This is a genomic window from Candidatus Borrelia undatumii (assembly GCF_020882015.2).
Lineage (GTDB): Bacteria > Spirochaetota > Spirochaetia > Borreliales > Borreliaceae > Borrelia.
The window spans coordinates 1-230,686 of sequence record NZ_CP086555.2 but is presented as its reverse complement, the minus strand read 5'-3'; the positions used below and the strand labels follow the sequence as shown (position 1 = coordinate 230,686).

Below are 230,686 nucleotides of genomic sequence, written 5' to 3'. Positions count from 1 at the left end.
GATTTGAGGAATTTGATTTAGAAGATGAAATGAAGCGTTTGAATTCTTCTAAAGAGTTAAAAATTGAAGATAATTCTAGAAGAAAGGTAGTTAAAGTTTTGGCTAAAAAGGAGGCTTCTAGCTCACCCAGAAAAGCTGATAATGAGCGATTGAAGGTAGACAATGCATTGTCGGATTTTGATTATGATATATCTAGTCCGGATCTGGAAAACAGTATTAAAACACTTGAACAGGGTAACATTGTTAATTTTTTAGGCGGTAAGGATAGTACGATTATTAATACTCTTTATGATAAGCCGATTACTGAGGTTAGGAAAGTTGTTGAAGGGCTTGGCACAAATCATACTATTGCAGTAACTATGAAAAAGACGGAGTTAATATTTTTGCTTGTTAAGATATTAACGGAACATAATATTGGTGTTTTGTTTACGGGGGTTCTTGATGTTTTAAGTGATGGGTATGGGTTTTTGCGCACAGCATCTAATTCTTATCTCTCGGGAGGTAATGATGTTTATGTTTCGCCTTCTCAGATTAGGCTTTTTAATTTAAGGACGGGAGATATTTTATATGGGCAGATTAGGCCTCCAAGGGACGGTGAAAGATTTTTTGCTATGGTCAAGATTAAGAGTATTAATGATCAAGATCCCACATTTGCGCAAAACAGAATACCTTTTGATAATTTGACACCTTTGTATCCTAGCTCAAAGTTGAATCTTGAATATGAGAATTGTAATATTTCTACAAGACTTATTAATCTTTTTGCCCCTATTGGAAAAGGGCAAAGAGCTTTAATAGTTTCGCCACCCAAGGCGGGAAAAACTACTTTGCTTCAAAAAATAGCCAATGCGATAACTACTAATTATCCAGATATTATTTTGATGATTTTGCTCATTGATGAGAGGCCTGAAGAGGTTACTGACATGATTCGTAGTGTTAGGGGAGAGGTAATTGCATCTAATTTTGATGAGCAAGCCAGTAGGCATGTGCAGGTTGCAGAGATGGTAATTGAGAAGGCAAAAAGGCTTGTTGAGAATAAGAAAGATGTTGTTATTCTTTTGGATTCTATTACAAGACTTGCAAGGGCTTATAATCAGACCATGCCAACTTCTGGCAAGATACTTTCTGGGGGGGTTGATTCTAACGCTTTGCATAAGCCAAAGAGATTTTTTGGTTCTGCTAGAAATATTGAAGAGGGAGGTAGCCTTACTATTATAGCTACAGCTTTAGTTGATACTGGAAGTAGGATGGACGAGGTTATTTTTGAAGAGTTTAAGAGTACTGGGAATATGGAATTAATCCTTGATAGGAGTTTAGCAGACAGGAGGCTTTTCCCTGCTATTAATATTAAGAAATCAGGCACAAGGAAGGAAGAGTTGCTTTTAAGTGAGGAGGAGCGCTCTAAGATTTTACTTATTAGAAAGATTTTGGGTGGTGTTGATGATTATGAGGGCGTTGAGGCTTTGGTTGAAAAGATGAAAAAAAGTAAAAATAATGAAATCTTTCTGAAGACCATGAGTAATGGAGATTAGTAAAATTGACTTTGTTTTAAATTTGAGTTAAGCTGGAATAGACTTTTATTGGTTAATAGAGAGGTTTTATGAAAAAGGATATACACCCTGTGAGTGGGCTGGTGGTGTTTAGGGATGGGTCTAATGGTTCAATGTTTTTAACTAGGTCTACTTTGGCTTCAAATGAGACAGTTAGGTATAGCGATAACAAGGAATATCCTTTGATTACTGTTGAGATTACTAGCAAATCACATCCTTTTTACACGGGTCAGCAAAAGTTTGTTGATGCAGCGGGTAGGATCGATAGATTTAATAAGAAATATAAAAAGGCCTGAAGGTATTATCTCTTTTTGATTGTCTTTTAGTATATTTTCTTTATTTTGTATTTCTTTCCGATTAGTTCTTCCAGTTTTTCCTTTTCGTTTTCGTAGGTCTCGTTGTTGACGAGGGAGGTCATACTGTTTTTTTGTTCCATTTGGTTCAACACCCTTTCGGATGTATTTTTAATGTCTTTGGATGTAATTTTGAAATAGGAATTTCTAATATTTTGTCTCAGGTCGTCGCCAATGCTTAAAAGGTTTCTCTTGTAACTTTCAAGGACCTCTCTGGCTCTTGTTTTTACACTAGTACTAAGGCCGATTAATCCTACCAAATAGGTGTATAGGTCTTCGTTTTTAACTTTATTGTTACTAGCTAATTCTTCTAATGACTTTGCAAAGGCCTGATATGTTTTTACAAAGTTTGGATCCCTATATGATGCAAAAGAAAATATGCCATTTGTAATCGACGCAAATGTTCCGTATGCTCCACCCATAACCCTTATTTTTTCCCAGAAAACTCCACTCTTTAATATATGAGCCAAGAAGTTTATTTTTGGATAATTTTCATCCGTTATCTTATAGCTCAAGAAGCTCATGCAATTAAAAGATATTTTTGATGGAATAATAATTATTTCTTTTAGTGGTTCACCGAATGCCTGTATTGTAGTTAAAGTACTTGTATAGATTTTTTCAATCAAACTTTCTTTTAGTATAAATAACTCGCCTTCCAATTTTTTAATCACATCACTGGTATCTCCCATAAGCAGAGATGAAAAATTATTTTTTAAAATTATTTTATTTTTTATCTCTTCTAAACTACAGGCAAGTTCTTTTAAAGATTCCGTATCTGTTTTTATTTTCTGCCAAAATTCTCTTCCTGTAACTCCTAGTTGAAGCTCTCTTAAGTATTTACTCAAACTAAGCTTTGATTCTGCTCTCGTTATTGCAAAAGTATGTCCTTTAGGGATTAAAATCGATTTAAAATCATTCTTAAGACTTAATACCACCTCTTTGAGTCTATCGTAATCATTGAAATTTATGTTAGTCAAAATTTCTTTAATCAATATAAAAGACTCTTCAATTTTGTTATTAAATGATTTAAAGCCTATGTTGAACAAATTGACAATTCTACCATTAATGTCTTCTTCGTAACTTTCATATATGCTCAATTGTCCCAAAGTATTTTGAATTTTGTTATTTATATCTACATAAGAATAATTTTTGGTAGACAAATCTTGAATAGCTCTTCTGAATAAAGAGAGCATTACAAAGTCCTCTTTTTCTAAAAAATCTAACCTAAAGAATAGGTATACATTAAAAATATTATTGTTATTTTTTAATTCGAATGTATGTGCCCTAAGCTCTGGTATTTCGTTAAGATCCAAGCTCTTCTCAACTTCTTTTGGTAAGTCTTCTATCTCAAGCATTGGAAGCTTATTAATATCAGATCTAGGATCTCTTTTTTTTTGATAATCTTTAAATTGATTGTAGTCCTTTGTGAATTCTAAAAGTTTTTCAGGGTTTTGCTTAATCTTAATCTCTCTGTCCATCAGTTTCTTTTCTATCTTTTCTTCCATTTCCTTAAGGATCTTATCCGATGGTATGAAATTGATTAATGTGTAATGATTGTTACGTAGTAGGTATTTCTCTATTAGGTTTTCAAAGTAAAGCTCACCCTTTTCTAGTTTACTTTTAATTGCATCTAAATGGCAATTGATTTTTAAGGTATCATCCGGATGCATACCATGCATCCACCCCCTGAGGCTTTTAATTATCAATGAGATGGCAAGTCCTTGTCCCTTTTCCTCTTTTAATGCAAATTCGTAGCCGAAAAGAACCCCCTGTATTAGTTCTTTTGGAATCTTGACTTCAACAAGATTTTTAAGTTCACTGAAAACCATATTTTTAAATTCCTCTACTTTCCCTGGAACCACATTTTGTAGGCCAAACGAGAACACACATTCTCTTATGTCTGTGTTGATGCCACTAACGTTGTCTATCCCGTCACCAATATTGCTTTTTAATATGTTTATGGTGAATTGACAAGAATCGTCTAGGAGAATTTCCGATAAAACTTCAAGTCCAATACTCTCTCCTATATCTTGGATATCAGCACATAACCAATTTATTGCATATACTCCGAGTGTATTTTCATTTTCTTTTGGAATGAAATAATCCAATATTTTGCCCTGCTTCCATCTTTTTGCTTTGTCTATGCTAAAAGTGATATTCGATTTTTCTTTTTTGTACGGTCTTATTATATATTTTTCAATGAAATTGAGATTTTTATCAGTTTCGATATTTCCAAACAAAAATATTTTGCAATTCTCGAGTGTATAGTGCTTTTTATAAAATTTAATGAATTCTTCGTATGTAAGGTCAATAATGTCAACAGGATTGCCTCCAGAGTCATACTTATAAGTCCCCTCGCAAAATAAAGAATTGGTTGAAATTTCATTAATTAAGGAATTTTTACTAGAGTAAACACCCTTCATTTCATTTAATACAATTCCAGATAATTTAAAGTGATTAGGGTTAACATTGTAACCTTCTTGCATGAAAGCTTCTTTTTTTAGTAACGGATTAAAAACAGCGTCAGCATATACTTTAAATAAGTTAAAATAGTCCTTCTGTATTGTAGAAGCTGCTGGGTATAATGTCTTATCTGGAAATGTCATTGCATTTAAGAAAGTATTTAGGCTTCCTTTCATTAAATAAAGAAAAGGATCTTTTATCCTGTATTTGTTTGAACCGCAGAAAACCGTGTGTTCCAAAATGTGGGCAACTCCAGTATTATCTAAAGGAATTGTTTTAAATGCTATGCCGAAAGCATTTTCTTTAAATGAATTGCTTTTAAGTTCAAATACCTCCAGGCCACTTTCGTGTTGAAAGTAGCACCCCTCAGCATCATATTCTTCTAGATAAGTTCTTGATATTAAGCTGAATTTTTTTTTCCTCTTCATTTTTTATCGATTTTAACCTTAATGTATTTTGCTATTTCCTCTTCATCAAATTCGAATATATTTTCTGTTTCATTTAAATCGAATACATAAGCAGGCAATTTGATGACTATACTTTTATTTTCAAAATAAATCACTGCCTGCTGTAAATCGAAAAGCAAGTCGTTTGATTGTAATTTTTCTTTAATTTTGTGCATGAAGAAAGGAAAGGCCTCCTCTACTTCAATCAATTCGTCTATGTTGTGTATGTAATCTCCATTGTTGCTAATATAATAACTTCTGCAGTTTGTAATGGACATTCCATTTATATCTTGAGTTGCAGATAATACTATTGTATAGACGTCGTATCCATGGTAGATTTCATAATCCAGCTTTAAACTTGGTTTCCTAGGGTCTTTTCCAGAGCTGTGCGCTATACCTTTCAAGTTTTTGACAGTTTCATTTGCATAATTTTGGATCTCGCTATTGAACTCTTGAAGGTTGTTGCTGTTTGATACGTCACCTGTTACCCTAGGTATCCTAATTTTATATTTAAATAATTCAGACTCTTCTTCTGCGGAAATTGATGTAATAATCAACTCATCAGCTTGGTCATAGCTTACATTGGTATCATTAAAATTGATACTTTTAGGTTTTTTCTCACAACCCACAAGAACCATCAACAAAGAAATTAAAACGAATTTTTTTTTACCCTTAATAACCCAACCCCCTCTGTAGTAAAGTTAACCCAACATTATTCCCAAGTTATTATATAATAATTCTTATGCTAATTAATATAAGTCGATTTTATAAATTTTATTTTGTTTTAATTAGATTTGGTTAAATTTATTGTTGGGAGTTCTCTGGTGCTTGATTTGAAGTTTATAAGAGATAATAGGGATCTTGTTCGTAAAAATCTTAAGGATAGAGGCCTTGAGCTAGATATTGACATTTTGGTTGTTCTTGATGATGAACGTAGAAAGCTTGTTACTAGGATAAGTGAGCTGAATTCTGCTAGGAATGAAAACGCTAATGCGATGAAGGGAGAAGTTGATGATGCTAACAGGCAGGCTTTAGTGGAAAGCGGAAGAACTTTAAAATTAGAAATTATGGCTTTAGAAGAGAAATTGGAACATATAACGTCTAAACTTTTAGTTGAACACAAGAAGATCCCAAACATTTCTGCTCCCGATGTACCTGTTAGCGATAGTGAAGATGGAAATGTTTTAATAAAAGTTTCAGGAGCTATTCCAGAGTTTAGCTTTAAGCCTAAGGATCATTTAGAAATTGGGGTTAAGTTGGGTCTTTTTGATTTTGAAAGAGCACGTGAAGTAAGCGGTAACAAGTTTTATTATCTTAAAAATGAGGGTGTTTTGTTAGAACTTGCATTGATTAACTTTGCTTTAAATAAACTTAAGAGTAAAGGGTTTGATTTGTTTACTACACCAGATGTTGCAAGGGAATTTGTAGTTGATGGAATTGGTTTCAATCCTCGTGGAAGTGAGAGTAATATTTATAAAATTGAGAATACGGACAAGTACCTTATTGGTACGGCTGAGATTACCCTGGGTGGATATTATTGTAATACAATACTTGATCTTAAGGCTCCAATAAGAATGGCAGGACTTTCTCATTGTTTTAGGAAAGAAGCTGGAGCTGCTGGGCAATTTTCTAGGGGTCTTTATAGGGTGCACCAATTTAGTAAGGTTGAAATGTTTTGTGTTTGCAGGAGCGAAGATTCTGAACGCATTCATAATGAATTTTTGGCATTAGAGGAGGAGATTTTTAGCGATCTTGAGATCCCATACAGAGTATTAAATATTTGTACCTTTGATCTTGGTGCTCCAGTTTATAAGAAGTATGATATTGAAGCTTGGATGCCAGGTAGAGGAGAATATGGTGAGGTAACTTCAACTTCGAATTGTACAGATTATCAGTCAAGGCGCCTTAAGATTAGATATAAAGAAGATGGTCAGAATAAGTTTGTGCACATGGTGAATGGAACGGCAATAGCTTCAACAAGAGCCATTATTGCTATAATTGAGAATTTTCAAGATGAAAAGGGTGGCGTTAGAATTCCTAGGAATTTGTTTAAATATACTGGATTTGACTATATACCACCTAGGAATTAGAATGCAAGATGTTTTCTTTTAAGTTTTCAATTGCTTTTAGCAGTATTTCGTGATTTTTGAGATTTTTGGGGAAGGGTGATGTTAGGGCTTGTCTGAACTTGCAAGCCCCCTCTTTGGCAAACATTATCCCCATGATGTGTTTTAGTACTGTACTGATTGAAAGGTATCCATTATATTCTTTGATATATTCTGCCATTTTTAATAATAGTTCTTCTCTTGTTGGGATTTCTTCCTTTTCTTCCAGGAACTCCCTTGAAGCCGTTGCGATAAAATAGGGATTGTCTGCTGCGGCTCTTCCAATCATAACGGAATCTACATGTGGTAAATGCTCTCTTATATGTTTGTTGTTGTTAATTCCTCCATTTATTTCGATAAACAAATTTTTATGTTCTTGCTTTAATTTGTACACAAATTCGTGCCTCAGACTTGGAATGCTTCTATTAAGCTTAGGTGAGTATCCATTTAATATGGCTAATCTTGCATGGATGATAAAGTTTTTGATTTCAAATGTTGCAATTTTATCTACAAATTGTTTAAGTTCTGTGTAAGTTTCTTCGCAATATTTTCTCTCATTTAACCTTATTCCGATTCTGTTTTTAATTGAAACTGGTTTGTTTGTGTTTTTTTTCATAGCACTTAAGATGTTACCTACTTGAGTCGGATTTTGCATCAAACAGGCTCCGTAATTAGCGTTTTGGACTCGAGAAGATGGACAGCCAATGTTAAGATTATATTCATCAAAATTGAATTTGTTTTCAAGAATTTCTATCGCCCTGGCAGCATCATTTTCACAGTTTGTTGCTATCTGGATTGCGATTGGGGGATCTGTAGGTGTTTGTTTTACTATCTTATCTATGTTGCCCATTACGATTGACTTTGCAGAAATCATAGGAGTAAATAGGGTAACTTTTTTTGACATTAATCTTATAAGATATCGAAAGTGTTCATCTGTAATGTCTACCATTGGCGCTATTGATATTTTTCGTTTTATTAACATTGTATAATATGTTAAAATAAAGCTCTTGATTTAACAATTTGTTTTTCTTGAAGCCTTAAGAGGAGGAGTTGTGGTTTCGGGTCGAGTGTTGGTTTTATTGTTATCGTTAGTGTTTTTATTATCGTCATTGATCGTTTCTAACGGTATAAAAAACATTGGGATTAAGAATGAGAATTACATTACTGTTAAGGGGTTGAGTGAGAGAGAAGTTGTTGCAAATTCTTCAAGTTGGAATTTGCAATACGAATTAGTTGGTAATACTGTGGATGAAATTAATAGGTTGAATAATGCGAATTTAGCAGCGGTGAAAGATTTTTTTGTTAGTTATGGATTTAACGAGAGTGATATAAAGATTGGATCTATGAATTTTAATATTGGGAATTATCAAGGAACTCTTTACAAGTACAATGCGTATGTGTCTTTGAATGTTTATACTAGGGATGTTGATAAGATGGAACAGGCAGGTAATAATATTATTAAGCTTTATAACAAGGGAGTGCTATTAACTAGTAACTTTGGGCCAAGTTATTATTTTGATAAAATTAACGATATTAAGCCTGAAATGCTAGCGGATTCCGTTAAGAATGCTGAATTAGCGGCTTTGGAATTTGCAAAAAATTCGGGTGCTACTTTGGGAAAAATTAAGAATGCAAATCAAGGGTATTTTGAATTTCTTCCAATTGATAGAAGTTTGGGAAGCCATGAGCTTTATTCAAGGAAGATATTAAGAGTTGTTACTACAGTTTCTTATTATTTAGACTAAGATTGATTAAAGGAAGGATGATGGAGTTTTTATATTCTAATAAAGAGAGCGATTTGAATAGGAGATTTTTTGATTTTTTTCTAAGCAGTGTTAGTCAGAATGATTTTAATAGTATTGGAATTTGTGGTGGGCGCAATATCGTTCCTCTTTTAACTGTTTTTGATGAGAATAATTATTCTCTCAAGAAATCTCATTTTTTTTTGGTAGATGAGAGGTGTGTTGATCTGGGCAGCAATGAGAGTAATTTTAAGCTTTTAAGCGAAGGTTTTTTTTCGAAAATGATAGATAAGAATTTAATCCATAGTTCCAATTTACATCCGTTTATTTATAATGAATTTGATGAGGCGTCTTCTGTCCACAATTATAATATTGAATTCAATTCTAGGTTTACAAGGCTAGATATTAGCATTTTGTCTGTTGGTGAGGACGGGCATATTGCTTCACTTTTCCCTTCAAGAGGGCTTTTGTTTTCTGAGATGGAAGGGTATCAGTATGAATATGATGCTCCAAAGTTTCCAAGTAAAAGAATAAGTTTGACTCCTAAGTCTTTGAGATTGTCTAAATCTTGCGTTTTGCTCTTTATGGGGGAGGAGAAGAGGGGTGCTTTGGAAAATTTCTTAAACTCGAAAGTTTCTTTGAAGGAGTGCCCCGCCAAGATTTTAGAGGGAAGCTCTCGTTTATTAGTTCTTACAAATGTTGAAGGGGTCTATGCAGGACCCTAGACTTTCTAAGTATCAAAATGCGAAAAATTTAGGATCCAAAACTTTTAACACTATTGACAAAGAAGGGTTAGGCGGTGTTGAGGTTTCTGATGCTGGGATGCAAGGTTCTATGTTGAAGTCTTGGATCAATCTTATTAAAAGAGATAAGAGTGTGTCTTTGAGTGAACAAGGGTCTTTTAAAAGGGAGCCTCAAAGGCTAGGATTTATTCGTAAGGAAAGTAGGGTTTCAATGGTTGCAAAGTATTTATTAGCCATTGGTCTTGAAAAATCGGCAGAAATTATGTCTGAGCTTGATGATGTTCATATAATCTCTATTACTGAAGAAATTGCCAAGATTAAGTATATTACTCCTGGCGATAGAAAGCGGATTATTGAAGAATTTGAAGGGTTGGTAAGGCATGAGACTAAACATTTAACGATTGATAATAAGTTTACTTATGAATTATTGAATAAGTCTTTAAGTAAGTCAAAGGCAAAAGAGATTTATAAAAGGGTCATGGGAGTTGATCCTTTTGTGCCTTTCGATTATTTATCTGGTGTTGAACATGAGCAGCTTTGGGCTTTAGTTAGAGCTGAGGATGTGAAGACCCTTCTTGTAATATACAATTACTTATCCAGGGAACAGAAGAAGTATGTTTTTTCTATGCTGGAGAAAGACGTTAAGAAACAATTTATTAAAGAACTTGCTAGGCCAAAGCAATTCAATATGGATATGGTTGAGATTATTTCTGAGAGATTAAAGAGCAGATTTGAAATGCAAGGGAGACTTAAGACTGAGAAACTAGATGGTACTAGGATATTGGTTGACATTTTAAGCTACATGGACTCTGAGGATGAGAAGAATCTTTTAAGTAGTATTGATATGGAAGCTTTTAATCCTGTCAAAGATAGTGAGATTAAGGAGAAGATATTTGATATTGATGTAGTACTTCGCATTTCGGATAATGATATGCACAATATTTTAAGGGAATTTACAGATAGTAACATTGCGATGATTATTAAGGGTAAAAGTGATGAGATTAGAAATAAGATTCTTTTGAACGTTTCAAGAAGGCGTAAAGAAATTATTTTGGAAGAAGAGGTTTTTTTAAGAGAAGTAAAGAAAAAGGATGTTAGACAAATGACTGCGTCCTTTGTCAGTTATATTAAGGAGTTGACTTTAAAGGGTGAATTAATAATATATAGAAAGAACGAGGAGTTTGTTTAGTGAAACTTGATGATCTGCGTAGTAAGTACATAAACTTTTTTAAGGCTAGGGGGCATGTGGAGATATCGGGTAAGTCTTTAATACCCGAAAATGATCCTACTGTTCTTTTTAATACGGCGGGTATGCAACCTCTTGTTCCTTATCTTCTTGGAGAAGTACATCCGTCTGGAGATATGTTAGTAGACGTTCAGAAATGTTTAAGGACGGGAGATATTGATGAGGTTGGAGATTTTAGTCATTTGACTTTTTTTGAGATGCTTGGGAATTGGTCTCTTGGCAGTTATTTTAAAGAGCTTTCTGTGAAATACAGTTTTGAATTTTTAACTTCGCCTGATTATTTAAATATTTCAAAAGATAGGCTTTATGTTAGTGTTTTTGGGGGTGATGATAATATTCCACGAGACACGGAGACAGCTGGTGTTTGGGAAAGCCTTGGGATTCCTGTTAGTAGGATATTTTATCTATCGAGGGAACATAATTTTTGGGGGCCTGTTGGCAATGTAGGGCCTTGTGGTCCAGATACTGAAATATTTGTTGACACGGGGATAGATAAATGTTCCATTGACTGTGATATTACATGTTATTGCGGTAAATATTTTGAAATTTGGAACAACGTTTTTATGCAATATAGGAGGAATGAGGATGGGTGTTATGAGGAACTGGCTCGAAAGTGTGTGGATACAGGCATGGGAGTTGAAAGGACTGTTACATTTTTGCAGGGAAAGTCTTCAGTATATGACACTGATGCCTTTAAGGCTATTATAGAAGAAATTGAGAAAGTCTCTGGGAGGGTTTATGGACAAAATACAGCGGATGATAGAGCTATTCGTATAATTGCGGACCATATTAAGGCGAGTTGTTTTATTTTAGCTGATAGTTTTGCAGTTCTTCCCTCTAATGTGGGACAAGGTTATGTTTTAAGAAGAATTATTAGGCGAGCTGTTAGATATGCAAAAAAAATTGGGATAGAGTCCCATTTTTTAGCAGATCTTGTCGATTCTGTAGAGGGAATTTATAAATCCTTTTATAAAGAGATAACAGAAAAGAAGGATTTTATTAAGAGTGAGCTTGGTAGGGAAGAAGGAAAGTTTTTTAAAACCTTGCGTCAGGGTGAACAAGAATTTGTTAAACTGGTTCAAAAATTGCCGTTGAAGGAAATCCCAGGTGAGCTCTCTTTTAGGCTTTATGATACTTATGGATTTCCTTATGAGATAACGGAAGAACTTGCGTCTGAATATGGATTTAGTGTAGATAGAGCGGGGTTTGAAGAACATTTTAGAAAGCATCAAGAGGTCTCTAGGAAGGGAGGTGATAGCGTTTTTAGGGGAGGGCTTGCTGATTCTACATATGAAACCACTAGGTTGCACACGGCCACTCATTTGCTGCATAAGGCACTTCAATTGGTATTGGGTGAGCATGTAAGACAGAGGGGGAGTAATATTACTGCGGAAAGACTGAGGTTTGATTTTAGTCATCCTCACAAAATGACAGATGATGAGATAAAAAAAGTTGAAGATATGGTCAACTTACAAATAAGGAATGCATTGTCTGTAAAAAAATCTATAATGAGCTTGAATGATGCTATGGCTAGGGGTGCTATGGCTCTTTTTGGTGAAAAATATGATGATATTGTGAGCGTTTATGAAATAGATGGATTTTCAATTGAGGTTTGTGGTGGCCCTCATGTTAGGAATACTAGTGAGCTTGGCACTTTTAAAATACAGAAAGAACAGGCTTCTTCTTCGGGTATAAGAAGAATAAGGGCAAGTTTAATTGACTAATGGACAGTTATTTTGCTTTTTTTAATAAACAACAATTGATCGATTAATAATTAAATTTAGGAGGATACTTTATGTTTGAGAGTTTTGGGGAATATCTGTTGACTTTGCATCCTGTTTTCTTGGGATTTTTAGGATCTACTTTTACTTGGTTTACTACGGCTTTTGGATCGGCGGCTGTCTTTTTTTTCAGGAGGGTAAATAATAAAATAATGGATGCTATGCTTGGATTTTCAGCAGGCATTATGATTGCTGCTAGTTTTTTCTCGCTTATTCAGCCCGCAATAGAGAGAGCGGAGGAACTTGGTTATGTTACATGGATGCCGGCAGTTTTTGGGTTTCTTTTAGGAGCTTTTTTTATATATACTGTGGATGTGTTTGTTCCAGATCTTGATAAACTTACATTTATTGATGAAGACTTAACAAGACACGGGAAAAAGGATTTTTTGCTTTTTACGGCGGTTACTTTACACAATTTTCCTGAAGGACTTGCTGTTGGTGTTGCTTTTGGAGCTTTAGTTGCTACCCCTGATATACATACTTTGGTTGGGGCTATGATACTTACATTAGGAATTGGTATTCAAAACATGCCAGAAGGTGCAGCAATTTCTTTACCTTTAAGGCGAGGTAATGTTCCCTTGTGGAAATGTTTTAATTATGGACAAATGTCGGGGTTGGTAGAAATTTTTGGAGGTATTCTAGGCGCTTATGCAGTTTATACTTTTACCAGAATTTTGCCCTTCGCTTTGTCCTTTTCTGCAGGAGCAATGATTTATGTTTCAATTGAACAGTTAATACCTGAATCTAAAAGAAAAGATATTGACAGTAAGGTTCCAACTATATTTGGAATTATTGGATTTACTTTAATGATGTTCCTTGATGTTTCTTTGGGTTAATTAGCCAAATTTACCAGTGATATATTCTTCGGTCTTAATATTTTTAGGATTGAAGAATAGTTCATCTGTCGGACTTTCTTCTTCGATGTATCCATTGAGGAAGAAAGCAGTTCGATCAGATATCCTTCCGGCCTGCTGCATATTATGGGTGACTATTATAATGGTGTAACTTTCTTTTAAATTGATTATTAATTCCTCAATTTTTCCTGTTGATATTGGGTCGAGGGCAGAAGTAGGCTCATCCATTAATATTACGTTTGGCTCAATGGCAAGAGTCCTTGCAATGCAAAGTCTTTGTTGTTGCCCCCCTGAAAGACTCAGCGCATTTCTGTTAAGCTTGTCTTTTACTTCATTCCAAAGTGCAGATTTTATTAAAGATTTCTCAACAACTTCATCGAGTTTTTTTCTGTCTTTGATTCCGTGAATTTTAGGCCCATAACTTATGTTATCGTAGACAGACATTAAAAATGGATTGGGAGTTTGGAATACCATTCCAATTTTTCTTCTGAGCTCAAGAATATCAAAATTATTTGAGTAAATGCTTTTACCCTCATATAGTACTTTCCCTTCTATTTTGACGCCTTCCACAAGATCATTCATTCTGTTAAGTGTTCTGAGAAATGTTGACTTCCCACAGCCCGATGGTCCTATTAAAGCTGTAATGCTATTTCTTAATATAGATATATTAATGTTGTTTAACGCTTTAAAGTCTGTGTAATATAGGGTTAAGTTTTCTGTTTGAATGATTGCTTTGTCTTTGTTCATTTATTTGATCCTGTATAATTTATTGATTAGAAATTTTGATATTAGGTTTATTAAAAGCACCATTATAATAAGTATTGCTGCTGTTCCAAAGCCTTTATCTAGGTGTCCCTCTTGAAATAGTAACAGCAAGTGTACAGTTAAACTCCTTGCGGGTTCGTTTAGCGCACTTGCTAGGCCTAAATTTGTTCCCATTGTAAACAAAAGTACTGCCGTTTCACCAAGTGCGCGCCCTATTGCAAGGACTATTCCTGTTAAGATACCTGGACTAGAAGCTGGTAGTAGGATTTTAACTATAGTTTCTGTTTTGTTTGCGCCTAGGGCAAATGAAGCGTATTTATATGATTTAGGTATTGACTTAAAAGCCTCTTCAGTTGTTTTAATAATCATTGGTAGTATCATCAAAGAGCTTGTTATGGCGCCAGAAAGGATGCCCATACCAAAAATTGGGACAAAAAACATGAGACCAAAGAGCCCAAAAATGATTGCAGGAATTGATGATAGTATGTCAACACTCATAGATATTGTTTTGTAGAATACTTTATTTGAAGTGTATTCTGCAAGCATTATTCCTGTACCAATTCCTATAGAGATTGAAATTATGGCCGTTAGTAATATTACATAAAAGGTATTAAGGATTAAATAAGAAATACCTCCATACGCGCCAGAATTTCTTGGTGTGGATAGTATGAAATTTAGGTTCAAGGGCATACTATTTTTTATGTAGTATAGTTTAAGAAAGGGTGCATCTTTTTTATAGAAAGAGTGCCATGGTACAACAGCAACTGTGCCTTCTTTTTCTTCTATTTCCTTTATTGCGTTCTGGTTATAGGTTGAATATTTGATAATGTTTGATTTGATATTTTTAAAGATTAAATCATTCCAGTTCTTTTTTCCTATGATTAATTTTTCAGCCATCTCTAGACTCAGTGTATTTATAATTTCATTTTCGCTTCTTTGTAGTGTTTTTCTTCCTACTAGGATAGACAAAGATTTAATTTTTATGGATTTAATTTCTGGATATTTTTTAAAATTTAATTTTTCAAGTTCTTCTTTTGTCAGAAAACCAATAGCCCCCGAGGTTTTATTGACGGTTTGTATTATCTCTTCACTCGACTCTTCCACTTTTACATATCTGTTATTAAATTCGTTGTTCTTAATAAAAGTTGTTAGTATAACTTTGCTGGACGGATTTGATTTTGAACTTGCAATTGGTGTTATATCTATCACCTGATCAGATATACTTCCCCAATGTGATATTTTGTTATTGTATATGTTATAAATGTCTTTAGTAGTAAGTTCATCTATTTTAATGCTTTTATTTATAATAAAGGCAATTTTGATTGTTTTTTTCTTAAAATTTAATGGTAGGAAGTGATTCGATTCATTTAAAAATAATGTTTGTTTTTTAACGGAAAAAAATAGTGAGTTGTACAATATGTAAGATATTAAAAAAAACAACAGCGCTATTAGAGAGTAGGAAATTAATTTTATTATGGAAAATGAGATGTTATTTAACAGTTTGTTTATCCGAGCAGTATTCACCTGATTTTTGGCCTTTTAGATGAGGAAAAAATAAAGTACTTAATTGAATTTATGATCACTACTGATAATAATAAAACCAAAGCCGTTGAAAATAAAGCCTCTCTGTGGGTACCAGAAGCATATCCCATGTCTATTGCAATATTTATTGTAAGAGTTCTAATAGGCGAGAATATATTCCTTATAAATAGAGATGACCCTCCTCCAACCATTAAAACTGCAATAGTTTCTCCAATAGCTCTCCCAATGGCTAATATTATTCCTGCTAGTATTCCTCTTCCAGCGGAAGGAATCATTATTTTATATGTTGTTTGCCAGTCTGTTGCAGCTAGCGCAAGAGATGCTAGTTTATATGATTTTGGAACGGCTTTAAGCGCTGTGTATGAGACACTAATTATTGTTGGAAGTATCATTATGCTTAACACTATGGCTGAGCTCACCAGATTGTATCCTAAGTTGTCTTCTCTTTTGAATGTGTTTTTTACTAGCGTTGCTATAAACGTACTTCCAAAAAAGCCATATACTACACTTGGAATTCCTGCCAATAGTTCTATCATAGTTTGTAATATTTTTTGATAAATCCCCTTAGCTTTTTCAAAAAGATAAATTGCAAATCCAAGTCCAATCGGTAACGCAATTAAGACAGAAAAAAACGTTGTTAAGGCAGAATTTATAATAAACGATAAGATTCCATAAGACTTGTTTATACTGCTAGTGGGATCCCAGTTTGTACTAAATAGAAAGTTTAAAACTTTAATCCTGTTGTGCAGAAAAGGTGCCATTCCGTTTTTAACGATAAACAGAATCAATAACAACACCGACAAGGCGCTAATTGCAGCAGATACAAAAACAAAGCATTTAAACCCCAAGCTAACAATATTTCTTTTGGTTTTTAAATTGAGCGCCATTTACTAAAAGAATTCCTATATAGAACATTGATAAAATCCTTCTCTACCTAAGTTTTTATGAAGCGTAGGATTTAACTATTATCAGTCGAGTCTGCAACACCAATGAAGCCTTGTTCTTCAATAATATCCTGCCCATCTGGACCTAGGATAAATTCGATAAAGTTGATCGTATTCTTATTTCCAGAAATGCTAGTTGTGACTGCAATCAAGCTTCTTTTTATATTATACTTGTTTTGTACTATTGTTTCTTTTGTAGGGTATGTGGTGTTTATTGAAAGCGTATTTAAACCCTTCTCCATAGAGTTTCTCGCATACCCAAAGCTAATATAGCCAATTGAGTGTGGAGTAAGACTTGCCTTTTCAATCACCTCGCCGTTGGATTTTACCACAATACCATCCTGTCTAAATTGAGCCTCTTCGGGATCTTTCAATACTTTCTCAAGGACTAGTTTTCTAACAGACGAATATGACCCAGATGATGAATCCCGATTTATGAAGTTGATCCTAGCATCAGGCCCCCCGACTTGTTTCCAGTTTTCAATATTTCCATTTAGTATTCTTGCCAAGTCAGATTCCGCAATATTTGTGATCTTAACATCGGGGCTTGTGATAAATATCAAAGCATCATGAGCAATAACAGTAACTTTCGCACCCCCAGCCACTTCCTCCTCAGTAGCATCTCTTGATGAGATTGCAATCTTGTAAATACCATCAAACAATCCTTTAATTCCAACACCACTTCCCTGAGCATCATAAGTCACCTTAAGTTGATCGTTTATTTTTTTGTAGCCCAATATTATCTCGTCCATTACAGAAGTTGCGGTAGTAGATCCACCAATAGGAATAATATTCTCATCACCCCTAGTCGCACAGCTGGTAAACAGAAAAAACAACGAAACAACAAAGAATACCTTGACATTTCTCATTAAACTAACTCCTTTTACGACTATATATAATATCATTAATTTTAGATAAGTCAATTAAATAGTAAATATTTTGATTATTTGATATAACTTACTATGCTAGGTTAGAAATTGATGAGGTATTAGATGGGTGCAGTTAAGTCTGGAAAGATTGAAAAGGGGAGTTTTTTGCTTTTAAAAGGCGTACCACACGTTGTGCTTGAGCGGGAATTTTCAAAAATAGGCAGGGGAGGGTCTATTATAAGATTGAAACTTAAAAACTTAAAAAACAAATCTGTTATTAGGGAAGCTTTAAAGGGGACAGATACAGTAGAAGAAATTGAGGTTTTAGAAGTAAAATCTCAGTATCTTTACAAAGAAGGTGGGGATTTGATTTTTATGGATTTGGAAACTTATGAGCAATTTAGTGTTAATTTAGGAGAAGTTTCAAATCTTGAGGATAAGATTGTGTTTTTAAAAGAAGCAGAAGTTTATTCTCTTGTTAAATGGGAAGATGAGGTTATCGACATTAAGCTGCCTCCTAAAATTGCGTTTGAAGTGGTTGAGGCTGAGGTTGCCGCTAGGAGTGATACTGTAACTAATGCGATGAAGAATGTTACTCTTAACGCAGGTTTTGTAGTAAAGGCACCTATTTTTATTAATGTTGGAGACAAGATCTTGGTTAATTCTGAAACAAGGGAATATGCTGAAAGGGTTAAGGACTAAAGTATTTCTTTCATTTTTTATTATTCTCTGCTCTTGCGAGATAAGCTACCCTGAGATAAGAGAACTTGATTACATAATTAATTATTATTTCACTAAGGATACTCTTGATTATTCTATGTCTTTTGATTTTGCCATTAGAGTTTTAAATTCTAAAGATATAAATAGGTTTGTTGTTGAAAACGTAGATAGTAAAGAGTTTATTGAGGTTGCCAAGGATAAATATTCTTCTTTCTTTATTGAATCTGTTCTAGGTAAGGATATTCTTTACTGTAAAGATTTGGTGTTTAATATTGCTGATAAGACTTTTGAGAGTTTTGTGGCTCAAGTACATCTATTTGATACTGGTATGAGAGTGTACGGTAAGGACATCGTAATAAATTTAAGTTTATCAGGGGAAGAGTTAGCCTCAGTGCACGATTATGTATATAAATTTAAAAACATGGCCAAATTGAACGAAATCAGCGGAAATAGGGTCTATTTGATCAAAACTCCCAAGGACGACAGATCCTCAGATTCAGTTATCAAAATTGAGGACATAACCAACATTCAAACAGAAGACAACCTAGACAACTACATAGGGCTCTACTACGTAGGAAAAAATTCAAACCTGTTCTTTAAACTGAATTGATGGGCCCACCAGGACTTGAACCTGGGACCTACCGATTATGAGTCGGGTGCTCTAACCAACTGAGCTATGGGCCCCAAAGGAATTAAATACAGCCTTCCCTGTGCCTCTCCACACGCTAAGCCATTATATTGATTTTTTATTTATTGTCAAGTTCATCAATTTCATTTTGTATGGTTTCTACTTTTGAATTCAATTTATTTAGTTTGTTTTCAATTGATTTTTTGTCTTCTACGAGCTGTTGCATTTTTGCCTTTATTGTTGCTATTTCGTCTATTTTAATTGTTTTTTCCAATTCTTTATTCAGCTCCAGTATTTGTTGATCTAGGCTTTCTATTTGTTTCAACAATGGACCAGTCGCACCGGCTTTACTTAAGCCCTTTTCTACCTTCGCCATCTTAATAAATTCTTCCGCTATTTTCTTTAAAATATTCTCTTTGTTGGTTTCAGCAACATTAATCCTGCTTTCTATTTTATTTTTGTTATTAATGTTACATTTTATGCTTTTATTTTTTGTTTTCCTTATTGTATCGTTTATTGTCGCCGCATTTGTCCTAGCCTCATTCATTAATTTAATTTCTTCGATTAGTTCTCTGCTTAACTCCTCATTCTCTATAAATTCATTAACCAAATTTTCTAAGTTCTCTGAAGATAAATGTTCTCTTAATATTTTTTTCTCAAATTCCTTTGCTATTTTCCTCACATGTATTCTACCTAGGATATTTTTCGCCACCAGTGCGATGTTTTCAATAATTTTTTTAAAGAAATTTGGTTTTTCGTTGGGGCTTGCTATTTCTGTCATTTTATACTCATCCTTTTCAAGGATTGATTTAGTATAGTTCATCTTGTATTCTAGAATCGGTTCTAAATTTTTTGGATAATTATTTATTAATGCTTCTACAGTCCTCTTAAGCTTAATTTTGTAAGCCTTAAGAGTATTTTTTTGAGTTTCTTTACAGTTTGTAAGATTTTTATATAATTCCCTTAATCTATTTTCATTTTCCTCTGCCTTGTCTAAATTCGCTTTAAGTTGAGTTAATTCCTTCTCAATTAACTTTAAAGAGGTATAAGAGGCTAATTGCTTAATCTCTATTGTATTACTGTTCTTAAGAGTTTTACCAAGCTCAGCCAATTTCTTGTCTCTTTCTAGGTTCCTCTTTTGGATTTGCGATTTAAGATTCTTTAGCATAAACAACGTCTGTGTTCATTTTATTTTCTGTCGACATTTTTTTCAAGTTCAAATTTAGAAATTTTATAGTAAATTTTTCTTCCGTGCGGACAATGTGTTAGTTTTAAATTGAAAAATTCATTTACTAAAAAATTGCTAAAATCGGAACTTATTGTGTCATTTTTTTTAATGGCCTGCCTACAGGCAATAGCAGCATATAATTCAGCCTCCAGAGAGTTAATAGTTTTACTTTTTCTTGTCTTTAAGAATTGAATAATAACATTTTCATGCTTGTTACAAATATTGGGTATGGAGCTGAGTTGATAAGTTTGTTTCTTTGTTTTAATAATGATAATATCTATTCGCCTGTATTCTTCTATCTCGCTTTCAAGTATTTTGTCTACATCTTCACAATCTACTTGAAATTCAATTGGTACCAGAAGGTTTTGTATAGTTTTTTTTGAGTTTTTTAAATTATTGTATATGATCGTTTCATGAAGTGCATGTTGGTCTAAAAAATAGACTTCATTATGTTTTTCTACCGTTAGAAATTCGGAAAATATCTGTCCTACATACCTGTAATTGCATTTTTTATCTGCCGGTTTATTGATCGAATTCAGCATTGTAGAGGTTTTTAAGAAAATATTTTGGATGTGGGTTTTAAAGGAAGGCTTATTGTTTTGAGTTGGTTTGTGGCTTTCAAATTTGGCCTTGTCCTCTATTATATTTGTTATTTTGTTCCTCTGAGGCTTTTCTAAAATTAATTCTTCATTTTTCGTAATTTCGTAGTTTTGGAAGTCTGAACTTTCTGATTCATCGTCCTCATTTTCTAACAGATGAGCATCGCTTGTCAATTGTCTTTTAATGATTATATTGTGATAATCTTGTAAGATTTCCTTTTGTTCTCTGTCAAAGAACTCATTGATATTATTTGAAATTTGTTTAGGAAGGAAGGGTAAATTAAAAAATCTTACTTCTTTCTTTTGAGGATGTATATTAAAATCGACGTATTTGGGGTCTATTATTAAAAATAGGTAGCATATTGGAAAATTTCTGTATGTTAGTACTCTGCTGTGCCCATCAATTATTGCCTCAGATAATTTTTTTTCTTCAACGGGTCTTCTGTTGACGAATATTTTTATATTTCTTCTATCTTTCCTTGAAAAATTAGGAGGAGCAAAAAAAATTTTCATTTTGACATTTTCGTATTCTGCCTCTATTTTTCCAAATTTATTGTGCTCTATCATTTCTCCATATACGCTTTGGACTCTGTCTATTAATTTTTCTTTAAAATAAACTTTTTTAAGTTCATTATTTATACTTAGTCTAAAGTCAATTTCAGGATGAGCAACGGCTTTTTCTTCAAAAACTTTCAAACACATTTTTGTCTCAACTGAATCTTTTTTTAAAAATCTTTTCCTTGCTGGAAAGTTGTGAAATAAATTTGTGACATCTACTATGGTTCCGTTTATTGGAGATTGTTTTTTAAAATATTTTTCAATCCCATTTTCAACTTCAATTTGATAACTTTCTTCTCCCGTTGTTGAACTCGTTATTACGAGATTAGAACAAATTGCAATACTAGAGAGAGCTTCTCCTCTAAATCCTAGTGTTTTTATTTTTTCAAGATCCTGTTCTTCATTAATTTTTGAAGTGGTGTGGGGCAGGTAACATATCTTTAAGTCCTCTGGGCTTATTCCGCTACCATCATCTACTATTAATATTCTTCTAATGCCGCCCTCTTCAAGAAAGACTTCGATTTTATTTGCTCCAGAATCTATTGAGTTGTCAAGCAGTTCTTTTAAAATAGAAGAAGGCCTATCTATAGCTTCCCCTGCTGCTATTTTTTGTACTAGGTTTTTATCCAAAAATCTTATTCTATTCATTGCCCTATGATCTTTATTATCGTTTTGTTTTCTGGATAATTAGGAAATTTTGTAACGACTTCTTTAAGCCTTTTGTCATTTCCATTTTCATTATATTCTATTATTCCTAATGCATGGAGAGCTTTTGGGTTATTTGAATCTAGTTTGATATATTCTTTTAATTTTTCCATTGCTTTTTTGTTTTCCTTGGTCGCCAAAAATGTAACGGCTAGGTTATATTTTGCTTCAAGATTTAAACTAGCCTCTGATTTTTGAAAAATATCTATTGCTCTTTTGTAGTTTCTTTGTTTTTTATAAAGTTTCCCAAGATTATTTAACGCTACTGAATGATTTTTGTTACTAATTTTTTCAAGTATGTCAATTGCTTTGTTTTCATTTCCTAACTTTTCATATGCTTTTGCTAAATTTATGTGGGCCGTAATATTTTCGGGGTTTTTTGAAATGACAGTGTTGTAGAGTGCTATTGCCTTATTGTAATCTCCCTTGGTTAGAAAAATCGACGCTTTCAAATATAGATACTCGGATTTTTCTGGAGCTACAGTAAGAGCTTGATTTATGACAGCTAGCGATTCAGTAAGACTGTCATTTTCAAATTTTGCCATTGCCAGGTTATAAAGTACGATATCATTTTTTTCTTTCATTAAAGAACTTGCTATGTTTAGGTATTTTTCACCGTTTTGAAAGTCTCCAATATGATTTGCAGTAATACCTGCTTTTATGGCGTAATTAGGATTTTTAGTAATATCATGAGCCTTTTTAAAACTTAAGAAGGCGTGTGTTTTATCGTTATTTTTTTCTTCTGCTATTCCTTTTTTGTAGAAAGCAGTGTCATAATTTTGGTCTATTGCAATTGCCTTCTTAAAAGCTTTAATTGCGTCTTTATTTTTATTTAGCATGACCAGAATTGTTCCTATATTTGTGTATGCTTTTTTGTGTTTTGGTTCAATTAGTGTTGTATCAGTAAAAGCTTTAATTGCTTCTTTGTGTTTTTTTAGTTTAAATTTGATTATTCCAACCTTGTAATAATCTTCAGCTTTTTTTGTAATACTTGCAATCTTTTCATAAATTTCTTCGGCTTCCTTTAAATTACCCTTATTTTGGTTTGCTAATGCTAGTGCTTTAAGGGAGTCTAAATCTGTTGAATTGGCTTTATCAGGACGCCCCGCATAGGTTATAGGTGTTTCTTCTTTTTTGATTTTTTCGTTTAATGAAATATCTTTCGTATTAAAAATTTCTTGCTCAGGTCCATCTTTTATAAAAAGCTCCTTATTTAAAGGAGCTTTTTGTAGGCTAACTGATTTAAACTCAATATATTGCTTTATTAATTTAAGCAATACCTGGGCGGCTTCCTGATACTTTGATTTGTCAATTAAGGCATTTACCCTACCAAAAGTATCACTTAATCCTCTTTTAATTAGTTCATCAAGCCTTTTTTTGCCCACAGAAGGATTTCCAGTATTAATATTATCCAATATTTCATATAGTTCTTTTTTTATAAAGTAGCCATAGGGTCTCTCTATTTTTCCAACAGTTTGATTTTGTGGTCCAGATAGAATTTCTGAGGTGGGTTGTTCTATTTTTATTGGGGGCTCTGGCTTTAAAGAATTAAGATCTTCTTTATGGTTTTCAACTTGGTTTGTTCTCTCTATTTCAGGATTATTTATAGTTTTCTCTTTAGGTGGTGTATCCTTGTGTTGTTTTATTATTGCTTCTTCTTGATTATCCAATTGATTATCTTTATTGTCATTTAGCACCTTACTTAAGTTATCTTTTAACTTTCTTAAGTTAAATAAATTTTTTTGTTTTTCATTAGATTCTTTGTTGTCTATGGTTACTGTCTGATTGTTTTCAATTTTACCTTTATTGTTGCCTAAATTTTTAGGTACTTTACTTTGCCTGAACTTTAAAATATCTTCGTCTTCAATACCAGTATCCTCTTTCCTATCGGCATAGTTTTCCACCCTTGTGTTATCTTTAATGTATCTGTTGTTAAAAGCAATATCAGCGTTTTCATTGTTAATAGGTGTTAATGTTTCCCTTCCCTGTATTTTGTCTAGTATCTGATTGGCAGTGTCTCTTTGTAAATTTTTTGATTCAAAAGGACTGTTATTGGCAAGCTCTGCCAGAGTATTCTCAAGCATTGCTATATCCGAGTTTTTTGGATATTTGTCTTTTAATATTTTTGTTATTGAATAAGCTTTTTTGTAGTTTCTCTCCATGACACTGTTTTTTACTTCATTTAGCATTATTTCTTGGTTTCGTTTGTTTAGTCGGTCTTTATACACATAATAACCAAGTGAGGCAAATGAAGAAATAAGTAGAAATATTAAAATCAATAGTATAGGTAAGCTTTTTCTATTATTCATCTATGTTTAACTCCTCCTGCAAACTAATTTTTTCCAGCTCAATTAAAGAATCCGTTTCTAAATCACTCTCAAATTCTTCTTTAAACATTGCTTTGCTATCTTTGCTATCTTTGCTATCTTTGCTATCTTTGCTATCTTTGCTATCTTTGCTATCTTTGCTATCTTTGCTATCTTTGCTATCTTTGCTATCTTTGCTATCTTTGCTATCTTTGCTATCTTTGCTATTATGATCCCCTCTGCTTTTTAGACTTTTGTCAAGTTCTTCCAAAACTGCCTTTTTATCTCTTAAAAGACCAATCATGTGGAGAATGTCATCTTTCTTTTCAGTTTCGTATCTCAGGGTAATAAATTGCGAATAATCGTGAATCGCCATAGTGTAGGAATTCCATGCATTTTTGTAATCTTTTTCCTTAAAATTTATTTTTCCTTGTTCAACATAAGAGTTCGCCCTGTTAAGCAGTGCTCTGTCGTAATTGGGCATGTTTTTGACGGAGTTGGAGTAGTATTTGATTGCTAAATCATAGTACCCCTCACCCCTTTTAAACATTATGTTCCCAAGTTCAAAATATAGCTTATAGTCAATACTCCCTCCAACTGCAATTCCATCAAGTAAGGCGCCTTCTGATTCTGTTAATTGGTTATTCTCTCTGTAGGCTATTGCTAGAAAATAATATCCGTTTTGCGCATTCGGATATTTCTGAATAGCATCACTGAGAATTTCTATCGCTTTTGGGTAGTTTTTATTTTTTATCTCCTCTTGTCCAATTCTAATTAACCTTTGGGCGTATACGAAATTTGAATTTAACAATGAAACTAAAAACAAAGCAAAGAATATCGAATTCCTGAACGGTAAAAAATGAGTCTTCATATCTTTTGTTATTAACATTGTATTATGCTAGGGTAAATATTACCATATTTCATCTTGTACCGGAGGTAGATTTGGACTGATCTTTAGCCAAAAACGAAATGAATTTCATTATCTCTTCTCTTTGCACGGAATAAGGCGCTACCTCTTCTCTTAAAGCGTTCGGATTGGAGTAGTGGGCAATATAGCAGATTGCAGGCAGTAGTTTTTCACTTCTAAATCCTTCCGATTTTAACATTGTTTCTGGTTGAATATTCCTATGCAAGATGTTAAATACTCTTGTTCTTAAAATCAATGATTTAATTAAAATGTATGAATTATAATAATCTAATTCCTGAGTATTGGTTCTCTGCATTCTTATTATTTCTTTAGGTATGGTGATTTTATTCTCATCTAGGTGGAGTACCATTTCTAATATGAATTCAAGATGTTTTTTATCGAAATTCGGATAAAAGGACAGAAAGTATACGAGTATTTGATTCTGAATTTCAAATTCTTTATTTTTAAAAAACGTTTTTATATCTTCTGAGAAAATGTTTTTGTCGTCTTTATCTGCATAGATATAAAAGGATATCCATCCATAGGTGTCTATTTTCTTTATGTTGTTCTTTATATAGTTAATCACATTTTGCAAAAATGCTCTTCTTATATTTTTGTTTTCAAATATGCTTGAGCTTTTATATGGATTGAAGTTCGTCTTTTCGAAAGATACAAAAAAGCCCTCTGCCTTAAACTTAGCTGTAATGATATATTCTATTTTTTCATCTAAATTTAGCAATCTGTGTTTTGCAATATATTCAATTGCGAAAATGAAGTCTTCCCATTCATTTGGTACTTTATCTTTAAAGAACCACTGTAAGTATCTTCTCGTTGCAACCTTTTCAAATGAAGATAAATAAGCTTTTAGCGTATTTTGAAAATCTTTGGGAGTGTATTTTGCAAAATCACTGAAAAAATAATTGAAATTAGTATTTTTTCTTGATCCCTTATAAAAGATTTCATTAAGGCTTAAATTTTTCATCGCGCGTAAATATTTAAGAATTTCATCGTACTTTAAGGTCAAAATCTCATCTACCGTGTATCGGTAGCTTTTTGTTAGAATTTTATTAAAAAGCGTTCTAGATAAGCATCCCACAGGCCAGTATGTTAAGATAAGCAATTTTTGTAGTTTTATTACCCTGCCTTCCTTTTTTGTTAAGCTAGATTTAAAGATTCTTTGCAATGTTTGAGCTTGCTTTAAGATATATTTGATTTTTTCCTTGTCTCTATTTTTTACAGCTACTAGTATATCTACTGTTGGTTCTAAATTTTCTGTTTTTATGTTGCTGGAGAAGTTTAATACTAGTTGTTTGTATAATTCTTTTTTGCAAGCAGCGTACCCTGGATTATTCTGTATCTCAGTTAACTTCAAGAAGTGGGTTGATTTTATTTTATATGTTATTCCAAGTCTTTTGCTGATAAGATTTGTTTCTCTTTGTACTTGTAATGAATTTTTTTCCTTAATGATTTCTAGTAGCCAATCCTTAACTTTTATATCCTTGCTTTCCTCGTAATAGTATTCCTCAAGAGTACGGTTTATTTTATCTTTTTTAAGTTCATACTCTTTGCTTACCCTTATAAGGTTTTTAACCTCCTCTTCATTTAGCATATAAAGCTTTGAAAAAATACTATATTTTAAAATTTTTTCTTCTATATTCTCATCTACATATTTTTTTAATATGCTCAGAGATTCATAAAATCCCCGGCGTTTTTTTATCGTACTCATTTAACCTCTATTAAATCTTTAATTATTTGTAGCAGCTTATTATCTCTTTTAGTAATTTTGATTATCGCCTCTAAATAGCCTTCAACATCACCCGTATCAAGTCGCTCGCCTTCCATTTCCTTCCATAATACTTTGCCCTCGCACATCAGTTTCCTTAAAGCATAAATGTGGTGATATTCTCCCTTTTGATGAATTTTAAACCCCTCCTCCAAGTATTTAAAAAACTCATAAGTGTATAAGAACCTTCCAATAGAAGCTTTCCTGCTGGGTTCTTTCCCGATTTCTGGTTTTTCTACGATGTCTTTAGCGTGAATTTTGTCTTTATCCAATTCTATTACCCCATATCTGTTGATGTTTCTGGGATTTTCGATAATAGATAATATATTTTTTCCAGTTTTTTTATGTAGTTCGATAAGTTGTGCCGCTAGGGGAGGATTTCCAATATGCAGATCATCAGGATATGCAACTACTGTGGTTTCAACTCCAATCCAGGGTTTTGCGAGCAGTAAAGCATGTCCTGTCCCCATCATTTCATTTTGCCTTATGAAGCTAATTTTAATGTCCTTAGGTTTAATGACTTCTAGCAAGTCTTGTCTATGTTCCTTCGTAAATACATGTTCAAGTTCAATTTCTCTATCGAGGTAACTATCTAAAACCCCCTTTCTCCTTGAGGTTATTATCAGCACCTCTTTTATCCCAGAATTAATAAATTCCTCAATGATGTAATCAATAGCTGGTCTGTTTAAAATCGGTAACATTTCCTTAGGAACAGTCTTTGTTATGGGTAAGAATCTCGTTCCGTATCCGGCGGCTAGGATTATACCTTTCATATCTTATCCCTCTTAAGGGAAAATTATATCAAAATTTAATTTTTAAATATTTAATATTTTTCTAAAATAATTTAGAATTACTGCTCGTGCGTGTAAGTGCGGGTAAGTATAAGGGGCAAAGGGTTGCTTTTCCTAGGACGGGTGGGGTGCGTCCTGTTATGGCTGTTGTTAGGGAGGCGCTTTTTTCTGTTATTTTTAATCAGATTTCAGGTTCAAGTTTTCTTGATGTATTTGCTGGTACTGGAATAATGTCTCTTGAAGCTCTGAGTAGGGGAGCTCGTCTTGCGCATCTTGTTGATCGCAATAAGGCCTCTAAAAATGTTTTGGTTAAGAATTTTGGCTTTATAGGGGAGCCTTACAAGTTTTTTTTCAACGAGGCCGAATTTTTCGTTAAAAGGAGAAATCTTTTCTATGATTTTATTTATCTTGATCCACCCTTCGATTATCCTCTTAAGGAAGATTTGCTTGAGATAATTTCAAAAAATGAGAGTTTAAATAAAAATGCGAAAATTATTATTCATTATTCCTCCAGGGAATGCTTAAGCAACAGTATCTTAAGTCTCTTTAAACACGACTCTAGGAAATATGGTGATTCAAGGCTTGATTTTTTTAAGGTTGATTCTCACTAAAATTTCAATGTTAATCTCTAATGATACAAAAGGCTAACCTCACTACTTTTAAGTTCTTCTATATTGCGCTTTAATTCGAATTTACTAATATTTTTTAATGAACTTTTCTTTACTTCTCCTTTTTCACTCCTTATGATTATCTCTTTGGATTCAAGGTCAAGCATCACATCTCCAACGTTGTAAAATTTATCCTTTTTCTCTATGACAGACAATATGGGCAATAAGCCCATATTGTAATCAAAAACAACCACTTTGAATAAGGCTTCATTGCAGTCTTTTGTCCATACGTTCAGAATTTCTCCATAGTCGAAGGGTGCAAGTATCTTTAAAAAAATTCTCAGCATCTCCAGGTCAAATTTTTTATTTTTTAAGTGCCCATCCGATTCACCTGCGTCCCAATGGTATTTTGCGCTATTCTGAAATAAAAACTCAACGGCTTCCAAGGGGTTGACAGGTTCTCTTACCGCAATAGGGTTAACCATTTCGTCGTAGGTGTCTATTATACAAAAAATTCTAATAAGTTCATGAGTAAATTTTTTAATTTTCATATCCACATGATTTTTACTGTTAAGATAATTTTTTTGTCCATTTATTATCATCTTTGTAATTGGAGAGATATCTTCTCTCATTCTAAATAGATTTTTAGAGACATTAATGCTTTTTGCTAAATTCTCTACCTTAAGCTTGTACTTTTCCTCCGTTTCTTTGTTCTTAAGGCTAATTTTGTCTTTCAGTTCTTGTAGTATGGTAGCATGCATGAGGCCAATCGGGTGTAAAAGTACGCCAAGTGCAGCCTGTATTATTATGCTGTTGTCATAGAAAAATTCCGTAAACTGTGTGTAGTACCCTTTTTCGATAAAAAACTTTGCTGATGAACGTGGGGCGTCTTTTGCCGCCCTCTCTTTATTTAGGCGTGCAATTGTTATTAAAAAATAAATTGTAGTGTCAATTGCATGTAGTAAGACAGAATCGCCCGATATTCTGACCTTTTCATTGAAAAAATTCCAATCTCTTCTAATTGAGTGCAGGTATAGTTTTTTTGTTGTTTTTGCATCAGAAAGGCTATCTTTACTCCTAATCTTTTGAAGATCAAAGTAGTTATATATTTCCAGCAGTAGTTTTTGAATAGACATTACTTTATGCGTTGGCAAGATCTTAAAGCTACCTTCAACAATTTCCTTAAAGTAAATGGAATCAGGGTCTTCTTCCATGAGAATGTTGAGATTGATCAGCCTTTTTTTGCCCGCAAGTATAAACATTTTATCTTTCTCTGAAAACGGTTTGTATATGTCTTTTAAAGCCTGTATCAAATCTTCTCTTAAAAAGTTTACCTCGTTACTTAAAAGCTCTTCGTTGACCATATCTACTAATTTTTCATGTGGAATGTTGGTATAGTTATTAATTACGGGTATATGTGAAACATTTCCCTCTCTTAAAGCTTTAATGATCCTATCGTTCACCCGTGCGCTTAGTTTAGACAAATTCCCGATATTTGAGAAAATAATATCGTCTTCCGTTAAATCTTCTATTCTTTTTACTTCTTTGAGAATCATCACCAGCCCTCTTAAGTTCAACAACTCCGACAGAAACAAACCCCTGAGAAGTGATTCCAAGCTCTACCGCCACAAAACAGACGACCTTACGATAGGGCAGAAGCCAAAACTCCAAGTACAATCACCCCTAACGACAATGCAATCAACAAGACATTGCCGCCGAGGAGAATCGAACTCCTGACACAAGGATTTTCAGTCCTATGCTCTACCAACTGAGCTACAGCGGCCATTCTTTCTACAAGCACTATAATTTTTTCACAAACATTTTTTTTTGTCAATGATCACTAGTAAAGCGGGTTAATTGTTATTTTTTGTACTTAAAGTTGTATAATTATTTTCGTGTGCTTTGCTTAAGGGTATTTGTTTGAGTAAGATTTTTATTACAGATTTAGATGGGACGTTGCTTGATAGAAGGGGTGCTTTGTCGGATTTTTCTAGAAATAGTTTAAGGGAGCTTCTAAAAAGGGATGACTTTAACTTTACGGTTGCAACGGGTAGGGATTTTTATCTTATGAGGTCTCCTCTGAGGGGATTTGATTTTAAGATTCCTCTGATTAGCCATGACGGTGCTTATGTTGCATCTATGGATCAGGATGAACCCCTTTATGTAGAAAATATAGGTTGGGATTGTGTTAATGATGTTTATTCTTACTTTAAGAGTAATGGGTTTTCTGTGTTTTTTAAAGTAATACACAAAGGAGAAGTGTTTAATGTTTATGATGGAATTGGTAATTTTTTAGAGTATTGGTATCTTACTTTTAAGCAAACTTTTTGTTGTTCGAATATTATCAAAATAGATAAACTGAGTGATATTTCTCTTTATGATATTCTGTCTGTTACTATCATCGATACTCAGGAAAAAATTAAAAATGTTTTTTTGAATATGAGAGATTATTCTGAACTTAAGGTTTCGAGATACGGAAGAATAGAATTTAACGACAAAATTGGTGTTATTGAAATACAAAGCATTCGTGCTGAGAAAATAAATGGTATTAAGTTTTTAGCTGATTATTTATCTATTTCTTACAAGGATATTGTTTATTTTGGAGACTCTGATAATGATATATCTGTCTTTAACGAAAACGAAATTCATAAGGTCACTCCCCAGAATGGTATTGATGCACTCAAAGATAAAGCTTGTGAGGTAATAGATTATCATTATAATGACTCTGTAGTAAAATACATATTGAGCAATTTTAGATAATTTAGGCTCTGAATCATTATTCAGAGTAGATGGGTTTTGTTTGGTTTTGTGTGTTGTGGCTTACGGAGTTTAGGTGTGTTGCGGTGTTTGTTTTGTTCTTCCCATAGTGGCGCGGTGTTGGCATCGACCTTATCGGCTCTTTTGCTAAATTAGATTCTTACTGTTTTTTTAATTTCATTGCCTTGTAGGTAGAGGTCTTTAACTTTAGTTCGGCATTGTGTTCGGAATAACTGCTTGATTCTTAATTTATGCTTTTTGAGTTGCTTTTTTACGAAACCAATTACCACCTCCTCTTAATATTTTAATAACAATATTTAAAAGGTGTTCTCGATTATACAAGACCTAAAGAGCTGTCAAAATCAATTCTCAGCATCATTTTTAAATAAAACTTTTTAAATTCATACTTTATTTTTTGTTATGTAAATACCGGAAGAAATCCATATCCGTTGAGAATATTTTCCGTTTATCTTTAAGCACCGTCTTATAGCTTTCTAGTGCTTGCCAAAATCTATAAAATTCAACACTCTTCCCGTATGCGCTTGCATAGATACGTGCAGCTTCACTATCTCCCTCAGCTTTAATTTTAGCTGCCGAGGCTTTTGCTTCACTTAATAATTTTAGTTTTTCTTTTTCAATACTACCAAGAATTTCCGTTTTCTCAGCCATTCCTGTGCTTCTTTGTTCCTCTGCAATTTGTTGTCTTTCTGAGATCATTCTATTATGAACTGAATCAATCAGGCTCGGGTCATAGCTGATTTTTCTAATAAGAACATCAACAATTTCAATTCCAATATCTTGTGTATTTTTATTTGCAACGTTAATTATTTCATCTTCGATAGATTTTCGACCCTTTGTTATTTGATAAGTTGTGTCGTTTTTGCCCTCTTGAGCTGTTAAAATTCCGTGAGACAATCTTTGAATTGGGTCGTTTGAACTTCTAATCATTTCAAGTAAAGGATATTTAGCAATAACCCCTCTAACAGCGGGTTCAATAGCAGCATCTATTCTTATGTAAGCCCTATCCATTGTTTTAATTGATGTGTAGAATTTATTAATGTCTGCAATTTTCCATCTAGCAGTTGTATCTATCCATATTAGTTGCTTTTCTTCTCCACCCGTTGGGATTCTTTGGGGCTCTCCATCCCATCTGAGTATGATTTTGGGAAATATTTGCACATGTTCAATAAATGGAATTTTATATTTAAGCCCCGCTGTGTTCTCGGTTCTCTCAATTTTTCCAAGCCTTGTAGTGATCGAAATCTCGTTTTCTTTTAAAATATAAATCGGCTGCATTATGGAGATTGAGATTAAGCTGAATAGCAGTGCAAAGACAGCAGTTTTGGTAATAGAAAATAAAAATCTTGCTACATACTTCATTTACTTTATCTCCTTGAGTGGAAGGAAGTTTTTTAAATTCTTGTCTATTATTTCAATGTTATCTTTATTTTCAAGTATCTCCTTCATTGTTTCATTGTATAGTCTCTCTCTTGTAATTTCTGGATCTTTAATGTACGCATCTAAAATTGCGTTAAAAATTTTAGTATCGGCTAGGGCATTATTTATTCTGCTTTCTTTGTATCCTTCAGCTTCTTCCAATATCTTGAGTGCTTCTCCTCTAATTTTGGGAACGATTTGATTAAATTCTTTCTTTCCCTCATTAATGAACTTGTTCTTATCCTGTATTGCGATGTTGACGTCTTCAAACGCCTCATAAACTTTGCCCCTTGGTGGCATAGCATTTCTGATTTGTACCTGTACAATGTCTATCCCTAAATTATATGTTTTAATGATTTCATTCATGGAAGATTTTACACCTTCTGTAACACCAACTCTATTGTCATTAATTATCTCAAAAATAGTGTTGTCTCCAATTAACCGGTTCATTGATGATTTTGCAATATCTTTGATGGTTTCTTCTGGATCCTGTACTTTAAACATGAAAGAATATGGGTCGCTTATTTTGTATTGTACTAGCCATTCGACATTTATTACGTTTAAATCTCCAGTAATAATTATTCCCTCATCTTCACCAACGTTAACCCCTCTGTTATTATCTGTATTAAACCCGAATTTAACCTCTTGTACTATCTTTACTGGTACAATGAATTTTTCTTCAATCAGTGGGATTTTTATATGTATCCCCGATTCCAATGTTCTATTTAGTCTACCAAGTCGAAGAACAATTGCTTCCTCTGATGGTCCAACTACGAAAACATTTGAGATGATTATTATTGCGATTATTGCTAGTATAATCAGCATTATCGTATATTCGTATGTTTTATTGAAAAATTTTGGAATGTTCAGCATTCTTACCCCCTTTATTTATCAAGAAAAATTCTGTATTTCTCTTCCTGATTTCTCGATGTTAAATTAAAAACGAACTTCAATAGTGAAAAGTTCATTATTTTTATTGAAACTTTGTTTTATTAGCAAATATGTGGGCGTTCCGATAAAACTATATTTTGTGTTTAATTCAAGCCTTGAAAAATTAAAAATCATCTTCCAAAGATTTTTGTACACCCTCACTCCTTTTCAAATTTTTTAAAGGTTATTTTTTTAATCTTATGACTCTGCACTTCCTCTATTAAGTATTCCCCATGTTCTGTATTAACCTGTTCTCCTTCTTTAGGGATTTTATCGAGTAAATCCATTATGTAACCACCAACTGTGTTTATGTAATCTTTGTGTTCAATCTTTATTCCAATAGTTTCCTCAATCTCATCAAAGGTGGTCTCACCAAGTATTAAATAAGTACTTTCATCTTTTTTAATGATAAACTGTTTTTCCTCTTCTAAATCATATTCATCAAATATTGCTCCAAATATTTTCTCCACTATATCCTCTATCGTAAGTATTCCCGAAAATCCCCCATACTCGTCAATAACAATTGCCATTATTTTTTGTTTTTGCCTCATAATAGCTAGCGTGTCCTTTATTCTTTTGTTTTGTTGTACAAAGACAGCAGGTTTTGCAAACTTTATGATGCTTTTCTCAAGTTCTTTTTTGCTTATTTCAATTAAGTCTTTAGTTATTAAAATTCCTATTATTTGTTCTCTATTTTGACCCCTATATATAGGGATTCTGGAGTATCCTTCTTTTTTAATCATTTTAATTTGGTCTTTTAATTTTGATGTGCTTGAAAGTGAGAATACTTCTGTGCGGTGGGTCATAACCTCAGATGTTCTAACCTCTCCTATATTCAACATCTTTTGCATGAAAATCCTTGCGTCATTTTCTAGGATCCCTAAATTTTCAGCCAAAGATAACATATTCCTTATACTGTCTTTATTCATTTTTTGACTTGTTTTTATTTTACATAAGATTAATAGAGCTTTGGTCATTCCGTTAATTACGTATATTATGGGTGTAAATACGAATGTTAATGTTTTAAGTAAGATCGAGGTTGACAAGGCGATGCCTTCATTATTCAATATTGCAATTTGTTTAGGAAATATTTCAGAGAATATAAGAACTATTATCGTTACAATCCCCGTTGAAAAAGCAAGAGCGCTGTTTCCATACTTATTAAGAACGAATTTTGTAGCAAGAACGCTAGTTGTTATATTGGAAATATTGTTTCCAATCAGAATCGTTGTGACAAGTTTTGATGGATTTTGAGCTAGTTGATACACAATTGTTCCTAATTTCCCTTGTTTCTTTATGTCCTGGAGTTGTATCAAGCTTAACGAAGTATATGCCGTCTCTGATGCTGAGAAAATTGCTGAGAGCATTATAAATACTATTATTAATGACAGCTCCAACATAGCTATTACTAGTTTACCCTCGTGAAACACTGTATTGGCTTGTATAGGCTCTTAAAAGGCGCTGACCGGAATCGAACCGGCGAATCAAAGTTTTGCAGACTTCTCCCTTAGCCACTTGGGTACAGCGCCGTTTAACATTAGTTAGTCTATTAAAAAACGGTTGAATTGTAAACAGCACTCTCAGCTTTTGATGCAACAACAGGCACATTGAACCCCAAATTTTCAAGGCTTCCTTTTTGGAAATTGTACCAAAATAATTTTTATTTTTGTACAATTCAGTAGTGTGAATAGAGAAAAAAGACTTAATGTTGTTTTATCTAGATTGGATGGAAATTTAATCAAAGAAATTAGAGGGCCTTGCGATGTGGAGATATTGGGTCTTTCGTATGATTCAAGATGTGTATTGCCCAAATTTGTATTTTTTGCTCTTCCGGGAGTTCATTTTGATGGTCAGAAATTTATTGAGGCAGCAATTCAAAGGGGTAGTAATGTTATTGTGCATGCTAGTAATGTTGACTTTTGTGCTTCAAATGTAACATATATCAAAGTTGATTCTTGTAACATAAAGAGATTTATGTCAAATTTTTCCAGTGTTTTTTATGATGAACCTTCAAAGAAGCTTAAGATTATTGGAGTGACAGGAACAGATGGCAAGAGTTCTGTTTGTTTTTATATATATACTCTTTTAAGGTCTATTGGGGCTAGGGTTGGATTTATTTCAACAGTATTTTTTGATGATGGAAGTGGAAGTTTGGTTAAAAATCCTTATAGGCAGTCGACTCCAGAATCAACAGAGATTCATTTTTTTCTTAGTAAGATGGTGGAGAATAATGTTCAGTATGCTATTATCGAATCAACATCGCATGGACTTGATATCAGAACGGCAAGGCTTATTGACGTTGAATATTCTGTTGCTGTTTTAACTAATGTTAGTCACGAGCATCTTGAATTTCATGGCACGATGGAGAATTATTTGAGTGCTAAACTTAATCTTTTTTCTTCTGTTGCTGTTAGTAATGGGTTTGGTGTTGTCAATATTGATGATAAGAATTCTTCTCTATTTTTAAATTCTATTAACAGATCTTATACATATAGTTTAGAGAATGAAAATGCTGATTTTTTTGTAAGTAAAATTATTGAGCAAATGGGTTTTACAGAGTTTGAATTTTTTAATAAAAATATTAAATATGATGCCAGGGTTGATTTGACGGGTAGTTTCAACGTTGAGAATGTTATTGCTGCTCTAATTGTTGTAAGTCAGGTTGCAAGTGTTAGTATATCAGAACTTATTGCTAGTCTTGTAAATATTAGGGGTCTTTGCGGTCGAATGGATAGTGTTGATTTTGGACAGAATTTTTCTTTAATTATTGATTATGCACATACTCCGGGTGCTTTTGCTAAACTTTTCCCTATATTTAAAAGACTTGCAAAAAATAGATTAATTGCTGTTTTTGGTTCTGCTGGAGAGAGAGATGTTTCAAAGAGAAAGTTGCAGGGAGAGATTGCAGATAGGCATGCGGATATAATAGTGCTTTGTGATGAAGATCCAAGAGGTGAAGACAGCATGCAGATCATTAAAGATATTTCAGAAGGAATTCTAAATAAGACACAGGGTGAAAATTTATTTTTCATTCCTAATAGGAGAGATGCACTTAAGAAGGCAATAAGCCTTGCGTGTGCTGATGATTTGGTTGTTACTCTTGGGAAGGGGCATGAAGATTCGATAATATATGAGGATAGAAGTATCTTTTGGGATGAAAAGGGAGTCATTAAAGATATTATTTTAGATTTAATAAATAGAGGTTAATTTTATGAGGAAAAATCTTATGTTAATATTTGGGGGGGTTTCTTTTGAACATGAAGTTTCTTGTAGATCTGCTTATGGGATTTATAATGCTCTTATGAAATCAGGTAAATACAATGTATCTTCGGTTTTTATTGACAAGAATACTGGAATTTGGTATCTATTGGATTCGGTTCCTGCTACTCCTGAATTAATTAAGAAGGATAGTTCTTCTGTTATTAGTCTAGTCCCTGGTAGTGGGGTATTTGTGGGGGGTAGTAACCTTGAAATTGATGTTGTATTTCCTGCTGTCCATGGGAGGACAGGTGAGGATGGCTCTATCCAGGGGCTTTTAAAAATAATGGATATTCCTTGTGTTGGGCCTGGTATTTTAGGAAGTGCTATTTCCAGTAATAAATATTTCTGTAAACTTTTTCTTAAAAGTTTTAATATTCCGCTAGTACCCTTTATTGGACTCAGAAAATATGATTATCTTCTAGATAAAGAAGAAGTTAAAAATAATATAAGGCAAAATTTGAAATATCCTGTGATCATTAAGCCAGCTATACTGGGTTCTTCAATTGGAATTAATGTTGCATATGAAGATGATCAGATTGAAAAGTGTATAGAGGGAGCTTTTAAATATGATTTAACCATTATCATAGAGAAGTTTATGAGAGTTAGGGAGATTGAATGTTCTGTTATCGGGAATGATCAAATTAAGATATTTACTCCTGGAGAGGTTGTTGTGCAGGATTTTGTATTTTATGACTATGATGCTAAGTATGCTACCATTCCTGGGAACTCTATTGTGTTTAATATCCCAGCGCATCTTGACACAAAGCATTTGCTAGACATTAAAGAGTATGCATTTTTGGTTTATAAATGTTTAGAACTCAGGGGGATGGCAAGGATTGATTTTTTTGTTGAAAAAGAGACTGGTTTGGTTTATGTCAATGAGGTAAATACAATACCAGGATTTACGGATATTTCTATGTTTTCTAAAATGTGCGAACATGATGGAGTGGGTTATGAATGTTTGGTCGATAAATTGGTGGACTTTGCTTTCAATAGTTATGAAAAGAAAAAGAAACGGATTGATTTTGAAAAGCTGGAGAATTAATTTAGAATTTTAAATTCTTCAAGTTTTCTATTTCTTTGTCGCCTTGAAGCTTAAAGAATGTATCTATGTCATGTTTCTCAGGCTTGGTAAGTGTACCTGAATACTTGACTAAATATGAATAGTCTATTTTTATATTCTTATCTTCTTTTTTAGTTTGTTTGTCGTATACTTTGACGTAATAATCAGAGGTGTCAAAATAGGCAAATGCGTCATATTTGATGTCTTCTTGAGATTTAACTGTGAAGGCGATGTTGATTTGATTTGATTTGATGTTGCTTACTGTAAATATTACATTATTGGAAGCTATTTTATATGGTGTATTGCTCTGATATATTATTAGCTCGGATGCATTTTTTAAGGATAAATTGATTTGTTTTGCGATGTTTATAGTGTTAATTTTTACTCCATATATGCTTCTTTCAGCAATATCTATTTTTTGAAAAGATAGCTTGATTAAATTTTTTTGTATTTTAAATTCCCTTTCCGCTTGTTTTTCTCCTTTATTTAGCTCTAGATTAAAGTTTTTTGTTGATATTTGAATTGCATTTCTATTTTCCTTAAGATATTCTATACTAATTTTATTGATTTTTTCCGGAAAGCTTACTATTTGGTTTATCTTGATTGTTGAAATTTTACTTATGTTGTTTGAGATTATTATCGTAGCTATTATTAAAAAAAAAGTTATAGATTCCATCTTTTCAGCTTTTTTGAATTCTTGTAGCTCAGGTGGAGTCTTGTACTTTAAATGCTCCACGATATTAGTAAGTATTGGTGAGAAGAGTGATATTGATATTAAATAGCTCAGTGCTGTTGGTCTTGAAATAAGAGAAGTTGTTTGTAAAGAAGTTATTAGCATGAAGTTTATTGTCCAAATAAGGATTATTATGATCTTTTTCATGGTGTTTCTTTTATTAGGGATAAGTAATATTAAGATATTTTTAATCAGTATTACTAAGACAAATTCTATCTTAATATATAGCAGCATGATAAGCTCAATAACAGAAATTGCTATTGCCAGATGTTTAAGTTCTTTAAAATTTAAATATATCTTAAAGTTATACGTGAAGTAAGATAGCAAGTTAAAATTGAATAATGTTAGGAAAAAATTTACTAAGTAGATTGGGTTTATAATACCGTAGTCTATTGAATTTTTATATTCTGTAAGTATCTTGTTTGTGATGGTGACTGAAATGTATGTGCTCAGGAATAATATAAAAAATAGTCTGATTATTTTATAGTAATTGTCTTTGATTTTTCTGATCATTATACTGGTTTTTGTAAATTTGCTGAGAAACATCAATATGATGGAGTTGTAGATTACGTATATTAATGCAATGAGTGCGCTTTCGTTTATTATCCATTTTTTAAACGGAGTATTGATGATAACGTAGTGCATGTGATTTTCGTCTTTGATATTTTGTTCCGATGTTATTGTCTCTTGGATTGATTTGTAAATGTCAGAAAGGTTGTTGTTCTCTAGATGAGTTAGCAAGGAAGTCTCTTCGTTGTTATTGATAATTAAAATTGGAATCTCTTCTTCTAGATACAGATTGTATATTTCATTTATGTTCTTATCACGTATTTTTGAGACAATAAAGCTCACTCCATTGATTTCAAATATTCTAATTAGCACCTCTAGAAAGCTCAGGTCTGTTTTCGAGTTTACTGTGTTTGACTGATTTTTAAATTCTATTATAGAATTCTCCCTATCTTCATTTAACATCAAATAGATTGTTTTTGTGTTTTTTGCAAGAGTATTGCTGTTAAGAAGCAATCTGCTGCTTATTGTTGATATTTGTTTGTTTGAGTCATCTTCGATAAAGTATACGTTTAAGGTGTTTTTAATTTTTATATTTCTTAATTCACCTAGTAGTGTGATAGCAATTGCAATTGCAAGATTGTTTTTCAAACCATATTGTATTTCTATAGGGACAATAACATTATAGGTGGTTTTATCCATTCCTTTTATTTGAGAGTGAATTGTTTTTTGCAAATATCCAATAAATCCAATTTCTTGAAGTGAATGTTCTTTGTATTGAATTTTATTTTCTGCTAAATATTTTTTTATGTAGTCATAAGTACTTGCCATTTTTGTTATTTTTTCTGTAACTTCATTTAATTTATTGATTTTTTTAATATGTTCTTTTATTTGTTGACTATATGAATTTGTTTCGTTTGCTCTTATTGGTTTGTATGCAATAAACACGTGAAACAGAATTAAGAACAGTATCTTAATTCTCATAGTTTTTAATATCTTCTTCTACTTGCATTATCTTAAGTATGTTGGGATTTTCTTTAAGAGATGAGAGGACCATTTCTACATTTTTTGCATTTGATGAGATTATTATGTTGCTTATGCCGTATCCATTGCCACAGTCTTCTATTTTTTCACTAATAAGTCTTATGTTGAAGGTTGTTAAAATGTTGTCCAGATAATTGAAAAGACCTTTTAAATTATTTAAAAATATTACGATGTGATATATCTTTCTCGTTGGTGTTGCTTCCCATTCTACTTCAACAAGATGGCTTTTTTTATGATGTTTTGCAGCTTGACAATTATCTTTGTGTACTACTATTTCATCTTTTTGTATGACGCCAATAATGTCTTCCCCCGTTGATGGATTGCATTCAGGAGATACGGTTATTCTTTTTATTCTAGATTTAGTTAAGGATTTGAAGAGACTAAAGAGTCTCTTTTGCTCTTTAGTCTCTCCAATAAGATATGCAATTATATTGCTGTCTACAAATATTGTATCGTCATTTTTGTTAAGCCAAGATCGAATTTTTGAGCGTGCTTTTTTTGTCCTAACGCTATTTAGCCAAATTACATCGGCTTTCGCTTCTGGTGAGGTAAATATTTCAACAATTTGTTCGTTTCTTAGCGGTTTTGTCAGGGAATTAATCTTTCCATTAATTTTTGCATAAAGTGCTTGATCTCCAATGTCTGTATGTATTGCGTATGCGAAATCAATTGAATTTGACCCAAATGGCAGCTCTACTACTTCTCCTTCTGGTGTATATACATATATAAATGTGTTTAATAATTCTTTGTGTATGTCATTCATTGAGTATTGATTTTTGTTTGCCGAATCTTGTTGCCATTTTTTTATGCGGCTAATGAAGGAAAGGTCATCAGCTTTAAGCTCAATTTGTTCTTTGTAGATCCAGTGAGCAGCAACACCATATTTAGCAATCCTATCCATTTCTTCTGTTCTAATTTGTATTTCAATCAATTGATTATCTTCTGGTATTCTTACAGTGGTATGCAGGGATTGATATTTATTCTCTTTAGGTATTGCTATATAGTCTTTTAACCTTCCAGGTATTGGTTTCCAGACTTTGTGTACAATCTCTAGTATTTCATAGCATTCTTTTTGTTGTTTACAAATTATTCTTATCCCCAGGGTATCAAAAATTTGAGAAAGGTTATTGGTTCTCGTTTTCATTTTTCTAAATATTGAATAGAAGTGTTTTGAGCGCACCGTAATCTCTGCTGAGATCCCGATTTTTTTAAGTTCCTTCTCAATTATCAATTTCCCTTTGTATAATTTTTTTTCCCTCTCTATTTTTGTTTCAGCCAGAAAATTCTTTATTTCCTTATATTCTTTTGGATAAAGATATTTTAATGAAAGGTCCTCTAGGTATACCTTAAGAGATGAAATTCCAAGCCTCTCTGCAATTGGTACATAGGTTGCAAGGCAATCTTTTGCGATTCTTTCCCTTCTATTTTTAGGTAAGTGAGAAAGAGTTGTCATATTATGTAGCTTATCAGAAAGTTTAATGATTATTATTCTAATGTCATGGGTCATTGCGAAGAACATTTTTGAAATTGTATTTGCTTCTTTTATTGTTCTTGTCTTATTATGTAAATCATGGATTTTTGTCACACCATCAATTAGACTTAAAACTTCTTCATCAAATTCTTTAATTATTTCTTCTTTAGCAACGCTTGTATCTTCAAGTACATCGTGTAGCAGTCCAGCTATTGTTGTCTTAAAATCCAATTTAAACTTTGCAAGAAATAATGCAACCATTATCGGATGGATTACATAAGGAACTCCACTTTCTCTATATTGCCCGTAGTGCAGTTGTTCTGATATTTCAAGAGCTTTGAATATTAATTTTTTTTGAATCTCATCTTTGTAGATATTATCAATGGTATTTTTGAAAATACCCTTTATTTTATCAACATCATTGATTTTCATTAAATACGCAATCTCATAGGGTTGTATCATTTGCTATCCTTAGTACTACCGCTCTTTCTCTGCTTTCAATATCACGTAGAGTGTTAAGATGCAGAAACCCCTCCTGCACCGCAAACTCCCCGATGGGGTCTATCTGCCATGGAGCCAATTCCATTAACAAGAGGCCATTTCTGGCGAGTTTGTGTTTTGATTGTTGTATTATTTTCCTTGCAAGCTCAAGCCCATCTCTCCCAAAGCCCAAAAGAGCCAATCTCGGTTCCCTTCCCAACCTTTCCTTCTCCCTCAATTCATCTTTACTTAAGTAAGGAGGGTTAGTAATTATTATCTCGAACTCTTCGTTTATACATTTTAACAGATTTGAATATATTATTTCTACATAGGATTCCAATTTTAGTCTTTTTGTGTTTTTAAATGCCACCTTTAGAGCTTTAATGGAAAAGTCTGATAATTTTACCTTTCTTCTGAGATAGTGCGCAATTGTAAGTCCTATGCAACCGCTTCCACAGCATAGATCTAAAATCCTACTTAAGTTGTTTTTTTGAATTTGTGCCAGAGCTTCTTCCACCAAACATTCTGTATCTGCCCTAGGAATGAGCACATCTTTATTGATATAAAAGTTTATTCCCATGAATTCCTTTACTTTAAGTATGTAGTGTATTGGGATTCCTGATTTTACATCATTTATTTGATTTAAAAATTTATGCTTTGCTTTCTTTGTTAAGCTTTGATTTTTATTGGCAAGAATAAGTTCTTTACTAGTCTTTAAAATTTTTTCAAGCAACAGTAACACCTCAAGGGTATTAATGTTATATCTTTTGGAATTCTTTATTGCTTCATCTACTGTCATTTAAAGAAATCATATTGAGTTATTCTTTAAAGCTCTTTCTTGAAGTTCCAAGGCTAACGTGTCAAGGAGAGAATCAAGTTCTCCCTGCATAATTTCTTCCAACTTATAAAGACTAATGTTTGCCCGGTGGTCTGTTACTCTGTTTTGTGGAAAATTGTACGTTCTAATTCTTTCAGATCTATCACCTGAGCCTACTTGCTGTTTTCTATCACTTGAACGTTGTTCTTGCTTCTTAATATCTTCAAATTCATATAGTCTAGCTCTTAAAATTTTCATTGCTTGATCTTTGTTTTTGTGTTGACTTCTCTCATTTTGACACTGCACCACAATTCCTGTAGGTAAATGTGTGATTCTAACAGCAGAGTCTGTTGTATTAACATGCTGTCCACCTGCACCAGAAGATCTATAAACGTCTATCCTTAAGTCTTTTTCGTTAATTTCAATATCGGTATCTTCAACTTCAGGGAGCACGGCGACAGTTGCAGCAGAAGTTTGAAGTCTTCCACTAGATTCTGTTATAGGTACCCTTTGAACTCTGTGGACCCCGCTTTCGTTTTTTAGTTTCTTAAACACATCTTTACCCTTTACTTCAAAGCTTACTTCTTTAAAACCTCCAAGTTCTGTCTCATTAAAGTTAATAAGCTCTGTTTTCCATTTCTTTTTCTCAGAATATTTTGTATACATCTCGTAGAGATTACTTGCGAAAAGTGCGGCCTCTTCTCCGCCCGTTCCGGCCCTAATTTCAATTATAATATTTTTACTGTCGTTCTCGTCTTGAGGCAAGAGCAAGACTTTAAGCCTGCGTTCAGTCTCATCTTTTTGAAGACTTAAAGAGGCCAGTTCTTGTCTTATCATCTCCCTCATTTCTAAATTTTCTTCCTCAGAAAGAATTTTTTTGTTTTCTTCAATGTGGTGTAGTATCTTCTCGTATTTGTCTTTTTGTTCTTTAATTTTTTCTAGGTAGCTATATTCCTTCACTACTTTTGCGTATTCTTTTTGATTTCTAATCAAACTTGCGTCCCGTAATTTATCTTCAAGTATTTTTATCTTGTTTTCAACCGGATCTAGTTTACTTAAAAACATTTTAATTTTTCTCCTAATGGGTAGTAACATTTTATCCTAATTTTGAATTTTTTGTTATAATTGACCCTAAATTTTATATAGGAGGGTTTTAGTTTGGATTTAAGTAAAATTTTAGTTTGTAAATTTAAGTATATTTTTTTAATTTTTTATATAATGTGTATTATCAATATTGGATATTAAAGATTTATTAATGCCTCGGCGTGTTTTGTTGTGTGGGTTTAATTTGTGTGTTTTAGTGACATATGTGGAGTGATTTGAGTTATTATCTTTAATAAACCAGTTGAAAGGGGTATTTATGTTGGAAAAGGAACTTTTAGGTGGTCTTGAAGATGTATCGCGGGTTTCCGATAATAAACTTCTTGATGTTACTGAGAAATCCAAGAGAGGGTACCAGTTGATAAAGGAAGAGAGGCTTGCTGAAGCAGAGGCGTTGTTTAATGATATTTTAGAAAAGGACAATGGCAATAATTATGCTCTTGTTGGGCTTGGAGATATTGAGAGAAAAAAGAGGAATTTTGATAAAGCGATAGTTTACTATCAAAGATGCCTTTCGAAGCATTTAAATAATAATTATGCACTTTTTGGTTTAGGGGATTGTTATAAAAATTTGGAAGATTATAAGAAAGCTACGGATATATGGGAGGAGTATTTAAAATATGACCCTGAAAATATTACTGTTTTGACAAGAGTTGCTGCTTCTTATCGAAAGCTAAAGAATTTTCAAAAGTCTAGACAAGCTTATTTAAGGGTAGTAGAGCTTGCTCCCGATAATGATTATGCTCTTGTTGGCATTGGGCATTTATATTATGACTTTAAAGAGTACAAGGGAGCTTTGAAGTATTGGCTTAAGATGTATGAGATAAATCGTGCTAAGATCGATGTTCGTGTCTTAACTTCAATTGGTAATTGTTACAGAAAGTTAAAGGAATATGGTAAAGGAATTTATTTTTTTAAAAAAGCATTGGAGGTTTCTCCAAATAATTTTTATGCTGTTTTTGGGCTTGCTGATTGCTATAGGGGAAATAAAGATTACAATGAAGCTTTAAAATATTGGCTTGAAATACTAGAAAAAGATCCGAAGAACAACTTGGTTTTAACAAGGGTAGGGGATATATATAGGTACTTGAAGGATTATGAAAAGTCACAGGAGTATTATAAGAAAGCTCTCGATGTTGATTTTGATATGTTTGCCATGCTGGGGCTTGCTTTATTGCAAAAGGAGAAGGGGCAATACGAGGAAGCACTGGCCGCTATTAAAAGTCTTATAAAGAGTAATCCTAAAAATTCAATATTGTACATTAATGCTGCTGAATGCTATGAAGCAATGGGGCAGATTGAGAGCGCTGTAGATATTTTATCAAGGTTTTTGCAATTAGGGATGAAAAATGTTGCCATTATTGACTACATTGATGAGCTTAAAAAGAAGATGAACTTATGAGTCTTGAATTTGAAAGATCTATTTTTTTTGATAAATTGGTAGATACCCATGTTCATTTTAACGAGCTTAAGAAGAAGTCTATAGATGTACATTACGTTATTAATAAGTGCTTGAATAATGGATTTTGTTATTTTCTTGATGTTGGTATACATCCTAGTGATTTTTATGAGAGAAAGCAGCTTTTAGATGCTTATTCTAGTGTTTCACTTACAGCTGGAATTCATCCCCTAGGCGAAGCTTTAAGAGGTGATTTTGAATTACTTGATAATATCCTGGCAAATGAAAATGTTATTGCTGTCGGTGAGATTGGTCTTGATTACTTAAAATCAGATAATAAAAAAGATCAGATTGAGACTTTAAATATTCAGCTAGATTTGGCTATTAAATATAAAAAACCTGTTATTTTACATGTTAGAGAGGCTTATGATGATGTGTATGACACTATTAAATCTTCCAGGTTTTTGAGCGGCGGGATACTTCACTGTTATTCTGGTACTTATGAGTATGCTAAGAAGTTTATTGATTTTGGGTTTAAAGTATCTTTTGCAGGTAATTTAACTTTTAAAAATTCAGGATCTTTAAGAGAAGTTTTAAGAAAACTAAGCGTTGGCGATATCTTAATCGAAACAGATAGTCCATTTCTAGCGCCAGTTCCCCTAAGGGGCAAGACAAATGCTCCTCTTTTTTTAGGGTATACATGCTGTGAGGTCGCAAAAATTAAAAGCTGTGATGCAGAAAGTATTTCAAGTATGTTGTATCACAACTTTAAAGATTTATTTAAAAATTTTTACCAATTGTCATCATAAGTAGTTGATGTATTTTGTTCATCAATTATTGCCCTCAGTTCTGATAAGTATATATATTGCGGTTCATAATTTATTCTGTGCTCAGGTATTATTTTTATTCTTATTAATTCTGAATCTTTAGTCTCTTTTTTAAACTTATGTGTTTTTTGGATGAAGTTTTTTGGAATATATGCTGTGAGTTTTTTCCATCCAAGAAAGTTAAGTTTAGAACCACTGTCTTCTGCTTTAAAGGGAATCGAGTGAAAAGTCCCTGATGAATCTTTTAATATTGCAAAAATTTCTGTGTTATTTTCTCTTCCATCTACCCATAAAGAGATGCTTTTAACAATACCAGGTATTATCATCTGCTTATCTGGCTCTAGGTTTAGTTCACTGTCGCTTCTAGAAGTAATATACCTGACTGCTGATACAAATTTGTTATCTTGAGTTGCATCATTATTATTTTTAAATCTAGCGAACAAAGGATTAATCCTTTCGGTAAAAAATCTTAAATGAAAATCAAATGGATCTTCCATCGTAGAAAGAATATGCTCCCTCTGTCCTTGTTCATTATCCTTTTGATTGGTATTTTGTGTGAATGCGCAAACATTAACAAAAGCAAGCAACACCGCTAAAATCTTTATCATATTAAAATCCTTCTAATTTGAAACTAAATATTGTTTACTATACTAGAATAGCATATTATCTTTTGTATATATTTAATTCATAGTGAAAATTTTTATCAATTTTTTTTACAATGTCTATTAGATCCAATTCATTAATTCCGATTACGTATCTTGAATTAATTTCTTTTAAATTTTTCCTAGTATCTCCAATTAGTATAAAGTCTATTTTTTTAAAAAATGGTGAGCTTGATAATCTTTTTAAATAGATATGACTATTTTTCATTGAGAGTAGGACAACTATTTTTATTTCAGGAGTAATGAAATTTTTTAAATACTGTATATTTCCATTGTTGATTGTAATGAGGTTTACATTTTGTTCTTTTGCATTTTTTTCCAAGTGTTCTGAATCTTCTTTGTTTAAGGTGCTATCTCTCATTACCAATGAGACTAAAGGGGGTGTCAGGGAGTTAGTGAATATAAAATCAATGGCTTTTTTTAGTGAAAATTTGATGTCGGAGAGAAGAAAAATTTTTTCCCTTATTTTATCTTTATTAAGAACTTCATTAGTTGTTTTATGTGTTAATAGTATCTTATCAACATTATTTAAATTATCTTTAATCATTTCAATGTCTCTTTCGTTTATGAATAATGTATCCTCTTGTATAAATGGATCATTTTTAATTTTGAAAAAGTATGCAGTTGCATCTGAGAAGACGATTATATGATCGAAATTTTTACCTATAATCTTATTTACTTTACAACAGAACAATGAAAGCAAAACGAGCAAGATAATAAGAGTCGTACCTGTCTTTAGCATCTGTTTTTAATGCTTCAACAATTTTTTGTTTAAAGCCATAATCCCCAGTATTGCTGTTGCTATTAATAAAGAATAGAATTGCATGTTAATTAAAATTAATACTTTCAAAAGTGTAATAATTGCTTCCAGTAATAAGAGGGGAACAAAAATGAGTTTGTATCCATTTGTATTATGCATTACGGAAAGGCGTACCCCTCTCTCACATATTATTGCTGTAAACACTAATTCCATTATGTGTAACATAGGTATTTTTATGTATTCGTATGTACCAAAAACTTTACTATTCATAATGATTAATTCTAAATTTTTGGCAAAAATAACTCCAAATGCGAAATATAATAAAGACAATGGGCTATTTTTAAGCTGTGAATTTGGATTAAATGTAAAAAAGAATATAAAAATTAATAACGGAAAGACATAGTAATACAAGTGTTCTTTTATTAATATTGAGATTGCCAGGCATAAGCTTGTTCTGTAGTTTATTTCTAACGTTTTGTACAAAATGAACTCTTCGACTAGGTATAAAGAGAAAAAAATAGTCATACCAAATAGCGATATCATCGAATATGTATGATTTCGTTTAATTTTTCTTAACAGAGGATATCTTATTGATGTGTAGATCGCCAGAACCAAAGGAAGGCTTACCAGTAAGAATATATTCATGGTAACTAAATTATATTTTTAAATTATCCATTAATCAATTAAATTCTGATTGTTTGCAAAATACTTTTTGTTACTGTGTTCAAGCAGGTGTGTATTTTAATTTACTTTTTTATAAAGGTATATTAGAATTAATCAATCAGAGTATTGTTTGAGGAGTATGTGCTTTTAGATGATAAATAGGAGTTCCGGTAGGGATAGGGTTAAGTCAGGAGAGCGGGAGTTAAGGATTAATCATAAAATTAAGGCTAGTGAGGTTAGGGTTGTTTTTGAAGATGGAACTCAGTCTGTGTTGCCAATTGAGGAGGCCATTAGGCGTGCTAGTGAGGCTGAGCTTGATTTGGTTGAGGTTTCGCCGAATGTTTTGCCTCCAGTCTGTAAAATAATTGATTATGGGAAGTACAAGTTTCACCAGGAGAAGAAGCAGAAGGAGCAGAAAAAGAGCCAACGGATAATTAAACTTAAAGAGGTTAGGATGCAACCTAAAATAGATACTCATGACCTTGATTTTAAGTCTAGAAATATTTTGGGATTTCTTAAGGAAGGAAATAAGGTAAAGGTTACTATAAGATTTAGGGGGCGTGAGCTTGCTCATACTCACTTGGGGTATGGAATTTTGGAAAATGTTCTTGAGAGGGTTGGAGATGTTAATTATAGTCTAGAATCACCAGCTAAAATGGAGGGCAAGACGATGTTTTTGGTTGTTGCGCCTAAGTCTAGGAAGTAACGAGAGGAGGTGTGAATGTCAAAGATGAAGACTCGTAAGAGCGCGAGTAAGAGGTATTCTTTTACTTCAAAGGGTAAAGTAAAGTACAAGAAGCAAGATTTGAGGCATATCTTGACGAAGAAGTCTTCCAAGAGGAAGAGGCACTTGGGTAAGGCGGGTGTGCTTTCGAGTTCTGAGGTTAAGAGGATTAGAACCTTGCTGCCTTATGCTTAACGTTTGTTTGAGGAGATTATATGGCTAGAGTGAAGAATGGAGTGGTTCATGTTGCCAGGCGGAGGAGAATTTTAAAGAAAACTAAGGGGTTTTGGGGAACTAAGAAGAGTAATTACAAGAAGGCTAAGGATACTCTTCGTAAGGGTATGATGTATGCTACCAGAGACAGGAAGACTAGGAAGAGGGACTTTAGAAGTTTATGGATTGCAAGGATGTCTGCTGCTTTAACGGGCATGGGGCTTAGCTATTCAAGATTTGTGGAAGGCTTAAGGAAGGCTGATATTAGACTTAATAGAAAAGTTTTGTCTAACCTGGCGATTGAGGATATGGAAGCTTTTAAAAAAATAGTATACGAGATAAAAGATTAAAGAAGTTCCTGAGAAGTTCAATTATGGAAATTAGAGTTATTTTTTGCGACATCTTACTAAAGTTGGGGACTTGATTATTTTCTTAACGGATGATTGCCTGGAGGTTAATCAGAAGTTAAGGGTGAAAGTTCCATCTTATAAAATAGCGCTAAATAAGGTGTTTCTGTGTTGGCTTCTTGGGATTTTGTTTGAAGGATTATTATTGTGCAATTTATTTCTCTTGAAAATATTAAAAAGCAGGTCAGCTGTATCTACTACAGGAGTGTGTACTTTGCCGATGTTCTTTATGAGTATAAGGGATCTAATGAGACTAAGCGGGTTAAATTTGCGATAGAAACAACTCCTTTGGGTGAGAAACACATAACTATTGATTTTTTGGATCCTTTGGACTATCCCGTACTCAGTTTGATGATTGCGATAAAGAGGCATATAATCGAGATTGATGTGGAAGGAGAACTCCCTTGATTTTATCTTTTAAGTCAGAGGAAAAAATGATAAGCTTTTCTAGATCCTTTTTTAGTCCTTTGCCTATTGGTAAGATCTTCGCCCTCTGTGGTAGCATGGGAGCTGGAAAGACAACATTCTTGAAAGGATTGGCCTTAAATCTTGATGTTTCTTCTTTTGCAAGTCCAACTTATAATATTATTAATGTATATGAGTTTTCGGATTTTAGTTTTTATCATATTGATCTATACCGTTTGAATGGTTTAGATGAGTTTGAACTTGTCGGTGGGGTGGAGCTTTTATTTGATATTTCGTCAATAATAGCTATTGAATGGCCAGATATTGTTCTTGATATTTTGCCCAAAAGCAGGTTGATATTGTTAAAATTTGAAATAGAGAAAGCCACTAGAATTTTAGAAATTAGTGATGAATACTCTTGCGGTTGATTGTTCATATAAGTCTTTGTTAGTTCATGTTGAAATGAACAATGAAGTTTTGTCCTTGCTTTTAGATAGAGATAAGACTGGGTGTAGCTTTAACGTTCCAAAAGTGTTTAGTGATTTTGTATTAAAAAATGATATTGATCTTACTCAACTGGATTTAATTATTAATTCTTCTGGTCCTGGTTCTTTTACTAGCTTAAGAATTGGTTTAAGTTTTATTAAGGGTCTTTCATTAGGGCTTTCTATTCCTTTTGTCAATATTCCCACTTTTGATGTTTTTGCAAACTTGGTGAGTAAAAGATCGGGTGTAGTTACTTTAAGTTTTACTGCATATAAATACTTTTTTGGATACTATACTTGTTATAAGTTTTGTGATGAACTTTTTTGTTTCTCTGAAGAAGAACTACTCGAGCATTTAGAAAGACTTGATTCCAATTTCGTCATCATTGGGTATGGAATTGAATTTATTTATGAGAAACTCAAGAACAAATTCAATATTGTCAGCGACATGAGCTCTTTTGGCGAAATCTTGACGGAGCTTGGTAAGCACAAGTACCTAAAAAACAAACGGGGGGATGACATTTTATCCGGTCCTTTTTATGTAAGAAGAAGCGATGCCGAGATTAACTACTCTCTAGTAAAATAGTCAAACAAACTCTTGATTTTGTGCACGCTCTTACTTACACTATGCTTGTCCTGTAGGATCGATTTCCTGTTTTCCTCCTTAATGATATTATAGATTTCAGATCTAAATATTTTAATGTCTTCAGGTGCCTTTATTGCTACTTTAACACTGTCTTTTTTTATTTCAAGTATTGAAACTTCAATATTGGAACCTATCTTTATGCTCTCGTTTGTCTTTCTTGATAAGACTAGCATGATTCTTCCTTAAATACTTTGTACCTGAGATAGTGCTCTTCATTTGTAGATATAGCTTGTTTTCCAATTAGTTTTCTTTTATTTAATATAATAGGAGCTTTTAAGTTTGCCGTGATATCCTTGTAGTTTTTGACATATACGTTTACTATACAAAGTATCACTCTCTCATCTTCATGTTCTGCTTTAATGTCAACCCAATCCTCCTCCTGTATGTTGGGGAGGTATTCCTCCAGAAAGTTAAAGGGAGAGGTTACTAAAAAGCTGACCTCCCCGTCTACTGATTGCATAATCGAGAAAGGCTTGTGTTCAGAATCTTTAATGATAAATTCTTTAATATCTTCAAATCCCAGTATTCCTTCGGGAAATTTGAACCTTATACTAGCTTCGTCTCTCATTTCAAAAAGTCTAATAAAGTTGTTTGCATTATCCTTGCAGAAACCCCTAAAGACACTTGATAAGCCAGACTTGCCATATTAAGATCTGTTATCGCTTTTGTTACATCAAGGTCTGTGTATCTAACCATATCTTCTTTCATATCCACTATTTCCTTACTAATTCTTTCATAGCTTGAATCAAGTCTATTCTCCTTAGCTCCAAGATCAGCTATCGTTGTAAGAATTTTATTTAAGCTTTCGTCAATTTCGGCCAAACTCCTACTTCCAATAAGCTCTTCTCTGTTTTCTTCCAAGTTATCTCTTAATTCAATTAAGGTGTCAAAAATGGATCTGCTTCTAACCTCAGTATTCCCTGCGATGTTATAAGGAGGAGATTTAGTATCATTATTTCTTGTAATAATGCCAAGATCTTGCAACACGGTTGAACCCTCCTCTGTTATCCATATTTGATGCGGCGTAGTTGTTTGTATTGCAATTGAATTTAAAATACGATTAAGACTGGCTTCAACAGGAGCAGAAGATTCATTGATCTTAGCAATAATGTCAGCAGCCGTATCGCCCGCCACTAAAGATATTTCAACATTGTCAATGTAAATTTTTGTATTCTCTTTTACAGTAAATCCATTAACATTTGTTGATGATATTATATGGTGATTTTGTGAAAAAAACACTTCATTACCAGGATAATTTGTTGGAATATAAATTCCACTATATACTTCCGTTTCCTTTTCTGCCTGATTACCGTTATAATCTATTCTTATTATTTGAGGAGCTTCTCTGTCTTGAGTGATATTATTAACCCTATTTTCTCTAGTTATTTTAAAAGCCTCTGCATCTATTTTGGTTCCTGCAAAAATGCTGTATCCGTCTGAGCCCTTTACATTTGCGATTGCAATAACATCTTCAAGAATTGCATTTACTTCCTTTGCTATTATTCTCTTGTCGTCAAGCCCATAAGTACCGCTCGCTCCTTGAATAGTTATCTCTTTTGCACGAGTTAAGATATTTGACAAGGATTGCAAATAACCTTCCGTATATCTAAGTTTCCCTTTAGCATTGTTGATGTTTTTTATATAGGTGTTAAGCTTAAAAATATCACTATCTAGTCTTATTGCATGAGTGACTCCTGTAGGATCATCTCTCAGGTTTCCAATTCTTTTCCCGCCTCTGTTTAGACTTTCTAATAGCCTTGTTATCTTTACTTCCTGTTCCTTTGAAGATGACTTCAAATTATCATACGTTAAAGGATGGCTTACCCTGTTTGTCATACCACTACACTCCCATTTTATTGATTATCGTGTCTATTAATTCCGTAGAAACAACAATAAACTTGCTTGCAGCAATGAAGGCTTGCTGAAATTCTATCATGTTGGTTAGTTCTTCGTTCTCATTAACACCGGAAATCGATAGCCTTAAATCAGTTAGATCTTTAAGTATTTGTGTTTGACTAGTTTTTGTAACTTCCGCTATTTGTCCCTTTATTGCAATCCTAGATGCTGTGTTCGCAAAATAGTCGTTTAACGTGGAATTTTTTCCAATCATGATTGGTGAACTTACAAAAGACGCTATGCGTAGTGCCGCTTCATTATCCCCCACGGCGATATCGTTCGTAGGATTTTTAAGACTTGCTACAATCTTTGACGGATCCTCTACAACTGTGTTGGATACCTTAAGCCATGCTGATGGGTTTTTTGAAGGAGAGATCAAGTAGCCAGATGCATTCGTTAGTTGATCGGTTGTATTAATATTTTCATAGTTATAAGCACCCGCTGCGCCCGATGCGTTTAAAATCCCTGTATAGCCTGTTAAAAACAGACCAGAGTCTTCAATGTGCCTAATTCTAAATGTAGTACTCTCTTTATCCTCTTCTTTGACGGCCTTAATCTCAAATTTTCCCTCTGTATTGATTCTTGCAGTGACTTGTGCATGAGAATTGTTTATTTTATTTATTACATCCTGGACAGTGTCTGTTGCGTTATACGCTATTTCTATAAATTCGTTTTTGTTCATTACTCCAAATCTCAATGTACCTGAAAATCCTAATTTTTCCTCTGGAAAGATTTCATTTGCACCGTTTACTTTAAAGAGGCGAACGGAATCAAATTGTCCATCTCCACTGCTGTCATAGCGCCCTCGTTCATCTGTTAACTCATATACTTGGTCAAAGAAGACTCTTCCACTTTTTTTATCAAGTCCATGTCCTGATACATGAATCTCATTAATAAGCTCCGTGATATTGACTGCCATGTTGTCCAGTTCGTTAATTTCGTCTTTAATTTCATTGTCTCTTGCGTTAATGAGAGCTCCTAACTTTCCCGTATCAATATTTGCTAGCTCTCCATTGTTCCACAAAACATTCCATTTGGTTCTTGTAGGCCCATTAGAGGCTTCTAACATGAATTCGTTTGCAATTGCGCCTTGAACAAGATGTCTCCCTTCCGTATGAATTAAAAACTCATTGGGATCTTGTTTATTTTCTATTGATATACTAATAAGACTGCCTAGTTTGTCAACTATTAGATCCCTAGCATCCAATAAATCATTCGGATGATCCCTCATCGCAATTGCTTTTTTAATTTGCTTGTTAAGATCACCGATGTTTCTGAGATAATTGTTTATCTCCTCAGTAGTAATTTTTATTTCATCATTTGCCATTACATATATTCTTTCAAGGGAATGAAATCTATTCTTGACTACTTCTACAAAAGATTTTCCTCGTTCCAAGATAATATTTCTTTCAGCTAATCCCTGAGGTTGTCTTGATAGATCTTGCCATCCCTCCCAAAAATCATTCAACCTCTTTCTAATTGACTGTTCTTCTGGTTCGTTATAAATATTTTCAAGTAGAGAAATGAATTTATCCCTAGAGGTCCAATACCCAAGTCGGTGCGACTCTTCAACTATTCTTATATCCAGTAGGTCATCTCTCATTCTTTCAATAGATTGAACCATTATACCTTGACCCAATTGACCAGCCTTTTGTGCTCTATTCAGATGAGGAGCATAAATCGGCATTTCGGTTTTCATTATAATCCTCTGTTTTGAATATCCAGGCTTTGATGCATTAGTCAAGTTATGTCCGGTCGTGTTCATAGCATCCTTGTGGGCGAACAAACCCCTTCTTCCAATTTCTATTCCCGAGAACGCTGAATCCATCTTAAGACTCCTTAAAGCTTTTTATTTACCAAAACAGACGCTTCATTTAAGTTTCCGTTTTTGGGTCCATAGGGATTTTTATAGGTGTTATTTTCTACGCTTTCCCTAACATCCCTAAATATTAAATCCAATACACCAAGCGACGCCTCTACCTGACTCGATACTAAATGGTTTAGGTTTTTAACGTTTATTATCCCTATCCTTAATCGATGGTAGTAATTATATATCTCTTTTTTGCAAACCTCACACAGCTTCTCTATTGCCACATACGCCGATTCGAATTCCTCATGCCCTGTAAACTCTTTCCAAATCCTATCTCTCTTTTCCTCTACATCCTTGAACTCGTTAAGGCAAGAGCTGGTTCTTTTTACCGTTTCTCTGAGCAGCGTTTCATTCTTTTCATCAAGACATCTCTTTATTTCTAGGTACAAAGAACAAATACCCTCCACCAAATCAACTTCCTTTCGTAGAGCATCTCTTAACTCACTCTCTAGCTTAATTCTCATCCTACAGCATAGATTGTAAACTAAGTTAACAACATTTACAAACCAATTTGAAATTAGAGAGGGTTTAATAGTTTAATATTACCATTGCGGCTTGATGTTTCAATTTTTACGCTATGATATAATCTAATTTAAGTTTATGGGCAAGCTTTTTCAAAGTGATGATGACATTGTTGCACTTGCCACACCCTTTATGAGCAGTGCTTTGTGTGTGATTCGTAGTAGTGGAGTCTCTTCAATTGGTAAGTTTTCTAAAATATTTTCAAATCCTAGGCGACTTATTGAGGCATGTGGCAATACTACCCACTATGGATACATAGTGGATAATGAGACTTATGAAAAATTAGACGAGGTTGTTGTTTGTCTTTATAGGGCTCCAAAAAGTTTTACAGGGCAAGATTCAATAGAAGTTATGGCTCATGGGTCACCTGTTGGAATAAAGAGAATTATAGGTTTATTTTTAAAGGTAGATTTTAGGATGGCTGAGCCTGGTGAATTTACGCTTCGTTCTTTTCTAGCTGGTAAGCTTGATCTTACTAGGGCAGAGGCAGTCAATGAACTAATTTTTGCTAAGACGAATAAGATCCATGCTCTTTCTGTTAGTAAACTTTCAGGTTCTTTGTTTTCTAAAATAGATTTGATAAAAAAAGATATTTTAAATTTTCTCTCAGCACTTAGTGTTCATCTTGATTACGAGGTGGATGAGAGTGAGGTTGTAGTTCCTTTTGAGGTTGTTTTAAAAAGTAAAGATGAGCTTAAATTGTTGATTGATTCTTATGATATTGCAAAGAAAATGGATCATGGAATTACTTTGGTTTTGGCTGGATCTGTGAATGCGGGCAAGTCTTCCCTTTTTAATTTACTACTGAAAGAAGATAGGGCAATAGTCTCATCTTATGCTGGAACCACAAGGGATTATATTCAGGCAAATTTTGAACTAGATGGGATTCTATTTAATGTATTCGATACAGCGGGGTTTAGGGAGACCGGAGATTTTGTTGAACAATTGGGTATAGATAGGAGCAATTCTTTGATTGAAGAAGCATCCCTAATTCTTTATGTTATTGACTCCAGCGAAGAGCTAACAAAGGATGATTTGAAATTTATTAGTACTTACGGAGGATGTCCAAAGGTTCTCTTTGTTATAAACAAGGTGGATTTAAAGCAGGATAAACGTACGGTTGAGTTTCTCAATTCAGGTAGCATTAATTCATTAAACTTAGTAAGAATTAGTACCAAGACTTTATTTGGAATGAGTTCTCTTTATGATAAAATAAGGGCGTTTACATGTTTTGATTATGTTGATGCTGGCTCTTATGATGTTGTAATTGCTTCGGGGCGTCAGGCAGGGCTTTTAAAGAGTGCTTATGATTTGCTCATCGAGTTACTGGATAAGATAGAACAGCGTGTAAGTTATGATATGTTAGCGTTTGATGTTTACGAGATTCTTAACCTTTTGGGTGAAGTAACAGGTGAGGTTACTAATGAGGATGTGCTTGCCAATATGTTTAAGAATTTTTGTTTGGGGAAGTAGATAGATATGGATTTCGATGCTATTGTAATTGGTGGGGGGCATGCTGGTATTGAGGCGTCTCTTGCTCTTGCGAGATTAAATTTTAAGACACTTTTAATTACTCAGAATCTGGATACGATTGGAAAACTTTCGTGTAATCCAGCAATTGGAGGTCTTGCTAAGGGGAATATGGTGCGTGAAATTGATGCTCTTGGTGGGGAAATGGGTCGTATCATTGATTTTAGTATGATTCAATTTAGAATTTTAAATAAAAGCAGGGGGGCTGCCGTACAGGCTCCACGTGCTCAGGCCGATAAATTAATGTATCAAGTTAAGGCGAAGGAAACATTGGAGGGACAGAGTAATCTTGATCTTTTCCAGGATACTGTTAGTGACTTTTTGCTCAATCCTATGAAAAATAAGATCGAAGGAGTTGTTACAGAAAGGGGGAATAAATTTACGTCTCGTGTTGTAGTGCTTACAACGGGTACTTTTCTTGGAGGTAAAATATTTATTGGTGAATATAGAGCCTCTATGGGAAGGCTATCTGAACCTGCGTCTTTTGGACTTAAGGGTGTTTTGCTTGACCTTGGATTTGAAATGGGCAGACTTAAGACGGGCACCTCTGCAAGAATACACAGAAAGAGTGTAAATTTTTCGAGGACTGAGATTCAATTTGGAGATTCTGATATTATTCCTTTTTCTTTTTCAAATGATCTAATAGACAAGTCTCAGCTCTCGTGTTACATTACTTACACCAACAGTAGAACCCATGAAATTATAAGGAACAATATGCATCTATCGCCACTTTATTCTGGAGAGATTATTGGAAATGGCCCTAGGTATTGTCCTTCAATCGAGGATAAGATAGTAAAGTTTAAGGATAGGGATAGACATCAAATATTTATTGAGCCTGAAGGTTCAAGGACTGAGGAAATGTATCTTAATGGATTGAGTACTTCTTTGCCTGAGAGTGTTCAGCTGAAGTTAATTCGTAGTATTGATGGACTGGAGGAAGCTGTTATTACAAGGCCTGGGTATGCAGTTGAGTATGATTATGTTAATCCTATTGAGCTTTATGCAAGTCTTGAAACCAAAAGAGTTGAGAGCCTTTTTATTGCGGGACAAACTAATGGTTCTTCAGGTTATGAGGAAGCTGCAGCTCAAGGGTTGATGGCTGGAATTAATGCAGCACTTAAAATCCAGAACAAGGAGCCGGTGGTACTTACAAGAACGAGTTCTTATATTGGTGTACTCATTGATGACCTTGTTACTAAGGGGACTAAAGAGCCTTATAGAATGTTTACCTCAAGGGCTGAGCATAGACTTAATTTAAGACATGATACTAGTGATAAGCGGTTGATCAAATTGGGGTATGAAGTTGGATTGGTTGGGGAGGATAAATATTCGGCATATCTTTTAAAGGAACAGAAAATAGAAGAAGTTAAGGAGCTTTTGCGGCAGAGGCGCCTTAAGGACAGGGAGGCTAGCACTCTGCAATTAAGGAAACACATTAACAAGGATTTTTACCATATATTAAGGGATCCATATATTAATTTAAGCGATCTTGTTAAGCTAGATTCTAGATTTGATTTTTCAAGAGTTATTCGTGAGCAGGTTGAATTGGATATTAAATACGAGGGTTATATTGATAGACAAAGAGACTTAATTAGAAGAATGGATAATCTTGAGCTTATTAAACTGCCTCTTGATTTTAATTATGAAATTGATGGCTTATCAAGAGAAGCGAGGGAAAAGTTTGTTAAAGTGAAGCCATCGAACCTAGCGCAGGCAAGCAGAATTTCTGGCGTTAGGAATACGGATATTCAGGTTTTGCTTATATATTTCTCAAACCCCAAAAATAAGGTAGTGCTTAAATTGGCTTTGTGATGTGTTTCTTTGAGTTTACTTTGAAAAAGTTGGGTATTTTCTTTACTTCAGAAAGTGTCGACAAATTAAGAAATTATATTGAAAGGGTATTGCTGTATGGTAGCGGGTTTAATTTGGTGTCGAATGGTGATAGGAATTTTGATGCGATACTTCTGCACGCGTTGGATTCGCTGGCTGGTCTTCCTGTTATTTTAGATCATAACCCACATCAAATACTTGATGTGGGTAGCGGTGCAGGATTTCCGGGATTTGTTCTAGCCCTTTTTGATCAACATAGAAAGTATTTTCTTATTGAACGTAGTAATAAGAGGGCTACTTTTTTGAGGATGATGCAATTGGAACTTGGCATAGATAATGTAGAGGTGCTAGAACATGATATTAGAGAAGAGAAGAATAGGTATGAATTTATTACAATTAGAGCCTTTAGGGGCATAAGAGAATATGCAAGTATTTTGAAGATGGTTTTAAAAGAAGGAGGATTGATTATGGCCTATAAGGGAAGGATTAATAAGATTGAGCTTGAAATTGAGTATATTGAATCCTTGTTTAGAAAAATAGAAGTAAAGCCATCAGCAATTGATAGAGGAAAGGAAAGGAATTTTCTTTTCCTCTATGCATAGTATGTTAGTATGTTATGTTTGTTTTTAATGGTAAATAAATTCCAGTAATATAGGAGTGGTATGAAAGGTAGTTTTCAAATAGATTCAGAGGTGGAGAACGCGTTAGGTTTAATAAATAAGTTTAGAAGAGAGGTTTCAAGCAGAATCCTTGGTCAGAAAGAAATGATTGATGCTATTTTGATGGGAATTTTGACCGAAGGACATGTGTTGCTTGAAGGTGTTCCAGGGCTTGCAAAGACATTAACAATACAGACAGTCTCAGATGTTCTTGATCTTGGGTTTAAAAGAGTTCAATTTACTCCGGATCTTTTACCCTCAGATCTTACGGGAAACATGGTGTATAAGAATACAACAGGGACTTTTAGGGTAAGAAAGGGGCCCATATTTTCAAATATTATTTTAGCAGATGAAATTAATAGGGCGCCTGCGAAGGTTCAATCAGCACTTCTTGAGGCAATGGCTGAGTGTCAAGTAACCCTTGGCGATGAAACACATAAACTTCCAGAGCCATTCTTTGTCCTTGCGACACAAAATCCAATTGAACAAGAAGGGACTTATAATTTGCCAGAAGCTCAACTTGATAGATTTTTACTGAAAGTTAATGTTAATTATCCTGCTATTCAGGATGAAATAAAACTTCTTAAAATATTCTCAGTGGGAGGTGGCCTTGAAAATATTAAAGTTGCAAAGGTAATGAACTCTTATTCTTTGTCGGATCTTAAGCGCATAGTTAGTAAGGTTAAGGTAGATGACAAAATAATGCTTTATATAGTTGCTTTAATAGCAGCATCTCGTGAGAATGACAAGAAAACTTATCCCTTTACTAGGTACATTGAATTTGGAGCATCTCCTAGGGCATCAATTAGTTTGCTTAAGTGTGCACGTGTTAATGCCCTTTATGAGGGTCGATTATTTGTTCTTCCAGAGGATGTTAAGGCTGTAGCCTACAATGTGTTAAGACATAGAATTACTCCATCTTATGAAGCAGAGGTTGAGGAAATGAATACAGATGATATTATTAAGATACTTCTCTCAGCGGTGGCACTTCCTTAAGGATTAATATGTGATATGCAAGAGGATAATGAGTTAAACGCTAGCACGAAGACTAAAATAAAGGCTTTAAAATTCTTTTCAAGAAAAATGCTTTCAGAACTTAATTTCGGTGGCTATCGTTCTATTTTTAAGGGTCTTGGTCTTGAATTTCATGAATTTAGGCCTTATGAGGAGACGGATGATGCTAGATTTATTGATTGGAACGTTAGTTCTAAGGCAGACAGCATATTTTCAAGGGTTTTTAAAGAAGACAAGGGGATGAATCTTCATCTTCTCATTGATAATTCGCTTTCAATGAGTTTGGGGGGTGTTATTAATAAAAAGGAAATTCAGGATTTTTTAGTTTCTATCTTTGCACATATGGCGTTTTTTAATAATGACAAAATAGGCATAACTTTTTTTTCAAGTAAAACGGACAAATTTATTCCTTCCAGAAAGGGGCATTCACATTTAGGATTGATTTTAAATGAAACAATAAATAGGAAGCTTCAAAAGGGTAGTAATCTAACTTATATATTTAAAAATACAGCCGAGTATTATAAAAAAAGGTCTTTAATTATCATTGTTTCGGATTTTAAGGCGAGTGATTATTTCAGATCTTTAACCGTGCTTAGCAAACGTCATAACATTATTGCAATAAGGCTTACAGATTTTTTTGACGAACATCTTCCTCAGTATGGATTTTTAACTTATGAGGACATTGAAACGGGAGAGAATTTTCTGGCTTCAGGATTTAGTAGGGCGATAGTAAATAGTTATAAAAATTATTGGACTTTAGATAAAATAAGATGGAAACAAGAGTGCGTAAGGAGAAGTATTAATTTTATAGAAATTAATACAAAGGATAATGTCTTTATGAAAATAAAAGCCCTTTTGAAAAAGGATAGCAAAGTTTGAAGAATATAATTGTTGTTTTTTTATCTTTTTTATCTTTTAATTTATTCTCATATGAGTTAAAAAACGAGATGTTCATTCCGATTCGTTACTATGTGGGAGATACCGTTGAACTTAAATTTTCTTTGGTTCTCAGTGAGGATGAAAAATTTGCTCCTGTTGATTTTAAGGAAATTAAGAATGAGTTTGTTGAGGTTAATTCATTTATCTACAAGCCTGAAAGGGGAGAGATAGTAATTCAATTTGTTTCATTTTATGTTGGGAGTAACACTCTCCCATCCATTTATGTTGGAGATGTTATTAAGAATGATCAGCCACTCAAGGTTGTCCTTAAGAATATAAAAATAAACACTAGTAAGCTGCTTTCTGAGGATGATTCCCTCAGGGTACGAAATATAGAGAGTGTTCTTTTTATTCCGGGAACAAGCGCTTACCTTGTTATTCTTATTTTGGCACTTGTGGTAGTTCCTTATATTTTTATTAGGCTTTTAAAGCTTGTAAGGCATTTGTTAGCATTTTTAATAATGAGGCATAATCTAGGAAAACCATATAGAATTTTTCAAAAACAATTTGTTATTTTATCTAACTATATTAAGAGTGATAAGGAGCAGATTGCTTTTTATAATTTGTTAAATTCTACTTTAAGGGTCTATTTATCCAAAAAGACAGGCTTTGATTTTAATGCAATTACCACACCTGAAATTTCCGAAATTTTACAAAATCTCAATGTGCCATATGAGATTCGTTCAACTTTAATTAATATACTTAGGATCTCTGATTTTAGTAAATTTAGTGGTATTAATTTACCAGGAGGTAATCTGTCGCTTGTTTTAGAAGATCTTAAAAGAGCAGCTTTGAGCTTTGAAGAATTTAATAGGAGCACAGGTGCTAACATTTAATTCTCCCCTATATTTATTTTTACTTATACTGATTCCGCTAACAATTTATTTTAGTCATTTCTTCAGGGACAGAGGGGGAAAGGTCAAATTTCCGATATCCCTTTATGGCAACGCTGGTTCTCTAAAATTTAGGGACTATGGGCTGAACCTTGTCTATTTTACAACTTATTCTTTTTTTTATCTAGCAATAACAGGTATGATTTTGGCCTTATCAGGTCCTTCTATTTCAAAAAAAAAGATGGTTTATCTCAGTGACGGAGCTGACATTATTATTGTACTAGACTTATCGCCTAGTATGGGTGCTGTGGAGTTTTCCTCTAAAAATAGATTTGAATTTGCAAAAGAATTGGTTAAGTATTTTGCTTTTCAAAGAGAGAATGACAATATTGGGTTGGTGGCTTTCGCGAAAGAGGCTTCGTTAATAGTTCCACTTACGGTTGACAGGGATTTTTTTTCCGAAAAGTTAGATGATATTTACATTATGGATCTTGGCAATGGTTCAGCTTTAGGCCTTGGAATTTCAATAGCTCTCTCTCATTTAAGACATTCGGAGGCTTCTAGTAAGTCAATTATTGTTCTAACAGATGGAGTGGTGAATTCAGATGAGGTGTATAAGGATCAAGTAATAAATCTTGCTAAGGGGCTCAATGTTAAAATTTATTCTATTGGAATTGGTAGCAGTGAGGAGCTTAGCGTTGAGTTTAAAATGAGGTCTGGTAAATCCTATCAGGGTACTTTGAAAGAAATTTATGACCCCAGTATGCTTTCTGAGATTTCAAGTAAAACAGGAGGACTTTTTTATTCGGTAAACGATGATTTTTCATTTAAATTCGCAATTCAGGATTTTTCAAAAAAAGAGAACGTGGAGAGGAAGGTTAAAATTTCCGTTGAAAATAAAGACATTCACGATAAGTTTTTGTTTGCAGTATTTTGGCTGCTGGTCCTTCATTTTATATTTTCTAAAGTCTTTTTAAAAGAGGTTCTATGAGTATAGGAAATTATTCTGCTTTATACTTGTTTGTGGTCTTGTTTTTGATTCTCGTTGTGTATGTATACAATTTTAAGAGAGGTATTCCGTTTTTTAAGAATTTAAGCCTTATGTATGTCAATAAGTCATACATAAGGAACTACTATATAAAAAAAGTACTCATGATATTTTTTTTTATCTCTAGTTTGGGGTTTTTGATTCTTTCTGTTTTAAATATTTCTTGGGGGCAGAAAGTTGTTGAAGATGAGAGGTCAAATTTAAGAATATCTTTTGTTTTTGATATTTCTCGTAGTATGTTAAGTCTGGATGAGGGCAGGTCGATTAACAGACTTGAGAGCGCTAAGGATGTTGTTAGTTTGATTTTGAATAATTTTGAGACTGCTGAGTATTCGCTTACCATTTTTAAGGGCAAGCCGGTGTTAGTTTTGCCATTTTCTAGGGATAGGACTAGTCTGAATAGGGTGTTAAATTACATTGAGCCTAATCTAATAAGTTCTCCTGGTAGTTTTTTAGGAAAAGGAGTATTTAGTGCTATACAGGGGATAAAGGATGATTCTTATTATAATTTTTTGATAATTCTAACAGACGGGGATGAATGGGGCGAGAATGATTATTATAGATTTTCTAAATTGGTTGATAATATGAGTGTTGAAAGCTTTGTAGTTGGTATTGGGAGCAAAAATCCATCTCCGTTAGTTGATAATGATTTAATTATTAAGGATAAAGAGGGGAATGTAGTTAAAGCCTATTTAAATGATGATAATTTACGTCTCCTTGCGTCTTCTCTTAAGGGTTCTTATTATGATTTGTATTTAAAGGGTACAAATTACGTTATCAATGAGATAAGAAATGATATAATGAAGAGGAGTTCAAGTGATATTGTTGTTGTTGGTATTCCGAGGTACAAAATTTTCCTAGTTGGTTCTCTTTTATCTGTGGTGCTGTGTGTATTTGTTAGGATTATTAAATGGGACGAAACTTTTTAGTTGGGTTGTTGTTTGCATTCGTGTCTTTTTTTTCTTGTACTAATGTTAGGTCTATGTCTCTTATGGCCGTAGGAAATTATGAATATGTCAGGGGTAATTATCAAAGTGCGATCTCTGCTTACTACAATCTTGTAGATAATATTGAGAGTTCTTCTTGGGGTTATTATAATCTTGGAGTTGTATACTATTCTTTAGGTGAGTATGAGAGTTCCCTTCGAATGTTTTCATATGCAAGAAAGGAGGGTGATATTTTTTTGAATTTTAGTATAAATTATAACGAGGGGGTAATATATTACAATCAGGGACTTTATCGGAAAGCGGAGATAGCTTTTAAGGAGGCTTTAAAAATTAATCCTGCAAGCTACGATGCTAAATATAATCTTGAACTTGCAATAGTTAAAAAAAGGAGCACTCCGGATAACTTGGAAGCTTTAAGTGTTAATAAGGGTAAAGATTTTATTGAGAATAATGAGAATTTTTTAAGGTATATTGAAAATCTCGAGAGGGTTTTGTGGGTAGTAAGATCAGGGGAAGGTGTTTTGTCTCCAAAAGAGGATTGGTGACACTAACATTATTGGTTCTCTTTTTTGTAAATTTTCAAGTCCTGGCCTTGTCTGGTAACGATTATTTATTATCAACTAGGGTACTTAAGGGGGATAAGGTTGTTCACGTTATTAGGTTGGATTTGTTTCATGGATTTGATGAAAGTTTACTGAAGTTGGAAGCGAGTAGGGATATTGAGGGTGAGACTAGGCTTGTATCTGTATCGAGAGTCCCAGATGGGAATAGTTTTTTCACTGAGGTAAGGATTGAATATTTGCCTGAAAAGCTGGGTTTTTTTAAGATTCCTTCATTAAAGTTGATTTATCGTGATGAAATTTATTTGAGCTCAGAATTTGAGGTTAGTGTCTTAAGGGAGGATGAGATGCGGTCTGTTGGGTTGCCGGTTGAACTGTATTGGGATTTTGTAGAGAAAGAAATTTATGAGTATCAGAGTGTTGGACTTGTTTTGCGTTCAAATTGGCTTGCAAGCAGTAACCTAAATTTTGTTACCGGTGCTTTGAGCGCCGTTAAGGATGCTATGATTGATAGGACTCCCATATTTGGAAACACCAGATATAAGACCTTCAATGGTAAAGAAATTTTAGACGTTCCTCTTTACAATTTTATTTTGACACCTCTTAAGGGGTCGAAAGATGTTGTTATCCCTAGTATTTCTTTCCATGCAGATGAGAATGTTGTTCGCATGGCTCCTGAAATTTTTTTAAAAGTCAAGCCTATTCCTGATGAGGTTAGGTCCTTAGCTGTTGGCAATTTTAAGATTGAATATGAGTTTCCGAATGCAAATTCAATTGATAAGGACACCTTTACTGTATTGGTAAAGATAACAGGGCAAGGGAATCTTCCGCATGTTCGTTTTCCAGAAATTGAGACTTATAATTCAAAAGTCATTTATAGAAAAGAGAATTATAATTTCGAACCTTCCAAAGATGGATATAAGGGTAGTGTATCCAGGATTTATACCATTAGGCCGGATAATAGGGGTAATTTGTTTTTAAGTATTGGTGATTTTGCCTACCTAGAGCCTGAAGAGGGAAAGGTTTATAGGCTTGAGGGCAAGCGACTAAAGTATGAATATTTGGGGGAACTTAAAAGTAGTGATGATTCCGTTAGGGATTTATTTTCCGATTTTAGTTTGCTTTCGTATCACGATATTTTAAGTTATAAGAATAAAACTTTTTTATTCTTTGTGCCTATTTATTACTTGATTTTAATACCAGGGTTTTTATTCTCTTTAGTTATTTTTATTAGATATAAAAGGTTTTTTCTTGCTTCAGGGTTTGGATTAGCACTTTTAGTGTTAACCATTAGCGTTAGTCTCAATGCTATGGGTGATGATTCTTTTTCGGAAGAAAGTATAAATGATCTAATTGAAAGCTACAAATCAAAAAATTATAAAGATTCTCTTAATAAGGTAGATAGTATTATAAAGAAAAATCCAAGTTACTCGGGTCTTTGGTTGAATAGAGCACTTATTTTGAGTAAAATGGAAAAAGATTTTGATGCTATTTATTCAGCTTATAAGGCATTTTTCACTTCACCAAGTGATGGGGCTTTTTATAAAGTTGTTGATTTGATTGAAGCTAGGAGTGGGGTTAGTGAGAATATTAGGAATAATAGTTTTGTATTTTCTAATATTTTTTTCATTGTTAGTTTGATTTTAATAAACATTGTAGTAGTAGTGCTTTCTTGTAGATTTTATGCAAGGAATTTAAAAAAGATAGTCTTATTTTTACTTTGCTCTGTTATTTGCTTTGCTCTATTTCAAACGTATTATTTCTATGTAGAGCAACAGGCTGAAATTGGGATCATTAAAGGCGATTTGGTCTCCCTTTATAAGGTCCCTGACAACTTTTCAAGGAGCTGGAAGTTTATAAGGGGCAACGTAAGTGTTTACCTGCTTGATAGAAAAGATGACTTTGTGCTAATCCAGACAAGCCACGGACTTCAGGGTTGGATTTACAAAAACTTTGTCTCATCTGTTAAAGAAAACTTAATTTAGAAGCCTAAGTAGGGATCTCCTTAAGTTATTTTTCTCTGTATATTATTCTGCCCTTGGTAAGGTCATAAGGCGAAAGAGCAACCTTCACCTTATCACCAGGAACTATTTTAATAAAGTGCTTCCTCATCTTTCCGGATAAATGAGCCAAGACCAGATGCCCGTTCTTAAGCTCCACCCTAAACATCGTATTAGGAAGAGATTCCTTAACAATACCTTCAGTTTCAATGGCTTCCTCTTTAATATCCAAAATGCCTCCTTGTTGCTCACGCTGTATGATAAATTGTACACAATTAATAGTATTGTTGCAATTATTTTTTTAATGAAAATTAATGTACTAGTTTACATTGTATGGGATTGTTTATATAATTACACGAAGTTTTTTAAAAATTGTAATTTATTATAGGGGGGTAGATCATGCAGGAAAGTGATTTTGAGCATGAGTTTGTTTTGAAGATGAAAAATCTTCTCTTGGAAGCAAAAAAAGAAATATTGAATTCTATAAAATCTGTTGAGGATACTAAGAGAGAAATTATTAGCAACGATCTTCATCTTAAAGATTTGGTTGATATTGCGTTTGACAATATGGATGGAAATAATCTTGAGGCTTTAAGTTCTGTTGAGAAAAAGAACCTTCATTTAATAAACCAGGCACTTTATCGTATTTCTCAGAATACTTATGGAAGATGTTTGGCTTGTGATAAGGATATTGCAAAAGAGAGACTTGAGGCTATTCCTTATGCGTTTTTGTGTATAAGTTGTCAGACTAGAAAAGAGAAAAAGAGGAGAAGATAAGATTCGTATTCAGTTGTTCAGGATTGTAATCTCTACTCTTCGATTTTTTGATGCCAAGGGAGATGAGCTCTCATACTTAGGTTTTTTAGCCCCCCATCCTTTGAAAAATATTTGATTTTTGTTTTTTACTTTCATCTTTAGTAGGTAGTTTCCAATTGAATGAGCTCTTTTCTCAGATAATTCTTGCATTTCCTGCTCTGTTCCAAATTTTGCTGTATGTCCTTCTATTAGAATATTGTTGTCTTTGAACTTTTCCAGTAGCTTGGCTATGTGATTTAGTTTCGTGTATTCTTTTTTCATTACTTGAAAAGAGTCAGGGTGAAATTCGATATCTAGGCTTAAATTGATTCCCTTTTCATTTTTCTTTATGTCAACGGAGGCTATCTGTTTCTTCCTAATGTATTCTTTCACTTCATTTTCTACTAGGTTGTCGTTTTTCAGTTCAACAGAGATTGTTTCTCCAGACGAATTGCCGACCATCTTAATATTATCTTTACCGTTTTTCATATCAAACACATACGTATCATTGTACCTGTAAGTATTTCCTGCTGTTGAATCAAAGTAGATTATCTGGTTAACTTTTTGAGAAAATGAAATGTCTTTTACATTATAATTAGATTCATAATTTGAATGAATTATGTCGTAACTTCTTCCTCTTATTTTCTCTTTGCCCTTGTACACATAATTTACATCGAACTTTACAATGAAATCCTTTATATCTTTTGAGATAGTAGATGCTTGAATGTACTCCTCTGCCGGGTATGTCCAGCCTTCATTTACGCTTACGGGTCTTTTTGGGAATCTTGGGATACCTCTAACAGAAGGTCTCTTTTGGTTGTGATTTATCCTATACTCACCCTGTCCATTTATGCTGAAATTGCCTTCAAACTCTTCTTTAAGTAAAAAGACATCACGTTCGTCGTCTCTCTTTAGTATTCTAAAAAAGGATCTAATATCAGCAAAGTCTCCCTTTATATCTTTCACCTCACTTGAGACTTGAATATTTGTTTTAGTTTTTGCATTAAGAACCCCATTTAGATAAATTGTCTGATTGTCTGTGGTTTCTATCCTAAATTTGGACCCCTTACTATACTTAAATTCCAAGGTCTCAGCAAACAATAGACGTGTCGCCAACAATGATAAGACAATAATTTTAAGATCCACCTGAGAAATTATATCACAATTAAGAAGATATTATTTATTGGAAATATTTTCTTAAATCTTTTTAATAAAGCTTTAATGTTATCACTTTTTGATTATAATTATTGTATGAGATTTTTATTTTAAATTTTTAATTAAATCGGGTATTTTTTTGAGGTATAAATTTATGAGAAAAAGTGGAATTTTGCTAAGTATTAGTTCTTTGCCTTCTAGGTACGGTATTGGAGATTTGGGAAAGGGGGCGTACAGATTTGTAGATTTTCTAGCTGCTTCATCGCAAACTTATTGGCAAATCTTGCCTTATGCGCCCACGGATTTTGTGGGTTCTCCTTATTCTAGCTGCTCTGCCTTTGCTGGTAACATTAATTATATTGATCTAGAGGCTATTGCTAGATTTATTGATATAGACCTATCTACTATTGAATGTCTGGAAAGTAGGTGTGTTGATTACAATAGGATCAGAAGAGTTAAAGAAGATGTTTTAAAAAAAGCTGCTTTGAATTTTTTGCACAGAGCGACTGAAGGTGAGATGAAAAAGTTTGAAAAATTTACAAAAGCTGCTTCTTATTGGCTTTTGGACTTTTCAAGCTTTGTTGCTTTTAAGGATTACTATTCCAATTCAGGATCTTCAGAAGCTTTTAATGTTTTGTTTAGTAGAGAGATTCTTAAAAGAGATAGCAAAGCCTTAAGTAAGCTTAGAGAAGCTTTTGACATCGATATTAAGATACAGCAAGTTTTGCAGTATTTCTTTTTCTCGCAGTTTAAGGCTTTAAAGAGCTACGCTAATGCTGCTGGGATTAGCATAATAGGAGATATGCCTATTTTTGTTTCCTACGATTCTGCTGATGTTTGGGCGCATCAGAAATATTTTAAATTAAAGTTTGATGCAAGTAAGGATAAGGTGACAGGTGTGCCGCCTGATTATTTTTCTAGAGAAGGGCAGCTTTGGGGGAGTTCAGCCTACAACTGGAAAGCTTTAAGGAAGGATAATTATGAGTGGTGGATTAATCGAATCGGTTTTTTGCAGAAATATGTAGATATTGTTAGAATCGATCATTTTAGAGGATTCGTATCAACTTGGGAGGTAGATGCAGGCGAGACTACAGCCATTAAGGGGCATTGGGTTAAATGTCCTGGTAAAGATTTTTTGAAACATCTTTTAGGTAAAATTGATAATTTGAAAATTTGGGTGGAGGATCTTGGGGAGGATCTTGAAGATACGTTTAAGTTAAGAGACTATTTTAATTTTCCAGGTATGAAAGTTATGCAATTTGCGTTTGATTTTGATGCTAAAAACCCGTACCTCCCTCATAATTACGTAAGGAATTGTATTGTCTATACGGGGACTCATGATAATAATACCACCCGAGGTTTTATTGATTCTCTTGATGATAAGCTTAAAATGTATATTTTTGATTATTTTAATACCGATGAAGATTCTGTTGTATGGGGTATGATAAGAGGAGCGATGGCTAGTGTTGCAGATAGTGTAATAGTCCCAATTCAAGATTATCTTTGTTTGGGAGCTGATTTTAGGATGAATACACCGGGTACAATTTTTAACAATTGGACTTTTAAAATGCTTGATAGTGATTTGACTGATGCTTTGAGTAAAAAGATAAGTGATATTACAAAACTTTATGGGAGAATTTAATATACAACTTCAATAATTTGTTAAAATAGTGTTTGTTTTTAATTGATATTTATTTTAAAAAAGGTTGGATGTTGTTTGTATGAAGTCTGATTTGTGCAGAATATTTGCTTATCTGATTTTTCTTTTTGTATTTTATTTTTTTCTATGCTCTCATCTTTATCCGTTAGATGATACTGGATATTTTAACAGTAATGATTTATTTTTTGTTCACAAAGGGGCTTTGTACAGGAGGCATAATAATGCAATATTTAAGGTTAATCCAGAGGGTTTGGAAACCAGGTGGATATATCCTTTTGCAAAACCCGTTCCTAAAAGGATAACTTCAGTTTATGAGGATTTTTATTCATCGAATGCTCTTTTGACAACGAGTGATTCTGTTTATTTTTCTCATGATTATTTTAAAAGCTTTATAAAGTTATTTGGGAGAGATAGCTTTAATGAAAGTTCTTATATTACATCTAGTGCATTATCTTGGGGAGAAAATAAGCACATTGCTATTGGAACTTCTAATAGCGGAATCTATTTGAATATGGATGGCAATCTGGGTTTTAAAAACTTAAATTCCTTGATTTCTAAAGCCTATTTAAGCGCTGGCTATTATGATATTATTAGCGCCATAGAGTTTTCAAGGAATAATGAGGGGAGATTGTATTGTTCTTATGGAATTTATGGGGATATCATTTTAATCGATGTTGTTTTAGGGGTTGTTAAAAGCCTAGATTTTCCTTTCAGGAAACAGATAGTCCGGATTATTGATCTGTCTAACTCTAGGATAGAAAAATTGTTGGTTAGAACTTATGACAATCATTTTTATTCTTATGTTGACGGTAAATGGGTCTTTAAGGATCAATTTTCTGTTCATGGAGAAGATTTTTTTGAAAAAACAAAGAGGATAAATCTTGCTTCCAATAAGGGTTCTATTTATTTAACGGCATATACCCTTAGGAATAAATCTGCTATTGATAATAGGTTTGAATTTATAAAAAGATTAGGAATGAATGCTGTTATAATTGATTTTAAGGATGATAGCGGCATTTTAACTTATCCGAGCAAGTTGGCGCTGCCAAATAAGATAAGGGCTGTTAAGGCCTTAATTGATGTACCCTATATTTTAAAGAGGGCGAGGAAGCTTGGTATATATGTCATTGCTCGAATTGTTGTGTTTAAAGATAAAAAACTTTATTCTTACAATAATTTTAAGTATGCTCTTTGGAATAGGTCAACTAATTTACCATGGGCAAATATGGTGAGGGTTAACGATGGTGACTCCTTTAAATATATTCAAAAAGAACACTGGGTGGATCTATTTTTACAAGATATATGGGATTACAATGTGTCTATTGCAAAGGAAATTCAGTCTCTTGGAGTTGATGAAATTCAGTTTGATTATATTAGATTCCCAACAGATGGACCCATTTCTCTTATATCTTCGAGGTTTAGTAAGTATAACATGAGGGCAATTGACGCTCTTGAGTCTTTTTTAATCATAGCTAGAAAAAATATTTCCACCCCCATCTCTGTTGACATTTATGGCAACAATGGGTGGTTTATTACAAATAGCATTGGACAAAACATTCCTATGATCTCAGATTACGTTGATGTTGTGTCCCCTATGTTTTACCCTTCCCATTATACCAATGATTTCCTAAACAATGAATTGTATTACACGACCCGTGCTTATAAGATTTATAAGGAGGGGAGTAATAGAGCCGCTGTGTTTTCTTTCAATAGGGTTATAATCAGACCATATGTACAAGCTTTTTTGCTTGGTCAAGAACGAAGTGTAAGTAGGGAAACGTACTTGGGATATTTTTCTCATCAGTTAAGAGGAATTAAAGAATCTTTAGGTAATGGGTTTAGTCTTTGGAATTCATCCAATATTTATTACATGGTTAAGAATGATTTGAGTGAGTTTTTACGCAATTAAATATTTAATTTAAGGGGAGATTGTTTTGGAATACTTTCATTTTTTTTATGTAGCTTTTGGCATATTCTTATTGTATCTTGGTGGGGATTATCTTTTAAAAAGTTCTGTAAGCGTTGCCACTTATTTTAAAGTTCCTAGTCTTTTGATTGGTGTTACTGTAGTGTCATTCTCAACTAGTGCACCAGAGCTTTTTACGAGTTTAATAGCATCCTTTAAGGGTAAAAATGAAATTATTGTTTCCAATATCATTGGAAGTAATATTATTAATATGTTGCTTGCATTACCCTTAACGGGGGTTTTTTTGAGTATTGAAACGGAATTTAAGAGACTCAGGCTTTCTTTTACGGTTCTATTTTTGTTAATGTTTCTTCTCTTGTTGTTTTCTTTTGATTTAAATTCTTTGGCATTTTTTAAAATGCCGTATCACAGGACTAGTTCATTAGTAATTTTTATTTTATTTTTATTTTATCTGTTTTTGTTCTACAGAGAAGAGAAGAAGTACAATTTTGTTTCAAAAGACGCAGAAGAAGTTAATTGTGACTATGGTATCAAATTTTTGTTTTTAAATACATTTGTATTGACTTTAAGTATTTATTTTTTGTATTTAGGTTCAAAATTATTGGTAGATAGTTCAGTTTATATTGCACACAATATTTTTAACGTTAGTGAAAAGGTTATTGGGATTATTCTTGTGGCTTTCGGAACCAGCATACCGGAAATTGTTGTTTCTCTATTTTCTGTGGCTAGGAAAGAATCGGAGATTGCTATTGGAAATATTATTGGGAGTAATATCTTTAACATTGGGTTAATATTGGCTAGTAGTAGTTTTGTAAGACCGGTATTGATGAGTGATATTTATTTTGTTGACTTTGGTATAATGGTTGCTGTGGCTTTAGTTTTATTGTTAATAGTTAAGTTTAAGGGGGCTTTTAGCAGGGGGCCTTCTGTTCTTTTTTTGTTGCTATATGCCCTGTATAATACGTTTTTGTTTGTGGCTGTTTAGTATTTTGTTAATGCGGTTGTTATGTGCTATCATTGTTCTCCGTGTGGGGAGGTTAAGAGTATAGGATGAAAAAGTTACCCGAGATTTTCTACATGAGCGATAAGGATCTGGATATACTGATATCTCAGATAGGAGTTTCTTCAGATGCCCAGAAGATGATTTTAAGGGTTATTGTGGAGCATAAGCAAGATGAGATAGATTATTTTGGGTTTGTGGAGGATTATTCTGTTAAGATTCGTAGCCTTAAAGGGGAGCTTGATTTCTTATTCCGCAAGCTTTATGAGGTCAGAAGGGGAATTATTGTCAACAGGGTAACTCCGGATGGGGAGTTTGTGCCCTTTCGGATGATTATAACGGATGAGGGGAGTTATGATTTTTATTATTATGCTATTGAGGATTTGTTTTTAAAGCATTATGTAGGAATAGAGCTTTTTAGCACCTTGCTTACGGTTAGGAATATAGATGCGGATTTATTGGCTTTTGAGAAAAAGTTTGTCACTATGTCCGATTCAGATATCAATTTTAAATACTTTCAGGAGAATGCGTCGCTAAAAAAGGTGTTTGTTTTAAACTCTTTGATAATTCCATCGGGAAAAGCTTTGTATTTTATCGAATTTATTAAGAAGATGCTATTTAACATTGCTTCCAATAGCATTGTTAAAGATATTTTTGTTAAGACTAAAAATTTAAAACTTAGCGAGTATGATCGAATTTTAGAGGATGGTATAAGTGGTGTAGGGGTTGTTCATAATCTCCTTTTGGGGATTTTGGAAAATAAGGATGAGATCTTAAATAAGAAGGGAATTAATATTTCTAAAAATTACTTTACTTTTTTAGAAATATTGAGCACCTATATTTCTAATGAGAAGAATTTAGAAGAGCTTAAGGCTGTGGAAAATATTAGGATAGATGAGACTTTAAAATCAATTGAGAAAACAATGGAGTTTAGACCTGGGTTTATCAACATAGAAGAATTTCAAAAGATTCTTAAGGAGCATTCTGGGGAATTGTCGGATCCTGAGTACTTTTTAAAGGTTGCTAATGAATATTTTTTTGAGTCCAAGATTAAGGACGTTTTGCCTAGGGTGTTTAGTATTAAGCCTGGTCTGTATTTATATAAGCCATGTGCTTATTCCATGTTTTTAAAAGAGTTTGATCGGATTTTGATTGATGTTAAATATGAATTAAGAAATGGATTGTTTAAGATTCTTAAAAGTGGCGGAGATTCTTCTTCTATTTTTACGGAAGAAGGGCTGAATAAGACTTTAAGAGAATTCATTTTTAATTATGATATTAACGATTATTGCTTCAAGAATAAGGTTGCGTTTCTTGATTTTATTGTCTCCCATTACAGGAGGGTGTCTAAAACTCAAAATATCCAGGCTCATATTAAGGATATAATCAAAACGGAGGCGGCTAAATATTTTAGGAATAGTAATGAGTTTTTTCCACTTTATAGGATATATAAGGTTGACTTGTCTGGTATTTTAAAATCTGCCTACAAAGATTTGGGATTTTTAAAAAAGGTTTTTCTGTTTTTGACAGGTAGGCATCAGAGTTACAAAGAGGCTCTGTCCAGGTTAGATATCAGGGTCGGGATGAAGAGCAGTTCAGCGGGTCTCTTTGATCCAAGCGAGCGTGCCCAGAGACAATTGGACAGAAGACTTAAACAAAGAGAGGAAAAAAAGGAGCAGGCTAAAAACTCCTATGTCAGGAAGGGTAAGGGGAGCCTGCCTCCCAAGGAAGAAGAGCTGAAGAACTACAGCAAAACGGAGCAGGACGAGGCTTGGTCCAAGTTTGGGGATAGACTTGGCAGAAAGTAATTTAGAATAGATCCCTAGGCCTTCTTGCTGTGTTCTTTGAGACCTGGCATTCAGCGTAGTGTCTTACTTTGCCGTTTTCAAACCTAGATTTCATGCTAATCTTACCCCCCCACCTACTCAATAACTCCTTAGAGCCGCCCCTTTGAGCGTTCTTGGAAAGTTTTGCCATTTTGAACTCCTCCCATTGTGTTAATTTACTGTATAATAAATTTATCAAAATAATTTTGATTGATCAAGGAATGGTTATGTTTTTTGTAATGGTTTTTATATCTTACAGTCTTTTTTCAAGGGAGGTCTATTATAGATATGTCGATTATGATATCAATTATAAAATAAAGGGAAAATATAGAATAAGCAAGGAAGAAGCAGAGGAAGAATGTGGATATAAATTTATTTATAATGGTGAAGGTAAGCTTGTTTTTGTTGATTATATTGGTAAGCTCAACATTTTAATACCCTCTTTTTTTTGTGCAAATCAGATCAAGATAGAGTATTTTAAGAATACAGAAAGGCGTTTGTTTTTAAATGGGGGTTTTGCTGCCAAGAACTCAAAGGATGTTTATATTGAGCAAATAGAGTACCTGTCAGGGGACAGAATTAAAAATATTTTTAATTATAATAAATCTAATGAGATCATAAGGGATAAGTATGGAATTTTTTACTATTATTTTGTTTATCGTGATAATAATAACTTCGACGTTTATAGGTTTAGCGAGGCTGGACTTCAAATTAAGGATCTAAACGATGTGTATTATACTAGGGTTGCTTATGATGATTCTGCTCGCACGAAGACAGTTTTGTACTATGACGATAATAATTATAATATGAAGGCTAAAAATGGAATATATGGGTTTAGATTAACTTATGATAGTGAATATAATGTTATAAAGGAAGAGTATTTAGATCAGGTATCTTGCTTGTATGCAAATCCTTTCTCCGTTGCGATAAAAACATACCGTTATGATGTTGAGGGTAGGGTTATTGAGATTTTAAATTATGACCCTAGGCATAATCTGACTCCCGATGAGAATAATGTAGCAGTATATAGGTATGAGTATAATCTAAAAGAAAAGGATTATTTCCATAAAGAGTATAACTATGACCCTGATAACAAGTTAATTGTTGGGCAAAATGGCTATGCTATGAAGAAGACCATTTTTTATGTACAAAATAGTGAAAAAAGAGTAATAAACTATAGCAATAAAATAAATAAGAATTATAAAAGCGATGTTCCTGCCAATTATGAGGAAAAGTATGAGATAACGAACAATTTTAAAGGTGTTGCGGTTTATAGCTACAAGTATGATAGTAATTTTTATTTGATTGAAAGTCTTTTTTTTGATAAAGGTTTTAATCTAATAAGTGATTTAAATGGTGTCATGATTTATAAATATTCTTATGATGAGGATGGGCTTCTTGCAACCCAAGAGCATTATGGAGATTTTGATAATCCTATAGAAAACATTGAAGGTGTTTTTAGATATAAATTTGCCTATGATGTTAATGGCAATATGACTTTAAAGAGTAATTACTCCAAGAGTGGGGCTTTGGTTGCAGATCTTGCTTTTGTTTTTGAATACGCTTATGAGTACGATAAACAAAATAGGCTTGTTAGTCAGAAAAATTTTGGAAATCTGGGGCAATTACAAGATGATGCTTATGGTGTTAGTATGTACAAATATGAATACAATAAGTTTGGGAAGATCGCTAGGAAAACAAACCACGGTCCAGATTTAAGGCTGAGGGATGACATTGGAGGTATTTCGGTTTTTAAATGGATTTATGATAGTAAGGGGAATCTAGTTGATTTTCAGAAATTTGATTCTTCGGGAAATCTAATATAGATACTTTTTATTGGTGTGTTTACCAATCGAGCATAGCATTTCATATTTGCTTACCCCAGATTCTTTACTAAGTTCATCCAGGGTCAAATTTTCAGAGATTATTTCTACTCTCTCTCCTATGCTGATTTTTAAATCTTTAGGTATCTCGATTATTGTTATGTTCATGCATAATTTCCCTCTGATTGGGCATTTTCTACCTCTTACTAGATAGTAAAAATTGTTAGATGTATTTTGTGGAATACCATCAAAGTACCCAACAGGTACAAGTCCGATTTGTATGTCTTCTTTTGCTATAAATAATCCAGAGTATGATACTGCCTCTCCTTGACTTATGCTTTTAAGAAATATAATTTTCGAATATAAACTTAATACAGGTTTGAGACATAAATTGTTTTTTGATCTATTAAGATTTGAGTGGTATCCATACAGAATAAGTCCAGGTCTTACCATGTTAAATTTTTCATTTATGTTGTAATTTTCTGTATGCTCTGAGTTGGATACATGGATAAATTTGGGATTTATGTTGTTTTCCTTGAGTTCTTCTATGAAACACATAAATTTTTCTGTTTGTGCGTTTGTAATTTTTGTATCCTCTGTTGTAGGCAGGTGAGTGCAAACCCCTTCTAATTCTATTAACTTTGAATTTTGAATTTGATTAGCTAGGTTTAAAGCATTTTCTATCTTAATGCCATATCTGTTCATTCCAACGTCAATTTTTAAGTGAGCCTTTATTTTTTTATTTTGCCTCAAGCATTCCCGTTCTATTAAATATAAGTAGTGGGAATCAGCTATGAAGGGTGTAATACTAAACCTAACCAGATTTTTTATTCCACTTCTATCTGTGTTAATATAGAGCAATGTTTTTGCGTTTTTGTCAATTTTTTTAATCCTTATGGCTTCATCTATCCAAAAAAGACCAAAATAATTTACTCCTTTTTCTTTTAAAAAACTGAATGTTTTAGCTAGTCCGTGTCCGTAAGCGTCGGCCTTCAAAGTAGCCACCAACTCTCTCCCTTGAATGTGATTCTTGATTGATATTAAATTATGCTCCAAACTTTTAAAGTTTATGATGATCTGTTTACGATTGCCCACTTCTAACATTATATACTGTTAACATTATATAATGTGATTTGAAATGAATTCTTTATTCTTTAAGTCTGTTTATTCTACTGGTATTGGAAAATGGCTGAAATCTTGATTTTCATAAACTTTCCTTAATTCTTTTTGAAATTCGTTATACACTTTGGGATTAATCCTTATCTTGTACTTCCTCTCTGAATCCTCTTTCTTATTCCTTACTGTTATTCTTGCAATAATGTAGTACCAATCTGGATTCTTGTAGTATCCAGCAACAGTTTTTGCCAGCGTGGGAGTTCTCAGCACTCCAAAAGAGTACGCATCTTTACAGCCTTCTTTTTCTGAATTCTGTTTTCCAGTTGCCATGTCGTTTAAGTAATATATAAAATTTCCATCGTCGGGAGTTAAGAACTCTAGTTGAGTTATTTCGTGTTTTTCAGAAGCCTCATTTGATAAATCAAATGAGATAGTTGCCGCTGAACCAATTATCACAAAAGCGTTGACGAATGAATAAGTTATCCCCTCAAGTTCCTCTATTTTTTGTCCTTCAGGGCTTTTTAATTCCATGTAGGGTGTACTAATCGCGACTTCAGCCGTTATAAAAAAGATGCTTTGCTGCAAAGTTCTAACTTTAACCTTTACATTTTCCCTTACAATGTATCTATTACCCTGAAATAGGTCCGCCTCGGCCGTTGCGAATAAAAGACGACTCGATCCTACAAAAAAAAGAAATAATATTGATCTCCTTGGCATCTAGCGCTATTCCCCTCGTAAGTAATTTATTGCCCTCAGGTTACAACCAACCTGATTATATCATACAAAGAAATTTTAATAAATGCCGTAAACCTATGATTAAGTTGCCGCAGTAAGTGGTTTTAGCTTTTATTTAAAGGCTTAGAGTGTTTGGAGTCGTGTTAAACTTACTCTTCAATTAAGAAAATTATAGTCTGATGGTTAAAGTCTATCTATCGATACTAATTTTAGAACCAAAAAATAATGTGCGGGGCACATTATTTTAAGTCTTCAAATAAATCATGATTTTTTTCTTTTATATCTGGATGTAATCGGACAACCTCTTTTAGAAGATCATTCACAAATTGTGAATTAAGGGATATTTCATAAGTTTCTAATCTTTGAGTTTTTTTGTTTTTCAAAGTTAGTTTGGCGATCATGTAAGTCCATTTATTGTCTATATATGTATTATCGAACGCTAATTTGACTTCATTAGTTATTGGTTGTCCAAAAGGGAAAGAGGTCACGTAGCCTTCTTCCCCTGATGTCTCAGGTGGGAATAAGATGGAATCTTTAATTTTTAAGTTACTGCCAGACGTTATTAGTCTTAAATCGTCAACCGTATATTCTGTGTCTCCCTTCGCAGTGGTTTCAATAAGAATAAAAAATGAGACGTTGTCGCTTATTTCTTCATTCATCTTAATAGGAGAGACTACATAGGCATATCCCACTTTTCCTTTAAGAGCAGGAATTTCTTGTCCCTTTTTATCAAAAATTGGCATTGCTTTTGTTTTTTTCCAGGCTACAGTTGCACTTTGATTTATTACGGGTAATTTTTCTACATACTTTTCTCCATCTATGAATTCTACTTTTTGATTACCCGTTTGTATTCCAATTTCTTTTCCATTAAAGTCAACCTCTTGGGGCCCTCTGAAAAAGGAACACCCAATTGCTAATAAAGTTAACATAGGAAAAACGAGAAATTGAACATTTGTTTTGTTTGGCATAATATTTTTCTCCTTTTATGACTATTCATCTAGGCAATAGCGTTAAATGTATTTAGGACTAAATGCATAAATTGAGTTGTCATATTCTCCTTCTTGTATAAGAAGTATTACTACTTTAGACTTATACAATAATGTTAAAGATGATAACACGATTGCACAAATTTCTAACTAATTATTGTAGAAATTTAATTAAAATTGTAGATGTTATATCGATATGAATTACAGCAAAGGCACTTCGGCTGCAAAAAAATGAATTATTCCAATAATTATTGAAAAGATTCCCACTAATTTTTTATTGCTTTCAAGTAAAGATTTAAATCTTCCATATTCTTTGTTATTTTGGATGTTTGCCGGAATCTTTTGACTTAAAAAGAAGATAAATCCTATAAGGAATAAACTAACAGCAGGGAGTAAATTTCCAATTATAGGCAAACCATAAGGCTTGATTGTTTCAAAGATGCTAGCTACCAGAAATACTGTACCGAAAATGCCTCTTACATTCTTGTTATTGTTGATTAGATTTACAAATTCCTCAAATACAACGAAAAACTTAAATCTCTCTCTTAAAATTGGAAATGCCAGCACTATGCCCCCCAATACATTAAGTAAGACTGATATAAAATATATCTGCAACATCGCTCACCCCCCAAAATTCAACGGCTCACTAAAGTAGACCCGATCCCCTCTTTTGTTTATCAGAACTACACTTAATAAAGTCTCATTTCTGTATTCAACATTAGTATATAAAGTATAATTGATCTTGTCTATGTAAATCACATTATTTTCAATAAGCTTATTGTCTAGGTATATATCTAGACTAACTTTTCCCGGATCCTTATCTTGGCTTTGGATATTGATTTTAAGAGATAAGCTTTTATTTCCCTTTGTATACTCTATTGTTATCTTGGGTTCATACTTTAACTTTGATTTTGCAAGTTCGGGAATTAATGCTATTTTGATAACAAATAGCATTATAACGAAAATCACCCCTGTGGTTAAGTGTTTCGCTGTTCTCCGTTTGTATTTGCTTTGTTCATCTGTTTTGCGAACTTTGTTCCTCATAGGTATTGGTTCCTAGGTTCATTGCTTTAGCAGGGTGTTTAAGTTCCACCAATAAACACTTACTCCGCTTTTCTCACCATAAAGTATGCTGAGTATTCCATCCCTAGACAAACTTTCGGCAAGAAACGTGAGGTTCGGAGGTTCAATTAAAACCATCTGTTCTTTAATTTGCCCCTTATTGTCAAGACTCCATATTAAAGTATTAAGTAGGGTTTTTATGTTGGTTGACGCTATTACTCTATCTTTTTGAATTCCGATGATATTGATGAAGCTTTCTTGTTGATCGTCTAATAAATTTTTAGGTAGGGTAATTCGGTCTTTTATTTCAAATTTTTTATTTTTGTCCAGATTTATCGTGTAGAAATATTGGTTTTTAATTCTAACCCCAAGGTCGTTAATGTTTTCAGTGGTTCCTATATTTTCGTAATAGGTTGTCTTTACATAAATGACTTTCTTTCCTACTTCAAAGAATACCTTGTCTATTGATATATTATACTTCCTGGTTTCTTCATCAGGTATTTGTAGCATGTGTTTGTTAACATAAATCTTATAAAGGGGTAACAAATTGTTGTCATAAGAATATATAATATACCCTTCGCTATATATTGTTATTACAGCAATATGATTTCCGTCATCAATGTTTATATCGTAAACTTGTGGAAACGGTGTTCCATTTTTACCCTCCTGACCCAGCACCTCTATGGATAGATCTTTATTTAGGATAAGTATTTTCGTGAAGTATGCAATATTTTCCTTCTCGTCAAATTTAGATTTTCCACTCTCTAGTATGTCTGATACTACAATAAAATCCTTTGATGGATATATGGCCTGGACGTTTTTAAAATCTACGTTTTTGATTTTAAGATCATGATTTGTGTCAAATACCCCATTTTGGTAAGCCTGAATTAATTTTCCATAAGAGTTAAAAATCATCAGTTTGTTTGTTTTTGTCTCCACAATGTAGACAAGGCCATTGTATGTTTTAATATCAAAGCTTGAGTTTTTAAATTTATCCTCAAGTGGCGCAATTTCTCCAGGTAGTGTCCCAAATGGTATTTTAAATTGCTTCTCTCCTAGTTCATTTAAAGTTTCAGCGTTGCATGATATAATTGCAGGGAGTAAAGTTAGTATGCAGGCTTTGTGAAACTTTCTCATTGTTTAGATGGTATTATTTTAAATGGTTAAAAGTCAATTATTTGGGAGAATTGATACCTAATATGTTAAGAGCAATACTTGAGGCGGCTGTTGGCTCAAAGAGTAAAAGGGATTTGAAAAATTATCTTCCTGCTTTAAGGAATATTAATAGACTTGAGCCTTGGGCACTTTCTTTAGCAGATGAAGACTTTAGTAAAGAGACGGGGAGGTTTAAAAGTGAACTTAAGAAGGGTAAGACTTTAGAGGATATATTAGAGAGGGCTTTTGCTCTTTCCAGGGAAGCTGCTAGAAGGCGTCTTAAAGAAAGGCCTTATGACGTTCAGATTATTGCAGGGCTTGCACTTCATCAGGGTAAGATAATAGAAATGAAAACTGGAGAGGGTAAGACTTTGTCTTCTGTACAGGCTGCTTATCTGAATAGTTTAACAGACAATGGGGTTATTATCGTTACTGTTAATGATTATCTTGCTGAGCGTGATTCGAATTGGATGAGACCAGTTTTTGATCTTTTGGGGGTTAGCGTTGGTGTTGTACTGTCTGATATGGATCATGCCAGAAGAAAAGTGGAATATGGTAAAGATATTACTTATGTTACAAACAATGAACTCGGGTTTGATTATTTAAGAGATAATATGCGATTTGATTTGGCTCAAAAATCTTTAAGAAGTTTTAATTACTGTATCATTGACGAGATCGACTCCATTTTGATTGATGAGGCCAGAACGCCTTTAATTATTTCAGGATCTACTGAGGGGGATACTAGGGCTTACCTTGAAGTTAATTCTCTTGTATCCCTTTTGAAAGAATGTTCTAGGGATCCAAAAACGGGAGACTATCCGTTAGAGATTGATGATCTTGATGGTGATTTTACTGTTGATGAGAAAGGCAAGAGGATATCTTTTACTGTGAATGGGTTAAATAACCTTGAGAAGATTTTGGTTTCAAGGGGCATAATTAAGGGATCTATGTATGTTGACCCTAATTTTAACTACGTCCACTATATGACCCAGGCCTTGAAAGCCCATTTGCTTTTTTTAAAAGATAGGGAATACATTGTTGGGGATTCTGGCGTTGAGATTGTTGATGAGTTTACGGGTCGTATTTTGGCGGGGCGAAGATATTCTGATGGTTTGCACCAGGCTATTGAAGCTAAAGAGGGTGTTAAGGTTGCTAGTGAAAATAAAACTATGGCGACAATTACATTTCAGAATCTTTTTAGGATGTTTAAGAAGATCTCTGGTATGACAGGTACGGCTGATACGGAAGCTAAGGAATTTCATAGGATATATAACCTTGATGTTGTGGTTGTTCCTACTAATAGGATGGTGGCAAGGATAGATGAAGATGACGTTATTTATTATACTGAAGAGTTCAAGTTTAATGCTATTACTGAGGAAGTTTATGAGGCTTACAAGAGGGGACAGCCCGTGCTTGTTGGAACGGTTTCTATTGAGAAATCTGAGATTTTGTCAAACATGTTTAAAAATAAAGGGATTAGACATGAGGTACTTAATGCGAAAAATCATTTCCGTGAGGCTTTAATTATTGCTGAAGCGGGGGCAAAGCACTCTGTTACTATTGCTACCAATATGGCTGGTAGAGGGACTGACATTAAGCTTGGAGGTAATCTTGAGCATCGAGTGCGTAAAAAGATTGGAACGGGAGCAAGTCTTGAAGAGTTTCAAAGAGCTGTTCGTGAGGAAAGAGATCAGTATCTTAAAGATTATGAAGAAGTGAAGAAGCTTGGCGGTCTTTATGTTATTGGTAGTGAACGGCATGAGTCAAGAAGAATAGATAATCAACTCAGGGGTCGGGGGGGGAGACAGGGAGATGCAGGTCGGTCAAGGTTTTATGTGTCTCTTGAAGACGATTTGATGCGTCTTTTTGCAGGGGATAGTTTGAGGTCGTTAATGGGGAAGCTTGGTATGGCTACAGGGGAACCCATTGCGCATTCTTTGCTGACAAGATCCCTAGTTAATGCGCAAAAGAGAGTTGAAGATAGGAATTTTGAAATTAGAAAACACCTCTTGGAGTATGATGATGTTATAACAAAACATAGGGAATTTATTTATGCACAAAGGGATTCAATTCTTGCTGACGATAATATTAAGGAGCGTCTTCTTCTTTCTTTAAGGGAATATCTTGATTTTTTGTTTGATGAGGTTAAGGGTGACGTGGTCACGGGGTCTGTTTTAAGTGAAATAAATTCAGTTTTTGCCCACATGATGGGAGATATTGGCTCTGTGGAGGGTATGGATATTTTGGATTTGAAAAATAAATTAATGGAAGTTGCAAGGGCTAATTTAGTTGCAAAGGAAGAGTTAATTGGGCCCGAGCTTTTAAATGAATTTTTAAGATATGAATATTTAAGAAATATTGACCTTAAGTTTCAAGAACATCTTGCCAATCTTGACTCTTTAAGGGAGTCTGTATACCTTAGGTCTTATGCAAATAAAAACCCGATTACTGAATACAAGGAAGAGGGGTTTGCGATTTTTAGTGAGCTTGTCAAAGATATTAAGGTTGAGACTATAAGAAGAACTTTGCAAATGAAAGTTGATGTTGATTCTAATGATTATGAGAAAAAATCTCTTAAAAAGATAAGAGCCACTCATAAGAAATTTTCAGATTTCGTTTCTGGAGAAGGAGATAATTCTGAAAGTGTGCAAATAGTTAGAAGAAGCCCCAAAATAGGGAGAAATGAGCCTTGTCATTGTGGAAGTGGTAAGAAATATAAAAATTGTCATGGAAAAGGCTAGAAAGGAGGACTTTGTGTTTAAGTTGCCGGAACTTGGTTACGCATATGATGCTTTGGAGCCGTATATTGATGCTATGACTGTGGAAATTCACCATAGCAAACATCATAATGCGTACACAGTAAATTTAAATTCTGCCCTTGAGACAGCAGAAATAAATTACTTTAAGGATATTGAAAGTATATTAAAAAATATTCAACGTTTCCCTCAGGAATTGCAAACAGCGGTAAGAAATAATGGCGGTGGATATGCTAACCATGGCATGTATTTTAGAGTTTTAAGGCCTGGAAACAGGGATAATGTTTTAGAAAATTTTGAAGAACATGTTAATGCTACTTTTGGAAGCCTTGATAAGCTTAAGATGCTTTTAAAGGATTCGGCCATGAAGATTTTTGGAAGTGGTTGGGCATGGCTAGTCCTTCATGCTAAAAAGGAGTTGCAAATAGTAACGAGGGCGAATCAGGATAGCCCTTTGATGGAAGATTATAAACCTATTTTGGGTGTTGATGTTTGGGAGCATGCATATTATCTTAAATATCAAAATAGAAGAGCAGATTACCTTGATGCATTTTTTAAGGTTTTAAATTGGGAAGAAGTCTCAAGAGTGTACAACGAGATAATAGAGTAATTTTTTTAAAAACTTTCAACTAGGCTGGACAGGAAGTGTAGATCTCAGCCTGGGTTGTGTGTTTCCGATTGTTTGTTATATTTCGTTGTTAAAATTGTCTCTTTCTATGTCGTTGAAATATTTTACCGTGCCGACTTTAAGTTCGTGTGTTGCAGACTCGTCCGAGATGATGATCGATTTTGCGTGTAATTGAAGAGCGCTAATTGTCCACATATGATTAACTCCGCTTTCAATTGCATGTTTTAGTGCTCTGGCCTTGTTGTATCCATTTACAATAATTAATACTTCTTTTGAGTCCATAATCGTCCCTACCCCTACAGTTAATGCACTTTTAGGAACTTTGTTGGTATCATTGTCGAAAAATCTTGAATTTGCGATGATTGTGTCTCTAGTTAAGGTTTTAATTCTTGTTCTTGATTGAAGAGATGACCCTGGTTCATTGAAGGCAATATGGCCATCAGGTCCAATTCCTCCCACGAAAAGTACAATACCGCCGTAAGATTTAATTTTCTTTTCATAATCTTTGCACTCTTTATAAAGATCAGCAGCATTGCCATTTAGAATGTGTACATTTTCATTTTTTATGTCTACATGGGAGAAAAAGTTACTCCACATGAATGAGTGGTAACTTTCGGGGTGATTTTTATCTAATCCTACATATTCGTCCATATTAAATGTAACCACGTTTTCAAATGAAATTTTTCCAAGTTTATTCATTTCAATTAGGTTTTTATACATCCCAAGAGGAGAACTACCCGTTGGAAGGCCCAAGACAAATGGCTTTTCTTTTGTTGGCGAAAATTCTTTTATCCTCATGGCCACGTGGTTGGCTGCCCATCTTGAAATGTCTCTATATTCGGGTCTAATGATTAGTCTCATCTTTCTTCGTCTCCTTGTATTTATGATTAAAATCAAAGTTTGTTAAATATTATCCTCGATTCTATCATTGTTAGTTTTAGATTTAGATCCTTGTCCAGAACATTGATGTTTGCATCATAGCCATGACATATTAACCCCTTTTTTTCAAGATTAATTATTCTTATTGGATTGTATGAACTTGCCTGGATAGCGTCACTTAAGCTATATCCGAATTCTACTAAGTTTTTAACACCCTGTACCATCGTAAGGGCTGACCCTGCAATTGTGTCATTCTTTACCGTGTGGAACAATCCATCATCTTTAAGATAAACTTCATCTCCATTTGCGATTAACTTTCCAACCGATTGTAGCGTTGGTGTTAATCCGTCGGTTACAAGAATCAATTTGCTTATATCTTTAAGCTTTCTAAGCATTAAAACAAGTTTTGGATGAATATGATATCCGTCAGCAATGATTTCGCAAGATATATCCCCATGAATTAAAACGGCTCCTATCGCATTTGGGTTTCTGTGATCAAGTTTTGACATTGCGTTGAAGAAGTGAGTTGTATGAAGTATGCCTACTTGAAAACCTTCAATCATGTTTTCATATTTTGCATTAGTGTGCCCCGCCTGAAGTGTTATGTTATTCTCCATGCAAAACATTGCAAGCTCCCTCATTCCCTTAAGCTCGGGGGCAACCGTCATTGTAGCAATATTTGTTTTTTTCCTTCCAAAAGAATCTGTGAAAGTTCCTCCTGCTGCGTCTATGAATTTTTTCATGATTTCGATGCTTGGTTCTTGGAGATAAGAGACGGGATGGACACCCTTTTTTTCAGGAGAGAAAAAAGGTCCCTCAAGATGAAGTCCTAAAATTTTTGCGCCCTTCTCTTTACCCATTGCGTTCGTGCATGCCTTAATCGTTGCAACCATTTCATCAATTGGACGAGGATAAAGAGTAGGCAGGAAGCCCACCACCCCATATTCCGCCAAATGATGTGACATTTGAATTATCGAATCTGTTGAGCATTGATCAGTTCCGTAACCGCAAAAGCCGTGTATGTGGTTATCATAAAGCCCCGGTGTTATATAGTTGCCCTTAATGTCGATCATTTCATATTCTTTTAGGTTAATTTTTTCAAGTCTGTCGGCCGTTACGATATCAAAAATTCTGCCGTCTTTGATAAGGACAGCAGAATTTTCTATCTTGTCATTTCCTGTCAGCACAGATTTTGAGTTGAATAAGCAGAAATTTGCCATATTTACTCTCCCATTAACCTAAATTTTACTATAAGCAGGTGTGTTTTTAAAGCGTTTATTCCCCGATGCATGTACCACTAACTTTGCTGGTTTTCTAGATAAATTTCGTTATTAATGTTTTCAAGCCTTCTGTGTTAAACTTTTCCACAGGAGGTATCTTGATGTCTTCCGGATTTTTCGTTCCAGGCGTGGACAGTAAGTATAATACCAAAGAGATTCGCGAGTCAATGCTTAAGGGCGATAAAGCTAAAATAGATACATCCTTAAAAAAGCTTGAACATCTAGAGCAGGAAAGAAGTGCTTGGCAGGTGATTAATAGAAAAGTTTCTACTCTAAATTCTCTTGCAAAGCAAATTACATCTCTTAATAGCCCTTTCAATCACATGTCAGGGAAGTCTAGTAACGGTGATGTGCTTTCTATGACAGCTAGCTATGGGGCTAAAAATGAAACTTATAAAATTAGTGTTAATCAAACAGCTAGTTCAGATGTGTTTTTGTCCGCGAATTTTAAACAGAAAGAAATTGAAGTTCCTATAGGGGATTATACATTTTTAGTTGGTAATAAAGAGATTAAGTTTAAGAATAATGGTGATGTTGTATCTCTTGTAAGAGACATTAATAGTTATGGTAAGGGGTTTTTAACGGCAAAAGTTGTCAAAAGTGATAATGCTGGGAATAGTAGACTAATTCTGCAGTCTTTAAAAGAAGGTGAATCTAATAAGCTTATTATGAAGGATGAAGCTTTAAGGCTTGCTAGGCGAATAGGTATTTTAAGTGAACTTGAAACGAACTTTACTCCAGATCCTGCAGAAATTGTTAATACGCAACAGAACAGTAGCAATAATATTTCCCTTGATAAGAGCAGTGTTATATTGGAACCTCTTTCTGAGATTGCAATAAGCATTCCAGAAAATATTGAGATTAGCGGTGGAAGTAAAATTAAGTTTGAGATTAAGTACCATGACACAGAAGATGAGGGCGTTTTAAATGAAATTGTTTTTAGTCCCGGCGAGGCTACTTTTGAAGATGCTAGGGTTGAGGGTGAGGACAGTATAATTAATCTTGGACCTGATCATAAGCCACCTTTAAGGGAAAAAAAATATATTCAAATGAATATGATTAAAATACACGGTAATTCGGGATCTTTAGAATTGCCTCCAGTAAATGTTTCAAGTGAATTTGAGAAGGTTGAAGTTGAAGTTGGATCACTTTTGGATTTAAAGGAAATAAACATTGAGAATAGGCTTAATAACAAGGTGTTCACTATTCGTGGTATTGAGGTTTTTGATCCAAGAAATAGGGATGGTTATTTGCCAATAAATGCTAAAAGCTTTGCAGAGAATGCGAAGGTAAGATTTGATGGGATAGATATTGAACGAGATTCAAATGTCATTAATGATCTCGTTCCTAACGTTACGCTAAATTTGAAAAAAGCATCAGAAGAAGTTATTATTGCTCAGGTTGAGCCGGATTATGAGGGGATTAGAAAACTTTTATTGGATTTCCTTGTGGCCTATAACGAAGTCCTTGCTGAAATTAATATTGTAAGTTCCAATGAAGATAGTACAGAAGGTAGGAAATCGGATGTATTAGAGGAATTGACTTATTTGAGTGAAGAAGGGAAAGAGGAGGCCTACAAAAACTTGGGAATTCTTAGGACAGAATTTGCTCTAAAGAATCTTAAAGCAAAACTGGAATCAATCATGTTTAATAGCTACAGAACCAATGATCCTAATTTTTCTATAATAAGTCAAATAGGAGTGTTTACTAACTCTATCTCGTCTTCCGGTGGATTATCCCGTTATTTACAACTTGATGAGAAAAAATTTAATGAGATAATAAGAGACAATATTAGTTCAGTAAGGGAGCTTTTTGCGTTTGATCTTAATGAAGACCGAATTTATGACGATGGACTTGCTAAGATACTTGGGGATTATCTATTTCCTTTGGTTAGTTCTGGGGGGTTTATTTACAATAAAGTAAGGAGTTATGATCTTAAGATTCCCAACCAGAAGAGCGTGGTTGAAGATTATAGGAAGAAATATGAAGAACGCGAGAGAAAGGTGGAGGGGGAACTTAATACTCTGGATTTTACCGTGAAGAAAACGAAGGAACAGGAAGAAGTTCTTAAATCTTTTAACTTACAAAGACAAAGCAGGTGATGAATTTATTGGCATTGCATTTATCTTTTTCTTATTTTTGTGATATCCTTCTTAAAAGGCGAAGGGATTTGCCAAAAGTATGTGATAAATCACGGAGGAACAATATATGATAATAAATCATAATACTTCAGCTATTAATGCTTCAAGAAACAATGGTATTAATGCTGCTAATCTTAGTAAGACTCAGGAGAAACTTTCTAGTGGGTATAGAATTAATCGTGCGTCTGACGATGCTGCTGGTATGGGTGTTGCTGGGAAAATTAATGCTCAGATTAGAGGATTGTCTCAGGCTTCTAGGAATACTTCAAAGGCTATAAATTTTGTTCAAACAACAGAAGGAAATTTAAATGAAGTAGAGAAGGTATTGGTGAGGATGAAGGAGCTTGCGGTTCAGTCTGGTAATGGCACATATTCAGATGCAGACAGGGGATCCATTCAAATTGAAATTGAACAACTTACAGATGAGATTAATAGAATTGCTGATCAGTCTCAGTATAACCAGATGCATATGTTGTCAAATAAATCTGCTGCTCAAAACGTAAGAACAGCGGAGGAGCTTGGTATGCAACCCGCTAAAATTAATACACCGGCATCTCTGGCTGGTGCGCAGGCTTCATGGACATTGAGAGTGCATGTGGGTGCAAATCAGGATGAGGCCATTGCTGTTAATATTTATGCGGCTAATGTTCCTAATCTTTTTGCTGGTGAGGGGGCACAGGCACCTGCTCAGGCAGCAAACCAGGAGGAGGGGGCGCAGGCACCTGCTGTGGCGGCTGCTCCAACTCAGGGGGGCGTTAATTCTCCGATTAATGTTACAACTACTGTTGATGCTAATATGTCACTTGCAAAGATTGAAAATGCTATTAGGATGATAAGTGATCAGAGGGCAAATCTTGGAGCTTTTCAAAATAGACTTGAGTCTATTAAGAGCAGTACAGAATATTCTATTGAAAATTTGAAGGCGTCTTATGCTCAGATTAAAGATGCTACTATGACAGATGAAATTGTTTCATCTACAACTAACAGTATTTTGACACAGTCTGCTATGGCGATGATTGCACAAGCAAATCAAGTTCCGCAGTATGTGTTGTCACTTCTTAGGTAGGTTTAATTTTTGATTAGAAAGGGTCTTTTAAAGACCCTTTATTTTTGCTTGCATCAAGAAAAGTATTGGTGTTTTAGTATAATTGGTGTTAGTGTGTTTTGCTTTCGATGTTTTAATTAGGGGTGCGCTTTGTGGCTAGCGTTAGAGTCAGAAATCTTTATAAAACATTTTCTTATAGTAATAATAAAAAGCGAATAGCTAAAGCGATAAGCAGTTATGAGTCGGGAAAAGATAAGGCGGAAATTTATAAAGAATATTCCGTCTTTATTGCAAATGCTAATATTAGTCTTGATGTTTATGAAAATGAAATTTTGGTTATTATGGGAATGTCAGGTTGCGGTAAGTCTACTTTTGTTAGATGTCTAAACGGTATATATAAAATAGATTCTGGGTCTATTTTGGTAGATAATATCGAGATGAATGATATTAATCAAAGGGATCTTTCTGCTTTAAGGAAAGATAAGTTTGCTATGGTATTTCAAAATTTTGGACTTTTTCCACATATGAATGTTTTAAGAAATGTGACTTATGGACTTGAAGTTAAGGGCGTTCACAAAAAGATTAGGGTGCAGAAAGCTCTTGATGTGCTAAGGCTTGTAGGACTTGAAGATGTTCAGTATAAGTATATAAGTGAACTTTCAGGCGGAATGAAGCAAAGAGTAGGAATAGCGCGAGCTTTGGTGGTTGATCCGGATATACTTTTAATGGACGAGGCTTTCTCAGCTCTTGATCCTTTAATACGAGGAGAGATGCAAGATGAGCTTTTAAGATTGGTGGCTAAATTAAAGAAGACGGTTGTGTTTATTACGCATGATTTAATTGAGGCTTTTAAGTTGGGCAACAGGATAGCTTTTATGAAAGATGGAGAAATTATTCAGGTGGGGAGGCCATTGGAAATATTGGCAAATCCTAGTACAGACTTTATAGCTAATTTCATTAAGAATCTTCCCGTCTTAAACATTTTAAAGATTAAAGATATTATTAAGGTTGATTTTACTCTTGATACGAGTTCTGCTGAATTTAATGTTATCATTAAAAGAGAGGGTGATGGGTTTAGTTTGTACAATATAACCAGTAAAATGAAGCATAGCAGTCTTGTTTCTTTGAAGTTAGGGTTGGAGGATGAGATAAAGAGGGTTGTCCAATATTTAAATAAATTAAGTTTTTTAATAATAACAGATGATCGGGGTGATGTTATTGGATATGTTGATTTGGGAGAAATTACTACTTTATTGTCAAGGTAGGGAGTTATGGGTAGAGATTTTGTAGTATCTAGTATAGACAAGTTTTTTAACTTCTTGGTTGACAATTTTGCAGATTCTAGTGGCGTGGGCTTCTCAAGGGTTGTTCTTTTATTCTACGAGAATTTAAAAAAGTTATTTCTTTTTATTAATCCCATTTTTTTTATTGTTATAATTTGCGTTTTCAGTGTTTTCTTTTTAAAGAAAAGATTGGCTTTATTGATTATGCTAGGGTTTTGTTTTATTTTGTACTTTGATCTTTGGGAAGTTTCAATGGATACTATATCAATTATTTTTGTATCTGTATTATTTTCGTTGATTTTGGGAATTCCGGTAGGTATTTTGAGTGGGTATTATTCTAAATTGTATGTGTTCTTAAGGCCTATGCTTGATCTAATGCAAGCAATGCCCCCTTTTATTTATTTAATACCCGCTATACCTTTTTTTGGCATGGGCACCTCTTCGGCTATTTTTGCTACAATAATTTTTGCAATGCCTCCGGTTATTAGGTATACAAGGCTAGGGATTGTTCAAGTACCGGGGGAGGTGGTTGAGGCCGCAAAATCTTTTGGGAGTAGCAACTTTCGTATTCTTTTTCAAATTCAGTTGCCATTGGCTCTTCAGAGTATAATAGAGGGAATTAATCAGTCAATAATGATGGCAATATCTATGATAGTTATTGCAGCGATGGTTGGATCATCTGGACTTGGTAGGACTGTAATATATTCTGTTGAAAGGTTGAATTTTGGAGAAGGCCTAATATCGGGGTTAGCTGTTGTTGTAATAGCAATTATTTTGGATAGAATTATGCAAACTATTTTTATTAAATTTAGCTATTTAAATACTGACAATTACGGAATCAAGAAAGAAAATAAATTTAAGAGGTTTTTGGAAATATATAATAAATGATACAGGTGATATACATCTTTTTGGATAGTTGGAGGTTCTATTGATGAGGAATTTGTCTGTCTTTGTTTTGCTAGTTCTTGCTTTTACCTTATTTTCTTGTGATAAGGATGATGGCTCTGTTTCTAGAAAAGTAGTCAAGATTGCGTATGTTAATTGGATAGGTGAAACAGCCGCTACTAATGTTGTTAAGGTGGTTTTTCAAAAAATGGGTTACGAGGTTGAGATATTCCCTGTTACAACATCCGTGATGTATCAGTATTTGGCGACAGGTCAGGTAGATGGGATGGTATCTGCTTGGGTTCCAACAACTGACAAATTTTACTATGAAAAGCTTAAAGATAAGTTTGTTGATTTGGGCGCTAACTATGAGGGAGCATTGCAAGGGTTTGTGGTGCCAAGTTATGTTACAATCTCTAGCATTACTGAGCTTAAGGGCAGGGGGGTTGATTTTGGAAGTAAGATAATAGGAATAGATGCTGGGTCAGGTACTCAACTTTCTGTAGAGGAAGCGCTTAAGCGTTATGAGTTAGATAAAGAATATGAACTTATTCCTTCAAGTGAGAGTGTTATGCTTGCAAGTCTAGAGGTTGCGATTAAGAAGAATGAATGGATTGTAGTTCCTTTGTGGAAACCCCATTGGGCATTTGCCAAATATGACGTTAAATTTTTGGATGATCCCTTGATGTCAATGGGTGGGGTTGAGAGTGTCCATACTCTTGTAAGACTTGGACTTAAAGAGAATGATCCGGATGCATATTATCTATTTGATAATTTTTATTGGGATGATGGCCTAGTGTTGCCCTTAATAGGTAAAAACTATAAAGAATCCGGACGGGAATATAGGAATGCCGTTGAATTTGTTGATAATAACAAGGAACTTGTCAAAAGTTGGGTGCCAGACAAGTACAAAAACTTATTTGATTAATCTTTTTCTAAATTCCTTTAATGAGTTTAATATTGGGTTTTCGGTCGGCATCAATTCGGATCCCCCTTTGAATAGTGAATTGCATCTCAGTATTCTTAGTACAATTAAAGTCAGGGCTGTTGCAATATTGTATTTTCTAAGACATTCTATTGCATAGTTTGAACAGCTGATCTCATATATGCAATAAAATCCAACAATTTTGGAAAAAGTTTTTTGGTATATCAATATTAGTAATATAACTGCCAGATTTGGTGTTAAAAGTAATTTTTTTAATATCTTCATGTTTGAAATTATACTATGCTATGATTTAGTCATGGTATAAAACGACGGGTGTGTTACTGGTGTAGACTGTTTATGCCTTTGCGCTTTAGGGGGGTAACATTAAAAAATTGATATTGATTTTTGTTTTAGTTGGTTCGTCTTACGCAGAAACTGTTCAAATATCTCCTGAGGAAGCCGTTCGTATGGCTTTAGAGAATAATTTAGAAGCTAGGAATGCTGGGTATGCAGAGAAGATAAAGAAGCTATATAAAGATAATTCTTGGAATGTTTTCATACCAAATTTAGGTGTTAATGCAGGATTTTCAAGAGCAGGTTCTCCTATTCCCAATGCAGAGGAGAAAGATTATTGGGTGGTGGGGCTAGGAGCTTCCGCTGATCTTGCATTAAGTCTTTCTGTTTTTAAAAAGCTTCAACTTACCGTTCTTGACTATGAAAGGGCTAAAATAGATAAGGAAAAGGCTATTAAAAGCATTAGATTGGGTGTTCTTAAACTTTATAATGAGTTGATAGCTTTTAAAGTCACTTTAGAAGTTTTAGAAAGTCAGCTTAAGAATAGTAAGATCAAGTTTGATCAAGCTAGTATTGCGTACAATAATGGACTTTTGTCTGAGTTGGATTACCTTGATGCTAGGCTTAAATATGATCAGTCTCAGCCTGCTTTAGATGAGCAGATAATTAATCTTGAGAAATTAAAAGAAACATTTAAGTTGCTAATAGGATTGGATGTTTTACAAGATTTTGAGACCGTAGGGGAATTATCAGATGGAATACTGGATTTTTCGTTACTCAGTGAAGTCATAGATGTAAATGAACTGCCAGATATTAGGGCATTAAATAATACTTCTAGTAAAATTCAAAAATCTATTGATTCTATTTGGTTAGACACTTTCTTGCCAAATTTTTCTTTTGGGGTATCTTATTCTGCCTCTATTCCCCTTAGCGGTAATTCAAGTGGTTTTTCAAAGAATGGATTTTCCGCCTCTTTGGGGCTAAATTACAATTTAACGAGGATGATGCCATTCTCAGGGAATTTTACAAATATATGGGATAAGGATTATCAGTTAGAGATTTTGAAAAATCAGGTTTCAGATGAAATTCGTAAGTTTAAATCTAATGTTGTACACAAGCGTAAAGATGTGAGAAGATACAAATCTATTTTAGATGCTTCAAAGATAAATTTAGAATTGTCTAGAAAGAATTATCAAATGGCGCTTGACGCTTTTAATTCGGGCGGAATAGATCTTTTAAGATTAAATGATATTGAGGTTTCTTACAAAAAGAGTGATTTGCAGTTTATAAAAGATAAATTAAATTATGCTAATGCAATCCTTGAGTATAAAGACTTAATAAATGCATTGGATTGATAGGGATATTTTATGAGTTTGATTCTTAATATGATATTTAATATCAGGTATTATTTATTTTGTTTAGGCTTGTTGTTTCTTTTTTCATGCGATAGGAACTCTGGTAAAGAGACTCAAGGAGGTGTGGAGGGGGGCGGTTATGAACCTCACAAATTTCCAGTTATTGTCATGAAAGTTAAAAAAGGGGTTTTAAGTAATTATATTGCTTTAAATGGTGATGTAGATACCAAGGTTAAAGCAGATGTTTTTCCAGATGCTACAGGTAAAATAATAACTCTTAATGCAAGACTTGGAACTTATGTGCGGAAGGGACAAGTAATTGCAACACTTGATCCATCAAAGCCAGGTGCTATTTACCTAAAGAGTCCAGTAAAGGCTCCAATTTCTGGGTATGTTTTAACTGTTAATCGTAAAATCGGAGAAACAGTTGGGCCTCAAACGAGCATTGCTTTAGTAGGTAGAATAGATACAACTCAAATTAGGACTTATGTTTCTGAGAGGTATATCCTAGATATTAAGCCTGGTAATATTGCAGTTGTTGAGATTGAATCTTATCCTGGCGAAAAATTTGGAGCAAGAATTTCAGAAGTGTCCCCTGTGCTTGATATTAAGAGCCGAGCGGCAGAAGTATACCTTGAGCCTGTGGGAAATAGCGCAAAAAAAATGGTTGTTGGAATGTTTGCAAAGGTGAAAATTGTTACTAGCCAATTAAAAGATGTAATAAAGATTCCAAGCAGTGCTTTTCTAGAACGAGAAGGCAAACGTTTCGTATTTAGGATAGATAAAGATACTAAAACAGCTCAGATGTTATTTCCACTAATAGGTTTTGAGGTAGACAATATTGTATCTGTTAGCGATGGGATTAATGAAGATGATTTAATTGTGGTTGAAGGCATGTCAGCTCTTTCCGATGGAGCTTATGTAAATATAGCAGAAATTAAAAATGGGCTTTCGAGTGAAGACAATATTTAGTTTTTATTGGAGCAGTGTATGCTAGTAAAGAAGGTTGTTGATAAGCCAATAACGATGTTGGTATTGTTTTTGCTGATAGCCATGGTAAGTGTTTATGCCTTTACAAGGTTAAAGATAGATTTGTTGCCTGCAATTGAAAACAGTGTGATTACTATTTATACAGCCTATCCAGGTGCTTCTCCAAAAGAAGTTGAGGAGAGAGTTTCTAGTGTTTTTGAGAGTAGTCTTGCTTCGGTGAAAAATGTGGAAAAAATAGACAGCTCATCTTTTAAAGGAGCAAGTAGTGTTGTTGTTAAATTTCATCATGGGTCCAATTTGGATCTAGCTTTAAATGAGATAAGAGATGTAATTGATTCTTTGAAGGATCTTTTGCCTAAAGAGACCAGCACGCCTAAAATTATGAGATTTCGTTCAGGTGATATACCAGTGATGACGTTTGTTATTTACTCGGATAGGTCTGTTTCAGAGCTCAGAAGATATGCGGTTAGCATTGTCAAGCCTAGGTTAGAAGGTCTTAATGGGGTTGGCCTTGTAGAGGTTTTAGGAGGTAGCGATAGGAGCATTTTAATCGAAATTTCGCAAAATAAGCTAGAGTCGTATGGGATTACTTTGTCAGAGATAGCAGCATCAATTTCTTCTCAAAATTTTGAATTGTCGGCTGGCAATGTAATAGACAATGGGTTGGAGTATTTAACTCAAGTACCTGCAAAATTTGCTTCAATTAGGGATTTGGAAAATGTAGTTGTTTCTTATAGAAATCCAGACAACTATTCTTTAGGAAGCCCTCCCCCTATTCAGATAAAACTTAAAGATATTGCAAAAGTCAAGAGTACTTTTAAAGAATTGGACTATTACGGTTATTATAATGGCAAGCCCTCTATTGTTCTGGAGTTACAAAAACATGGTGATGCAAGTCCTATTACAGTTTCAAATGCGGTTAATGAAGAAATTGACAAGATCAGGCTTGCACTTCCAAGGGATATATCTTTAGATCTTGTTTCAGATACTTCTGAATTTATCAAAGAATCCATTTCTTCTGTGGCTGATTCAGCTTATTATGGGGCAATTCTTGCAGTGTGTATTATTTTTTTCTTTTTAAGAAGCTTTAGGGCGACGATTATTATCGGAATTTCGATACCGTTGGCTGTGGTTATTACCTTTTGTTTAATGTATTTTGTAAATGTTTCGCTGAATTTGTTGAGTCTTTCAGGTCTTGCGTTGGGCGTTGGTATGCTTGTCGATTGTTCTATTTCTGTAATAGATAATATATATAAATATAGGCAGAAGGGGACAAAGCTCATTCCATCCGCAATTTTGGGAGCTCAAGAAATGATGCTTCCTATTGTGTCTTCGACTTTAACATCGATTTGTGTTTTTGCACCCGTTCTTGTTTTTAGATCTGAATTGGGGGTTATCGCTGATGTGGTTAGAGATTTTGCTTTTACTATTGTTATAGCTTTGCTAGCCTCTTTATTTGTTGCAATTTTTTTAGTTCCCGTTCTTGCTGTTCATTATGTTGGCCTTTACACTACTTTTCAGAAACCCATTAAAAATAAATTTATTAAAAGAGTTGATGATTTTTTTTATGGAATTTATTATTTTGGAGAAGTTTTCTACGTTAAGTTGCTAAAGTATGTCTTGTCTCACAAAGTAAGTTTTTCATTTATCATTATTTTTAGTTTTCTTTTAAGTTTGTTTTCGTTTTTGTTTTTAAACGTTTCTTCTGGCCCTAGTGTTAGATCCTCTTCGATTAGATTTACTTTTCAGTTTCCGGATAAGATAAATTTGGAAAGTTCAAAATTTTATGCAGGTAGGTTATTGGAAATTATAAAGGACGAGATTAAGGATTACAAGAGTATCATTACCCAGGTATATTCAAGCGAGGTGGGTTTTCAAGTTGAATTGCCTCCAGGAGGGGATGTAGATGAAAAGGTGATGGATCCGGAAATTCTTAAATATAGGGTTTATGGGCGTGTTGCACAGCTTTATCCTTATTTAAACACTAAAGCTTCTTCGGAAGGAGGGTTCTTTGGCGGATCTCCTATCGACATTAAGATTATCGCTTCTAATTTCGAGGCTGCAAAAGATTACGGAAGTTTATTGGTTAATGCTTTAAAGAGGGAATTTCCTAATCTTGTAAATCTTGGGCTTAATGTGAAGGAAGAAGAAAATCAAATAGATATAGATATAGATAGAGACAAAGTTTATTCTTATGGAATTAGTATGAGCGCTCTTTCAAGAGAGATTAAGGCTAATATTGATGGAATTTCTGCAGGGAAATACACTGAGGATGGTTTAAACTATGATATTTTACTTAGGCTTGACAGAAGCGACATTACCAATTTAAAGGATCTAAATAAGATTTTTATTAAAAATACATTGGGAGTTAAAATACCTCTCTCTTCAGTAGCTAGACTGAAGAAAACAAAGGGAGTTGGGGTTCTTTTCAGAGAAGATCAGTCTTCGGTGGTGCGTCTTAAGGCAGGAATTCCTCCGGGTGAGAATTTGGCTTCGATCACATCAAAGGTAACTGATTTTATAACCAATAAATTTCCACAAAGAGACGGTATATTGGTTGATTTTAAGGGAGAGTATGATGTATTTATTAAGAGCATGGAGCAATTTAGGACTGTAGTTTTTATGGCTGTTTTGCTTGTATTTGGAATAATGGCATCTCAATTTGAATCTCTTTTAAAGCCATTTATTATTTTCTTTACAATCCCATTAACTGTAGTGGGTATTGCACTCATTCATCTTATAACCAGGGAGACTGTCTCTGTTTTTACAGGTATTGGTATGCTTATGCTTGTCGGAGTTGTTGTTAATACGGGTATTGTGCTAATAGACTACATTAATTTATTAGTCAAGAGGGGCTTTGTGCTCAGAGAGGCAGTGCTTGAAGGGGGGCGTTCTAGGTTTAGGCCTGTTTTAATGTCTGCTCTAACATCAATCATGGGACTTATCCCTCTTGCATTTTCAAACACTAGTGGAGGCGCGCTTGTAAAGCCGATTGCTATTACTTTTATAGGCGGAATGACTGCTAGTACATTTCTTACATTACTTTTTATTCCTATGATTTTTGAAATTTTTTCTAAAATCTCTGTAAAAAATTTCAGCTTTTCAAAATCATTAAAATTAATCAATAAAAGTGACTCACATAAAAAGTTAGAGAGCGTTGATTGTGACAAGAATAATAGGGCCAGAGATAGTCTTAATGATTTCTTTATTGAAGAGGATGATGATTAGTGGGGATTTTGTATGTATAGAGTAGAAATAATTTCTAACTTGTCTTTAGAACACGACGTTCACGAGTGTATGCATGAAATAGAAAAAGATTTAGGTGAGTCTGTATATTATTCTAAAATATATAATGTTCATGGAAAGGGGAGAAAGGGCGAGAAACAGGCTAATGGAGTTTGGCCTGAGGAGAATTTTATTCTTATAGTTTATACTTGTGAACCAATTGTTATGGAAAGACTAAAGGATGCTGTTGAGGCTTTGGACAAGGAATATCCTACAGAGGGAATTAGGATTTTTGTTATGGATATTTGACATTTGGCAAACCTTATAAGGCATCAATTTAAAGATAATATCTTCTAAATTTGTTGGATTTTGTTCTTTTTCGTTTTAAATCGTTGGTGGTGGTTATCTTGATGCGCTATTAGGAGTGTGGTTAAGGGGTTCGAATTATGATTTGGTGATTTAAGATGGTATAATTAGATCATAACGCCGTGGGTGTTGAGTGAGATTGTATGTCAATAGTGAAGTCATTTTTTGAAGTTGCCGATAGGTGTGGTGATGGGGTTGCTCAAATATATAAGAGTGGTAGGAAGTATTGTAGGATTACTTATAAAGAGCTAAAAAACGATGTTTTAAGGTTTGCATCCTTCTTAAAGGGTGTGGGTTTAGGATACCAGGATAAGGTATTTATTTGTTCCGAAAATAGAGTTGAGTGGACTGTCATAGATTTTGCAATTTTGTCTTTGGGAGCTTTAGATGTACCCAAGGGGGCTGATGTTACTCTTTTTGAGGCTGAGGTGATTGTTAATTCTGTTCTGCCTAACATAGTGATAGTTGAAAATTTAAGACTTCTTAATTTGATTTCTCAGGTTAAGTTTAAGGTGAGGCCTGTTATTGTTGTTATTGACGATTTATCGGACAGAGATGAGGAAAAGTTTAGTGGCTTCAAGGTCTACTCTTACAAGGAGTGTATTTCAATTGGAGATAAGTCAAGGAAAGATGATGAGGTTATTAAAGCTTTAAATGGAGTTAATGGCCACGATATGGCAACTATAATATACACGTCTGGCACCACTGGAAATCCTAAGGGGGTGGTGCTTTCGCATTCTAATTTTCTTTATCAGGTATCTAGCTTTAGTCGGATGATTAGTACTGGTGAAGGTCAGATATTTATGTGTATTTTGCCTATTTGGCATTCATTTCAGAGATCGTTTTCTTACAATATTTTTCTCAAGGGAATGGTTTGTTTATTTTCGAGTATTGTGCCAAGGAACATGCTTGACGATATTAAGAGTATTAATCCTCACTATATTGCTGCCGTACCTAGGCTTTGGATTGCAATAAGGCAAAATATTTACAAAGAGGTTGCAAAGAAGTCATTCTTGGCAAGGTTATTCTTTAAATTTTTTGTCAGTGTAGCTTGCTTGAGTGATATTTGTTATCGGGTAGTTAGAGGGTTGTATCCTGATAATGGATTTGACTTATTAATGCCTGTAAAAAAAATATTGGGGGTATTGGTTTTAGTTCTCTTGTTCCCTATCAGGACATTGGGTGATTCAGTTATCTTTAAGAAGATAAGGAAAGTTTTGGGCAATAATTTTGTTGTAGGTATTACCGGGGGTGGTAGTATGTCTTTATCTGTTGTTAGATTCTTTAATTCAATTGGAATTGAACTTGCTAATGCTTATGGATTAACAGAGGCCTCTCCTGGTATTGCTTCTAACGAGCATGGGAAAACGATACTTGGAACTTGCGGCAAAATACTGCCTGGAACTATTGCTGAGATTAGAGATGAGGATGGTAATAAATTTAAGAAACCAGGCAAGGGTATTTTATTTGTTAAGGGTCCTCAAATCATGCTTGGATATTATCAAGATGAGAAGGCTACAAGGCAAGTTATTGGTTCTGACGGATTTTTGAACACGGGAGATATTGTTAGATTGTCAAGGGATGATGTTGTTCAGGTTATTGGGAGACAGAAGGATACTATTGTCTTAAATAATGGAGAAAATATTGAGCCTGCGCCAATCGAGGTTAAGCTTGAAGAGTCTTTATTAATAGAAAAGGCTGTGGTCGTTGGGCAGGATCAAAAATTTTTAGGGGCATTAATTCTCCCTAATTTTGATGAGATAAATAAATATTTGGAGAACATGGGGCAGAAGATTCTTGATTATGATAATAGGCGTCAAATTATTGCCAATAATGTTGTACTTAAGGCTATTAATGACGAGATAAAAAAGCTTATTAACAAAGCGAATGGATTTAAGCCTTTTGAGCAGATATTAAAATTTACTCTTCTAGAAAAGCCATTTGAGGTGGGTAAAGAGATGTCAATTAAGATGGACATTAAGCGTAATTATATCTTAAGTTCTTATAGAAATGAAATAAAGAATTTGTTCTCTTAATTTATTTAAGGCTTATTTCAAGATGGTCTATGTCTTCTAATTTTGTTTTAGGAGGGTGTGATTGTTTGTACACGAATCCGCTGCCCTTTATATTTATTTTTATGCTTGTGTAGTTTTTTAGTATTCTCATTAAATCTCTTTTGGAGATTCCTATGAGATTTGGTATGTATTCCGTTTTATCATGCTTTATTGTGGGTTTTGGTAGGCTAATTTTTGAGGGAAGCCTGATTTTGTTATATTTATCTTTGTTGTTGCGATATTCAATTAGTTCTATTATTTCTTTTGCCATCGGCGCAGCAATTCTTGTTCCGTATATAATCTTTTTAGGGTATCTGTATACGATATATATGATGTATTGTGGCTCTTCTGTAGGATATATAACTAATATTGATGATGTATAATCTTCTTCTGAATATGTTCCAGTAGCTTTATCGATGACTTGTGAGGTTCCACTTTTTGCCGAGATGCTTAAATTTTTTATCCTAAGCTTTGGTATACCCCCTTTATTTACAACTTCTTTCATCATTTTTAAAACTTCTTGTGCTGTACGGCTAGATATTACCCTTCTGATTTCTTCTTTTTGAAATTCTTGAATCGTATTTTCCATTTCATTACTAATTTTTTTTATGATCCTGGGTTTTATCATAATTCCGTCATTTCCTAGCACACTAGCAGCTTGCAGGATTTGAATAGCAGATACCCCTATTTCTTGTCCAAATCCAATTGTGGGTTTACTTCTTCCCGACCATTTGGAGTAATGCTTTAAAAGCCCCTTTGTTTCTCCAGGAGAGGGGAATCCAACTTTCTTCCCAAATCCGAAATCTAGAAGTTTTGTATAAAAATATTGATTACTTACTTTGTCCGTAATGTGGGCTATGCCCACATTTGATGAATGGATTAAAATTCCACTAGAGTCAATATAGTCATAGGGGGGATTTAAAGTCTTTATTGTAATTACTTCTCCGGATTTAAATCTTTTTTGATATATGCCGTTATCCAGGAATTTTTCATTTAAATTTAAGCGCCCACTGTCTAATATAATGGCAACTGTAAAAATTTTATTAATACTTCCCGGTTCATAAGTTAAAGAAGTGGCAAAATTGTTCCATATATCTTTAGGATATTTTAGATAATAGTTAGCATCATACTGTGGAAACTGAAGCATAGATAAAATATCTCCATTTCTGGCGTCCATTATTATGGTAAGCATACTTTCAGGATTGTTTTCTTTAAAATACTTTTTAGTTATCTGATTTGTACTCCTTTGTAAGTTCATGTCTATTGTCAAGTATATGTCGTTTGTGTTCAGAGTTTCATTTATAGATTGTTGTCTTGTGAAATCTTTGTTCAGTGTGCTGTTCAAAGATAATTCAATTCCGTTAAGTCCAACGTTGTCGGTTCCAACAAATCCTGTAATGTTGCTTGCTAGCTCTCTGAAAGGATAGATTCTTGTATGATCTGGATAAAGAGTGATTTCTTTTAATCTTCCTTCTGATTGAATTCTTTCAATTAAATCAGATTCTTCTCTTGGTACCTTTCTTTTTATGTACATAAATCCTTTTTTTCTGGTTAATTCCTTTTTAAGTATTTTTGGTTCAATTTTAAGAATTGCGCCAAGGGTTTCTGATATATTCACAATGTCTTTTATTTTATTTGTGTCTGTTCCAACCGAATATGACTGTGAGGAGAAGGCCATTACTTTCCCATTTCTGTCATAAATATTCCCCCTTTTTGAAGTACGGTCTATGTTTTTGGGGAAATAGATTGATTCTCTTAACGACATTAGAGTAAAGTATTTGTAAATTGGTAATAACGTGATTATTAGGAAAGAGATAAGAACTATATTTAGTCTCGACTTGCTAGTGGAATTTCTATGCATCAAGTGCTGTTATTTCTCCTTGTATATAATAAACACTAAAGTGTTAAGAGTTTAAATATTAAGTTTTTCCCGTATTTATAATATCATACTTATGGGAAGATAAAATTTGAAATTATAGAGGTTGAGTAGAGTGAGTGTTAAAACTTTGAAAGGTTTTAGGGATTATTTACCTAAAGAAGCGTTAATTCGTACCCATGTGATAAAGCAAATATATAGTGTTCTTATGTCATATAATTTTGATTTAATAGACACTCCCGTTCTTGAATATTCCGAGTTTCTTTTCAGAAAAGGTGGAGATGAAGTAGAGAAGCAAGCCTATAGGTTTAAAGATAATGGTGATAGAGACGTTTCTATGCGTTTTGACCTGACGGTTCCTTTTGCAAGATTTATTGCTACCAATAGAACTAGACTTAAATTTCCTTTTAAAAGATTTCAGATAGGTAAGGTATTCAGAGGTGAGAATACCCAAAAGGGCAGATATAGAGAATTTATGCAATTTGATTTTGACATGGTGGGCGAGGATACTTTTCAAAGTGACGCTGAAATTTTGTCTATTGTTTATTGTGGACTTGAGGAAGTTTTTTTAAATTTTATAGAAGGTATTGATAGAAAGTTTGTTATACACTTTTCCCATGTTGGAATATTGAATTCTTATGTTGACATGTTGGGATTGAAGGATAAGAGCCTTTTCATTTTAAGGAATGTAGATAAAATTGACAAGATTGGAATTGAGAATGTCAGGAAAAATCTGCTTACAGAGCTGAGTGAAGAACATGTTAATTTAATGTTGGAATTTATAAATTTACAAGGGTCTTTTTGTGATAAGTTGGGGGCCTTAAAAAATGTTTTAGGGGACAATGATGCTATTAGGAGACTTGAAGATGTTTTTGTGCATCTGAACTCATTAGGGATCCAGGATGCTTTTAATTTCAATCTCAAGATAGTGCGCGGGCTTGGTTATTATACTGGAGTCGTGTTTGAGGCAGAGGTATTGGGGATTGATATGGGAAGCATTTGTAGCGGTGGGAGATATGGTAATTTAATATCTTCATTCTCTAATTCTTTGCAAAAGGTTTCAGGTGTTGGGGGTTCTTTTGGAATTGATAGAATCAAGGATGTAATTGAACATGAAAAATTTAGTTATATCAAGTTGTTTGTTACTAAGGCTAGTTCTAGGGTATTGATCGTTAATATAGATAGTGGGCTTGAGGCTTATTATTATAAGCTTGCAGATAGGTTTAGAAGGCATGATTATTCTAAAGTTAATAATATTGCTTGTGAAGTATATCCAAAGAACAAGGAAGGCAAAAATATTAAGGAACAAATTGAGTATGCCCTTAATAAGGATATAAGGTTTTTAGTTTTTGTTGGTAAAGATGAATATGGGGAAAGCAAAATGAGAGTGCGGGATTTAACTAAAAAAGAGGAGTTGCTACTATCCTTCAGTGAAGCCATAAAAGTTATTAAGGGAAATGATAAATTTTTATGTACGCCTTTTTAATCTAAATGAAGTTAAAGTTGTTTTAAGAATGTAGTATGCGAAAAGGATTAACTTTTTGCCTTCTCTATTGTTCGGATTGTAATTGCATTTAGAGTAAGTTTATTTTTAGTGTAATCTATTTGCCCAAGTATTTCAACTGAGTCTTTAAAGTCGATGTCAATTTCAAAAGTTGTTTTTGCTGTGATTATACCCTCAAGAGCATTTTTGTTATATCCTACATAAAAATCAAAGTAAATTATGCCGTCTTTTCTCTCAATATTGTTTACAATTCCTTCCCATTTTACATACACATTTGAATAAATTAATGGTGTTTGTTTGATTTTTTTTAAGTCTAGATAGTCGTCAAATCTAATAAAATCTGGCCTTGAGATAAAACTAGCAAGATTTTTAGCTTTTAGTTTAATTGATTCTGATGCGTTTGAGTTTAGTATTTTGTTTATTTCAATTCTTGCAAAGTTATCTTTATTTTCTTTTAAGTGATTTTTTATTTTTTGAAATGAATTTTTAATTTCAGTTTCAGTCAGTATGAATACAAACTGCCCTTCATCATTTTCGATCTTTTCTTTGTTATTTATTTTAATATCGTCAATGTATGCTGCTATGTTGTTGACAACTTTTTTGTTTTTTGATTTTGACCCGAATTGCAATGTAATCGTTTCTTTGTAATTTATCAATAGAAATATTGCTAACAGCAATGAAACAACTCCCGCTGCTGTTAGTAATATCTCTGATTTAAACAAATTTTCCCTTTTTTTTGCTTTGATTTCTGGAAATAGCTTATCATATGTGTTTCTTTTGTTCAAAAATAGCGTTCCTTGAATTGGGTTTTTTCGGATAGTTTCCAAAGAAAGTTCTGAGCGTTTTTTATCTTGATTTTCTTCTATCATTTTAAGCCATATCCGGATGGCTTTATCTTCCTTACCTTGGGCTACTAATAATATTGCGATCGATTGCTTGACATCTGGTTCTGTTGGATTTAAAGTATAGGCTTTCTTCAGATATGTTTGGGCGTTTGATAAATTGCCTAATCTAAGGTAGGCCATTCCTAAAATATAATGATAAAAGTAGTAGTTCTTATACAAGAAAATTTCACTTTCTAAAAGCTTGACCACCTCGGAATATTTTTGGGAGTTGTAATAGTAAATAGACTTACCAATAATTTTATTAGGTTTCATAAAGTAGAATTTATCCTCATGGTTTTATTTTTAACGTTGTTACATGTAGATTTTATCTTAAAAAAATAATAAATAGAATATTGTGTTTTGTTTGAAAAAGTCAGGTTTGACTAAAGAATGATTAATGATATAATTTACACAGGTCCTTTTGAGATTTATTTAAATTTTAAAGTGGTAGGAATGTGTCATCGGAAAAAATCACGGAATTAATTAGGGAGATTTACTTAAACTTCAGGAAGGGTGACTTTAAAACGGCTTTGATAAAATCAGAAGAGGCACATTCTCTTGATTTTGATAATGTTGAGATTTTAACTGCTCTGAAGAGTTCTGTATATTGGAATGGACAGGTTGAAAGCCTTGACAGAATAGGCAAAGGCTACGAGAGAGCTGAGTTTTTAATCAGGGAGTGGAATAATTTTGCAAGAAAATATTTAAAGAAGATGGATTTTGACTTTCTTCAGGGGCGTAATTCGATTAAGTATTTTGTGTTTCAGTTATGCCTAGAGATATATAAGAATATATATAAATTACAACCAGAAAACTTGGACGTTTTAACAAAGATTGCCAAGTCTTACAAGGGGATGGGTAATTACGAGAAGGCTATAACCGTTTTTTTACAGATACTGGGGGATGCTAGGGAAAATTCAGATGTGGTGGCCGAGCTTGCCGATTCTTATGCTCTCATTGATGAGATTAAGGAAGCCAAGGTGTTATTTAGGGAAGCTTTTTTTATCAATCCTCAAAAGATAGATATAGATGCTCTTGAATCTGAGATGATACTTAAATTAATAGAAACTATTAAGGGTGAAAGAAATGTATCTGACACTCTTGTTAGAGAATGGGTGCCTGTTTATGGGACATTAAATGGTATTTTTAATATAAAAAGAGAATTAAGGCCTATTGAGCTTGGGCATTTGAAACAGTCTGTTTATAGTTTGCGCAATGAACTTAGAGCAAAATCTTATAGGTCAATAAACGAGAGCATATTGCTTCCAAGGCTTATTAATAAATATTTTTGGCTTATTGATCATTATGTGAGGATAAAAGAGGATCGGGCTCGGATTGATGAAATTTTATCTTACATTAAGGAAATAGATATAGGGATATATCAGCAGTATGTGAATTAGGTTTAATAAAATTGATATTGGGAGAGTTTGATGTCTAGTATTACTTTAGAAAAGTTAGATGATGTTTTGCAGGAAGATAAATGGACAAGGATAGTTGTTAGTAATTATTCCCTTGCCAAGATAAAGGAATTAGATGATTTAATAGAAAATATAATTTCTGAAAATTTGACAGAGGAGGCCTTAGATATTTGTGGTAAGCATTTAAAGGATGTGAAGAAGAGTGTTGCTGGTCTTTATGTTTCAGGCATGCTTATATATAGTAGAAGGCCTCTTAATGACATGAGTTTGCTTACAGTTGTGGATTTGTTTTCTCAAAATCTGAAGTGGTCCCTTGTTGAGCATATATGCAATAAAATGCTTTTAATTTCCGAAAATAAGCATGCGCTTTATACTCTTGCAAAGATATATGCTCAAAATAATGAGAACGAAAAGCTCCCAGATATTTGGACTCGTATCGTTGAGGCTGATGCTGATGATACTACTTTTGTAAGACAACTTGCTGTTTATTATGAAAATATTGATTTACAGAAATCTATATATTTTTTTAGGAAAGCTATTTATCGTTTTATTGAAAAAAAGCAGATGTCAGGTATCAGAGAAGTGTGGGCTAAGTTGACTCGATATGTGTCTGATGATTTTGATTCTTTTCTTCTCATACTGGCAAAGGTTGAAAAAGAACTTGGCTTTAGGAAGGTTGTAGTTCTTTATGAAGACTTATATGAGCATTATTCTGTAAGTGGAAATGTGGATGAGACAATAGAGATTTTGAAGGGAATTTTAAGGCTTGATAATAAAAATCAGAAAGCGAGAGAGAACTTAGTTGTTTTTTTAAGGGAGAAGTATAAAGATGTTAATAATATTGAAGAGTATCTTGAAAAGTCCGATATTGAAAATCTAGACAAGAATTTTATTGATGTTTACTCTGATTTTGAGAAGTATTTATTTTTTGCCAAGGGTAATTTTGTTTATCATCAAACTTGGTCTGTTGGAATAGTGAAGGATGTAAATGAACAAGGTATTGTGGTGGATTTTGTGTCCAAGCGGGGGCATTTTATTAGTTTTGATATGGCTATGTCTGCTTTGTCTCCTCTTGAAAAAGAAGATATACGAGTTTTAAAGGCTACTAGGCCTAGGGAAGAACTTATAGAAAATATTAAAAAAGATGTTGAATGGGCGTTAAGAGTAATCATTAAGAGCTATAAATCAATCGATCTTAAGGGCATAAAAAAGGAGCTTGTTCCAAGTTTAATGACTCAAAATGTTTGGAATGCTTGGAGTATTAAAGCTAAGCAAATTTTGAAGGATAACCCTCACTTTGTAATGGCAACTGGAAAGATTGATTATTATGTATATAACGAGAGAGCCTCTAATTTTAATGAAAAAGTTTATGACAAATTTAAAGTAGAGAAGGATTTTTATAAGAGATACGAAATTTTTGTGAACTATTGTAATGTTAGTGGTGTTGTGAGGAATTTACATGTTGAGGAGGAAATGCTTAATTATTTTTTGATTTATGTGAACAATTTTACAAAAGTTGATCATTATGTTATAAGTTCTTATATAATACTTAAATCTTTGGAAGATTCCGGGAGTGAGCTTGCTTTGAAGGTTAATATGGAGAAGGATATCAATTTGGATGTTCTTTTAAGGGAGTACTCGAAGGATATTGTTGATCTTTTTAATTCAATTTTGAATGCGGAAATCAGGAGGGAATTGGTATCTTTAATCAAAGAGGAACTGGCCAATTGGGTTGTTTACTACAAAAAGCTCTTTCCCTATGCTGTTAACAAAAAGTTGATCGATGCCCTTTATAAGGAAGATGTGGCAGAAACGGAGCAGCTTTTCAATTATATCATAAAGAATTATAAGGTGCACAAAGACGCTTATATTTGGATTTTAAAGCATCATGATTCTTATTCTCTTAACTTGGAGTATACTGATTCGGAACTGTTGATAAATTTGGTTAAGATTTTAGCAGATAGTGTTATTAAGATTAACAATAAAAGCAATTCTGTTGCCAATAAGAGAACCTACAAGATGGTGATTAATCTTTTGATTAAAGATGGGTACCTTGGCTCAGTTTTAAGTGAAGTTATGGATGAAGAGCTTGCTAAGAGGTTATATATGACTTGTTTTTATATCAAAGATTTTCCGCCGAAGGATCTCTTAGCCATTAAGACCGCAATAAGATCTGTGTTTCATGGTATTGGGTTTGAAGATGAAAAAATTCAAGTTTCAGGGGACAAGGTTGAGGTAGGGTTTTTAACTATTTTAAGTTCTTTAAATAAAAAACAAAAGGAATTGCAATATTTAAAGGATGTGGAGATTCCAGAGAATTCGAAGGAAATCGGAAAGGCTCGTGAACTTGGTGATTTGAAAGAAAACGCGGAGTATCACTCTGCGAAGGAGAGACAACAATTCTTAACAAAGAAATTAAATTCTCTTATGTTGGAAATAGATGTTGCTAAGGTGGTTGATACCAAGGAGCTCCAAAGTTCTGTCGTTGGATTTGGAACTAAGGTTACCATCCTTAATAAGGATACAAGGCATGAGGAATCTTATCTGATATTTGGACCTTGGGAATCAAAGCCGGACGAGGGCATTATTTCTTATAAATCTCCCTTTGGAGAGAAGTTGCTAGATGCTAGGGAAGGGGATGATCTTGATTTTGTGATAAACGATACTCATTTTAGGTATTTTGTTAAGAAAATAGAGGCGGCTGGAATAAATTAAAAGAGGGAAAATGTCGAAGTTAGAGGGTCGAAGAGGGAACGGTGTGAGTGATAGGCTGAATAAGGAGAAGGCTGTTGAACTTGCTAGAGTTCAGATAGAGAAAGATTTTGGGAAAGGGAGCCTTATTAAGATGGGGGAGTCTCCTGTGGGTAGGGGGATAGAGAGTATATCAAGCGGTTCTATTTTACTTGATGAGGCGATTGGTGTTGGGGGATACCCGAAGGGGAGGATAGTAGAGATATTTGGACCAGAATCTTCTGGTAAGACTACTTTGACTCTTCAGGCAATTGCTGAGGTTCAAAAGGGAGGCGGAATAGCGGCTTTTATTGATGCTGAGCATGCTCTTGATCCTGCTTATGCGAGGGCTTTGGGTGTAAACACTGATGAGCTTTGGCTTAGTCAGCCTGATACTGGGGAGCAGGCGCTTGAAATTGCTGAATATTTGATTAGAAGTGGAGGAGTTGATTTAATTGTTATTGATTCTGTTGCGGCTTTGACGCCTCAGGCGGAGATAGATGGAGAGATGGGGGATGCACATATTGGACTGCAAGCAAGATTGATGAGTAAGGCTTTAAGAAAAATTACGGGGATATTATCTAAATCTAACTCTTGTATTATGTTTATTAATCAAATAAGGATGAGAATAGGCGTTATGTTTGGCAATCCTGAGACTACTACAGGAGGAAATGCTTTAAAATTTTATTCTTCGCTTCGTCTTGAGGTTAGGAAAATTGAACAAGTTACGGGAAGCTCTTCGGATGATGTTGTTGGTAATAAGATAAGGGTCAAGGTTGTTAAGAATAAAGTTGCTCCTCCTTTTCGTAAGGTAGAGCTTGTTATCTATTTTGGGAAGGGTATTTCTCGTGAGGCTAGTATATTGGATGCTTCGGTTAGGTATAACTTAATACAAAAGACGGGTTCTTGGTATTCTATGGGAAATGATAAATTAGGGCAGGGCAGGGAAAGTGTTATCAATTATCTTATAAAAGAAAAAGAGCTTGCTAGTGAACTTGAAAGTAAGCTTAGAGAGATGATTTTTGGAAACTTTTGTGAAGCTGGGGGGTTAAACGTTGATCAGAATAGGGGGGTTAGTTTAGGTGAGGAAAGCGTTGAAAATAGAAGTTGAAGAACTCAGAGTTCATGTTTTTTTGGCAAGGAAAGGCTTAGGTTCAAGGAGGTTTTGCGAGGATCTCATTAAAAAAAAAATGTGAGGGTAAATGGCAGTCTTGCGAAGCTTGGAGATAAAGTGGTTTTGGGAGATAGTGTAGAGTGCAGGGGGCGTGTGTTTGTTTTTAGGGATCCCGAAATCGAAAGCAAGCTTTATGTAGCTCTTCATAAGCCCAGGGGTTATCTTTGTTCTAATTTTGATCCAGATGGTAGAAGATTGGCAGTGTCTTTGGTTCAGCCTTTGTTTAGGGAGAGGTTATTTTCAGTAGGTAGGCTTGATTTTAAAAGTTCTGGTCTTTTACTCTTCACTAATGATGGGCAGTTTGCAAATAGTATTGTTCATCCAAGGAGTGAGATAGAAAAGGAGTATGTTGTTGAATCAAAAAAGGGTATTGATGAGAATTTGCTTGTTGCTTTTAAGCGTGGGATAAGAATAAATGGGGAAGTTTTTCGTTTAAAATCTTACGTTATGCTTGACAAGAATGCCGCTAGATTGGTTTTGACGGAAGGTAGGAACAGGGAGATTCGGAAAGTTTTTTTAAGTAGAAATATCTTTTTAAAGGCCCTTCATAGAGTTAGGATAGGTAATATTAAGCTAAATGATTTAAAAGAGGGTCAAATTAAAGTTGTTTCTTTAGCTACGGTTAATAGATTAAAGGCTGAGCTTTTGGGGAAGGGAGTATTGAGTGATTATAGCAATTGATGGACCTTCGGCTTCAGGAAAAAGCTCAATTGCGAAAAAGTTGGGAATGAGGTTGGGGTTTAAGTTTATTAGTTCTGGTTATCTTTATAGAATAATAACTTTAATTGCGCAACAGTTTACCTTGAATGAATATGATTTGCTCAGTGAAAGTAAGATTTTGGAGCTTGTTTCTCAAAATAATATCAAATTTAACGGTTCTGAGTTTTTGCTTAATGATAAGAGCGTGGTCGATAATGTTTTTAATGAAAAGATAGATATGCAAGTTTCGCTTTATTCTTCTTATATAGGCGTTAGGCATGTTGTGAATAAAAAGTTGAGAGAAATAATCAAATTAGAGGATGGCGATTATATAATAGAGGGTAGGGATATTACTACTGTAGTCTTTTCAGAGGCAGACCTTAAGGTGTATTTGGATGCTTCGGTTAGTGTTCGTGCTTTAAGACGGTATGGGCAAAGAAATGGGAGTATGACTTTAAGTGAGTTGGAGCGTGCGCTGGAGAGACGGGATGAAATTGATAAGAACAAAGAGTATGGTAGTCTGAAATTGACTGGGGATGTTTTTTATATTGATACAAGTTATGAATGTTTAGAGGATGTGTGTGATAGCATCGTGAGAGCTTTGGACTTGAAAAAATGATATAGAGAGGTGAGTATGGAAAAGCAAGAAGATTTGCAAGAAAATTATCTGAGGGTTCTTGGAAGCGTAGATATTGGGAGTAATGTTTCTGGTGTTGTTGTAAATATCATGAAGGATTATGTGCTTGTAGATATTGGGTATAAATCTGAAGGTTTTATTAATATTGATGAGTTTGAGAATATTCCAAATATTGGAGATAGGATTGATGCTGTAGTTACGAGGATTGGAGGGGAGTTGGGTTTGATTCTTAGCGTAGAAAAGCTTAATTCTTTGAGTTTCCAAGATAATATTGATGAATATGTTGCGAATAGAAAAGTAATTAAGGGTAAGGTCTTGTTTGAGACATTGAGTGGATATAAGGTTCAGATTAATGATAACACTACTGGGTTTATGCCTTTTTATTTAAGCTCCAGAACCAAGGATGAAAAATTACAAAGAGGTTCTGTTATTGAGTTTTATATTGTTGAGGCGAATAAGGCTGATGGTTTGAGGCTTATTCTTGATAGACGAACTTTGGAGAAAGAACGAGAGATTGAGAAGAGGAAAGAGCTTGTTAGTTCTTATGAGGAGGGGGATATAGTCGATGGGGTTGTTGAGAAGATCATAGAATATGGAGCCATTATAAGGATTAAGGAATTTGTTTTGGGAATGTTGAATAAAAGAAATATCGCCTTTACTCGTGTCGAAAATATTGAAAATTTTATCCATGTTGGCGATAGGCTGAGGTTGAAAATCATCAAGATAAACTTGAAGACAGCGAAGATGGAATTGTCTCTTAAGGCTTTAAGGGCAAATCCTTGGGATTCTGTTGAATCTAGATATGCGGTTGAAAGTGTTGTTAAGGGAAGAGTTGTTAAAATATTGCCCTTTGGGGCTGTTGTTGAACTTGATAACGAGATATCGGGGTTTCTTCATGTAAGCAATTTTTCTTGGGTAAGGATGATAAAGAGCCCTCAGGAGGTGGTTAGGCTTGGACAAATTGTAGAAGTTAAGATTTTAGATATAGACAAAGAGAAACAAAGGATATCTTTGGGTATTAAACAAGTTAATGGGAATCCTTGGGACAACTTATCTGAAAGATTTTCTGTTGGAAAGGTTATACAGGGGGTTGTTAAGAATATAACAAAAACGGGCGCTTTTGTTAATATTGAAGAGGGCATAGATGCCTATATTAGTAAATATGACATTTCTTGGATAAATGACGTTAATCCTGAGGATTATTTTAAAGTGGGAAGTTCTATTAGCGGGAAAGTTATTGAGTTTGATGCAAGGAAACAGAATATCAAACTGGGAATTAAGCAGTTGGAGGAGAATCCTTGGGATGATTTTGCTAGGAGCTACAAGAAGGGTGATTCTCTTGAGGTGGAAGTTGTTGAGAAAAAATCTAAGGGCCTTCAGGTAAGAGTTTATAACGATATAATGGGGTTTATTAGTAAGATACAACTTGGAGATACAAAAGAATCTAGTATGGATATTTTTGATAATTTGAGTGTTGGAGATAAACTTAAGGTTATATTAACAAATATTGACTTTAAGAATAAATTGGTTTTACTTTCTTATAGAGAGTATAAGAGCCAGGAATCAAGGGAGGAAATTTCTTCTTATTTGTTTAAGGAAGATGATGATGAGTCTTATAAGCCGTTTGCAAATCTGTTAAAAAGGAATGCTGATGTTTAAAGGTAGGGTCTTTATAGGAATTCTTTTGATTATTGTTTTTGTGGGTATCGTAGTTGTTTTTTATATTTCTATGGATGTTGACTATGTTAAGACAGGAGGGGAAATAGTAGAGAAGCTTGAGGGTGATTTAAATCTTTATTTAAGGGGAAAAAGTGATGAGGAAAAGGGTAGAATAGAACTCAGAATAAAGGAATATATAGGTATGGTAGCAGATGTTTCACATGAGTTTTTTCCAAGATTTTATCTTGCAAGGTCTACTTATTATCAGAGCAAGGGGTTATACAGGGAAGCCCTTGATGATTTAGATATTGTGCTTAATTCAAAGTGGATTGAAAGAGAAATTGCTTACCTTAATAAGGCTGTGATTTATGAAAAAATGGGGCAAATGGAGGATGCTTTATTGGCATATGATAATCTTATTAAGAAAACAAAATTTGAGTTTATGAAGATCAAAGCTTTACTTGGTAAGGCGTTAATCTTTGAGGATAAAGATAAAGATGTGGCTGTGAGTGTATATGAGCAGATTTCTAATTTTTCTTATGAAAATAATTTGTATGTAAATATAGCCAAGAATAAGCTTTTGCAGCTTAAATGATTTGACTTTATTGCGAAATGAGTAAAGGTTTCGGTAGTTTATTAAGTTTTTTTTTGTTAGCTCTAGGGTGTGGCATCGAAGATATTGTTATAGTTGATTCTCCTGTTAAGGTTGATAGTAGGGCTTCTAGGGATACCCTTGCTTTTTTGTTGCCTCTTGGATATTTTAATAAGCCAAATACTTCCAGGATTAAGGGGTTTGATATATACTACAAGTTCTATCCTGAGGGATCGAATTACCATTCTGATAGCTTTACAAAGACGGTTCAAAGAGATTTTGACGCTTTGAAGGGAGTTTTTAATAATGTTTCTGAGTTTAATAATAGAGGATTTTATAAGATAAATTTAAATCATAGGCGTTTTTCAGGGAGACCGACTTTGAAACTAGATAAAAGTTGGGTTGATAAGAAGTTTCCTTTGTATTTTGAACTTAATTTTGAAGACTTAAGAAAGAGCACTCCTGGATCTGCCTTTATTAGTGTAAGGAAGGGTAGTGATTCTTCTGCGCCTCTTATTACCGATGCTATGACCATATATAGGTCCCACGTTGTTGATGGCTTATATTCTGAATTTTCTGAAGCCCTTAAGAAGAGTAATGTTTTAGATGTAGATAAGAGGCCAGTGGATCTTAAGCATATTAGCAATGATTTTTTTACAAGAGATGTTTCTCCTAAGTATAATCTAGTGATTTTCGTTATGGCTGTGGGTAATGTGATAGAAGATGATTTTTATGGTGTTATTCTAGACATAGGAAGTCTAGATAGTTTTAGATTGGAGACCTAGATAAGGCTTGTCATGATAACATTTTTCTTTCATTTGATTTTGACCAATATTGTTGTTTCTTTTTTGGTAAGTTTTTTTGTTGTCTTTTTCGGTGTGTTAAGATTTGGATTTTTATTGGTTTATTTTGTAAGTTTTTTGGGGAGCGTTCTGTTTTTATTTTTTATATCTTTTTTTTATTCCGACTATTATAATAGACAGATAGATTTTCTGTTTTATCTGTTTCCAATTATTGGTTCGGTAGTATTTGTATCTCTATTAAGGTTTTCTGAGAGGAATAAGAACGATTTATAGGGGAAGTAGTTGGCTATTGTAATATACTTGGGAGGAGTTTTTAAGAGCTTTAAAGAGTAATTTTTGTTTTATGTTAGTAAAATTTGATTAGGGTTTAGTGCATTTATCTTGCTGGGGGACTGACTGTTTTTACTATTTATGCCTAAATGAGGGGATCCAATTTCAAATGTTGTTTATCGTTGTGTATGGACTTAGGAGTTGGGTGCAATGGTCTTATCAATTGTTTTATTTTGTGCTATTCTTAACAGAGAAAAATAACATCCGCTATGTAAATAGTGAGTAAGAGAGAGGGATTTGGGAGGTTGTTTTGGCGGTTATTACTATGAAGAGTCTTTTAGAGGCCGGGGTTCATTTTGGGCATCAGGTAAAGAGGCTTGATCCGAGGATGAAAAGGTTTATCTTTTCTGAGAGGAATGAAATACATATTTTGGATTTACAAAAAACTTTGCAGGGGATTAAGGATTCTTATGAGCTTGTTCAGAATGTGGTAAAGAGTGGCAAGAAGGTATTGTTTGTTGGGACTAAAAAGCAAGCGAGTGAAATAATTGAACAGGAAGCCAAAAGGAGTGATATGCCTTATGTAAACAATAGGTGGCTTGGGGGTATGCTTTCAAACTTTAATACTATCAAAAAATCAGTTCAAAAGTTGAAAAAATTGGAAAAGATGGAAGTTGATGGGACTTTTGATATGATTAGCAAGAAAGAAGTTTCTCAGCTTAATCGTGAGAAGTTGAAATTAGCTAAGAATTTGACGGGGATTAAGGATATGGAGGAGCTTCCGGGTGCGGTTTTTATTATCGATCCAAGGAGAGAACAAATAGTTATTAATGAGGCGAGGAGTCTTGGCATTCCTATTATTTCAGTAGTTGATACAAATTGTAATCCAGATGTCATTGACTGCCCAATACCCGGTAATGATGATGCAATTCGTTCTGTTGCTTTATTCACTAAAGTCATATCTGATGCCATCCTTGAGAGCGATAAGGAGGTTGGGATTCAAATAGTTGAGAATTTGAATGAAGAGGACCTAATAAATGAGATTGAAGTTAAGGATGATGGCGAAAAAGAACTAAAAGAGTAGAAGGAGAGTAGTATGAGCATTAGCCCTCAAGAGGTAAAGAGGCTTAGGGATACAACTGGAGCTGGGTTTGGTGATTGTAAGAAAGCTTTGGAAGTTGCTGGTGGTGATTTTGAAGTGGCCAGGAAGAGGCTTAGAGAAATGGGAATTGCATCGGCTGTTAAGAGAAGTGATAGAGACGCCAGAGAGGGTCGTGTGTTTTCTTATAAAGATAGAGAGAGAGTGGGTCTTTTACTTATTTCATGTGAAACGGATTTTGTTGCTATGAATAGTGATTTTGTAGCTTTTGGGAATTCCTTAATAAAAAGATTGGTCGAGAGCGGGAAAGATTCTTTGGATGAAGAACAGGAAGATGGAATTAAGAATTTGGCAGCTACGATAAAAGAAAATATTCAGGTGAAGAAGATTTTTATTTCACATATTTCATCTAATGAACTTGTTAAGAATTATCTTCATGGTGAGCAGTCTAAAATAGGGGTGTTTGTTAAATTAAGGGTAGACGATGCCTCTAAAATAAGAGATGAAAGATTAAATTGCCTTGCAATGGATTTGGCTTTGCATGTGGCAGCTTTTTTTCCGCTTTATTTAAGTGTTGATGATATTTGTCCCGATTACGTTAAGGAACAAGAAGAGGTATTTATTAAGCAGATGGAAAGCAGTGGGAAGCCTGAAAGTATAGTCAAAGGGATCGTGGCTGGAAAAGTTAAGAAGCATTTGGGGGAGATTTCTCTTTTGGAACAGGGTTTTGTAAAGGACGATAAATTCACTGTTAGAGAAAAGGTTGGAGAGATTTCAAAGTTAATTTTAAGCAATATAGAGATAATTGATTTTAAATGTTTGCGTGTTGGATGAAAATTTGGTGTTGTTCTTTTAATTTTAAGGAGGCTTGGGTGGAGGAATATAAGGCTTTATTGGATGGAAAAATGAGTAAAGTTCTTTTGTCTCTTGAGAATGAGTATAAATCTTTGAGGACAGGCAGAGTTAGCAGTGTTCTTTTTGATAAAATACTGGTTGATTATTATGGGGAGAAGACTCCTTTAACTAGAGTTGCTAATGTTAGTATTCCAGAAGCAAGGCTTGTTGTAATCCAGCCTTGGGATAGGACTTTGTTGGGTAAGATAGAACAGGCCATACTTAATTCTGATCTTTCTATGAATCCTTCAAGCGATGGATCTGTACTTAGAATTAAAGTTCCTGCATTGACTGTTGAGAGGCGCAAGGAGATAGTGAAGCAAGCCAAAAAGATAGCTGAGGGGTACAAGGTTATGGTTAGAAATGTTAGGCAGGAGTTAAATAGTAGAGCAAGGAGCCAGGAAAAGGATTCTGAGATTACAGAAGATGATTTACGTCGAATTTTAGATGATTTACAAAAGGGTATCAATTCTTATATTAAGAAAATAGATGAAATTTTGGATTTAAAAACAAGAGAAATCATGGAAGTTTGAGTTTATGAACAGGGATTATCTTCCTTTACACGTTGGGATTATCATGGATGGCAATAGGAGGTGGGCTTTAAAAAAAGGTATTTCTGTATTTGAGGGATATCAGGAGGGTTTAAGGAGAGCTAGGGATATAGTTAGTCATTCTATTAAGTTGGGTATAAAATGTTTATCCCTTTACGTGTTCTCTACGGAAAACTGGAGTAGGGGAAAACGTGAAATAGATTACTTGATGTTTTTGATTGCCAGCTACTTGAAGTCTGAATTTGATTTTTATAGTGAAAATAGCATAAAAATAGTAGTTTCCGGGGAGGTTGAGACTTTAGAAAAGAAGGTAAGGGAATCTATTACTGATGCCGTTGATTTTACTAAAAATTTTAATGGACTTGTTTTAAATTTGGCCATTAATTATGGTGGTCGAAACGAAATAGTTAGGGCAGTTAGAAAGATCCTTAAGGGTGATTTGGGACTTGAGTCTTTGAGTGAAATTGAATTTGCAAGATTTTTAGATAATCCAGAGCTTCATGAACTTGATCTTTTAATACGTACGGGGGGGGAGATGAGGATAAGTAATTTTCTTTTATGGGGAGTTGCTTATTGTGAGTTTATTTTTTCCAATGTTTTGTGGCCAGAGTATTCCGTTTCTCTTTATGATAGAGATTTAAGGTGTTTTAAAAAAAGGAAAAGAAATTTTGGGAGATAAAAAAAATTTGTATGAACTTAAGTCTAAAAAATTGGCGTTCCTTAAGCGGCTTGGTACATTTTTATTTTTTGTGCCCCTGGTTCTGTTTTTAATATTTTTAGAGTTTAGAAATTATTTATTTATCAATATTTTAATCTTTATTTTCAGTGGGATTTCTGCAAAGGAAGTCAATGATTTACTTAAGGTTAAGTCTTCTTCTATTTCAAGTACATTGGCGTTCTTTTTAGGAATATCGCCCCCAGTTTTGACTTATGTACATTTTAATATTTTTGACCTAGGCATCAATATGATATTTTATTTAGTGATAATTTTGATTTTTAGCAATTGGATCGTTAATTTAGTGTTCATTAAGGAGCATGAAATTGTTAATTTTTTATCGCAGGCCACCTCGATAGTTTTTATTCTTATATATCCCGGTATGTTAGTTTCATTTATTGTTGCTATTACCACTTTACCAAAAGCTCCTATTCTTTTACTGATACTTTTTTCCATGGTGAGTGGTAATGATACCTTTGCCTACCTTTTTGGGTGCTTTTTAGGGAAAAATAGTTATAGACCCACGATTATTAGTCCCAATAAAACTATAATGGGATTTTTAGGTGGAATATTATTTTCTGTTCTTGTTGCAATAGTTGTAGTATTCGGGGGGTTTATAAATTTGACCTACGGAGAAGCCGTAATTTTTGGTGTTTTAATAGGATTTTTTACCATCGTTGGTGATTTATTTGAATCCGGGCTTAAGCGCAGCGCATCGGTTAAGGATTCTGGAAATATTATCCCTGGTAGAGGAGGTGCTCTTGATTCAATTGATTCGTTTCTTTTAGCAGGACCTATATTTTATTTGTGTCTATCATAAAAGTGTTAGGGGTAATTTATGTATATTTTGCTTGGTATTTTGGGTTTTACTTTAATAGTGTTCGTCCATGAGTTAGGTCATTTTTTATTTGCAAAGCTTTTTAAGGTTAAGGTTGAAGTTTTTTCTATTGGAATGGGTCCTAGCATTTTTAAGTTTAAAATGGGGGATACGGAATATAGATTTTCTCCGATTTTTTTGGGAGGATACTGTAGGCTTAAAGGATCTGAACATTTGGAGAATGAGCTTAAATTGAACAGGCAAATCGAAGCAGACAAAGATTCTATTTTCGGTATTTCTAATTTTAAGAGGATATTAATATATTTCGCTGGCCCTCTTTTTAATTTAATTCTGGCATTTATTATCTTTATTGCAACAGATATTATAGGAGTTACATCCTTTGATTATTCTAACAAAATAACCGTTGCAAGTCATGGTGCTTTGAGTAAATTTAAAGATGGAGATGTTATTTTAGGTGTTAATAAAAGCGATATAAATTATTTTTCCGATTTAAAGAGAGCTATTCCCATAGAAGAAGGCAGAACGACTTTCACAGTTTTGAGGGATAGTGAGAAAATTAGTTTTGAAGAACATTTGAATTTAGAAAAATTTTTCAATGAAATTAATCCTTGGGTAGATCTTGTTGTATCTAAAGTTGAACCAAATTCTCCAGCAGAAGTTGCAGGTATGAGTGAGAATGATAAAATAGTAAGTATCAATAATGTTGCTTTGAGTAATAATAAACAGCTACGTGATTTCGTTACGAATCTCAATTTTGATGATGTGGCAGAGATTAGATATGATAGAGGTGGAACAATTTTGACTTCAAAATTGGTATTTCAAGATACGAATAAACTTTTAGGGGTGTATTTCTTGCCTCGTTTAGAAAGATTGATTAGAGCAGATAATTTTGGGATTGCTGTTGCAAATTCTTTTAATAAAATTTTGGGTGTTTTGGGTAACATTCTGTATTCTATTTTTGACTTATTAATAAATTTTAAAAAAAACTTTAGGAATATTGTGGGCCCTGTCAGGGTTATTAGTATGCTTTCTGGTTCTTCTTCTCTTGGAGTGCTATACTGGCTTAATACCGTTGCCATTTTTAATTTGTTAGTTGCTGGTATGAATTTATTTCTTATTGTAATCCCAATATTTGATGGAGGTCAAATACTTATCAGCCTGGTTGAAATTTTACGTGGAAAAAGATTTAAGGCAAGATCCATTTACTATTTCTACAGCATCGGAGTTTTTTTGGTTTTGGGTCTTTTTATTCTGGGTCTTTTCAACGACTTAAGCATTGCCTTAAGATAAACTTAATCAGCAGGTAGTACGTGGTTTAACATGAACCAGAAGTGGGAAAAGGAAGCTAGCAGGATCAGGATGTGAAAAGCATCATGTATTCTCATACCCACCATTGGATCAAATTTTTTACTTATTGCATATACGATTCCTCCTGTTGTGTAAAGAACACCCCCTAGTACCAGCCATAGAAATCCTTTTGGAGGAAGGGTATTGTAAATAAAATCGATACCAAACACGATCGCCCACCCCATGAGTATGAATATTAGACCATTAAACCAGCCGGGACTGTTTACGTATATCAATTTAAAGACGATTCCTAAAATGGCAATTACCCAAACAGTTAAAAGAATTATTTTTCCATAAACATTTGGCATAAGAATTAAACAGGGTGGAGTATAGGTGCCAGCTATCAACATAAATATGGAGATATGATCAAGTTTCCTAAATATCTTTTTTATCTTGCTCCCCTTCATAGAGATGTGGTAAAAAGTGCTCATTGTGTATAGCAGTATCATTGAAAATCCATAAACAAGAAATACCACTGCATGAAATTGTTTTTTTGCAGAAATAGATAGGGTAATGAGGATGGTGGTACCCACCACAGATAAGATGACTCCAAATAGGTGAGACACTGCACTGAATAATTCGTTTTGGGGTACCTGATACACGTACGATCCTCGCTCCTTGTCTTTAAGAAACATAAAATCACCTCCCACTTTTGCCTTTTTGTAAACGTAAACCTTCCCCCATGCAGTATTATTAATTCAAAAAGACCATAATTCAAGCAAGTACAGGAAATAATTGTACAGTTTTAGTCTGAGGGTAGAGGTGGGGGTAAATTAAGTTAACTATTCATTGTTTAATTTCCTTCTCAAATTTGAAAAAAAGTTATATAATGCTACTTTGAGTTTTTGGATGGAGAGGAGCGAAGTGATAAATTTTTTAAGAGTGCTTAGGTTTGCAAAGATTCAGAAGTTTGCAAGTGCGATAAATTTGCCAATTTCCGTTTTGCCAGTTTCTTGTTTAATGTTGGGTATTGGGTCAGTGATGTCAAATCCTTCTAGTTTGGTTTACATTGACAACATTGTTTTGCAGGGCGTGTTAGGTCTTATGAAGACCGCAGGCAATATTATTATCTTAAATATTCCGTTACTACTTGTCGTAGGAATTGCTGTGGGAGTTGCGAGAGCTCAAAAGGGTCCTGCTGCTCTTTCAGCACTTGTTGGGTATTTGATTTTTAATGTTACTGGGAATTATTTTCTTGGTGTATTTTCAGAACTTGTTGAACCTGGTTTGATGTCTTCTATCGGCCAAATCAATTTTCTTGGCATTCAAACTTTGAATACGGGTGTCGTTGGCTCTCTGTTAGTCGGGCTTTTAGTTGGATATTTACATAACAGATTTTGTGGGACTAAATTGCCGATGCCTTTTAGTTTTTTTTCGGGGGTTAGGTTTGTTCCCGTGGTAGTTTACCCCTTTTGTATTTTTTTAGGGATAGTGTTTTCTTTGATTTGGCCGAATCTTGATGAGGTAATTACTTCTTTCGGGGTTTTTATTTCTAGGTTTGATTATTTTGGTAGTTTTCTCTATGGTGTTTTAAATAGAATATTTATTCCTTTGGGACTTCACACTATTCTTTCATTTCCTTTTAATTTTACTTCTTTGGGTGGGACTGAGCTTATTAATGGGCAATCGGTCGGCGGTATTAAAAATATATTCTATGCGCAGTTGTCCGATCCACAACTTACTAAATTCTATCCGGGTATTGCTAGATATTGGGGTGGGTTTTACCTTTCCATTATGTTTGGTTTGCCTGGAGCAGCTTTTGGTGTTTACAAGGGAATTATTTATGAGGAGAAGAGTAAAATCTCGTCTCTCCTTTTTTCAGGGGCGCTTACAGCCTTTCTTATGGGAATTACAGAGCCTTTAGAGTTCTTATTTGTTTTTACCGCACCTTTGCTCTACTTTGTGCATTCCATTTACACAGGACTTGCTTTATTGATTGCCAATTTTTTTGGCATTGCAATTGGAGCCACATTTTCTACTGGGTTTTTCGACTTCTTTATGTTTGGAATATTGCAAGGGCACGATAAGACAAATTGGATTTATGCATTGCCCCTAGGGTTTGCATTTTTTTTGCTGTACTACTTTACCTTTAAGTGGCTTTATAATTATTTTGATTTTCAGATTTTCGGTGTTGACGAGCCATTTTTTGGAGGAAACGAGGGGAAAGTTGAGGGAATTGGAGTGGCACATCTTGTAGTTCAAGGACTTGGGGGTCTTGATAATATACAAGAGTTTGATGTCGTGTCAACGGATTTAAGATTCACGGTGTTTAGCCCTGAACTCGTTTCTCACGATTTACTGAAGGAAACAGGAGCTTTGGACGTTGTTGCGAGTGGAAATGCGATTAGAATTACTTATGGAACTCATGTTTATTACATAAGGCAAGCGCTTGAGAATTATTCTCCCAGAAAGCTTTTTAAAGCCAGTGTTGTTGCTGCGTCTGATCATGTGAAACAGGGGATTAAAGCATATGTTGAAATGAAGGAGGATGACAAGCTTGAAAAGAGAGGCAAAACAGGAAAGCGTTATAGGCTTACTAAAGAAGATGATGAGTAGGAACAGTAAACTTAACTAAAGTTTTTGGTTTGTCAAAAAGCCCTTAGCAAGGATGATGGATGTAGGTCTTCTGGTTGCTTTGGGTGTGGGTGGTTTTCTTGAAAGGGTTTTCCGATATTGAAAAAAGTTAGACACTCTTATATACTACTTAAATGACCTTTGCCACAGGCTTGTGGGGTTTGTGGTGCGTTAAAGACCATAAGGAGTTAGAATGATAAGAAAATATGAGTCTTGCTTTTTGTTTAGGAGTGAAGAGCTTGAGTATAAGGAGGCCTTGGAGGAAGTTCGTAGACAATTGGTGGCTTTTAATGCTAGTGATATTGTTGAAAGTTCTCTTGGAGAGAGGTCTTTGGAGTACCCTATTAAGAAACAGAAGCGTGGTAGGTATGAGATAATAGAGTTTAAAATGGACGGTGATAATTTAGGGGAATTTGAAGCACAGTTGAAGCTTATTAAAAATTTGTTAAGGTATATGATTCTTATTAAGGTTAATAAAAAGATTAATACCAGGAAGGTTAAGAGAAAGGGTTTTAGGGAGTTTAAAGATAATAGGGAGTTTAAGGATAGTAGGGAGAAGGAGTTATCAGAGGCCGGTGCTGGTGCCGATGTTAAGGAAAATTAAGGGAATTTAAATGGCAGATATTAATTCATTGGTATTATCCGGCAGACTTACTAGGGATTCTGAGCTCACATACACGGAAACGGGCATGGCTGTTCTTAAGTTTGGGTTGGCTAATAACAGGAGAATGAAGAAGAATGATGAGTGGATTGATCATGCTCAGTTTTTTGAGTGCGTTGTTTTCTCGAAGAGGGCGGAGAGCCTTAGTGCTTTTCTTAAGAAGGGAAAGTCAATTGTGGTAAGTGGTTCTTTGAAATACGAGAGTTGGCAGGATAGAAGCACTGGAGACAAGAGAAGCAAGATTAGTGTTTTAGTAGATGAGCTTCAAATGTTTGGGGGGGCGCCTGCTGCACAAAACACGGGTAATGTTGGATTTGAGGGTTATAAGAAGTCAGATACATTTAAGGATATTGACTTTGATGACAGTTTTAACGAGGATATACCTTTTTAGGGGGTGGTTTATGTACAAGGATAGAGAGTTTCAGCAGAGGGAGTCTCGGCCCGATGGGCATCAGGATAGTTTTAAGAAGAATCCTAATTTCAGGTTCTTTAGGAAAAAAACATGTAAATTTTGTGATATGGATAGGGTTCCAGATTTTAAAGAGTTTGATTTCCTTAAAAAATTTATTACGGAGCAGGGCAAGATATTACCCAGAAGAATTACGGGTACATCTGCTAAGCACCAGCGGCGTCTTGCATTAGAAATTAAGAAAGCTAGGTATATGGCTTTGCTTCCTTTTGTGAAGAGGTAAGAGGTGGTTGAGGAGAGAATATGAAAGTAATTTTAAAGGGAGATTTTGTTAATCTTGGCAAAGAGGGTGACACTGTTGATGTGAAGGATGGGTTTGCTAGGAATTATTTATTGCCTAAGGGGTTTGCTGTTTTTTCAAATAAACATAATGTTGATATTTTTAGGCAAAAGAAGAGGGCAATACTTAAGAGGCAGGAGACGAAAAGAAAGATGGCTCTTGAGCTTAAAGATAAGCTTGATGCTGTTAGTCTAGAATTTGTTATGCAGTCGAGTGAGGGGGGAAAGCTATTTCATAGCATTAATAGCTCAAATATTTCTGATGAGCTTTTGAAGCTTGGATTTGAAGTAGAGAGAAGGAAAATAGAGATACACCATGGTATGTTAAAAACTTTTGGTGTCTATGAGGTGACTGTTAAGCTTTATGAGGGAATTAATTCTATTATTAAGGTTGAGATAAAAAAGGAAGAGCAGAAGAATACTATAAGAAAGTCTAGGAAAGTCGAAAAGGAGGTCGAGTAGAGGTATGGCTTGTGGCTTTTGCTTCCGTAAGTAGTGCTCCTATGCTTTTTTTTAATGATGGGGCGGAGAAGTCAGTCATTTCTAGTATATTTTATAATCCGGAGAAATTAGAAGAAGCCTCTCTGTATTTGAAGTCGGATGACTTTTATAACAGCACGCATCGGATGATTTTTAGGGCCATGTTGTCTCTTTACGAGAAGAGAGAAAACATAGATCCGATAACTGTTTTTGAAGAGGTGTCTGCTTTAGCTCCTAGGTCTCAGCTTTTGGGTGATTTTAAAACTTTAGCGGGATTTCAGGATTATTTAAGTCTTTTGTCGGGGTACCTTCCAACGGATAAAACAGTGAATACACATGTAAAAATTATTAAGGAATATCGTATTAGAAGGGATGTTTCTAAAATTGCTAGAGAGCTTAATGATTTGGCAAATGATTCTACAAAAAAAATTGACCAGTTTGTAGAAGAAGCGCAGAGGCAGGTTCTTTCAATTGAATTGGATTATGCTAACACAAATCTACATCATGCAAAAGCTGTTGTTGAAAGAGTACATTCTGAAATATATGAGAGAAGTATGAAAACCAAGGAAGCTAATTTTGGAATTTTAAGTGGTTTTCGAAAAGTTGATGATCTTATAGGGGGTTTTAGAGATAGTGATTTTATTATCATAGGTGCTCGCCCCAGTGTTGGTAAGACAGCATTTGCATTAAACATTGCGTCAAATATTGCATTAAGAAATAATAAAAGACATAAGGTGGGTTTTTTTTCTCTTGAGATGACTTCAGATGCTTTAGTAAAGAGAATAATGGCATCCAGGGCAAATATTGATAGCTTTAAGGTACAAAATAGCATATTGTCTGGACGTGAAATTCAGGCATTAAATAATGCAGCAAACGATATTAGTAATGCTGAGCTTTATATCGCAGATACCGCTAATATGAGTTTGTTGGCGTTAGCGACTCAAGCTAGGAAACTAAAAAAATTTTCTGGCGTAGATATAATCTTTATTGATTATATTAGCCTTGTTTCTCTTGAAGCTAGGAATCTTCCAAGGCATGAGCAAGTGGCTTCAATTAGTAAGGCTCTTAAGGAGCTTGCAAGAGAGCTTAAGATCCCTATAGTTGCACTTTCTCAGCTTACAAGGGATACTGAGGGGAGAGAGCCTAATCTTGCAAGTTTAAGAGAATCGGGGGCATTAGAACAGGACGCTGACGTTGTTATATTGCTTCACAGAGACAAGGATTTAAAAAGCAGCTCTTTTGGCGAAGAGACCCCAGCAGCACAAACTCAGGTTATTGTTGCCAAGCATAGAAATGGCCCAACGGGAAGGGTTGATGTATTGTTTTTGCCTCATGTTGTCAGCTTTGTTAATAAGGACAGTGAGTATTAGGGTTTGAAGGATATCTATTTGAGGTTTTTATGTTGAGTATGGGAAAGCTTACGCTTTGATTTCCATACCAATGCCGATGTAATGAAAAGTCAATTTTTGTTTATCTAATTTGTTAGTGTCTGTGTTGTAGACAAGAGAAGAGTAGTTTATTTTTGTAAATATTTTGAAATTGTATGTTGCCTTATTGTATTTAAATGTTTCTATTAATATACCGGGTTCAAATTCAAGCCCCATTTGGAATGTGTCTTTTACTTTTAAAGGTCTATAAACGGATTTAATGTCTTTATTGTCCTTGTTATAGGATAAAAATATACCGGAACTTATGTATATTGTAAATAAATCTTTTGTAAATAATGCATATTTTATTCCAGACGAAAATCTATTTGCAAAACTATTTATCTCGGTTATATCAATATCATAATTTGTGGCAATAGCAAAGTAACACTTTAATTCAGGCATGATTTTGTAATACACTAGGCTTCTTATTTGTAGTGGAATCATAAGTTCATATCCGAAAGAAAAATTTTGATCATGAATATGAAAGTCATTTTCCAGATTATTGTCATATTCATGTGTCAAGGATATGCCAAATCCCCCTACACTTAAGAAATTATTCTTATTTGAAAAGTTTATTAAATTAAGATTGTTTGTTGTAAAGAAATTTTTAGAGTAAAGTCTGTATTGAATTCCGATTCCACTCTCTGCTTTTTGTACTTTTGCATATGTCTTTATGTTGTGTATCTCGCTTTGAGTTTGATAAAAAAGTTTAGTTTCAAGCCCTATGGCCTTATTTTTAAGATCTATTCCAATACTTGTTTTGAAAAAATAATCCATAGAGTATGATATGTCAGCATAAGTTTCAAAATTTAATAATCTCATATAAGAATAGCTTATTGCCGTGCTTAAAAAGCCCCTGTAATCATATTTTTCATAGCTGACAGGGAATGGGCGCCATTGCCTTAAAAAAAAGTGTACCAATTGTTGCATCAATCTTCCGCCCCAGTTCCCGTAGAGCAAATTTTTGATACCAACGCCTATGTTAATCTCTCCAAAGTACCCTTCTCCTGTTTTCATTAGAAATGGAAAATAATACATAAAGCCAACTTCAAAAAGGTCAACTCTTCTTCTAATTTGTTCTGGATCATCTTTATATCCTCTAAAAGTTAGCATGTGGGCTTCTGCGTTTATTATGAAATTATGTTTTGACTCATGGGTGAATATTAAAGAACCACTCCTGAGATCATCAAAAAAGTCACTAAACGAAAACCCAAAGCCGTCGTTCAGCGACTCAAAATGGTATTTGTCAACCTTGTCATTTTTATACCTCATTGAGTAATTGTAAGGATAGGCACTAACTGCCACCATTGCCATCATCGTGACTATATTAATTCTTTTGAGCACACCTGGCAAAAGATTGTATCATATCTGAGTTTAAAATGGTAGTATTTAGATACTTTTCCGTTACTATTGGCGGTTAGGCTTTGTTTTTAAGGGTGATATTTTGTTATTATATGATTGAGGGGGCGTTTTTATTTGAGGTTGAAATGAGGAAAGTAGTAATCATTGATGGACTTAGGTCTCCAGTTATTAAGTTTGGAGGGGTATTGAAGGGTGTAAATATTGTCGATATATCCTCAGATGTTGTTAAAGCTTTGCTTGGAAGAAACAATATTGGTAAAGTAGATGAGGTTGTTGTTGGGTGCGTGATATCTGCAGGTCTTGGCCAAAATATAGCTAGACAGATTGTTTTAAAGGCCGGTTTGAGTGAAAGTACTTCTGCTTGTACTGTAAATAAGGTTTGTGGTTCAGGACTTAAATCGTTAGAATTTGCTTTTAACGCTATTGCTCTTGGCAATAGTGATGTTGTTTTAGCGGGGGGGGTTGAGGATTTAAGTAATGCACCTTATCTTTTACCAAGAGGGGTAAGATTTGATGGTTTAAAGTTCGGAGACTTTAAGATAGAAGATTCGATATATAAAGACGCTTTGGTGGATACTTTGAGTGGTACTGTGATGGGGCTTACGGCAGAGTATTTAGCGGAGATGTATGGTATTACAAGAGAGATGCAGGATGAATTTGCGTACAATTCGCACACGAAGGCTAGCGTAGCAAGAGATAGCGGGTATTTTGACGATGAAATATATCCATTATCAGTTGTTGACAGGAAAACTAAGAATGAGATTATTGTATCTAGTGACGAGGAGATACGAGATAATTTGACCTTGGAAAAACTTTCAACTTTGAGGCCGATCTTTAAAGAAGGGGGCACTATTACTGCGGGTAATTCTTCCAGCTTAAATGATGGAGTTTGTTTTTTAATACTAGCAGGTGAAGATGTTGCTCAAAGGATGGGAATTGATCCCTTGGCTTATATTGGTGGGTTTAAGAGTGTGGGTCTTGAACCCCTTCGAATGGGTTTTGGCGCATATCTTGCCATTGAGGAGATCATAAAGAAGTTTAGTTTAATCCCTAGTGAAATTGATTTTATTGAAACGAATGAGGCTTTTGCAGCTCAAGCTTTAACTGTTTTAAAAGCTTTGTATAAGAATTATAGAATCAAAGATGATATTATCAATGTTAAAGGGGGTGCTGTTGCAATAGGGCATCCGTTTGCGGTTAGTGGAGCAAGGATTTTATTAACTCTGGCTCGCCTTATGAAGATTAATAACAAACATAAGGGAATTTCTTCTCTTTGTGTGGGGGGAGGGCAGGGTATAGCCTCTTATCTATATAGATAGTTATTTAAGTTAACTAGATTTAAATTTAATGTTTTGTTAGAATTCTGATTGTTAATGTAAGGTTGGTTTTATGCGTGGTTTTTTTTGCTTTCTGTTGGTTGTTATAGTGGGGGCTAATTCTTTCGCTCAAAATGCTCCTGTTGTAGTTGTTAATCTGCACAGCAATGAAATTATTACTAGGACGGAGTTTGATTCTAAAATTAGTACACTGAAGAAAACACAGGGGAGAGATTTAAGTATTGCTGAGAAAAAGCAGGTTTTGCAAGTCTTAATAGCGGATATTCTTTTTGGCCAGGAAGCTTTAAAGCAGGGGATCAAAGTTGAGGAGGCGGAGGTTATGCAAACCATTAGAACTCAATTTGGACTTACAACTCTTACGGATGAACAGATTAAACAGATGGTAGAAAGTCAGGGTACTAATTGGGATGGTCTCATGTTGTCAATGAGGAGATCTCTTTCTGCTCAAAAATTGATTTTAAAGTTTGCTCAGCCTAAGTTTTCAGAAATAAAGACGCCAGATGAAAAAGATATAGTCGAGTATTATGAGGCTAACAAGACTAAGTTTGTTAATCCGGATATAGCAAGGGTAAGTCATGTTTTCTTTACTTCTAAGGATAAGAAGAGGTCAGATGTTCTTGCTAGGGCAAAGGATATTGCAAATCAGATAAAGACAAAAAAGATTACTTTTGAGGAGGCTGTGAGAAAGTATTCGGAGGATGAGGGATCTAGGGCTAAAAATGGGGACCTCGGGTTCTTGGCAAGGGGCGAACAAAATGCACAAAATGTGCTCGGGATGGATTTTATTCGAGGAGTTTTTGCTCTTAATAAGGGGGATATTTCTCAACCAATATCCTCAAAAGAAGGATTTCATATAATCAAAGTTACTGAGACGTATTCTCAAAAATTTTTAGGACTTAAAGATAAGATATCTCCTAATGCGGATATGACTGTAAAGGATGCTATAAGGAATAATATGGTCAACGCGCAACAACAGCAAATTGTTGCTAGGGTACAACAGGAGATGTACGATAAGCTTAATAAGTCCGCTAGTGTGCAAATTTTGGATTCTGATTTAAAATAGAGAAGAATGCTTGTTATTAGTTATGGACTTAAGGTATAAGGCTAGAGAGTTAGCTTTCAAAAAGATTTACAGTATTGATATTAATTGCAATTCGAGGGACAATATTTATGATATTTTTAGTCTCGAAGATGTGTTGGATGTTGAAGAATTAAGAGTATTTTACTCTGTTTTAGTTAATGGTACTTGTGAGAATTTGGAATCTATTGACAGATTAATTAGTGATATTTCCCTTAATTGGCGTTTGGAGCGCATGGATAAGGTGGATCTTGCTATATTGAGGATGAGTGTTTTTTCTCTTAAATTTCAAGATTTGGGACTACCTAAGCGAGCTATAATAGATGAGGCTGTTTTAATTGCCAAGAAGTATGGAAGTAAAAATTCTTACAAGTTCGTTAATGGAATATTGGATGGTTTATTGAAGAATATGGAGAGTTCATTTGAAAGTAAATAAAGGATTGATGTTTGTTTTTGTACCTTTAATCACCCTTTCATTAGGCGTGCTTTATTTTAACTCGAATTCTCATGTTTTGTATATGTTAAAGGGTCGAAGGGATTTTAATGAGCTTATTGTGGAAATTGATAATTATCTTTTGAAGAGTAATTTATATGGAGCTGAGAGGGCTATAAGGGTATCTTCGTCTTATGCAGATACTGAGTTTAAGTGGATTTCTTTAATCAAGAGAGTAAGACAGTATTCTATTGGGACTAAAGATTATCTGCTGATGAGAGATATTGTTGAGCTGGGTGTAAAGAGCCTGCCTGGAAATTTAAAGCTTAGGGCTCTTGAAGTATATTCTAAACTAAAAGTGGGTGCTGTTTCTGAGGCTTGTGATATTGCAAAGCAATATCTTATACAGCATGAAGAATATAAATACTTGTACGAGGAAGCTTTTATTAAAAATTTATCTTTAAATTATGAATTAAAAAGCGTCAAGGATTTTTTGTTTAAAATAGAGAGAGAAAGGGATGCTTTTACTTTTGAAAGTATAGGCTTAAATCTTAAGAACAACGCGTTTTTAATTAATGCAATGCTTTTGTATGTGGAGAACAAAGATTTATCTTCTGCTAGAAGAATACTTTTGAAAGTAAAGGAAGATAAAGGTTTCGCTAGGGAGCTTGCTCATATTTCTTATGGTCTTGGTAATTTGGATTTTGCTATTTCCAATCTCAATCTTATTAATGATAATAGAGAACCGAGTTTGATGTTTTTACTGGCGGATGCGTATCTTAAGAGGGGTGATATTCATAAAGCTAAGGCTGAATATTTAAAGCTTTATACTAGATTTCCTGATTACAGTATGATGATTTATCTTGGCCTGGCATTTATTGCTAGGAGGGAAAATGATCTTAAAAGGGCAATTTCTTATTTAAGTAAAGCTAATGAAAAGTTTAAAGATAGTAAAACAATGAATTATTATTTAGCTAATACCTATTTTGAAGCCAATGATTATTTTAGTGCGAATGAAATAGCAAGAAAGTACAAAGACGATCCTTTATTTTTTAAGCTTTACTTTGTATTGAATTATTCAAACCTTGATCACGGTGCTAAAAAGTCTTTTTTGTGGCGTTTGTTTTATAGGTCAAATTATAGTTCGGATATTGCGCAGCTTTTGGCTTGGAATTTGCTCCTCTATTTTGATCTGGAGGATCTAGATCTGTTTTTCAAGATTTATATTCCTATGGATGAGGCACATGATTGGTATTGTTTTTACAGATTCTACTACGATTTTCTCAAGAAAGATTTAAATTCTTCAAAAGAAGTAGTTTTTGAAAATCAAGTTAAAGAGTACGTATACGGGATGTACTATAATCTTGGAGTTTTAAAACTTTATCAAAAAAATTATAAAGAGTCCGAGGAGTATTTTAGGAAGGCAGTTTCTCGTCTTCCTTTTACTCTTGATGGTAGGGATAAAATGAGTATAGAAGAACGAGAGACGGCGGCGAAGGTGTATTTAAAGAGAGGGATTAATTATCTTTATTTGGGTGAGTTTGAAAAGGGACGAGAAGCCATCTTAATTTCTCATACTTTTTGTGAAACCAATGAGAGCAATATTTATATGAATATGGCAGAAGTGCTTAAGGAAAGGAAGTAGTGGGCTTGAGGTTGAAGTGTAGAGAGGACATTGAAAAAATAAGGGCATCGGCAAGCCTTTTGGCACAAACTCTTTTAGAAGTTGAACGGAATATTGCACCTGGAGTGAGTACTAAAGATCTTGATGTTGTCGCTGGTGATTTTATTTCTAGCAAGGGGGCTAGGCCAGCTTTTAAGGGGTATAACGGATTTGAGGGTGTTATTTGTGCTTCTGTAAATGAAGAAGTTATTCATGGTGTACCTAATATAAGGAAACTTAAGGATGGTGATGTTGTTAGTATTGATTGTGGGGTTGTTTTAGATGGGTTTTATAGTGACATGGCTAGAACCTTTAAAGTAGGTCAGGTAAGACCTGAGATTAGTAAGTTATTAGAGGTGACAGAAGAGGCTCTTTATAGAGGAATTTCTGAGATGAGGGTTGGTAACCGGATTTTAGATATTTCAAGAGCCATAGAGAATTTTATTAAACCTTTTGGTTTTGGGATAGTTAGGGACTATACGGGGCATGGAGTTGGATTTGCTTTGCACGAAGAACCTAGTGTGCCCAATTATTATGCTCCTTTTTTTAAGAATATTCGAATTCGTGAAGGGATGGTGTTAGCGATTGAGCCAATGGTGAATTTAGGGGGGCATAAGGTATCCCTTAAGAGGGATGGTTGGACGGTTTTTGCGTCTGATTTAAGTTGTTCTGCTCATTTTGAACATACTGTTGCTGTTGTAGATGGAGTTCCTTTGATTTTAAGCGAAGTTCAGTGAGTAATAAAAAATTATTTAAAAGATTGGTTGAATATTACGGAGGTGTTTAAAGTGAAGAAAAATTTTTTTTCTATATTTTGTGTTAGTTTTTTAGCTTTAGGTATTGGATTTTTTATTGGAATACACTATTTAAGACCTGACAAAAATACTATTGTTTTCGCACAAGAGAAGGGAGATACTTTACAGTCTTTTCAGGATTCTTTCAGAAAGGCATCTAGGAAAATTTTGCCGTCTACTGTGGAGGTGTATGCCACTGGGGTGATTAAGGAAAGGGATCCCTTTCATTTTTTCTTTTTTGATATGCCAGGATTTAATATTGAGAGGAAAGCTAAGTGGGCCGGTTCTGGTATAATAATTGGGAAGGATTCTAAAAAGTCAAATTTATTTTATGTCCTTACAAATAGTCATGTTGTGGATAAAGCTATTGAATTTGAGATTGGAACTTATAGTAATAAGACTTATAAATCAAAACTGGTAGGTAAAGACGATAAGAAGGATCTTGCACTTATTAGCTTTGAGGCTGATGATTCAGAAATCAAAATAGCTGAGCTTGGAGATAGTGATGGCCTTGAAATAGGGGATTGGGTCATAGCTGTTGGAAGCCCTCATCAATTTAGTTTTACGGTGACCGCGGGTATTGTGAGCGGACTACATCGATCAGCAAACCCTAATTTAAAGGCTAGAAATTTGTTTATTCAGACAGACGCAGCCATTAATCGTGGTAATTCTGGGGGTCCTCTTGTAAATATTAGAGGTGAAGTTATTGGGATTAATACATGGATATCATCTCCTTCTGGAGGCAATGTTGGGCTTGGGTTTGCTGTTCCTATTAATAACGCCAAAAATGTTGTAGATGCTTTTATTAGTGGAAAAAATGTTGAATCAGCTTGGCTTGGGGTTTCTTTTTATAACTATAGAGACAAGGACATGGCAGTTCTTAAAAGTTTAGGCTACGATGATGATTCTGTCTCATCTGCTATTATTGTAAACGTCTACGTGGGTTCTCCTGCCTTAAAATCGGGACTTAGACCTGGCGATGTAGTGCTTAAGGTAAATGGGGTGGCTATGAATATTTCTCAGGATGTTATTCATTATCTTAGCGATTTTTATGCGGGGGAGAAAGTTGACATTGAGGTTTTAAGGAAGGGTGAGAAGAAGAAAATAGAAGTTGTGCTTGCTGTAAGACCCGATGACAAAGAAATTTTATCAAAAGGTAAACTGGTGCCAGGATTTGTTGTTTATCCTTTAACTAGCGAGGTTAAAGCACAGCTTGGTTTAAGAAATTGGATCAATGGGGTTGTTGTTGATAATGTTGATAAGAGTTTAGAGAAAAATGCTAAAATTTCAACAGGGGATGTTATTACAGCTGTTAATTCAAAGAGTATTAAGAGCCTTAGGGATTTTTATGATGCTATTGAGTTTGGGAAAAATACGTACAGTATACTAAGGGGTGGTCAAACTATAAAAGTATCTTTTTAAAACTTTATTTTTAGTGGGCGTAAAGATTTAATGCTGTACGTCCTAGATTTTATATTGTAAATTGAGTTTCATCGTGAGTTGATGGGGGAGTAGTTGAGGTGCTGCTGTCTGGTTGTATTAGATAGTATAATTGGGGTCAATGGTGGGCGATACTGGAGTGGGTATTGATTTTGGTTTCATTTTTTTGAGGAGTCGTGTTGATGAAAAAATTCATTTCTTATGAAGAAATAAGAGTAAATGGATTCAAGCTCGCTTATAAGATATATAAAGATGGGTTTATACCCGATATTATCTATGTATCCTTAAGAGGAGGGGCTTATCTTGGCAATATTATTAGCGAGTTTTTTAAATTTATTAAAATTGAAAAGCCGCTTCTTTATGCTGCTGTTGTAGCAAGGTCTTATGATGTTTGTAATGATCAAAAAAAGATAATGATAGATGGGTGGACTTATGATCCCAAGTATTTAAGGACAGGGGATAATGTGCTGTTTGTTGATGATATTTTTGATACTGGCCGTACGATTATCCATTTGCGGGAAAAGGTTCTATCTAGGGGAATAGATAGTCAAAACATTAAAATTGCTGTTTATGATTACAAGGAACGATTAGATGTAAAACACAGACCCGATTATTATGTTAACAAATACTTAAGTACGGAAGTAGACACCTGGATTCATTATCGCAACCATGAGCTGACAGGCCTAGCAGAAAACGAATACAAGCTAAACTTCGAAAACGTAGACGATGAATTGAGCAGCATTTTAAGATTTTTATCGGGGAGAATTTAAACTTACTCAATCTTTATGTATTCTAAATCATCGTATCCTTTTGTGGCTAACGTTTTTGTTATCGTCCCCAGGTCATCTTCCAAGACTGGGCCAATTAAAGCAAAATCCTTGTTTACTCGTGTTCTCATCTCGCTGTTGATTGCGTTAATTTTTTTTATTTTTTCGAACCTATCACTATTGTATTTCGGATAAACTTTAATTTTGTACCATACTTCTGTATTTTTTCCTGACCCCCCTTCCCTCATATGCATGCTATCTCGTGGATACAGTATTCTTTCCGACTGTCTTATTTCTATTATGCTATTTGCACCAACTTTTGTGCTTCTGTTTTTTTTACTATAGGATAAAACTCTACCATCCTCTATAGAGATCTTTTTTAGCCCCATATCCTGACTCTGACCCTTTACAGATCGTGGATACCTAACCCTAGCTGATTGATTAATGCTGGCATCTTCCCCATCCTTGTCCGACTTTGAGCCTGAAAGCTCTCTCTCTACATCCGAGGACAGCCTCAGCTTATCCTTTGATTCCTCTGAAAATAGCGCTAAAGACGAAGACAGCAATACGATGCAAAAAAACTCCATTTCCACCTCCCGCTCCAATTAGAAACAAATACTTTTGGGAGACCTTGGAAACGGTATCACGTCTCGAATATTGGCCATCCCCGTCACATACTGTACCAACCTCTCAAGCCCAAGCCCAAAACCAGCGTGAGGAGTCGAACCAAATCTCCTTAAATCCAAATACCAATCAAGAGTCCCAGCCTCCAAGTCTAGCTCTTTTATTCTTTTATTCAACTTATTCAGATCATCCTCTCTCTCACTGCCTCCAACAATTTCTCCGATGCGTGGTACCAAAATATCCATTCCTTTAACAGTTTTATTGTCTTCGTTCATTTTCATGTAAAATGCCTTAAATTCCTTTGGATAATCAATAACCACGATAGGTTTTTTGAAAATTTCTTCTGTTAAATATCTTTCATGTTCTGTTTGTAAATCCATTCCCCAGCAAGGTTTTATTTCAAATTCTTTGTTGGTGCTTTCAAGCTTTTTAATTGCTTGGGTATAGGTGATGACTTCAAAGTTTGAGTTTATTACATCTTCAATTTTTTTGATTAACCCCTTTTCAATAAAATTTTCAAAAAATTCCATATCTTGACTACAATTATTTAGAACTTCTTCTAGTATATATTTAAGACAATCCTCTGCTAATTCAATATTATCCTCAAGGGTAGAAAATGCTACCTCGGGTTCAATCATCCAAAACTCCGAGGCGTGGCGCGTTGTGTTAGAATTTTCTGCTCTAAATGTGGGTCCAAATGTATATATTTTCGATAAGGCCATTGCATAAGCTTCGCCATGTAGTTGTCCAGTTACTCCAAGAAATACTTCTTTTCCGAAGAAATCATTTTTAAAATCAGTTTCTTTGTCCTTTGAAATGCTGTTAAGGTCTAGAGTGGATACACGAAATATTTCACCGCATCCTTCTCCATCATTTGATGTGATTATTGGAGTATTTACATATAAAAATCCATTTTTTTGAAAATATTCGTGGATCTTATAGGAAACTTGATTTCTCACTCTGGCGACAGCTCCAAATGTGTTAGTACGTATCCTTAAATGAGGAATTTCTCTTAAAAACTCAAAGGAGTGTCTTTTCTTTTGTAAAAGATATGTTTCTTGGTTCGATTCTCCAACTACATTGAAATTTATCGTTTTAATTTCGTATTTTTGTCCTCTTGCAGGACTTAAAACTAAAATTCCCACTAAAGATATACTGGCACCCGTTGTAAGCCGTTTAAGTTCTTTCTCCTGAAAGTTAGAATCTTCTTCGTTAATTACTGCTTGAATTCCCTTAATATTTGAGCCATCATTGATTTCGACAAATGAGATTTTACCACTGCTGCGCTTTGTTCTAATCCATCCCCTTACTGTAACTTTGCTTTCCGCTATAGGATCATCTAGAATGTCTTTTATACTTTTGTGCATATTTCCTCTTAATACAACTTGATTTATAATTATTATATATTAAACGTGTAATAGTTTTAGCATGTGGTAGTGTGTAGTGCTTCAAATGCTGTTGAAGTTGTTTAAAGAAATAAAGTATCCATACTGAAATTTGAATGAGGCTATGAACAGTTTAAAAGATGTGGTAGTGATTTTTGATTCAGGGGTTGGTGGGCTCTCTTATTTTGATTATATAAATAGGCGTTTTGGAGGAGGCAGCTATCTTTATATTGCGGATAATAAGAATTTTCCTTACGGGGAGAAAAATAAAGAGTTTCTTTTAAAGGAGATTTTAGAACTGATTTTTAAAGTGAAAAAAATTTGTAATATTTCTTCATTGGTTTTTGCGTGCAATACAGCGTCTGTTATTACATATGGTGAGTTGGAGTGTAATTTTCCCATAATATATACCTTGCCTTCAATTAGTTCAATAAGAAAACTGGCATCTAAAAAGGTTATTCTAATAGCAACCGATACTACTATTAATAGCGAATTTGTTCAGAATGAAAAAGGGCTACATGGCGATTTGGTTTTAAAGTCTGCTAGAGAGCTTATAAATTTTGTAGAGTATGGGGATAAGTTTAGGGAGGATGCATTTAGATGTTTAGAATCCTTAAAATTAGAGGTTGAAGCTAGCAAACGAGATGTAGTTTTTTTGGGTTGTACTCATTATTTGCATATCAAGGATATAATTGAAAATTTTTTAGGAATTCCTGTCTATGAAAACCGTGCATTTGTGGCAGATGAGCTCGCTAGGGCTGTAAAGAATGGCAGTATTGGTGGTTTTACGAATTCATTTTACTTAACAAAAGATGAAAATTTGTATTTTTATAAGGATTTTTGTGAAAAATATGGGCTTAAATTTAAAGGGATAATTTATTGAATGATCTCACATTTGAAGTGCTTTGGGGTGTTAATAATATTTATTCTATCATTGAAGCTGGCGCCAATTTGATTTATGAAGGTGTTATTAAGGGTAAGATTTTAAATATTCAAAATAAAGAATACAGCCCTTTGGTTCCTGGGGATTTTGTGATAGGAGATATTTATGATGAATGTAGGGTCTACATTAGGGAAAGATTGGAACGTAGGAATATTTTTTGGCGTTATAACGGAAAGGCTGATCTTAGACAAGTTATTGTCTCAAACGTTGATAACGTTTTAATTGTTAGTTCTGCAAGCCTCCCTGAGATAAAAAATTCATTTATTGACAGGATATTAATAGTTGCTGAGGATCAAGGGATTACTCCGATTATTTTGCTGAATAAAGTTGACCAGGGTTTAACTAGTAGAGTTGAAGCTTTGATTAGAATTTATGAAGATTTAGGCTATAGGGTTGTTCAAACTTCCGCCATTACTTTACAGGGCATTGAAGAGTTAAGATCAATTGTTAAAAACTCAAGGACTTCTTTTATTGGACAATCTGGAGTGGGGAAGTCTTCACTTATAAATTTGGTTGATTTAAATGCGGCACAGACTGTAAAGGAAATATCTCATAAATATGCGAGAGGAAAGCATACTACGGTTTATGCTGTGGCTTTCCATTCAGAGGGTGGAGTGGTAATGGATACTCCGGGTATTAAAGAGTTTGGGATTGAAACCCTGGACTACTTAAAACTTAAGCATTTTTTTAAAGAGTTTAGGGATTTAAATGATTTATGTCGGTTTAGTTCTTGCCTGCATACAAATGAGCCAAATTGCTTTGTAATGAGCCAAATTGGACTGAAAGTTTCAGAAGCTAGATATAAAAGCTACTTAAAAATTTTAGATGAGCTTAGGAGATATAAAAGCTATGCAAGGTAAATATTTGGAAAAAATTAATTTTTATCAAATACTATCCTCAGTTTCCTCCTACGTGGTTATTTCAGACACCGTTAATCTTTTAAACAGCCAGAAAATGCTGAAAAATGAGGAAGAGCTTAATAAACTATGTTTTTTTGTTAAATTGATTAGAAATTTCGTTGAAGTTTACGATGAATATCCAAATTCTTATCTAGAAAGTATAAGCGATTCTATTGAGTTGCTTCTTAAGGAAAATTCAAGAGTCTCTATTGAAGAAATTAGCAATGTTATTTTTTTCCTTCAAGAAGTTTTAAGAATAAATTTTTTCCTAGATAGAAATGAATTTAAAGCTAAAGATGAAATTAAAAGTTTGAAAGATTTATTGTTTCTAGAATCAAGCCTTAAGCAGTTGCTAGAAGTTTTATCTGGATATATTGATACTGATGAACTTAAGATAAAGAGGGGAGTTGATAAAGATTATGATGAGATTGATTTTGAGATTAAAAATTTAGATAAAAAAATTGAAAAGCAGATGAAGAAAATAATAGGGTTAAATTCAGAATATTTAACGTCGACTCTTGTTTGTTATAAATCAGATAAGTACACTGTTGCACTTAAATCTAGTTTTAAAAATAAAATTAGGGGGAATGTGATATCTGTTTCATCCTCTGGTGAAACATTTTATGTTGAACCAAATGAAATAGGCAACGAGAATAGTAGATTAGGATTTTTAAGATTAGAAAAGAATCGTGTAACTTTGAGAATACTTCATGAGCTTTCAGATGAAATTCGTAAACAAATTGTTATTTTGAAAGAGCTTTATAATAAATTTTTGTATTATGACTCTCTTAAAGCTAGGGCAATTTATGGGATTAAGACCCGAGGAGTATTCCCCAATGTTGGAGCTGGGCTTAACATATTAAACGCTCGTCATCCTTTAATACGGAACGCGAAAGAGATAAGTTTTTGTCCCTCAGAGAGCAAAGTTGTGGTTATTACGGGACCTAATGCTGGTGGAAAGACGGCAACTTTGAAAACCGTTGCCCTATTGAGCGCTATGTTTCAATTTGGAGTACCTGTTCCGGTTGATGAGTCTAGTACTTTTAAGATTTTCGATAATATTTTCATTGATATTGGAGATGATCAATCAATTGAAAATTCGCTTTCAACTTTTTCAAGTCATATGAGTAATATTTCTTGTATTTTAAGGAAAGCAACAATAAATAGTCTTTTAGTGTTTGATGAGTTTTGTTCTGGGACAGATATTGAGCAAGGGCAGGCATTAGCTATAGCTATCCTTGAATATTTAATCAAAATTAACTGTCATGTAATTGTATCTACCCATTATAATGCCCTTAAGTATTTTGCCTACACTAATGAAGGCATTATTAATGCATCTATGCAGATGAATTTAGAAAGAATGGAACCTAATTATAATTTGGTATTTTCTCTTCCAGGGGAAAGTTTTGCTTTCAGTGTGGCAAGCAATTCTTCCATTCATTCTGACATCATACTGAGAGCACAAGAGATTTACTCATCTGGCAAGACAGAAGTGAATAGAATACTTGAAAGGCTGATTGAAAGAGAGAAGGAAATATATACGCTTGAAGAAGAATTGAAAAATAAGCTTAAGCTTATTGAGCTTAAAGAGATAGAAATTAATAACTTACAGGAAAAAATTATTCTTAAGGAAAAAAACATAGAAGAAAAACTTATAACTGAACAGAAGGAGTTTTTAAATTATTCAAGGAGAACTTTAGAAAATTTGGTTAGAGAAATAAAAGAAGGAAGGGTTGATCTGAATAAGAATAAAGAGTTTATCTGTAATGTTTCAGATAGAATATCGAATAAGACCTCCAAAGTTGAACTTCTTGCTAAAGAACTTGCTAGTGATGCTCAATTTAAAGTGGGCGATAAAGTTCGGGTATTCAATCCAAGTGTTTTAGGAGAAATAGTGGGTGTCACCAAAAAAGGATTTATTGTAAATACGGGTGCCTTCAATATTACCGTTTTGTCTTCCAATTTAGAAAAAATATTAATCAAAAAAGAAGTTAGTGGTACTTCAAAAAGAGACTTTAGCTTTTCTTTTCATAATCAAGATGATAATTTATTGGGGATTACTATTGATATTAGAGGAATGAGAGTAGTTGAGGCTATAGATTTTTTGAGTAAAAAAATAGATAACATGTTGTTAAGTAATATTGGTAAATTTGAAATAATTCATGGCAAAGGGGAGGGTCTTCTTATGGCTGGCGTTCATGAATTTTTGAAGGGCTTAAAGTTTGTTAAGAGGTATTATTTTTCTCATCCTAATGATGGAGGAGCTGGGAAGACAATAGTAGAGATTTAAATGGGCATATCTAGGTTTGAAGAGCTTGAGAATATACTGTTTAACATATGTCTTGATGTTGATTCTGTTCTTGAAGATGAGTTTGGTGGTGTTTATGAGGTGCATCCAAGCAGACCTTCTAGGGGAAAAGCAGCTAATGGCACTTTAGATGGGCTTTTTCGTGTGACTACGTCTTTTACTTCTGGGTATGGTTCCAGCTATGGAAGGGGCTATTTGATCATAATTGAGATAATAACTCTTGACGTAGTTGATATGGAGTTTAGTAGAAAAGTGACAGAGAAGGGCGTTAAAATCTTTGGAGAGAAGTTGAGAGAAAAATTTCCGGGGAAAAAACTTTTCATAGTGCATGATGTTAATGTGTACAAAATTGTTGGAGATTTTTTTAGTAATTAATTTTTTTAATTTATTAACGGTTGAGTTTAAAAGGAATCAAAACAATTAAAACCGTATTTATTTTAAAAATTTAATTTTGGCATATACTTAATATGCGTTAGATAGCTTGAATATTTTAAGTATTAGTAATAGTATTTTACTATTGAAATTTATTGATGTTAATTTCTCTATTTTTTGTTTATTGAATGTTTTGAATTATTTTGTGTTTACGTGAGGAGTGCTCGTGCAATTTGAAGTTAAAGATTTAATAGGTAGGATTAAGAAGGATGGGTTTGAGGAAGCTGATAGGCTGGCTGGTGAGATTGTGGGTAAGGCGAAGAAGGAATCGGAGGCTATTATCTTGAAGGCTGAGAGTGATGCTAGGGAGTTGAGGATAAGGGCGGAAAGGGAGATTAGTGATTATAGGAGGCATGCTCTTGAGGCATCTCGTCAGGCGGTCAGGGATTTGATTATTGGTACTGAGAAAGGCATCAAGTCTCTTTTTGATGCTGCATTAAGGGATTCTGTTTCTAGGCAGTGTGATAATAGTTTTTTGGGCAAGCTTATTGTTAAGGTTGTGGATGGATGGAGTGGGGGTGATGGGATAGATGTTATGATTAATGAGTCTGATCTTTCTGATTTGTTGTCTCTTTTAAGATCGGAAATAGGCGAAAAACTTAAGGAAGGTATCCAGATTAGGCCTTTTAGAGGAGTAGGTAAGGGATTTAAAATACAGCAAAGGGGTAGTAGCCTTCATTATGATTTCACATCAGAAACTATTTCTGACATTCTTTTTGAGTATTTAAATCCAAGGTTTAAAGAATTGATTAAAGTGGTTTAGGAAAGGGTGTATGCTGAGTCCGTATTATTATGTGATATCGACATTACCTTATCTTGATATAAGGAGTGGGAAGGTGTGGAGCGTGTCGGATTTTTTTAAGAACGTTGAGATTGCTCTAGATCAAGAAGATTTCATTTTTTTAAAAAACTTAACGGAGACAGGTGTTTTAAGAGGAAGTTTGGGGGTTATTGATTGTTTTCTTGATTTTGAAGAACAAATGAAGTACGCGTTGGCTTATATTAGAGCCGAGCGGTTGGGTTTTCCAAGAGATGTTTATTTGGAATCCTCTTACTTTTCAAACTATTTTTTAGGCGTTTTGAAAGTTGTTTGTCTTAAGGAGAACCCTTTTGAGGTGGAATTGGGGCTTGATCTGTTGAAATGGCAATTCTTAACAGATCTTGAGGTGGGGAATGAGTTTAATTTTGAAAAATTAGTGGTTTATTTTTTGAAATTAATGTTAGTCTCAAGGAGAAGTCTTTTTGTAGAAAAAGTAGGCGAGAGGAATTTTGTAGACATTTGTCAAAAATTAAGCATGGATATGAATAAAAAGTTTTAGAAGAGGAATTTTGATGGAAACTAAAGGAAAAGTAGTAGGTGTGAATGGGAATTTGATTACTATTGAGGTTGTTGGTACTGTTGCCATGAATGAGGTTGTTTTTGTTAAGAGTGTTGGGAAGAGTTTGAAGGCAGAGATAATTCGTATTAGGGATGGAGAAGCTGATGCTCAGGTTTTTGAGATTACTAGGGGAATTTCTGTTGGAGATGGTATTGAGTTTACAAATAATCTTTTAACAGTTGAGCTTGGTCCTGGGCTTTTAACTCAGGTTTACGATGGGCTTCAGAATCCTTTGCCTGAGCTCGCTGCGCAATGTGGATTTTTTTTAGAAAGAGGTTTGTATTTAAGGGCTCTTGATAAGAAAAAAAAATGGAATTTCAAAGCAACTGCAAGAGTTGGGGACACTGTTACTGCGGGGGATTATCTTGGATTTGTTGTTGAGGGTACGGTTAATCATCAGATAATGGTTCCATTTGATAGAAGGGATTCCTACGCTATTGTTGAGATTGTTGGTGAGGGCAGTTACACCATAGACGACAAAATCGCGGTTATTGAAAACGATGTTGGGGATAGGAATGTTATAACTATGTCATTTCATTGGCCCGTTAAAATTCCTATTACAAACTATAAGGAGAAGATTATTCCTAGTGAGCCAATGGTTACTCAAACAAGGATAATAGATACATTTTTCCCAGTTGCTAAGGGGGGTACATTTTGTATTCCTGGGCCTTTTGGTGCTGGAAAGACAGTTCTTCAGCAGGTCACAAGTCGTAATGCTGATGTTGACGTTGTAATTATTGCTGCCTGCGGAGAGAGGGCGGGGGAAGTTGTGGAGACTCTTAAGGAGTTTCCTGAGCTTACAGATCCAAGGACAGGCAAGTCATTAATGGAGAGAACATGTATTATTTGCAACACATCCTCTATGCCAGTTGCTGCCAGAGAGGCCTCGGTTTATACGGCCATTACTATTGGTGAGTATTATAGACAGATGGGGCTTGATGTTCTTTTATTGGCCGATTCGACTTCAAGGTGGGCTCAGGCCATGAGAGAGATGTCTGGTCGTCTTGAAGAGATTCCAGGCGAGGAGGCGTTTCCCGCTTATCTTGAATCTGTTATTGCATCGTTTTACGAGAGAGCAGGGATTGTTGTTTTAAGGGACGGTAGCGTTGGTTCTGTGACTGTGGGTGGGTCTGTGAGTCCTGCTGGGGGTAATTTTGAAGAGCCTGTGACTCAGGCAACTTTGAAGGTTGTGGGGGCATTTCATGGTCTTACAAGAGAGAGATCGGATGCTAGAAAATTTCCAGCTATCAGTCCTCTTGAGTCTTGGAGTAAATATGGGGGAGTTGTTGATGCGGGGAAGACAGAATATGCAAGAGCCTTTTTATCAAGAGGAAATGAGGTGAATCAGATGATGAAGGTGGTCGGTGAAGAGGGAACAAGTAATGATGATTTTTTGGTTTATTTGAAGGCGGAACTTTTGGATGCTTGCTACTTGCAGCAAAATTCTTTTGATAGTGTTGATGCAGCGGTGGGTCCTGATCGTCAAAATCATATGTTCGATATAATTTATCATATTTTGAAATCAAATTTTAAATTTGAAAATAAGTTGGAGGCGAGGAATTTTATTAATGAGTTAAGGCAGAATATTTTAGATATGAATCTTGTCCCTTTTAAAGACGAAAAGTTTAATAGATTAGAGCTTGCTTTAAAGGATTTAATAAATTCTAGGAAATTAAGTTTTAGAGGTATCGGAAATGAAGAGGATATACAGTAAGATAGAATCTATTGTAGGGAATGTGATAACTGTCACGGCACGTGATGTTAAGTATGGGGAGCTTGCCATTGTGAAAGCGAGGGATATGAGTTCTTTAGCAGAGGTTATTAAGTTGGATAGGGATAAGGTTTCTCTTCAGGTCTACAATGGGACAAGGGGCGTTTCGACTTCGGATCAGATTAAGTTTTTAGGTCATCCAATGAGGGTTGCATTTTCTGAGAATTTACTTGGCAGGGTTTTTGATGGAGCTGGGAATCCAAAAGATGGAGGACCTAGTCTTGAAGATAATTTAATTGAAATTGGAGGGCCCTCTGCCAATCCTGCGAAGCGAATTATCCCAAGGAATATGATACGAACGGGTCTTCCAATGATAGATGTGTTTAATACTCTTGTTGAGTCACAGAAGTTGCCGATATTTTCTGTTTCTGGGGAGCCTTATAATGAGTTGCTTTTAAGAATAGCTCTTCAGGCAGAAGTTGATTTGATTGTTCTTGGAGGGATGGGACTTAAAAATGATGATTATCTAACTTTTAAAGATTCTCTTGAAAAGGGAGGTGCTTTGGGTAGAACCATATTTTTTGTTCATATGGCCAATGATTCTGTCGTTGAATCTTTAACGGTTCCTGATATTTCTCTTGCTGTTGCTGAGAGATTCGCCCTTCAGGGGAAAAAGGTTTTAGTACTATTGACTGATATGACTAATTTTGCTGACGCTATGAAAGAAATTGCTATTACTATGGAACAGGTACCTTCTAATAGAGGTTATCCTGGTGATTTGTACTCACAGCTTGCATCTCGATACGAGAAGGCCATTGATTTTGAGGGAGCTGGGTCTATTACTGTGCTTGCAGTTACCACTATGCCTGGAGATGATGTTACCCATCCGGTGCCTGATAATACGGGCTATATTACCGAGGGGCAGTATTATTTGAGGGGGGGAAGGATTGAACCTTTTGGGTCTCTTTCAAGACTTAAACAGATGGTCAATGGGAAAACAAGAGATGATCATAGAATAATCATGGATTCAATGATTAAGCTTTATGCGTCTTCAAGGGAGTCTATAGAGAAAAAAGCTATGGGATTTAATATGACGGAGTGGGATGAAAAGCTACTTAAGTATAGCGATATGTTTGAGAGCAGACTGATGGATTTGTCTGTTAATATCCCTTTAGAGGAAGCTTTGGATTTGGGGTGGGAGATACTTTCTAGTTGTTTTGAACCGAAGGAAACTGGAATTAAGACAGAGCTTGTAGAAAAGTATTGGCCCAAAAAAGGGTAATAGAATGGCCAAAGTTAAGTTAACCAAAAATGAGCTTAAAAGGCAAAGGGATAGTCTTAAGATGTTTAATAGGTACTTGCCCACATTGCAGCTTAAGAAGCAACAGCTTCATTTGGAAATTAGGAAGGTCAAGGCTTTAAGGCGGGAGATGGAGCTTGAAAAGGATAGGATAAGGGAGAGTATTGGTTCTTGGGTTTCTTTGTTTGGGGAAGGATTTCCTTTTCAAGATTGGATTCAGATTAAGAGAGTAGTTAGGGGTTCAGCAAATATTGCGGGTATTGCTATTCCTGTTTTTAGTGCTATCGAGTATGAAGATGTTAGACATGACCTTTTGTTGACTCCTTATTGGGTAGATAGGGGAATAGAAGTTATTAAGAGTGTGATTCAGATAGATGCAGAGCTTGAGACTTTAGGTGAGCAGGTTAGTTTGTTAGAGGCAGAGTTTAACACTACTTCCCAGAGGGTAAATTTATTTGAGAAGGTTATGATACCTGTTACTAAAATTAATATAAAGAAGATTAATGTTTATCTTGGAGACCAGCAAACGGCAGCTGTTGTAAGAGGGAAGATGGCTAAGGCTAGTTTTGTTGATGGTAGATAGGGATGGGGATGATTTTATGATTGTAAGAATGAAAAGGGTTTTGCTTTTAACCTTGTTGAGATATAAAAGAGAGGCTGTTGAAGCGTTAAGAGAGGTGGGAGTTGTTCATGTTGATTTTTATAACAAAATTTCAAAGCCTTTGGAAGAAGTTATTGAAACCAGGGGGATTTTGGTTCAGGCTTTATCTTTGCTTGAGGATGATTACGAGGTAAAAACTTTGAAATCTTCAAGTGAGAATTTTTTGGATGTTGCAAAAAATATAGTTAATTTGGGCACTGAGATTAAGGATCTTAAGGATACGAGACAGGGATTATTACATAAGAAGAACATGGTGTCCCCTTGGGGTCATTTTTCTCTTGATTTGGTAAATGAGTTGAGGGATAGAGGTGTTTATGCACAATTTTTTAAAACTCAGATTAGTGAGTATAGGAAGTTATTGTTGTCCTCTGAGGTTAAGGTTGCCCTTATTAATAGTGTAAAAGGCACTGCTTATTTTGTAGCCATTAATGATTCTGTGCAAACAATAGAGACTGCAGAGGAATATAAATTTGATCTTGATCTTACCCTGGTTGAGAATAAGTTAAAGATTATTGATGAAATTTTGGAACAAAAATTAACTCAATTGTCTCTTTTTAATAAATATAAGGATGTTTTGGGAGATGAGATAAGGGAATATAGTCAGGTTGTTGAATTTGAGCAGGTTATAGCTGACATGAGGGTGGAGGGGGATGACTTTGTATATATTACGGGGTTTATTCCGGAAGATAAACAAGAGGAGCTTAAAAATGTGGCTGGGGATAAATTTGAGGTGCTATTTGCAGATCCAGATGGAGATATTGTACCTACTTATGTTAAAAGGAAAGGGCTGGCTAGGCTCGCTAAACCTATTTTTGATGTTTTAGATACGATTCCTGGGTATAAAGAGAGAGATGTTAGTTTTATTTTTATGTTATTTTTCTTTGTATTTTTTGGGATGATAGTTGGTGATGCTGCCTATGGTGTGCTGTTTTTGTTAGTAGGAATTGTGTTAAGTTTACGTAATGTTGTAAAGAAAAAGCCTTTAACATCCGTACATGCTTTGATATTTTATCTGAGTACATCATCGATTATTTATGGGTCGATGACTGGTACTTGGTTTGGTAGTGATCCTTTTGTTCTTGAATTATTTCCTGTCTTGAAGTCTTTTCGACTTGAGTATTTGACAGGCAAAAGTGGTATGCAGAATATTATGTTTATATGTTTTACAATAGGTCTTTTACAGATATCGATGGCTCATATATGGAATTTTATTCGACAGATAAAAGAAAGACCTCATATACATGCAATTTCACAAATTGGTTGGCTTGTTGGGATTTTTGGGCTTTATTATTTGGTTCTCAATTTGATACTTGGCGAAGATAGCTTTCCTATGGGGAGTGGTGTTTTAAATATGATATGTGTTGGAGTTGCCCTTGTATTTATTTTTGGGAAGCAAGATGGTTCGAACTTTTTTATTTGTATGTTAAGGAGCTTTGGGGGGGTAATAGAACAATTTTTGGCTACTGTAGCGGGATTTGCAGACATAATATCCTACATTAGGCTTTTTGCTGTTGGGCTTGCTGGGCTTGCAATTTCTGATAGTTTTAATAGCATGTCTGCATCTTTATTAAAATCATCTAATATTGGTCTTATAATAGGTGGCATTATTGTAATGCTGTTTGGGCATATTTTAAATATAGTTTTATCTTTGTTGTCCGTTGTTGTTCATGGGGTAAGACTTAATATGCTTGAATTTTCAAACCATTTGGGTCAAGAATGGAATGGATATTCTTATAAGCCCTTTAGAAAAGTAAAAAATAAATAAGGAGATACATATGGATATAGGTTTAATAGGAGTGAATTCAGCCTTAACAATAGCTGCGGTGGGTTCGGCTCTGGGTATGGGAGCTGCGGGAAGTGCTGCTATTGGGGCATGGAAGAGGTGCTATATGCAGGGCAAGCCAGCTCCATTTTTGTTAATTGTTTTTGTTTCAGCGCCTTTGACTCAAATAATATATGGGTATATATTGATGGATACTTTAGCGGGTGTGATGTCACAAGTAAATCCTTGGTTATCATTTGGTGCGGGTTTTGGAGGTGGACTTGCTATTTCCATTTCCGCTTTTGCACAGGGGAAGGCTGCTGCTGGGGCTTGTGATGCTTTTGCAGAGACTGGAAAGGGATTTGCGACAAATCTTTTGGTTTTAGGGCTAATAGAGTCTGTTGCCCTTTTTGTAATGGTATTTTTAATGATATTTAAATTTTGAGAAATTAAATATTAAATTTTTCTTGATTTATAAGAAAGTTTAATGTGTTTGTGGGTGTGATGAGGAGTTTTTTGCCTTTCTTGGTTTTTGTTTTGATTTTAAATTTGAGTGCGTCGGTAGGTGGAGAACTGCCGTACTGGATCCTACTTGAAAAAGGAAGGCAGCTTATTTACTCCAAAGAAGAGTTTATTCAGTCTAACCTTACTGTTGCCATTAGTTATTTGCAGGAGGCTTTGCTTAGAAAGGGAATATATCCTGAGGCTAATTATTATTTGTCAGTGGTTTACGGGAGGACTGGTAATTTTGTTCTTGAAAAGTTGCATCTTCAAAAGGCATTGGAAGACAGAGATTATTTGTTGGATAAATCTTTTGAAAAGAGTATACTCTTTTCTTTGGCTAAATTAGCTGAATTTGAGTCTAATTATGTAGACATGATTGATTATTTAAATGAGATTTTGGAAAGATTTTCAAATGATGATGATTACTATAAGTATCATTATGTTATGCAGAAACGTGAAATTTTGCCTGGCGGTAAATTTAATATAGGGTTTTATTTGGACTCTTATTTAAAACATGTAAGAGGGACTTCTGGTCTTGATTTTACTTTTAATCTTTATAGGTTTAAAAATTATAATGTTGTCGATGTGCATCAGTTATTATCGAAAGTTTATTTAAAGATGGGTGCTTATGAGCTTGCAATTACTCATGGACTTGTAGCTGCTGTTGGTATTTTGACTAGAATGGATGAGTATGTTAGTTATTATGAGCCTCTTTATAAGTTTAAAAATTTAAGATCTTTCGTTCACAAAATAAATGAATACAGGGATATTAGAGCTAGCTTTGAGTCTGCGGATTTTTGGGAAGTGGTATATAGAATTGCGCATGCTACTTATATGTATGATAATCATAAAAACAAATTTAGAGCTATAGATACTTGGAAATTGATTGTTGATCTTGCTCCTAAATCATCGCCTTATGTTTTAAAATCAAGGCATTGGATCAAGAAATTTTAGTTAATAAAAGTGTATAATTATTTTGGTGTTTCTAACTATTTTGATTTAGGGAGTTTGGGATTAGTTCTTATAAGAGGAATTTTTGCATTATCGCACATATTGATCATGGTAAATCGACCTTAGCGGATAGATTTATACAGAAGGCCAAAATAGTTTCAGATCGGGATTTTAAAAGCCAGATGCTTGATAGCATGGATATTGAAAGAGAGAGGGGTATTACGATTAAGAGTCAAGTTGTTACTATTGAGTATAAGAGCAGTGATGGGAATACTTATGAGCTTAATTTTGTAGATACGCCGGGCCATGTCGATTTTTCTTATGAGGTCTCAAGGGCAATTTCATCTTGTGAGGGAGCGATTTTACTTATTGATGCGAGCCAGGGAATAGAGGCTCAAACTGTTTCTAACTTTTATATGGCTTTTGAGCATGATCTTGAAATTATTCCCGTCATTAATAAAATAGATTTACCGAGTGCGAATGTTGATTTTGTAAAAGAGCAAATAGAGCGTGATTTAGGTATGGATTCAAGTATTGCTGTATCTATATCTGCCAAAAATGGGGTAGGAATTGATGAGTTGCTTGAGTCTATTTGTAGACATGTTCCATCTCCTGAGGGCGGTATTGATAATGCGTTGAAGGCTTTAATTTTTGATTCACATTATGACTCTTATCGAGGTGTTATTGTTCATTTTAGAATTTTTGAAGGTCGAATCAAGACGGGCGATAAAATTAAATTGATGCATTCAGGTAGTGAATATTTAGTTGAAGAGATTGGGGTCTTTAAAATATCGCTTGAGAGAAGAGATTTTTTGGAAGTTGGCGATGTTGGTTATTTTATTGCAGGAATAAAGAATATATCAGACGTTAAGATTGGAGATACTGTAACCCTTTTTGATAGACCGGCAAGTTGCCCTCTTGAAGGGTTTAAAGAGGTCAAGCCTGTGGTATTCTCTTCTGTTTATCCAGTTGATGCTAATCAATATGACGATCTTTTAAAGGCAATGGACAGGCTTAAGCTTAATGATGCATCACTTACCTTTGAAAAAGATGCTTCCGCTGCCCTTGGCCATGGATTTAAATGTGGATTTTTAGGTTTACTGCATCTAGAGGTAATTCAGGAAAGAATTGAGCGTGAATTTGATCTTAATGTAATCTTAACTTCTCCTTCAGTTCGTTATAAAATCGTTCCCAAAAAAGGAGATCCTTATTTTATTGAGAGTCCTGAGCAGTTTCTTGGAAGTGAGCATATTGAATGTGCCCTTGAGCCTTATATTAGAGCTAATATTATTGTTCCCTCAGAGTTTTTGGGTAATGTTATGAGTATTTGCTTGCTTAAAAGAGGAGTACAAGAAAACTTAATTTATCTTGACACAAAACGAGTTGAGGTTATTTACAAAATGCCTCTTGCAGAAATACTTTTTGATTTTTACGATAAAATCAAATCTGTGAGCCGCGGATATGCTTCTTTTGACTATGAATTATTAGGTTATGAGGTAACAGATTTAGTTAAATTAGATATTTTGGTTAATGGGGACAGAGTTGATGCATTATCTCAATTGGTTTTCAAAGATAATGCAAGGACTAAGGCTACGGGTATTTGTAAGAAATTAAAGAAAGAGATTGCAAGGCAACAGTTTAAAATAGCAATTCAGGGTGCCATTGGTTCAAATATTATTGCTCGAGAGACAATTTCACCTGTTAGAAAAGATGTTACTGCTAAATGTTATGGTGGTGATATCACTCGTAAGAGAAAACTTTTAGAAAAGCAAAAGGAAGGGAAGAAGCGAATGAAGGTGATAGGAAATGTTGAGATACCACAAAGTGCTTTTCTTTCTGTGCTTAAGTCAGATGATAAGTAGGGATAATTTAGAAAGTTATGAAGTACGAGTGGTGAAGTCATTTGTAAGGGGTATAAAAGAGAGTTTATTTCTTGATATTTGGAATTTATTAGATTTATAAATATAAAAATTGACTTTAAGAGGTTATTGTTATTGGATGTTAAATTGCAGTAAATGTTTACACTTTCATAACCCCAATATTGCTAACACCACGAGCAAAACCTTCCTCTAAATCACTATTTGATCTTGAAAAGTCCTCACTAAATATCGAATTGTTTTTAATGGATTGGAAGAAGGGGAGAGGATCCTAGGATTGGGTTTTGATTTATGGATTTATGTGTTAACTGTGTATATAATGTACGGGTATGAAGGAATTGGCGCATACAACTAAACTTTTTAAGCTTTTCTCTGAGTCTAAAGCGGTGGAGTTAGAAAATTTACATATTAAAGCTGAAGAAGATATACAAAAAATATTTGAGTCTAATTTAGAAGTTTTTTTCAAAGTGAAGTTAATAGCTACTGAATTTAAGATAGGAAATAAAAGAATAGATACACTTGGAATTATGGAGGCAAATGATCGTGTTGTTCCTGTGATATTTGAATATAAGAAAGATGCTAGCCCTATGCATGTTTTGCAGGCTGTTGGATATGATGAGGTATTGAAAGATAGGAAGCGTGATTTTTTGTATGTGATGAGGGAGAAGTTTGGTCAAATAACGGAGAGATACAATAATGTAGATTTTGATTCAACTAAGCTTATTTGTGTGGCTAGAAAATTCGAGGTAGCGGCTTAGAATCAGGCTAAAAGAGATCCTTCGGAAATTATTCTTGTAGAATATGATGTGTATGAAGATAATTTAATAACATTAAAATTAACTACTTACCCTGCTGCTGGTGTTAACAATAGTAAAGTTTCTAGTAGTAAAAAAAATAAGGGTGTTGCTCGGGCGACAATGCTACGTGATATAATGCCTCAAAAAAATGACAAAAATCTTTTATTAACAAAGAATCTGGAAAAATTGGCAAAATCAAATGCTGAATTACAGAGTTTAAATAAAATATTGGAGAACTTTATTTTTACCTTGGGTAATGTTGAAAAATATGAGACTAAGCATTACACGGGATTTAGGGTTGTTGGGGGGTAAACTTTTTGCAGATTTGATATTTAGACCTAAAAGGAATGTAATACTGATTACTGTTACACTTCCTTTGGAAAAGGTGTTTATAGAGGAAGGCTTTACTCGTGCTATGAATGGTATCGGTCATAATGGCAATGTAGAAATTGTTTTTAATGGATCTAAATTTGAAGATGTTAAAAGACTTATAAAATTAGGTTATGATAATGTTAGTTTTGATTAAAACTTTATTAAGCTTGTTTAATTTTTTGTTATATAGATTATTTGTTTTTATGATTTTCTCTTTGAGTTGCTTTTATTGCATTTTTGGTAGGTTGTGAGGTATTTAGTTCTTGTTAAAAATATTGGAAAAGTATTTTGAAATGTTATAAGATAATTTCATTAAGTTAAATAATTTTATATGGAGATTTATGTATGCTTAAGTGTAATAAAGTGGTTCTTGTTGGAGCTGGGGGTGTTGGTTCGAGTTTTGCTTATGCTTTAACAATAGATAACTCACTTGTCCACGAGCTTGTCATTATTGATGTAGCGAAAGATAAGGCTAAGGGTGAGGTTATGGATTTAAACCATGGACAGATGTTCCTGGGGAAAAATATTAAAATAAGCTTTGGAACATACCAGGACTGTTCTGATGCTGATATTGTTGTAATTACTGCGGGTCTTAACCAAAAGGTGGGAGAAACAAGACTTGACCTAGTAGGTAAGAATACTAAAATATTTAAAGAGATTGTTACAAGCATTGTTTCAAGTGGTTTTAGCGGTATTTTTGTAATTGCAAGTAATCCTGTTGATATTATGACTTATGTTACGATGAAGTACTCTGGGTTTCTGGTACATAGGGTCATTGGAACAGGAACTACACTTGATACCTCAAGGCTTAGGTATTTTTTGGCGGAGCGTTTTAAGGTAAATACTCAGAATGTTCATTCATATGTTATGGGGGAGCATGGGGATAGTTCTTTTGTTACATGGGATGAAACCAAAATAGCTATGAAGCCTTTATCTGAATACCTTAATGAGGGGAAAATAGGGGAGGAAGACCTTGATGAGATTCATGCTCGGGTTGTAAATGCTGCTTATGAAGTGATTAAGCTTAAGGGGGCTACTTATTATGCTATTGGACTTGGAATTAAAAATATTGTAAACGCGATAATCAGTGATCAGAATCTTATTCTACCTATATCTTCATATATTAATGGTCAGTACAAGGGGGTTGCCCAGGATATTTATGTCGGAGCTCCCTCTGTGATATGCAAAGAGGGTGTGAAAGAGACTCTTGACTTTAATATAAGCGATAGAGAAATTGAGAAACTGAAAGCTTCTGCTGAACAGCTTAGAGGCTATATTGATAAAATAGAATTTTAAAGCCCATTGGGCTTTAAAATTCTATGAGCTGTTCGCCGCTTTTTCTGTGTTCAATTGCCTCTAGTAATGATTCTCTTGAGATGTGGCTCTCTTCCTTTAAATCGGAGATTGTTCTTGCAATTTTTAGTATTGAATGGGTGGCTCTTGATGATATGTTAAGTTTGTTTAAAATGTAAATCAATTCGTCTTGTAGTACTTTATCTAATTTGCAATATGTGGCAATTTGTTCTGGCTTAAGGTCACAGTTTTTGTGTACACCTTCGGTGTCTTTATATCTTTTGCTTTGGATATTTCTTGCTTTTAATATTCTTTTTCTTATTTCATTTGAACTTTCACTTTCTTCTTGAAATAATTTTTCATTGTTTACCGCTTTGGTTGGTACTCTAATATCAATTCTATCAAGCATAGCTGCTCCGAGTTTTTTCCAATAGTTTGAAACTTCTTGTTGGGAGCAGAAGCATTCTATGTCTTTTTTGCCAAGATTTCCGCAGGGACAAGGGTTTGTAGCAATGACTAGCTGAAAATTTGCAGGGTATTTAAACGACCTTGAGCTTGCCCTTACAATTGAGATTGTTTTATCTTCGATTGGTTCCCGAAGCGACTGTAGTATTGATTTTTGAAATTCTAAAGCTTCATCTAGGAATAGGATTCCATTGTGTGCTAGCGATACTTCTCCAGGCAAAGCATTAGAACCACCGCCGACTATGCCTTCTTTGCTTGCAGTATGATGGGGTTGCCTAAATGGTCTTTGTCTTATTATTTTTGTATCTATTAGTTTGCCTGCTGCCGACCAAATTTTGTTTGTTTCAATCAGTTCTTTATTTGTAAGTGGTGGTAAAATGGATCTGATGCATTTTACGCTGAGAGTTTTTCCACTTCCAGGTGGCCCAAAAAGCATGAGATTGTGACCCCCAGCGACTGCTATTTCAAGCGCTCTCTTTATCCTATGTTGTCCCTTTATATTTTTAAAATCGTATTCAGATTTTTCTTCAGGAGCCTCTTTAATATATTCTATTGTGGCATCAATCGTTTGTTTTTTCGGAAATATATTATTGTTAAGATGTTCTAGTATCTCCAGAGTTTCTTTTAAAGTTTTAACTCCCCAGATGTTTAGGTTATCCAATAGAAAACCTTCTTCTATATTATCAAAGGGTATTATGATGCACTTAATGCCTCTTTCCTTTGCAAGTGAGATAGCAGGTAATACTCCCTTAATTGCCCTTATTTTGCCGTCTAATTGTAATTCTCCTAATATTAGGATTTCTAAATTATTATTTTTATTTTCATTTATGTTTATAATGCTTGTTGCAATTGAAAGGTCAATTGCTGTTCCAATCTTTTTGATACCTGCTGGTGCAAGATTTATCAGTATCCTGTCTTTTGGAAAACTGAACTCTGAATTTTTGATAGCTGCTTTTACTCTTTCCCTTGATTCTTTAATTTCACTTCCAGCAAGCCCAACAATATCAATGCCCGAAATTCCTTTTCTGGTATCTACTTCAATTTCAATTAGCTCTCCGTCATACCCCATGGACGAGTGGGAGTATATTCTCATTTAAATTCTCCTTAAATATTTAAGTTATTTCATTGTGTTTAAGCTTTCATTTAGGGCTTTATATGGTAGCATGAAGCAATCTTGCCTATTCGTATGTATGAAATTTTCAAAATTTTTAAGACTTGCATCAATTTCTTCTAGCTTTTCAAAGTTTTTATTAATTGTTTTTGTTATGACTTCCAGCATTTTTTCTTCAGATTTGTTATCGCATATCCTAGTTAGTGTATAAGCGCTGGCAAGAAGAACAACACAACCTGACGCATTGTATTTCAGTCTGATCTTTCCGTTCTTCACGTTTATTTGAAAGGCTATTTGATCACCACACTTGGATTGGTAAACTAAATTCTGATCCTCGTCTGTTTTAAATGTGTATGTACTTATCCTGCTAAGTCTTATTAGTTCCTTTTTTATTTTTTCTGAAAGCATAGTTCAATTTTAAGTAGTTTGTTTAATTAAATCAATATAAAATTGATGGTGTTGGGTTAATTAAACACTTTTATTGTTTTTTTAAGAGAAAATATAAAAGCATCAATTTCTTCCTTTGTGTTATAAAAATAAAAACTTATTCTTAAGAGATGATTTTTTTGTATATTTTCTGAGAGGAACGCAAGGTAGGAACAAGTACGTCCAGATCGGATTGCAATGCCCATTGTATCAAGGTATGTCTCAATATCGTGTGAATGGATATCATTTATTGTAAATGATATTATTGCGTTTCGTTTAATGTATTGATCTAGGAGAAATTCGACTTCATCGATTTCTTTTAATCTTTCAACGCAATATTCAACTAGTTCCTTATCTTGTTCTTTAATAAATTTCATTGAAACACTATTAATGTATTCTATTGCTTTGCCAAGCCCAATGATTCCCGCAATATTGGGGGTTCCTGATTCAAATTTATTTGGTGATTCAAGAGGTTTAAATAAAATTTCTTCATTTTCTATAAAGATATCTTCTATAGTATTGCCTCCTAGCTTGGAACTACTGAGTTTATTTATAATTTTATTGGATATGTATAGTACCCCTACTCCCGTTGGTGCAAGCATTTTGTGACCTGAGAATGCCAAAAAGTCACAGTTGATTTTACGTATATCTATTTCCGTGTGAGGCGCCATTTGCGCTGCATCTACAAAAAAAATAATTTTATTTTCTTTGGCAATTTTTCCAATTTCTTCTAAATCTTGAATAGTACCCAGCATGTTGCTTATACCCGATATAGCAATAATTTTAGTTTTATTTGTAATTAAGCTTTTTATTTGTAGAGGCGGAATAAGACCCATTTCGTTAAACTTTGCAAGTTTAATTTTTAGGTTTAAATATTTACTGATATTAATCCAAGGGAGTAAATTGCTGTTGTGTTCGAGAGTTGTTAAAATGATTTCATCTTTTTCTTTTAAGATTTTTGAAAAAAGTAACGAATTTGCTGCTGTATTTATCCCATCTGTTGTTCCAGAGTTAAATATTATATTTTCACTAGATTCTGCATTAACAAATTTTTTTACAAGTTTCCTTGTCTCTTCTATTTTTAGACTGGATTGGATTGCAAGTTCATGTCCACTTCTGTGAACATTTGCATTGTAATTTTCATAGTATTCTACTTCAGATAAAATTACACTTTGGGGTTTTTGAGAGGTAGCAGCGTTATCGAAATAAATAAGCTTCTTATTGTTTACAGTTTTATTCAAAATGGGGAAATCTTTTCTTAAAAACTTAGCTTTTTTATTTGTGTCTGTTGTCAGATTAGGTTTCATTCTAGAAAAATTTTCCTTTCTCATTCATTTTAAAATAAAAATCCTTGTTTTAAACACTATAATATTATTTATTGTTTTATTTTTGTGATGAAGATCGTTTTTGCAATTGATACTTTAATTTTAAGTTCTTGCATAACTTTAGCTTTTATATTTGAATTCTATCTTTATGTTATAATTCGTGCTATGAAAGAAATAATTTATAAATTTGAGAAAGCAGAGGACTATAAGTTAGTACCTGTTAATAATATTTATGGAAATGTAACCAACACTGGAGAGATTTTTTGTGATCTTGTCTTTGAATCCACAGAAATACCTGAGGAGATTGTTTTTACTAAGACTAAAGAGGGAGCGTTGGAAGAAATATCTGGAAGACATAAAGGTTCTAAAGAAAGGATGATTTTGATAAACTCTTTTTTTGGAATTTCTATTACAAAAGATACGGCTAAAAATATTGCTTATTGGCTTTTAAAGAAGGTTGATGAGTTAGAGGACAATGAGTAAGACCTCTGAGGAACGAATTAAAATTTATTTGTCTAGGTTAAGCAAGTATAGGAGTAGGGTATTAAAGGAAAGGAATATAAGGGATATCATTTCACGATCGGATTTATCTGATAATGATATTGAAAATATTAAAATACATTTTTCCAGGGGATATGATAGAGCGCAAAGACTAGAGCAAGTTGGGCAGTTAAATTCTGCTTTGAAAGAACTTGAAGATGTATATTTACATTGTCTTCACAATAAGACTATGTTTGCTTCGTTTTTAAATCTTTATGAAAAGGTTGTAAGGAGGCTATATAGAAAGAACGGGAACAATGGATTAATACATCTAGGTCTGCAGGCTAGGGAATTTGGAATATCGGGAAGAATTGATTTAAGCTCTTATGATGAGAATAAGAAATTTAAACAAATAGCGCTAGTGTTGCTTTTGGGTCTTTTATTAATAGGGGTTGTTTCGTTCATTACGTATATAATAGTACGTTCCTTTATTGGAGGAGAGGGAAAGTTTGGCAAAGAACAGCATGTGTCGGAGGCTATAGTACAACAAGGTTTACCCTCAATTACGAGGGCATCTGACTTGGTCGTTGAATCCGCTAGTCTTGCTTCAGATCCGCAAGCCTTGTATCGTGTTGAAGTTGAGGGAGTTAAAGTTTTAGTTTTTGAAGATGCACATTCTTACCAATTAAAGGCAGGGGTTATCTCGAACAAGGAACCTATTAAAAAAATTAAGTATAGTTTTACTGTTTATGATGATTTGAATAAACCTGTTTTGAATAAAGTGATTGATAAGATAAGTGATTTACCTAACAGATGGATCAAAGGTGTGTATGCTCCACTTGATTTTGTACATAGCATCCCCAAGGAGATTAAGGGGCATCCCAGGAGAATGGTTCTTGATATTCTTTTAGTTGAATTTTTTAGTGGAGTTGAAGATGTTTCTGGTGTTAATCTGAGTACAGATTTTTCAGTTTTGAATTTTAAGTATCTTGGAAGTTATTTCAAACAATCTTTTGGGATTTATGAGGCAAATTCTTTAATAGAAGTTTTTAATAGTTACCAGGATGATATTAAAAGTTTAGAGGTAGAGGTCGCTTATCTTAATAAGGGAGGCTCGATTATTAGATCTTTACGGCGAAGATTAATTTCTGAATCAAATTCTGCTCTTAGGAGGCATACTAGACAGAGTTTTGTGTTAAAGACTATTTTCCCAGCGGAGATTTACCCTAACATTAAAGAAGAATTGTCTTCTATTAAAATTGTTAACGTATCAACGTAATTTTGATGCAACTGATGTCAGTTCTACCTCAGAATTTCTTTTTCTTTGAGCTTTGAGATGATGTTTAGAGGAATAAGTGTTGTTGCAATACTCAGTAGCGTATATGAGACTAGGATAGTTAAGCTAAATTTTATGCTTATCTGAATGTTAAATTCAGAGATGTAATAGTCAGAGTTTAGAAGTTCTGTATGTTCAACCTTAAATATTTTTGAAATTGTGTTGGTAACGATGTCCACCGTGTTAATTAGGTATTCGATGTTAATGGTGATGTAGTTTCCAATGAGTATTCCTATGATGCAAGATACAAAGCTTAAGACGGACGCTATTAGCATAAATATTGCTTTAAGACTTAAATTATTCATTCCAATTGATTTAAATATTGCAATTTTCTTCTTATTTTCAAATATTAACATACAAAGGGATGAGGATATGTTGATACTTGCAAATATTACAATAAATGCCATAATGAATAGCAATAGTTTTTTGCTGGTCTCTAGGTTCATGTATTTGTTAAAGTAGAGTTCATAAAATGTTTTTATTTTATATTCGGAAAATTCTTTTGCAAGGATTTCTTTCAAACCATCAATTTTTTCCTTACCAGCACGATTAAGGGAGAGTCCGATTATGCTTTTAGAAAATTCTTCCGACATTATGTATGAATCTTGTAACGATATGAAAATTAAGTTTTTATCGACTTCTCCTAATCCTGTTTCAATTATCCCAGATATATTAAACTTCCTCACTCTTGGCAATGTCTTTTGGTGCTTATTATTTGGTACCACTATGTAGATATGTTCATTTACATTTAAATTAAGCTTTTCTTTTATTTGTTTTGATATTAGTACTTCGTCCCTTTTCATGCTTTTCTTTCCATCTACTAATTTTATGTGTTTATTTTCGTCAATGAATTTAGATTCTACCGCCCGTATTAAAGCGCCCTGTTTCTTTATGTTCCCAATTATTCCATAAGTTCTTCTTTCAAAAAAGTATTTTAATTCATTATGCTGGTATTCTTTTTTAAATTTTTCTAATTTTTCTCTGAGAAATCCATCCTTTTGAGTTTCATTATGCTCAATTTGCAAAGAGAAGCCTTCATTTTCAATGTATCTGTTTATCGTTGAGTTTACGATGTTATTTGACATATAATAAACGACAATTAAAGGAACCATCACTAAGCTTAAAGATATTCCAGAGCCAATTAGTGCTTTCTTGTTTGTTGAATTTGCAAAGATTATGTATGCTATTTTTGCGAGTTCTTTAATGCTTGTATGCATCATATTCTCTTTAATTTTTTTTCTTTAAGCTCGTATTTTATATCTGCTTTGTTGGCAAACTCCAGGTTGTGAGTAACTAAAATTAATGTTTTTCTAAATTTTTTAGCAGTATCTATTAGCAAAGATTCGACTGTCTTTGCGGTATTAGTATCCAGGTTCCCAGTAGGTTCATCGCATAATATAATGTTGGGTTCATTTATTAATGCTCTAGCAATTGCTACCCTTTGTGCTTCTCCCCCCGAGAGTTCTGAAGGATAGTGTTCTGCTCTTGAATCTATTTCCAATATTCTCATTAAATTTAAAGCTTTTCTATTTATTATCTCAAAGCTATCCCGTCCTTCAATTATTTTAGGTAAGGTAATATTTTCAAATACATTAAACTCATCAATTAAATTATGATTCTGAAAAACAAGACCTATTTTTTTATTTTTGTACAAACTGAGTGTCTTTTCATTTGCATCTTTTAAAGAAATTCCACAAGATACTATGTCTCCGGAGTCCATCTTATCAATTCCTGATATTATGTTGAAGAGTGTTGATTTTCCACAACCGCTCTTTCCTTGAATGGAGATAAAATCTCCACTCTTTACATTTATGCTTAAATTTTCTATTACTTTTATTTTTGTTTTATTTTTGATGTATGTTTTGTGTATTTCCTTTACAGTTAATATGTTAGTCATTTATGCTGTCCCATTTACTTTCTGGACACATTTAATCCTTTTTGTTAGACTGAGGCTTGAGTACATCGTAAAGCAGCAGGCAAAAGAGAATGTAAATAGTAAATCGCTTAGGAATATTTTAGGAGTAATCATTTTCTTTACTATTTTGATTTCAACATTTTGTACGCTTAAGTTTGATAGGTAGTTAACAACATTGATTAAACTGTTTACCAAAAGGTCGATTAAGTTTAGGATTTCATTGATGTTTAAAGATATAAGAATGCCTGCAATGATCCCAATTATGCTACCCAATACGCAAATTACGGCCGAGTGAATTAAGAAGATTTGCCTAATTTTTTGAGATTTAAGACCAATAGATAAGAGGATCGAGATCGATTTGCTTTTGTTTATTAATATTCTTTTTTGTAAATAATATGTATTAACTGCAATAACAAGAAATATGAAGGTCAAAATTATGAGCATTGTGTTTTTCTCTATTTTTAATGCTCTATAGAGTTCTTTATTGTATTCGTTCCATGTTTTAAACCTTATGTTTGGATTGATACTCCCTATGTTATTTATCAATGTTTGACTTGGGTACAGGTTTAGTGTTTTTATTTGATAGCTGATATCTGAGTTTTTTATAACATTTTTTCTGTAAAAGTAATTAATGTTCATAAATACTGTGGATCCGTTAATCTTTGCATAATTACTTCTAAAAATGGATCTTATTTTAAAATGCTTGATTTGATCCTCTAATGCTTTAATGTTTTGTATTTCATCACTCACTATTATTCCCATTAGATCGCCTTCAGATAATCCTAAATTGTAAGAAAGCACATCTCCTATTATAACTTCGTCTTCATTAAGGTCAAGTTCAAACTTTTCAAGGCCGGTTAGGAGAAGAAAATTTTCATCCCTTGTGATATCTTCTGTGTCAAGAGCAATGACGTTTAAAATAGTTGGATAGTAGTAGCTCTCAATTCCGATTCCCTGAGTTTCATATATTTTGTTGATATGAACTACCTCTTTAATCTCCTTAAGATAATCAAGTTCTTCTTTGTTTAATTCGCTTTCGATTTTTAAGTTTCCACTCTCTAGGGCAGATATACTTGTGAAGAAGTCATTCTGAAATCCATTCATTATTGATATTGTGATGATGATAAGTACTTGTCCAAGCACTATACTCAACACGACCACAATCGAAAGCGATAAGCTATTTTTCTCATCCAATATCAGTCTTTTTAACAATAATTTATTTAGTTCCATTGCTGTCCCTGGTAATATTTTGCCTCGCCTCTTCAATAACTTTGTCATCTTTATATCTTACCTTAAAGATAACCTCCCCGTTGTGGTACATTTCCTGTTCATACTCATTCTCATCAAAATATTCAGTTTTCAGTGACATTAGGTCATTTTCATAAATTTTTTTTGATTTCAATTTACTATCATCTTCATATTCATATTCTGTTCTAGTATTGTACTCCTTTTTTTTTTCTTTTACAGTCACATGTTCCATCGTAATGAAGTCAGATGCATTATATTCAAAATCACTTATCTCAACTATTGAGTTGCCCTTGTATACTTCTCTTCTAATTAAGTTGCTTCCTTTATATTTGGATATGGTTTTCACGTCGCCTTCTTCAAGAGTATTTATTGTTTCATCTTCTAGATATTGACTTTTTTCTCTAGATCTTATTTTATTGTCGGTCGTTATTATACTTTCTAAATGGTTCTTATTTCCATCATATCTGATTGCTTTTGAACTAGATTTGTTTATGTCAAAATATGTTGATTTTATCTCTCCATTAGGATCATAGTTCCAAACTTGAAAATTTGATCCAGTTATCCTTAAAAGCCTTCCATCTGTGTTTCTCATGTATTGCAGTGTTTTTGGCTTTTGGTTTAACAATTTAATTTCTTTGTAAACTAAACTGTTATCTTTGTAGAAGTATTTTACAGACTCAAGTACTATTCTCTTATTGCTATATCTTATTTCTTCTATTTTATTATGTAAACTGTCGTAGAGTTCCTCTTTTGTCTTGATTTTTTTATCATTGTAGTGTGTTACTCTTTGAACATCTTCTATTTTTTCTTTTGTTCTATATTTTACCAGTTGTCTCTCTTTAAAGAGGCTAAATTTTTCCTTTTCCTGGATTTTTTCATATTCAATATAAAATCCTGTTTCTGGAATCTCGTATACCTCCTGATATTGGTTAAAAAACACATCTGACAAAAAAAAACTTTTTCCATATGTGGGTGCCGTTACTATCAAAAAAAAGATTAATACCTTATTTTTCATAGTAGTTTATTGAAGTAGTCATCAATATTAAATTCCCTGATATGTTCTACTTTTTCCCCAAATGTAAAAAAATATATTGGTTTTCCAAGTAGCTTTGAAATGTTTATTATTCCGCCAGCTTTAGAGGATGAGTCAAATTTTGTTGCTATGATGCCATCAATTTCTATTGCTTTGTTAAATATTTCTGCTTGCTCACTTGTGTTTTTTCCGGAAGTAGAGTCTATTACCAACATTTTTCTATAATTTGCGTTTATTTGAGATACCTGTTTTTTAATCACATTGTCCATTTTTTGAAGTTCCTTAATCAAATTATCCTTGTTTTGCAATCTTCCCGCCGTATCAATGAGCAATGTATCGTAATTTTTGGCCTTTGCACTTGAAATACTGTCAAATATTACCGCAGCCGCATCGCTGCCTTGGGCTTGAGCTACGACCCTAATGCCAATTTTTTCACTCTGTATTTTAATTTGTTCTATTGCTGCCGCCCTGAACGTGTCTGCTGCCGATATTAATACATTATGACCCTCAATCTTAAGTTTATTTGCAAGTTTAATGATGCTTGAGGTTTTCCCAACTCCATTTACTCCAATGATCAGTAATATGTTTAGGCTTTCATTCTTTAAATTAAGTGTTTCCTGATTTATGTAGTTTCTTAACAACTCTTTTACTTTAAGAATTGTTGCAGACTCTCCCCTAACTTTCGTTTTTTTGATTTTTTCTATTATCTCAGCTGCTATATCACTTTTAATATCTGCTTCTAGCAGGATATCTTCCAGCTTTTCAACCATCTTGGTTTCTTCTTTACCCTTAAATAGGTTCGCTATATTTTTAAAAATGCCCAATCCGCTCGGCCTCCTGTCGCTTTACGCTACTTAAGTAATTCTACAATAATTTATTCACCTTTGCTGGCTTCTTGCATATATTGCACTAAATGGATTATCAGTGGGATAAAACTACCAATGGATAAAGTTATGCCTGTGCCTAATAAAAATGTTGTAATCATTTGCTCTGATTTTGCCCTGTATAGGTCTTGAGGTGCTATTCTTTTGCTAATGAGGTTGTCTGATGCTATATTGTAAAGTTCTGATGATTCTCCGGATAGAGTACCCGCAAATACAGTGCCTATTAGACTTAACGTAAAAAAGCCAAGATTTATATAAAACAGATCTCTTGCAACAGTAATTTTACTTTTATTGTCTTTCAGCATTTCTACATGTATTTCTTTGTCCTCTCTTTTTAGTAGTTTGAACATGTTTTTGTATCCCTCAGCTTGAAGTAAAATAGACTCTATTTCTCTGGGTTCTTCGATTTCAAGTGGGGTTTCTCCTATAAATATTCCCTTTCTAAATACTCTAGACTCCACATTGCTTGTGATTAATATTTTGTTCTCATTTTCTTTTTGCAAATTAACATTTAGATTGATCTTATCTCCATTTTTTACCTTTATATTTGCTGAGTAGGGTTTAAAGGATGTACTTGTGATGTGAATGTTAATTTCTTTTTTTTGTAATTCTGATATATCGAATATATCATCGCTGTATATTCCTTTCGATACGAACTTTTCGTTTATATATATTTTGGCATCTAAATTATTTAGAACATTTATTCTAATTTTAATAAATTCTCTTCCCAATATTTCTTCAAGACTAAGTTCTGCTATTTTATATGCAATGTCATCAACGGATGATGATAATTTAAAAACCTCCCTGTTAACTTTAACCCCCGTAGGCGTGATATTATTAATTTCAAGAAGATAATATTTTTCTACTTTTTTAAGATTAATATAGTTTATAAAAAAAAGCTCCTCACTTGTTAAAAATTCTGTGTTCAAATTTAACAGATTGACTTTTGCTTCTATTTGTTTGTATTTTGCTTTCATCTTTTTTAAGCTTACAAGGTACTCTTCAAGTTCTTTTTGCTTAGTTTTAATATTTTCAATGTCTTGCCTAAGGTTATTAATTTTTATTTCTATACTATTTTCTTCTCTTGAACTTATCGAATTTTGAAGCCTTTTCCTATCCATTTCTTCTTTAAGGTTGCTAATTTCTCTTTCTTTGCTTACTATATGCTGGTGTATATAAAGATTTCTGATAAAACTCTTATCCTTGTCATTAACGACATGTTCGTTTATTGCTTCATAGATCTTATTTAGGGTTTTATCAATCCCTTCTTTAAGGGTTTTATCTTTGTCCTTAGCATTGATGATATAAGAAAAACCGTAATCAACGTTACCTTGAGGATATAGTAGGCTTGTTATGGAGCTTAAAAATAATATTATTGCGTTTAGCTTAAACTTTTCCATTTCAGATATTCTTCTATAAAGTTATCAATGTTCCCGTCCATTACGGAGGTGACATTAGGATTTTCAAATTTCGTTCTGTGATCTTTTACTAGATTGTAAGGCTGAAATACATAGGATCTTATTTGATTGCCCCAAGAGATGTCTTTTTTCTCCTCTTGTTTAGATTTGTTTTTTTGTTGTTCAATTTCTTTGTAGTGTTCATAAAGTCTTGATTTAAGTACTTTCATTGCCAATTCTTTATTTTTATGTTGACTTCTATCGCTCTGAGACTGAGTTACTATTCCTGTCTGAAGATGAGTAATTCTTACTGCTGAGGATGTTTTATTAACATGTTGTCCCCCAGCTCCAGAGGCTCTATACGTGTCAACTCTAATGTCTTCTGGTTTAATTGTTATTTCAATTTTATCATCAATTACAGGAACAACAAAAACAGAAGCAAAAGATGTATGTCTTTTTTTTGCAGTATCAAAAGGAGAGATCCTTACAAGTCGGTGTATTCCAACTTCGCTTTTTAAAAGGCCATATGCGTATTCTCCTTTTATTTCGACTGTAATCGATTTAATTCCTCCTTCAGCTTCAAGTAAATCTATAAGTTCTGTTTTATATCCACGTCTTTCAGCATATCTTGAGTACATTCGATATAGCATACTAACCCAATCGCATGCCTCCGTACCACCCGCGCCCGAGTGTATCGTTAAGAACGCGTTATTTATATCAATTTCTTCTTTAAAATAAGACAATGTGAGAAGAGTTTTGTACGTATTATTTATCGTATTAAAATCGCATTCTACCAGTTTTGCGTCTTCTTCGCTCCCTATGAGTTCACAGAGTTCCTTTAAATCCTTAAGCCTGCATATTAAATCTTCCCATGGCTCTACTTTGCTTTTCAGAATGTTCTGTTCTTTAAGAATCTCTTGTGCCCTTTTTCTGTCATTCCAGAAATTTTCACCACTTTTTTGTAGTTCATATTCTTTGATTTGTGCCTTAATCGCTTGGCTGTCAAAGATTCCTCCAAACATTTTCAACCTGTTCCAATAATCTGTCAATTTTTTCCCGCATCATAAACTCTCACTACTATTTATTAGTATAATTATATTTGGAATTAAGGATAAAATGAACATTATAAAAAAATACGTTGCTTCGTTTTCTAATATTTTGGATGTCAGTCTTTTTTCAAAATTTCTCTTTATTAGTATTATCAGCATGAGGGATATTAGGACGCTTAACGAAGACAGGACAATTATCCCAATTCCTTCAAGGAAGCCATGATTCTTTTCTAGAGCGAAAAATATTATTGCAACTAATCCACTGCTAGACAGAAGAAAGTCGTTCGAACATTTCGATTTGTTGTAGACAATTAGTATATTATTTAGTGCTTTAATTCCTATTATTGTTATGTAGAGTATTGCTACATATATAATCGGCATTATGAATAATAACTCATGCTTTACAAGCAAGTTATAAAAATAAAAAAGAAGTGAATAAATTAATAGAGAAGTTATTATTATTGTTAAATATTTCTTCGTTAACGTTCGATTATCTTTTATTTTTATATCCTCAATGCCGATGAAGTGTATTAATAATAAATTATTTACTAATAAGTAAATCGTTAAGTTATTGGTCATAATTTTATAATTTCTTCTCCATTTGCATTTTTGTGTTCTATTGCTTTTTCCTTATTTACGCTTAAATAATGCAGTATTTTTTTGATCTGAAATGTTAAACTGTATTTTCTAATTAAAGTTGAACTTATCTGTAGTATAAAAATTGATAATACAGCCGATAGGGTTTCAAATGGAATATAGCCTAATATTGTAAGATAGAATAAAGACAGCATGCATCCATATATCATTTGCTCAAATTTGAATGAAGGTGCTGTTTGTAGTTCTGTGCCTATTGTAAATATCAAGAGCATTGGAATTGGCGAGACTGCCAGAGACAACGTGTCAAAGGCTATATGATTGTAAATATTCATATTTTTTAGCATATAGGCAAGTAGCAGAAGACTCGTATAAAAAGATAGTGGTATCAGTTTATTCAAGATGAATTTTCCGAGAATGAACGAAAATCCAATATAAAGCAAGATGGGGGACAAATATTTTTCGTTTTGCAGGCCAAATAGGCTTTCAATGTGGAATCTCGGTATGATCATGCTTAAATGAGATAATATTTGCTCGTTTGTAACCTTTTCAACCATATCGATATACTTGTTTTCATGTCTTTTAAATCCTGTTAAGCTTTCTAACCCCTTAATTTTTGGGTTTTTCTGAATTATCTTGTCCCAAGTAGGAATTATCTCCTCTTGTATTAATAGTTCTTCCGAATATGTTTGTTTGAAGCTTGATGGGAAGTTGATTAACAAAAACACAAAGGAAATTAATAGGGGATTCACAAGGAATTTGGAAAGTTTGGAAAAGTAAAAAAATACTAAAAATGTAAAAAGTAGCGATATTGTCTTTAGTGTTATAGAAAGATTTAAGGGGAGTATTATGCTAGTAATTAATGCAGCGTATATGAAAAATAGCAGACATTTATGTTTTGCCTTAAGCATTACTGGGATATAAGCCACCAAGCTTATAATTGTTAGTATTAAAGTGTCAATTAAGAATTTTGTATTATTGTAAAAGGAAAAAATTAAGCTAGGAATTAGAGCCAATACAGTTGTTAAATAGATGTCTTTTAGATTATTCTCAGTATATATTGGCTCGTTTTTTGGAGTGATATTTAATATTTTTTCCTTTATTTCTCTTCGAACCTTGCTTATTTCTTCTTCGATTTCAGTTTCGGTGTATCGTAGGAATTTAAATTTTTTATTTTCATGTTTGTCTTTACCCTTGATTTTTGAGAGAATAACCTCTTCAAGATATAGCGGGGAAAAACTTGGTATTTTAAAAAAATTTGTATTAAAAAATGCCGGTTTTTTTCTAAATATTGTAATGCTATATACATCTCTTGTTATAGGCACATTTAGACTGTTTATTTTTATTTTATTTATTGGATTGTTTAAGAATACATCATATTTTGTTATATCAATGTCCTCATTTATTATTTGGCGGATGGAGGTTCCAATTTTTACTTTTATTATTTTGCTTTGTATTTTTTGATTGCCGTTTATGGTTATGAACTTTTCTTTATATGGAATGTTTGTTCTGACTGCACTGTGGACGTTGTAAAGATCTTCAACATTTGCTAAAAGTATATTTTTATTTGGGTTTATGTTCTCTTGAGTATTCTCCTCATTATATAAAAAGTGCATTATCATCTCATGATTTGAGTAAGGCTGTGGGGTATTGGGAATGAGTTTGATTTTTAATTTTTTGTCTTTAAAATTAATTAAGTTTTCAAGTTCTCTTTTTAAGTTACAATTTGCTAGCACTACTAATATTTCTTTGAATTTAAATATCTTATCGACTGTTTCAAGTCCATAAAGAATTTCATTTAATTTTTCTTTTATGAGTATTTCTGAGATGTTAGTAAACGAATCCCTTCCATTTATGAGTAAAATCATTCTATCCACTTTTTTGCATTTGCTTACATATTGAAATAGTGAATCATCATCAAACCAAGGGATTCCTAATCTTATCAACTTTTCTAATGTTTTTTCTCTCGATTCCGTCTCATCTGATTGTTCTTTTTCATTTTTGATTCTTCCTTGAAATTGTATTAATGCTGATTTTAATTTTTTTCCATTTGGAAGGTTGGCAATATATATTTTCTCTATTATTCCAGATATTGAAGAATATGTGTATAAATCTACATTTACATTTTTTGACAGTATTTGCCCTTCTTCAATCCTCTGGTTTTCAATTATATACAAGTTAGATCTTGAATTTTCTGTTTCTAGTGGAATGAGAACGTATTCAGGGATTTGAATTTCGTCTATATTGACTATGTACCTCATCTTTATCTTTGTTTCTATTTTTGGCGGCTTTTCTGAGTTAAGCATTTAGATATTTCCTCTAGTCTTTAATGTACTTCTATATTTTTTATCAATATTTAAAAGAATTGTAAATCTTATCGCCTTAAATAGGAACAGTAATAAGAAAAAAGGCAGAGAAAGAAAAAATAAAATTTTAGAATTATCCTTATCCATTGCAATACTGCTATTTTTTTCTTTGTATATTAAGATGGGATTTCCGTTGTATAAAAATAACCTTGAGAGTTCTTGATTGAGGTGTCTAGATATGAAGTCCTTGTCTACTCTGTATACAGTTTTCGGATTGACAGTTATCCTGTTATTTTCTATCTCAAAATAGTCTTCCTCCACATTTTCATTAGATTCTCCATACTTGGATGTTATTTTGTATTTAAGCTCATTTTGATAAAGTATGTGAGACATATACCCCATAATATTTGGAATCTCCTCATTATATCCCACCATTAAGTAAATGCTGTTAGGACTTAGGTAATCAAAATAGTTCAATTTTTTGCTATAAAGGTAATTGAAATTTTGGTAGGAATTGAGCATGTATTGTGAATAAAAGAAGGGCATTAAAGAGGTTATAAATAGAAGCAGGTGTGTGATAATTTTTAATTTTATAATTCTTGCTTTTCGTTTTTGTTCTTTTATCTCAATTAAAAATAGGAATGTATCTTTAAAATTTCTTTCGGTTTTGATCCAAGTGAATATCAAAAATATACAAAGCGTTGTTGCTGATACAAAAATAATAAAAATTGGTTCAAGATTGATAGTTAAGAAGTTAATTACAGCAACATAGTACAAAACTATAAATGTAAATAAGAAGATTGGAAATTTTATTCTCTTCATTAATGACAAAAAGCTGATCTCTTGTAAAGAGATCTTATTGTAATTTTTGTTGAAATTATCTATCAGCACAAATAGTAGATAAGAAAGAATAGTTAAAGGATAGAAGTATAGCATTTCATTGCTATATATCAGTATGGCGCATGAACTTATTAAAAATAGTAATATAAAGGGTGAATATTTAATATTTAGTATTAATAAAAGTGTTACCATTATCATAAATACTATATTTGAAAAGTATTTAATCTTGGTTTTATGGTCAATGGAATGTAATTCCCCCTCGACGTTTTTGACTCTTTTAAGCTTCTTTAAGTCACTGCTTGTAAATGATGAATCGACATAGAGTATTTTTTTGTTAGACAGGTTGAAAATGTTAGGTAGGTTTTTTAAAAACGGATCCTTTCTTAGGTCATAATCATTAAGCTTCGCTAATTCATGTATTGTTATTTCCTTGAAATCCGGAAAGTCGAGTATACCAACTTTCGTTGTATACTCAGATATTGTTCTGTATCCCAATGAGTTTATATATTCATTTGCAATTTTTAAATCTTCTTCTCCTTTAAAGTAAATTGGTTTGTAATCCCCGAATTCTGCCACACTACAAGACGAGAGAAGTATTAATGCACATAAAAACTTGAATGGATTCATTTTTACCCTTGTCTGTTAATCTATGTTATTCGATGACATACTGCCCATGCGGAAATTATCCCAATAAGTACACCCGTAAATACTTCCTTTTTTTTATGTCCTTTTACCACTTTGATTTTTAATGGCTCGATTTCAATTGCGATTTTTAATTGCTCGGATAAATCATTAAGATATTCTGCTTGAACACCTGCCATATACCTGACACCAAAGGAATCTCTTATTGTTATCAGAGCGAATGCAAGAGCAATAATGAAATTAGTATTTATTCCCTCTGTTATGAATATTGACACTGCAAGAGCCGTAACTGTTGAAGAATGACTACTAGGCATGCCTCCAGTTTCCAGAAAGATGCTTTTTACAAGATAGGATGGACTTAACTTAAGTCTTTTTGTTTTCATTGCCTGAATAGCATACTTGATAACTTGCGCAGCGATCCCCGACACAAAACAGGATAAAAAAAGATCGTTTGTAAATAACTCCTTTATCACGACTAATTACCCCAGCTTATCGTATCGAGAATTTTCCATCTTTCATTATTAGGTGTTTCACTCCCTTCCCATCGACCCCAATAACATCCATGTCGCTGCTCCCAATCATAAAATCGGTATGGATTAAAGAGACGTTACATCCATAACTCAGTTTTTCAACATCAGTTTTCAATTTTTCTTCATTGTTTAAGCAAGAGGAATAGGCACTACCCAACGCAATGTGACAACTTGCATTCTCATCATACAGTGTGCTGTAAAATATAAGTCCACTTTGGTAAATTGGAGAACGACTATCAACTAATGCAACTTCTCCTATATACCTTGATTGTGTATCGGTTTCCATATGTCTTTTAAGTATTATCCTTGATTGTTCATCATCGCAACCAAAGTCAACTACTTTTCCTTCGCTAAATTTCATCCATATTCCAGTTATCAAGTTCCCAAGGATCATAACCGGTCTTGTAGCATATACAACACCGCTTGTTTTCCTATAGTCTGGGGTTGTGAAAACTTCTTCTGTGGGTATGTTTGCATTAAATTCAATATCTGTTCCCTTTATCTTTTCGCTTCCCCCCGTCCAGACGGAAGTGTCCAAAAGACATACTTCTAAATTTGTTTTATGATTTTTGAATACCAATTTTTCCAGTTTAAGTTTGTTTAAAATTTCGCATCTTTGATGAAGTTTTACATCATGATCTTCCCAAGCCTTTATCGGATTTTTTGAGTCAAGTAGCAGTATCTTCTTCTGAATTTCAAAAAATTCTTCCAAGGTTTTTTGATTGTTAGGCTTGTTCAAAACTTTTGAAGCCCATTTTGGACCGGGAGCACACACCACGCACCAAGACAGTTCATTGCTCATCGTTGCGGTTGAAACATGTCTAGACACCAGTCTTAACTGCTTAAAGTATTTTGATATTTTCTTGCTATCAATATCCTTTAGTCCATCTAAATTTTCTGTGTCATCAATTCGTATTTTTGCCCACCTTTCATCTATCATTTCTTTAAAAAATTCGTTCTTAAACCTTGGAGTAAATTCCAGTAAATCTTCTGATGAGTACTTTAATCTAGTCCTTAAAATATCAATGTCTTCAATAGCTAGCTCCACATACTTCGCGCCATATTCATAAGCTTTTTCTGTAAGAGTTCTTAAAAAATCATAATTTTCAATTGAACCTGTGATCAACACGCACTGGTTCTTTTGTAAATTAATTCCCTTCAATATAATGAGTTCCGCATATTTGATTAAATCTTCTTCCACATTGTCTCCTAAACAGGCTCTTCCAAAATGTTGTCGTTAATATAGTGAGCAACCGCCTCATCATCGTTTGTTCCTATTACCTCCAGGTAGGATAACATTACCTTAAGTCTATAATTTGCATTACCCATTAATAGCCCTTTTCTTACATTTTCCAGCATATCAACATCATTAAACCCATCTCCGAACGCAACTACTTCGCTCAAATCAATGTTGATAATTTTTAAAACATCCTTTAACGCACTTCCCTTTGAAACTTTGTTGTTAACAATTTCAAGTGAGTGAGGCGTTGATAGATAAACATTTATTTCTTGTCTGTATTTTTCCAGTATCATAGCCTCATACCTTATTAGGTTTGGCTCTTCATCATACAAGAGGATTTTTGCTATGTTTTTAAAGTTTTGAAGCTCTCTGAAGTGATTGACTTCACAAAACTTTATGCTCTTATCCTTCAATTCCTTTTCCATGTACTTGTGTCTTTTTGATGATTCATATTCACCTATCTTCTTATTAATAGCTTTGTTAGTTATTCTGTCAATATAAAGACTGTCTTCTACACCATCAGATTTTTGTAAAAGATGGGGTATGTCGTGATACTTGTCTTCTCTAAGGTTTAAAATTTCATCCACAATCTCAGAAGATAAATCATAGCTGTTTATCAGTTTCCATTCATTGTTGTAAACTCTTGCGCCATTTAATGTTATAAAAAATGAGACGTCTGAGCTTAAGTTTTTTGTAAAAGGTATTATCTCACTCTTGCTTCTTCCCGTTGCAATAATGAACTTTTTATTTTCCCTAGTAAGTTTTTTTATCACAAGCTCACTAAAAGCTCCCATTTGGCTTTTTGAAAGCAAAAGCGTTCCGTCGAGATCAGAAACAACAGCCTTAACATTTTCCATACTTTATCCTTCGATTTTACTTCTATGTGTAGATTATAACAAATAAAGAAATTTTTTAAAATTGAATTATTTGTTATAATGAAAGCAACTTACTATATTTACTGAGTTATTGGTTTAAAGGAGCTTGCCTGTATGGATATTAGAACTAGGGTATTGTTTTTGAGGAATTTGATGGTAAAGAGTGGTATTGATGCTTATCTGGTGGCAAGTTGCGATCCGCATATGAGTGAGTATTCCCACAGTAGGTTCAATGCGCGTGAATTTATTACGGGTTTTACAGGGAGTGCTGGGACGGTGGTTGTTACAGATAAGGATGTGCTTCTTTTCACCGATGGTAGATATTTTTTGCAGGCTGAAAGTGAACTCGAGGGGACTGGTTTTAAGTTAATGAAGCTTGGTGTTAGGGGGTATCCTGATCTTTTTAGTTACATCAACATAAATCTTAAGGGCTTAAGGCTCGGTTTTTATTCTGAGGGTGTTAGTGTAACGCTTTACAATGAGCTGGTTAAGAATTGTAGGGGTACGGACATTGAAGTTTTAGAAGAAGACTTGATTTCAAGCATTTGGCGTGATAGACCTATACTGGAAGGAAATAGGATATTTGAACTAACTGAAGCGCAGAGAAACAATAAGCGAGAGGATAAGATTGGTGATCTTAAGGTGAAGCTGGAAGAAAGGATGGTTGATTTTTACATAGTAAGTTCTTTAGATGAAATAGCTTGGATTTTGAATTTGAGAGGTTTGGATATTAAGCCATCTGCTCTATTTTACGCTTTTTTATTTATTACAAGGAGCAAGAGGCACAAAAATGTGCTTTTTGTTAATGCTTTAAATCTTGATACTGGTTTAAAAGAGACACTTGAGAGTGAGGGATTTGAGATTGAAGACTATGGTAGTTTTTATTCATTCTTAAGGGAAATTAGACATGAGGGTAAGTTTTTTGTATCAGTTGATAGTAATGTTAGGGTATTAAAATCTATTGGTGAGTCAAATGTAATTCTTGGACAAAGTGTTGTTAGTGAACTTAAGGCGATAAAATCTGATTATGAGATTGAAAAAATGAAGGAGGCGCACGTTATTGATGCTGTAAGCCTGATAAAATTTTTGCATAGATTTAGGAGTTTAAGTAGGGATGAGCTATCTGTGTTGGATGAAGTTGACGTTGCAGATATGCTTTTGAGTTTTAGGTTGATGAATAATGAGTTTTTTAGTTCTAGCTTTGGTTCAATAGTTGGATTTAAGGAAAATGGGGCACTGCCTCATTATAGCCCTAAGAAAGGAGCTAGAAGAATAGACTCTAGTGGATTACTTTTAATAGATTCTGGGGGTTCCTATATTGAGCTTGGCACAACAGATGTTACGCGGACCATTTTGATTGGTGAGCCATCTTATGAGGAGAGGGAGGATTATACTTTGGTTCTTAAATCTTTTATTGCCCTTGCATCCTTAAAATTTCCATTTGGTATCTCGGGCGCTTCTCTTGATGGGATTGCCAGGCTTCCTTTGTTGAAGAAGGGGTTAAATTTTTCTCATGGGACGGGTCATGGAGTAGGGTTTTTTTTAAATGTGCATGAGATGCCTGTTTCTATTAGTCCTTTTTCTACTTATTCCTTTAAAGGATCTGAAATTGCTTCAATTGAGCCCGGAATTTATCGTGATTCTAGGCACGGGATTAGGATTGAAAATTTAGTTTTTGTGAAGCAAAGTTATTCGAATGAGTTTGGAACTTTTTTGGAATTTGAACACCTGACTCTTGTTCCTTTTGAAAAGGAGTTAATTGTAATTGAAATGCTTTCAGAAGATGAGTTGCAATACGTTAATAGGTATCATGAATTTGTGTATTTCAGTTTGAAAGAGCACCTTAGCGGTGAAGAGTTGGAGTTTTTGGAGAGATTGACTAGTAAGATATGAAAATTATAGCCTTTTTGGTAATGTTTATTGCTTTTAGATTTGTGAATTTAGACGCATTAGCGTCGGATGTTATTTTTGAGAGTTCTTACAGAGATGCTATAAATGAAGCGAGAAGGCTAAATAAAAATGTTTTAATTTTGGTTGGAAAGGATATCAGGGATAATTTGATAAACGATTTTCTGAATTCTTTTGAAGATAATAAGGTTCTTAAGCTTGTTGCCCAGAATAATGTTTTTTTAGTTGTTGATATGAGTAATGAGATTTTTAGTGAAATTAGTTTAACCAAGAGCCCCACTTTATTTTTTGTTGATTCAAAGAGCGAACAGATTAAGGCTTCTTATGTAGGGGCTATTAAGGATGCTGTTCAGTTTGATAAAGGGTTTTTAAGCTATGTTTTAGGAACTTCTAAATCAGATGGTATCGTTCATGAGGGGAATAATTATGAGATTAACACTTATGATGACAAGGTTTTTTTTTATAAGACATTGGATGGTAATTGGAGATTAAGGATGAATGGGCAGGATAAAAAACTCTTTTCTTCAAAGATAGAACTTAAGGAATACTTGGTATTTAAGGACGAAGATGGGAGTAAATTCTATGCTTTCCCTAAGTCCAGGAAGGGTAGTATTTATTTTTCAGAAGTGGGTAATGAGGAGTGGAAACTTTTTGGTAAGATAAAGACATAGTATTGGATAAGTGGTTTAGGAATTTTGTGAAGATTGTTTTATATCCCGATGATTTGCTTAGAGTTCAGACTCAGCCGGTCTTAAGTATTGACGATGAGGTTAGGAGTACGGCTTTTAGGATGGTAAAATTAATGGATGCTAGTGGAGGTGTTGGGTTAGCGGCGCCCCAGGTAGGGCTCAATCTGTCTATTTTTGTTGCAAGGGAAGACAGGCTTGAGAAGCCTTTGATTTTTGTCAATCCTTTAATAACAGAGACTTCTTTTGAGCTTTCTGTTGTTAAGGAGGGTTGCTTAAGTATTCCTGGAGTTTTTTATGATCTTGTAAGACCAACGGCTGTTACGGTAGAGGCTTACGATGAGAATGGTAGATTTTTTAAAATCGAAAATTCGGGATTTTTGGCCAGAATTATTCAGCATGAGGTGGATCATTTAAAAGGAGTGCTTTTTATTGATTATTATGAGGATAAGCTTAGAAATAAGTTATTAAGATCTTACATGAAGAAAAGGAGGCGTGTTGGGGTTTGAAGATTTTTTTTGCAAGTTCTGGTAGCATTGCTTTAGAGGTTTTTAGGATAGTGATCGATCGTCATGATGTTGTTGGCGTTTTAACAGCACCCGATAAGCCGAGTGGTAGGGGTTTAAATTTAAAAGCAAATAGGATCAAGATTGAAGCTATTAGAAGGGGTATTCCGGTTTTGGATCCTCTTGTGCTTGATTTTTCTACGATAGGGGCAATTAAAGAGTTAGAGCCGGATCTTATGTTAGTTTTCTCTTATGGAAAGATATTTAGACAGGAATTTTTAGATATCTTTCCATTGGGTAGTGTTAATGTTCATCCTTCTCTTTTGCCGAGGTACAGAGGACCTTCTCCTATACAGTCGGCTATTTTAAATGGAGATAGCATTAGTGGGATTACGGTTCAAAAAATGGCTTTAGAAATGGATAGCGGGGCTATCTTGGCGCAGAGACAGTTTGAGATAAGTAGCTTTGACACAAGTGCTGATATTTTTGAATATGTTTCTTTAAATAGTGCGGATATTGTTTTAGAAGCTTTAGGTAAAGTAGAAGAGGGAAATGCTGGAATTTCTCAAGACTCAAGTCAGGCAACTTACTGTTCTTTTTTGACCAAGCAACAGGGGGCTGTTGATTTTGGTTTGAGCGCCTTTGAAATTAAGAATAATATTAATGCTTGCAATCCTTGGCCACTTGCGAGGGCTAGGTTGGGAGAGGATGAAATTATTTTTCACAGGGCGGACTTTATGAAGAATGATGATTATTGTGAGCAAGCAATAGGGGAAATTGTTTCATTTTCTCCCAATAAAGGTCTTTTTGTAAAGACAGGAGATGGAATTCTTTTACTATTAGAACTCCAAAGAGCTGGGAGAAGGGTTTTGGATTTTAGGTCTTTTTATAATGGAAGTAGAGATTTAATAGGAAAAATTTTTCTTAAATTTGAATTAGGGGTGGCGTAATATTGAGCGACAATAAAGACCAGGATAATTTGTTTTTGGATGGTAAGAATTTGGGTGATCGCCGTGGTTTGTGTAAAGATGATATAAGCCTTGAAGAGATTCCTTTTCTGCCCAATCATATAGTTAGGGGATTGGTGCTTGCTATTTTTGGGTCTTTAATTATTTCATGTGCAATATTTTTTATATTTTTGAAGAGCAGTGATATCGTTGTTGTTCCAAATCTTGTTGGACTTTATCTTGAAGATGCTGTGACTGAGCTTCAAGATAAAGCTCTTATTCCTCATATTGAGCTTAAATTTTCATCAAGTTCTCTTGATAAGGGGCGGGTAATAGATCAGATACCTAAAGCGGGTACTGCCTTAAGGCTCGACAATAAGGTTATGGTGTTTATAAGTGGGGGAGCAGTGGTTAATAAGGTTGACAGTTTTATTGGGAAGAATGTTGATGATGTGCTTATCAATTTGAAGGCTAATTCAGTAAATAATAACAGATTGTTTTATCATGTGCTAAAACCTATTGAAGTTGAGAGTGAGCTTTCAAAAGGGACAATAATACGACAAGAACCCCCTCCGGGTACTAAAATTACAGGTTTGGTTGACCTTCAGTTTTTAGTGAGTAAGGGGCAGGCGAGAGATTCGGTTAGATATGTGAAAAACTATGTTGGGCTTTATTACAAGGATGCAATTGTTTCTCTTTTAGATGATGAAATTGCTTTTGACGTAGAATTGGTGAAGAGAAACAATTTTGGAAGCGTTATTCTTCAATCTTTGCCAGCAAACACTAGGATTGAAGATTTAAGTAAATTGGTAATTACTGTTGATGAACCCAAGATAGATAATTTGAGTGTTTTTGGTATTTTAACTTATAAGCTGGATAACTACCCCTCCAGCGTAGAGATAATGATTAAGATAAAGGATTCTAGTGGGAATAGTTCTTTACTTTATTCCTTTAAGACGAGAGGGGGGTCTGTTAAGTTGCCTTATGAAGCACCAAAAGGTTCAGTGATTGAGCTTTACATTTATGATAAACTTGTGAACCAGACAATGGTAAGTTAGGCTTTCGAAGCTAGAAGATTAGTCATGGGAAGATCAAAAAATTTACTTTTGGAGTATCTTTGATGCAACGATGCTGGAGGATACGATTGTAACTGTTTCTGTTCTTAATATGTTCGAAGAGATGGAATATGGCATAAATCCATTTTCTTTTATGAGGTTTACTTCTTTTTCTGTAAACCCCCTCTCTGGTCCAATAACAACGGCCACGTTTTCTGTTGTTATGGTGATATCAGTCAAATTGCTATTGCTTTTTTTCTCAAGTAGTATTTTTGTGTGCTCAAAGTTTTCACATTCTACATTTTTTAATGCTTCCGTCAGGTTATTAAGAATTTTTATTTTTGGCATATAGGTAATACCGCCCTGCATGGCGCCTTCTATTAGATATTTTTCATATTTTTTTTCTTTAAACAGCTTGGAGCATGAGTAGGATTTTTCACTAAGCGAAGCGTTGAAAAAAATAATTTCGGAGACCCCAATACTGGCAAGGTCTTTAATTATTCTTTTTGCTGTTATTGGGCGTACTAAACCAATTATCACTTTTATCCTCTTTAGTTTATTTGATTTTGCTATTTTATGACTTTCCTTAAAAAAAAGCTTTGTATCTTCTTTGTATGTACAAGAATAAATCCACTCTTCTTCAATGATTCCAAATTTAAATTTTTCATTATTTTCAAGATTTAGTATTTCAGTAATGTGCCTTGCCCTAAAATCATCAAGAAAAATCCCATTCTTGAACTCTTGTAAGCTTATTAGCATTAAGTTCATTTTATATTTCCCTTATCGATTATATTGTATTTATGTTATAATGAGGAATCTATTAATTTAGGAGAAGATATGGCGGTTAGCTTAACTAGGCAGGAGTTTATTGATAGGGTTTTCGACTATGAAAATGGTAAGGAATGGGCTTTTAGGGGTAAGAAACCTGCAATAATTGATTTTTATGCTGACTGGTGTGGTCCGTGTAAGATGCTTTCCCCAATTTATGATGAGCTTTCAAAGGAATATGGGGATAGGATAGATTTTTATAAGGTGGATACTGATAAGGAACAGGAGATTTCTATGGCGCTTGGTGTTCAGGGTCTTCCTACTATCATGTTTATTCCTGTCGGAGAGAAGCCTAAGGTTTCTGTGGGGTACCTTCAAAAGGATGCCTTTGAGGATACTATTAGGGATTTTTTTAAAATTTAATTTTAAATGGCGTTGATTATGAAATGAGAACTTCATCTGTTTATATGATATCTTTTTGGTTATGGTTATTTTAGGGTGTGATGAGGTGGAAGATGAAGGTTTGAATTTGTGGGCGGAAGATGTTGAGTTTGAATATTTGGACGTTTATCGCGGCTTTGTCTTGTCTGTTCTGGAGTGTCTTTGCGTTAGGGAGTTTGAGCTTTCTGTTGTTCTTTGTAGTAATGCTTATATCCAAAAGTTGAATATTGAGTTTAGGCAAAGATTTGAACCCACTGACGTCCTTTCTTTTAATTATCTTGAGGAGGGGGGTGGTCGGCTGAGCCGTGTGATAGAGGGCGACCTTGTGATATCTCTTGAGTATTTGAGGCTTAGCGCTTTGGAATTTGGCGTTGAAATGTACGATGAGCTTCAGCGCGTTACTATACATGGAATTCTGCATTTGATAGGATACGATCACAAAACAAATGATTTTCAAAAGGAAGAGATGTTAATTATCCAGGAGCAAGTCTTAAGACAAACCAGAAGGGTGTTTTGATGTTGAATTTTTTTAATTTCATTAAGAATAAGAGGAAGAGATGTGCCGATGGGGATAGTGAAGAAAGGTCTAGGTTTGAGACTTCTTTGATAAACAATTTTAGTTCGCTTAAGAGAACTATTGTTAAGGAAATCATGATTCCAAGGATAAGTGTGGTCTTTGTTGATTATTTTGGGAGTAAGGACGAGGTTTTGAAGGTTGTAACATCTAGTAATCACTCAAGATTTCCTGTTTATAAGGAAACGATTGATGATATTATTGGGGTAATTCATACCAAGGATATCCTTTTTCATATGTGTAAGAAGGATTTTTATGAAATTGATTTAAAAGAAATTATGCGTAAGGTGATGTTTGTGCCAGAGAGCAAGAAAATTGATTCTCTTTTGAAGGAATTTCAGGAAAATCACGTGCATATTGCCATTGTTGTCGATGAGTATGGAGGAGTTTCGGGGCTTGTTACTCTTGAAGATATTCTTGAGGAAATTGTTGGGGATATCCAAGATGAATTTGATAATGAGCTTGACGAAATAGTTTCTCTTGATGATGGTAGTTACCTCTGTACTGCTAGAGTTTTGATAGAAGATTTAAATGAAAAACTTGGATTGAGTCTTCCGGAAGGAGATTTTGACACTCTTGGTGGCTTTGTGTATGACTTGTTTGGAAGAATTCCTTTGAAAAATGAAAAAATAGAGTACAATGACTTGACGTTTACTATTAAAAGTATGCACCAAAGGAACATTAAGGTGATAAGGATTTCCCAGAGGGAAGCGTTGTGAGTTTGAGTCGATTTTTGAGCTTTATTCTAATTTTGAATTTAAGTTTTGGGAATTTGGTAGGTTCTGTAACGGCGGTTGAATATTACCAAAGGGCACATGAGTATTACCTTGTGCAAAGGTATTATGATGCGATTGACGAACTCCTTGAGGCTGTCAAGATAAATCCTGATTATTATGATGCATATAAGCTTATTGCTGAGATTTATTATTTGCTGAAAATATATAGCCAGGCTCAGTTTTTTATAGAAAAAGCCCACAAAATGTCAAATGGTGATACTGAATATAAGATTCTTTATGCGAGTATATTACTTAAAAATAAAAGAACTGATCAAGCTAAAAAATTTTACACTGAAGTTCTTCTTAAGCAAAGAAACAATGTTGATGCTTTAGTGGGACTTGCTTCGATCTTTGAAGAAGAGGGGCTGCTTGTTGCAGCTGCTAATTATTACCTTTCAGTTTTTGACTATGGGCATACAAATTACGATGCCTTTGAGCGTCTTATGAATATTTATGAGAAATTAGACATGAGAGATAAGGCTCAGCATTTGATTAACAAGGTTAGGGGGAATTTTAATTCTTTTCCAGATTTTCATAAGAGGGTTGCGGAATTTTATGTTGTTACTCAAAACTTAGGGGTGGCGGAGAAATATGCTCAAAATTATTTAATGTTGGTAGGAACCACTTATAAAGATTTTGGTTTTGTTGACGCCTACCGCCTGCTTGCACTTGTTTATCTTTATCAGTCTAAATACGAAGATGCAGTAGATGCCCTCCAAAAGGCAATACTTGTTGATAAGAATATTGATGAGCTTTATTACTTACTTGGTTATTCTTGTTTAAAACTTGGGGAGTTTGGCAGGGCAATTTTAAATTTGGAAAAAGCTAGAGATATGAAAAAAGACTTAGAGTTTTATGATATTGCTCTGGGGGAGGGTTTTTTTGTATCTAACTTTAGAAGCTTTGTTCAGGACAACAATATTAATACGGAAATTTCTAAGCGGTATGAAAGAGAAGGGTTTAAAGCTTTTAAGAATTTAAATTTGGATGATGCAGTTTTTAATGCAAAAAATGCTGTTGATATTTATCCTGATAATGATAGTGCTAGATTTTTGCTAGCGAAAATCTATAAACTGCTAAAATTAGATATTATGGCTTATGAGGAACTTTATTACTTGGCAAATCAGAGAAATGTTTTGGATCCTAGAATCTTGGACTTTTTTGATACGGTTTCATTTGATATTAGAAGTTCTTTGTTTTTTAGGTATGGATATAGGACGATTGGTGATTTAAATAAGCTTTATGATGATCGGACGGTTTATAAAGTGGGTATTTTTACTCAGAATGAGAATAAAGTCTTTGGGGCAAATGGGTTGATTTTGAGGTATGCTGAGCGGATAATTGAGCGCAATCTGGCTATAGAAGTGGTGAATTATAACTTTGATCATAGTAAAAATAAGGACTACTTAATAAGCAGCTTTTCTGAAGGGTTTTCTTACGCAAGGAGTAATGATCTTGACCTATTTTTGGTCTTTGATCTTGACGTGGATATTTTTAAGAATTCGGCCAAGCTAGGGGTTGATGTTTATTCGGGTAGAACAGGTGTTAAGGTTGGTACTTTTAATTATAATTCGGGAGGAGTTCTCTATTTGAGTGAAATTTTAAGTTCTTTTTCTAGGGATTTTAATAATTATTTACCTAAAAAAGGGAAGATACTTAAAATTAGAAAGGAGGATGCCCTTATTAATTTGGGGCGCGTGAACGATGTTAAAAAGGACGATATATTTTTGGTTCTCAAGGAAGGGGCTTTAAGACATGATAATGATAGCTCTGGTTTTATTAGTTATGATAAATCGGATGTTCTTGGTGAAATTTTGATCGAAGAAGTGGGCGATTATATCTCTAGGGGAGTTTTGAAATCTTCTAATTTTTTAAGGGACCATATTCAGGAGGGATATACGGTTTTCATAAAAATAGTTTGACACTTGCTATTAATTAATTTATGATTTAATAATTCTAGTAGTGGTATAAGAATATGGAGGTTTGTATGAAGTTGGCTATTAATGGCTTTGGGCGTATAGGTAGAAACGTTTTCAAGATTGCTTTTGAAAGGGGGATTGAAATCGTTGCCATAAACGATTTGACTGATCCTAAGACACTTGCTCACCTTTTAAAATATGACTCAACTTTTGGGGTATACAATAGGAAGGTTGAAGCGAAAGAGGGGGCAGTTGTAGTGGACGGTAAGGAGATAAAGATTATTGCTGAGAGAGATCCGAAGAACCTTCCTTGGGGAAAACTTGAAGTTGATGTTGTAATTGAGTCAACTGGTGTTTTCTCAACAGCAGCAGGTGATAGGGGTGGATATATTGATCATGTTGAGCATGCTGGGGCTAGGAAGGTGATTTTGACAGTTCCTGCTAAGGATGAAATTAAGACGATCGTGCTTGGTGTGAATGACCATGACATTAGTGCTGATTTGAAGGCTGTTTCCAATGCTTCATGCACAACAAACTGTCTTGCTCCTCTTGCTAAAGTACTTCATGAAGCTTTTGGGATTGAACAGGGACTTATGACTACTGTTCATGCTTATACTAACGATCAAAAGATTCTTGACCTTCCGCATTCTGATCTCAGACGAGCGAGAGCAGGGGCTTTATCTATCATTCCTACTTCAACAGGTGCTGCTAGAGCTGTTGGTCTTGTCTTGCCCGAACTTAAGGGGAAGCTTAATGGTACTTCGATGAGAGTTCCTGTTCCGACAGGTTCAATTGTTGACCTTACAGTGCAGCTTAAGAAAAAAGATGTTACGAAAGAGGAGATAAATTCTACTCTTAAGAGAGCGTCTGATACTAGAGAGCTTAGTGGTATTTTGGGGTATACGGAAGATCCTATAGTATCTTCAGATATTAAGGGGAATTCTCACTCTTCAATAGTTGATGGTCTTGAGACAATGGTTTTAGCGAATGGTTTTGTTAAAGTGCTTTCATGGTATGACAATGAGTTTGGATACTCTACAAGAGTAGTTGACCTTGCGCAGAGATTAGTTAAATAAATATAAATAGTTGTGGGTGGGGGGTTGTATTGGTGTCAATAAGAACGATAAAGGATTTTGACTTTTTGGGTAAACGGGCCCTGGTAAGGTGCGATTTCAATGTCCCATTAAGAGATGGGAGCATTGGTGATGATACTAGGATTAAAGCAGCGATGCCTACTATAGAATATCTTAAGGCTCATGGAGCTAGAGTTGTTCTTATGAGCCATTTGGGCAGGCCAGATGGGGCTAGGGATCTTAAGTATTCTCTTGAACCTGTTGCTGCTAGATTATCGGAGTTGTTGGGGCAGGAGGTTAAGATTCTTTCTGATTGTGTGGGCAGTGATGTGGTTAATGCTATTTCGTTTATGAAGAATGGGGATGTTGTTTTACTTGAAAATTTGAGGTTTTATAGGGAGGAAGAGCAAAATGACAGCGAGTTTGCCGAAAAATTATCTCAGAATGGAGATGTTTTCGTGAATGATGCTTTCGGGACCGCTCACAGGGCTCACGCATCTACTGCGGGGGTTGCGGCTTATTTGCCGGCCGTTGGTGGATTTTTAATGGAAAGAGAAGATAAATTTTTGGGTAAGATTTTGAGGAGTCCCGAGGCTTCGTTTGTTTCAATAATTGGGGGTTCAAAGGTTTCTTCTAAAATTGGGGTTTTGGAGTCTCTTTTGCCAAAATCAGATGTGATGGTAATTGGGGGGGGCATGGCTTATACCTTTTTGAGGGTAGAAGGACATTCTATTGGGAACTCTCTTTTAGAGGGCGGTTGTGTTGATATAGCTACTTCTTTTTTAAAGAAGGCCAAGGACTTGAATGTGAGGATTATTTTGCCACTTGACCATGTTGTTGCGAGTGAATTTAGGGCTGACTCTAGACCTGAGTATGTTGATACTATTGATATACCTGATGGCAAGATTGGGATGGATATTGGTGATAAGACGTTAGGAGAAATTGAGAGTGTTCTGGGAAGTGCAAGGACTGTAATTTGGAATGGACCTCTTGGAGTTTTTGAGTTCGATTCTTTTTCTAAAGGAACGGCTAGGGTTGCTAATTTTGTAGCAAATTGTCCTGGGGTTACGGTTGTTGGCGGGGGAGATTCTGTAGCGGCTGTTAATAAATTTAATTTAGCTGAAAAGATAACTCATGTTTCAACAGGGGGCGGGGCTTCTCTTGAGTATCTTGAGGGGAAGATTTTACCGGGTATAAAGGTATTGGAGAAATAGGTATGAGAAAGGTATTTTTAGCGGGAAACTGGAAGATGCACTACACTAGTGTAGAGGCTTTGGGTGTTTCTGAGCGTATTGTAAATGGTATGCGACATATTAAGGATGATGTTGTAGTCATGATAGCACCTCCGTTTACGTCTCTTTGTAAAGTTTGTGGTGTTGTCAGGGGAAGCGGTGTTCTTCTTGGAGCGCAAAACATGTCTTATGAAGATGTTGGGGCTAAAACCGGAGAAATTTCGCCTTCTATGCTCTTGGAATTTGGAGTCGATTGTGTAATACTTGGTCATTCTGAATGTAGGACTTATCTTGGAGAAACGGATGAGATAGTGAATAAAAAGGTTCTTACGGGGCTCAGGCATCCGTTTAAGTATTTAATTCTTTGTGTCGGGGAAACCCTTGAGGAGAGGGAAGGAGGTAGGACTTTGGATGTTGTTTTAAGTCAAGTTAGAAAGGGAATATCTTCTGTGCCTGAATCTGAGCTCGGAAGAGTAGTTTTAGCTTATGAACCCGTGTGGGCAATTGGAACCGGTAGAACTGCAACAAAAGAGGAGGCGCAGGAAGTTCACAAGGCGGTTAGGCTTGAGATCGAGAGGATGTATTCTAGAATAGCGGCTAATAATATTATAATCCAATATGGTGGTTCTGTTAATTTGGATAATGTAGAGGGACTTATGGGGGAGGAAGATATTGACGGAGCATTAATTGGCGGGGCGTCTTTAAAGGCTGATTCTTTTTTAAGTATAGTTAATAAAGTAGCTGGGCGGTTGAGTAGAGAGGGTTAATTTGGAATTTTTTCGATTTTTAATGTTTGTTTTTTTTATTGTAACTTCTTTTGCGATTATTCTTTTGGTTTTGTTTCAAGATGAGCAGGGTGATGGTATTGGGGGGGTGTTTGGTGGGGGAAGCTCTTCTATTTTTGGAGCCAAATCTTCGAATGTTGCCATAAAGATTACAGGATTTTTTATTGCGCTTTTTTTTATATTTGTTGTTACATTGTCCTTTATTAATACGAAAAGGGTTGATGACAGTTTGTTGAAAGATGTCAAGATAAATGAAAAAAGTTCACGGTTTTGGGGTGATGACGTAAGAGAGGGTGAAGAAGATGATAAAAAGGCTTTGCAGAGAGAGGACTGACATCGCCATCCGGATGGTTTGTCCATTTTTAATGTTTAATAAGTTGGCTTTAGACCCCAGAAGAGTTGTTACTGCCAGAAGAGTTGTTACTGAAAGTCTATTGGGGTTTTGTTGTTTTTTTTAAGGTATTCTAGGGCTTGGTTGAAGTGGTTTGAGCCCAAGAACCCGTTGTTTGCGGAATAGGGAGACGGGTGGCTTGTTTCAAGGATTAAATGTTTTGCTGTGTTGATCAAACTTTTTTTCCCCCTTGCGAAGCTACCCCACAGCATAAATACAATGTTATCCAGACTTGTTGAGATAGTTCTTATTACCTCGTTTGTAAAGATTTCCCATCCTATTTCTTTGTGAGATGAAGGGAGCCCTTCCTCCACTGTTAGTATTGAGTTTAATAAAAAAACGCCCTGAGTAGCCCATCTTTTTAAGTCTCCACTTGGAATAGTTTTTATTTTTAAGTTTCTTTCTATTTCTTTGAATATGTTTTGTAGTGATGGAGGTATCTTAATGTCTGAATTCACAGAAAAAGCTAATCCGTTAGCTTGTCCTTTTCCATGATACGGATCCTGGCCAAGAATAACAACTTTTATATTTTTAAATGGTAAAGAATCGAAAGCATTAAATATAAGGCCCGGAGGAGGAAATATTTTTCCCTCTTTTGTTTTGTATTCATTCTTTATGAAGCTTACAAGTTCTCTAAAATATGCTTTGTTAAATTCATCCTTTAGTATTTCCATCCAAGATTTTTCGATTTTTACCCGCATTTTTACTATTATATAAAAATAGTTTATTTTCAAAAATACTACCTTGATTTTATTTTTATCACCCAGACCAGATTTCATGTTTAATTGTGCGAAGAATCACTGAAGAATATACAAGTTAAGCCTCTTGTACTTTAAGAGAAGTCAAAAGATAATAGATGAAAGAATCTATTATCATTATCATCAGGACAAAAACCCAAGAGCCTTTTATATTAAAATCAATATTGTAATCGTGATTTAAATGTGAAATCATGTACGTGGAAACTTCAATTAGCCCATAAGCCATCAATGAGGTAGTCAATCTAGTTAGGTTGTGCTTCGCCCACTTTGCTTTTATGTTTTTCTGTTTTATTGCAGTATACACATATATATTCACATACTGACATATGTATATGATATAAGTACCAACGACAGTTGTTGTAGTATATGCCGTGTTGTAGAACAATATTTTAAGGTGTATATTCGAAGTGTCAAACGAGTTGTGTTGAAAAGCTAATGTAAAATTAATCATTAGTACGAAAGTCACATTTATGAATAAACCCAGAGTTGCGCATTTTGCGGCCGATTTAGCATTATATTTTTCTGTGATCAAATTAAGAGCAAAAAGGATTGACAAGAATGTTATTATCGTTAGGTTGACAGTTTGATCAAATATAACCACCCTCTTTAGTATAAGAATTTTTGAAAGTATTGTAGTAATAGCAGTGAAGCAAAAAAGACCAGATCTTCCGAACAGATAGTAAAATATCGTCAGATACAGATACACAGATAACAACAAGAATGCCCATAGAAGGAGGTCTGCCATAGATGCGTCAATTATAGCAAATTAGCAGCCAATAGTTAAGCAAATAATTATCATCGTATTTTCTTTTGTTGCGATACAAGCTTTGCGGCATAAATGAATGGAGAACCCAATAACCCAGCAGATGCCTTGATTACGTATGTGGAAAACGCTATTTCAAAACAAGCTTCCTTTGGAAATATGTTGAAATACGTTGCAATACTCACGAATACTACTGTATCTATTAACTCACTCACTAGGGTCGATACACTACTTCTCATGAATAGAAACTTCGGATATTTATTTTTAATGATTTGGTACAGGTGAACGTCGTTTAATTGAGATAGCACATATGCTGTTGTTGATGCAGCCAATAAAATTGGAATTGAAGAGAAAATGCTTTGTAGGCTGTTGAAATGTACATCAAGCTTGTTTGGTGAAAAATAAAGTTGAATATTCGTGATTGTAGCAAAAGCCATGAAACTTATAAATCCAATGTAGACTGCTTTTTTTGAAACTTGACGCCCATAAAATTCTGACAAAATATCGGTCGCAATATAGGTGGATGCATAAATAATATTGCCAAGGGTAGCATTAAGACTAAACAGCGTAACTTGCTTTAAAACTTGAATGTTAGCAATAGCCACAGACGATGTCACCCACACAAACAAACCCTTTTTTCCAAAAAACTTGTATACGGCAATTAGGATCGAATAAGTGCAGACCAACATAATAAACCATACAGCTTCGTTACTCAAGATACCCCCGTTACTTCTGGTAATCTATTATACAATGGCTATAAAACTTTGGAAGTTTTTTCAAGTAAATATTTTGCTTTTTTATTGCGTTTATATTATAATCTTCAACGAAGTGCTAACGGGGGTGTTTTGGATTTTGACTAAAAGGTTTGGTGGTATGGGTTGCAGGCAGAGTGAATCTCTTAAAACTTCTTTAATAAATGCAAAAAATAGTAACTTTGCAAGTTCAAATCTTGTAATGGCTGCTTAGGTTAGCAGGGAGTTTTGTTGGATTTTGCTTTGAGGTTCAGCTTATACTTCTCAAGAGCATCAAAGCTTGCCTAACGATGTCTCAAGTGCGTCTTTAGGGACTTTTAACTTGAAAGTAAATTGATGGTTCGCTGGTGTCCCCGTCTTTTTACTCAGTAAAACACCGGCTAAGCTTGTAGAGACTCACGCCATCTCCTTTAGGACGCGGGTTCAAATCCCGCCACCTCCATACTGGGGCTAAGCGTCCTATCGGAATCGAACCGACATCATTAGCTTGGAAGGCTAAGGTAATAGCCATTATACGAAGGACGCAAAAACATCAAGTCCGATTCTATAAAAAAATGTGTTTTATGTCAATTAATTTATCATTGAGTTTATCTAGTATTTTTTTTCCTTAATAAGTACAATTGTGTTAGCTTTTATGAAAGCCGATGTGAAATTAGTGCTTTTTGAGTGGAGGAATTAATGGGAGAGCGAGGGGAAATATATTCTGATAAATTATTTACAAATTCTGAGAGAACTTATTTTTTTAATGTTAAAGAAAATAGGAAGGGTGATTATTTTTTAAATATCGTTGAGAGTAAGAGAAATGCCAGCGGAGATTTTGAAAGGCATTCAGTTTTTATTTATGAGGAAAATATTAAAGAATTTGAATCAAGTTTGTTAAGAGCAATTTCTGTAATTAAGAAAAAAATTTCTGGAAGTTATGTTACAGAAGGTGCTAGGCATAATGATTTTGATGATCATAATGAAGGTTTTAGAGGTGATGATTTTGATAAAGATCACCACTTTTCAAGAGGATCTAGAAACAGAGATTATTAAGGAATCTATTTAGGCGAGTTTAAAACTTTTTCTGTGAAGACTTAGGATTCCATATTTTTTTATTGCATCTTTGTGTTCTTTGGTTGGATATCCTTTGTTATTTTTTAGGCAATATAAGGGATAAGTTTTGTCATATTCGACCATCAACTTATCCCTTTGCACTTTTGCGATAATTGAGGCTGCTTTTATTTCGTTAATAATAGAGTCTCCCCTGATTATTGCTTGGATTTTTTTAGCTCTTATTTTTGGAATGAATTTTCCGTCTACAAGAACTAAATCACAGTTCATATTTAGTTCTTCATATGCTAGTTGCATAGCAAGGAGAGATGCATTATGAATATTGATTTTATCGATGATAGAGCTGGGCACCTCCGCAAAGGCGTAATATGAATTTTTAAGTATTAATGAGGATAAATATTCCCTTTTTTCTTTTTTGAGTTTTTTTGAATCGTCTAGTTCATTTAAAAAATTGGGTTTTCCTTTAAAAACAACTGCCGCGCTTAAAACTGGCCCAAAAATGCACCCTCTTCCAACTTCATCAATTCCGCAAACCATAACTAACAATATTATCCCAATAGAGAAATTATTGTATTTAATATATAATCTACCAAGTAATGGGAGGATTTTATGAGGGAAGGAAAGTTTTACTTTCAGAGGTATTTTTTAATTTTGATATTTTTATCCGTTGTTGTTGCTTTTGTTACTTATCTTTACTCCAGCAGCCTTATTAAGGTCACTCGTAAAAATACAGAGGAAGATTTAAATAAAAAGTTAAAGTTGATTAATGAAGAGAGCTTTTATTTTGATTTAAATTCTAATCTCAACATGAATGATTTTTTCTTTCCCAGGCCTTATCTACCTAATAATGCATTAGAAGGTGATTTGACTAATCATCGGCCAGTTGATGAAGAGCTTCTTAAGGAATTCTGGATAAAACCGGAAAATTTATTTAGCATTGATTTAGAGAAGGAAAATGAGGCAGTAATAGACAGAATTTTGGAAAATTATAAGTGAATAAGGGTGAATAAGGTTTGTTTTAGTGTTTTATTTTTCGTTGTAAATGCAGTATCCCTACTGGCTGCTGATGGTGGTTACGCTACTTATGAGCTTGATTTTAGTAATAAAGAGAGAGAATTTTTGGTAGGAACTAATTCAAAATTTAATTTTTTTTTTAAGGATGATGCTTGGATTTATATCAAAAGTCCTAAAAATAGTTCTTTTATCAGGCTTTTGGGGGAATCCTATCAGGAAGGAGCTACCTTTAATTTTCAAACTTCGAATAAAGTTGGGCGTGTTGTGTTGACTTTCAGTTATCAAAATGTAAGAAATTCTAGAGAATTTATTAAAAATGTAGTTTTGAAAATTTCTCAAAAAGTATCTAACAAGTTGGGTGAGGGGGAGTTAGACGAAAATATTCAAATAGATAAAAGTGTTGAACTGAAGAACGGGAACGTTGGCTTGAGCGCTAAGGAGATTATCCGAAGAGCTTTAAATTTATCCTATATTAATGATTATAAGGGTGCAATTGAATTACTTGATGGTCATAATTTTAATGAGAGTGAATATACTTTACTAAAGGCCGATCTTTATTATAGGAATGGAGATTATTTAAATTCCTATGAAAATTACTTAAGTTTAAGAGACAAGCACTTTACTCAGATTTTTTTGCATCTTATTGACCTTGGAATTAAGTTGAATAGAGTAGAAAATGTGCTAAAGGATGCTAGATTACTAGTGGAGAATAATATTGATTTTAGTGAAAATGTTTATCTTGATATTCTTGAGTTTTTGTTACTAAGTGGGGAGTATGAGTTTTTTTTAAATTTTAGTTCTCTGTATTTCTCAAAATATGTAAGCGCAGGTTTTCCAGATAGATACAATTATTTATTGGGTAGATTGCATGAGACGGAGAGCGGGCATAGGGATTTTCTTAAGGCACTTGGTTTCTATAAGAAGGTTGTTGATGATTATCCTTTTAGTAATTATTATGAGGCGTCTAGGTTGGGGTATTTGTTTTTAAAAAGGTTTTTTTAGGAGGATTTTGTATGGTTAGACGCAAACTTACCAAACAACTTGAAGTGATAAGAGATTATCTTTGGGACATGAAGGAATGTGTTCTTAAAATAATAGAAGATTCCTTAATAGCTTTGGAGTCTAGAGATAAAAATTTGGCTAAAAAAATCATTAATGAGGATGAGAAAATAATAGATGACTATCAATATGATATTGAGGATTTATGTGGAAGAATTATTGCTACTGAACATCCTGTAGCCACGGAGCTCAGAGAAATACTGGCAATTATTAAAATAATAAGTTCTCTTGAGCGTATTGCAGATCATTCTACTAAAATTGTAAAGGTTGTGCTTCTCCTGGAGTCTAACGTTGCAGATTTTTGTACAGTCGATCTTTATCTTAAACCTCTGAGGGAGATGGCAGATACGGCAAAGGATATGCTTTCAAGTATTTTTGACGCTTACTTTGATGGAGATTTTACTAAGATACTTAAGATAGTAAAGTATGACAACATCATAGATAAACTGTTTTCCAAGCAAAAAACAGTTGTAATTGATGCTATGAAAAATAACCCGGAAAATTTGGATTATCTTCTAAATATCTTGTTTTTAAATAGCTTTTTAGAAAGAGTTGGAGATCATGTTGCTACGATAGGTGAGCTGCTTTATTTTGTTAAGGTAGGAGAAAAGGTGAATTTAGCCTAGGAGAGTCCATATGTTAAGTGATGAATTGAATAGATATATTGGTGATAGGTTTATGTTGGTTTTAGATAAAGTCTGTAGCGTAAGGCATAAACTTTATGAACTTTTAAAGGAGGTTAAGAAAGGAAATTTTGAAGATATCGAATACGAACTTAGTGAAGTTGAGACTTTAATTGTCAATGTTAATGCTTTACAAGCGGAATTTATGAGCGATGGGGAATTTGCACAAAATGTGCATTTATCTTTGACTATATTTAACATTCAAAACTGTATCATGGGTTTGATGAGCGAGAAAAACCTTGTTGAAGAACTCATCTATTTGAACAAAAAGATACAAGATAAATGAGTATATACTAGTTTGATTTTTTATATGTAGCAGGCATAACATACTCGAAGTTTTTGTTTCCTCTAATAGTCTCTGAATGACCGATAAGTAGAAAGCAATCGTCCTTTAAATGTTTGCTAAATTTTTCAGCGAGTAGGTCTCTGGTTGCCTCGTCAAAGTAAATCATTACGTTTCTGCAGAAAATTAGATCAAACTTTTTCTTGAATGGGAAATATTCATCCATTAGGTTCAACTTCTTAAATTGAACCATTGTTTTGAGTGCATCCTTGACTTCAAATTTGTCATTTTTAAGCTGATTTAAATATTTAAGTTTTAAATGTTTAGGAAGGTTTTTTACACGGTCCCCTGGATAAATTCCCCGACTAGCTTCTTTTAATACAGTAATTGAAATATCGGTTGCCAGAATTTTTGTTTTTAAATAGATTTTGTTATTGTTTATGTGTTCGTTTATTATCATTGCAATTGTATATGGTTCCTCTCCACTTGAACAACCAGCCGACCATATACGAATCTCTTTCTCTCCCGACTGCGGCATCTGACCAATCATTTTAGGTAAAAGCTTTTTTTCAAGGAAGTCAAAATGATTAGGTTCTCTAAAAAAATAAGTATGATTTGTTGATATTCTATCCACCAACTCTATCAAGGACATCTGACTTGTATTGTTTTCTAGGTAATTAATATAGTCTGTGAAGTTGCCGAAATTTTTCGCTCTAATCGTCGATGAGAGGCGGCTCTCAATCAACAATTTCTTCTTCTCGCTAAGATTGATGCCAAAATTGTTATACACTATCTTTATGAGCCTACTGAGCTCGTTTGGTTTTATGTGAATTGTAAAATTATCTTCCTTCATAACCACCTGCGCACAGCCCAGCCCCCAAAGGGCATCAACCAGCGAGTATACATCTACCCTAAGCATAGTTCTTAATATAAATATTTCAATTGAAATAATGACTTAATTATGCTACTTTAATATTCAACTGTTATTTTTATTGAAGTTTTGAAGGTTGTTTTTATGCGTAAGAAAGTGAAACAGATCAGGGAAGATGCTTCTGGGGTTGGTTCTGATTCCATCGATAAGAGGGTCGGTGTTTGGGGGCTTTTAGCACTTGTGTTGATTGTGTTTGGGTTTATTGTTGCTCCTCTAGTGCCGGCTTTGCTTGATGGTACTGACTCATCCAAGTTGAGGTTCGGATCTTACAAGGGGCAGCCAATTTATTATGAAAAGAACGGTAGATTTGCTAAATATGTTAATCATTATTCAAACCTTTATTCTAGGCTAATGCAGAATAGGAATAATTCTGATATGGAATACGCTATTTGGAATTTGGCTTTTGTTAGGCATGTGGAGGATCTTGCTTTTCTTGATTTGGCAAAAACTAATAGCTTTTACGTTTCAAAGGATATGTTAAATAAGAATTTGATGAGATCTCCTATGTATCTGGACTCTAGTGGTAATTTTAGTCCAAAAAGGTATAACAAAGTTTCTGATTACCAGAAGTTTGAGCTTCATAATGAAGTATTGGAGGATTTGCTTTCTTCCAACATACAGATTTTGTTGAATAGTAATTTTATATTTTCAGATTCTCTTCCTAATGCAATTAGAGATATGGCTAGGGTTAGGAGAAGTATTTCATATGTTTCGCTTTCATACCAAGATTTTCCACAAGATGAATTAGTTTCTTATTCCGAGAGAGCTTTAAATTTATTTAGAAGTATTGAGGTAGCGTTTGTTCGTTTTAAGAGTTTAGGGGATGCAAACGATGCTTATGAAAAGTTGTCCAAGAATACGCCCTTTGAGGAGGTTGCTAAGTTTTATTCTGAGGACATTGCCAATTTTAAGGGGCTTGTTTCTTCTAGAAAGTATTATTTTGATTTTGAGATCGCTCTTGAGAGGAAGGAAGATGTGGGGGCAATTTTTTCTTTGAAAGTGAATGAGATTTCTAGACCTCTTAAAACCAAAGATGGAAGTGGATATGAAATCTATAAGGCATTAAGCAATGTTTATGATTTTGATAAAAATTCAGAACATGATATTAGCGTAGCTAGAAACTATATAGAGACTTATGAGCCGAGCGTTATTGAGACTTTTCTTGAGAATAAACTTAGCAGTGTCGTTGTTGAAATGGGTACCGATGGTGTGCAAAAAACTCTCAGAAGCCATAATTTGGCATTGAAAAAAGATATTGTTAATCTTGCTTACAATATGAGCATTTATCCTAGTACTTTAGGGGAAGAGCTGTCGGGGTTTAAAAATAGTAAAGATTTTTATGATATCATCTTTACTTTAAAAGAAAATCATTGGTCTAGGCCTTTTTTGGGGGATCGTAAAGTTTATGCGTTTTTTCTAAACCCAAGCGGTAGTTATTCTGTTGGTTCTAATAATGTGCTTAAAGAAGAGATTATTTTTGACAATCTTTATCAGGCAAACAATAGATTAGTGATAGATTCTATGTTAAATAAAAGTGACTTTGAAGAAAATTTTAGTGAGGCGTTTTTTGCCTTGCAGAATTTTAATTAAAAAAAAATTTTAGTTTTATTTATGGGTTTAATTTGCAGATATAATCATGTGGTATGCGTTCTAGATTAGTTTTATCTCTTTTCTTTTTTATGTTGTCCTGCGTTAAGGGAAATGAGGGCTTTATTGTTTTTAATAAAGAGGTAAAAAAAAATGACGAGGTGGGCTATCTTGATGTGAGATTTTCAAGTTGGGGTAATGGGGAAGATGTTTTTGGGTCGCTTATTGACCTTAAAGGCTATAAGATTCTTTCGGTTCAACAGGAAAATCTCAATTTAGATGTTTATTTTGAACAAGTGGTTTTAGCACAAGATTTTTCAGATCTTAAATCTTATCTGTTTATTATTGGTTTTGATCCAAAAACACATGAAGCCATAGTTCTTTTTAAAGAACAGGTAAATATTGATTCTAATAAGTCTTATAATATGTATCTTGAGGATATTACCGGTGATTATGATTTTGACATAGTTGTGCAGGGATTTTTAAATGAAGAAACTGTTTTATATGTTTTTCAAAAGGCGGTTGCTAACGATGTATCATCTTATAGACCTATTTTTTTTAATAAAGTGAATGGAAGTATTATTATAAACAAATATGATAGATCCTCAGCTTATGACGATAAGCAGTCTAGGGAAAGTTATTCTATTTCTTTGGAAAAATATGATAAGCAAGGTGAAGATATAATAGTTAGTAGAACTGAAATGTATAAATATTCTCAATCGCAGAGGAGGTATTATCCTTTATCTGCAAGCGAGAATATTAGACGGATGGACAGCGATGTGTATAAAGTTTTGAAGAATTTAACCAAAGAAGGGGTTTATAAGTTTTTATATGGTGTTTGGTATGAAAGCGGCGTCTATCAAAATCAAGGGGCGTCGAAGTCGAGTCTTGATGATGTTTTATTTTTGTTGTTTAATAGGCATTCCAAAGAGATTAGTATCTTTAAGAAAAATTACCAGGAAATAGCAAATATTGAATATATATCAAAGCCGGCATATAATATGCTTAACATTAGTACGAAATCTGTCTTTTCAGACTTAATAGTTTACAATTTTTGGATAAAAATCATTGATGGTGATAATGTTGAAGTGAAAGTTGATACTGGAACGGATGCTTATGATAAGTATGGGTTCTCAGGTATTTTTAAAAGATTTGATGATTCTGTTTTGGAAAAAGATGATAATGAGAGGAGTTTTTTTATCCCGAATGGCAATTATGTGCATAAAGATATTATTTATGATTTTTCTTATCCTAATCTCACTTATATTGTTGAAGATGATGTTTATTATGGAATTTTTAATGTTTTTAGTTTAAAAAACGATTTAATTCTTGAGTATGAGGTTAGCATTGGTGATTTTATAATGAGGGAGTCTTTCACGATCGAGCATAGCGAGAGGGTGGTTCAGAAACAAAAATTTTCTACAATTGTTCTTAGCCCTGTTAAAATTTTGAAAGATGAAGTAAGTTTGGTTAGGGGACAGAGGTTAAAGCTTGAGAGGATAGAGAAATTGGATTAGGTCTTATGAAAGTGTTAAGGAGTGTACTCGCTTATGTTAATGTTCTTTTCTTCTTTTTTGTTTTTACTGCTTTGTTTCCGGTGTGTTTAATTTTTAGACTTTTTAGGTTTGATAGTTATTTTCTAGAGTTTGGTTTTGTGTTGATGAGAGTTGGGATTGGTATTACTTTGTGGCTTGCTGGTATTAAGGTCGTTGTTACTAAGGACAATGGTGCCTGTTTGTCTGGTAAGGGTGGCGCAGTGATTATGGGAAATCATGTCGCTGCAACTGATCCAATTTTTTTAATTTACATATTTACGCAGCCCTTTGTGGTGGTTGCTAAGCGATCGCTTTTTAATGTTCCCTTTCTTAATTTGGTGTTGATTTCCGTGGGGACTATTCCCGTAAATAGGAGTAGTATAAAGTCTTCTGCTAATGCCCAGAAGATGGCTATTGATGTCATTAAGGAAGGAAGGTTTATTGGAATTTTTCCTGAAGGGACTAGGAATCGAGGAGGTGAGGTGGGAAAATTTAAAAGAGGTGCTATGAACTTAGCTTTAAGGACGAATTCTTCAATTGTGCCCGTTACTCTTCTTAATACGCATAAGGTATTTATTAAAAATTTTATATTGAACACAGGATTATCTGTGTATGTTCATGTTCATTCTCCGATAGATGTTTTTAATTTAAGAGATGATGAGAAAGAGAATCTTCATGTTACTGTGAGAGATCGAATAGTGGAAAAATTAGCAAAAATGAAAGTTCAGTATGGCATTGATAGGGATATAAATGAAGACAAATAGTTACGACGAGAGCAAAATTATTACCTTGTCTTCCCTTGAGCATATTAGGCTGCGGTCTGGGATGTATATAGGGAGGCTTGGGGATGGTTCTAACATTGATGATGGTATTTATGTTTTGATTAAGGAAATAGTTGATAATTCCATTGATGAATTTATTATGGGCTATGGTAAGGAAGTTTTTATAAGAAAGGAAAATAATATTATTGGAGTCAGAGATTATGGGCGAGGTATTCCTCTTGGGAAAGTTGTAGAGAGTGTTTCTGTTATTAATACTGGCGCTAAATACAATGATGATGTGTTTCAGTTTTCTGTTGGGCTTAATGGGGTTGGAACTAAAGCTGTTAATGCTTTGAGTTCAAGATTTTTTGTAAGATCAATAAGGGATGGCAAGTTCTTTGAAGCTCTTTTTTCCAAGGGAAACTTGATGAAAACTGTAGAGGGAAATTCTGATGAGAAGAATGGTACTTATATTGAATTCTTGGCTGATACTGAGATTTTTGGCAAATATAAGTATAGTGAAGATTTTTTAAAGAGGAGATTTTTTCATTATGCTTGCTTAAATAAGGGTCTGAAAATTAATTATAACGATCAGATTTTTGAGTCTAGGAAAGGGCTTCTAGATTTTATAAGCTCTGAAATTAAAAATGAAGATCTACTTTATGATTTTGTTTATTATTCTAGTAAAACGTTAGAATTTGCTTTTTCTCATACAAGTAATTATGGAGAAACGTATTTCTCATTTGTAAATGGGCAATATACTAGTGATGGAGGGACGCATCAGACAGGTTTTAGAGAAGGATTTGCTAGAGCTATTAATGATTTTCTTAAGAAGACATATTCTCCTACTGATATTAGAGAAGGACTTGTAGCTACTCTTTCTGTTAAGATAAGGGATCCGATATTTGAAAGTCAGACTAAAAATAAACTTGGCAATGTTGAAACTAGGGGCAATGTCGCTAAGGAAGTACAAAGAATAATTTCAGAAATCCTTTATAAGGATAAAGCTCTGGCAAAGGCAATTGAGAGCAAGGTAGTTGATAATGAGCGCCTTAGGAAAGAATTAAGTAGCGTAAGGAAGGAGGCTAAGGAGAGGGCAAAGAAAATATCTTTTAAAATCCCTAAGCTTAAAGATTGTAAATTTCACTTTAATGAAAAGAGTATTCAATCCGAGGTCACTATGATATTTTTAACGGAGGGAGATTCTGCAACAGGCTCAATGGTGTCCTGCAGAGATGTGTATACACAGGCTATATTTTCTCTCAGGGGTAAGCCTCAAAATATGTTAGAGAAGAGTAAGTCTGAGATATACAAGAATGAGGAGCTTTACAATATGATGGTGGCCCTTGGTATCGAAGAGTCGATTGAAAATTTAAGATATAATAAGGTAGTGATTGCTACGGATGCTGATTTTGATGGGTTTCATATTAGAAATTTGCTTTTAACATTTTTTTTGACCTATTTTGAAGATTTGGTTTTAAATGGACATATGTATATATTAGAAACTCCACTCTTTAGGGTAAGGAATAAAAAATCCACTGTTTATTGTTATTCTGAAGAGGAGAAACAAAAAGCTATTCTTGAAATTAGTAACCCTGAAGTGACAAGATTTAAGGGACTTGGAGAGATTTCCCCAAATGAGTTTAGAAGCTTTATTGATGTTTCTAACATTAAGCTTACGAAAGTTGATCTTTTCAACATAAAGGATATAAAAGAAAAGTTGGGGTTTTATATGGGGCAAAATACTCCTGATAGGCGTCGCTTTATTATGGAGAATTTAATTTAATGGACATTAGAACGCTACTTAGAGATAATTTTCTACAATATTCATCTTATGTTATCAAGGATCGTGCAATTGCTAGTGTTATTGATGGATTCAAGCCTGTACAGAGGAGGATCATACACTCTCTTTTTGAGATGCACGATAGTAATTTTCATAAGGTTGCAAATGTTGTTGGAAATACAATGAAGTATCACCCTCATGGGGATACTTCCATATACGAAGCACTTGTTAATATGGCAAATAAGGACTTGTTTATTGAGAAGCAGGGGAATTTTGGTAATCTTTTGACTGGTGATCCTGCGTCTGCTTCGCGGTATATTGAGTGTCGATTAACTCCGTTAGCGTTTGATGTGCTTTATAGTAAGGAAATAACATCTTATGAATCTTCTTATGACGGTCGTAATAGTGAACCCTTGATTTTTCCTGCAAAGATACCAGTAGTACTCATTCAGGGGAGTGAGGGGATTGCGGTTGGCATGGCCGCAAAGATTTTACCACACAACTTTAATGAAATTTTGAATGCTGTGAGGAGTGAGTTACTTGGTCAGCCTTATGAGCTTTATCCGGATTTTCCTACGGGTGGGATAGTTGATGTTAATGAATATGCGGATGGAAATGGAAAAGTGTTAGTGCGTGCTAAAATTGAGGCTACAGATGATAATAGGACTATTTTAATAAAAGAGTTGCCATTCGGGGAAACTACTGAAAGTGTGATAGCTTCGATTGAGAAGGCTATTCGAAAAAATTATATTAAGGTAACAAGTATTAACGATTTTACCACGGAGAATGTGGAGATTGAGTTGATTCTTCCAAGGGGGGTATATGCCAATGAGGTTGTTGAGAAATTGTATCATTATACGAATTGTCAGGTGTCCATATCTGTTAATTTACTTTTACTGAGTGATAGATACCCTGTTATTTATACCGTTACGGATATTATCAAGTTTCATGCGGAACACCTGCAAAGAGTTTTAAAGATGGAGCTTGAATTACAGAAAAGTAAAATACTTGAAAAAATTTTTTACAAAACTCTAGAGCGAATATTTATTGAAAAGAGAATTTATAAAGTTCTTGAGACTATTTCTAATGAGTCTGATGTTGTAAGCATTATTTTAAGTAAAATTTTAAAATATAGAGATAACTTTTGTAGAGAGATTGTTTTGGGTGATATTGAAAATTTACTTAAAATTCCTATTCGAAAAATAAGTATTTTTGATATTGATAAGAACAACAAAGACATTAAGGCTCTTGGTAGTGAATTAAGAAGTGTTGAAAGTAATATTGGGGCAATTAGAGGATATTCAATAAATTTTATTGATAAGCTTCTTTCAAAATATTCTAAAGCTTATAAAAGGAAGACGGAAATATCTCTTATTCGGTCAAAAAATGTTAGGGAAATAGCTACTAAAAATATGAAGGTTTATTTAAATTTAAAATCTGGTTTTGTTGGGACTAGTCTTGTTGATGGTGAGTTTATTGGTAATGCTAGCTATTATGATAAAGTATTGGTATTTAAGAAAAAATCTTATGTTATAAAGAATATTGAGGATAAAACTTTTATCGACAAGAATAATATAGACGCTTTAGTTTATGATATAAATAATTCAAAGGATCAGATATTTTCTGTTATTTATCTTAATAAGTCTGAGAATCTTTATTATGTTAAGAGATTTAAGATAGATAAGTTCATTACGGATAAGATTTACAAATTTTTGGATGATGGGGATGAATTTGTAGACTTTGCTTTAAGCCCTGAAGTTGTGGAATTTTCTACTAGTAAGGATATTGTTAAAACGCTTAATATTGATGATTTTATGATTAAATCGAGGGTTTCTGTTGGCAAGAGGATTTCAAACAGTAGGCTTAAAAAGGTTAAATTTAGGTAAATTTATATTCTGTTACCTCCTTTGTTGGGTGGGTCTGTTTTTGTATTGTTGATACTATGTTAATAGTATAGTAACATTTATATCATAATGATGGAGGAGGTTATTTGATGAAGGGAATACTGGTTGTGTTTTTATTTTCCTTTTGTGCCTTTGCTAGTTTTGCTCAGGTTGGGGGTATGAGTGCGAGTGATGACTCGGTGGGTAAGTTGTTAGTTTATGAGTCTTCTAAAAAGGATCCTTTGATTCCGTTTTTTTTGAATCTATTTTTGGGATTTGGGATAGGGTCTTTTGCGCAGGGAGATGTTGTTGGTGGTCTATCTATTTTGGGATTTGATGCTATTGGCGCTGGGTTGTTGGCTTATGGTGTATATTCTGTTGGCGGAATGAGCGAGCTTAATGATAAGAAGGATGTTGGAGAGTGGCCAGTGCTAGCGGTTTCTTTAATGGCAGTAGGGGGGGCTACTTTGGCTATAACAAGGCTTGTTGAGATTGTTCTTCCTTTTGTGCATGCTTCTAGTTATAATAAGAAGCTCAGACAGAACTTGGGCGTTGCTTTAGGAGGGTTCCAACCTAGTTTTAGTGTTGCTGTGAATGGAAGCAACGTGCCTGGACTTGGGATTTCTTTTACAAAGAGTTATTAGTTCTAGTTTGATTTTATTTAGTGAGATTAGAGCAGTTTTATAAACACTCTAATCTGCGATATTTATTCATCAGATTATCTATACCGCTTAATGTCGCGGCTCAAGTCCTTCTTGATGCTTTTCTGTTTTAGTACTTCTCTCTTATCGAATAATTTTTTACCTTTACACAAGCCAAGCTCTACTTTTATTAATGAGTGTTTTAGATAAATTGAAATGGGAACCAGAGTGTATCCTTCTTTTTCTTTGAATTTTTTTAGTTTTTGTATTTCTTTCTTTGTAACAAGAAGCTTTCTACTTCTTATTTCCTCATGATTAAAGATGTTTCCTTCTTTGTATTTAGATATATGCAAATTTTCAAGCCATAATTCGTCCTTTTTAACATAGGCGAAGCTATCACTAAATGAAAATTTTTTTAGTTTAATAGATTTAACCTCAGTTCCCCTCAATACAATACCACAGGTTATTTTATCCTCAATGAAGTAATTGAATCTTGCTTTTTTGTTTTCAAGCAACAATGAGATCATATCTATTCCTTTTCAACAATCAGCCTAAACCCAATGTTTGGAGAGCTCCAACTTTTAAAAAAAGAAGCTTTTGTTGAGGGTTTAAGTATCGAGTTTTCATCATAGACATATGTCCTAACCTCAGTTATTAGCGAGTGAAAGTGTGTAGAATATATGTTATTTTCATTTTCATCTCTGAATAATAAGACATCATTAAAACTTGGATTTTGCATTAGATTCCAAAACCCAACTTTTTGAGAGATTTCATTTATATTTAAGTTATTGACTGATTTTGATTCTTCTCTTTGGTATAGCTCCCACTCTTGAGATAGTGGGAGCCTTGCTGTAAATCCTTTTGGTAGGCTTGAAGAATACCATTTAGCATATTCTAGTGCTGCGTGGTACGATATATTAGTAATGTCTTCATTTGATGGCATTTGATCAAAATTTTTAAGATATCTCTCATCTACCAGTTCTTCCCTTATTAAATTATTCTTATTGCTGAATTTCCACCTAGGATTTTCATGCAAGAACATTTGGTACTCAGCCTTGGTAATGTTTTTATTTTGTATCAAAAATTCTTTTAGTCTGTATTTAGTTTTGATCGTAATGTTTTGGGAATGCAGTTTATAATCCTGAATACCTTCAATGGCGCTTGAAGCTACTTTTTTAAAGCCTTCCAGAGTTAGATCTACATTTTTGTTTTTAAACGTTAACACTTTTCTTTCATCTTTTAGTTTCTCTATTAGAGTTATAAACCACTTTTCATTAGATATTTGTTTTTGCTGTTCTTTGTCCAGGTTTCCAAAAAACCAAAGAATCGCCCTGTCTTCAAGATTAAAGTTTTGTTTTAAAGATTCCCACATTTCTTTGTTGTTCTTATCGTTTATCAAATAAATTTCCCTATATGCTTTCAGAAAGTCTTTAAATATCACACTTGAGTTTAAATACGGAATAGAAATCTTGAAGAACTTCTTAACACATTCTGGTCTGTCTCTTAAGTCTTTTAAAATTAGTGAGAATACGGGAATCGGTTGTATATTGTCGCTGGTGTTTTTAAGTTTTGTCATAACTGAGAGTTCCTTTTGCCTTTGGTTCATAATTTTAACAGGATCTCTTAATGCTAGATTGACATTAAAGTGATAACTTGTAAAAAATTTATTTCCTATCTCAATTTGTTCTTCATAAGTACCAAACCCCAGTCTTTTGATTCTTAAGGTTCCCGTGGTGGCATTTGTGTATTTAGTTAATGGAGTTCTCCCAAGGTACTTTTTATCTATGTAAACATGTGCCCCTTCAATATTAGTGTTCACATGTAAATAGGCTCCAGGATTCTTTATTTTGGGATTTACTAAAAAAATAAAAACCATAGATAAAGCCAGAATGAATGTTGTCAATAAAACATAAACCTTTGGTTCTACTCCTAATATAGGCTTTAACCTTACTCTAAAAGCCTCGTCGTTAATACCAATTTCGTCTTCTTTATGCATCACATGTGTAATTATAGGTAAGTATTAAGACATGGTCAATGTTATCTGTTACACTGTCTTCAAGCATTTTCGTATTTGTAAGTATTTTAGATTTTATGTATATTTTATTATCGAGGTCGGAATTTATGTGTTTAGGGAAATTAGACAAATTGGCTTGCTTCCTGGTAAAGGCTATTGAGGGGTATTTAACCTATAGAAAAAGAAAGAAGTATTTTTATAAGTTAAAAGCTAGGAAAAGAGGTTTTTTTGTAAGCTTTTTGTTTGAATTTTTAGGAGCTGTGCTTTTTGTTTTGGCAATAAATCAGTATTTTTTCCAAGGATTTAGAATTCCAACAGGATCCATGGAAGATACTCTTAAGGTTGGAGATTTTTTATTTGTAGACAAGTTTTCTTATGGACCCGAATTTTTGCCTGGAATGGGTAAGATAAATGGAATTAGGGAGCCAGGAGAAGCGGATATTGTTATTTTTGAAAATATAGAGTACAAGTCAAAGGGACTTTTTTTTGATATTTTGCAAAGAATAATTTTTATGTTGACTTTCTCCTTTGTTGATCTTGACAGAGATGAGGATGGGAACCCTAGTGTTAGGTTTTTTGTGAAAAGAGCGTTATTTGCGGATGGTAAAGTTGTAAGATTCCGAAATGGAAGAGTGTTTATTAAGAAAGAAGGGGAAGAGGATTTTGTAGAAGAAAAAACATATAAAGATTCCTTGGAGTATGATTTTGTTTCCAAGAAACTTGTGGAAGATGAGGAATATAAGCTTTATGATGATCTTGCTATGGTTATTGCATTAAAACAATTAAGTTTAGATCTAAAGAATATGCCCGATTTTTCATTTTTTAATTTGAGAGTTATTGATAGATTTGAAGTTGAGAGATTAGAATACAGTTATTTGGTGGCTTTCATGCCATATGTTGATTATTATATGGAAAAAGCAATAATGAGAGATTATGGGTTGTATGTGCCTTATGGGTATGTATTACCTATTGGAGATAATAGAGATAACTCCCATGATGGCAGGTTTTTTGGTGTCATAAATAAAAATAAGATACTTGGTAGAACTTTTTTCTTGCATTTTCCCTTTTATAGGATGGGTTTTCTCTAAAATGGCGGCATATGCAACTTTTGAACAGAGACTTTTAAGGAAAAAGCGAAGGAAGAAGTTTTTTAATTTTACTTTGCTATTTTTAATGTTAAATTATGTTTTTACAAAACTTGTTATGCAGATTTTTACTTTTCAAGGTGAAGAAATGTTGCCTCTAATAACAAAGAATCATGATTTAGTTTTTGTGTCGAAATACATAAGGTTTTTTTCTGTGCCTTTTAGGGTGAACGATATTGTGCTTTATGAAAAGCTAGCTTCAGAGGGTAATGTTATGTTAGATTTTTTCAGAGATTTATTTTGCTTGAGTAAAATTTTTAATACAAAAAAGTATAGTGTATCAAGAATAGTTTCTACTTGGGGAGATTCAGTTTATGTTAGGGGTTTTGATATATTGGTTAACAGAGGAGGTAGTGGTTCTTTTTATTTAAATGGTACCTTTATAAGTAATTATAAATTGAATAATTTTTTTAAATCCAATGAACCAATTAAGTGTTTTACTTTAAAGAAGAATGAGTTTTTTCTCCTAAATGAAAATTTAAAAATTTTGAATGATTCTAGAGTATTTGGACCTATTAAAAAGGACAAGATGAAGTCTTTCCTAATCTTAAAGGTGATGGATTATAGGATTGTTAGATAAGATTTTTGTTGATGCTGATTCTTGTAATTTAAGGGTAATAAAATTTTTACAAAATTTTGTCTTCCAAAGAAGCGTAGGACTTATTTTAGTTTCAAATAAATCCTTAAATCTAGAGTGCGCCAAAAATGTTGCTTTTAAGGTTGTAGGAGATGCCGACTCTTTTATTGTGGAATTAGCTGATAGGAGCAGTATTGTAATTACAAGAGATATATTGCTTGCCAAACACCTATTGGATTTGGAAATTAAAGTCATCAACGACGAGGGTCACATTTTCAACATAAACAACATAGGCTATCTACACTTCAGATCCAACATGAACAATAACCTGGGTTCTATTAAGGTAAAGAGGTATTTTACTCATGAATTCAACAAGGCTAGATATTCAAATTTTACAATGAATTTTCACCGCTTATTCTTTAGTTAATTCATTATTCTCGATTTTCCATAGTCCCTTTCCCTGAGTCAGGATATAGGTTTTTCCGTTCATGGGTATAATATTATTAAGCTTTGTTTTACTCAACTGTGAAGCATTGTAGGATCCCTGTGATACAGATTTAGAGGGTGATTGTAGGTCAAATGTGCCTTCGCCTTTGACAAGCTCTACAAATCCATTATTACTGCCAATGACTATTGTTCCATTAACCTCTCTTGCAAAATATGCAACAAATCCTCCTATATCTTCTCGGTTAAACACTGGCTCTTGATAATTATCTATACTTGAGTACATTGCAAGTTTATTATCTGAGCTGTCGCTATAGCCTCCCCCAGTCATTATCAAGGTTTCACTGAAACCACGGATATTTGTGTCTATTATGGGCATTATTTCATTTTTAGAATTAGCATGCACAGGTTCACCGTTGTCAAGTTTCCAAATCTTTGAGAATCTGCCTGTGATTAACTGATGTTCATTTGAGATTTGATAAAATTTGTCGCCCTTATGTGTGCCTGCGGGAGTTCTGTTGCCTCCATTAATATCTAAAATAATTTGATTTCCATTTTCTTCCGATGCTAGAATGTAGGCTGATTTGACTTCAGTTGCGTCTATAGATTTCAGGAATTTAATGGCATTTAAGTTTTTTTGAAACATAAGCTTCCACTTGTCATTCTCAAGAATGTAGAGTTCCAGTTTACCTTCTTTGCTTTGGGCTAATAGATATGTTTTTCCTAAAATATTGACCAGATCAATCACAAATTCATAAGAATCACTAAAATTTACTCTTTCAACGTTTCCATTTTCTTTTTTAAATAAGTGCATAGCCGCAATGTATAAGGTATTGTCAACCAGTGAAACACCATTTGGACTTGAACTGTCTAACGTGTTGTTATCACTACTTATTTTTTGTAACTTACTGAGCTGAGAAAAGATAGATTCACTTGAGCATGAGCCAACCATTAATGTTAATACTATCAGAATTAATTTTTTAAGATCCTTACTGTTCATATTAAACCTACAATTTATTTACATTTACTGCTACTGAGAGAGAAACTAACAAAAAGTGTCCTATTTTAGCGGAGTTCCCAAATTCAAACATCGACCACCATGCTGTTGTAAGGCCTAGAGACCACTTATAATTGAAGTTCCACAAAGCCCCACAGCCAATTGAAATTATAGGCATAGCATCAAAGGTTCTTAAATTTGAAATATTATCACTTTTGTCTCCGTAAGAGGTTAGGGAAAATCCTACATTTGAAAACATGGGTATTTGAAAAAGCTCGCCAATATCAAGCACATAGCTTATTAAAAACGTAATAGGAACTATGCCAAGTGTCTTACCTATCCCAGCTTCAGGGTTAAGTAAGTTGAATGTTTGATTAATGTCAAAATTGAACAAGTACCTAAGCTCAAGCCCCACAGCTAGGCTGCTTAATATGTGGTACTGATATTTAAGAGCTCCAATCCCTCCGGGATACAAATTTGAAGGATAGATACTCGACAAATCATTATAGAAAAGAGGCATTCCCAAGCTCAAGTCCACCCCGATAACAGAGTTCCCATTCCTATCAACCGAATAAGCCACGACCCTTGACACATTCAAGCCCAACAGGATCAACCAGATCAAGCAAACTAAAAGGTTTCTTTTCATTATTCTCCGTTTTTCAAAAACTCGTTGTTACGATCATTATATTTAAAAAAAGGTTTTATTACAATTAATTCTTTTTCAAATTGATTCTTATTTACGTTTACAATGTTTACAATATGAGTATAATATGTGGTGTTTGACAAATTAATAGGAGGGTCGGTTTGGCCAATGTTTTTGATGGTAAACTCTTTGCGGAGAGATACTACTTATTGTTGAAAAAGTTTCTAGCAGAGTATGATCTGGTAAATAAGATTGGCTTAAAAGTTATTTTGGCAAACGACAATCCTGCAAGTGGGCTTTATGTGTCTATTAAAGAAAGAGTATCAAAGGAGATTGGCATTAATTTTTGCGTTATCAAGTTAAATAGCAATACAAAACAAGAGGATATTTTGCAGTTAATTGAGGCTGAAAATTTGAATGAAGATACTGATGGAATTATTGTACAGTTACCTCTTTCGAGTGGAATAGATGTAAATATGGTTTTAAACAAGATAATGCATACAAAGGATGTAGATGGGCTTTCTGCTATCAATTTAGGTAAATTGGTGTTGGGTGATAAGATGGGATTTGTTCCTTGTACAGCTCTTGCTGTTCTTAAAGTTTTGCTCGATCAGAGGGTGGAAACTTCCGGAAGGACTGTTGTTGTGATTGGAAGAAGTGCTCTTGTTGGAAGACCTGTTTCCATTTTGCTTTCTTGCAAGCCTTATGATGCTACTGTAATTACGTGTCATAGCAAGAGTACTTATTTGGATGTTTATGTAAGGCAGGCAGATATTATTATTACTGCCGTTGGTAAGCCTAGGCTAATTGGTTTGAATATGATATCCGGGAGCCCTTATGTTGTCGATATTGGTATCTCTGAAGTAGAAATTGGGGGTAATAATGTTTTGGTTGGAGATGTAGACTTTGAGGAAATTAAGGAACATGTTAAATTTATTACTCCTGTAAGGGGGGGAATTGGTCCTGTTACAGTGCTTATGCTAATGTTTAATACAATTAAAGCACATTTGATTAGACATAATAATTTTGATGTTTTGGAAAAATTAGAAAAGCTGGTGCTGGTGGAGGTTTGAATGTCTGGTCATAGTAAATGGTCAACCATAAAGAGGAAAAAGGGTGCTACTGATGCTAGAAGAAATAAAATCTTTACTAAATTGATTAGGGAAATAAGCATTGCTGCCAAGATGGGCGGGGGCGAGATTGATTCTAATCCTAGATTAAGGGTTGCTGTTAATAAGGCGAGGGTATCTAATATGCCTAAAGAGAATATTGAGAAAGCAATCAAAAAGGGCACTGGCGATAATACAGGTGATGAGTATTTTGAACTTACCTATGAAGCTTATGCCCCGCATGGGGTGGCTTTAATGATTATGTGCCTAACTGATAATAGGAATAGGACAGCAAGTGATGTAAGGAATGTTCTTACAAAGGGAGGTGGTTCTCTTGGATCCCCTGGCTCTGTATCTTATATGTTTCACAGGAGAGGTTTAATATCTTATAGTCTAGACAAATATTCTGAAGACGAGATAATGGAATTTGCGTTAGAGGCAGGGGCGGAAGATATTTTGAGTGAAGGGTCTGAAATAGAGGTAATAACAAGTGATGAAAATTTTGAAACGATTTTGTCTGTTTTGAAAACCAAGTTTGAGGAAGAGATGGCAGAGATTGCCTTTATTCCTGAGAATAAAGTTTCTTTGGAAAGGGATCAAATGGATAAAATTCTTTTTCTTATTGAAAAATTAGAAGATTTTGATGATGTACAGGAAGTTGTTCATAATTTGGAAATTTTTAATAATCTTGATTAATCACATGTTAGTTTTTAAATTTAGATGAGAATATTAGGTATTGATCCTGGTCTTGCGAATGTCGGATGGGGTATTTTGGATAAGAAGGGCAGTAGGTATGTATATGTTCAAGATGGGACTATAGTCACCAGTTCTTATATGTCTTTAAAGGATAGAATAAAGTTGATTTCTGCAGAACTTGTTTTGGTTATTGATAAGTTTAGTCCTGATGCGGCAAGTGTTGAGGATATTTATTTTTCTAAAAATAAGAAAACTGCGATAGCAGTGGCAGAGGCAAGGGGAGCCATTATTTTGACTCTTGCTGCGAAAGATGTAGATTTTTATTCATATACTCCGATGCAGGTTAAGAATGCAATTTCTGGTTTTGGTGGGCTTAAGAAGATGCAAGTAAAGTATATGATGCGTGTTTTACTTGGAATGAGTTCGGACTTTACGTTTACTAGTGATCATAGTAGCGATGCGCTTGCGCTTGCCCTTTGTCATGGCAATTACAATTAGTTATAATTTATCTTGTAAATTTTGTTGCCGAAGTCATCTGAAAATAAAATTGAACCATCCCAATAAGTTATTATGTCAACAGGTCTTCCGATTTTAGAGCCATCGGAGGCCAAAAGGCCATCTAGGAATACCTTATAATTTGTTGCAGTTTTTGTACCCGGAATAATGTCTAGTGTTGTTATTCTATACCCAACAGGAGTAGTTCTGTTCCATGATCCGTGTTCAGCGATAAAAAGCTTATTTTTGTATTCGCTTGGAAACATACTTCCCTTGTAAAAATGTATTCCAAGGGGTGCAACATGAGCTGGGAGCTCGTAAATAGCGGGTGTAAAATTAATGTTTTTGGGAGCTTTAGGGTAAAAGGAAGGATCTTTTTCATTTTTGCCAAACATGTATGGAAATCCAAAATGCTCTCCATGTTTGGATACTAAATTAATTTCATCTGGTGGTAAATCATCGCCAAGGTGATCTCTTCCATTGTCACTAAAGTAGAGACGGTTATCGGTTGGATGGAAATCAAATCCTACTGAGTTTCTAACGCCACGGGCTACTATTTTTTTTGTTTTAGTCTTAAGGTCAATTTCTAACAATACTGCTTCATGCTCACCCTGCGGGATGCTAGCATTGCTAGGAGAACCAATATTGACTATCAATTTTTTATTTCTTTTATCTACCTTAATGTATCGTCCTGCATGTATTTTTGAATTTGTATCTGGCAATGCAACAAATTCTTCCATTTTCCACTTATGTAGTTGATTGGTATTAACAGTTTTAGTTATTTCTTTTTCCACATCTTGAACAACGTAAATCTTGTTTACTGAAGAAATGTATAATTTGTTGTTAAAATAGGAAATACCTATTGGTTTTTTAAGATTTGAAGCAATTTTGTAAATATCTTTGTTTTTTGTGATTAGATAAGCAAAGTTACTTGAAGATCCTATGAAAATATTTCCTTTATTATCACATGTAAGTCCTCTAGGTTTTTCAATATTGCTTGCAAAGATTTCAACTTGAAACCCATCTGGAACTCTTAATTTGACAGGCTGTGCCCCTAGGCTTAAGATCAAATTCAACAAGAACAACATGCAGACAGTAAATATGTTTTCCATAATACGACCTCCTATCTCATTTTACATTGATTGGTGTATGGAAATAAGACTAATTTGAATTTATTATGCATTATAATTTAATTCTATGATAAATAAGATTTATGGTAAAGTTGTTGAAAAAAGGGTTTCTAGTGTCGTTATTGCGGCGTTTCCCTTTGAATTTGAGGTTTTAGTTAGTTATTTCTGTATGATAGAATTTGATTTGCTAGAAGATGTTGAAATATTAATTTATCTTCACTTAAGAGAAGGGGAGATAAAGCTTTTTGGTTTTGCAAATGCAGAAGAGAGAGCAATTTTTGAGGAACTTATTGGTGTTGAAGGAATAGGGCCAAGGGCAGCTTTAAGAATACTGTCGGGTATTAAATACAGTGAATTTAGAGATGCAATTGAGAGGGAAGATGTAAAACTTATTTCTAAGGTTAAAGGGATTGGAAATAAAACAGCGGGTAAAATATTTTTAAAGCTTAAGGGAAAACTTGTTAAAACAGATGGGTTGAGTTCGGATGCATTTAAATTTAAGGATCTTGAACAGTCAATTGTTAATATGGGTTTTGATAGAAAGCTTGTTTTGGCTGGGATAAAGGAAGTTATGGCTACAGATAGGTTTTTAATGTTAGGAGAAGATGACCAGGAACAGTTTTTATTCAGAGAAACCTTAAGAAGACTTTCGAGTTAATTTTGTTTAGTAAATATTTAGTGAAGAGAGGGCTTGTAGATGAATTTGGGAGAGGGATCTAGTTTTTTAAGTTCCGACAAAAATTTTCTTTATGACAGAAATGAGAGTGAGCTTAGGCCAAAATCCCTTAGAGATTTTTCAGGACAGTCCCACATTAAAGAAAACTTGAATATTTTTATGAAAGCATCGAGGGAAAGAAATGAAGCCCTTGATCATGTTTTTTTAAGTGGCCCTCCGGGTTTGGGCAAGACTACTCTTGCTAGTATTATTGCTTTTGAAATGAACACTACACTAAAGGTGACTTCAGCACCAGCACTTGATAAACCAAAGGATATTGTGGGAATTTTAACAACTCTTGATGATAAGAGTGTTTTGTTCATTGATGAGATACACAGACTCAAGCCTGTAATAGAAGAGATGCTCTATATTGCGATGGAAGATTATGAAATAGACTGGGTAATTGGGCAGGGGCCTGCTGCAAGAACGGTAAGAATTCCTATTCCTAGGTTCACTTTGATTGGAGCTACTACAAAACCAGGAAAAGTGGCATCTCCTCTTTATGCGAGGTTTGGAATTGTGTCCAGATTTGATCTTTACAATGAAAAGGAGCTTGTAGGGATAATAAAGAGAAATGCTGTCATCTTAAACGTTAAGCTAGAAGATAATGCATCTTATCTTTTGGCAAAAAGCTCGAGGGGAACGCCTCGTGTAGCAAATAGAATCTTAAGAAGAATGAGAGACTTTGCACAGGTTAATGGGCATGATTTTATTACAGAACGTGTTGTTAGTTCCGGGCTTGAAATGCTAAAGATTGATAAAGAGGGTCTTGATGAACAAGATAGAAATATTTTAAGGAACCTAATACTGAAATTTAAGGGAGGGCCTGTTGGTGTTGAAACTTTAGCAATTTCTGTTGGTGAAACGGCTGATTCTCTTGAAGATTTTTATGAGCCTTATCTTATTTTAAAGGGCTTAATTGAGAGAACTAGTAGGGGGCGTAAGGCCACTGACTTTGCATATTTTCATCTAAATCTGGATAAAAATGAACTTAATGATTTAAATAATGGGAAAAAAAATGGATACCAGGGAATTTTATTTTAATTTGCCATCTAATTTGATAGCGCAATATCCAAGCAAAGAAAGAGGTGCATCAAGGCTGATGGTTCTAGATCCTGGTAGGCATAAAGTCTATCACGATCGTTCTGTAAATGATATGTTGAAGTATATTGACAGCAATATTTTTTTAGTATTTAACGATTCAAGAGTTAGGAAATCAAGAATATATGCCAAGACAGATAGTGGGGGTAGTGTTGAATTTTTGATTCTAGACAGGATAGCAGATGATGTGTTTACATGTTTAGTTTCCAAATCTAGGAGACAGAATGTTGGAAAGATTTATAAATTTCCTCAGGATTTGTTGGCTCAGATAATTTCAAAGTCAGATAATGAGTTTACACTTAAATTTAGTAAATGCGTGGACGAAGCTTACTTCGAGCAATATGGGCTCATTCCTTTACCGCCCTATATCAAGAGGACCTATGAAAAAGAAGACGAAGAGCGTTATCGAACAATTTATTCTAAGTGTATAGGTTCATCGGCCTCAGCTACAGCGGGGCTACATTTTGGTAGAGAATTTTTTTCTTTGTTGGACAAGAATAGCATTGAGTATGATTTTATTACACTTCATGTTGGACTTGGAACTTTTCTTCCTGTAAGAACAAAGAAAATAGAAGAACATAAGATGCATTTTGAAAGATTTTTTATAAAAGATTCTGTTGCAATGAGGCTTAAGAAAGCGATGACTTTAGGTAAAAAGATCTTAGCCGTTGGGACCACTACTCTTAGGACATTAGAGTCAGCTTATAAGGGTAGCAATGAATTTATGCGAGGAGAACAGAAAACAGATCTTTTTATTTATCCGGGTAAGGGTTATGGCTTTAAGTGTGTTGATATGCTTTTTACAAATTTTCATACGCCAGGATCAACTCTTTTAATGTTGGTTTCCTCATTTGGTGGTAAGGACTTTGTATTTAATTCTTACAAGGAAGCCGTTGAGATGAATTATAAGTTTTTCTCTTATGGTGATGCTACTTTATTTTTAAATCACATATAGATATTAATTCTTAATTATTTTAGTATTGAAGAGACAATTGGATCAATTTTAAAGGAGGGAGAGTCATGGTGTCGTCTTTGCAAAAGGAGAGGTATCAATATATACCGAGGTTACCTAAAGTTTTGGAACATGATTTTAAAAATATTAGTGTAGTTTTTGGTGAGAAAACTGAGGGGCTTCAAGATAGAGAAGCTTTAAGAGAAGTTTTTAAAAATACTTATGGGCTTCCGGTTGTAAGTTTTACTCAGGGATCTTCAAATATAGACTTTTCAGAGGTTTTAAATGTGGGGATAATTTTGTCAGGTGGGCCCGCTCCTGGAGGGCATAATGTTGTGGCTGGTGTTTTTGACGCAATGAAGAAAGCAAATTCAGATTCAAAAATCTTTGGGTTTAAAGGAGGTCCTTCAGGTTTATTGGAAGATAAGAAGATTGAAATTACTAGCGATTTGATGGATCTTTATAGAAATACTGGAGGCTTCGATATTATATCTTCTGGGCGAACCAAAATAGAGACAGAGGCCCAGTACGAACAGGTTTTGTCAGTTTCTCTTAAAAATAATCTGAATGCAATTATTATTATTGGTGGCGATGATTCAAATACTAACGCAGCCTTATTGGCAGAATTTTTTAAAAAAAAGAATAGTAATATTCAAGTTATTGGTGTTCCAAAAACAATAGATGCCGATCTTAAAAATGAACATATTCAAATTTCATTTGGATTTGATTCTGCTACTAAAACTTATTCTGAATTGATAGGTAATTTATGTCGTGATGCTATGTCAACTAGGAAATATTGGCATTTTGTTAAACTTATGGGAAGAAGTGCGTCTCATGTTGCCCTTGAATGTGCATTAAAGACTCAACCTAATGTATGCATTATATCTGAGGAAGTGTTAGTGAAAAATAAAACCCTGTCAGAGCTTGTTGGTGAAATAACTTCTGTTGTAGTAGAGCGTTCTTTGAAAGGATATGATTTCGGTGTGGTTATAGTACCTGAGGGCGTTATTGAGTTTATCCCTGAAGTTAAATCTTTGATGGTTAGTTTATGTAGCATATTTGATAGCAATGAAAACGAATTTAAGGGGTTGAATGTTGAAGCCATAAGGGAAATTTTTATTGGTAAACTTAATGGATACATGAGAGAGGTTTATTTGTCCCTGCCTTTATTTATTCAAATTGAACTTGTGAATTCTGTTTTAGAAAGAGATCCCCATGGTAATTTTAATGTATCGAGGGTACCTACCGAGAAATTATTCATTGAAATGGTTCATGTTAAGCTAGAAGATTTAAGGAGGCAAGGTGAATATAGCGGTAAATTTACTCCCGTTGACCATTTCTTTGGTTATGAAGGCAGAAGTGCCGTTCCTTCAAATTTTGATAGTAATTATTGCTACAGTTTGGGATATAATGCTGCTTTGCTTGTTTTAAATGGTTTAACAGGCTATATGTCTAGCATAAAACATTTAGATAAAAAAACCACAGAATGGACGCCCGGGGGGGTTCCCTTAACAATGATGGTGAATATGGAAGAAAGGTATGGCGTTGCAAAGCCTGTTATTAGGAAAGCTCTTGTTGATTTAAATGGGGCTCCCTTTAATGAGTTTGCTAGGAAGCGTGAAGAATGGGCAGTGAATAATTTATACGTGTACCCAGGGCCTATTCAGTACTTTGGTTCTTCTAGTCTTGTTGACGAGATAACCTTGACGTTAAAATTAGAATCAGAGAATTAAAGTATTGATGCTTGTCGGACTTTTGTTTTTACTCTTTAATGTTTGCGTACTTCACTCCAATTCTCTCGATTACTATGAACTCGAGTTGGATTTAGGTCAAAAATTTTCGCTGAGAGATGATATTTTTTTCAGCGAAAGGGATGTTCGCTTTGGTAATGAAGTTTTTGTTAGGCTTCAGGACAAGAGAGATGATGATTTTCTTTATAAAGATATTCAAGAAAATGAGGTTTTAAATGTGGAAAAATCTACTGAGTCTAATTGGGGCAAGAGAGCTTTTAGATTTTCATCAATAAGCGTTGGAACTTTTCCCATAGCTTTACTAGTGAGTTTGTTTTTTTTTGATTTGTCTTATTATTTCAGTAATGGCATGGATACAAAATATCTTCCATATCCTTTCTCAGGTGGTTTTAAGCTTTCAAGAGACGAAACTTTTAAAAAATACATGATTACAGCATCAGCTGGGTTGGCATTGTCTTTAATAATTGCTTTGGTTGATTGGGTGATTTATTGAATGAAAAAGATTCAGGAGGAGTTTGTTGTAAGGGAGGATTGTCAGAGGCTGGATGTTTATTTATCCGAAAGGTTTCGTATCTTTACCAGAAGTCAGATTAAAAAGAGAGAAGTAGCTGCCTTTAAAAACAGTGGTGGTGGGTTTGTTCCAATAAAGTTATCAAGGTCTGTTTTTTTGGGGGATAGGATATTAATAGAGTTTAATGAAGAGATTAATTTAAGAGATTATATAAGACCTTTAAAATTGCCCATTGGTATTATTTATGAAGATATAAATCTTATTGTTGTGAACAAACCCCAAGGTATTTTAAGCCATCCTTGCATAACTGGATTGGAAAACACTGTTGTAAATTTTCTTTTGTATCATATTTCAGGCTTAGAAGACGGCTTTAAAGGGGATAAAATTAGGCCTGGAATTGTACATAGACTGGACAAAGATACATCTGGGGTATTGATTTGTGCTAAAAATTTAGAAACTTTAAATTTTTTGTCTATTCAGTTTAAGGAGAGATTCGTTAAGAAAGTTTATATTGCAATTGTAAAGGGTATTCCTAAAATGTCTTCCGGTATTATTGAAACCTTTATAGATAGAGATAAAAATGACAGGAAAAAATTCAGCGTATATACTAGTAGAGGTAAAAGAGCATTAACTGAATATAAAGTGTTGGTTAATATGGGGAATTATTCTTTAGTAGTTTTAATGCCCAAGACGGGGCGTACACATCAAATAAGGGTCCATATGAAATATTTAAATCATCCAATATTGGGGGATTCTACCTATAGTAGGGTGGACAGAGATTTTAGGGATTTGCCTTTGATGCTTCATGCTTTTAAGCTTGAGATCAATATTAAAGAGGGTTTTTTGAAAAAATTTATTTCAGAACTTCCCCAGAGATTTATTGATTTTTTATCAAATTTTTATACAGAAGAAGAACTTGGTGTGTATGTTGCTAATTTAGTTGAATTTTTAGAGGAATTTTGAGTATTAACATCTCGTCTAGTTGTGCCTATTCGATAATTTTTTTGCCACCTGTTATTTCATTTGTATTCAGTACCGTAATGAAGCAGTTGGGGTCGACTTTCTGAGAAATATATTTAATTCTTGACATACGTATTGTTGGAACTACTATGAAAACTATGGTCTTATTATTTCCCGCCCAGGCACCTTGTCCGTCAATTAGTGTAGCCGCTACTTTTAGCTTATTAGTGATCAGATAAGATATTTCTTTTCCCTTGTCTGATATAATGAATATCGCTTTTTGGTTGCCAAATCCTATGCTTGCCTTATCTGTCATTACAGATGTTACAAAGGAAGCTATTAAAGTGTAGAGAGCGATTTCAATATTGAAAAAGACAGCTGCAACCAATAGCACGGCAAGGTTAACAAGGAAATTTGTAGTTCCAATACTAATTGAATATTTTTCTTTAATGATCATGGAAATTATGTCTGAACCGCCCGATGACCCCTTTGCCCTAAAAATCAAACCAAGTCCAAGGCCTGATATGAGACCTGCTAAAATTGATACAAGCATCATGTCGTCAATGTGCATTTTGCCTTGTAAAAATTGCGAATAGTTTACCATGATAGAATATAAAGCCATAGATATCCAGCTTTGAATTACAAAGGTTATGTTTAAAAATTTGATTCCAAGAATGAATAATGGAATATTTAGGATAAATATTGTATATCCTAGGTTGAAATTTAGGATATAATGCAGCATTAAAGCAATTCCAGCAATTCCTCCACTCAAAAGTCCATGTGGTATATATAAAATATTTGTAGATATTGCCATTAAGAGAGAACCGATTGTTATTTGTAGTGTACTGATCATTATTAACCTGGGGTCTTTGAAGATATTTCTGAGCTGTTTCCTAAGTATTATACGAACAATAAATCTGGTTTTTTGTTTTATTCTCTTCCATCTACTCCTCTTTTTCTTCACACTCTTTTTCTCCTCATAGCGACTCATGCCTTCTTTAATGCAAAACTATTAATTCACTTGAACTTTATATTAATTTTATTAAAAAAACAATTTTATTTTATTGAAATTGTTTCTTTTTTTTTGATATTATTGTCTCATAAGCAATATGCCAATGGATTATATAAAGTTTGTGCTCTTAATATTTTTCCTTTTTTTCTATATCTGGGTTTTTATCGTTTTAAAGATGAAGAGGTCTAGTTTGGCTTTGTTGGAGAGGGTCAAAGAGGGGGCGATAATATTAGATATTAGGTCTGCTAGGGAATATAATAATTGTCATTATGCGAAGGCGGTTAATATTCCTTTTAATAGTTTATTTGCTAAGAAAGATAGATTGGGTAGTATTGATAATCAAATTATAGTTTATGGTAGAAGTTTTAATAAATGTTTTGAAGCTGAAAAGATTTTAAGAGGTATGGGATATAAAAATATATTTGTTGCAGGAACTCTGAGGGATATGCCTAAATTGCAAGAAGAGGGTAATGGTTAAGATTATTGGAATAGCTGGTGGATCTGGTAGTGGGAAGACTACTGTTGTTAATAAAATTAGTGAAGTTATCCCCGAGTTTGTCCTTATATCTCAAGACAATTACTATAAAAGTGTTGGTGATTATGAATATGAGTTTTTAGATGTTAATTTTGATCATCCAGATGCTTTTGACAATAATTTATTTTATGAACAACTGGGGAAGTTAAAGCGCAATGAGCCAATCAATATGCCTCTTTATGATTTTATTAATCATAGAAGAAGATTGGAAACCGTAAAGATATATCCAACTTCTGTTGTTATTGTTGAGGGTATTATGATTTTTGTTGAAGAAAGAGTGCGTAACCTGATAGATTTAAAGATATATATAGATACGCCTAATGACATTAGGTTTATTAGAAGGCTTGAAAGAGACATGTCTAGGAGGGGTCGTACGCTGGAATCGGTTATTGAACAGTATTTAAATACCACTAGGGCGGGATACTATAGGTTTATTGAGCCCACTAAGGAGTATGCTGATCTTATCATTCCTGAGGGGGGGCACAATGATAAAGCTCTTTATGTGCTATCGTCATTCTTAAGGGCTCTTGGAAGGGATAGCTCAGATTTTTTTTAAATTAGGGAGATTGGGTAATAATCTATTTCGATATACGTATCTTTTGTCGATCTTATTTTTTCTTTTGTGCTTCTTATTAGCTTTTCGAGCAGGTTGAATGATTTTGATAGGTACAATATGTTGTATCTATAGTATTTGGATATTTTTGACATAGGGGCTTTTGATGGGCCAAGATATTCAATTTCTTCATTTAGAAACTCCTTGGATATTTCAAAAAATTCCAGGCATTTATGTTTGGCTGCTTCTTTTCTGTGGCTTCTAACGATTATTCTGATTATCTTTTTAAAGGGTGGATAATTAAGTTCTTTGCGAATTTTTATCTCTTCTTTATAAAATGATTCATATTTACCCTCGTATGCATACTTTATGGCGTAGTAGTTGGGATTTTTTGTTTGAATGATGATTGTATTGTCGCTTTGAAATCTTGCTGCTCTGCCCAGTACTTGTGAAATTATTGCAAACATCCTTTCGCTACTCCTGAAATCAGGAAGACCCATACCAACATCGGCATTAATAATTCCTAATGTTTGTATTTGTCTAAAATTAAATCCTTTTGCAATAATCTGTGTTCCAATTAAAATATCCAATTTCTCATTTTCAAAATCAGTGATAGCATTGATGATGTCTTTTTTGTTAAGATCAGAGTCTGTTCTTGCTATTTTTGCATTTGGTAAAAAATTTTTTAATTCCCTTTCAATAAATTGAATTCCATATGTTTTATGTGTGATGTTTTCCGCATTACAACCAGGACAACTTTTTACTATGCTCGTTTTATGGTTGCAATAGTGGCAAATGAGCTTATTTTCGTTTTTATGGTATGTTAAGTTAAAAGAACAATTTGGGCAGCAAATTATGTGCCCACAAATGTTGCATTCAAGTGTTTTTGAGTATCCTCTTTTATTGAAAAATATTAAAACTTGCCTTTTATTAACCAAGCTTTTTTGTATGCTGTAAAGTAATTCTGAAGATATAATCTGACGTTCTTTTTTCATATCTATTATTTTAAGTTCTTTAGCTGTTTCATTGAAAAATTTGTTTTCCAGCATCATTTTTTTTATCTGATTATTTTCCATGGCCATATATGCTTCAAGTGATGGGGTTGCACTTCCCATTATAAATTTAGAATTAAAAACACTTTGTAAGAAAAAGCCTATGTGTCTTGAATGAAACCTTGGAGTATTTTCAGATTTATATGTGTGTTCATGTTCCTCATCCATTATTATTAAACCTAAATTTTTAAAAGGGAGCATTAATGCACTTTTAACTCCAATGATAATCACGCTTTCTCCATTCTTGACTTTATTCCATGTTGAGATTTTTTTTGAATTTGATACTTTTGAGTTATACTCGTAAATCTCGTTTGTGCTTAAATTAGATTTGATCCTTTGAATTATTTGATAACCTAAAGAGATTTCGGGTATTAAGAAAATTATTTGTTTTTCTTGTTTTAAATATTGTTCGCATAATTTAATGAATATTTCTGTTTTCCCAGACCCAGGTACTCCAAATAAATAAAACGTATTTTGTGTTTTTGATTCTATTATCTCTTGATAAATATTGTTTTGCTCTTCATTTAGTTGAATGGGTATTTTGGGTTCCGATTTTTTATTGTCTTTATTTTTTGTTACTCTGCCTGAAGTTGAGTTTTTAGGGAGTCCGCAAAACAAAGCTTCTCCAAATCCAGAAAATGTTTTTTTACTAATCCAGTTAGCAAGTTTAATGTTGTGTTCTATTATTAGTGAATTTTCATCGACGATCTTCATTATATCTTTTATTTCAAATGTAAAATTCGTATCGAGTTCACCTTTAGGATATCTTTTTATTATGATTCCAATCGTTTCCCTTCCATTAAAGTTTGTTATTACTCTTACTCCTATCTCTAATTTGAAACTATGTCTGTAAAGAAAAAGTTTATTTACGGGGATATTAAAAGCAACCTCATAATAAAAACTATTTTCCGCATTATCATCCATACTTTATTATACCTTTTATTATTTTTAAGTCTTGCCAGATCTCTTTTTTTAATGTTGGATTTTTGATTTGACTTATGGGAAGGTATGTGAACACTAATGGAATTCCTTTAAATCTGAGCTCAAAGCCTCTTACAATTTGAATTCTTAAGTTTTGATTTAAAAAAAATTCTACTTCTTCGCAAGATAGGATTGCTTTAGGTTGTTTACTAATCTCTACGCTTAGTGTGTTAAAATTATCTATTATCTTATAATTCAGTATTTTAATACTTTGGCACCATTTTTTTACTATTTCACTTGCACTTTTGTTTAAGTATTTTTTATCTATGTATACTATTAGCAGATCCTTTTTTTCATTTTTGCTTGGATTAAGTTCTGTTGATTCTGTATTTTCTTTTATGCCTTCTTGTTCAATCTGGTTGAGTATTGCATTACTTTTGGGTTTTGTTGTCTTATTTTTGATTTTTTTGGCCACTTCTTTGTTCTCATAGAGATTACCCGATATATTATTTCCAAGCATTCTCAAAAGTATCAATTTTTTAATTAATTTGTTTTTCATAGTAAACCTTATCTAAAAATAAAGCATTTGCAGGAGCTGTTTTTCTTGCAAATTTTCTATTCTTTGAGTTTAAGATTTGTAAGAATGTATGAACAGGTTCATTTTTTATTTCAATATCAAGCATCGTTCCTATTATTGATCTTACCATTTTCCATAAAAAAGAAGAGCCTATTATCTCAAATACAATAAACTTATTTTTCTTCTTGAACCTAGCAAAGTAAATTTCTTTCAGTTTTGAATTTGTTTGATCTCTTATACATGAAAAGGTAGTAAAATCATGCCTTCCAATTAACATTTCAGACATTTCATTTAATCTGTTGATATTTAATTTTTTCTTCACATAGTAAGCTTGATATGCATCCCAAGGGTAATGATTTTCGTTATTGAGTATGTAATAGCTATATTTTCTGCCTCTAGCGTTAAATCTGGGCTGAAATTCATCTTTTGTATATTTTAATTTTGTTATCTTAATATCATTCTTTAAAAGAGAGTTTAGAGCCACTTTCAAATTTTTTGGGGAAATATTCATGTTTATATAAAAAGCTATTATCTGTCCTCTTGCATGAACTCCTTTGTCAGTTCTGCCAGAGGAGTAAATTTTGATCTTTGTTTTACTTATTTCTTCTAAAGCTTTCTCTATTTCTCCCTGTATTGTTGGTTTTTTAGGTTGAATTTGGAATCCATGATATAAAGACCCGTCGTACGCTATCTCTGCAAGTATTTTTTTCATTTATTTTAAAGTTTTTATTTCTTTTGAAATTTTAAAATAAACTTCTTTTATCTTGTCTAAAAGTATTGAGGGTTTTTCTCTTGATGACTTCCCCATGCCGGCTATTTTAGAGAGTACAGTCTTGATTTCGACTAATTGATTGTATCTGTACTCCTTATTATCCTTATTACCATAAAAATATTCTAGCAGCCCAGATAAGTATAAAACACTGTCATACCCATAATTCTTATCGGTATCAGGGCCGAATACTGCTTCATTAGAGATTGGCTCTGAATTATCTTGCTCTTTTTCAATCGTTGATTTATAAAGATAAGCTGCTTTGTAGTAAAATATTTTTTGTAGATAGTTATAATTCTTATTTGGATTTTCTTTGTGAAGATCCTCGAAAACCCACGCTGCCCTTATTGCACATTTAGCCTGGTTCAGAGTTGGATTGCGGCTTTTATCAAAATACTCATAGCACATCATGGCAAGTATGTAGCTAGCAGCGCCCTCTTTAAGCCCTCTTGGTTGATCAAAATTTAGATTGTCCTCAAAAAGTGTTTTTATTCCTTTTCGTTTTTGCTCACAGTTTACTAACATCTGCTTTGTCTGTAAACCAACGGGTATTGCATTAAATTCATTCGGAAAAGCAGCCAGGTAGCAATTAGGACATACTGTAATCGAATATATCCTAGGGTAGATATCTCCATACCTTTCATTCCTTACATATTCTCTTTTTAAGTCAACTCTTAACTCTCCAGATATTAACCGGCTGCTTCCTGTCAGAAGATCTTCTTTTCTAAATTTATGGTCACACAGAGGACATTTGATTTCGTATTTTGTGAAATATGATATTTTGTTCATAAACTAGTCTTCTATCATTACAAACGCAACAGCGTACTCCCTCTCATGCGAGATGGTCAAATACACTCTCAAGTTCATTTTATTGATCAAGTCTTCTACATCATTGTGGAGCCGGAATACAACATTCCCAGCCGGCAATTTAACGACCTCCATATCTTTAAGGGAGTACTTTATCTTATTTTCCAAAAGAGGACCCAAAGATTTAATCAAAGCCTCCTTTGCTGCAAACTTGCCAGCCAAGCTTTCCAGGACACCCTTCCCCTTCATTTCTAAATTTCCAATTTCTCTTTGCGTAAAAAACCTCTCCAATTTCTTTCTGTTTTCTAGCAAACCATTAAGCCTACTAACCTGTATTATATCACATCCTATTGATTTCATAATTTTATTGTTCACTTGGAATTACCTCTAGTCTTATCTTTTTAGGTTCTTGCTCATACACCTCAATGCCGTGAGCATTGTTTTTAAGCGTTACATCTGTATTAATGTTATAGATTCCTGGGGTTTGAATATGACCCAGGTCCAGATTAAAAACGATGTTTTTGTTATCTATGTGCATTTTGATTATTTTGTCAGATAGCCTGCTCCTTATTTTAATGAACATCTCTTTTTCTGGATTTAGAATTTTTTCCTTATCTTTTATTTCTAATCCATTTTTGACATTGCTGATAATTAAATCAGGACTTTTTATTGTCGTATGTGTATATTTTTTATTTAGTGTAATAGTAACCATCACATGGCTTTTGTCAATTGTGATGAGTGGATTTGGAGATAACACTTCAAGATACTCTGATATAAATATGGTTCTTGTATCAAATTCTTTTATTTCAGTTTTAATTGTATTAATTGTGTCTATCACCTTTTCGGGGCCATATATTGTTAATTGTTCGGGTGAGATATTGTATTTGGCAATAAAATATTCCCCTTTGTTCTCTTTTTCAAGTAGTGTGAATTTGGGTTCAACTTTTACTAGCTTTGAAACTTTTTTATCGAGACTTAGCGAGATTGTGTTTCTTGAAAGTTTGTACTCAGCAATGGGAATTGAATTGAGATTTTTGATTTTTATTGGAAGCTCGTATTCTCCTGATTCCTTTATATTAGTGGCCTCAACTAATAAGATTATGCGGTCAAGATCCAAGTATTTTAAATTTTCTTTGTCAATTCTTGTTGTAAGCAGTATTTTGGTGAAATCAGGAACCTTTCCTAGTGTGATTTCATCTTTTAATAAAATCTTGATTTCCTTTTCTACCGTAACCGATTCTATGTTGTTTAAATAAAATGCAGCAAACATAACAATGGCTATTAAAATAGAAATTGATTTATTTTGCCAGTCTTCAAACAATAGTCTCATTATATTTCTAATTTTTTTGATTATGTTCATTCTATTAATGCAAGATTTAACTTTTTTCTAACTTCATTCAAATCTAAATTATACTCTAGTTTTCCATTGCTTGTGAGCGAAATGGACCCAGTTTCTTCAGAAGTAATTATTGTAATTGCGTCTGAATTTTCAGAAATCCCAAGACCTGCCCTGTGCCTTGTTCCAAAAGTTTTGCTTATAGATTCGATATTAGATAGAGGCAGGAAGGATCCAGCATAAACGATCCTGTTGTTGCTAATAATAACAGCGCCATCGTGTAGAGGTGTTTCATAGTCAAAAATTGATATCAAGATTTCGTTAGATACGATGGAATCTAATTTTATTCCTTTGTTTATTAATTGATCCAGCTGTATTTTTTTCTCAATACAGATCAAGCTACCAGATTTGCTTTCCGACAAGTGCTTGATTGCTTTTATTATTTCAGAAATAATTTTGGTAGTTTCTTCTTTTCGGTTTGCAAATTTAAAAGATAGATTAAAATTGCCGATTTGCATTATTATCTTCTTTATTTCTTTATTAAATAGTATAAGCATTGCAATGGGCAATATGTTTGCTATATAGCTTAAAAGCCAGTTTATAGTGTGTAGATTAAGATAATAGGAGATAATTCCAATAGACGAAATCACAATCATCCCTTTAAGCAGATTGATGGAGTAAGAGTTAACTACATTTTTATATACGTAGTAAATCAAAATACTGATTAAACCTAGGTCTAGCACCCTAAAGAGAATATCCTTCATTTGAATCATATTAACCATGTCTGTCATAAACATTTCTACCTAGTTTTGCATTATATATTGAATATATTTGCAGTTACATATATATTTTAATACAACTTGGTTAATTTAAATTAACTTCTATTTTATGGATAAGAAAGAAAAGATAATAGCTTTGATATTCGATTTTGATGATACCTTAATTTGTGGCAATATGCAACAAGTGCTTTTTGATGAGTATAGTGTTGACGAGCGTTCGTTTTGGAATGAAGTTAAAAATTTGGCTTCTGTTTATAATGAAAATAACTATAATATTATTACAAATGAGATGATATATTTGTCTCATTTTTTGACGTATGTCAGAGAAGGTATTTTTAAAGGTTTGAATAATGAAATATTATTCAAGTTGGGGTCAAAATTAAAATTTTTTGAAGGTGTAGTTGAATTATTTGAAGAGATAGATACAATCAACAAAGGATTAAAGGGGTCGGGTTCTGCAATAAATATTTACATTGTTTCAAGTGGATTTCGGCAGATGATTTTGGGGAGTAAGGTTGCTCCTTACGTTACTAAGGTTTGGGCTTGTGAATTTATAGATACATACCTTATGCCTTTTTATAATAGCCTAGATAATAAATTTTCCGAAAACAGTGTTTTAAGCAGTGTGTGTTATTTTGTAGATCATACAACAAAAACAAGGGTAATTTTTGAATTAAATAAAGGGTCTTATGATAGGATCAACAAGAGAGTCCCGAGAGGTAGGAGAGAGATCCCTTTTGAGAATATGTTTTATATTGCAGACGGGTTTAGTGACATTCCAGCTTTTGAGATATTGAATAATAACCTGGATCATTATGAGAATACGTTAACAGTTTATTATGAGGACGATAGGAAGGCTAGGAGATTACTCAGAGAAAAGAGGGTTGGCAGCGTAGCTGAAGCTAATTATAGTAAGGGAAGTAAATTATATAATTGGATAATGAAGAGAATTCGTTTGAATGTGTAAATTAGTTTAAGACTTTTTGCATGTTCTTAATTCTGTATGCAGTTATTTAAGTGTTAAAGGAGGAATAAGATGGCTTTAGATTTAGAACCAGCTGATAAATTGAAGTTTTTCAAAGTTCAGTCTATTTTTTACACTGTAGTGTTGGTTGCAATTTTAGTTAGTTCTTTAAAAATAGCACAGGCAGTGTTTAAGCCCTTAGCTATTGCGGTGGTTCTTGGGTTTTTGGTATATCCTATTTATACCTTTCTTAAAAGGTTGCTGATTCCAAGGGTTTTAATAGTCCTTGTCATTTTCCTTTTTCTCTTTTTATTTTCTTATTTAGTTTGTAATTTTGTTTATTACAGTATTACTGTTTTAATGAAGCAGTTGCCTTATTATCAAAATCAGTTGATCTTTATCATAAGAGATATTCTTGATAAATATAGAGTAGATAGTGCTATTATTGGAAATATAGATTTTTCTGGGTACATCTACCCTTTTTTAACTAGAATATCTAATGAAATTATTAGTTTTGCAAGTAGTTTAGTGGTGCTGTTTTTATTGTTGTATTTTTTACTATCAGAGATACATATTTTTGGTATAAAAGTTAGAGAGGCTTTTGGACATTCCGTTTCAGAGAGATTCGTTGATGCTTTGGGTACAATAAATAGTCAAATTAGTAAGTATTTGGTAATAAAAGTTTTTGTTAGTTGCTTAACAGGTTTTCTGGTATTTGTAGGTTTGACTTCGTTTGGGCAGGATTTTCCTCTTGTGTGGGCAGTCATTACATTTGTTTTTAATTTTATTCCAAGCATAGGATCGATTTTAGCTGTGTTCTTTATTGTGGTAGCTTCTTTAATACAGTTCTATCCAAATTTAAATTTGGTGCTTTATATATTCATATACAATACTTCCATTCAGGTATTGATTGGAAATATCCTTGAACCAAAAATGCAGGGATATAGGCTTGATATTTCTCCTTTTTTATTGCTTTGTTTTCTTTTCTTTTGGGGTTGGCTTTGGGGCATTGTAGGACTTTTAATAGCTTATCCTTTTACAGTAATTATAAAGGTGATAGTGGATAATATTGCTTATTTAAGGCCTTTTTCTGTATTCTTGAGTGGTTCAAAGATTTTAGTCGATGTTAATGATAACTTGTTGGATAGAAAGGAGAATTAAGCTTGAAGAAGAAGGTTATGCTTACAGGAGATAGACCCACTGGCTCTCTCCATTTGGGGCATTATGTAGGCTCTGTTGTAAGTAGATTAAAATACCAAGAGGAGTATGAGGCTTATGTTATTATAGCTGATTTGCATACTCTTACTACGAGACCAGATTTAAATAGTATTAGTGAAATATCTTCTAATGCTAGGGAGATGGTTTTGGATTATCTTGCGTGTGGAATTAATCCAGAGAAAGTACACATATATTTACAGTCAGCCATACCAGAACTTTTAGAGCTAAACTTAATACTTTCAATGATTGTTATGGTAAGTCGTTTGCAAAGGATTCCTAGCATAAAAGATATGAGTGTTGCTGCTGGGTTTACTGAGGTTTCTTATGGACTTTTAGGTTATCCGGTCCTTATGAGTGCGGATATTTTAATGGCTAAGGCTAATTTGGTGCCGGTTGGGCGTGACAATGAGGCTCATATTGAGCTTGCAAGGGAACTTGCAAAAAGGTTTAATTTTCTTTATGGAGAAAGCTTTTTCCCAATTCCTGAAGCTATTTTCACAGATTCTCAGTCTCTTGTGGGAATTTATGGCAAGAATAAGATGAGTAAGAGTCTTGGTAATGCAATATTTTTGAGTGATGATGAAAATTTATTGCGTAGAAAGGTTATGTCCATGTTTACAGATCCAAAAAGAGTGAGAGCGGATATACCAGGAGAAGTTGAAAGCAATCCTGTTTTTATTTATCATGCCCTTTTTAATAATAATGTTGATGAACTTTGTGAACTTAAAGCTAGGTATAAAAGGGGTACTATCGGTGATGTTGAAGTTAAGGAAAGGCTTTTTGAGGTTTTAAATAAATTTTTAAAACCGATCAGAGAGAGAAGAGCTTTTTTTAAGTCCAAAAAAAAATATGTAGATGAAATAATTTATGAGGGTACAAGTAAAACCAGAAAAGTTGCAATGGAGGTCGTCAGAGGTGCTAAAAAATTGATGGGTCTTTCTAGAACTTGGAATAGTGTGAGGAGAAATGTGGAAAAATCCTTGAGGGATAATTCAAATGTGTAGTCATT

The 230,686-nt window shown here is 33.9% G+C and carries 218 protein-coding genes, 4 tRNA genes, 1 other RNA gene and 2 pseudogenes; 140 read left to right on the top strand and 85 right to left on the bottom strand.

The features are described from left to right. Positions 1-50: 50 nt before the first annotated feature. Positions 51-1,529 (top strand): annotated as a pseudogene (gene rho, locus LKV13_RS01125) (transcription termination factor Rho); the annotation flags it as partial. Positions 1,530-1,597: 68 nt separating this feature from the next. After that, the gene (locus tag LKV13_RS01120) at positions 1,598-1,843 is read left to right on the top strand and encodes a type B 50S ribosomal protein L31 (protein ID WP_229088784.1); all 246 of its coding nucleotides are present in this window, start codon (positions 1,598-1,600) and stop codon (positions 1,841-1,843) included. Positions 1,844-1,869: 26 nt separating this feature from the next. Here the strand turns inward: LKV13_RS01120 and LKV13_RS01115 are convergent, their stop codons facing one another. Together LKV13_RS01115 and LKV13_RS01110 are read right to left on the bottom strand one after the other, a co-directional pair. Continuing rightward, positions 1,870-4,791, bottom strand: a complete 2,922-nt coding sequence (locus LKV13_RS01115; protein WP_229088783.1) for an insulinase family protein — start codon at positions 4,789-4,791, stop codon at positions 1,870-1,872. Continuing rightward, positions 4,788-5,447: a hypothetical protein gene (locus tag LKV13_RS01110; protein WP_229088782.1), complete on the bottom strand. Its 660-nt coding sequence runs from the start codon at positions 5,445-5,447 to the stop codon at positions 4,788-4,790. Before LKV13_RS01110 ends, LKV13_RS01115 begins: the two co-directional genes overlap by 4 nt. 186 nt (positions 5,448-5,633) lie before the next feature. Here LKV13_RS01110 and serS point away from each other — a divergent pair, with 186 nt between their 5' ends. After that, entirely contained in the window at positions 5,634-6,899 is a 1,266-nt protein-coding gene (gene serS, locus LKV13_RS01105; RefSeq protein WP_229088781.1) for a serine--tRNA ligase, read from the top strand. Here the strand turns inward: serS and dusA are convergent. Next, positions 6,889-7,896 (bottom strand): tRNA dihydrouridine(20/20a) synthase DusA, encoded by a 1,008-nt coding sequence (gene dusA, locus LKV13_RS01100; protein WP_229088780.1) that lies wholly within the window; start codon positions 7,894-7,896, stop codon positions 6,889-6,891. The two genes, serS and dusA, sit on opposite strands and share 11 nt — an antisense overlap. Positions 7,897-7,966: 70 nt before the next feature. Between dusA and LKV13_RS01095 the strand changes: the two genes are divergently transcribed. The 5 genes from LKV13_RS01095 (at position 7,967) to LKV13_RS01075 (ending at position 13,262) form a co-directional block, all read left to right on the top strand. Continuing rightward, entirely contained in the window at positions 7,967-8,659 is a 693-nt protein-coding gene (locus LKV13_RS01095) for an SIMPL domain-containing protein (protein ID WP_229088779.1), read from the top strand. A 20-nt stretch (positions 8,660-8,679) separates the two neighbouring features. After that, positions 8,680-9,381 carry a 6-phosphogluconolactonase gene (locus tag LKV13_RS01090; RefSeq protein ID WP_229089665.1) on the top strand — a complete coding sequence of 234 codons (702 nt, stop codon included), beginning with the start codon at positions 8,680-8,682 and terminating at the stop codon, positions 9,379-9,381. Continuing rightward, entirely contained in the window at positions 9,368-10,588 is a 1,221-nt protein-coding gene (locus tag LKV13_RS01085; protein ID WP_229088778.1) for a flagellar motor switch protein FliG, read from the top strand. The genes LKV13_RS01090 and LKV13_RS01085 overlap by 14 nt, the downstream gene beginning before the upstream one ends. Further along, positions 10,588-12,369 carry an alanine--tRNA ligase gene (locus tag LKV13_RS01080; protein WP_229088777.1) on the top strand — a complete coding sequence of 594 codons (1,782 nt, stop codon included), beginning with the start codon at positions 10,588-10,590 and terminating at the stop codon, positions 12,367-12,369. Before LKV13_RS01085 ends, LKV13_RS01080 begins: the two co-directional genes overlap by 1 nt. A 71-nt stretch (positions 12,370-12,440) precedes the next feature. Continuing rightward, positions 12,441-13,262 carry a ZIP family metal transporter gene (locus LKV13_RS01075; RefSeq protein WP_229088776.1) on the top strand — a complete coding sequence of 274 codons (822 nt, stop codon included), beginning with the start codon at positions 12,441-12,443 and terminating at the stop codon, positions 13,260-13,262. Here the strand turns inward: LKV13_RS01075 and pstB are convergent, their stop codons facing one another. The 4 genes from pstB to LKV13_RS01055 form a co-directional block, all read right to left on the bottom strand. Then, positions 13,263-14,027 (bottom strand): phosphate ABC transporter ATP-binding protein PstB, encoded by a 765-nt coding sequence (pstB, locus tag LKV13_RS01070; protein WP_229088775.1) that lies wholly within the window; start codon positions 14,025-14,027, stop codon positions 13,263-13,265. After that, positions 14,028-15,461 (bottom strand): phosphate ABC transporter permease PstA, encoded by a 1,434-nt coding sequence (gene pstA, locus LKV13_RS01065; protein WP_229089664.1) that lies wholly within the window; start codon positions 15,459-15,461, stop codon positions 14,028-14,030. Positions 15,462-15,565: 104 nt separating this feature from the next. Beyond that, the gene (gene pstC, locus LKV13_RS01060) at positions 15,566-16,474 is read right to left on the bottom strand and encodes a phosphate ABC transporter permease subunit PstC (RefSeq protein ID WP_229088774.1); all 909 of its coding nucleotides are present in this window, start codon (positions 16,472-16,474) and stop codon (positions 15,566-15,568) included. A gap of 71 nt (positions 16,475-16,545) precedes the next feature. Beyond that, a complete protein-coding gene (locus tag LKV13_RS01055; protein ID WP_229088773.1) occupies positions 16,546-17,400 on the bottom strand; it encodes a substrate-binding domain-containing protein in 855 nt (284 codons plus the stop codon). Positions 17,401-17,523: 123 nt separating this feature from the next. Here LKV13_RS01055 and efp point away from each other — a divergent pair, with 123 nt between their 5' ends. Continuing rightward, positions 17,524-18,102 carry an elongation factor P gene (gene efp, locus LKV13_RS01050; RefSeq protein ID WP_229088772.1) on the top strand — a complete coding sequence of 193 codons (579 nt, stop codon included), beginning with the start codon at positions 17,524-17,526 and terminating at the stop codon, positions 18,100-18,102. Continuing rightward, a complete protein-coding gene (locus LKV13_RS01045; protein WP_229088770.1) occupies positions 18,080-18,730 on the top strand; it encodes a hypothetical protein in 651 nt (216 codons plus the stop codon). The genes efp and LKV13_RS01045 overlap by 23 nt, the downstream gene beginning before the upstream one ends. Here the strand turns inward: LKV13_RS01045 and LKV13_RS01040 are convergent. From LKV13_RS01040 to LKV13_RS01010, 7 genes are all read right to left on the bottom strand, one after another. Further along, positions 18,731-18,804: transfer RNA gene (locus LKV13_RS01040), tRNA-Ile, on the bottom strand. It abuts the gene before it with no gap. Positions 18,805-18,866: 62 nt separating this feature from the next. Beyond that, on the bottom strand, positions 18,867-19,916 hold the full coding sequence (locus LKV13_RS01035; protein WP_229088769.1) for a hypothetical protein: 1,050 nt from the start codon (positions 19,914-19,916) through the stop codon (positions 18,867-18,869). 20 nt (positions 19,917-19,936) lie between these two features. Beyond that, entirely contained in the window at positions 19,937-21,781 is a 1,845-nt protein-coding gene (gene mutL, locus LKV13_RS01030; RefSeq protein WP_229088767.1) for a DNA mismatch repair endonuclease MutL, read from the bottom strand. Next, entirely contained in the window at positions 21,778-24,147 is a 2,370-nt protein-coding gene (locus tag LKV13_RS01025) for a tetratricopeptide repeat protein (protein WP_229088766.1), read from the bottom strand. The genes mutL and LKV13_RS01025 overlap by 4 nt, the downstream gene beginning before the upstream one ends. Then, positions 24,140-25,015: a tetratricopeptide repeat protein gene (locus LKV13_RS01020; RefSeq protein WP_229089663.1), complete on the bottom strand. Its 876-nt coding sequence runs from the start codon at positions 25,013-25,015 to the stop codon at positions 24,140-24,142. Before LKV13_RS01020 ends, LKV13_RS01025 begins: the two co-directional genes overlap by 8 nt. A 49-nt stretch (positions 25,016-25,064) precedes the next feature. Continuing rightward, positions 25,065-26,777 carry a BB_0208 family protein gene (locus LKV13_RS01015; protein ID WP_229088764.1) on the bottom strand — a complete coding sequence of 571 codons (1,713 nt, stop codon included), beginning with the start codon at positions 26,775-26,777 and terminating at the stop codon, positions 25,065-25,067. Then, positions 26,774-27,607, bottom strand: a complete 834-nt coding sequence (locus LKV13_RS01010; protein WP_229088762.1) for a sugar phosphate nucleotidyltransferase — start codon at positions 27,605-27,607, stop codon at positions 26,774-26,776. The genes LKV13_RS01015 and LKV13_RS01010 overlap by 4 nt, the downstream gene beginning before the upstream one ends. Before the next feature lie 86 nt (positions 27,608-27,693). Between LKV13_RS01010 and rsmD the strand changes: the two genes are divergently transcribed. Further along, on the top strand, positions 27,694-28,236 hold the full coding sequence (gene rsmD / locus LKV13_RS01005) for a 16S rRNA (guanine(966)-N(2))-methyltransferase RsmD (protein WP_229088761.1): 543 nt from the start codon (positions 27,694-27,696) through the stop codon (positions 28,234-28,236). A gap of 17 nt (positions 28,237-28,253) precedes the next feature. Here the strand turns inward: rsmD and LKV13_RS01000 are convergent, their stop codons facing one another. Then, entirely contained in the window at positions 28,254-29,789 is a 1,536-nt protein-coding gene (locus LKV13_RS01000) for a hypothetical protein (RefSeq protein WP_229089662.1), read from the bottom strand. Between the two features lie 154 nt (positions 29,790-29,943). Next, positions 29,944-30,016: transfer RNA gene (locus LKV13_RS00995), tRNA-Phe, on the bottom strand. A gap of 137 nt (positions 30,017-30,153) precedes the next feature. Here LKV13_RS00995 and LKV13_RS00990 point away from each other — a divergent pair. Continuing rightward, on the top strand, positions 30,154-30,993 hold the full coding sequence (locus LKV13_RS00990) for an HAD family hydrolase (RefSeq protein WP_229088759.1): 840 nt from the start codon (positions 30,154-30,156) through the stop codon (positions 30,991-30,993). 405 nt (positions 30,994-31,398) lie between these two features. On the opposite strand, the gene hflC is transcribed toward LKV13_RS00990, so the two are convergent. The 4 genes from hflC to LKV13_RS00970 form a co-directional block, all read right to left on the bottom strand. After that, a complete protein-coding gene (hflC, locus tag LKV13_RS00985) occupies positions 31,399-32,370 on the bottom strand; it encodes a protease modulator HflC (protein ID WP_255643236.1) in 972 nt (323 codons plus the stop codon). Then, positions 32,371-33,300, bottom strand: a complete 930-nt coding sequence (gene hflK / locus LKV13_RS00980) for an FtsH protease activity modulator HflK (RefSeq protein ID WP_229088757.1) — start codon at positions 33,298-33,300, stop codon at positions 32,371-32,373. Positions 33,301-33,515: 215 nt separating this feature from the next. Then, positions 33,516-34,757 (bottom strand): hemolysin family protein, encoded by a 1,242-nt coding sequence (locus tag LKV13_RS00975; protein WP_229088756.1) that lies wholly within the window; start codon positions 34,755-34,757, stop codon positions 33,516-33,518. Between the two features lie 56 nt (positions 34,758-34,813). After that, positions 34,814-34,886: transfer RNA gene (locus tag LKV13_RS00970), tRNA-Cys, on the bottom strand. A 154-nt stretch (positions 34,887-35,040) separates the two neighbouring features. Between LKV13_RS00970 and LKV13_RS00965 the strand changes: the two genes are divergently transcribed. Both LKV13_RS00965 and LKV13_RS00960 read left to right on the top strand, forming a co-directional pair. Continuing rightward, a complete protein-coding gene (locus LKV13_RS00965) occupies positions 35,041-36,564 on the top strand; it encodes a UDP-N-acetylmuramoyl-L-alanyl-D-glutamate--2,6-diaminopimelate ligase (RefSeq protein ID WP_229088754.1) in 1,524 nt (507 codons plus the stop codon). Between the two features lie 4 nt (positions 36,565-36,568). Continuing rightward, the gene (locus LKV13_RS00960; protein WP_229088753.1) at positions 36,569-37,663 is read left to right on the top strand and encodes a D-alanine--D-alanine ligase; all 1,095 of its coding nucleotides are present in this window, start codon (positions 36,569-36,571) and stop codon (positions 37,661-37,663) included. 1 nt (position 37,664) lies between these two features. Here the strand turns inward: LKV13_RS00960 and LKV13_RS00955 are convergent, their stop codons facing one another. The 4 genes from LKV13_RS00955 to prfA are packed head-to-tail and all read right to left on the bottom strand — an operon-like array spanning position 37,665 to position 43,798. Further along, positions 37,665-39,905, bottom strand: a complete 2,241-nt coding sequence (locus tag LKV13_RS00955) for a hypothetical protein (RefSeq protein ID WP_229088750.1) — start codon at positions 39,903-39,905, stop codon at positions 37,665-37,667. Further along, a complete protein-coding gene (locus LKV13_RS00950; protein WP_229088748.1) occupies positions 39,895-41,898 on the bottom strand; it encodes a RelA/SpoT family protein in 2,004 nt (667 codons plus the stop codon). The genes LKV13_RS00955 and LKV13_RS00950 overlap by 11 nt, the downstream gene beginning before the upstream one ends. After that, positions 41,882-42,715 (bottom strand): peptide chain release factor N(5)-glutamine methyltransferase, encoded by an 834-nt coding sequence (gene prmC, locus LKV13_RS00945; RefSeq protein WP_229088747.1) that lies wholly within the window; start codon positions 42,713-42,715, stop codon positions 41,882-41,884. The genes LKV13_RS00950 and prmC overlap by 17 nt, the downstream gene beginning before the upstream one ends. A gap of 9 nt (positions 42,716-42,724) precedes the next feature. Beyond that, positions 42,725-43,798, bottom strand: coding sequence for a peptide chain release factor 1 (gene prfA / locus LKV13_RS00940; protein ID WP_229088745.1), 1,074 nt, complete (start codon positions 43,796-43,798; stop codon positions 42,725-42,727). Between the two features lie 295 nt (positions 43,799-44,093). On the opposite strand from prfA, the gene LKV13_RS00935 reads away from it, so the two are divergent. Both LKV13_RS00935 and LKV13_RS00930 read left to right on the top strand, forming a co-directional pair. Further along, positions 44,094-45,236, top strand: coding sequence for a tetratricopeptide repeat protein (locus LKV13_RS00935; RefSeq protein ID WP_229088743.1), 1,143 nt, complete (start codon positions 44,094-44,096; stop codon positions 45,234-45,236). Beyond that, a complete protein-coding gene (locus LKV13_RS00930; protein ID WP_229088741.1) occupies positions 45,233-46,042 on the top strand; it encodes a TatD family hydrolase in 810 nt (269 codons plus the stop codon). Before LKV13_RS00935 ends, LKV13_RS00930 begins: the two co-directional genes overlap by 4 nt. Here LKV13_RS00930 and LKV13_RS00925 read toward each other — a convergent pair. From LKV13_RS00925 to LKV13_RS00915, 3 genes are read right to left on the bottom strand one after another with little or no spacing between them, the layout of a single operon-like run. Further along, positions 46,024-46,668: a flagellar filament outer layer protein FlaA gene (locus LKV13_RS00925; protein ID WP_229088739.1), complete on the bottom strand. Its 645-nt coding sequence runs from the start codon at positions 46,666-46,668 to the stop codon at positions 46,024-46,026. The genes LKV13_RS00930 and LKV13_RS00925 overlap by 19 nt on opposite strands. Positions 46,669-46,723: 55 nt before the next feature. Continuing rightward, entirely contained in the window at positions 46,724-47,464 is a 741-nt protein-coding gene (locus LKV13_RS00920; RefSeq protein WP_229088737.1) for a hypothetical protein, read from the bottom strand. 6 nt (positions 47,465-47,470) lie between these two features. After that, a complete protein-coding gene (locus tag LKV13_RS00915; protein ID WP_306701178.1) occupies positions 47,471-47,752 on the bottom strand; it encodes a hypothetical protein in 282 nt (93 codons plus the stop codon). Positions 47,753-48,296: 544 nt separating this feature from the next. On the opposite strand from LKV13_RS00915, the gene infC reads away from it, so the two are divergent. The 6 genes from infC to tsaB all read left to right on the top strand — a co-directional run bounded on the left by infC (position 48,297) and on the right by tsaB (position 50,965). Continuing rightward, positions 48,297-48,851 carry a translation initiation factor IF-3 gene (infC, locus tag LKV13_RS00910; RefSeq protein ID WP_229088732.1) on the top strand — a complete coding sequence of 185 codons (555 nt, stop codon included), beginning with the start codon at positions 48,297-48,299 and terminating at the stop codon, positions 48,849-48,851. Between the two features lie 15 nt (positions 48,852-48,866). Further along, positions 48,867-49,064, top strand: coding sequence for a 50S ribosomal protein L35 (gene rpmI / locus LKV13_RS00905; RefSeq protein WP_229088731.1), 198 nt, complete (start codon positions 48,867-48,869; stop codon positions 49,062-49,064). Positions 49,065-49,084: 20 nt separating this feature from the next. Next, a complete protein-coding gene (gene rplT, locus LKV13_RS00900) occupies positions 49,085-49,432 on the top strand; it encodes a 50S ribosomal protein L20 (protein WP_229088730.1) in 348 nt (115 codons plus the stop codon). Positions 49,433-49,636: 204 nt separating this feature from the next. Then, entirely contained in the window at positions 49,637-49,897 is a 261-nt protein-coding gene (locus LKV13_RS00895; protein WP_229088729.1) for a hypothetical protein, read from the top strand. Further along, positions 49,894-50,322 (top strand): tRNA (adenosine(37)-N6)-threonylcarbamoyltransferase complex ATPase subunit type 1 TsaE, encoded by a 429-nt coding sequence (gene tsaE, locus LKV13_RS00890; protein WP_229088727.1) that lies wholly within the window; start codon positions 49,894-49,896, stop codon positions 50,320-50,322. Before LKV13_RS00895 ends, tsaE begins: the two co-directional genes overlap by 4 nt. Continuing rightward, on the top strand, positions 50,300-50,965 hold the full coding sequence (tsaB, locus tag LKV13_RS00885) for a tRNA (adenosine(37)-N6)-threonylcarbamoyltransferase complex dimerization subunit type 1 TsaB (RefSeq protein WP_229088722.1): 666 nt from the start codon (positions 50,300-50,302) through the stop codon (positions 50,963-50,965). Before tsaE ends, tsaB begins: the two co-directional genes overlap by 23 nt. Here the strand turns inward: tsaB and csrA are convergent. From csrA to LKV13_RS00860, 5 genes are read right to left on the bottom strand one after another with little or no spacing between them, the layout of a single operon-like run. After that, on the bottom strand, positions 50,947-51,198 hold the full coding sequence (gene csrA, locus LKV13_RS00880) for a carbon storage regulator CsrA (RefSeq protein ID WP_229088720.1): 252 nt from the start codon (positions 51,196-51,198) through the stop codon (positions 50,947-50,949). The two genes, tsaB and csrA, sit on opposite strands and share 19 nt — an antisense overlap. After that, entirely contained in the window at positions 51,192-51,593 is a 402-nt protein-coding gene (gene fliW / locus LKV13_RS00875; RefSeq protein ID WP_229088719.1) for a flagellar assembly protein FliW, read from the bottom strand. The genes csrA and fliW overlap by 7 nt, the downstream gene beginning before the upstream one ends. Next, the gene (locus tag LKV13_RS00870) at positions 51,590-52,861 is read right to left on the bottom strand and encodes a flagellar hook-associated protein 3 (RefSeq protein ID WP_229088715.1); all 1,272 of its coding nucleotides are present in this window, start codon (positions 52,859-52,861) and stop codon (positions 51,590-51,592) included. The genes fliW and LKV13_RS00870 overlap by 4 nt, the downstream gene beginning before the upstream one ends. 4 nt (positions 52,862-52,865) lie before the next feature. Then, on the bottom strand, positions 52,866-54,749 hold the full coding sequence (gene flgK, locus LKV13_RS00865) for a flagellar hook-associated protein FlgK (RefSeq protein WP_229088714.1): 1,884 nt from the start codon (positions 54,747-54,749) through the stop codon (positions 52,866-52,868). A gap of 11 nt (positions 54,750-54,760) precedes the next feature. After that, entirely contained in the window at positions 54,761-55,255 is a 495-nt protein-coding gene (locus LKV13_RS00860; RefSeq protein WP_229088713.1) for a flagellar protein FlbF, read from the bottom strand. Positions 55,256-55,391: 136 nt separating this feature from the next. On the opposite strand from LKV13_RS00860, the gene mnmE reads away from it, so the two are divergent. The 10 genes from mnmE to LKV13_RS00810 are packed head-to-tail and all read left to right on the top strand — an operon-like array spanning position 55,392 to position 66,658. After that, on the top strand, positions 55,392-56,786 hold the full coding sequence (mnmE, locus tag LKV13_RS00855; protein WP_229088712.1) for a tRNA uridine-5-carboxymethylaminomethyl(34) synthesis GTPase MnmE: 1,395 nt from the start codon (positions 55,392-55,394) through the stop codon (positions 56,784-56,786). A gap of 6 nt (positions 56,787-56,792) precedes the next feature. After that, the gene (gene mnmG, locus LKV13_RS00850) at positions 56,793-58,655 is read left to right on the top strand and encodes a tRNA uridine-5-carboxymethylaminomethyl(34) synthesis enzyme MnmG (protein WP_229088711.1); all 1,863 of its coding nucleotides are present in this window, start codon (positions 56,793-56,795) and stop codon (positions 58,653-58,655) included. Then, positions 58,652-59,275, top strand: coding sequence for a 16S rRNA (guanine(527)-N(7))-methyltransferase RsmG (gene rsmG / locus LKV13_RS00845; RefSeq protein WP_373464029.1), 624 nt, complete (start codon positions 58,652-58,654; stop codon positions 59,273-59,275). The genes mnmG and rsmG overlap by 4 nt, the downstream gene beginning before the upstream one ends. 60 nt (positions 59,276-59,335) lie before the next feature. Then, positions 59,336-60,328, top strand: a complete 993-nt coding sequence (locus LKV13_RS00840) for an AAA family ATPase (protein WP_229088707.1) — start codon at positions 59,336-59,338, stop codon at positions 60,326-60,328. A 15-nt stretch (positions 60,329-60,343) separates the two neighbouring features. Continuing rightward, entirely contained in the window at positions 60,344-61,225 is an 882-nt protein-coding gene (locus LKV13_RS00835) for a DUF58 domain-containing protein (RefSeq protein WP_229088706.1), read from the top strand. Then, positions 61,222-62,121: a hypothetical protein gene (locus tag LKV13_RS00830; protein ID WP_373464028.1), complete on the top strand. Its 900-nt coding sequence runs from the start codon at positions 61,222-61,224 to the stop codon at positions 62,119-62,121. The genes LKV13_RS00835 and LKV13_RS00830 overlap by 4 nt, the downstream gene beginning before the upstream one ends. Then, a complete protein-coding gene (locus tag LKV13_RS00825) occupies positions 62,108-63,109 on the top strand; it encodes a vWA domain-containing protein (protein ID WP_229088704.1) in 1,002 nt (333 codons plus the stop codon). The genes LKV13_RS00830 and LKV13_RS00825 overlap by 14 nt, the downstream gene beginning before the upstream one ends. Continuing rightward, complete coding sequence (locus LKV13_RS00820; RefSeq protein ID WP_229088702.1) at positions 63,106-64,095, top strand: vWA domain-containing protein; 990 nt, start codon at positions 63,106-63,108, stop codon at positions 64,093-64,095. Before LKV13_RS00825 ends, LKV13_RS00820 begins: the two co-directional genes overlap by 4 nt. Next, the gene (locus tag LKV13_RS00815; RefSeq protein WP_229088701.1) at positions 64,077-64,658 is read left to right on the top strand and encodes a tetratricopeptide repeat protein; all 582 of its coding nucleotides are present in this window, start codon (positions 64,077-64,079) and stop codon (positions 64,656-64,658) included. The genes LKV13_RS00820 and LKV13_RS00815 overlap by 19 nt, the downstream gene beginning before the upstream one ends. A gap of 11 nt (positions 64,659-64,669) precedes the next feature. Further along, complete coding sequence (locus tag LKV13_RS00810; RefSeq protein WP_229089659.1) at positions 64,670-66,658, top strand: hypothetical protein; 1,989 nt, start codon at positions 64,670-64,672, stop codon at positions 66,656-66,658. Positions 66,659-66,683: 25 nt separating this feature from the next. Here LKV13_RS00810 and infA read toward each other — a convergent pair whose 3' ends face one another. Beyond that, positions 66,684-66,905 (bottom strand): translation initiation factor IF-1, encoded by a 222-nt coding sequence (gene infA / locus LKV13_RS00805; RefSeq protein WP_229088699.1) that lies wholly within the window; start codon positions 66,903-66,905, stop codon positions 66,684-66,686. Positions 66,906-67,072: 167 nt separating this feature from the next. Here infA and LKV13_RS00800 point away from each other — a divergent pair, with 167 nt between their 5' ends. Continuing rightward, entirely contained in the window at positions 67,073-67,450 is a 378-nt protein-coding gene (locus LKV13_RS00800; protein ID WP_229088697.1) for a TraR/DksA family transcriptional regulator, read from the top strand. A 9-nt stretch (positions 67,451-67,459) separates the two neighbouring features. Here LKV13_RS00800 and LKV13_RS00795 read toward each other — a convergent pair whose 3' ends face one another. Continuing rightward, on the bottom strand, positions 67,460-68,614 hold the full coding sequence (locus LKV13_RS00795) for an OmpA family protein (RefSeq protein ID WP_373464027.1): 1,155 nt from the start codon (positions 68,612-68,614) through the stop codon (positions 67,460-67,462). A gap of 163 nt (positions 68,615-68,777) precedes the next feature. Here LKV13_RS00795 and malQ point away from each other — a divergent pair, with 163 nt between their 5' ends. The 5 genes from malQ (at position 68,778) to LKV13_RS00770 (ending at position 76,862) form a co-directional block, all read left to right on the top strand. After that, positions 68,778-70,265: a 4-alpha-glucanotransferase gene (malQ, locus tag LKV13_RS00790; RefSeq protein WP_229088696.1), complete on the top strand. Its 1,488-nt coding sequence runs from the start codon at positions 68,778-68,780 to the stop codon at positions 70,263-70,265. A 79-nt stretch (positions 70,266-70,344) separates the two neighbouring features. Further along, the gene (locus LKV13_RS00785; protein ID WP_229088694.1) at positions 70,345-72,192 is read left to right on the top strand and encodes a putative glycoside hydrolase; all 1,848 of its coding nucleotides are present in this window, start codon (positions 70,345-70,347) and stop codon (positions 72,190-72,192) included. Positions 72,193-72,217: 25 nt separating this feature from the next. Beyond that, positions 72,218-73,195 carry a calcium/sodium antiporter gene (locus tag LKV13_RS00780; protein ID WP_229088690.1) on the top strand — a complete coding sequence of 326 codons (978 nt, stop codon included), beginning with the start codon at positions 72,218-72,220 and terminating at the stop codon, positions 73,193-73,195. A gap of 65 nt (positions 73,196-73,260) precedes the next feature. After that, entirely contained in the window at positions 73,261-75,018 is a 1,758-nt protein-coding gene (locus LKV13_RS00775) for a hypothetical protein (protein ID WP_229088687.1), read from the top strand. 245 nt (positions 75,019-75,263) lie between these two features. Further along, complete coding sequence (locus LKV13_RS00770; RefSeq protein WP_229088686.1) at positions 75,264-76,862, top strand: hypothetical protein; 1,599 nt, start codon at positions 75,264-75,266, stop codon at positions 76,860-76,862. Here LKV13_RS00770 and alr read toward each other — a convergent pair. The 6 genes from alr to LKV13_RS00740 form a co-directional block, all read right to left on the bottom strand. Next, on the bottom strand, positions 76,854-77,963 hold the full coding sequence (gene alr, locus LKV13_RS00765) for an alanine racemase (RefSeq protein WP_229088684.1): 1,110 nt from the start codon (positions 77,961-77,963) through the stop codon (positions 76,854-76,856). The genes LKV13_RS00770 and alr overlap by 9 nt on opposite strands. Before the next feature lie 60 nt (positions 77,964-78,023). Beyond that, positions 78,024-78,692 carry a BB0158 famile outer surface lipoprotein gene (locus LKV13_RS00760; RefSeq protein ID WP_229088682.1) on the bottom strand — a complete coding sequence of 223 codons (669 nt, stop codon included), beginning with the start codon at positions 78,690-78,692 and terminating at the stop codon, positions 78,024-78,026. Between the two features lie 257 nt (positions 78,693-78,949). After that, positions 78,950-79,678 (bottom strand): S2/P23 family protein, encoded by a 729-nt coding sequence (locus LKV13_RS00755; protein WP_229088680.1) that lies wholly within the window; start codon positions 79,676-79,678, stop codon positions 78,950-78,952. Positions 79,679-79,897: 219 nt separating this feature from the next. Next, on the bottom strand, positions 79,898-80,314 hold the full coding sequence (locus LKV13_RS00750; RefSeq protein WP_229088677.1) for a hypothetical protein: 417 nt from the start codon (positions 80,312-80,314) through the stop codon (positions 79,898-79,900). Between the two features lie 3 nt (positions 80,315-80,317). Then, a complete protein-coding gene (locus LKV13_RS00745; RefSeq protein WP_229088673.1) occupies positions 80,318-80,650 on the bottom strand; it encodes a hypothetical protein in 333 nt (110 codons plus the stop codon). Positions 80,651-80,758: 108 nt separating this feature from the next. Continuing rightward, positions 80,759-81,895 (bottom strand): LIC_12708 family protein, encoded by a 1,137-nt coding sequence (locus LKV13_RS00740; protein ID WP_229088671.1) that lies wholly within the window; start codon positions 81,893-81,895, stop codon positions 80,759-80,761. Positions 81,896-81,957: 62 nt separating this feature from the next. Between LKV13_RS00740 and secA the strand changes: the two genes are divergently transcribed. Continuing rightward, positions 81,958-84,654 (top strand): preprotein translocase subunit SecA, encoded by a 2,697-nt coding sequence (gene secA, locus LKV13_RS00735; RefSeq protein ID WP_229088670.1) that lies wholly within the window; start codon positions 81,958-81,960, stop codon positions 84,652-84,654. Positions 84,655-84,667: 13 nt separating this feature from the next. Then, entirely contained in the window at positions 84,668-85,279 is a 612-nt protein-coding gene (locus LKV13_RS00730; protein WP_306701177.1) for a superoxide dismutase, read from the top strand. Positions 85,280-85,354: 75 nt separating this feature from the next. On the opposite strand, the gene nagB is transcribed toward LKV13_RS00730, so the two are convergent. Continuing rightward, positions 85,355-86,158: a glucosamine-6-phosphate deaminase gene (nagB, locus tag LKV13_RS00725; RefSeq protein ID WP_229088667.1), complete on the bottom strand. Its 804-nt coding sequence runs from the start codon at positions 86,156-86,158 to the stop codon at positions 85,355-85,357. A 32-nt stretch (positions 86,159-86,190) separates the two neighbouring features. Next, positions 86,191-87,396 carry an N-acetylglucosamine-6-phosphate deacetylase gene (nagA, locus tag LKV13_RS00720; RefSeq protein ID WP_229088663.1) on the bottom strand — a complete coding sequence of 402 codons (1,206 nt, stop codon included), beginning with the start codon at positions 87,394-87,396 and terminating at the stop codon, positions 86,191-86,193. 161 nt (positions 87,397-87,557) lie between these two features. Here nagA and fliD point away from each other — a divergent pair, with 161 nt between their 5' ends. From fliD to LKV13_RS00695, 5 genes are all read left to right on the top strand, one after another. Next, positions 87,558-89,558: a flagellar filament capping protein FliD gene (gene fliD / locus LKV13_RS00715; RefSeq protein ID WP_229088657.1), complete on the top strand. Its 2,001-nt coding sequence runs from the start codon at positions 87,558-87,560 to the stop codon at positions 89,556-89,558. Between the two features lie 106 nt (positions 89,559-89,664). Then, complete coding sequence (locus LKV13_RS00710) at positions 89,665-90,663, top strand: flagellin N-terminal helical domain-containing protein (RefSeq protein WP_229088655.1); 999 nt, start codon at positions 89,665-89,667, stop codon at positions 90,661-90,663. Between the two features lie 131 nt (positions 90,664-90,794). Further along, positions 90,795-91,907 carry an ATP-binding cassette domain-containing protein gene (locus LKV13_RS00705; protein WP_229088653.1) on the top strand — a complete coding sequence of 371 codons (1,113 nt, stop codon included), beginning with the start codon at positions 90,795-90,797 and terminating at the stop codon, positions 91,905-91,907. A gap of 6 nt (positions 91,908-91,913) precedes the next feature. Next, complete coding sequence (locus LKV13_RS00700) at positions 91,914-92,813, top strand: ABC transporter permease (protein WP_229088652.1); 900 nt, start codon at positions 91,914-91,916, stop codon at positions 92,811-92,813. A gap of 43 nt (positions 92,814-92,856) precedes the next feature. Continuing rightward, on the top strand, positions 92,857-93,738 hold the full coding sequence (locus LKV13_RS00695) for a glycine betaine ABC transporter substrate-binding protein (RefSeq protein ID WP_229089656.1): 882 nt from the start codon (positions 92,857-92,859) through the stop codon (positions 93,736-93,738). Here the strand turns inward: LKV13_RS00695 and yidD are convergent. Then, positions 93,727-94,020: a membrane protein insertion efficiency factor YidD gene (gene yidD / locus LKV13_RS00690; RefSeq protein WP_229088651.1), complete on the bottom strand. Its 294-nt coding sequence runs from the start codon at positions 94,018-94,020 to the stop codon at positions 93,727-93,729. The genes LKV13_RS00695 and yidD overlap by 12 nt on opposite strands. Positions 94,021-94,202: 182 nt before the next feature. Between yidD and LKV13_RS00685 the strand changes: the two genes are divergently transcribed. From LKV13_RS00685 to LKV13_RS00665, 5 genes are all read left to right on the top strand, one after another. Continuing rightward, positions 94,203-95,384: a TolC family protein gene (locus tag LKV13_RS00685; protein ID WP_229089655.1), complete on the top strand. Its 1,182-nt coding sequence runs from the start codon at positions 94,203-94,205 to the stop codon at positions 95,382-95,384. A 12-nt stretch (positions 95,385-95,396) separates the two neighbouring features. Beyond that, the gene (locus tag LKV13_RS00680; RefSeq protein ID WP_229088649.1) at positions 95,397-96,356 is read left to right on the top strand and encodes an efflux RND transporter periplasmic adaptor subunit; all 960 of its coding nucleotides are present in this window, start codon (positions 95,397-95,399) and stop codon (positions 96,354-96,356) included. 18 nt (positions 96,357-96,374) lie between these two features. Continuing rightward, positions 96,375-99,602, top strand: coding sequence for an efflux RND transporter permease subunit (locus LKV13_RS00675; protein ID WP_229088648.1), 3,228 nt, complete (start codon positions 96,375-96,377; stop codon positions 99,600-99,602). 12 nt (positions 99,603-99,614) lie between these two features. Then, complete coding sequence (locus tag LKV13_RS00670; protein WP_229088646.1) at positions 99,615-99,908, top strand: PG0541 family transporter-associated protein; 294 nt, start codon at positions 99,615-99,617, stop codon at positions 99,906-99,908. Between the two features lie 200 nt (positions 99,909-100,108). Then, the gene (locus LKV13_RS00665) at positions 100,109-102,001 is read left to right on the top strand and encodes an AMP-binding protein (RefSeq protein ID WP_229088644.1); all 1,893 of its coding nucleotides are present in this window, start codon (positions 100,109-100,111) and stop codon (positions 101,999-102,001) included. 1 nt (position 102,002) lies between these two features. Here the strand turns inward: LKV13_RS00665 and LKV13_RS00660 are convergent, their stop codons facing one another. Continuing rightward, positions 102,003-103,880 (bottom strand): penicillin-binding protein, encoded by a 1,878-nt coding sequence (locus LKV13_RS00660; protein ID WP_229088642.1) that lies wholly within the window; start codon positions 103,878-103,880, stop codon positions 102,003-102,005. 130 nt (positions 103,881-104,010) lie between these two features. On the opposite strand from LKV13_RS00660, the gene hisS reads away from it, so the two are divergent. Continuing rightward, on the top strand, positions 104,011-105,381 hold the full coding sequence (gene hisS, locus LKV13_RS00655) for a histidine--tRNA ligase (RefSeq protein ID WP_229088640.1): 1,371 nt from the start codon (positions 104,011-104,013) through the stop codon (positions 105,379-105,381). A gap of 47 nt (positions 105,382-105,428) precedes the next feature. Here the strand turns inward: hisS and LKV13_RS00650 are convergent, their stop codons facing one another. After that, positions 105,429-106,556, bottom strand: coding sequence for a tetratricopeptide repeat protein (locus tag LKV13_RS00650; RefSeq protein WP_229088639.1), 1,128 nt, complete (start codon positions 106,554-106,556; stop codon positions 105,429-105,431). 182 nt (positions 106,557-106,738) lie between these two features. On the opposite strand from LKV13_RS00650, the gene LKV13_RS00645 reads away from it, so the two are divergent. The 15 genes and pseudogenes from LKV13_RS00645 (at position 106,739) to rseP (ending at position 121,652) form a co-directional block, all read left to right on the top strand. Then, positions 106,739-107,683, top strand: a complete 945-nt coding sequence (locus LKV13_RS00645; RefSeq protein ID WP_229088638.1) for a tetratricopeptide repeat protein — start codon at positions 106,739-106,741, stop codon at positions 107,681-107,683. Positions 107,684-107,713: 30 nt separating this feature from the next. After that, positions 107,714-110,416 (top strand): transcription elongation factor GreA, encoded by a 2,703-nt coding sequence (greA, locus tag LKV13_RS00640; RefSeq protein WP_229088636.1) that lies wholly within the window; start codon positions 107,714-107,716, stop codon positions 110,414-110,416. Between the two features lie 10 nt (positions 110,417-110,426). Next, positions 110,427-111,542 (top strand): recombinase RecA, encoded by a 1,116-nt coding sequence (gene recA / locus LKV13_RS00635; RefSeq protein ID WP_306701176.1) that lies wholly within the window; start codon positions 110,427-110,429, stop codon positions 111,540-111,542. Beyond that, a pseudogene (locus LKV13_RS00630) lies at positions 111,532-112,286 on the top strand (pseudouridine synthase). The gene recA and the pseudogene LKV13_RS00630 overlap by 11 nt, the downstream one beginning before the upstream one ends. After that, the gene (gene cmk, locus LKV13_RS00625; RefSeq protein WP_229088630.1) at positions 112,270-112,923 is read left to right on the top strand and encodes a (d)CMP kinase; all 654 of its coding nucleotides are present in this window, start codon (positions 112,270-112,272) and stop codon (positions 112,921-112,923) included. Before LKV13_RS00630 ends, cmk begins: the two are co-directional and overlap by 17 nt. Before the next feature lie 15 nt (positions 112,924-112,938). Next, positions 112,939-114,600, top strand: a complete 1,662-nt coding sequence (locus LKV13_RS00620) for a 30S ribosomal protein S1 (protein WP_229088628.1) — start codon at positions 112,939-112,941, stop codon at positions 114,598-114,600. Further along, a complete protein-coding gene (locus LKV13_RS00615) occupies positions 114,593-115,195 on the top strand; it encodes a tetratricopeptide repeat protein (protein ID WP_229088627.1) in 603 nt (200 codons plus the stop codon). Before LKV13_RS00620 ends, LKV13_RS00615 begins: the two co-directional genes overlap by 8 nt. Positions 115,196-115,212: 17 nt before the next feature. Then, on the top strand, positions 115,213-115,977 hold the full coding sequence (locus LKV13_RS00610) for a hypothetical protein (RefSeq protein ID WP_229088626.1): 765 nt from the start codon (positions 115,213-115,215) through the stop codon (positions 115,975-115,977). A gap of 12 nt (positions 115,978-115,989) precedes the next feature. Continuing rightward, positions 115,990-116,268 carry a hypothetical protein gene (locus LKV13_RS00605; RefSeq protein ID WP_229088624.1) on the top strand — a complete coding sequence of 93 codons (279 nt, stop codon included), beginning with the start codon at positions 115,990-115,992 and terminating at the stop codon, positions 116,266-116,268. A gap of 307 nt (positions 116,269-116,575) precedes the next feature. After that, complete coding sequence (gene rpsB, locus LKV13_RS00600) at positions 116,576-117,349, top strand: 30S ribosomal protein S2 (protein ID WP_229088623.1); 774 nt, start codon at positions 116,576-116,578, stop codon at positions 117,347-117,349. A gap of 12 nt (positions 117,350-117,361) precedes the next feature. After that, entirely contained in the window at positions 117,362-118,198 is an 837-nt protein-coding gene (gene tsf / locus LKV13_RS00595; RefSeq protein WP_229088622.1) for a translation elongation factor Ts, read from the top strand. Positions 118,199-118,236: 38 nt separating this feature from the next. Further along, positions 118,237-118,791, top strand: a complete 555-nt coding sequence (gene frr, locus LKV13_RS00590; RefSeq protein WP_229088621.1) for a ribosome recycling factor — start codon at positions 118,237-118,239, stop codon at positions 118,789-118,791. Positions 118,792-118,795: 4 nt separating this feature from the next. Continuing rightward, the gene (gene uppS / locus LKV13_RS00585) at positions 118,796-119,488 is read left to right on the top strand and encodes a polyprenyl diphosphate synthase (RefSeq protein WP_229088616.1); all 693 of its coding nucleotides are present in this window, start codon (positions 118,796-118,798) and stop codon (positions 119,486-119,488) included. A gap of 7 nt (positions 119,489-119,495) precedes the next feature. Continuing rightward, positions 119,496-120,344 (top strand): phosphatidate cytidylyltransferase, encoded by an 849-nt coding sequence (locus LKV13_RS00580; protein WP_229089653.1) that lies wholly within the window; start codon positions 119,496-119,498, stop codon positions 120,342-120,344. A gap of 18 nt (positions 120,345-120,362) precedes the next feature. Next, entirely contained in the window at positions 120,363-121,652 is a 1,290-nt protein-coding gene (gene rseP / locus LKV13_RS00575) for an RIP metalloprotease RseP (RefSeq protein ID WP_229088614.1), read from the top strand. Between the two features lie 2 nt (positions 121,653-121,654). Here rseP and trhA read toward each other — a convergent pair whose 3' ends face one another. Then, entirely contained in the window at positions 121,655-122,344 is a 690-nt protein-coding gene (gene trhA, locus LKV13_RS00570) for a PAQR family membrane homeostasis protein TrhA (RefSeq protein WP_229088612.1), read from the bottom strand. A 229-nt stretch (positions 122,345-122,573) separates the two neighbouring features. Between trhA and LKV13_RS00565 the strand changes: the two genes are divergently transcribed. The 6 genes from LKV13_RS00565 to dnaB all read left to right on the top strand — a co-directional run bounded on the left by LKV13_RS00565 (position 122,574) and on the right by dnaB (position 127,542). After that, positions 122,574-124,265, top strand: a complete 1,692-nt coding sequence (locus LKV13_RS00565; protein ID WP_229088610.1) for a PTS transporter subunit EIIC — start codon at positions 122,574-122,576, stop codon at positions 124,263-124,265. A 211-nt stretch (positions 124,266-124,476) separates the two neighbouring features. Continuing rightward, positions 124,477-124,887: a 30S ribosomal protein S6 gene (rpsF, locus tag LKV13_RS00560; RefSeq protein WP_229088608.1), complete on the top strand. Its 411-nt coding sequence runs from the start codon at positions 124,477-124,479 to the stop codon at positions 124,885-124,887. 10 nt (positions 124,888-124,897) lie between these two features. After that, positions 124,898-125,335: a single-stranded DNA-binding protein gene (gene ssb, locus LKV13_RS00555; protein ID WP_229088606.1), complete on the top strand. Its 438-nt coding sequence runs from the start codon at positions 124,898-124,900 to the stop codon at positions 125,333-125,335. 10 nt (positions 125,336-125,345) lie between these two features. Next, complete coding sequence (gene rpsR / locus LKV13_RS00550; RefSeq protein ID WP_229088604.1) at positions 125,346-125,636, top strand: 30S ribosomal protein S18; 291 nt, start codon at positions 125,346-125,348, stop codon at positions 125,634-125,636. A 20-nt stretch (positions 125,637-125,656) separates the two neighbouring features. Continuing rightward, a complete protein-coding gene (gene rplI / locus LKV13_RS00545; RefSeq protein ID WP_229088602.1) occupies positions 125,657-126,154 on the top strand; it encodes a 50S ribosomal protein L9 in 498 nt (165 codons plus the stop codon). A gap of 11 nt (positions 126,155-126,165) precedes the next feature. Continuing rightward, positions 126,166-127,542, top strand: a complete 1,377-nt coding sequence (gene dnaB, locus LKV13_RS00540; protein WP_229088600.1) for a replicative DNA helicase — start codon at positions 126,166-126,168, stop codon at positions 127,540-127,542. Between the two features lie 48 nt (positions 127,543-127,590). On the opposite strand, the gene LKV13_RS00535 is transcribed toward dnaB, so the two are convergent. After that, positions 127,591-128,916, bottom strand: a complete 1,326-nt coding sequence (locus tag LKV13_RS00535) for a hypothetical protein (RefSeq protein ID WP_229089652.1) — start codon at positions 128,914-128,916, stop codon at positions 127,591-127,593. Between the two features lie 170 nt (positions 128,917-129,086). Between LKV13_RS00535 and LKV13_RS00530 the strand changes: the two genes are divergently transcribed. From LKV13_RS00530 to LKV13_RS00500, 7 genes are all read left to right on the top strand, one after another. After that, positions 129,087-130,280: a thiolase family protein gene (locus LKV13_RS00530; RefSeq protein WP_229089651.1), complete on the top strand. Its 1,194-nt coding sequence runs from the start codon at positions 129,087-129,089 to the stop codon at positions 130,278-130,280. A 70-nt stretch (positions 130,281-130,350) separates the two neighbouring features. After that, positions 130,351-131,361, top strand: a complete 1,011-nt coding sequence (locus LKV13_RS00525; RefSeq protein WP_229088598.1) for a peptidylprolyl isomerase — start codon at positions 130,351-130,353, stop codon at positions 131,359-131,361. 22 nt (positions 131,362-131,383) lie between these two features. After that, positions 131,384-131,812 carry a transcription antitermination factor NusB gene (nusB, locus tag LKV13_RS00520; RefSeq protein WP_229088596.1) on the top strand — a complete coding sequence of 143 codons (429 nt, stop codon included), beginning with the start codon at positions 131,384-131,386 and terminating at the stop codon, positions 131,810-131,812. Next, a complete protein-coding gene (locus LKV13_RS00515) occupies positions 131,799-133,454 on the top strand; it encodes a tetratricopeptide repeat protein (RefSeq protein WP_229088594.1) in 1,656 nt (551 codons plus the stop codon). Before nusB ends, LKV13_RS00515 begins: the two co-directional genes overlap by 14 nt. Next, positions 133,454-134,209, top strand: coding sequence for a type I methionyl aminopeptidase (map, locus tag LKV13_RS00510; protein ID WP_229088592.1), 756 nt, complete (start codon positions 133,454-133,456; stop codon positions 134,207-134,209). The genes LKV13_RS00515 and map overlap by 1 nt, the downstream gene beginning before the upstream one ends. A 51-nt stretch (positions 134,210-134,260) precedes the next feature. Beyond that, complete coding sequence (locus LKV13_RS00505; protein WP_229088591.1) at positions 134,261-135,688, top strand: Do family serine endopeptidase; 1,428 nt, start codon at positions 134,261-134,263, stop codon at positions 135,686-135,688. A gap of 200 nt (positions 135,689-135,888) precedes the next feature. Beyond that, positions 135,889-136,476, top strand: coding sequence for a phosphoribosyltransferase (locus LKV13_RS00500; protein WP_229088589.1), 588 nt, complete (start codon positions 135,889-135,891; stop codon positions 136,474-136,476). A gap of 2 nt (positions 136,477-136,478) precedes the next feature. On the opposite strand, the gene LKV13_RS00495 is transcribed toward LKV13_RS00500, so the two are convergent. Both LKV13_RS00495 and asnS read right to left on the bottom strand, forming a co-directional pair. Next, positions 136,479-137,060 carry a hypothetical protein gene (locus tag LKV13_RS00495; protein ID WP_229088587.1) on the bottom strand — a complete coding sequence of 194 codons (582 nt, stop codon included), beginning with the start codon at positions 137,058-137,060 and terminating at the stop codon, positions 136,479-136,481. An 18-nt stretch (positions 137,061-137,078) separates the two neighbouring features. Beyond that, complete coding sequence (gene asnS / locus LKV13_RS00490; protein ID WP_229088585.1) at positions 137,079-138,464, bottom strand: asparagine--tRNA ligase; 1,386 nt, start codon at positions 138,462-138,464, stop codon at positions 137,079-137,081. Positions 138,465-138,606: 142 nt separating this feature from the next. Between asnS and murI the strand changes: the two genes are divergently transcribed. The 17 genes from murI (at position 138,607) to LKV13_RS00405 (ending at position 155,674) form a co-directional block, all read left to right on the top strand. Continuing rightward, complete coding sequence (gene murI / locus LKV13_RS00485) at positions 138,607-139,365, top strand: glutamate racemase (protein WP_229088584.1); 759 nt, start codon at positions 138,607-138,609, stop codon at positions 139,363-139,365. After that, a complete protein-coding gene (rsgA, locus tag LKV13_RS00480) occupies positions 139,362-140,285 on the top strand; it encodes a ribosome small subunit-dependent GTPase A (RefSeq protein WP_229088583.1) in 924 nt (307 codons plus the stop codon). Before murI ends, rsgA begins: the two co-directional genes overlap by 4 nt. Continuing rightward, complete coding sequence (locus LKV13_RS00475) at positions 140,275-142,614, top strand: endonuclease MutS2 (protein WP_229088582.1); 2,340 nt, start codon at positions 140,275-140,277, stop codon at positions 142,612-142,614. The genes rsgA and LKV13_RS00475 overlap by 11 nt, the downstream gene beginning before the upstream one ends. Further along, positions 142,615-143,007, top strand: a complete 393-nt coding sequence (locus tag LKV13_RS00470) for a hypothetical protein (protein ID WP_229088581.1) — start codon at positions 142,615-142,617, stop codon at positions 143,005-143,007. It begins immediately after the preceding gene. 223 nt (positions 143,008-143,230) lie between these two features. Then, positions 143,231-143,827: a V-type ATP synthase subunit E gene (locus tag LKV13_RS00465; protein WP_229088579.1), complete on the top strand. Its 597-nt coding sequence runs from the start codon at positions 143,231-143,233 to the stop codon at positions 143,825-143,827. A 10-nt stretch (positions 143,828-143,837) separates the two neighbouring features. Next, the gene (locus tag LKV13_RS00460) at positions 143,838-144,383 is read left to right on the top strand and encodes a DUF2764 family protein (RefSeq protein ID WP_229088577.1); all 546 of its coding nucleotides are present in this window, start codon (positions 143,838-143,840) and stop codon (positions 144,381-144,383) included. 13 nt (positions 144,384-144,396) lie between these two features. Continuing rightward, positions 144,397-146,157: a V-type ATP synthase subunit A gene (locus tag LKV13_RS00455; RefSeq protein WP_229088576.1), complete on the top strand. Its 1,761-nt coding sequence runs from the start codon at positions 144,397-144,399 to the stop codon at positions 146,155-146,157. Continuing rightward, a complete protein-coding gene (locus LKV13_RS00450; RefSeq protein WP_229088574.1) occupies positions 146,138-147,436 on the top strand; it encodes a V-type ATP synthase subunit B in 1,299 nt (432 codons plus the stop codon). The genes LKV13_RS00455 and LKV13_RS00450 overlap by 20 nt, the downstream gene beginning before the upstream one ends. Positions 147,437-147,440: 4 nt before the next feature. Further along, positions 147,441-148,037, top strand: a complete 597-nt coding sequence (locus LKV13_RS00445) for a V-type ATP synthase subunit D (RefSeq protein ID WP_229088572.1) — start codon at positions 147,441-147,443, stop codon at positions 148,035-148,037. Between the two features lie 16 nt (positions 148,038-148,053). Then, on the top strand, positions 148,054-149,880 hold the full coding sequence (locus LKV13_RS00440; RefSeq protein WP_229089650.1) for a V-type ATP synthase subunit I: 1,827 nt from the start codon (positions 148,054-148,056) through the stop codon (positions 149,878-149,880). 10 nt (positions 149,881-149,890) lie between these two features. After that, the gene (locus LKV13_RS00435) at positions 149,891-150,322 is read left to right on the top strand and encodes a V-type ATP synthase subunit K (RefSeq protein WP_229088571.1); all 432 of its coding nucleotides are present in this window, start codon (positions 149,891-149,893) and stop codon (positions 150,320-150,322) included. 59 nt (positions 150,323-150,381) lie between these two features. Further along, a complete protein-coding gene (locus tag LKV13_RS00430; RefSeq protein ID WP_229089649.1) occupies positions 150,382-151,335 on the top strand; it encodes a tetratricopeptide repeat protein in 954 nt (317 codons plus the stop codon). Positions 151,336-151,394: 59 nt separating this feature from the next. Next, positions 151,395-153,194, top strand: a complete 1,800-nt coding sequence (lepA, locus tag LKV13_RS00425; protein WP_229089648.1) for a translation elongation factor 4 — start codon at positions 151,395-151,397, stop codon at positions 153,192-153,194. Positions 153,195-153,538: 344 nt separating this feature from the next. Continuing rightward, positions 153,539-153,967: a hypothetical protein gene (locus LKV13_RS00420; protein WP_229088568.1), complete on the top strand. Its 429-nt coding sequence runs from the start codon at positions 153,539-153,541 to the stop codon at positions 153,965-153,967. A gap of 48 nt (positions 153,968-154,015) precedes the next feature. Continuing rightward, positions 154,016-154,318, top strand: a complete 303-nt coding sequence (locus tag LKV13_RS00415; protein WP_229088566.1) for a hypothetical protein — start codon at positions 154,016-154,018, stop codon at positions 154,316-154,318. Further along, positions 154,308-154,532: a hypothetical protein gene (locus tag LKV13_RS00410; protein WP_229088564.1), complete on the top strand. Its 225-nt coding sequence runs from the start codon at positions 154,308-154,310 to the stop codon at positions 154,530-154,532. The genes LKV13_RS00415 and LKV13_RS00410 overlap by 11 nt, the downstream gene beginning before the upstream one ends. Positions 154,533-154,723: 191 nt before the next feature. Next, positions 154,724-155,674: an L-lactate dehydrogenase gene (locus LKV13_RS00405; protein WP_229088562.1), complete on the top strand. Its 951-nt coding sequence runs from the start codon at positions 154,724-154,726 to the stop codon at positions 155,672-155,674. Positions 155,675-155,687: 13 nt separating this feature from the next. Here the strand turns inward: LKV13_RS00405 and LKV13_RS00400 are convergent, their stop codons facing one another. Genes LKV13_RS00400 through LKV13_RS00390 form a run of 3 tightly spaced genes read right to left on the bottom strand, consistent with a single transcriptional unit; the run spans position 155,688 to position 158,980 of the window. Beyond that, positions 155,688-157,229 (bottom strand): YifB family Mg chelatase-like AAA ATPase, encoded by a 1,542-nt coding sequence (locus LKV13_RS00400; RefSeq protein ID WP_229088560.1) that lies wholly within the window; start codon positions 157,227-157,229, stop codon positions 155,688-155,690. 24 nt (positions 157,230-157,253) lie between these two features. Next, the gene (locus LKV13_RS00395) at positions 157,254-157,655 is read right to left on the bottom strand and encodes an iron-sulfur cluster assembly scaffold protein (protein ID WP_229088559.1); all 402 of its coding nucleotides are present in this window, start codon (positions 157,653-157,655) and stop codon (positions 157,254-157,256) included. Positions 157,656-157,711: 56 nt separating this feature from the next. Beyond that, positions 157,712-158,980 (bottom strand): cysteine desulfurase, encoded by a 1,269-nt coding sequence (locus tag LKV13_RS00390; protein WP_229089647.1) that lies wholly within the window; start codon positions 158,978-158,980, stop codon positions 157,712-157,714. A gap of 183 nt (positions 158,981-159,163) precedes the next feature. On the opposite strand from LKV13_RS00390, the gene LKV13_RS00385 reads away from it, so the two are divergent. Together LKV13_RS00385 and LKV13_RS00380 are read left to right on the top strand one after the other, a co-directional pair. Then, positions 159,164-159,481, top strand: coding sequence for a hypothetical protein (locus LKV13_RS00385; RefSeq protein ID WP_229089646.1), 318 nt, complete (start codon positions 159,164-159,166; stop codon positions 159,479-159,481). After that, complete coding sequence (locus LKV13_RS00380; RefSeq protein ID WP_229088557.1) at positions 159,474-160,757, top strand: hypothetical protein; 1,284 nt, start codon at positions 159,474-159,476, stop codon at positions 160,755-160,757. Before LKV13_RS00385 ends, LKV13_RS00380 begins: the two co-directional genes overlap by 8 nt. Before the next feature lie 23 nt (positions 160,758-160,780). On the opposite strand, the gene LKV13_RS00375 is transcribed toward LKV13_RS00380, so the two are convergent. The 13 genes from LKV13_RS00375 to LKV13_RS00315 form a co-directional block, all read right to left on the bottom strand. Continuing rightward, positions 160,781-162,034: an ABC transporter permease gene (locus tag LKV13_RS00375; RefSeq protein WP_229088556.1), complete on the bottom strand. Its 1,254-nt coding sequence runs from the start codon at positions 162,032-162,034 to the stop codon at positions 160,781-160,783. After that, entirely contained in the window at positions 162,031-162,711 is a 681-nt protein-coding gene (locus LKV13_RS00370) for an ABC transporter ATP-binding protein (protein WP_229088555.1), read from the bottom strand. The genes LKV13_RS00375 and LKV13_RS00370 overlap by 4 nt, the downstream gene beginning before the upstream one ends. After that, complete coding sequence (locus LKV13_RS00365; protein WP_229089645.1) at positions 162,712-163,959, bottom strand: ABC transporter permease; 1,248 nt, start codon at positions 163,957-163,959, stop codon at positions 162,712-162,714. Further along, complete coding sequence (locus LKV13_RS00360) at positions 163,946-164,992, bottom strand: hypothetical protein (protein ID WP_229088554.1); 1,047 nt, start codon at positions 164,990-164,992, stop codon at positions 163,946-163,948. Before LKV13_RS00360 ends, LKV13_RS00365 begins: the two co-directional genes overlap by 14 nt. Then, the gene (gene ftsY / locus LKV13_RS00355; protein WP_229088553.1) at positions 164,989-165,834 is read right to left on the bottom strand and encodes a signal recognition particle-docking protein FtsY; all 846 of its coding nucleotides are present in this window, start codon (positions 165,832-165,834) and stop codon (positions 164,989-164,991) included. The genes LKV13_RS00360 and ftsY overlap by 4 nt, the downstream gene beginning before the upstream one ends. Before the next feature lie 50 nt (positions 165,835-165,884). Next, positions 165,885-167,294, bottom strand: a complete 1,410-nt coding sequence (locus LKV13_RS00350) for a hypothetical protein (RefSeq protein WP_229088552.1) — start codon at positions 167,292-167,294, stop codon at positions 165,885-165,887. After that, positions 167,276-168,353 (bottom strand): peptide chain release factor 2 gene (prfB, locus tag LKV13_RS00345; RefSeq protein ID WP_229089644.1). Its coding sequence is split into 2 segments (ribosomal slippage): positions 167,276-168,302 and positions 168,301-168,353, totalling 1,080 coding nucleotides; the frame shifts between segments, so codons are not numbered across the junction. Before prfB ends, LKV13_RS00350 begins: the two co-directional genes overlap by 19 nt. Beyond that, entirely contained in the window at positions 168,353-168,919 is a 567-nt protein-coding gene (locus LKV13_RS00340) for a hypothetical protein (RefSeq protein WP_229088551.1), read from the bottom strand. The genes prfB and LKV13_RS00340 overlap by 1 nt, the downstream gene beginning before the upstream one ends. After that, entirely contained in the window at positions 168,916-171,240 is a 2,325-nt protein-coding gene (locus LKV13_RS00335) for an RnfABCDGE type electron transport complex subunit D (RefSeq protein ID WP_229088550.1), read from the bottom strand. Before LKV13_RS00335 ends, LKV13_RS00340 begins: the two co-directional genes overlap by 4 nt. Then, the gene (locus LKV13_RS00330; RefSeq protein ID WP_229088548.1) at positions 171,241-172,707 is read right to left on the bottom strand and encodes a hypothetical protein; all 1,467 of its coding nucleotides are present in this window, start codon (positions 172,705-172,707) and stop codon (positions 171,241-171,243) included. 20 nt (positions 172,708-172,727) lie between these two features. Further along, positions 172,728-173,195, bottom strand: coding sequence for a divergent PAP2 family protein (locus LKV13_RS00325; RefSeq protein WP_229088547.1), 468 nt, complete (start codon positions 173,193-173,195; stop codon positions 172,728-172,730). Positions 173,196-173,211: 16 nt separating this feature from the next. Beyond that, the gene (locus tag LKV13_RS00320; protein WP_229088546.1) at positions 173,212-174,453 is read right to left on the bottom strand and encodes an aminopeptidase; all 1,242 of its coding nucleotides are present in this window, start codon (positions 174,451-174,453) and stop codon (positions 173,212-173,214) included. 8 nt (positions 174,454-174,461) lie between these two features. After that, on the bottom strand, positions 174,462-175,349 hold the full coding sequence (locus LKV13_RS00315) for an HAD family hydrolase (RefSeq protein WP_229088545.1): 888 nt from the start codon (positions 175,347-175,349) through the stop codon (positions 174,462-174,464). 132 nt (positions 175,350-175,481) lie between these two features. Here LKV13_RS00315 and LKV13_RS00310 point away from each other — a divergent pair, with 132 nt between their 5' ends. From LKV13_RS00310 to LKV13_RS00290, 5 genes are read left to right on the top strand one after another with little or no spacing between them, the layout of a single operon-like run. Further along, positions 175,482-177,260 carry an aminopeptidase P family protein gene (locus LKV13_RS00310; protein WP_229088544.1) on the top strand — a complete coding sequence of 593 codons (1,779 nt, stop codon included), beginning with the start codon at positions 175,482-175,484 and terminating at the stop codon, positions 177,258-177,260. Next, entirely contained in the window at positions 177,257-177,946 is a 690-nt protein-coding gene (locus LKV13_RS00305) for a hypothetical protein (RefSeq protein ID WP_229088543.1), read from the top strand. The genes LKV13_RS00310 and LKV13_RS00305 overlap by 4 nt, the downstream gene beginning before the upstream one ends. 26 nt (positions 177,947-177,972) lie before the next feature. Next, positions 177,973-178,470 carry a peptide deformylase gene (gene def / locus LKV13_RS00300; protein ID WP_229088542.1) on the top strand — a complete coding sequence of 166 codons (498 nt, stop codon included), beginning with the start codon at positions 177,973-177,975 and terminating at the stop codon, positions 178,468-178,470. Continuing rightward, positions 178,467-179,417 (top strand): methionyl-tRNA formyltransferase, encoded by a 951-nt coding sequence (gene fmt, locus LKV13_RS00295; RefSeq protein ID WP_229088540.1) that lies wholly within the window; start codon positions 178,467-178,469, stop codon positions 179,415-179,417. Before def ends, fmt begins: the two co-directional genes overlap by 4 nt. Before the next feature lie 50 nt (positions 179,418-179,467). Continuing rightward, positions 179,468-180,472, top strand: a complete 1,005-nt coding sequence (locus LKV13_RS00290; RefSeq protein ID WP_373464035.1) for a PASTA domain-containing protein — start codon at positions 179,468-179,470, stop codon at positions 180,470-180,472. 42 nt (positions 180,473-180,514) lie between these two features. Here LKV13_RS00290 and LKV13_RS00285 read toward each other — a convergent pair whose 3' ends face one another. Continuing rightward, positions 180,515-181,237: a 16S rRNA (uracil(1498)-N(3))-methyltransferase gene (locus LKV13_RS00285; RefSeq protein ID WP_229088538.1), complete on the bottom strand. Its 723-nt coding sequence runs from the start codon at positions 181,235-181,237 to the stop codon at positions 180,515-180,517. A gap of 69 nt (positions 181,238-181,306) precedes the next feature. Here LKV13_RS00285 and trxA point away from each other — a divergent pair, with 69 nt between their 5' ends. The 8 genes from trxA (at position 181,307) to secG (ending at position 188,371) form a co-directional block, all read left to right on the top strand. After that, on the top strand, positions 181,307-181,660 hold the full coding sequence (gene trxA / locus LKV13_RS00280; protein ID WP_229088536.1) for a thioredoxin: 354 nt from the start codon (positions 181,307-181,309) through the stop codon (positions 181,658-181,660). Positions 181,661-181,745: 85 nt separating this feature from the next. Next, entirely contained in the window at positions 181,746-182,195 is a 450-nt protein-coding gene (gene ybeY / locus LKV13_RS00275) for an rRNA maturation RNase YbeY (protein WP_229088535.1), read from the top strand. Further along, complete coding sequence (locus tag LKV13_RS00270) at positions 182,195-182,971, top strand: hemolysin family protein (protein WP_229088532.1); 777 nt, start codon at positions 182,195-182,197, stop codon at positions 182,969-182,971. Before ybeY ends, LKV13_RS00270 begins: the two co-directional genes overlap by 1 nt. Next, a complete protein-coding gene (locus tag LKV13_RS00265; RefSeq protein WP_229088530.1) occupies positions 182,968-184,950 on the top strand; it encodes a tetratricopeptide repeat protein in 1,983 nt (660 codons plus the stop codon). The genes LKV13_RS00270 and LKV13_RS00265 overlap by 4 nt, the downstream gene beginning before the upstream one ends. A gap of 65 nt (positions 184,951-185,015) precedes the next feature. Further along, positions 185,016-186,023 (top strand): type I glyceraldehyde-3-phosphate dehydrogenase, encoded by a 1,008-nt coding sequence (gene gap, locus LKV13_RS00260; RefSeq protein ID WP_229088525.1) that lies wholly within the window; start codon positions 185,016-185,018, stop codon positions 186,021-186,023. A 32-nt stretch (positions 186,024-186,055) separates the two neighbouring features. Then, positions 186,056-187,234, top strand: coding sequence for a phosphoglycerate kinase (locus tag LKV13_RS00255; RefSeq protein WP_229088521.1), 1,179 nt, complete (start codon positions 186,056-186,058; stop codon positions 187,232-187,234). A gap of 2 nt (positions 187,235-187,236) precedes the next feature. Then, complete coding sequence (gene tpiA, locus LKV13_RS00250; RefSeq protein WP_229088520.1) at positions 187,237-188,019, top strand: triose-phosphate isomerase; 783 nt, start codon at positions 187,237-187,239, stop codon at positions 188,017-188,019. A 1-nt stretch (position 188,020) separates the two neighbouring features. Beyond that, positions 188,021-188,371: a preprotein translocase subunit SecG gene (secG, locus tag LKV13_RS00245; RefSeq protein WP_229088518.1), complete on the top strand. Its 351-nt coding sequence runs from the start codon at positions 188,021-188,023 to the stop codon at positions 188,369-188,371. Positions 188,372-188,457: 86 nt separating this feature from the next. On the opposite strand, the gene ung is transcribed toward secG, so the two are convergent. From ung to LKV13_RS00230, 3 genes are all read right to left on the bottom strand, one after another. Then, a complete protein-coding gene (gene ung / locus LKV13_RS00240; RefSeq protein WP_229089642.1) occupies positions 188,458-189,129 on the bottom strand; it encodes a uracil-DNA glycosylase in 672 nt (223 codons plus the stop codon). A gap of 115 nt (positions 189,130-189,244) precedes the next feature. Further along, positions 189,245-189,931, bottom strand: a complete 687-nt coding sequence (locus tag LKV13_RS00235; RefSeq protein WP_229088516.1) for a VUT family protein — start codon at positions 189,929-189,931, stop codon at positions 189,245-189,247. Positions 189,932-189,981: 50 nt separating this feature from the next. Continuing rightward, positions 189,982-190,665: a queuosine precursor transporter gene (locus LKV13_RS00230; protein ID WP_229088513.1), complete on the bottom strand. Its 684-nt coding sequence runs from the start codon at positions 190,663-190,665 to the stop codon at positions 189,982-189,984. Positions 190,666-190,785: 120 nt separating this feature from the next. Here LKV13_RS00230 and ssrA point away from each other — a divergent pair. Further along, positions 190,786-191,146: a transfer-messenger RNA gene (ssrA, locus tag LKV13_RS00225) on the top strand. 8 nt (positions 191,147-191,154) lie between these two features. Here ssrA and LKV13_RS00220 read toward each other — a convergent pair. After that, positions 191,155-191,226: transfer RNA gene (locus LKV13_RS00220), tRNA-Gly, on the bottom strand. A 153-nt stretch (positions 191,227-191,379) separates the two neighbouring features. On the opposite strand from LKV13_RS00220, the gene LKV13_RS00215 reads away from it, so the two are divergent. Continuing rightward, the gene (locus LKV13_RS00215) at positions 191,380-191,736 is read left to right on the top strand and encodes a DUF3276 family protein (RefSeq protein ID WP_229088511.1); all 357 of its coding nucleotides are present in this window, start codon (positions 191,380-191,382) and stop codon (positions 191,734-191,736) included. Positions 191,737-191,745: 9 nt separating this feature from the next. Here the strand turns inward: LKV13_RS00215 and LKV13_RS00210 are convergent, their stop codons facing one another. Continuing rightward, positions 191,746-192,291, bottom strand: coding sequence for a ribonuclease HII (locus LKV13_RS00210; RefSeq protein WP_229088509.1), 546 nt, complete (start codon positions 192,289-192,291; stop codon positions 191,746-191,748). A 72-nt stretch (positions 192,292-192,363) separates the two neighbouring features. Here LKV13_RS00210 and LKV13_RS00205 point away from each other — a divergent pair, with 72 nt between their 5' ends. From LKV13_RS00205 to LKV13_RS00190, 4 genes are read left to right on the top strand one after another with little or no spacing between them, the layout of a single operon-like run. After that, positions 192,364-192,750: a nickel-dependent hydrogenase large subunit gene (locus LKV13_RS00205; protein WP_229088507.1), complete on the top strand. Its 387-nt coding sequence runs from the start codon at positions 192,364-192,366 to the stop codon at positions 192,748-192,750. Between the two features lie 6 nt (positions 192,751-192,756). After that, positions 192,757-193,770, top strand: a complete 1,014-nt coding sequence (locus LKV13_RS00200; protein WP_229088505.1) for a hypothetical protein — start codon at positions 192,757-192,759, stop codon at positions 193,768-193,770. Positions 193,771-193,781: 11 nt separating this feature from the next. Further along, positions 193,782-194,453 carry a phosphate signaling complex protein PhoU gene (gene phoU, locus LKV13_RS00195; protein WP_229088504.1) on the top strand — a complete coding sequence of 224 codons (672 nt, stop codon included), beginning with the start codon at positions 193,782-193,784 and terminating at the stop codon, positions 194,451-194,453. Positions 194,454-194,463: 10 nt separating this feature from the next. Then, positions 194,464-194,796, top strand: a complete 333-nt coding sequence (locus LKV13_RS00190; RefSeq protein WP_229088503.1) for a PTS lactose/cellobiose transporter subunit IIA — start codon at positions 194,464-194,466, stop codon at positions 194,794-194,796. 7 nt (positions 194,797-194,803) lie between these two features. On the opposite strand, the gene LKV13_RS00185 is transcribed toward LKV13_RS00190, so the two are convergent. Then, entirely contained in the window at positions 194,804-195,646 is an 843-nt protein-coding gene (locus tag LKV13_RS00185; protein WP_229088502.1) for a CheR family methyltransferase, read from the bottom strand. Positions 195,647-195,808: 162 nt separating this feature from the next. Here LKV13_RS00185 and LKV13_RS00180 point away from each other — a divergent pair, with 162 nt between their 5' ends. The 6 genes from LKV13_RS00180 to LKV13_RS00155 all read left to right on the top strand — a co-directional run bounded on the left by LKV13_RS00180 (position 195,809) and on the right by LKV13_RS00155 (position 203,917). Beyond that, positions 195,809-197,314, top strand: coding sequence for a peptidylprolyl isomerase (locus tag LKV13_RS00180; protein WP_229088501.1), 1,506 nt, complete (start codon positions 195,809-195,811; stop codon positions 197,312-197,314). 53 nt (positions 197,315-197,367) lie between these two features. Further along, entirely contained in the window at positions 197,368-198,828 is a 1,461-nt protein-coding gene (locus LKV13_RS00175; RefSeq protein ID WP_229088500.1) for a pallilysin-related adhesin, read from the top strand. Positions 198,829-198,833: 5 nt separating this feature from the next. Then, positions 198,834-199,610: a lysophospholipid acyltransferase family protein gene (locus LKV13_RS00170; protein ID WP_229088499.1), complete on the top strand. Its 777-nt coding sequence runs from the start codon at positions 198,834-198,836 to the stop codon at positions 199,608-199,610. Continuing rightward, positions 199,597-201,393 (top strand): DNA topoisomerase IV subunit B, encoded by a 1,797-nt coding sequence (locus tag LKV13_RS00165; RefSeq protein WP_229088498.1) that lies wholly within the window; start codon positions 199,597-199,599, stop codon positions 201,391-201,393. Before LKV13_RS00170 ends, LKV13_RS00165 begins: the two co-directional genes overlap by 14 nt. Then, positions 201,393-203,276 carry a DNA topoisomerase IV subunit A gene (locus LKV13_RS00160; protein ID WP_229088497.1) on the top strand — a complete coding sequence of 628 codons (1,884 nt, stop codon included), beginning with the start codon at positions 201,393-201,395 and terminating at the stop codon, positions 203,274-203,276. Before LKV13_RS00165 ends, LKV13_RS00160 begins: the two co-directional genes overlap by 1 nt. A gap of 107 nt (positions 203,277-203,383) precedes the next feature. Then, positions 203,384-203,917 (top strand): P13 family porin, encoded by a 534-nt coding sequence (locus tag LKV13_RS00155; RefSeq protein WP_229088496.1) that lies wholly within the window; start codon positions 203,384-203,386, stop codon positions 203,915-203,917. A gap of 74 nt (positions 203,918-203,991) precedes the next feature. Here the strand turns inward: LKV13_RS00155 and smpB are convergent, their stop codons facing one another. Both smpB and LKV13_RS00145 read right to left on the bottom strand, forming a co-directional pair. Next, entirely contained in the window at positions 203,992-204,441 is a 450-nt protein-coding gene (smpB, locus tag LKV13_RS00150) for an SsrA-binding protein SmpB (protein ID WP_373464026.1), read from the bottom strand. Positions 204,442-204,443: 2 nt separating this feature from the next. Beyond that, on the bottom strand, positions 204,444-205,910 hold the full coding sequence (locus LKV13_RS00145) for a PEGA domain-containing protein (RefSeq protein ID WP_229089640.1): 1,467 nt from the start codon (positions 205,908-205,910) through the stop codon (positions 204,444-204,446). A gap of 125 nt (positions 205,911-206,035) precedes the next feature. Between LKV13_RS00145 and lepB (LKV13_RS00140) the strand changes: the two genes are divergently transcribed. Genes lepB (LKV13_RS00140) through LKV13_RS00130 form a run of 3 tightly spaced genes read left to right on the top strand, consistent with a single transcriptional unit; the run spans position 206,036 to position 208,077 of the window. Then, positions 206,036-207,016 (top strand): signal peptidase I, encoded by a 981-nt coding sequence (gene lepB / locus LKV13_RS00140; protein ID WP_229088495.1) that lies wholly within the window; start codon positions 206,036-206,038, stop codon positions 207,014-207,016. A 1-nt stretch (position 207,017) separates the two neighbouring features. Then, positions 207,018-207,653 carry a signal peptidase I gene (lepB, locus tag LKV13_RS00135; protein ID WP_229088494.1) on the top strand — a complete coding sequence of 212 codons (636 nt, stop codon included), beginning with the start codon at positions 207,018-207,020 and terminating at the stop codon, positions 207,651-207,653. Next, complete coding sequence (locus LKV13_RS00130) at positions 207,643-208,077, top strand: DUF188 domain-containing protein (RefSeq protein WP_229088493.1); 435 nt, start codon at positions 207,643-207,645, stop codon at positions 208,075-208,077. The genes lepB (LKV13_RS00135) and LKV13_RS00130 overlap by 11 nt, the downstream gene beginning before the upstream one ends. Here the strand turns inward: LKV13_RS00130 and LKV13_RS00125 are convergent. Both LKV13_RS00125 and LKV13_RS00120 read right to left on the bottom strand, forming a co-directional pair. Beyond that, positions 208,063-209,094, bottom strand: a complete 1,032-nt coding sequence (locus tag LKV13_RS00125; RefSeq protein ID WP_229088492.1) for a hypothetical protein — start codon at positions 209,092-209,094, stop codon at positions 208,063-208,065. The two genes, LKV13_RS00130 and LKV13_RS00125, sit on opposite strands and share 15 nt — an antisense overlap. A 7-nt stretch (positions 209,095-209,101) precedes the next feature. Next, positions 209,102-209,737: a BB0027 family outer member beta-barrel protein gene (locus LKV13_RS00120; RefSeq protein ID WP_229088491.1), complete on the bottom strand. Its 636-nt coding sequence runs from the start codon at positions 209,735-209,737 to the stop codon at positions 209,102-209,104. Positions 209,738-209,895: 158 nt separating this feature from the next. Between LKV13_RS00120 and LKV13_RS00115 the strand changes: the two genes are divergently transcribed. From LKV13_RS00115 to ruvC, 3 genes are read left to right on the top strand one after another with little or no spacing between them, the layout of a single operon-like run. Further along, complete coding sequence (locus LKV13_RS00115) at positions 209,896-210,807, top strand: bifunctional 5,10-methylenetetrahydrofolate dehydrogenase/5,10-methenyltetrahydrofolate cyclohydrolase (protein WP_229088490.1); 912 nt, start codon at positions 209,896-209,898, stop codon at positions 210,805-210,807. Then, positions 210,808-211,539: a YebC/PmpR family DNA-binding transcriptional regulator gene (locus LKV13_RS00110; RefSeq protein ID WP_229088489.1), complete on the top strand. Its 732-nt coding sequence runs from the start codon at positions 210,808-210,810 to the stop codon at positions 211,537-211,539. A 24-nt stretch (positions 211,540-211,563) separates the two neighbouring features. Continuing rightward, complete coding sequence (gene ruvC, locus LKV13_RS00105) at positions 211,564-212,037, top strand: crossover junction endodeoxyribonuclease RuvC (RefSeq protein WP_229088488.1); 474 nt, start codon at positions 211,564-211,566, stop codon at positions 212,035-212,037. Here ruvC and LKV13_RS00100 read toward each other — a convergent pair. Continuing rightward, entirely contained in the window at positions 212,034-213,146 is a 1,113-nt protein-coding gene (locus tag LKV13_RS00100; protein ID WP_229088487.1) for a PQQ-dependent sugar dehydrogenase, read from the bottom strand. The two genes, ruvC and LKV13_RS00100, sit on opposite strands and share 4 nt — an antisense overlap. 85 nt (positions 213,147-213,231) lie before the next feature. Between LKV13_RS00100 and ruvA the strand changes: the two genes are divergently transcribed. The 6 genes from ruvA to LKV13_RS00070 all read left to right on the top strand — a co-directional run bounded on the left by ruvA (position 213,232) and on the right by LKV13_RS00070 (position 219,157). After that, entirely contained in the window at positions 213,232-213,822 is a 591-nt protein-coding gene (ruvA, locus tag LKV13_RS00095) for a Holliday junction branch migration protein RuvA (RefSeq protein ID WP_229088486.1), read from the top strand. A 39-nt stretch (positions 213,823-213,861) separates the two neighbouring features. Next, positions 213,862-214,923: a Holliday junction branch migration DNA helicase RuvB gene (gene ruvB, locus LKV13_RS00090; RefSeq protein ID WP_229088485.1), complete on the top strand. Its 1,062-nt coding sequence runs from the start codon at positions 213,862-213,864 to the stop codon at positions 214,921-214,923. Continuing rightward, positions 214,898-215,935: a tRNA preQ1(34) S-adenosylmethionine ribosyltransferase-isomerase QueA gene (queA, locus tag LKV13_RS00085; RefSeq protein WP_229089639.1), complete on the top strand. Its 1,038-nt coding sequence runs from the start codon at positions 214,898-214,900 to the stop codon at positions 215,933-215,935. Before ruvB ends, queA begins: the two co-directional genes overlap by 26 nt. A 65-nt stretch (positions 215,936-216,000) precedes the next feature. After that, on the top strand, positions 216,001-217,665 hold the full coding sequence (locus tag LKV13_RS00080; protein ID WP_229088484.1) for a diphosphate--fructose-6-phosphate 1-phosphotransferase: 1,665 nt from the start codon (positions 216,001-216,003) through the stop codon (positions 217,663-217,665). Positions 217,666-217,672: 7 nt separating this feature from the next. Next, positions 217,673-218,176 carry a hypothetical protein gene (locus LKV13_RS00075; protein WP_229088483.1) on the top strand — a complete coding sequence of 168 codons (504 nt, stop codon included), beginning with the start codon at positions 217,673-217,675 and terminating at the stop codon, positions 218,174-218,176. Further along, positions 218,177-219,157 (top strand): RluA family pseudouridine synthase, encoded by a 981-nt coding sequence (locus LKV13_RS00070; RefSeq protein WP_229088482.1) that lies wholly within the window; start codon positions 218,177-218,179, stop codon positions 219,155-219,157. Positions 219,158-219,182: 25 nt separating this feature from the next. Here the strand turns inward: LKV13_RS00070 and LKV13_RS00065 are convergent, their stop codons facing one another. Then, positions 219,183-220,118 carry a YitT family protein gene (locus tag LKV13_RS00065; protein ID WP_255643226.1) on the bottom strand — a complete coding sequence of 312 codons (936 nt, stop codon included), beginning with the start codon at positions 220,116-220,118 and terminating at the stop codon, positions 219,183-219,185. A 151-nt stretch (positions 220,119-220,269) separates the two neighbouring features. Here LKV13_RS00065 and LKV13_RS00060 point away from each other — a divergent pair, with 151 nt between their 5' ends. Both LKV13_RS00060 and udk read left to right on the top strand, forming a co-directional pair. After that, entirely contained in the window at positions 220,270-220,644 is a 375-nt protein-coding gene (locus tag LKV13_RS00060; RefSeq protein ID WP_229088481.1) for a rhodanese-like domain-containing protein, read from the top strand. Next, positions 220,637-221,257 (top strand): uridine kinase, encoded by a 621-nt coding sequence (gene udk / locus LKV13_RS00055; protein WP_229088480.1) that lies wholly within the window; start codon positions 220,637-220,639, stop codon positions 221,255-221,257. Before LKV13_RS00060 ends, udk begins: the two co-directional genes overlap by 8 nt. On the opposite strand, the gene priA is transcribed toward udk, so the two are convergent. From priA to cdaA, 7 genes are read right to left on the bottom strand one after another with little or no spacing between them, the layout of a single operon-like run. After that, on the bottom strand, positions 221,254-223,230 hold the full coding sequence (gene priA, locus LKV13_RS00050) for a replication restart helicase PriA (RefSeq protein ID WP_229088479.1): 1,977 nt from the start codon (positions 223,228-223,230) through the stop codon (positions 221,254-221,256). The genes udk and priA overlap by 4 nt on opposite strands. Beyond that, positions 223,223-223,786, bottom strand: coding sequence for a uracil-DNA glycosylase family protein (locus LKV13_RS00045; protein WP_229088478.1), 564 nt, complete (start codon positions 223,784-223,786; stop codon positions 223,223-223,225). The genes priA and LKV13_RS00045 overlap by 8 nt, the downstream gene beginning before the upstream one ends. Then, positions 223,767-224,516 carry a tRNA pseudouridine(38-40) synthase TruA gene (truA, locus tag LKV13_RS00040; protein WP_229088477.1) on the bottom strand — a complete coding sequence of 250 codons (750 nt, stop codon included), beginning with the start codon at positions 224,514-224,516 and terminating at the stop codon, positions 223,767-223,769. The genes LKV13_RS00045 and truA overlap by 20 nt, the downstream gene beginning before the upstream one ends. Then, positions 224,517-225,362, bottom strand: a complete 846-nt coding sequence (locus LKV13_RS00035) for a DUF2225 domain-containing protein (RefSeq protein WP_229088476.1) — start codon at positions 225,360-225,362, stop codon at positions 224,517-224,519. 3 nt (positions 225,363-225,365) lie between these two features. Further along, a complete protein-coding gene (gene acpS / locus LKV13_RS00030) occupies positions 225,366-225,740 on the bottom strand; it encodes a holo-ACP synthase (protein ID WP_229089637.1) in 375 nt (124 codons plus the stop codon). 4 nt (positions 225,741-225,744) lie between these two features. After that, positions 225,745-226,740, bottom strand: a complete 996-nt coding sequence (locus LKV13_RS00025) for a CdaR family protein (protein WP_229088475.1) — start codon at positions 226,738-226,740, stop codon at positions 225,745-225,747. Continuing rightward, entirely contained in the window at positions 226,737-227,507 is a 771-nt protein-coding gene (gene cdaA, locus LKV13_RS00020; RefSeq protein ID WP_229088474.1) for a diadenylate cyclase CdaA, read from the bottom strand. Before cdaA ends, LKV13_RS00025 begins: the two co-directional genes overlap by 4 nt. A gap of 97 nt (positions 227,508-227,604) precedes the next feature. Here cdaA and LKV13_RS00015 point away from each other — a divergent pair, with 97 nt between their 5' ends. The 3 genes from LKV13_RS00015 (at position 227,605) to trpS (ending at position 230,681) form a co-directional block, all read left to right on the top strand. Beyond that, positions 227,605-228,462, top strand: a complete 858-nt coding sequence (locus LKV13_RS00015; RefSeq protein WP_229088473.1) for an HAD family hydrolase — start codon at positions 227,605-227,607, stop codon at positions 228,460-228,462. A 69-nt stretch (positions 228,463-228,531) separates the two neighbouring features. Continuing rightward, on the top strand, positions 228,532-229,620 hold the full coding sequence (locus tag LKV13_RS00010) for an AI-2E family transporter (RefSeq protein ID WP_229088472.1): 1,089 nt from the start codon (positions 228,532-228,534) through the stop codon (positions 229,618-229,620). 2 nt (positions 229,621-229,622) lie between these two features. Further along, complete coding sequence (gene trpS, locus LKV13_RS00005) at positions 229,623-230,681, top strand: tryptophan--tRNA ligase (RefSeq protein WP_229088471.1); 1,059 nt, start codon at positions 229,623-229,625, stop codon at positions 230,679-230,681. Positions 230,682-230,686: the final 5 nt, after the last annotated feature.

What these genes read in the sequence shown, in the direction of transcription:
- LKV13_RS00400 (WP_229088560.1), bottom strand. Translation starts at nt 157,229, where the DNA reads ATGAGAATATACTCCCACTCGTCCATGGGGTATGACGGAGAGCTAATT.
- rpsR (WP_229088604.1), top strand. Translation starts at nt 125,346, where the DNA reads ATGTACAAGGATAGAGAGTTTCAGCAGAGGGAGTCTCGGCCCGATGGG.
- LKV13_RS00770 (WP_229088686.1), top strand. Translation starts at nt 75,264, where the DNA reads ATGTTTTTTGTAATGGTTTTTATATCTTACAGTCTTTTTTCAAGGGAG.
- LKV13_RS00530 (WP_229089651.1), top strand. Translation starts at nt 129,087, where the DNA reads ATGAGGAAAGTAGTAATCATTGATGGACTTAGGTCTCCAGTTATTAAG.
- LKV13_RS00205 (WP_229088507.1), top strand. Translation starts at nt 192,364, where the DNA reads ATGAGGGAAGGAAAGTTTTACTTTCAGAGGTATTTTTTAATTTTGATA.
- LKV13_RS00330 (WP_229088548.1), bottom strand. Translation starts at nt 172,707, where the DNA reads ATGAATCCATTCAAGTTTTTATGTGCATTAATACTTCTCTCGTCTTGT.
- LKV13_RS00045 (WP_229088478.1), bottom strand. Translation starts at nt 223,786, where the DNA reads ATGAAAAACAAATTAATTAAAAAATTGATACTTTTGAGAATGCTTGGA.
- LKV13_RS00610 (WP_229088626.1), top strand. Translation starts at nt 115,213, where the DNA reads ATGAGTAAAGGTTTCGGTAGTTTATTAAGTTTTTTTTTGTTAGCTCTA.
- truA (WP_229088477.1), bottom strand. Translation starts at nt 224,516, where the DNA reads ATGAAAAAAATACTTGCAGAGATAGCGTACGACGGGTCTTTATATCAT.
- LKV13_RS01000 (WP_229089662.1), bottom strand. Translation starts at nt 29,789, where the DNA reads ATGATTCTCAAAGAAGTAAAAAGAATAGAAGATTTAACGGAAGACGAT.
- LKV13_RS01020 (WP_229089663.1), bottom strand. Translation starts at nt 25,015, where the DNA reads ATGAAGACTCATTTTTTACCGTTCAGGAATTCGATATTCTTTGCTTTG.
- recA (WP_306701176.1), top strand. Translation starts at nt 110,427, where the DNA reads ATGTCGAAGTTAGAGGGTCGAAGAGGGAACGGTGTGAGTGATAGGCTG.
- LKV13_RS00500 (WP_229088589.1), top strand. Translation starts at nt 135,889, where the DNA reads ATGAAAAAATTCATTTCTTATGAAGAAATAAGAGTAAATGGATTCAAG.
- LKV13_RS01015 (WP_229088764.1), bottom strand. Translation starts at nt 26,777, where the DNA reads ATGAGTACGATAAAAAAACGCCGGGGATTTTATGAATCTCTGAGCATA.
- LKV13_RS00110 (WP_229088489.1), top strand. Translation starts at nt 210,808, where the DNA reads ATGTCTGGTCATAGTAAATGGTCAACCATAAAGAGGAAAAAGGGTGCT.
- LKV13_RS00015 (WP_229088473.1), top strand. Translation starts at nt 227,605, where the DNA reads ATGGATAAGAAAGAAAAGATAATAGCTTTGATATTCGATTTTGATGAT.
- secA (WP_229088670.1), top strand. Translation starts at nt 81,958, where the DNA reads ATGTTAAGAGCAATACTTGAGGCGGCTGTTGGCTCAAAGAGTAAAAGG.
- LKV13_RS00445 (WP_229088572.1), top strand. Translation starts at nt 147,441, where the DNA reads ATGGCCAAAGTTAAGTTAACCAAAAATGAGCTTAAAAGGCAAAGGGAT.
- greA (WP_229088636.1), top strand. Translation starts at nt 107,714, where the DNA reads ATGTCTAGTATTACTTTAGAAAAGTTAGATGATGTTTTGCAGGAAGAT.
- LKV13_RS00785 (WP_229088694.1), top strand. Translation starts at nt 70,345, where the DNA reads ATGAAGTCTGATTTGTGCAGAATATTTGCTTATCTGATTTTTCTTTTT.
- LKV13_RS01085 (WP_229088778.1), top strand. Translation starts at nt 9,368, where the DNA reads ATGCAGGACCCTAGACTTTCTAAGTATCAAAATGCGAAAAATTTAGGA.
- pstC (WP_229088774.1), bottom strand. Translation starts at nt 16,474, where the DNA reads ATGGCGCTCAATTTAAAAACCAAAAGAAATATTGTTAGCTTGGGGTTT.
- LKV13_RS00190 (WP_229088503.1), top strand. Translation starts at nt 194,464, where the DNA reads ATGTTAAGTGATGAATTGAATAGATATATTGGTGATAGGTTTATGTTG.
- ruvA (WP_229088486.1), top strand. Translation starts at nt 213,232, where the DNA reads ATGATAAATAAGATTTATGGTAAAGTTGTTGAAAAAAGGGTTTCTAGT.
- flgK (WP_229088714.1), bottom strand. Translation starts at nt 54,749, where the DNA reads ATGGATTCAGCGTTCTCGGGAATAGAAATTGGAAGAAGGGGTTTGTTC.
- csrA (WP_229088720.1), bottom strand. Translation starts at nt 51,198, where the DNA reads ATGCTAGTCTTATCAAGAAAGACAAACGAGAGCATAAAGATAGGTTCC.
- rplI (WP_229088602.1), top strand. Translation starts at nt 125,657, where the DNA reads ATGAAAGTAATTTTAAAGGGAGATTTTGTTAATCTTGGCAAAGAGGGT.
- queA (WP_229089639.1), top strand. Translation starts at nt 214,898, where the DNA reads ATGGATACCAGGGAATTTTATTTTAATTTGCCATCTAATTTGATAGCG.
- LKV13_RS00435 (WP_229088571.1), top strand. Translation starts at nt 149,891, where the DNA reads ATGGATATAGGTTTAATAGGAGTGAATTCAGCCTTAACAATAGCTGCG.
- LKV13_RS00235 (WP_229088516.1), bottom strand. Translation starts at nt 189,931, where the DNA reads ATGGCAGACCTCCTTCTATGGGCATTCTTGTTGTTATCTGTGTATCTG.
- gap (WP_229088525.1), top strand. Translation starts at nt 185,016, where the DNA reads ATGAAGTTGGCTATTAATGGCTTTGGGCGTATAGGTAGAAACGTTTTC.
- LKV13_RS00145 (WP_229089640.1), bottom strand. Translation starts at nt 205,910, where the DNA reads ATGCATAAAGAAGACGAAATTGGTATTAACGACGAGGCTTTTAGAGTA.
- lepB (WP_229088495.1), top strand. Translation starts at nt 206,036, where the DNA reads ATGTGTTTAGGGAAATTAGACAAATTGGCTTGCTTCCTGGTAAAGGCT.
- LKV13_RS01075 (WP_229088776.1), top strand. Translation starts at nt 12,441, where the DNA reads ATGTTTGAGAGTTTTGGGGAATATCTGTTGACTTTGCATCCTGTTTTC.
- LKV13_RS00080 (WP_229088484.1), top strand. Translation starts at nt 216,001, where the DNA reads ATGGTGTCGTCTTTGCAAAAGGAGAGGTATCAATATATACCGAGGTTA.
- LKV13_RS00740 (WP_229088671.1), bottom strand. Translation starts at nt 81,895, where the DNA reads ATGAGAAAGTTTCACAAAGCCTGCATACTAACTTTACTCCCTGCAATT.
- LKV13_RS00270 (WP_229088532.1), top strand. Translation starts at nt 182,195, where the DNA reads ATGTTGAATTTTTTTAATTTCATTAAGAATAAGAGGAAGAGATGTGCC.
- LKV13_RS00935 (WP_229088743.1), top strand. Translation starts at nt 44,094, where the DNA reads ATGTTGGAAAAGGAACTTTTAGGTGGTCTTGAAGATGTATCGCGGGTT.
- trxA (WP_229088536.1), top strand. Translation starts at nt 181,307, where the DNA reads ATGGCGGTTAGCTTAACTAGGCAGGAGTTTATTGATAGGGTTTTCGAC.
- LKV13_RS00680 (WP_229088649.1), top strand. Translation starts at nt 95,397, where the DNA reads ATGAGTTTGATTCTTAATATGATATTTAATATCAGGTATTATTTATTT.
- LKV13_RS00155 (WP_229088496.1), top strand. Translation starts at nt 203,384, where the DNA reads ATGAAGGGAATACTGGTTGTGTTTTTATTTTCCTTTTGTGCCTTTGCT.
- LKV13_RS00025 (WP_229088475.1), bottom strand. Translation starts at nt 226,740, where the DNA reads ATGAACATAATCAAAAAAATTAGAAATATAATGAGACTATTGTTTGAA.
- LKV13_RS00700 (WP_229088652.1), top strand. Translation starts at nt 91,914, where the DNA reads ATGGGTAGAGATTTTGTAGTATCTAGTATAGACAAGTTTTTTAACTTC.
- fliW (WP_229088719.1), bottom strand. Translation starts at nt 51,593, where the DNA reads ATGAGAGACGAAGCTAGTATAAGGTTCAAATTTCCCGAAGGAATACTG.
- LKV13_RS00920 (WP_229088737.1), bottom strand. Translation starts at nt 47,464, where the DNA reads ATGCTAAAGACAGGTACGACTCTTATTATCTTGCTCGTTTTGCTTTCA.
- LKV13_RS00475 (WP_229088582.1), top strand. Translation starts at nt 140,275, where the DNA reads ATGCAAGGTAAATATTTGGAAAAAATTAATTTTTATCAAATACTATCC.
- LKV13_RS00285 (WP_229088538.1), bottom strand. Translation starts at nt 181,237, where the DNA reads ATGAACTTAATGCTAATAAGCTTACAAGAGTTCAAGAATGGGATTTTT.
- LKV13_RS00760 (WP_229088682.1), bottom strand. Translation starts at nt 78,692, where the DNA reads ATGCCAAGGAGATCAATATTATTTCTTTTTTTTGTAGGATCGAGTCGT.
- LKV13_RS01035 (WP_229088769.1), bottom strand. Translation starts at nt 19,916, where the DNA reads ATGCTAAAGAATCTTAAATCGCAAATCCAAAAGAGGAACCTAGAAAGA.
- smpB (WP_373464026.1), bottom strand. Translation starts at nt 204,441, where the DNA reads ATGATCTCATTGTTGCTTGAAAACAAAAAAGCAAGATTCAATTACTTC.
- acpS (WP_229089637.1), bottom strand. Translation starts at nt 225,740, where the DNA reads ATGAAATCAATAGGATGTGATATAATACAGGTTAGTAGGCTTAATGGT.
- LKV13_RS00835 (WP_229088706.1), top strand. Translation starts at nt 60,344, where the DNA reads ATGCAAGAGGATAATGAGTTAAACGCTAGCACGAAGACTAAAATAAAG.
- LKV13_RS00470 (WP_229088581.1), top strand. Translation starts at nt 142,615, where the DNA reads ATGGGCATATCTAGGTTTGAAGAGCTTGAGAATATACTGTTTAACATA.
- LKV13_RS00335 (WP_229088550.1), bottom strand. Translation starts at nt 171,240, where the DNA reads ATGCTTAACTCAGAAAAGCCGCCAAAAATAGAAACAAAGATAAAGATG.
- LKV13_RS00960 (WP_229088753.1), top strand. Translation starts at nt 36,569, where the DNA reads ATGAGGAAAAATCTTATGTTAATATTTGGGGGGGTTTCTTTTGAACAT.
- LKV13_RS00185 (WP_229088502.1), bottom strand. Translation starts at nt 195,646, where the DNA reads ATGAAGGAAGATAATTTTACAATTCACATAAAACCAAACGAGCTCAGT.
- LKV13_RS00620 (WP_229088628.1), top strand. Translation starts at nt 112,939, where the DNA reads ATGGAAAAGCAAGAAGATTTGCAAGAAAATTATCTGAGGGTTCTTGGA.
- cdaA (WP_229088474.1), bottom strand. Translation starts at nt 227,507, where the DNA reads ATGACAGACATGGTTAATATGATTCAAATGAAGGATATTCTCTTTAGG.
- LKV13_RS00125 (WP_229088492.1), bottom strand. Translation starts at nt 209,094, where the DNA reads ATGAACAGTAAGGATCTTAAAAAATTAATTCTGATAGTATTAACATTA.
- LKV13_RS00340 (WP_229088551.1), bottom strand. Translation starts at nt 168,919, where the DNA reads ATGACCAATAACTTAACGATTTACTTATTAGTAAATAATTTATTATTA.
- lepB (WP_229088494.1), top strand. Translation starts at nt 207,018, where the DNA reads ATGGCGGCATATGCAACTTTTGAACAGAGACTTTTAAGGAAAAAGCGA.
- LKV13_RS00860 (WP_229088713.1), bottom strand. Translation starts at nt 55,255, where the DNA reads ATGAGAATTAAGCTAGAGAGTGAGTTAAGAGATGCTCTACGAAAGGAA.
- LKV13_RS00060 (WP_229088481.1), top strand. Translation starts at nt 220,270, where the DNA reads ATGGATTATATAAAGTTTGTGCTCTTAATATTTTTCCTTTTTTTCTAT.
- LKV13_RS00315 (WP_229088545.1), bottom strand. Translation starts at nt 175,349, where the DNA reads ATGGAAAATGTTAAGGCTGTTGTTTCTGATCTCGACGGAACGCTTTTG.
- LKV13_RS00525 (WP_229088598.1), top strand. Translation starts at nt 130,351, where the DNA reads ATGCGTGGTTTTTTTTGCTTTCTGTTGGTTGTTATAGTGGGGGCTAAT.
- LKV13_RS00075 (WP_229088483.1), top strand. Translation starts at nt 217,673, where the DNA reads ATGCTTGTCGGACTTTTGTTTTTACTCTTTAATGTTTGCGTACTTCAC.
- udk (WP_229088480.1), top strand. Translation starts at nt 220,637, where the DNA reads ATGGTTAAGATTATTGGAATAGCTGGTGGATCTGGTAGTGGGAAGACT.
- LKV13_RS00405 (WP_229088562.1), top strand. Translation starts at nt 154,724, where the DNA reads ATGCTTAAGTGTAATAAAGTGGTTCTTGTTGGAGCTGGGGGTGTTGGT.
- hflC (WP_255643236.1), bottom strand. Translation starts at nt 32,370, where the DNA reads ATGAAGTATGTAGCAAGATTTTTATTTTCTATTACCAAAACTGCTGTC.
- LKV13_RS00215 (WP_229088511.1), top strand. Translation starts at nt 191,380, where the DNA reads ATGGGAGAGCGAGGGGAAATATATTCTGATAAATTATTTACAAATTCT.
- tsf (WP_229088622.1), top strand. Translation starts at nt 117,362, where the DNA reads ATGAGCATTAGCCCTCAAGAGGTAAAGAGGCTTAGGGATACAACTGGA.
- LKV13_RS00615 (WP_229088627.1), top strand. Translation starts at nt 114,593, where the DNA reads ATGTTTAAAGGTAGGGTCTTTATAGGAATTCTTTTGATTATTGTTTTT.
- LKV13_RS00210 (WP_229088509.1), bottom strand. Translation starts at nt 192,291, where the DNA reads ATGGTTTGCGGAATTGATGAAGTTGGAAGAGGGTGCATTTTTGGGCCA.
- LKV13_RS01110 (WP_229088782.1), bottom strand. Translation starts at nt 5,447, where the DNA reads ATGGTTCTTGTGGGTTGTGAGAAAAAACCTAAAAGTATCAATTTTAAT.
- LKV13_RS00170 (WP_229088499.1), top strand. Translation starts at nt 198,834, where the DNA reads ATGAAAGTGTTAAGGAGTGTACTCGCTTATGTTAATGTTCTTTTCTTC.
- LKV13_RS01045 (WP_229088770.1), top strand. Translation starts at nt 18,080, where the DNA reads ATGCTGAAAGGGTTAAGGACTAAAGTATTTCTTTCATTTTTTATTATT.
- LKV13_RS00665 (WP_229088644.1), top strand. Translation starts at nt 100,109, where the DNA reads ATGTCAATAGTGAAGTCATTTTTTGAAGTTGCCGATAGGTGTGGTGAT.
- LKV13_RS00160 (WP_229088497.1), top strand. Translation starts at nt 201,393, where the DNA reads ATGGACATTAGAACGCTACTTAGAGATAATTTTCTACAATATTCATCT.
- fliD (WP_229088657.1), top strand. Translation starts at nt 87,558, where the DNA reads ATGTCTTCCGGATTTTTCGTTCCAGGCGTGGACAGTAAGTATAATACC.
- LKV13_RS00375 (WP_229088556.1), bottom strand. Translation starts at nt 162,034, where the DNA reads ATGATGCATACAAGCATTAAAGAACTCGCAAAAATAGCATACATAATC.
- mnmG (WP_229088711.1), top strand. Translation starts at nt 56,793, where the DNA reads ATGGATTTCGATGCTATTGTAATTGGTGGGGGGCATGCTGGTATTGAG.
- LKV13_RS01120 (WP_229088784.1), top strand. Translation starts at nt 1,598, where the DNA reads ATGAAAAAGGATATACACCCTGTGAGTGGGCTGGTGGTGTTTAGGGAT.
- asnS (WP_229088585.1), bottom strand. Translation starts at nt 138,464, where the DNA reads ATGCACAAAAGTATAAAAGACATTCTAGATGATCCTATAGCGGAAAGC.
- LKV13_RS00120 (WP_229088491.1), bottom strand. Translation starts at nt 209,737, where the DNA reads ATGAAAAGAAACCTTTTAGTTTGCTTGATCTGGTTGATCCTGTTGGGC.
- trhA (WP_229088612.1), bottom strand. Translation starts at nt 122,344, where the DNA reads ATGTTTCTTAAAGACAAGGAGCGAGGATCGTACGTGTATCAGGTACCC.
- mnmE (WP_229088712.1), top strand. Translation starts at nt 55,392, where the DNA reads ATGGGCAAGCTTTTTCAAAGTGATGATGACATTGTTGCACTTGCCACA.
- LKV13_RS00750 (WP_229088677.1), bottom strand. Translation starts at nt 80,314, where the DNA reads ATGTTGCAGATATATTTTATATCAGTCTTACTTAATGTATTGGGGGGC.
- prmC (WP_229088747.1), bottom strand. Translation starts at nt 42,715, where the DNA reads ATGACAGTAGATGAAGCAATAAAGAATTCCAAAAGATATAACATTAAT.
- LKV13_RS00670 (WP_229088646.1), top strand. Translation starts at nt 99,615, where the DNA reads ATGTATAGAGTAGAAATAATTTCTAACTTGTCTTTAGAACACGACGTT.
- yidD (WP_229088651.1), bottom strand. Translation starts at nt 94,020, where the DNA reads ATGAAGATATTAAAAAAATTACTTTTAACACCAAATCTGGCAGTTATA.
- LKV13_RS00660 (WP_229088642.1), bottom strand. Translation starts at nt 103,880, where the DNA reads ATGCATAGAAATTCCACTAGCAAGTCGAGACTAAATATAGTTCTTATC.
- rseP (WP_229088614.1), top strand. Translation starts at nt 120,363, where the DNA reads ATGTATATTTTGCTTGGTATTTTGGGTTTTACTTTAATAGTGTTCGTC.
- LKV13_RS00380 (WP_229088557.1), top strand. Translation starts at nt 159,474, where the DNA reads ATGAGTAAGACCTCTGAGGAACGAATTAAAATTTATTTGTCTAGGTTA.
- ruvC (WP_229088488.1), top strand. Translation starts at nt 211,564, where the DNA reads ATGAGAATATTAGGTATTGATCCTGGTCTTGCGAATGTCGGATGGGGT.
- LKV13_RS00755 (WP_229088680.1), bottom strand. Translation starts at nt 79,678, where the DNA reads ATGCCAAACAAAACAAATGTTCAATTTCTCGTTTTTCCTATGTTAACT.
- LKV13_RS00390 (WP_229089647.1), bottom strand. Translation starts at nt 158,980, where the DNA reads ATGAAACCTAATCTGACAACAGACACAAATAAAAAAGCTAAGTTTTTA.
- ruvB (WP_229088485.1), top strand. Translation starts at nt 213,862, where the DNA reads ATGAATTTGGGAGAGGGATCTAGTTTTTTAAGTTCCGACAAAAATTTT.
- ung (WP_229089642.1), bottom strand. Translation starts at nt 189,129, where the DNA reads ATGCGGGTAAAAATCGAAAAATCTTGGATGGAAATACTAAAGGATGAA.
- LKV13_RS00675 (WP_229088648.1), top strand. Translation starts at nt 96,375, where the DNA reads ATGCTAGTAAAGAAGGTTGTTGATAAGCCAATAACGATGTTGGTATTG.
- LKV13_RS00950 (WP_229088748.1), bottom strand. Translation starts at nt 41,898, where the DNA reads ATGATACAACCCTATGAGATTGCGTATTTAATGAAAATCAATGATGTT.
- LKV13_RS00310 (WP_229088544.1), top strand. Translation starts at nt 175,482, where the DNA reads ATGGATATTAGAACTAGGGTATTGTTTTTGAGGAATTTGATGGTAAAG.
- LKV13_RS00035 (WP_229088476.1), bottom strand. Translation starts at nt 225,362, where the DNA reads ATGAACAAAATATCATATTTCACAAAATACGAAATCAAATGTCCTCTG.
- rpmI (WP_229088731.1), top strand. Translation starts at nt 48,867, where the DNA reads ATGTCAAAGATGAAGACTCGTAAGAGCGCGAGTAAGAGGTATTCTTTT.
- LKV13_RS00305 (WP_229088543.1), top strand. Translation starts at nt 177,257, where the DNA reads ATGAAAATTATAGCCTTTTTGGTAATGTTTATTGCTTTTAGATTTGTG.
- LKV13_RS00695 (WP_229089656.1), top strand. Translation starts at nt 92,857, where the DNA reads ATGAGGAATTTGTCTGTCTTTGTTTTGCTAGTTCTTGCTTTTACCTTA.
- LKV13_RS00455 (WP_229088576.1), top strand. Translation starts at nt 144,397, where the DNA reads ATGGAAACTAAAGGAAAAGTAGTAGGTGTGAATGGGAATTTGATTACT.
- LKV13_RS00815 (WP_229088701.1), top strand. Translation starts at nt 64,077, where the DNA reads ATGGGACGAAACTTTTTAGTTGGGTTGTTGTTTGCATTCGTGTCTTTT.
- priA (WP_229088479.1), bottom strand. Translation starts at nt 223,230, where the DNA reads ATGGATGATAATGCGGAAAATAGTTTTTATTATGAGGTTGCTTTTAAT.
- LKV13_RS00745 (WP_229088673.1), bottom strand. Translation starts at nt 80,650, where the DNA reads ATGCTATTTGTTATCAAAATAGCATTAATTCCCGAACTTGCAAAATCA.
- LKV13_RS00685 (WP_229089655.1), top strand. Translation starts at nt 94,203, where the DNA reads ATGGCTTTAGAGAATAATTTAGAAGCTAGGAATGCTGGGTATGCAGAG.
- efp (WP_229088772.1), top strand. Translation starts at nt 17,524, where the DNA reads ATGGGTGCAGTTAAGTCTGGAAAGATTGAAAAGGGGAGTTTTTTGCTT.
- prfA (WP_229088745.1), bottom strand. Translation starts at nt 43,798, where the DNA reads ATGTTTTTAAGTAAACTAGATCCGGTTGAAAACAAGATAAAAATACTT.
- LKV13_RS00180 (WP_229088501.1), top strand. Translation starts at nt 195,809, where the DNA reads ATGCGTAAGAAAGTGAAACAGATCAGGGAAGATGCTTCTGGGGTTGGT.
- nagA (WP_229088663.1), bottom strand. Translation starts at nt 87,396, where the DNA reads ATGGCAAATTTCTGCTTATTCAACTCAAAATCTGTGCTGACAGGAAAT.
- LKV13_RS00450 (WP_229088574.1), top strand. Translation starts at nt 146,138, where the DNA reads ATGAAGAGGATATACAGTAAGATAGAATCTATTGTAGGGAATGTGATA.
- LKV13_RS01025 (WP_229088766.1), bottom strand. Translation starts at nt 24,147, where the DNA reads ATGAATAATAGAAAAAGCTTACCTATACTATTGATTTTAATATTTCTA.
- hflK (WP_229088757.1), bottom strand. Translation starts at nt 33,300, where the DNA reads ATGCTGAACATTCCAAAATTTTTCAATAAAACATACGAATATACGATA.
- LKV13_RS00365 (WP_229089645.1), bottom strand. Translation starts at nt 163,959, where the DNA reads ATGGAACTAAATAAATTATTGTTAAAAAGACTGATATTGGATGAGAAA.
- LKV13_RS00460 (WP_229088577.1), top strand. Translation starts at nt 143,838, where the DNA reads ATGCTGAGTCCGTATTATTATGTGATATCGACATTACCTTATCTTGAT.
- LKV13_RS00840 (WP_229088707.1), top strand. Translation starts at nt 59,336, where the DNA reads ATGAAAGGTAGTTTTCAAATAGATTCAGAGGTGGAGAACGCGTTAGGT.
- LKV13_RS00385 (WP_229089646.1), top strand. Translation starts at nt 159,164, where the DNA reads ATGAAAGAAATAATTTATAAATTTGAGAAAGCAGAGGACTATAAGTTA.
- LKV13_RS00955 (WP_229088750.1), bottom strand. Translation starts at nt 39,905, where the DNA reads ATGAGAATTAAGATACTGTTCTTAATTCTGTTTCACGTGTTTATTGCA.
- nagB (WP_229088667.1), bottom strand. Translation starts at nt 86,158, where the DNA reads ATGAGACTAATCATTAGACCCGAATATAGAGACATTTCAAGATGGGCA.
- alr (WP_229088684.1), bottom strand. Translation starts at nt 77,963, where the DNA reads ATGTTAGAAGTGGGCAATCGTAAACAGATCATCATAAACTTTAAAAGT.
- LKV13_RS01115 (WP_229088783.1), bottom strand. Translation starts at nt 4,791, where the DNA reads ATGAAGAGGAAAAAAAAATTCAGCTTAATATCAAGAACTTATCTAGAA.
- ssb (WP_229088606.1), top strand. Translation starts at nt 124,898, where the DNA reads ATGGCAGATATTAATTCATTGGTATTATCCGGCAGACTTACTAGGGAT.
- LKV13_RS00870 (WP_229088715.1), bottom strand. Translation starts at nt 52,861, where the DNA reads ATGACAAACAGGGTAAGCCATCCTTTAACGTATGATAATTTGAAGTCA.
- LKV13_RS00440 (WP_229089650.1), top strand. Translation starts at nt 148,054, where the DNA reads ATGATTGTAAGAATGAAAAGGGTTTTGCTTTTAACCTTGTTGAGATAT.
- LKV13_RS00820 (WP_229088702.1), top strand. Translation starts at nt 63,106, where the DNA reads ATGAGTATAGGAAATTATTCTGCTTTATACTTGTTTGTGGTCTTGTTT.
- LKV13_RS00175 (WP_229088500.1), top strand. Translation starts at nt 197,368, where the DNA reads ATGCGTTCTAGATTAGTTTTATCTCTTTTCTTTTTTATGTTGTCCTGC.
- murI (WP_229088584.1), top strand. Translation starts at nt 138,607, where the DNA reads ATGAACAGTTTAAAAGATGTGGTAGTGATTTTTGATTCAGGGGTTGGT.
- infC (WP_229088732.1), top strand. Translation starts at nt 48,297, where the DNA reads ATGATAAATAGGAGTTCCGGTAGGGATAGGGTTAAGTCAGGAGAGCGG.
- rplT (WP_229088730.1), top strand. Translation starts at nt 49,085, where the DNA reads ATGGCTAGAGTGAAGAATGGAGTGGTTCATGTTGCCAGGCGGAGGAGA.
- rpsF (WP_229088608.1), top strand. Translation starts at nt 124,477, where the DNA reads ATGATAAGAAAATATGAGTCTTGCTTTTTGTTTAGGAGTGAAGAGCTT.
- LKV13_RS00350 (WP_229088552.1), bottom strand. Translation starts at nt 167,294, where the DNA reads ATGGAAAAGTTTAAGCTAAACGCAATAATATTATTTTTAAGCTCCATA.
- mutL (WP_229088767.1), bottom strand. Translation starts at nt 21,781, where the DNA reads ATGAATAGAATAAGATTTTTGGATAAAAACCTAGTACAAAAAATAGCA.
- tpiA (WP_229088520.1), top strand. Translation starts at nt 187,237, where the DNA reads ATGAGAAAGGTATTTTTAGCGGGAAACTGGAAGATGCACTACACTAGT.
- LKV13_RS00710 (WP_229088655.1), top strand. Translation starts at nt 89,665, where the DNA reads ATGATAATAAATCATAATACTTCAGCTATTAATGCTTCAAGAAACAAT.
- LKV13_RS00165 (WP_229088498.1), top strand. Translation starts at nt 199,597, where the DNA reads ATGAAGACAAATAGTTACGACGAGAGCAAAATTATTACCTTGTCTTCC.
- LKV13_RS01055 (WP_229088773.1), bottom strand. Translation starts at nt 17,400, where the DNA reads ATGAGAAATGTCAAGGTATTCTTTGTTGTTTCGTTGTTTTTTCTGTTT.
- nusB (WP_229088596.1), top strand. Translation starts at nt 131,384, where the DNA reads ATGGACTTAAGGTATAAGGCTAGAGAGTTAGCTTTCAAAAAGATTTAC.
- LKV13_RS00395 (WP_229088559.1), bottom strand. Translation starts at nt 157,655, where the DNA reads ATGCTTTCAGAAAAAATAAAAAAGGAACTAATAAGACTTAGCAGGATA.
- LKV13_RS00975 (WP_229088756.1), bottom strand. Translation starts at nt 34,757, where the DNA reads ATGTTGGAGCTGTCATTAATAATAGTATTTATAATGCTCTCAGCAATT.
- LKV13_RS00930 (WP_229088741.1), top strand. Translation starts at nt 45,233, where the DNA reads ATGAGTCTTGAATTTGAAAGATCTATTTTTTTTGATAAATTGGTAGAT.
- uppS (WP_229088616.1), top strand. Translation starts at nt 118,796, where the DNA reads ATGAACAGGGATTATCTTCCTTTACACGTTGGGATTATCATGGATGGC.
- LKV13_RS00800 (WP_229088697.1), top strand. Translation starts at nt 67,073, where the DNA reads ATGCAGGAAAGTGATTTTGAGCATGAGTTTGTTTTGAAGATGAAAAAT.
- malQ (WP_229088696.1), top strand. Translation starts at nt 68,778, where the DNA reads ATGAGAAAAAGTGGAATTTTGCTAAGTATTAGTTCTTTGCCTTCTAGG.
- LKV13_RS00360 (WP_229088554.1), bottom strand. Translation starts at nt 164,992, where the DNA reads ATGAAAAATAAGGTATTAATCTTTTTTTTGATAGTAACGGCACCCACA.
- LKV13_RS00915 (WP_306701178.1), bottom strand. Translation starts at nt 47,752, where the DNA reads ATGAATAGTAAAGTTTTTGGTACATACGAATACATAAAAATACCTATG.
- dusA (WP_229088780.1), bottom strand. Translation starts at nt 7,896, where the DNA reads ATGTTAATAAAACGAAAAATATCAATAGCGCCAATGGTAGACATTACA.
- LKV13_RS00925 (WP_229088739.1), bottom strand. Translation starts at nt 46,668, where the DNA reads ATGATAAAGATTTTAGCGGTGTTGCTTGCTTTTGTTAATGTTTGCGCA.
- LKV13_RS00775 (WP_229088687.1), top strand. Translation starts at nt 73,261, where the DNA reads ATGAAAAAGTTACCCGAGATTTTCTACATGAGCGATAAGGATCTGGAT.
- LKV13_RS00430 (WP_229089649.1), top strand. Translation starts at nt 150,382, where the DNA reads ATGAGGAGTTTTTTGCCTTTCTTGGTTTTTGTTTTGATTTTAAATTTG.
- LKV13_RS00420 (WP_229088568.1), top strand. Translation starts at nt 153,539, where the DNA reads ATGAAGGAATTGGCGCATACAACTAAACTTTTTAAGCTTTTCTCTGAG.
- LKV13_RS00070 (WP_229088482.1), top strand. Translation starts at nt 218,177, where the DNA reads ATGAAAAAGATTCAGGAGGAGTTTGTTGTAAGGGAGGATTGTCAGAGG.
- LKV13_RS00495 (WP_229088587.1), bottom strand. Translation starts at nt 137,060, where the DNA reads ATGGAGTTTTTTTGCATCGTATTGCTGTCTTCGTCTTTAGCGCTATTT.
- LKV13_RS01090 (WP_229089665.1), top strand. Translation starts at nt 8,680, where the DNA reads ATGGAGTTTTTATATTCTAATAAAGAGAGCGATTTGAATAGGAGATTT.
- LKV13_RS00370 (WP_229088555.1), bottom strand. Translation starts at nt 162,711, where the DNA reads ATGACTAACATATTAACTGTAAAGGAAATACACAAAACATACATCAAA.
- LKV13_RS01010 (WP_229088762.1), bottom strand. Translation starts at nt 27,607, where the DNA reads ATGAAAGGTATAATCCTAGCCGCCGGATACGGAACGAGATTCTTACCC.
- LKV13_RS00650 (WP_229088639.1), bottom strand. Translation starts at nt 106,556, where the DNA reads ATGAAACCTAATAAAATTATTGGTAAGTCTATTTACTATTACAACTCC.
- LKV13_RS00100 (WP_229088487.1), bottom strand. Translation starts at nt 213,146, where the DNA reads ATGGAAAACATATTTACTGTCTGCATGTTGTTCTTGTTGAATTTGATC.
- LKV13_RS00605 (WP_229088624.1), top strand. Translation starts at nt 115,990, where the DNA reads ATGATAACATTTTTCTTTCATTTGATTTTGACCAATATTGTTGTTTCT.
- pstB (WP_229088775.1), bottom strand. Translation starts at nt 14,027, where the DNA reads ATGAACAAAGACAAAGCAATCATTCAAACAGAAAACTTAACCCTATAT.
- LKV13_RS00010 (WP_229088472.1), top strand. Translation starts at nt 228,532, where the DNA reads ATGGCTTTAGATTTAGAACCAGCTGATAAATTGAAGTTTTTCAAAGTT.
- LKV13_RS00535 (WP_229089652.1), bottom strand. Translation starts at nt 128,916, where the DNA reads ATGATGGCAATGGTGGCAGTTAGTGCCTATCCTTACAATTACTCAATG.
- phoU (WP_229088504.1), top strand. Translation starts at nt 193,782, where the DNA reads ATGGTTAGACGCAAACTTACCAAACAACTTGAAGTGATAAGAGATTAT.